188 protein-coding genes, 5 tRNA genes and 1 pseudogene (1 of these 194 only partly in view) are annotated in these 193,379 nt (G+C 57.3%); 91 read left to right on the top strand and 103 right to left on the bottom strand.

Annotated elements, in window-relative coordinates:
* The coding region (locus ACEWL3_RS07045) for a DUF1153 domain-containing protein (RefSeq protein ID WP_435000632.1) at nt 1–202 on the bottom strand (202 nt) is incomplete at its 3' end.
* Nucleotides 203–324: 122 nt separating this feature from the next.
* On the opposite strand from ACEWL3_RS07045, the gene mnmA reads away from it, so the two are divergent.
* A complete protein-coding gene (mnmA, locus tag ACEWL3_RS07040; protein ID WP_386178542.1) occupies nt 325–1,467 on the top strand; it encodes a tRNA 2-thiouridine(34) synthase MnmA in 1,143 nt (380 codons plus the stop codon).
* Nucleotides 1,468–1,499: 32 nt separating this feature from the next.
* Here the strand turns inward: mnmA and lpxB are convergent, their stop codons facing one another.
* The 14 genes from lpxB to pyrH form a co-directional block, all read right to left on the bottom strand.
* Nucleotides 1,500–2,711 (bottom strand): lipid-A-disaccharide synthase, encoded by a 1,212-nt coding sequence (gene lpxB, locus ACEWL3_RS07035; protein WP_386178539.1) that lies wholly within the window; start codon nt 2,709–2,711, stop codon nt 1,500–1,502.
* Nucleotides 2,648–3,448 carry an LpxI family protein gene (locus ACEWL3_RS07030; RefSeq protein WP_386178536.1) on the bottom strand — a complete coding sequence of 267 codons (801 nt, stop codon included), beginning with the start codon at nt 3,446–3,448 and terminating at the stop codon, nt 2,648–2,650. Before ACEWL3_RS07030 ends, lpxB begins: the two co-directional genes overlap by 64 nt.
* Nucleotides 3,445–4,227, bottom strand: coding sequence for an acyl-ACP--UDP-N-acetylglucosamine O-acyltransferase (gene lpxA / locus ACEWL3_RS07025; protein ID WP_386178533.1), 783 nt, complete (start codon nt 4,225–4,227; stop codon nt 3,445–3,447). The genes ACEWL3_RS07030 and lpxA overlap by 4 nt, the downstream gene beginning before the upstream one ends.
* Entirely contained in the window at nt 4,224–4,694 is a 471-nt protein-coding gene (gene fabZ, locus ACEWL3_RS07020; protein WP_386178530.1) for a 3-hydroxyacyl-ACP dehydratase FabZ, read from the bottom strand. Before fabZ ends, lpxA begins: the two co-directional genes overlap by 4 nt.
* A 63-nt stretch (nt 4,695–4,757) precedes the next feature.
* The gene (locus ACEWL3_RS07015; protein ID WP_386178527.1) at nt 4,758–5,363 is read right to left on the bottom strand and encodes an OmpH/Skp family outer membrane protein; all 606 of its coding nucleotides are present in this window, start codon (nt 5,361–5,363) and stop codon (nt 4,758–4,760) included.
* Nucleotides 5,335–7,599 carry an outer membrane protein assembly factor BamA gene (gene bamA, locus ACEWL3_RS07010; protein ID WP_386178524.1) on the bottom strand — a complete coding sequence of 755 codons (2,265 nt, stop codon included), beginning with the start codon at nt 7,597–7,599 and terminating at the stop codon, nt 5,335–5,337. The genes ACEWL3_RS07015 and bamA overlap by 29 nt, the downstream gene beginning before the upstream one ends.
* Nucleotides 7,600–7,850: 251 nt before the next feature.
* Entirely contained in the window at nt 7,851–7,976 is a 126-nt protein-coding gene (locus ACEWL3_RS07005; RefSeq protein ID WP_302622749.1) for a hypothetical protein, read from the bottom strand.
* 137 nt (nt 7,977–8,113) lie between these two features.
* Nucleotides 8,114–9,628 (bottom strand): cryptochrome/photolyase family protein, encoded by a 1,515-nt coding sequence (locus ACEWL3_RS07000; RefSeq protein ID WP_386178520.1) that lies wholly within the window; start codon nt 9,626–9,628, stop codon nt 8,114–8,116.
* 25 nt (nt 9,629–9,653) lie between these two features.
* The gene (rseP, locus tag ACEWL3_RS06995) at nt 9,654–11,006 is read right to left on the bottom strand and encodes an RIP metalloprotease RseP (protein WP_386178517.1); all 1,353 of its coding nucleotides are present in this window, start codon (nt 11,004–11,006) and stop codon (nt 9,654–9,656) included.
* A gap of 4 nt (nt 11,007–11,010) precedes the next feature.
* Nucleotides 11,011–12,186, bottom strand: coding sequence for a 1-deoxy-D-xylulose-5-phosphate reductoisomerase (dxr, locus tag ACEWL3_RS06990; protein WP_386178514.1), 1,176 nt, complete (start codon nt 12,184–12,186; stop codon nt 11,011–11,013).
* 7 nt (nt 12,187–12,193) lie between these two features.
* Complete coding sequence (locus tag ACEWL3_RS06985; protein ID WP_386178511.1) at nt 12,194–12,988, bottom strand: phosphatidate cytidylyltransferase; 795 nt, start codon at nt 12,986–12,988, stop codon at nt 12,194–12,196.
* Nucleotides 12,989–13,000: 12 nt separating this feature from the next.
* On the bottom strand, nt 13,001–13,753 hold the full coding sequence (gene uppS, locus ACEWL3_RS06980; RefSeq protein ID WP_386178508.1) for a polyprenyl diphosphate synthase: 753 nt from the start codon (nt 13,751–13,753) through the stop codon (nt 13,001–13,003).
* Between the two features lie 42 nt (nt 13,754–13,795).
* A complete protein-coding gene (frr, locus tag ACEWL3_RS06975; RefSeq protein WP_386178505.1) occupies nt 13,796–14,362 on the bottom strand; it encodes a ribosome recycling factor in 567 nt (188 codons plus the stop codon).
* A 337-nt stretch (nt 14,363–14,699) separates the two neighbouring features.
* On the bottom strand, nt 14,700–15,440 hold the full coding sequence (gene pyrH, locus ACEWL3_RS06970; protein ID WP_386178502.1) for a UMP kinase: 741 nt from the start codon (nt 15,438–15,440) through the stop codon (nt 14,700–14,702).
* Nucleotides 15,441–15,551: 111 nt separating this feature from the next.
* Here pyrH and miaA point away from each other — a divergent pair, with 111 nt between their 5' ends.
* The 5 genes from miaA to ACEWL3_RS06945 all read left to right on the top strand — a co-directional run bounded on the left by miaA (nt 15,552) and on the right by ACEWL3_RS06945 (nt 22,402).
* Nucleotides 15,552–16,427: a tRNA (adenosine(37)-N6)-dimethylallyltransferase MiaA gene (gene miaA / locus ACEWL3_RS06965; protein ID WP_386178499.1), complete on the top strand. Its 876-nt coding sequence runs from the start codon at nt 15,552–15,554 to the stop codon at nt 16,425–16,427.
* Nucleotides 16,428–16,513: 86 nt separating this feature from the next.
* Nucleotides 16,514–17,344 carry a helix-turn-helix domain-containing protein gene (locus tag ACEWL3_RS06960; RefSeq protein ID WP_386178496.1) on the top strand — a complete coding sequence of 277 codons (831 nt, stop codon included), beginning with the start codon at nt 16,514–16,516 and terminating at the stop codon, nt 17,342–17,344.
* A 296-nt stretch (nt 17,345–17,640) separates the two neighbouring features.
* Nucleotides 17,641–18,726, top strand: a complete 1,086-nt coding sequence (locus ACEWL3_RS06955) for an ABC transporter permease (protein ID WP_386178493.1) — start codon at nt 17,641–17,643, stop codon at nt 18,724–18,726.
* A gap of 12 nt (nt 18,727–18,738) precedes the next feature.
* A complete protein-coding gene (locus ACEWL3_RS06950) occupies nt 18,739–20,205 on the top strand; it encodes an ABC transporter permease (RefSeq protein WP_386178490.1) in 1,467 nt (488 codons plus the stop codon).
* A 106-nt stretch (nt 20,206–20,311) separates the two neighbouring features.
* Entirely contained in the window at nt 20,312–22,402 is a 2,091-nt protein-coding gene (locus ACEWL3_RS06945; protein WP_386178487.1) for a dipeptide ABC transporter ATP-binding protein, read from the top strand.
* Nucleotides 22,403–22,472: 70 nt separating this feature from the next.
* On the opposite strand, the gene ACEWL3_RS06940 is transcribed toward ACEWL3_RS06945, so the two are convergent.
* Entirely contained in the window at nt 22,473–23,075 is a 603-nt protein-coding gene (locus ACEWL3_RS06940) for a lytic transglycosylase domain-containing protein (RefSeq protein ID WP_386178484.1), read from the bottom strand.
* A 202-nt stretch (nt 23,076–23,277) separates the two neighbouring features.
* On the opposite strand from ACEWL3_RS06940, the gene ACEWL3_RS06935 reads away from it, so the two are divergent.
* Nucleotides 23,278–23,793 carry a single-stranded DNA-binding protein gene (locus ACEWL3_RS06935; protein ID WP_386178481.1) on the top strand — a complete coding sequence of 172 codons (516 nt, stop codon included), beginning with the start codon at nt 23,278–23,280 and terminating at the stop codon, nt 23,791–23,793.
* Nucleotides 23,793–24,230, top strand: coding sequence for a GNAT family N-acetyltransferase (locus ACEWL3_RS06930; protein WP_386178478.1), 438 nt, complete (start codon nt 23,793–23,795; stop codon nt 24,228–24,230). The genes ACEWL3_RS06935 and ACEWL3_RS06930 overlap by 1 nt, the downstream gene beginning before the upstream one ends.
* A gap of 3 nt (nt 24,231–24,233) precedes the next feature.
* Here ACEWL3_RS06930 and aroB read toward each other — a convergent pair whose 3' ends face one another.
* Together aroB and ACEWL3_RS06920 are read right to left on the bottom strand one after the other, a co-directional pair.
* Nucleotides 24,234–25,346, bottom strand: a complete 1,113-nt coding sequence (aroB, locus tag ACEWL3_RS06925) for a 3-dehydroquinate synthase (protein WP_386178475.1) — start codon at nt 25,344–25,346, stop codon at nt 24,234–24,236.
* On the bottom strand, nt 25,339–25,935 hold the full coding sequence (locus ACEWL3_RS06920; protein ID WP_386178472.1) for a shikimate kinase: 597 nt from the start codon (nt 25,933–25,935) through the stop codon (nt 25,339–25,341). Before ACEWL3_RS06920 ends, aroB begins: the two co-directional genes overlap by 8 nt.
* Nucleotides 25,936–26,016: 81 nt before the next feature.
* Here ACEWL3_RS06920 and ACEWL3_RS06915 point away from each other — a divergent pair, with 81 nt between their 5' ends.
* Genes ACEWL3_RS06915 through ACEWL3_RS06905 form a run of 3 tightly spaced genes read left to right on the top strand, consistent with a single transcriptional unit; the run spans nt 26,017 to nt 28,724 of the window.
* On the top strand, nt 26,017–26,166 hold the full coding sequence (locus ACEWL3_RS06915; protein ID WP_205389794.1) for a hypothetical protein: 150 nt from the start codon (nt 26,017–26,019) through the stop codon (nt 26,164–26,166).
* 1 nt (nt 26,167) lies between these two features.
* Nucleotides 26,168–27,745 carry a hypothetical protein gene (locus ACEWL3_RS06910; protein ID WP_435000620.1) on the top strand — a complete coding sequence of 526 codons (1,578 nt, stop codon included), beginning with the start codon at nt 26,168–26,170 and terminating at the stop codon, nt 27,743–27,745.
* Nucleotides 27,746–27,749: 4 nt separating this feature from the next.
* Nucleotides 27,750–28,724 (top strand): site-specific tyrosine recombinase XerD, encoded by a 975-nt coding sequence (locus ACEWL3_RS06905; RefSeq protein ID WP_386178466.1) that lies wholly within the window; start codon nt 27,750–27,752, stop codon nt 28,722–28,724.
* On the opposite strand, the gene ACEWL3_RS06900 is transcribed toward ACEWL3_RS06905, so the two are convergent.
* The gene (locus tag ACEWL3_RS06900) at nt 28,661–29,479 is read right to left on the bottom strand and encodes a metallophosphoesterase family protein (protein WP_386178463.1); all 819 of its coding nucleotides are present in this window, start codon (nt 29,477–29,479) and stop codon (nt 28,661–28,663) included. The genes ACEWL3_RS06905 and ACEWL3_RS06900 overlap by 64 nt on opposite strands.
* A gap of 87 nt (nt 29,480–29,566) precedes the next feature.
* Between ACEWL3_RS06900 and ACEWL3_RS06895 the strand changes: the two genes are divergently transcribed.
* Nucleotides 29,567–30,874 carry an HlyC/CorC family transporter gene (locus tag ACEWL3_RS06895; protein WP_386178461.1) on the top strand — a complete coding sequence of 436 codons (1,308 nt, stop codon included), beginning with the start codon at nt 29,567–29,569 and terminating at the stop codon, nt 30,872–30,874.
* A gap of 66 nt (nt 30,875–30,940) precedes the next feature.
* Here the strand turns inward: ACEWL3_RS06895 and ACEWL3_RS06890 are convergent, their stop codons facing one another.
* The 3 genes from ACEWL3_RS06890 to ACEWL3_RS06880 all read right to left on the bottom strand — a co-directional run bounded on the left by ACEWL3_RS06890 (nt 30,941) and on the right by ACEWL3_RS06880 (nt 35,484).
* Nucleotides 30,941–31,357 carry a hypothetical protein gene (locus ACEWL3_RS06890; protein WP_386178458.1) on the bottom strand — a complete coding sequence of 139 codons (417 nt, stop codon included), beginning with the start codon at nt 31,355–31,357 and terminating at the stop codon, nt 30,941–30,943.
* A 257-nt stretch (nt 31,358–31,614) separates the two neighbouring features.
* Entirely contained in the window at nt 31,615–34,038 is a 2,424-nt protein-coding gene (locus ACEWL3_RS06885) for a GcvT family protein (protein WP_386178455.1), read from the bottom strand.
* A gap of 117 nt (nt 34,039–34,155) precedes the next feature.
* Entirely contained in the window at nt 34,156–35,484 is a 1,329-nt protein-coding gene (locus tag ACEWL3_RS06880; protein WP_386178452.1) for a DUF2254 domain-containing protein, read from the bottom strand.
* Nucleotides 35,485–35,692: 208 nt separating this feature from the next.
* Between ACEWL3_RS06880 and ACEWL3_RS06875 the strand changes: the two genes are divergently transcribed.
* Nucleotides 35,693–38,110 (top strand): GcvT family protein, encoded by a 2,418-nt coding sequence (locus tag ACEWL3_RS06875; protein ID WP_386178449.1) that lies wholly within the window; start codon nt 35,693–35,695, stop codon nt 38,108–38,110.
* A 36-nt stretch (nt 38,111–38,146) separates the two neighbouring features.
* Nucleotides 38,147–38,767 carry a nucleotidyltransferase family protein gene (locus ACEWL3_RS06870; protein ID WP_386178446.1) on the top strand — a complete coding sequence of 207 codons (621 nt, stop codon included), beginning with the start codon at nt 38,147–38,149 and terminating at the stop codon, nt 38,765–38,767.
* 42 nt (nt 38,768–38,809) lie between these two features.
* On the opposite strand, the gene ACEWL3_RS06865 is transcribed toward ACEWL3_RS06870, so the two are convergent.
* The 3 genes from ACEWL3_RS06865 to ACEWL3_RS06855 all read right to left on the bottom strand — a co-directional run bounded on the left by ACEWL3_RS06865 (nt 38,810) and on the right by ACEWL3_RS06855 (nt 41,004).
* A complete protein-coding gene (locus ACEWL3_RS06865; protein WP_386178441.1) occupies nt 38,810–39,463 on the bottom strand; it encodes a Hint domain-containing protein in 654 nt (217 codons plus the stop codon).
* Nucleotides 39,397–39,978, bottom strand: a complete 582-nt coding sequence (locus ACEWL3_RS06860) for a hypothetical protein (RefSeq protein WP_386178438.1) — start codon at nt 39,976–39,978, stop codon at nt 39,397–39,399. Before ACEWL3_RS06860 ends, ACEWL3_RS06865 begins: the two co-directional genes overlap by 67 nt.
* A 942-nt stretch (nt 39,979–40,920) precedes the next feature.
* Nucleotides 40,921–41,004: transfer RNA gene (locus ACEWL3_RS06855), tRNA-Leu, on the bottom strand.
* Nucleotides 41,005–41,128: 124 nt separating this feature from the next.
* On the opposite strand from ACEWL3_RS06855, the gene ACEWL3_RS06850 reads away from it, so the two are divergent.
* Genes ACEWL3_RS06850 through ACEWL3_RS06840 form a run of 3 tightly spaced genes read left to right on the top strand, consistent with a single transcriptional unit; the run spans nt 41,129 to nt 43,038 of the window.
* Nucleotides 41,129–41,707: a YqaA family protein gene (locus tag ACEWL3_RS06850; RefSeq protein ID WP_386178435.1), complete on the top strand. Its 579-nt coding sequence runs from the start codon at nt 41,129–41,131 to the stop codon at nt 41,705–41,707.
* Nucleotides 41,704–42,168 carry a disulfide bond formation protein B gene (locus tag ACEWL3_RS06845; RefSeq protein WP_386178432.1) on the top strand — a complete coding sequence of 155 codons (465 nt, stop codon included), beginning with the start codon at nt 41,704–41,706 and terminating at the stop codon, nt 42,166–42,168. The genes ACEWL3_RS06850 and ACEWL3_RS06845 overlap by 4 nt, the downstream gene beginning before the upstream one ends.
* 51 nt (nt 42,169–42,219) lie before the next feature.
* Nucleotides 42,220–43,038, top strand: a complete 819-nt coding sequence (locus ACEWL3_RS06840; RefSeq protein ID WP_386178429.1) for an isocitrate lyase/PEP mutase family protein — start codon at nt 42,220–42,222, stop codon at nt 43,036–43,038.
* A gap of 48 nt (nt 43,039–43,086) precedes the next feature.
* Here ACEWL3_RS06840 and ACEWL3_RS06835 read toward each other — a convergent pair whose 3' ends face one another.
* A complete protein-coding gene (locus ACEWL3_RS06835) occupies nt 43,087–43,512 on the bottom strand; it encodes an Lrp/AsnC family transcriptional regulator (RefSeq protein WP_386178426.1) in 426 nt (141 codons plus the stop codon).
* 109 nt (nt 43,513–43,621) lie between these two features.
* Between ACEWL3_RS06835 and rocF the strand changes: the two genes are divergently transcribed.
* Entirely contained in the window at nt 43,622–44,542 is a 921-nt protein-coding gene (gene rocF, locus ACEWL3_RS06830; RefSeq protein WP_386178423.1) for an arginase, read from the top strand.
* Nucleotides 44,543–44,562: 20 nt separating this feature from the next.
* The gene (gene ocd, locus ACEWL3_RS06825; protein WP_386178420.1) at nt 44,563–45,612 is read left to right on the top strand and encodes an ornithine cyclodeaminase; all 1,050 of its coding nucleotides are present in this window, start codon (nt 44,563–44,565) and stop codon (nt 45,610–45,612) included.
* On the opposite strand, the gene ACEWL3_RS06820 is transcribed toward ocd, so the two are convergent.
* Together ACEWL3_RS06820 and dksA are read right to left on the bottom strand one after the other, a co-directional pair.
* The gene (locus tag ACEWL3_RS06820; protein WP_386178417.1) at nt 45,613–46,782 is read right to left on the bottom strand and encodes an FAD-dependent monooxygenase; all 1,170 of its coding nucleotides are present in this window, start codon (nt 46,780–46,782) and stop codon (nt 45,613–45,615) included.
* An 82-nt stretch (nt 46,783–46,864) separates the two neighbouring features.
* Nucleotides 46,865–47,287 (bottom strand): RNA polymerase-binding protein DksA, encoded by a 423-nt coding sequence (gene dksA / locus ACEWL3_RS06815; RefSeq protein ID WP_114878495.1) that lies wholly within the window; start codon nt 47,285–47,287, stop codon nt 46,865–46,867.
* Nucleotides 47,288–47,455: 168 nt separating this feature from the next.
* Between dksA and ACEWL3_RS06810 the strand changes: the two genes are divergently transcribed.
* The 5 genes from ACEWL3_RS06810 (at nt 47,456) to ACEWL3_RS06790 (ending at nt 52,217) form a co-directional block, all read left to right on the top strand.
* Nucleotides 47,456–48,295: an AAA family ATPase gene (locus ACEWL3_RS06810; RefSeq protein ID WP_386178413.1), complete on the top strand. Its 840-nt coding sequence runs from the start codon at nt 47,456–47,458 to the stop codon at nt 48,293–48,295.
* Between the two features lie 383 nt (nt 48,296–48,678).
* Nucleotides 48,679–50,037, top strand: a complete 1,359-nt coding sequence (locus ACEWL3_RS06805) for a DUF2927 domain-containing protein (protein WP_386178410.1) — start codon at nt 48,679–48,681, stop codon at nt 50,035–50,037.
* Between the two features lie 14 nt (nt 50,038–50,051).
* Nucleotides 50,052–50,225: an apolipoprotein acyltransferase gene (locus ACEWL3_RS06800; protein WP_386178407.1), complete on the top strand. Its 174-nt coding sequence runs from the start codon at nt 50,052–50,054 to the stop codon at nt 50,223–50,225.
* A gap of 5 nt (nt 50,226–50,230) precedes the next feature.
* Entirely contained in the window at nt 50,231–51,418 is a 1,188-nt protein-coding gene (locus ACEWL3_RS06795; protein WP_386178404.1) for a vWA domain-containing protein, read from the top strand.
* Between the two features lie 115 nt (nt 51,419–51,533).
* Nucleotides 51,534–52,217, top strand: coding sequence for a M48 family metalloprotease (locus ACEWL3_RS06790; protein WP_386178401.1), 684 nt, complete (start codon nt 51,534–51,536; stop codon nt 52,215–52,217).
* Here ACEWL3_RS06790 and ACEWL3_RS06785 read toward each other — a convergent pair.
* The 6 genes from ACEWL3_RS06785 to ACEWL3_RS06760 all read right to left on the bottom strand — a co-directional run bounded on the left by ACEWL3_RS06785 (nt 52,214) and on the right by ACEWL3_RS06760 (nt 58,971).
* Nucleotides 52,214–52,756: an RSP_2648 family PIN domain-containing protein gene (locus ACEWL3_RS06785; RefSeq protein WP_386178398.1), complete on the bottom strand. Its 543-nt coding sequence runs from the start codon at nt 52,754–52,756 to the stop codon at nt 52,214–52,216. The genes ACEWL3_RS06790 and ACEWL3_RS06785 overlap by 4 nt on opposite strands.
* A gap of 3 nt (nt 52,757–52,759) precedes the next feature.
* Complete coding sequence (locus tag ACEWL3_RS06780) at nt 52,760–53,983, bottom strand: RSP_2647 family RNA methyltransferase (protein ID WP_386178395.1); 1,224 nt, start codon at nt 53,981–53,983, stop codon at nt 52,760–52,762.
* Between the two features lie 86 nt (nt 53,984–54,069).
* The gene (locus ACEWL3_RS06775; protein ID WP_386178392.1) at nt 54,070–54,681 is read right to left on the bottom strand and encodes a DUF6778 family protein; all 612 of its coding nucleotides are present in this window, start codon (nt 54,679–54,681) and stop codon (nt 54,070–54,072) included.
* Nucleotides 54,682–55,005: 324 nt separating this feature from the next.
* The gene (locus ACEWL3_RS06770) at nt 55,006–55,572 is read right to left on the bottom strand and encodes a Crp/Fnr family transcriptional regulator (RefSeq protein WP_386178389.1); all 567 of its coding nucleotides are present in this window, start codon (nt 55,570–55,572) and stop codon (nt 55,006–55,008) included.
* A gap of 301 nt (nt 55,573–55,873) precedes the next feature.
* Nucleotides 55,874–56,146 carry a hypothetical protein gene (locus tag ACEWL3_RS06765; protein ID WP_386178386.1) on the bottom strand — a complete coding sequence of 91 codons (273 nt, stop codon included), beginning with the start codon at nt 56,144–56,146 and terminating at the stop codon, nt 55,874–55,876.
* Complete coding sequence (locus ACEWL3_RS06760) at nt 56,143–58,971, bottom strand: [protein-PII] uridylyltransferase family protein (protein WP_386178383.1); 2,829 nt, start codon at nt 58,969–58,971, stop codon at nt 56,143–56,145. The genes ACEWL3_RS06765 and ACEWL3_RS06760 overlap by 4 nt, the downstream gene beginning before the upstream one ends.
* A gap of 28 nt (nt 58,972–58,999) precedes the next feature.
* On the opposite strand from ACEWL3_RS06760, the gene ACEWL3_RS06755 reads away from it, so the two are divergent.
* The 4 genes from ACEWL3_RS06755 (at nt 59,000) to ACEWL3_RS06740 (ending at nt 61,423) form a co-directional block, all read left to right on the top strand.
* Complete coding sequence (locus tag ACEWL3_RS06755; RefSeq protein WP_386178380.1) at nt 59,000–59,467, top strand: YbaK/EbsC family protein; 468 nt, start codon at nt 59,000–59,002, stop codon at nt 59,465–59,467.
* 143 nt (nt 59,468–59,610) lie between these two features.
* A complete protein-coding gene (locus tag ACEWL3_RS06750) occupies nt 59,611–60,021 on the top strand; it encodes a DUF2852 domain-containing protein (RefSeq protein WP_386178378.1) in 411 nt (136 codons plus the stop codon).
* 71 nt (nt 60,022–60,092) lie between these two features.
* A complete protein-coding gene (locus ACEWL3_RS06745) occupies nt 60,093–60,530 on the top strand; it encodes an RDD family protein (protein ID WP_386178375.1) in 438 nt (145 codons plus the stop codon).
* A gap of 71 nt (nt 60,531–60,601) precedes the next feature.
* Nucleotides 60,602–61,423 carry an arginyltransferase gene (locus tag ACEWL3_RS06740; protein ID WP_386178373.1) on the top strand — a complete coding sequence of 274 codons (822 nt, stop codon included), beginning with the start codon at nt 60,602–60,604 and terminating at the stop codon, nt 61,421–61,423.
* Nucleotides 61,424–61,563: 140 nt separating this feature from the next.
* On the opposite strand, the gene ACEWL3_RS06735 is transcribed toward ACEWL3_RS06740, so the two are convergent.
* From ACEWL3_RS06735 to ACEWL3_RS06725, 3 genes are all read right to left on the bottom strand, one after another.
* Nucleotides 61,564–63,918, bottom strand: coding sequence for a TRAP transporter large permease (locus ACEWL3_RS06735; RefSeq protein WP_386178371.1), 2,355 nt, complete (start codon nt 63,916–63,918; stop codon nt 61,564–61,566).
* Nucleotides 63,918–64,886, bottom strand: a complete 969-nt coding sequence (locus ACEWL3_RS06730) for a TRAP transporter small permease subunit (protein ID WP_386178368.1) — start codon at nt 64,884–64,886, stop codon at nt 63,918–63,920. The genes ACEWL3_RS06735 and ACEWL3_RS06730 overlap by 1 nt, the downstream gene beginning before the upstream one ends.
* A gap of 129 nt (nt 64,887–65,015) precedes the next feature.
* On the bottom strand, nt 65,016–66,104 hold the full coding sequence (locus tag ACEWL3_RS06725; RefSeq protein WP_114878476.1) for a TRAP transporter substrate-binding protein: 1,089 nt from the start codon (nt 66,102–66,104) through the stop codon (nt 65,016–65,018).
* Between the two features lie 252 nt (nt 66,105–66,356).
* Here ACEWL3_RS06725 and ACEWL3_RS06720 point away from each other — a divergent pair, with 252 nt between their 5' ends.
* The 5 genes from ACEWL3_RS06720 (at nt 66,357) to ilvN (ending at nt 71,945) form a co-directional block, all read left to right on the top strand.
* Nucleotides 66,357–67,781: a cache domain-containing protein gene (locus ACEWL3_RS06720; RefSeq protein WP_386178365.1), complete on the top strand. Its 1,425-nt coding sequence runs from the start codon at nt 66,357–66,359 to the stop codon at nt 67,779–67,781.
* Nucleotides 67,778–68,434, top strand: coding sequence for a response regulator transcription factor (locus ACEWL3_RS06715; RefSeq protein WP_386178362.1), 657 nt, complete (start codon nt 67,778–67,780; stop codon nt 68,432–68,434). Before ACEWL3_RS06720 ends, ACEWL3_RS06715 begins: the two co-directional genes overlap by 4 nt.
* Nucleotides 68,435–68,504: 70 nt before the next feature.
* A complete protein-coding gene (locus ACEWL3_RS06710; protein ID WP_386178359.1) occupies nt 68,505–69,248 on the top strand; it encodes a methyl-accepting chemotaxis protein in 744 nt (247 codons plus the stop codon).
* Nucleotides 69,249–69,561: 313 nt separating this feature from the next.
* Nucleotides 69,562–71,313 (top strand): acetolactate synthase 3 large subunit, encoded by a 1,752-nt coding sequence (locus tag ACEWL3_RS06705; protein ID WP_386178356.1) that lies wholly within the window; start codon nt 69,562–69,564, stop codon nt 71,311–71,313.
* 71 nt (nt 71,314–71,384) lie between these two features.
* A complete protein-coding gene (ilvN, locus tag ACEWL3_RS06700; RefSeq protein ID WP_386178354.1) occupies nt 71,385–71,945 on the top strand; it encodes an acetolactate synthase small subunit in 561 nt (186 codons plus the stop codon).
* Between the two features lie 19 nt (nt 71,946–71,964).
* Here the strand turns inward: ilvN and ACEWL3_RS06695 are convergent, their stop codons facing one another.
* Nucleotides 71,965–72,303: a hypothetical protein gene (locus ACEWL3_RS06695; RefSeq protein WP_386178352.1), complete on the bottom strand. Its 339-nt coding sequence runs from the start codon at nt 72,301–72,303 to the stop codon at nt 71,965–71,967.
* 229 nt (nt 72,304–72,532) lie between these two features.
* On the opposite strand from ACEWL3_RS06695, the gene ACEWL3_RS06690 reads away from it, so the two are divergent.
* The 3 genes from ACEWL3_RS06690 to ACEWL3_RS06680 all read left to right on the top strand — a co-directional run bounded on the left by ACEWL3_RS06690 (nt 72,533) and on the right by ACEWL3_RS06680 (nt 74,827).
* On the top strand, nt 72,533–73,330 hold the full coding sequence (locus ACEWL3_RS06690) for a helix-turn-helix domain-containing protein (RefSeq protein WP_386178349.1): 798 nt from the start codon (nt 72,533–72,535) through the stop codon (nt 73,328–73,330).
* A gap of 94 nt (nt 73,331–73,424) precedes the next feature.
* The gene (locus tag ACEWL3_RS06685) at nt 73,425–74,588 is read left to right on the top strand and encodes an aromatic ring-hydroxylating oxygenase subunit alpha (protein WP_386178346.1); all 1,164 of its coding nucleotides are present in this window, start codon (nt 73,425–73,427) and stop codon (nt 74,586–74,588) included.
* Complete coding sequence (locus tag ACEWL3_RS06680) at nt 74,585–74,827, top strand: hypothetical protein (RefSeq protein ID WP_386178343.1); 243 nt, start codon at nt 74,585–74,587, stop codon at nt 74,825–74,827. The genes ACEWL3_RS06685 and ACEWL3_RS06680 overlap by 4 nt, the downstream gene beginning before the upstream one ends.
* Here ACEWL3_RS06680 and ACEWL3_RS06675 read toward each other — a convergent pair.
* The 6 genes from ACEWL3_RS06675 to ACEWL3_RS06650 all read right to left on the bottom strand — a co-directional run bounded on the left by ACEWL3_RS06675 (nt 74,824) and on the right by ACEWL3_RS06650 (nt 83,430).
* Nucleotides 74,824–75,621, bottom strand: a complete 798-nt coding sequence (locus ACEWL3_RS06675; protein WP_386178340.1) for a DUF2189 domain-containing protein — start codon at nt 75,619–75,621, stop codon at nt 74,824–74,826. The genes ACEWL3_RS06680 and ACEWL3_RS06675 overlap by 4 nt on opposite strands.
* 27 nt (nt 75,622–75,648) lie before the next feature.
* Complete coding sequence (locus ACEWL3_RS06670; protein ID WP_386178337.1) at nt 75,649–77,064, bottom strand: amidase; 1,416 nt, start codon at nt 77,062–77,064, stop codon at nt 75,649–75,651.
* Nucleotides 77,065–77,122: 58 nt separating this feature from the next.
* Entirely contained in the window at nt 77,123–78,247 is a 1,125-nt protein-coding gene (prfB, locus tag ACEWL3_RS06665; protein WP_386178334.1) for a peptide chain release factor 2, read from the bottom strand.
* A gap of 88 nt (nt 78,248–78,335) precedes the next feature.
* A complete protein-coding gene (locus tag ACEWL3_RS06660) occupies nt 78,336–80,888 on the bottom strand; it encodes a penicillin-binding protein 1A (protein WP_386178331.1) in 2,553 nt (850 codons plus the stop codon).
* 117 nt (nt 80,889–81,005) lie between these two features.
* On the bottom strand, nt 81,006–82,220 hold the full coding sequence (locus ACEWL3_RS06655) for an N-acetylmuramoyl-L-alanine amidase (protein ID WP_386178328.1): 1,215 nt from the start codon (nt 82,218–82,220) through the stop codon (nt 81,006–81,008).
* Between the two features lie 67 nt (nt 82,221–82,287).
* On the bottom strand, nt 82,288–83,430 hold the full coding sequence (locus tag ACEWL3_RS06650; RefSeq protein WP_386178325.1) for a pyridoxal phosphate-dependent aminotransferase: 1,143 nt from the start codon (nt 83,428–83,430) through the stop codon (nt 82,288–82,290).
* An 85-nt stretch (nt 83,431–83,515) separates the two neighbouring features.
* Here ACEWL3_RS06650 and ACEWL3_RS06645 point away from each other — a divergent pair, with 85 nt between their 5' ends.
* Nucleotides 83,516–84,271: a DsbA family protein gene (locus ACEWL3_RS06645; protein ID WP_386178324.1), complete on the top strand. Its 756-nt coding sequence runs from the start codon at nt 83,516–83,518 to the stop codon at nt 84,269–84,271.
* 8 nt (nt 84,272–84,279) lie between these two features.
* On the opposite strand, the gene ACEWL3_RS06640 is transcribed toward ACEWL3_RS06645, so the two are convergent.
* The 5 genes from ACEWL3_RS06640 to hemA all read right to left on the bottom strand — a co-directional run bounded on the left by ACEWL3_RS06640 (nt 84,280) and on the right by hemA (nt 89,830).
* Nucleotides 84,280–84,819 carry a GIY-YIG nuclease family protein gene (locus ACEWL3_RS06640; RefSeq protein ID WP_386178322.1) on the bottom strand — a complete coding sequence of 180 codons (540 nt, stop codon included), beginning with the start codon at nt 84,817–84,819 and terminating at the stop codon, nt 84,280–84,282.
* Entirely contained in the window at nt 84,816–85,994 is a 1,179-nt protein-coding gene (locus ACEWL3_RS06635; protein WP_435000608.1) for a DNA cytosine methyltransferase, read from the bottom strand. Before ACEWL3_RS06635 ends, ACEWL3_RS06640 begins: the two co-directional genes overlap by 4 nt.
* A 30-nt stretch (nt 85,995–86,024) precedes the next feature.
* Nucleotides 86,025–87,152, bottom strand: coding sequence for a flavodoxin-dependent (E)-4-hydroxy-3-methylbut-2-enyl-diphosphate synthase (gene ispG / locus ACEWL3_RS06630; RefSeq protein WP_114878459.1), 1,128 nt, complete (start codon nt 87,150–87,152; stop codon nt 86,025–86,027).
* A gap of 71 nt (nt 87,153–87,223) precedes the next feature.
* Nucleotides 87,224–88,483 carry a helix-turn-helix domain-containing protein gene (locus tag ACEWL3_RS06625; RefSeq protein WP_386178315.1) on the bottom strand — a complete coding sequence of 420 codons (1,260 nt, stop codon included), beginning with the start codon at nt 88,481–88,483 and terminating at the stop codon, nt 87,224–87,226.
* A 123-nt stretch (nt 88,484–88,606) separates the two neighbouring features.
* Complete coding sequence (hemA, locus tag ACEWL3_RS06620; RefSeq protein ID WP_386178312.1) at nt 88,607–89,830, bottom strand: 5-aminolevulinate synthase; 1,224 nt, start codon at nt 89,828–89,830, stop codon at nt 88,607–88,609.
* A 333-nt stretch (nt 89,831–90,163) separates the two neighbouring features.
* Here hemA and ACEWL3_RS06615 point away from each other — a divergent pair, with 333 nt between their 5' ends.
* From ACEWL3_RS06615 to ACEWL3_RS06600, 4 genes are read left to right on the top strand one after another with little or no spacing between them, the layout of a single operon-like run.
* Complete coding sequence (locus tag ACEWL3_RS06615; RefSeq protein ID WP_386178309.1) at nt 90,164–90,499, top strand: 5-aminolevulinate synthase; 336 nt, start codon at nt 90,164–90,166, stop codon at nt 90,497–90,499.
* A gap of 45 nt (nt 90,500–90,544) precedes the next feature.
* Entirely contained in the window at nt 90,545–91,765 is a 1,221-nt protein-coding gene (locus ACEWL3_RS06610; protein WP_386178306.1) for a multidrug effflux MFS transporter, read from the top strand.
* Between the two features lie 48 nt (nt 91,766–91,813).
* A complete protein-coding gene (locus tag ACEWL3_RS06605) occupies nt 91,814–93,196 on the top strand; it encodes a M20/M25/M40 family metallo-hydrolase (protein WP_386178304.1) in 1,383 nt (460 codons plus the stop codon).
* 46 nt (nt 93,197–93,242) lie between these two features.
* A complete protein-coding gene (locus tag ACEWL3_RS06600) occupies nt 93,243–94,115 on the top strand; it encodes an alpha/beta fold hydrolase (protein ID WP_386178301.1) in 873 nt (290 codons plus the stop codon).
* A 52-nt stretch (nt 94,116–94,167) separates the two neighbouring features.
* On the opposite strand, the gene ACEWL3_RS06595 is transcribed toward ACEWL3_RS06600, so the two are convergent.
* Nucleotides 94,168–94,244: transfer RNA gene (locus tag ACEWL3_RS06595), tRNA-Asp, on the bottom strand.
* Between the two features lie 200 nt (nt 94,245–94,444).
* Between ACEWL3_RS06595 and ACEWL3_RS06590 the strand changes: the two genes are divergently transcribed.
* Nucleotides 94,445–94,732 (top strand): putative quinol monooxygenase, encoded by a 288-nt coding sequence (locus tag ACEWL3_RS06590; protein WP_386178298.1) that lies wholly within the window; start codon nt 94,445–94,447, stop codon nt 94,730–94,732.
* Between the two features lie 56 nt (nt 94,733–94,788).
* On the opposite strand, the gene ACEWL3_RS06585 is transcribed toward ACEWL3_RS06590, so the two are convergent.
* The 7 genes from ACEWL3_RS06585 to lon form a co-directional block, all read right to left on the bottom strand.
* Nucleotides 94,789–94,865: transfer RNA gene (locus tag ACEWL3_RS06585), tRNA-Asp, on the bottom strand.
* 420 nt (nt 94,866–95,285) lie between these two features.
* Nucleotides 95,286–95,361, bottom strand: a tRNA-Val gene (locus ACEWL3_RS06580).
* Nucleotides 95,362–95,396: 35 nt separating this feature from the next.
* Nucleotides 95,397–95,972, bottom strand: a complete 576-nt coding sequence (locus ACEWL3_RS06575) for a histidine phosphatase family protein (RefSeq protein WP_386178295.1) — start codon at nt 95,970–95,972, stop codon at nt 95,397–95,399.
* Nucleotides 95,969–96,553 carry a histidine phosphatase family protein gene (locus ACEWL3_RS06570; protein WP_386178291.1) on the bottom strand — a complete coding sequence of 195 codons (585 nt, stop codon included), beginning with the start codon at nt 96,551–96,553 and terminating at the stop codon, nt 95,969–95,971. The genes ACEWL3_RS06575 and ACEWL3_RS06570 overlap by 4 nt, the downstream gene beginning before the upstream one ends.
* A gap of 32 nt (nt 96,554–96,585) precedes the next feature.
* Nucleotides 96,586–96,660, bottom strand: a tRNA-Val gene (locus ACEWL3_RS06565).
* Between the two features lie 108 nt (nt 96,661–96,768).
* Nucleotides 96,769–97,257, bottom strand: a complete 489-nt coding sequence (locus ACEWL3_RS06560) for an HU family DNA-binding protein (protein ID WP_386178288.1) — start codon at nt 97,255–97,257, stop codon at nt 96,769–96,771.
* 203 nt (nt 97,258–97,460) lie between these two features.
* Nucleotides 97,461–99,872 (bottom strand): endopeptidase La, encoded by a 2,412-nt coding sequence (gene lon, locus ACEWL3_RS06555; protein ID WP_386178285.1) that lies wholly within the window; start codon nt 99,870–99,872, stop codon nt 97,461–97,463.
* A 567-nt stretch (nt 99,873–100,439) separates the two neighbouring features.
* Between lon and ACEWL3_RS06550 the strand changes: the two genes are divergently transcribed.
* Complete coding sequence (locus tag ACEWL3_RS06550; RefSeq protein ID WP_386178283.1) at nt 100,440–101,105, top strand: hypothetical protein; 666 nt, start codon at nt 100,440–100,442, stop codon at nt 101,103–101,105.
* 3 nt (nt 101,106–101,108) lie between these two features.
* Here the strand turns inward: ACEWL3_RS06550 and tgt are convergent, their stop codons facing one another.
* The gene (gene tgt / locus ACEWL3_RS06545) at nt 101,109–102,236 is read right to left on the bottom strand and encodes a tRNA guanosine(34) transglycosylase Tgt (RefSeq protein WP_386178280.1); all 1,128 of its coding nucleotides are present in this window, start codon (nt 102,234–102,236) and stop codon (nt 101,109–101,111) included.
* A gap of 128 nt (nt 102,237–102,364) precedes the next feature.
* Here tgt and ACEWL3_RS06540 point away from each other — a divergent pair, with 128 nt between their 5' ends.
* The 9 genes from ACEWL3_RS06540 (at nt 102,365) to ACEWL3_RS06500 (ending at nt 108,677) form a co-directional block, all read left to right on the top strand.
* Complete coding sequence (locus ACEWL3_RS06540; protein ID WP_386179439.1) at nt 102,365–103,243, top strand: SPFH domain-containing protein; 879 nt, start codon at nt 102,365–102,367, stop codon at nt 103,241–103,243.
* A complete protein-coding gene (locus ACEWL3_RS06535; RefSeq protein WP_114878447.1) occupies nt 103,243–103,518 on the top strand; it encodes an NfeD family protein in 276 nt (91 codons plus the stop codon). The genes ACEWL3_RS06540 and ACEWL3_RS06535 overlap by 1 nt, the downstream gene beginning before the upstream one ends.
* A 111-nt stretch (nt 103,519–103,629) precedes the next feature.
* The gene (rimK, locus tag ACEWL3_RS06530) at nt 103,630–105,018 is read left to right on the top strand and encodes a 30S ribosomal protein S6--L-glutamate ligase (RefSeq protein WP_386178276.1); all 1,389 of its coding nucleotides are present in this window, start codon (nt 103,630–103,632) and stop codon (nt 105,016–105,018) included.
* A gap of 78 nt (nt 105,019–105,096) precedes the next feature.
* Nucleotides 105,097–105,939: a 2-keto-4-pentenoate hydratase gene (locus ACEWL3_RS06525; protein WP_386178273.1), complete on the top strand. Its 843-nt coding sequence runs from the start codon at nt 105,097–105,099 to the stop codon at nt 105,937–105,939.
* Between the two features lie 72 nt (nt 105,940–106,011).
* Nucleotides 106,012–106,374, top strand: a complete 363-nt coding sequence (locus tag ACEWL3_RS06520; RefSeq protein WP_386178270.1) for an SUF system Fe-S cluster assembly protein — start codon at nt 106,012–106,014, stop codon at nt 106,372–106,374.
* Nucleotides 106,375–106,489: 115 nt separating this feature from the next.
* A complete protein-coding gene (locus tag ACEWL3_RS06515) occupies nt 106,490–107,098 on the top strand; it encodes a hypothetical protein (protein ID WP_386178268.1) in 609 nt (202 codons plus the stop codon).
* Between the two features lie 133 nt (nt 107,099–107,231).
* Nucleotides 107,232–107,933, top strand: a complete 702-nt coding sequence (locus tag ACEWL3_RS06510) for a DUF3307 domain-containing protein (protein WP_386178265.1) — start codon at nt 107,232–107,234, stop codon at nt 107,931–107,933.
* A gap of 55 nt (nt 107,934–107,988) precedes the next feature.
* Entirely contained in the window at nt 107,989–108,351 is a 363-nt protein-coding gene (locus ACEWL3_RS06505) for a HesB/IscA family protein (protein WP_386178262.1), read from the top strand.
* Nucleotides 108,348–108,677, top strand: coding sequence for a TfoX/Sxy family protein (locus tag ACEWL3_RS06500; RefSeq protein ID WP_386178259.1), 330 nt, complete (start codon nt 108,348–108,350; stop codon nt 108,675–108,677). Before ACEWL3_RS06505 ends, ACEWL3_RS06500 begins: the two co-directional genes overlap by 4 nt.
* A gap of 3 nt (nt 108,678–108,680) precedes the next feature.
* On the opposite strand, the gene ACEWL3_RS06495 is transcribed toward ACEWL3_RS06500, so the two are convergent.
* Nucleotides 108,681–109,586, bottom strand: coding sequence for an isopenicillin N synthase family dioxygenase (locus ACEWL3_RS06495; RefSeq protein WP_386178256.1), 906 nt, complete (start codon nt 109,584–109,586; stop codon nt 108,681–108,683).
* A gap of 121 nt (nt 109,587–109,707) precedes the next feature.
* On the opposite strand from ACEWL3_RS06495, the gene tpiA reads away from it, so the two are divergent.
* Complete coding sequence (gene tpiA / locus ACEWL3_RS06490) at nt 109,708–110,457, top strand: triose-phosphate isomerase (RefSeq protein WP_386178253.1); 750 nt, start codon at nt 109,708–109,710, stop codon at nt 110,455–110,457.
* 97 nt (nt 110,458–110,554) lie between these two features.
* Here tpiA and ACEWL3_RS06485 read toward each other — a convergent pair whose 3' ends face one another.
* The 5 genes from ACEWL3_RS06485 to ACEWL3_RS06465 all read right to left on the bottom strand — a co-directional run bounded on the left by ACEWL3_RS06485 (nt 110,555) and on the right by ACEWL3_RS06465 (nt 116,917).
* The gene (locus ACEWL3_RS06485; protein WP_386178250.1) at nt 110,555–111,931 is read right to left on the bottom strand and encodes a TRAP transporter large permease; all 1,377 of its coding nucleotides are present in this window, start codon (nt 111,929–111,931) and stop codon (nt 110,555–110,557) included.
* Nucleotides 111,932–111,935: 4 nt separating this feature from the next.
* Entirely contained in the window at nt 111,936–112,616 is a 681-nt protein-coding gene (locus ACEWL3_RS06480) for a TRAP transporter small permease (protein ID WP_386178248.1), read from the bottom strand.
* A gap of 89 nt (nt 112,617–112,705) precedes the next feature.
* Nucleotides 112,706–113,707 carry a DctP family TRAP transporter solute-binding subunit gene (locus ACEWL3_RS06475; protein ID WP_386178245.1) on the bottom strand — a complete coding sequence of 334 codons (1,002 nt, stop codon included), beginning with the start codon at nt 113,705–113,707 and terminating at the stop codon, nt 112,706–112,708.
* 241 nt (nt 113,708–113,948) lie between these two features.
* Complete coding sequence (locus ACEWL3_RS06470) at nt 113,949–115,178, bottom strand: sigma-54-dependent transcriptional regulator (RefSeq protein WP_386178242.1); 1,230 nt, start codon at nt 115,176–115,178, stop codon at nt 113,949–113,951.
* Nucleotides 115,175–116,917 (bottom strand): ATP-binding protein, encoded by a 1,743-nt coding sequence (locus tag ACEWL3_RS06465; protein ID WP_386178239.1) that lies wholly within the window; start codon nt 116,915–116,917, stop codon nt 115,175–115,177. Before ACEWL3_RS06465 ends, ACEWL3_RS06470 begins: the two co-directional genes overlap by 4 nt.
* Before the next feature lie 71 nt (nt 116,918–116,988).
* Here ACEWL3_RS06465 and ACEWL3_RS06460 point away from each other — a divergent pair, with 71 nt between their 5' ends.
* Complete coding sequence (locus ACEWL3_RS06460; protein ID WP_386178236.1) at nt 116,989–118,170, top strand: cytochrome P450; 1,182 nt, start codon at nt 116,989–116,991, stop codon at nt 118,168–118,170.
* Between the two features lie 9 nt (nt 118,171–118,179).
* Here ACEWL3_RS06460 and ACEWL3_RS06455 read toward each other — a convergent pair whose 3' ends face one another.
* Together ACEWL3_RS06455 and ACEWL3_RS06450 are read right to left on the bottom strand one after the other, a co-directional pair.
* Nucleotides 118,180–118,626 (bottom strand): universal stress protein, encoded by a 447-nt coding sequence (locus tag ACEWL3_RS06455; RefSeq protein ID WP_386178233.1) that lies wholly within the window; start codon nt 118,624–118,626, stop codon nt 118,180–118,182.
* 138 nt (nt 118,627–118,764) lie between these two features.
* Nucleotides 118,765–119,226, bottom strand: a complete 462-nt coding sequence (locus ACEWL3_RS06450; RefSeq protein WP_386178230.1) for an Lrp/AsnC family transcriptional regulator — start codon at nt 119,224–119,226, stop codon at nt 118,765–118,767.
* A 144-nt stretch (nt 119,227–119,370) separates the two neighbouring features.
* Here ACEWL3_RS06450 and cysG point away from each other — a divergent pair, with 144 nt between their 5' ends.
* From cysG to ACEWL3_RS06420, 6 genes are all read left to right on the top strand, one after another.
* The gene (cysG, locus tag ACEWL3_RS06445; protein ID WP_386178227.1) at nt 119,371–120,801 is read left to right on the top strand and encodes a siroheme synthase CysG; all 1,431 of its coding nucleotides are present in this window, start codon (nt 119,371–119,373) and stop codon (nt 120,799–120,801) included.
* 1 nt (nt 120,802) lies between these two features.
* Nucleotides 120,803–121,099 carry a DUF2849 domain-containing protein gene (locus tag ACEWL3_RS06440; RefSeq protein WP_386178225.1) on the top strand — a complete coding sequence of 99 codons (297 nt, stop codon included), beginning with the start codon at nt 120,803–120,805 and terminating at the stop codon, nt 121,097–121,099.
* Nucleotides 121,099–122,778 carry a nitrite/sulfite reductase gene (locus ACEWL3_RS06435; RefSeq protein ID WP_386178222.1) on the top strand — a complete coding sequence of 560 codons (1,680 nt, stop codon included), beginning with the start codon at nt 121,099–121,101 and terminating at the stop codon, nt 122,776–122,778. Before ACEWL3_RS06440 ends, ACEWL3_RS06435 begins: the two co-directional genes overlap by 1 nt.
* A complete protein-coding gene (locus tag ACEWL3_RS06430; RefSeq protein WP_386178219.1) occupies nt 122,768–123,559 on the top strand; it encodes a phosphoadenylyl-sulfate reductase in 792 nt (263 codons plus the stop codon). Before ACEWL3_RS06435 ends, ACEWL3_RS06430 begins: the two co-directional genes overlap by 11 nt.
* Nucleotides 123,556–123,963 (top strand): DUF934 domain-containing protein, encoded by a 408-nt coding sequence (locus ACEWL3_RS06425; RefSeq protein WP_386178216.1) that lies wholly within the window; start codon nt 123,556–123,558, stop codon nt 123,961–123,963. The genes ACEWL3_RS06430 and ACEWL3_RS06425 overlap by 4 nt, the downstream gene beginning before the upstream one ends.
* Nucleotides 123,964–124,031: 68 nt before the next feature.
* Nucleotides 124,032–124,880: a ferredoxin--NADP reductase gene (locus tag ACEWL3_RS06420; protein WP_386178213.1), complete on the top strand. Its 849-nt coding sequence runs from the start codon at nt 124,032–124,034 to the stop codon at nt 124,878–124,880.
* 94 nt (nt 124,881–124,974) lie between these two features.
* Here ACEWL3_RS06420 and ACEWL3_RS06415 read toward each other — a convergent pair whose 3' ends face one another.
* Entirely contained in the window at nt 124,975–125,640 is a 666-nt protein-coding gene (locus tag ACEWL3_RS06415) for a hypothetical protein (protein ID WP_386178211.1), read from the bottom strand.
* Between the two features lie 180 nt (nt 125,641–125,820).
* Between ACEWL3_RS06415 and infC the strand changes: the two genes are divergently transcribed.
* Nucleotides 125,821–126,393, top strand: a complete 573-nt coding sequence (infC, locus tag ACEWL3_RS06410) for a translation initiation factor IF-3 (protein WP_435000595.1) — start codon at nt 125,821–125,823, stop codon at nt 126,391–126,393.
* A gap of 112 nt (nt 126,394–126,505) precedes the next feature.
* Here the strand turns inward: infC and ACEWL3_RS06405 are convergent, their stop codons facing one another.
* The 6 genes from ACEWL3_RS06405 to ACEWL3_RS06380 all read right to left on the bottom strand — a co-directional run bounded on the left by ACEWL3_RS06405 (nt 126,506) and on the right by ACEWL3_RS06380 (nt 134,486).
* A complete protein-coding gene (locus ACEWL3_RS06405) occupies nt 126,506–128,371 on the bottom strand; it encodes an OmpA family protein (RefSeq protein ID WP_386178208.1) in 1,866 nt (621 codons plus the stop codon).
* A 212-nt stretch (nt 128,372–128,583) separates the two neighbouring features.
* Nucleotides 128,584–129,375, bottom strand: a complete 792-nt coding sequence (locus tag ACEWL3_RS06400; protein WP_386178205.1) for an FAD binding domain-containing protein — start codon at nt 129,373–129,375, stop codon at nt 128,584–128,586.
* Between the two features lie 113 nt (nt 129,376–129,488).
* Nucleotides 129,489–131,852, bottom strand: coding sequence for a xanthine dehydrogenase family protein molybdopterin-binding subunit (locus ACEWL3_RS06395; RefSeq protein WP_386178203.1), 2,364 nt, complete (start codon nt 131,850–131,852; stop codon nt 129,489–129,491).
* Between the two features lie 81 nt (nt 131,853–131,933).
* Entirely contained in the window at nt 131,934–132,419 is a 486-nt protein-coding gene (locus ACEWL3_RS06390; protein ID WP_386178200.1) for a (2Fe-2S)-binding protein, read from the bottom strand.
* Nucleotides 132,420–132,531: 112 nt separating this feature from the next.
* Nucleotides 132,532–133,521, bottom strand: a complete 990-nt coding sequence (locus tag ACEWL3_RS06385; protein ID WP_386178197.1) for a molybdopterin-binding protein — start codon at nt 133,519–133,521, stop codon at nt 132,532–132,534.
* Nucleotides 133,518–134,486 carry an XdhC family protein gene (locus tag ACEWL3_RS06380; RefSeq protein ID WP_386178194.1) on the bottom strand — a complete coding sequence of 323 codons (969 nt, stop codon included), beginning with the start codon at nt 134,484–134,486 and terminating at the stop codon, nt 133,518–133,520. The genes ACEWL3_RS06385 and ACEWL3_RS06380 overlap by 4 nt, the downstream gene beginning before the upstream one ends.
* Before the next feature lie 161 nt (nt 134,487–134,647).
* On the opposite strand from ACEWL3_RS06380, the gene ACEWL3_RS06375 reads away from it, so the two are divergent.
* Nucleotides 134,648–134,884 carry a BolA/IbaG family iron-sulfur metabolism protein gene (locus ACEWL3_RS06375; RefSeq protein ID WP_386179433.1) on the top strand — a complete coding sequence of 79 codons (237 nt, stop codon included), beginning with the start codon at nt 134,648–134,650 and terminating at the stop codon, nt 134,882–134,884.
* Between the two features lie 38 nt (nt 134,885–134,922).
* A complete protein-coding gene (gene grxD / locus ACEWL3_RS06370; RefSeq protein WP_386178191.1) occupies nt 134,923–135,285 on the top strand; it encodes a Grx4 family monothiol glutaredoxin in 363 nt (120 codons plus the stop codon).
* 69 nt (nt 135,286–135,354) lie between these two features.
* Here the strand turns inward: grxD and ACEWL3_RS06365 are convergent, their stop codons facing one another.
* Together ACEWL3_RS06365 and ACEWL3_RS06360 are read right to left on the bottom strand one after the other, a co-directional pair.
* Nucleotides 135,355–135,744, bottom strand: coding sequence for a cell division protein ZapA (locus ACEWL3_RS06365; protein WP_386178188.1), 390 nt, complete (start codon nt 135,742–135,744; stop codon nt 135,355–135,357).
* Entirely contained in the window at nt 135,744–136,223 is a 480-nt protein-coding gene (locus ACEWL3_RS06360) for a hypothetical protein (protein ID WP_386178187.1), read from the bottom strand. The genes ACEWL3_RS06365 and ACEWL3_RS06360 overlap by 1 nt, the downstream gene beginning before the upstream one ends.
* Nucleotides 136,224–136,495: 272 nt before the next feature.
* Here ACEWL3_RS06360 and tkt point away from each other — a divergent pair, with 272 nt between their 5' ends.
* Complete coding sequence (tkt, locus tag ACEWL3_RS06355; protein ID WP_386178184.1) at nt 136,496–138,514, top strand: transketolase; 2,019 nt, start codon at nt 136,496–136,498, stop codon at nt 138,512–138,514.
* Nucleotides 138,515–138,980: 466 nt separating this feature from the next.
* Here the strand turns inward: tkt and ACEWL3_RS06350 are convergent, their stop codons facing one another.
* Entirely contained in the window at nt 138,981–139,973 is a 993-nt protein-coding gene (locus ACEWL3_RS06350) for a DUF808 domain-containing protein (protein WP_386178178.1), read from the bottom strand.
* A gap of 197 nt (nt 139,974–140,170) precedes the next feature.
* On the opposite strand from ACEWL3_RS06350, the gene gap (ACEWL3_RS06345) reads away from it, so the two are divergent.
* From gap (ACEWL3_RS06345) to gap (ACEWL3_RS06335), 3 genes are all read left to right on the top strand, one after another.
* On the top strand, nt 140,171–141,172 hold the full coding sequence (gene gap / locus ACEWL3_RS06345; RefSeq protein ID WP_386178175.1) for a type I glyceraldehyde-3-phosphate dehydrogenase: 1,002 nt from the start codon (nt 140,171–140,173) through the stop codon (nt 141,170–141,172).
* Between the two features lie 73 nt (nt 141,173–141,245).
* Nucleotides 141,246–141,389, top strand: a complete 144-nt coding sequence (locus ACEWL3_RS06340) for a hypothetical protein (protein WP_205389892.1) — start codon at nt 141,246–141,248, stop codon at nt 141,387–141,389.
* 121 nt (nt 141,390–141,510) lie between these two features.
* Entirely contained in the window at nt 141,511–142,506 is a 996-nt protein-coding gene (gene gap / locus ACEWL3_RS06335) for a type I glyceraldehyde-3-phosphate dehydrogenase (protein WP_386178171.1), read from the top strand.
* Between the two features lie 16 nt (nt 142,507–142,522).
* Here gap (ACEWL3_RS06335) and coaD read toward each other — a convergent pair whose 3' ends face one another.
* The 3 genes from coaD to ACEWL3_RS06320 all read right to left on the bottom strand — a co-directional run bounded on the left by coaD (nt 142,523) and on the right by ACEWL3_RS06320 (nt 144,500).
* Complete coding sequence (coaD, locus tag ACEWL3_RS06330) at nt 142,523–143,020, bottom strand: pantetheine-phosphate adenylyltransferase (RefSeq protein ID WP_386178168.1); 498 nt, start codon at nt 143,018–143,020, stop codon at nt 142,523–142,525.
* A 77-nt stretch (nt 143,021–143,097) separates the two neighbouring features.
* Nucleotides 143,098–143,532 carry a CBS domain-containing protein gene (locus ACEWL3_RS06325; RefSeq protein WP_386178166.1) on the bottom strand — a complete coding sequence of 145 codons (435 nt, stop codon included), beginning with the start codon at nt 143,530–143,532 and terminating at the stop codon, nt 143,098–143,100.
* Nucleotides 143,533–143,603: 71 nt separating this feature from the next.
* Nucleotides 143,604–144,500 (bottom strand): LysR family transcriptional regulator, encoded by an 897-nt coding sequence (locus ACEWL3_RS06320; RefSeq protein WP_386178164.1) that lies wholly within the window; start codon nt 144,498–144,500, stop codon nt 143,604–143,606.
* A 142-nt stretch (nt 144,501–144,642) separates the two neighbouring features.
* Between ACEWL3_RS06320 and ACEWL3_RS06315 the strand changes: the two genes are divergently transcribed.
* From ACEWL3_RS06315 to ACEWL3_RS06280, 8 genes and pseudogenes are all read left to right on the top strand, one after another.
* Nucleotides 144,643–146,142: a CoA-acylating methylmalonate-semialdehyde dehydrogenase gene (locus ACEWL3_RS06315; RefSeq protein WP_386178162.1), complete on the top strand. Its 1,500-nt coding sequence runs from the start codon at nt 144,643–144,645 to the stop codon at nt 146,140–146,142.
* A 146-nt stretch (nt 146,143–146,288) separates the two neighbouring features.
* Nucleotides 146,289–146,606 carry a hypothetical protein gene (locus tag ACEWL3_RS06310; protein ID WP_386178160.1) on the top strand — a complete coding sequence of 106 codons (318 nt, stop codon included), beginning with the start codon at nt 146,289–146,291 and terminating at the stop codon, nt 146,604–146,606.
* 135 nt (nt 146,607–146,741) lie between these two features.
* Complete coding sequence (locus ACEWL3_RS06305; protein ID WP_386178158.1) at nt 146,742–147,851, top strand: carboxylate-amine ligase; 1,110 nt, start codon at nt 146,742–146,744, stop codon at nt 147,849–147,851.
* 76 nt (nt 147,852–147,927) lie between these two features.
* Nucleotides 147,928–149,070 carry an acyl-CoA dehydrogenase family protein gene (locus ACEWL3_RS06300; RefSeq protein WP_386178157.1) on the top strand — a complete coding sequence of 381 codons (1,143 nt, stop codon included), beginning with the start codon at nt 147,928–147,930 and terminating at the stop codon, nt 149,068–149,070.
* A gap of 10 nt (nt 149,071–149,080) precedes the next feature.
* Nucleotides 149,081–150,049: pseudogene (locus ACEWL3_RS06295) on the top strand (enoyl-CoA hydratase/isomerase family protein); the annotation flags it as partial.
* 72 nt (nt 150,050–150,121) lie between these two features.
* Nucleotides 150,122–151,006: a 3-hydroxyisobutyrate dehydrogenase gene (mmsB, locus tag ACEWL3_RS06290; protein WP_386179429.1), complete on the top strand. Its 885-nt coding sequence runs from the start codon at nt 150,122–150,124 to the stop codon at nt 151,004–151,006.
* Between the two features lie 74 nt (nt 151,007–151,080).
* Nucleotides 151,081–152,424 carry an MmgE/PrpD family protein gene (locus ACEWL3_RS06285; protein ID WP_386178155.1) on the top strand — a complete coding sequence of 448 codons (1,344 nt, stop codon included), beginning with the start codon at nt 151,081–151,083 and terminating at the stop codon, nt 152,422–152,424.
* Nucleotides 152,425–152,501: 77 nt separating this feature from the next.
* A complete protein-coding gene (locus ACEWL3_RS06280; RefSeq protein ID WP_386178153.1) occupies nt 152,502–152,705 on the top strand; it encodes a YgaP family membrane protein in 204 nt (67 codons plus the stop codon).
* 16 nt (nt 152,706–152,721) lie between these two features.
* Here the strand turns inward: ACEWL3_RS06280 and uvrA are convergent, their stop codons facing one another.
* From uvrA to ACEWL3_RS06235, 9 genes are all read right to left on the bottom strand, one after another.
* Nucleotides 152,722–155,607 (bottom strand): excinuclease ABC subunit UvrA, encoded by a 2,886-nt coding sequence (gene uvrA, locus ACEWL3_RS06275; RefSeq protein ID WP_386178151.1) that lies wholly within the window; start codon nt 155,605–155,607, stop codon nt 152,722–152,724.
* Nucleotides 155,608–155,689: 82 nt separating this feature from the next.
* Entirely contained in the window at nt 155,690–156,847 is a 1,158-nt protein-coding gene (locus tag ACEWL3_RS06270; RefSeq protein WP_386178149.1) for an MFS transporter, read from the bottom strand.
* Nucleotides 156,848–156,858: 11 nt separating this feature from the next.
* Entirely contained in the window at nt 156,859–157,422 is a 564-nt protein-coding gene (locus ACEWL3_RS06265; RefSeq protein WP_386178147.1) for a methyltransferase domain-containing protein, read from the bottom strand.
* Between the two features lie 72 nt (nt 157,423–157,494).
* The gene (locus ACEWL3_RS06260; RefSeq protein ID WP_386178145.1) at nt 157,495–158,295 is read right to left on the bottom strand and encodes a class I SAM-dependent methyltransferase; all 801 of its coding nucleotides are present in this window, start codon (nt 158,293–158,295) and stop codon (nt 157,495–157,497) included.
* A gap of 64 nt (nt 158,296–158,359) precedes the next feature.
* Nucleotides 158,360–159,754 carry a dihydrolipoyl dehydrogenase gene (gene lpdA, locus ACEWL3_RS06255; protein ID WP_386178143.1) on the bottom strand — a complete coding sequence of 465 codons (1,395 nt, stop codon included), beginning with the start codon at nt 159,752–159,754 and terminating at the stop codon, nt 158,360–158,362.
* 88 nt (nt 159,755–159,842) lie between these two features.
* Nucleotides 159,843–160,430: a DUF924 family protein gene (locus tag ACEWL3_RS06250; protein WP_386178141.1), complete on the bottom strand. Its 588-nt coding sequence runs from the start codon at nt 160,428–160,430 to the stop codon at nt 159,843–159,845.
* Between the two features lie 102 nt (nt 160,431–160,532).
* Entirely contained in the window at nt 160,533–161,795 is a 1,263-nt protein-coding gene (locus tag ACEWL3_RS06245) for an MFS transporter (RefSeq protein ID WP_386178139.1), read from the bottom strand.
* A gap of 99 nt (nt 161,796–161,894) precedes the next feature.
* A complete protein-coding gene (queA, locus tag ACEWL3_RS06240; protein WP_386178137.1) occupies nt 161,895–162,947 on the bottom strand; it encodes a tRNA preQ1(34) S-adenosylmethionine ribosyltransferase-isomerase QueA in 1,053 nt (350 codons plus the stop codon).
* 9 nt (nt 162,948–162,956) lie between these two features.
* Nucleotides 162,957–166,340 (bottom strand): YhdP family protein, encoded by a 3,384-nt coding sequence (locus ACEWL3_RS06235; RefSeq protein ID WP_386178135.1) that lies wholly within the window; start codon nt 166,338–166,340, stop codon nt 162,957–162,959.
* Between the two features lie 86 nt (nt 166,341–166,426).
* Here ACEWL3_RS06235 and ACEWL3_RS06230 point away from each other — a divergent pair, with 86 nt between their 5' ends.
* The 4 genes from ACEWL3_RS06230 (at nt 166,427) to ACEWL3_RS06215 (ending at nt 169,709) form a co-directional block, all read left to right on the top strand.
* On the top strand, nt 166,427–166,888 hold the full coding sequence (locus tag ACEWL3_RS06230) for a peroxiredoxin (RefSeq protein ID WP_386178133.1): 462 nt from the start codon (nt 166,427–166,429) through the stop codon (nt 166,886–166,888).
* 14 nt (nt 166,889–166,902) lie between these two features.
* A complete protein-coding gene (locus tag ACEWL3_RS06225) occupies nt 166,903–167,694 on the top strand; it encodes a ferritin-like domain-containing protein (RefSeq protein WP_386179426.1) in 792 nt (263 codons plus the stop codon).
* A gap of 187 nt (nt 167,695–167,881) precedes the next feature.
* Nucleotides 167,882–169,210: a DUF5930 domain-containing protein gene (locus tag ACEWL3_RS06220; RefSeq protein WP_386178131.1), complete on the top strand. Its 1,329-nt coding sequence runs from the start codon at nt 167,882–167,884 to the stop codon at nt 169,208–169,210.
* Nucleotides 169,200–169,709 (top strand): bactofilin family protein, encoded by a 510-nt coding sequence (locus ACEWL3_RS06215; RefSeq protein WP_386178129.1) that lies wholly within the window; start codon nt 169,200–169,202, stop codon nt 169,707–169,709. Before ACEWL3_RS06220 ends, ACEWL3_RS06215 begins: the two co-directional genes overlap by 11 nt.
* A gap of 184 nt (nt 169,710–169,893) precedes the next feature.
* On the opposite strand, the gene ACEWL3_RS06210 is transcribed toward ACEWL3_RS06215, so the two are convergent.
* The gene (locus ACEWL3_RS06210; protein WP_386178127.1) at nt 169,894–170,448 is read right to left on the bottom strand and encodes a peptidylprolyl isomerase; all 555 of its coding nucleotides are present in this window, start codon (nt 170,446–170,448) and stop codon (nt 169,894–169,896) included.
* Nucleotides 170,441–170,947 carry a peptidylprolyl isomerase gene (locus tag ACEWL3_RS06205; protein WP_114878389.1) on the bottom strand — a complete coding sequence of 169 codons (507 nt, stop codon included), beginning with the start codon at nt 170,945–170,947 and terminating at the stop codon, nt 170,441–170,443. Before ACEWL3_RS06205 ends, ACEWL3_RS06210 begins: the two co-directional genes overlap by 8 nt.
* 129 nt (nt 170,948–171,076) lie before the next feature.
* Here ACEWL3_RS06205 and ACEWL3_RS06200 point away from each other — a divergent pair, with 129 nt between their 5' ends.
* From ACEWL3_RS06200 to ACEWL3_RS06170, 7 genes are all read left to right on the top strand, one after another.
* Entirely contained in the window at nt 171,077–172,270 is a 1,194-nt protein-coding gene (locus tag ACEWL3_RS06200; protein ID WP_386178125.1) for a phosphoglycerate kinase, read from the top strand.
* Between the two features lie 142 nt (nt 172,271–172,412).
* Nucleotides 172,413–173,201: an SDR family NAD(P)-dependent oxidoreductase gene (locus ACEWL3_RS06195; RefSeq protein ID WP_386178123.1), complete on the top strand. Its 789-nt coding sequence runs from the start codon at nt 172,413–172,415 to the stop codon at nt 173,199–173,201.
* Nucleotides 173,202–173,289: 88 nt separating this feature from the next.
* Complete coding sequence (locus tag ACEWL3_RS06190; RefSeq protein ID WP_386178121.1) at nt 173,290–173,589, top strand: FtsB family cell division protein; 300 nt, start codon at nt 173,290–173,292, stop codon at nt 173,587–173,589.
* A 124-nt stretch (nt 173,590–173,713) separates the two neighbouring features.
* Nucleotides 173,714–174,685, top strand: coding sequence for an adenylate/guanylate cyclase domain-containing protein (locus ACEWL3_RS06185; RefSeq protein WP_386178119.1), 972 nt, complete (start codon nt 173,714–173,716; stop codon nt 174,683–174,685).
* Between the two features lie 225 nt (nt 174,686–174,910).
* Complete coding sequence (pdhA, locus tag ACEWL3_RS06180) at nt 174,911–175,921, top strand: pyruvate dehydrogenase (acetyl-transferring) E1 component subunit alpha (protein ID WP_114878385.1); 1,011 nt, start codon at nt 174,911–174,913, stop codon at nt 175,919–175,921.
* A 3-nt stretch (nt 175,922–175,924) separates the two neighbouring features.
* Entirely contained in the window at nt 175,925–177,307 is a 1,383-nt protein-coding gene (locus tag ACEWL3_RS06175) for a pyruvate dehydrogenase complex E1 component subunit beta (protein WP_386178117.1), read from the top strand.
* An 11-nt stretch (nt 177,308–177,318) separates the two neighbouring features.
* A complete protein-coding gene (locus ACEWL3_RS06170) occupies nt 177,319–178,647 on the top strand; it encodes a pyruvate dehydrogenase complex dihydrolipoamide acetyltransferase (RefSeq protein WP_386178116.1) in 1,329 nt (442 codons plus the stop codon).
* A gap of 126 nt (nt 178,648–178,773) precedes the next feature.
* Here ACEWL3_RS06170 and cysE read toward each other — a convergent pair whose 3' ends face one another.
* The 11 genes from cysE to fabD all read right to left on the bottom strand — a co-directional run bounded on the left by cysE (nt 178,774) and on the right by fabD (nt 188,937).
* On the bottom strand, nt 178,774–179,592 hold the full coding sequence (gene cysE, locus ACEWL3_RS06165) for a serine O-acetyltransferase (RefSeq protein WP_386178114.1): 819 nt from the start codon (nt 179,590–179,592) through the stop codon (nt 178,774–178,776).
* A gap of 72 nt (nt 179,593–179,664) precedes the next feature.
* Nucleotides 179,665–179,988: a DUF7742 family protein gene (locus tag ACEWL3_RS06160; protein WP_386178112.1), complete on the bottom strand. Its 324-nt coding sequence runs from the start codon at nt 179,986–179,988 to the stop codon at nt 179,665–179,667.
* Complete coding sequence (locus ACEWL3_RS06155) at nt 179,988–182,270, bottom strand: baseplate megatron protein TIM-barrel domain-containing protein (RefSeq protein ID WP_435000630.1); 2,283 nt, start codon at nt 182,268–182,270, stop codon at nt 179,988–179,990. The genes ACEWL3_RS06160 and ACEWL3_RS06155 overlap by 1 nt, the downstream gene beginning before the upstream one ends.
* Nucleotides 182,271–182,370: 100 nt before the next feature.
* Nucleotides 182,371–182,715 (bottom strand): hypothetical protein, encoded by a 345-nt coding sequence (locus ACEWL3_RS06150; protein ID WP_386178108.1) that lies wholly within the window; start codon nt 182,713–182,715, stop codon nt 182,371–182,373.
* Between the two features lie 239 nt (nt 182,716–182,954).
* Nucleotides 182,955–184,139 carry an endolytic transglycosylase MltG gene (gene mltG, locus ACEWL3_RS06145; protein WP_386178106.1) on the bottom strand — a complete coding sequence of 395 codons (1,185 nt, stop codon included), beginning with the start codon at nt 184,137–184,139 and terminating at the stop codon, nt 182,955–182,957.
* The gene (gene fabF / locus ACEWL3_RS06140; RefSeq protein ID WP_386178104.1) at nt 184,139–185,398 is read right to left on the bottom strand and encodes a beta-ketoacyl-ACP synthase II; all 1,260 of its coding nucleotides are present in this window, start codon (nt 185,396–185,398) and stop codon (nt 184,139–184,141) included. The genes mltG and fabF overlap by 1 nt, the downstream gene beginning before the upstream one ends.
* Nucleotides 185,399–185,502: 104 nt before the next feature.
* Nucleotides 185,503–186,036: a GNAT family N-acetyltransferase gene (locus ACEWL3_RS06135; RefSeq protein WP_386178102.1), complete on the bottom strand. Its 534-nt coding sequence runs from the start codon at nt 186,034–186,036 to the stop codon at nt 185,503–185,505.
* 208 nt (nt 186,037–186,244) lie between these two features.
* Nucleotides 186,245–186,475, bottom strand: a complete 231-nt coding sequence (locus tag ACEWL3_RS06130; protein WP_114878377.1) for an acyl carrier protein — start codon at nt 186,473–186,475, stop codon at nt 186,245–186,247.
* A gap of 201 nt (nt 186,476–186,676) precedes the next feature.
* Nucleotides 186,677–187,414 (bottom strand): 3-oxoacyl-[acyl-carrier-protein] reductase, encoded by a 738-nt coding sequence (fabG, locus tag ACEWL3_RS06125; RefSeq protein ID WP_386178099.1) that lies wholly within the window; start codon nt 187,412–187,414, stop codon nt 186,677–186,679.
* A gap of 18 nt (nt 187,415–187,432) precedes the next feature.
* Entirely contained in the window at nt 187,433–188,005 is a 573-nt protein-coding gene (locus tag ACEWL3_RS06120) for an alpha/beta hydrolase (protein WP_386178098.1), read from the bottom strand.
* Nucleotides 188,005–188,937 carry an ACP S-malonyltransferase gene (fabD, locus tag ACEWL3_RS06115; protein WP_386178096.1) on the bottom strand — a complete coding sequence of 311 codons (933 nt, stop codon included), beginning with the start codon at nt 188,935–188,937 and terminating at the stop codon, nt 188,005–188,007. The genes ACEWL3_RS06120 and fabD overlap by 1 nt, the downstream gene beginning before the upstream one ends.
* Before the next feature lie 157 nt (nt 188,938–189,094).
* Here fabD and ACEWL3_RS06110 point away from each other — a divergent pair, with 157 nt between their 5' ends.
* Entirely contained in the window at nt 189,095–190,294 is a 1,200-nt protein-coding gene (locus tag ACEWL3_RS06110; RefSeq protein WP_386178094.1) for a cytochrome b/b6 domain-containing protein, read from the top strand.
* A 55-nt stretch (nt 190,295–190,349) separates the two neighbouring features.
* On the opposite strand, the gene ACEWL3_RS06105 is transcribed toward ACEWL3_RS06110, so the two are convergent.
* Nucleotides 190,350–190,919, bottom strand: coding sequence for a YceI family protein (locus tag ACEWL3_RS06105; protein ID WP_386178092.1), 570 nt, complete (start codon nt 190,917–190,919; stop codon nt 190,350–190,352).
* 156 nt (nt 190,920–191,075) lie between these two features.
* Nucleotides 191,076–191,570: a hypothetical protein gene (locus ACEWL3_RS06100; RefSeq protein ID WP_386178090.1), complete on the bottom strand. Its 495-nt coding sequence runs from the start codon at nt 191,568–191,570 to the stop codon at nt 191,076–191,078.
* 270 nt (nt 191,571–191,840) lie between these two features.
* On the opposite strand from ACEWL3_RS06100, the gene rpsF reads away from it, so the two are divergent.
* The 4 genes from rpsF to ACEWL3_RS06080 all read left to right on the top strand — a co-directional run.
* Complete coding sequence (gene rpsF, locus ACEWL3_RS06095; protein ID WP_386178088.1) at nt 191,841–192,203, top strand: 30S ribosomal protein S6; 363 nt, start codon at nt 191,841–191,843, stop codon at nt 192,201–192,203.
* A gap of 29 nt (nt 192,204–192,232) precedes the next feature.
* On the top strand, nt 192,233–192,460 hold the full coding sequence (rpsR, locus tag ACEWL3_RS06090; protein WP_114878370.1) for a 30S ribosomal protein S18: 228 nt from the start codon (nt 192,233–192,235) through the stop codon (nt 192,458–192,460).
* Nucleotides 192,461–192,471: 11 nt separating this feature from the next.
* Nucleotides 192,472–193,104: a 50S ribosomal protein L9 gene (gene rplI, locus ACEWL3_RS06085; RefSeq protein ID WP_386178086.1), complete on the top strand. Its 633-nt coding sequence runs from the start codon at nt 192,472–192,474 to the stop codon at nt 193,102–193,104.
* A 206-nt stretch (nt 193,105–193,310) separates the two neighbouring features.
* Nucleotides 193,311–193,379: the start of a transglycosylase SLT domain-containing protein gene (locus ACEWL3_RS06080; protein ID WP_386178084.1), read on the top strand. It continues 408 nt past the right edge of the window; 69 of the gene's 477 nt are visible here — the first part of the coding sequence; it begins with the start codon at nt 193,311–193,313; its stop codon lies beyond the right edge, outside the window.

Below are 193,379 nucleotides of genomic sequence, written 5' to 3'. Positions count from 1 at the left end.
CCAGAAACTCATCTTCGCTGATCTGGTAGCGTTCCAGCGCCTCGGCTTGGGTGATCAGGCCATAGACAACCCCCCGCACCACAGCAGCTTTGCGTGACGCAACCCAGCGGCGTGTCGTGGTATTTGGCAGATCACTGCGCGACATCACCGTGCCATCGGCAAGGGTCACAGAACGCGGTCCATCAACTTTTTTGAGATACATGAGCTTTTCCGGCATTATTTGACCCCAATCTGCATCCGCAGCCTTAATGCAAAGTGAAGCGCGCCCTTGTGAGTAGTTCGCATTTTCCTATATTCGCTCCTAACACCTCCCGGAGACATGACATGCCCCTAGACCACACACCCCCGCTCAATTCATTGGGCTTTGCAAAAGCGCCCGCCGACACGCGCGTCGTCGTGGCGATGTCGGGCGGCGTGGACAGCTCTGTAGTCGCCGCAATGCTCGCGGATGAGGGGTACGATGTGGTCGGCGTCACCTTGCAGCTTTATGATCATGGTGCGGCCTTGGCCAAGAAAGGTGCGTGTTGCGCCGGAATCGACATTCATGATGCGCGGCGTGTGGCCGAAGAAATGGGGTTTCCGCATTACGTGCTCGACTATGAAAACGTGTTTAAAGACGCGGTGATTGATGAGTTTGCGGACAGCTATCTGGCCGGTGCAACACCGGTGCCCTGCATCCGTTGCAATGAGCGGGTGAAATTCAAGGACCTGCTGGAAACGGCCAAGGATCTTGAAGCCGATTGTATGGCGACGGGCCATTATATTCAGCGCAAAATGGGTGATAGCGGTCCCGAACTGCACGCCGCCGCCGATGGCAGCCGTGATCAAAGCTATTTCCTGTTTTCAACCACCCCCGAACAGCTTGATTATCTGCGCTTTCCGCTGGGCCATCTGCCTTCCAAGGACGATACCCGCGCTTTGGCTGCGAAATACGGGCTGGGCGTGGCGATGAAGCCGGACAGTCAGGATATCTGCTTTGTGCCCAACGGCGATTATGCCTCTGTCATCCGAAAACTGCGCCCGGAAGCTGATGATCCCGGCAATATTGTTGACATGGAGGGCAACGTGCTGGCCCGTCATGAAGGTGTGATCAATTATACCATCGGTCAGCGCCGGGGCCTTGGCATTGGCGGGCTGGCTGACCCGCTGTTCGTCGTGAAACTTGACGCGGACCGCAAAGAAGTTGTGGTCGGTCCGAAATCCATGCTTGCCACCCGGAAAATTCCGGTCCGCGAGATCAACTGGCTTGGTGATGCTGCGCTGATGTCGCAATCTGAATGGCCGATTGCGGTGCGTGTCCGGTCCACCCGGCCACCACGCGATGCGATTTTGCGCCCGCTCACGGCCACCACTGCCGAGGTGGAATTGTTGACGCCCGAAGAAGGCGTATCCCCTGGTCAGGCCTGCGTGTTTTATGACCCCGACAGCACCCGCATTTTTGGCGGTGGCTGGATTCACAAAGGGTAAGTGTATTCCGCGCGGTCGGTGGGCTGCCTGACTTAGAGACGGGCCAGCACCGCTTTGGCCGCGCGCAGGCCCGGTGCCTCGCCACCCTGCCCCAACCGTTCCATTGTCATCGCCATCGCGGCGTTCTGGGCATCTGGATCGGCCAGGACCTTTGCCAAGCCGCCGGCAATCTGATCGGCGGTGCACTCTGGCCCCAGAAATTCAGGGACAACGCGGGTGTCTGAAACCAGATTGACCAGCGTTACCGTGTCAATCAAGGCCATCCAGCGGATGATCCGGAAGCTGAGCCAATGCATGCGATAGGCGATCACCATTGGCGTTGCGGATGCTGCAAGCTCAAGTGAGACCGTGCCGGACGCTGCCAATGCGACATCAGCGGCACGAAATGCCGCACGTTTTTGGGCCTTGGCCACTTCTGGCAGATGGTCACGCGGATCCAGAATGATGGGCGCAAAGGCCCAGTCTTTGGTAACCTCGATCACATCATGGACCACAGCGCTTGCGGCGGGGATGACCACCCGCATATTGGGCTTTTTGTACATCAGCTTTGCCACCGCTTCACCAAAGACCGCACCAAGCCGTGCCACTTCGCTGCGCCGCGATCCGGGCAGAACCAGCAGCATGGGTGCATCGCCTATTCCTAAGTCCGCGCGGAATGTTTTCGCGTCCAAATCACTGGCGACAGGTTCGGCCACAACCGGATGGCCGACAAAATCACATGCCATGCCAGCGGCTTGCATCAGAGGCGGCTCAAACGGGAACAGCGCCAGCACATGGTCGATGAAACGCGCCATTTTCTGCGCCCGACCGGGGCGCCATGCCCAGACGGTGGGTGCCACGTAGTGGACTGTTCTGATGTTACTTTTTTCCTTAACCAGCTTGGCGACGCGCAGCGAAAAATCGGGGCTGTCGATGGTGATCATGACATCGGGCTGCAGGGCCAGTACGGCATCCGCCGTCTGCCTGATGCGCGCTTTCAAGGCACGGTATTTTGGCAGGATTTCCGCCAACCCCATCACGGACAGTTCGGACATATCAAATCGACTGACCAGACCCTGAGCCGCCATGTCCGGTCCGCCGATCCCTTCAAAGCGCACGTCGGGCTGCAGCGTCTTGAGCCCGCCCATCAAGGCGCCGCCCAATCGGTCGCCAGAAGGCTCTCCGGCGAGAATGAAAATCTTCACCCCTCGCCCCCGCGCCGTGACCACAGGACCATACCGAACTGATCCGCCAGCGCTGTGCATTTGCCCGCTTCAAGAAGGATCACATCGCCCGCATCGATAATCACACCAACCAGACCGGCCGCGTGGGCCTGTTCAATGGTCGCGGGGCCGATGGTGGGCATATCGATCTCTCTGATCTGACCGTCCTTGGGGCCTTTGCACAGAATCGCTGAGGCACTGCGCGCCCTGTCTGGCAGGGTCGCCAGCAAATGTGCAGTTCCACCAATGGTTTCGATCCCCAGCACCTGTTCAGCCCCGATTACACATGCCTGTCCGATGTCCAGCGGTGCAAGGCCTGCCAACACCTGCTCGCCGCGCGCGGCATCGCGGCGCATCTGCGCGTCCGGCCATTTTTCCGACAACACGCCGGGCGGTGCCACCAGATCGGGAAGCAGTTGGTCCACTCCAACGACAGCGAATCCGGTCTGTTCAAAAATATCCTTGATCACCTGCAACGCGCCATTGTCACCCGCTGCCAGCGCTTCTTTGAGCATCGGGACCAGCGCTGCCGTCTCAGAATCCAGTTTCGCAGGATCAAATGTAGGGCGGTCGATCGCGCCACAAAAACACACTTGCGTTACCCCGCGCGCGCCCAGATCCAGTAGCAGCGACCCCAGCGTTTCAAGCCGGAAAGTCAGATCGGCTGTCAGATGATCAGGCTTGCTTTCGCCAAACACACAGATTAATGGCCGCTCTGCCTGAGCCTGAACAACTTGTGCGGGCAATGCACCGTTTCCTGCGATCAGTGCCAGGGTCATTTGGGGGTCAGGAAATGACGGCCTGTGTCGGCCATGATAAAATCAACAATTTCATGCACATAATCGCTGCTTGTCTCTTGGCCAAGGCGCTGTGCACGGTCATGGAACGTGCCTTCGCCCTGTGCCAGCATTTGAAACGCGGCCCGCAGTGCTGTGATGTCAGAGCGTGCCACACCGCGCCGTTTCAGACCGACGAGGTTGAGGCCATCCAGATCACCGCGCGGTGCCTGCACCAGCCCGTACGGGATCACATCATTTGTCACCATGGTCACCGCGCCGATGATGGCCCCATGCCCCACGCGCACCCATTGATGAATGCCCGACAGCCCGCCGATGATCACGTCATCCTCAATCACACAATGTCCGGCGATGGCCGCAGAGTTCACCACAATCACACGGTTGCCGATGATCGCATCATGGGCAATGTGGCAGCCAGCCATGAACAATCCGTCATCACCCACCGACGTCAAGCCGCCACCGCCTTCGGTGCCGCAGTTCATGGTGACATGCTCGCGGATGCGGTTCCGCTTGCCGATCACCAACCGGCTCGCCTCACCCTTGAATTTCAGGTCCTGAGGTATTTCACCAATGACCGCAAACGGGAAAATGACAGTACCCTCGCCAACTTCGGTCTGGCCAGAGATGACAACGTGGCTCTTAACAACCACATCCGCATGTATCACCACATCTGGCCCGATCACGCTAAACGGCCCAACGCACGCCGATGGATCCACCTGCGCGCCCGGTTCAATCACTGCTGAGGCGTGAATGTTGCTCATGCAGGGTCTTTTGGAAGGTCGAGCATCGCCATAAATTCGGCCTCGGCAGCCATTTCGCCATCAACAGTGGCAACGCCCGCAAAGCGCCAGACCTTGCCGCCCGCCTTGCCGCGCACGGTTTTCAGATCCATGCGCAGAACGTCACCCGGTACAACTTTGCGGCGGAATTTGCAGTTATCAATGGACATGAAATAGATCAGCATGTCGCGGTCCATCTGATCAAGGGCAACGCCCACCATCACACCCGCGGTCTGGGCCATCGCCTCGACAATTGTCACACCGGGCATGATGGGCGTGCCGGGGAAATGCCCCTGAAAGTGCGGCTCGTTCATGGTGACATTCTTATATCCGATGGCGGATGCGGTGCCGTCAATCTCTTCGACTTTATCGACCAGAAGAAAGGGATAGCGGTGCGGCAAAATGCGCTGGATCATCTGAATGTCGGCGCGCTTTTTTTCTTGGGTCATTGGCTGTCCGTCTTTTGCAATTATTTACAAATGGCTACCAATTCCGCAGCCTCGGGGCAAGCGTCAGGGCTTGGAAGTCGCCGTACCGCTGCCTATTGTTTCATTCAGCAATGCAATGGCATCATCTGTGATCTCAACCGCAGACGCACTGACAAATACGGTACGGCGGTCCAGAATAACGGCGGCCCCAGCATCGCGCATCAGCCTTTCCAACACGGGGGCCGCGGCGGTCAGAAACACTTCGCGTTCCTCATCCAGCAATGCGTTCAAGGCACGTCCCTTGGCGGCCTGTTCCTGACGTGTTTGTTGAACCTTCTTGTCGAATGCATCTGCCAGAACGCGAAAATCTTCTGGGGCCATATCGGCGCGCTGGGCGGTCAATGCCTTTTCTTCGGCTTCCAGATCAGTCGCGATCTGATCGTTTTCAGCGGCGAGTTTGTTCCCCTCGATCTCGATCTCCTGCGCGACTCGCAAGCCAAATTCGCTTTCCTGAAAGACCCGGTCAGAATCGATTGTCAAAATCGGGCTGCTCACCACGCCGCGTTCAAGCGGAATGTCGGTTTGGGATTGGGCAGAAAGAGGTGCGGCCCCAAAGAGGGCCAGCACCAGTATCACGATGGCACGCGTGCCGATCATCAGATCAGAACGTCGTGCGCAGAGTGACTTCAAAGCTCTGCTCTTTATCGAAGGTTTCGCTCTTCAACGCTTTTGAGAAATTGAACTGCAGCGGTCCCACAGGTGTGTCCCAGAACAATGACACGCCCACAACATGACGGAAAGAGCCGCTTTCACCAACGACGGTGCCAGTTACCGCACCGGTGTTCACATCGCTTAGATCCCACAAGTTCCCAACGTCATAAAAGAGGCCGCCATTGATCCCGTATTCCTCTGGCAAGCCCAGCGGGAATTCGGCCTCAAAGCGCGCCACAACATAGAGATTACCACCCAAGGGATCATCAAGTGTGCCACCTACCTCACGCGGACCGATGCCGCCGGGTTCAAATCCACGAATGTCGGACGGCCCAAGATTAAACCGATCCACAACGCGGTTGGTGCCGCTTTGCCATGCCAATGCGCCGCCTTCGAGCGTCGCGCGTAACGTCACATCTTCGTTAAAGATTTTCTTTTCGCCGGTGACCTTGGCCACCGTCTTGATGTATTTGTTGTCGCCGCCCAAACCGGCAAAGTCCTGCGAAAATTCAAGCAGAATACCGGACGTCGGATCAAGACCCGTTGTGCGCGTGTCATATGCGTAGGCATAGCCAAGCGACGACGAGGAAAGAGATCCTGCGTTGATATCGCTTTGAACAATTCCACCATTGGTCTGCGGAGCTGTACCATCGCGATCAACCAATTCAATATCCTGAAACGTGTATCGCAGAGACAGACGGCTGTTTTCGCCTATGGGGAATGTCAGACTAGGCTGAAAAATGAACCGGTTTGAATCAAAGGACGCAAAAGACGAATTGGTTTCGGCATAGTCAAGGTTCAGACCAAGCGCAACATCGCGCCCCAAAAGGCGCGGCTCAACGAAATTGATGCCATAGCGTGTTGCCTCTGACGCGGTTGAAACCGTGAGAGCCAATTTCTGCCCGCGTCCAAGGAAGTTGGATTCGGAGAAACTGACCGCCAGACCGATGCCGTCGTTGTTCGAGAATGTACCGCCAAAGTTCAGCGAACCTGTCGGTTTTTCCTCAACGTTTACATCGACGACAACCTGTTCGCTGCTGGATCCTTCGCGAGCGTTCACCTCTGCCGTTTCGAAATAGCCAAGGGCGCGAATCCGTTCCGCTGCCTGCCGGATTTCGCGTGGGTTGAAGGGGTCGCCCTCAACCGCATCAAATTCACGCCGGACGACACGGTCAAGCGTGGTTGTGTTGCCTTCGATGTCGATGCGTTCGACAAAGACCCGTGGTCCACGGCTCAGTACATATGTAATGTTCAGCGACAGATCACGATCGTTCCGCTCCACCCGCGGTTCAACACGCAAGAAATCCACTCCATCGCGGATTGCCTGACGTTCCAGGCGAGCGATATCGGCCTCAACCAGCGTGGGTGAATAGACCACGCCGGGGCGCACTTTTACAATCTCGCGATAGGTGTTTGCATCCACATTCGGCAGTTCTGAGACCAGATTGATCTCACCAAACTTGAATTGCTGGCCTTCGGTGATGTTGAAAGCGACAAAATAGCCGTCACGTTCTTCGGTCAGTTCAGCGTTTACCGCCGAGGTGCGCATATCGACATATCCGCGCGACAGATAGAAATCACGCAGCAGTTGCTTATCCACTTCGATGCGGCTTTCGACCAGCGTGTCGCGTTTGACCAGGCGGCGGAACAGTCCCGCCTGCTTGGTGTCCAGCACGCGACGCAGCCGGCGGTCCGAATAGATACGATTGCCCACAAAGCTCAGGCGTTCAATCTCGACGTTGTCGCCCTCAAAAATTTCAAACACCAGATCAACGCGGTTTTGATTGCGACGGATAACGCGGGGCTGCACACGGGCCGACAACCGGCCATCGCTGCTATAGGCCTCGGCAATCGCCGCGGCATCTGCCTCTGCCTGAGCAGGGTTAAAGACGCGCCGTTCGGTCGAGTTGATCAACCCTTCCAGCACTTCGTCCTTGATCCGTTTGTTGCCCTCAAACCGCACCCGATTCAGCGTGGGCAATTCTGTCACGGTGATGACCAGCGTGCCGCCACGCGGCTCGATGGCAACAGTTTCGAACAGACCCGAGTTTTGCAGGTTCTGATATGCGTCATTTAACTGACCACCACTGACCGGTGCACCGCGCCTGATTCCGGCTCTTGCCAGAATGGCACTGTCGCCGATCCGCTCGTTGCCATTGATCACGACGTTGTTGAACTGATAACTTTGCGCAAGAACTTGTGTGGCGGGTGCCATCCAAGCCGTTGACAACAGGGCACAAACAGAGACCCCGCGCATCAAGTTCGACAGTGTTTTCGTTATTGCCCGCTCGGAAGGCGCAGCGCCTTCAATCCTCAGCCCCATGGTTCTAACCCAATCTTAAGACATCATTGACGTCCTGAGTACGCAGGTTGTCGCCGTTTGTCAAAACCATCGGTGGTAAAAATTCACTACATAATGCAGTTATCTAACCCAGTTAGACATCATACAGTGGGTTGGCAGATCAATCAAAGAGATCCGACAAAGGCTCCTGCGGCCAGCGCAAAAGCAATCGTGGCCACATAAAGGACGCGATCCCAGTTGAGTTCCATCAACAGGCTTAGGCCCCGGTATGAACTTTGAATCGCTTGCATGTCGTGCTCCTTTGGCAACGCATCAAGTCCTAACAAAGGATTAAGGCACGAGTTTGACCAAATGTGGCCGCAATATGGCGATTGCGGATATTTGCCCAGGATAAATGATCGCTCTGCCGGTGCACCTCTCAGCGGTCCTAGACTGCGTCGCCCGCGTCCATCCGCGCCAGAAAACTGGCTGCATCTTGCAGCACCGTCTTTTGATGATCCGGCTTCATCCGGTCCCAGGTGCGGTACATGTTGCCCATCCGTGCGTTGCCTGAAAACCGGTCGCGGTGGCGGATCAGAAAATCCCAGTACAGCAGGTTGAAAGGACAGGCATCCTTACCGGTCTTGTCCTTGACCTTGTATCCACAGCTTTTGCAGTAATCTGACATGCGGTTGATATAGGCCCCTGAGGACACATATGGTTTCGACCCGACAATCCCTGCATCGGCATATTGGCTCATCCCGATGACATTTGGGGCCTCAACCCATTCATAGGCATCTGCATAAACCGCCAGATACCATTCATGCACCTGCCCCGGATCGATCCCCGCCAGCAGAGCGAAATTTCCGGTGATCATCAGGCGCTGGATATGATGGGCATAGGCGTCTGTTTTGGTCTGCTCAACCGTTTTGGCAACACAGTTCATTCCGGTGTCTGCGCCCCAAAAAAAGGCCGGCAGATCACGGGTGTGGCCCAGCACATTGCGCGACGTGTATTCCGGCCCTTGCAGGAAATAAATACCACGCATGTATTCACGCCAACCGATGATCTGGCGGATGAATCCTTCCACCGCATTGATCGGTGCGCGGCCCGCCTGATATTCGCTTTCGGCTGCGCGGCAGACTGCAAGAGGATCAAGCAGGCCTGCGTTTATGTAAAGGCCAATGACAGAGTGATAAAGAAACCTGTTCTCGTTGAGCATCGCATCTTGATAATCGCCAAAAAGCGGCAAGGCGTCCCGCAGCCACCGCTCAAAATGGCGCTGCGCCTGTGCGGTTTCAGTGGCAAACCACATTGGTTCAAGATCACCAAAATTCTTATCAAAACGCTGTGCGACAAGCGCCATCACATCCGGGTCAGGTTCAAACTGCATCGGGCCGAAATAGTGAATGTCCCTGGGCGCTGCCTTGCGGTTGTCATGGTCAAAGTTCCATTGGCCCCCGACCGGTTTGTCACCGTCCATCAACAACCCGGTCTTGCGGCGCATGTTGCGGTAAAACCATTCCATCCGAAGTTCCTTGCGGTCCTTCGCCCATACCTCGAACTCGGCGTGTGAGGCGATGAACCGTGTATCGGGCAGGATCGTTGTGTCCAGCGGCAAATCGTTCAAAGCCGCAATCAGCCGCCATTCGCCCGGTTCCGTCGCGATCACCGTACTGGTGCCATATTCTGCGGCCCTGCGCAGCAGCTCGCCGTTGATTGACCCGGTATTTTCAGGATCATCCAGTTTGGTGTAGACCACGGTCAAACCGTCCCTGCGCAGCTGCGCCGCAAATTTGCGCATCGCGGTCAGAACAAAGGCAATCTTCTTGGGGTGATGCGGCACATAGGTGGTTTCATCCGCGACTTCGGCCATTACGATAACGTCGCCTTGGGTGGCCTGTTCCAATGCCGAAAGCGTCGGTGTCAGTTGATCACCAAGAACCAGAATAAGCCGCGTCATGAGGTCCCTATTTTTGGCTTGCCCTTCATGGGCAGAATAAATCGTTCCCAAGCGCGAAGACCATCAGCATCAGCACCAGCGACACACCAACGGTCATCAGGACGCGCAAAGCACCATCGCTGGGTGGTTTGCCAGCCACAGCCTCATAAGCATAAAACACCAGATGCCCGCCATCGAGCGCCGGGATCGGAAAGAGGTTCAGCAGTCCGACCGCGGTGGACAAAACGGCGATGAAGTAGATAAACGACTGCGCGCCCTGGCTCGCCATGGCACCGGAAGTCTGTGCGATACCGACCGGGCCGGACAGATTGCAGGTGCTGATGTTGCCAACGATCATCTGTTTGAGACCAGACAATGATCCATCGATGATCCGCCAGGTGTTCGCCACGCCGCCCCAAAGCGCCTCACCCAGACCGGGTGCCGTGGTTGCAGCCTCAAAAGCCATCCCACCAGCAATGCCAATGCGCAGATTTTTCACAAAGCTGCCGTCGGGCTGCGGTTCATCCGTGGACTTGGGGATCATGGTAAACTCAAGGCTCTCGCCCGCCCGCCAGACGTTGAGCTGCAGCGCTTTTCCATCAGATGCCTCAACAGCGGTTTTCAATTGCTGAAAGGCAAAGATCGGCTCGCCATCCACGCCCGTAACGACATCGCCTGATTTGAGCCCCGCCTGATAGGCGGCTGATTGCGGCACGACCTGATTGACCAATGGTGGCAACAGATAGGGTCCATCAACGCTCAGAGCGGTGCCATCGCGCACCACGTCGTAATTGAGGACCTGCTGCTGTGGGATGCCTTCAATGAAAGCATTATAGGCCTCTTCATCGTCCATGCTGGGTGTGGTCACACCATTGATGCCCGCAATCTCATCTCCGGACTGCAGACCCTGTGCCGCATTGGGCAGTGGGCGCATTTCGCCGACAGTCAGCGGGTCTCGTGCCACGCCAACGGTAAGCGCGACTGCAAAAAAGATGATGATCGACAGGGCAAAGTTGAACACAGGCCCCGCCGCCACTGTCAGCGTGCGCGCCCAAAGCGGTGCACCGTGCATGGTGTGGCGCTTGGCCTCCGGGTCATCAGCAACAGCTGCCATTGCGGCCTCATCCTTGCCCGATGCGGCATTGGCGTCGCCTGCGAATTTCACGTAACCGCCAAAAGGCAAGGCAGCGATCTGCCAGCGGGTGCCGTGTTTGTCGGGACGCGACCACAGCACCGGGCCGAACCCCAGTGAAAACACGTCCGCCTTGATCCCTGTCCAGCGCCCGACGATGTAGTGACCGTATTCATGGATCGCCACGATGACCGACAGCGCGACCACAAACGCCAGCAAAGTCCAGATCAACCCGCCAAATTGCGGCAACAAACTCAAAATATCCAAAACGCTACCCTGCTCTTTTATCAATTGCGGCTTTTGCCGCCTCACGTGCCAAATGGTCCACTTTGTGCACGTTATCAAGGGTCATGCTCACATCAATATAGCCGGGCTGGCGATCAAGCTGTGTCATCGTGTCCTCAACGACCTCGGCCATCTGGGTGAAATTGATCTGCCCTGCGATGAATCCGTCCAATGCAGTTTCCTTAGCGGCGTTAAACACCGCCCCCATCAATCCGCCCGCCCCCATAACCTCGCGGGCCAGCCGCAGGGCGGGCCAGCGCGCACCATCGGGGGTCGAAAAATCAAGCTGGCCGATGGCCGCAAGATCCAGACGCTCCACCGGGAGATGTGCCCGGTGCGGATGGTGCAGCGCATATCCGATCGCATGGCGCATATCGGGTGGGCCAACATGCGCCATCAAGCCGCCATCGCGAAACCCGACCAGGGCGTGAACCATGGACTGCGGATGCACGAGCACCTCGATCTGATCCGGATCGACGCCAAAAAACTCCCGGGTTTCAATGACTTCCATCGCCTTGTTGAACATGGACGCGGAATCAATGGTGATGCGCTGGCCCATGTCCCAATTGGGATGGGACGACGCCTGATCCAGCGTTGCCTGCGCAAGTTTATCCAACGGCCAATCGCGAAATGCCCCGCCGCTGGCGGTGATGATGATCCGCTCCACCGCCGTGATATCTTCGCCGACGAGGGCCTGAAATATCGCAGAATGCTCACTGTCGACGGGCAGTATCGTCGCGCCGTGAGTATGGGCCGTTTCCAGCAAAAGCTGCCCGGCGCACACCAGCGATTCTTTGTTGGCCAGCGCCAGCGTGCATCCCTGCGCCAATGCAGCAAATCCCGGTGCCAGCCCGGCGGCACCCACGATTGCCGACATGATCCAATCGGCCGGACGGCTGGCCGCCTCAACAACCGCATCCGCGCCTGCCGCGGCCTCGACATCTGAACCTTTCAGCGCATCGCGCAGATCCTCCAGCAGGTCAGGCCGCGCTGTTACCGCGATCTTGGCCCGCATTTCTATCGCATCCGCGGCCAATTGCGCGATGTTGCCCGCCCCGGTCAGCGCCACAACGTCGTAGGCTGCCACGTTGCGGCGCACCAGATCAAGGGTATTCTGCCCGATCGATCCGGTGGCCCCCAGAATACTGATGCGGCGCGGCATCGCGGGGTCAGCCCAGTCCCGGAGGAAAGCCAATAAACTGGCCGATGATCAGCAAGAACAATGACGCCCCCAGCATCCCATCAAAGCGGTCCAGCAATCCGCCGTGGCCGGGGATCAAATCTGAGCTGTCCTTGACACCCATCGTCCGTTTCAGCCCGGATTCAGCAATATCACCCATCTGCGACGCCATCGAGACCGCGATGGATATCCCGATCAATTGCAAACCCACACCGGTGTTGATCGAAAACAGCAGCCCCACAACGGCTGCGCCCACCCATCCAGAAGCGGTGCCGGACCATGTTTTCTTGGGGCTGACGCGCGGCCAGAATTTCGGCCCTCCAAAAGCGCGACCGGCAAAGTAGCCAACCACATCGGTGACAACCACAACCATCACCAGCCACAACAGCCACCCAAAGCCCATGTCATCACGGACCTGCATCATGCCATATCCGGCCAGCAGGATCAGCACGGTATAGGACATATAAATGGTCCGGTTTTCAGACAGATAGCCAAATCCGATCATCGCCGGGGCCAGCAAAAGCGGCAGGGCAAAACCGACCGGTAAATAAATTGCAAAAAAGACCGCGAGCCCGGTCAGCACGCCCAACTGGAGTTGCACGTGGCGCACTCCGGGACGCAGCATGCCAACCAGTTCCCAGACCATCAGGCCACAAATCAGCGCCACCAAGGCATGAAATAAGTGGCCCCCGAACCAGATACCGATCAATCCGATCAGGACCATTGCAGCCGATGACGCCATTCGCGCGGTCAGATCAGACCATTGTTCAGGCGATTTGTTCATCTGTCTCTCCGGTCAGGTTTTCACGGCACCGAAACGGCGATCACGGTCGCCATAGGCGGCGCACAGTCGGCCGAATTCTTCTTTGGAAAAGTCGGGCCATAGGGTGTCGATAAATTCGTATTCAGCATAGGCGGATTGCCACAGCAGAAAGTTGGAAATTCTGGCCTCGCCACTGGTGCGGATCACCAGATCAGGATCGGGAAGGACGTAGGTATCCAAATATTTGGGCAAGGTTTCTTCGTCCACCGCTGCCGGATCAAGCCGCCCGTCCGCCACATCCTGGGCCAACCGCCGTGTGGCGCGGGCAACCTCGTCGCGGCTGCCATAGTTTATTGCGATGGTCAGGTGCACCAGCGTGTTGTGCTCTGTCGCCTCTTCAAGATCAGTCATCATTTTGATCAGCTTGTCATCAAGCCGAACCCTGTCGCCGATGAAACGCACCCGCACGCCAAATTCAGACAGGCTGCGCGTTTCCTTTTTGATATAGCGCCGAAAAAGGCTCATCAGGCCGGCAACCTCGACCTGAGTGCGCTTCCAGTTCTCCGTCGAGAAAGCAAAGATCGTCAGGTATTCGACGCCGAAATCCGGGCAGGATTCGACCACCTCGCGTACTCTTTTGGCCCCCGCATGGTGGCCAAACAGCCGCGGTCTGCCGCGCTGTGTTGCCCACCGCCCGTTACCGTCCATGATGATCGCCACATGGCGCGGCCCACCGGGAACGATTTTGGTTTTTGGCCCGGAGTCTGGCAGGTCGGCGGAACTCATGTACTAACTTTCAAATAACAGGCATCTAGGTCACAGATCGGATTAAACCTGCATGATTTCGGCTTGCTTGGTTTCAAGTTGATCATCGATCCTGGAGATGAACTTTTTGGTAATTTCCTGAACTTCATCTTCCCAAATTTTCTGATCATCTTCGGACAGCGCGCCGTCATTTTTAGCCTTCTTGATCTGGTCCATGCCGTCGCGGCGGACATTGCGGACGCTGACGCGCGCATGTTCGGCATATTGGCCCGCGACTTTGGTCAACTGGGTGCGGCGGTCTTCGTTCAACTCAGGGATCGGGAGCATGATAATGGTGCCGTTCAGCTGCGGATTGATGCCCAACCCAGATTCGCGGATCGCTTTTTCAACCTTGCCAACCAGCGCCTTGTCCCAAACGTTGATCGTAACCATCCGCGATTCCGGGACGTTCACCGTGCCGACCTGATTTATCGGGGTCATGGAGCCGTAGGCGTCGACCATTACCGGTTCCAACATAGACGCCGACGCGCGCCCTGTGCGCAGCGACGCAAATTCCGTGCGCAGTGAGCTAAACGCCCCCTCCATCCGCCGCTCAAGATCGTCGGTATCAAGTATGAAGTCTTCTGCCATGGTTTCCTCGTACTGCTGTCTGGGCTGTTGGTGGACTATTTATGCCAGCCTGTCGCACTTGTATAGTCGCCTCCGCCCACCGTTGTCCCGGAATAACCATATCTCAAGGAATATTCGCGAATTGTGACCGAACCCGAAATTGGATCGGAACGCTTGGTCGTGGCGGTATGATCTGGACTTTGCACATTGGACCGCAGCGGATACTGCGGGGTTGGCTTGGTCCGGGTATCTGCACCATCAGATCCGTCGCCGATTTTTCTGGTGCCTAATTTCTTGGTTCCACATCAGCCCCGCAAAGACCTGTGTGACCGCCTGAACGGCAACCCGTTGATACTTCCTAGCCCTGCACCCGCGTGTATGTGCCCTCGCCCGCAAGAATGCCACGAAAACCGCCCGGTTCATCCAATGAGAACACAATGATCGGCAGGTTGTTGTCACGGGCCAATGCAATGGCGCTGGCATCCATCACGCCCAGACGTTTCTGCAAAACGTCATCGTAGCTGACCGTGTCATAGCGTTTGGCATCGGCAAATTTGTTGGGGTCCTTGTCATAGACACCGTCCACTTTGGTGCCTTTAAAGATCGCCTCGCAGGACATTTCATTGGCCCGCAGGGTGGCGGCGGTATCGGTGGTGAAATATGGGTTGCCGGTGCCGGCGGCAAAGATGCAAACGCGCTTTTTCTCAAGGTGGCGCACAGCACGGCGGCGGATATAGGGTTCTGCCACCTCGTTCATCGTAATTGCAGAAATGACGCGGGTGTGGATGCCCAGCCCTTCAAGCGAGGATTGCATCGCCAGCGCGTTCATCACCGTTGCGAGCATGCCCATGTAATCGGCTGTAGTCCGCTCCATCCCCTGGGCCGACCCTTGCAGGCCCCGAAAGATGTTGCCGCCCCCGATGACCATGCAGATTTCAACGCCCATTTCGTGCACCGTCTGCACTTCGCGCGCAATCCGTTCCACCGTAGGCGGATGCAGGCCGAACCCCTGATCTCCCATCAGCGCCTCACCCGAAATCTTGAGCATGACCCGTTTGAACGTGGACTGCGGGGCGGCTTGGGGCGTGGCATCGGACATGGGGGCACCTTTCGGAGGGTCATTGAGCATTTCAATCTGCCGCAAAATGTCGCAAATGGAGGCAAGGTTCAATCCGTCCCCGCTGGTCTTGAGAAAGAAATATACCGACCCATGCCAATTGTCGCCTCTGATCTGTTGGAACAGTTGTCGCCTGAACAACCCGTCCTGATTGCAGGCCCGACCGCGTCGGGCAAATCGGCGCTGGCGCTTGAGATTGCCGAACGTCAGGGCGGCGTCATCGTAAATGCGGATGCCTCACAGGTTTATGCGTGCTGGCGGGTGATCACCGCGCGCCCCTCTGCCGAGGAAGAGGCGCGTGCACCGCATCTGCTATACGGTCATATTAAGGCCACCCAGTCCTATTCCACCGGCCACTGGCTGCGCGAGGTGGGGGGGCTGCTGGATGGGGTCAGGCCGATCATCGTGGGCGGTACCGGGCTTTATTTTACCGCCCTGACGCAGGGTCTGGCCGATATCCCTGCCACACCAACCGCAGTCCGCGCGCAGGGCGATGCACTGGACCGCCCACGATTGCTGGCCGGGATTGATCCTGAAACCGTCAAACGGATCGACATCATGAACCGGGTCCGCGTGCAGCGGGCATGGGAAGTTCAACAGGCCACCGGGCGCGGCTTGGCCGCATGGCAGGACAATACGGCCCCGCCTCTTTTGCCGTTGGATCGGTGTTTTCCCATTGTGATCGACGCGGACAAGGACTGGTTGAACAATCGGATCGCGCGGCGGTTTGCCCTGATGATCGACGGCGGTGCCGTGGATGAGGTTGCAGCGGTTCAGCCGACCTACGATCCTGCCTTGCCCGCACACCGCGCCATTGGTGTGCCGGAACTGATGGCGCATCTGAGCGGTGACATGACGCTTGATCAGGCACGAGACGCCGCCGTGACCGCCACCCGGCAATTTGCCAAACGACAGCGCACATGGATGCGCAGCAAAATGGCAACGTGGGCGCATATTCACCAGCCTTAATCGTTCGTTAAATTGACAAATGGTGATTTTTATGGGGGTAATTTGGGATTAACCACCCCGAACGCTTTCCCATATGCGATGTTTTTATGACTGAGCACACCTTTGACATCAAGATCCTGACCTTGCCGCAATTAACCGCCGGACAGGACTGGAAACTGCATCTTGCCCATGACCGCCCACACCATTTGCTGATCTGGATTACCCGTGGACAGGGCCGCGTGTTGCTTGATGGGCAACGCCGGGGTCTGGGTGTCCACAACGCGCTGTTGATCCCGTCGGGCGCGCTTTTTGCCTTTGATCTGGGTCGGCAGGGGATGGGGCAAGTGGTGGTGATCCCGCAGGGCACGCCGCTCAGGTTGCCTGAAATTCCACGCCATCTCAGGATCAGGGATGTCCACGTGCAAACAGAGCTTAATGGTTTGATTGAAGCCGCACAGCGCGAACAGAATTCGCAGCGCCCGCTGCGTCAGGACGCATTGGAAGCACATGCGGCGCTGATGTCGGTCTGGCTCAGACGGCAGATCATGCAAGAGGAACATGTGCCCGTCCGCCGCAACGCCGCTGCCCGGCTCAGCGCACGGTACTGCGCAATGATATCTGCACGCTATGCCAGCGGCGCACCAATGGCCGACTATGCCGCCGATCTTGGCGTGACACCCACCCACCTGACCCGTGCGGTCAAGGCCGCCACAGGCAAAACCGCGGCTGATCTGTTGACCGAACGTGTGGTTTACGCGGCCCGCAGCCTGTTAAGTGAAACCAAACAGCCCGCTCAGGACATTGCCCGACATCTTGGCTTTGGATCGGCCGCCTATTTCACCCGATTTATGCAGCAACATACGGGACATGCGCCCAGCAAGCTGCGCGCGGAAAAGCCCGGGCAAGAGAACAACAGACAAAGCCGCCCCTCAAGTTGAGGTCGCTTTTATACAAGAAACATGTCGCAAAATAACCGCGAAAGGGCGGAAGTTGCCGTTGACCTGCGCAACGGAGTCATGCCTCATAGGCGCGGGGGATTTTCAGGTGATATTGATTGTGCAATGCCAGCGCACCCCCAGCGCCCCCGTAACCACGTGGGGTGTTCGAAAAAGAAACGCGAAATAATTCAGTGCACGATGTGCTTTGACCATCACAGGAAGGCACCAAGCGCCGGACGTGATAAAAACCAAAACCGGCGGGACAAACCTGCTTAGCCACTCAACAGGGGCACTTCATGGGACTATTCATACTTCGCCGCCTGGGCGTGATGTTGCTGACGGCGCTGTGCCTGACGTTCATCGTGTTCTGGCTGACCAATCTATATCCGAACCTTGAAAAGCTGGCCAAGACGCAAGGCAACTTTCGGATGTCGGATGAAGCGGTTGCCAGCTATCTGGGCGACCGTGGCTATCTGCAACCCACCTACGACAAATTTGGCGAATGGTTGGGCGTCATGCCGGGATGGGTCACGGAAAAAGAAGATGGCAAGGTATTTGGCCGCTGTTTTCCAGAAGGCACACCCGAAGCAGAACGCCCGACACGTTGTGGTATCCTGCAGGGTGATTGGGGGTTCTCAACCGTGTTCAAGGATGATGTCGGGGCGACTGTGCTGACCCGGTTGGCGCTGACCGGGAAGCTCATGCTGTGGGTATTAATCCTGATGGTGCCAACGGCGCTGCTTGTCGGAGTTTTGGCAGGCATGCGCGAGGGATCAAAGCTTGACCGGTCCCTGTCCACCTTTTCGATCGCCACGACAGCAACGCCCGAATATGTATCCGGTGTGATTTTCATTGCGGTGCTGGCGTCTTCAAAGTTTGGCATATCACCCTGGCTGAACGAGATCGGGCTTTTGGAAAGCAAGACCCTGTTCCTTGGCTCTGCCACCAGCGCCATGGATGACGCGAATTTCTGGAACTTCTTTCTGCCGGTTCTGACCATTTCGCTTTATGGGATGGGATATATTGCGCGGATGACGCGGGCCTCAATGACCGAGGTGATGACCGCACAATATATCCGCACCGCGCGTCTGAAAGGCGTCAAATTCAGCGACATCGTGTTGAAACACGCGCTGCGCAACGCGCTGATTGCGCCGTTTACAGTGATCATGCTGCAGATCCCCTGGTTGCTGAACGGGGTGGTGATTGTCGAGACGCTGTTCAACTATAAGGGCTTTGGCTGGCTCCTGGTACAGGCGGCGTCCAACAACGATATTGAACTGTTACTGGCAGTGTCGGTCGTTTCAGTTGTCGTGGTGCTGGTGACGCAGCTGATATCGGATATCGGCTATGTTTACCTGAACCCACGCATTCGCATTTCTTAAGGGAGCATGGACATGGAACAATTGTCATGGACTGGGTCCTTAAGCGGACTGAACTTTATCTTTTTCCTGGTCATCGCGCTGTTGGCTTTGATGATCGTTATTCAAATCGTGGCATCCTATGTCACCGTTTCCGGAACGCGGGCGGTTAATGCAGATGGGACACTGGCCGCAGATAGCGGTGCCAGCGGATTTATCGGTGTGATTGTCACCTACCTGTTTTATTCGGCGGTGGCACTTGTGCTTGCCTACCTCGTTCTTGGCGTCTTCATGGGCACAAGGGCCGGTATCATTGGCGGCATGTCACGCCAGTTCTTGCCGGTGTGGATTGCGCTGATCGCTACTTTTGCGCTGTCGATCACATTCAAGCGCAAGCTGGGGCTTTACGGCAAACTCTTTGACAGCACCGTGGGCATGATCGGGTTTGCGATTGTGATGTTCTGGGTGTTCACCGGTATCTTTGGGGGTGTATTTGACATGCTAACCACCCATGACAGCCTGAGTCAGGTGTCGGGCATGAAAAACAAACTGCCCGGTACGCCGCTGGCGCGGGCCGAGGAAAATGACTTTCAGTGGTTCCTGCTGGGCGGTGACAATCTGGCGCGCGATGTGTTCAGTCGCTTGATTAAAGGATCATGGGTTGTGGTGCAGATCGCACCGCTGGCAACGCTCTTTGCGTTCATGGTGGGCATCACGCTGGGGTTGCCTGCCGGGTATTATGGCGGTCGTTTGGACACGATCCTGTCGTTTCTGGCCAATCTCATCCTCGCCTTCCCGGTAATCTTGCTGTTTTATCTGCTGGTCACGCCAGAGATCGTGCTGACAGGTATTCCCAATTATATGGCCGCATTCTTGTTTGTGTTCCCGCTGGTGTTCGTCGGGATCTTGCTGAACTCGCGCTATTACACCCAACCGACATTCCGTACCCCTTTGCTGGTCGTGGTTCTGGGCGTAATGGCGTGGCTTTATCTGTCTTTGATCAGTACCGACGGTGCGATCGTGGATGCCGTAACCTATCGTATTCCCGGCCTTCCCAACGCTATTGACCTTTTCAACATCGATGCAGGCATTCTTGTGGTGTTCGTGTCGGTGGTGTTTGTGAACTCGCCCACCGTGTTCCGGATCGTCCGGGGCCTCGCGCTGGATATCAAGACACGAGACTATGTGGCTGCGGCACAGACCCGTGGTGAGGGGCCATGGTACATCATGCTGTGGGAAATCCTGCCCAATGCACGGGGGCCGCTGATCGTCGATTTCTGTTTGCGCATTGGCTATACGACCATCCTGCTGGGAACCTTGGGTTTCTTTGGTCTGGGGCTTGAATCTGAAAGCCCGGATTGGGGCAGCACTATTAATTCCGGACGCAGGCTCCTGTCGCTTTATCCACATGCGGCCTTGGCCCCGGCGGTAGCACTATTGAGCCTCGTTCTGGGGCTCAACCTGCTGGCGGACGGTCTGCGCGAAGAAAGCCTGCGCGATTGATGAAAGGTGCCGACCGGGCGGATATCTGCCCGGTCCACCAAAGATATTTAAGCCGATAAGAGGCGATACCACCCTCTAAATCGGCACCCTATGAGGGAGACAAGAGATGGCTAAGACGGATTATGACGGTCCAATTCTGGAGATCGACAAACTGTCGATTTCGTTTTTCACCCGGCTCCGGGAAATTCCGGCGGTCATGGACTTTTCCGTTTCAGTCAAGCCCGGCGAAGCGGTCGGGTTGGTTGGCGAATCCGGTTGCGGCAAATCCACCGTGGCGCTGGGCGTCATGCAGGATCTGGGCAAAAACGGCCGCGTCGTTGGCGGTTCGATCAAGTTCAAAGGCCGCGATATGGGTGAGATGAGCGATGAGGAACTGCGTGATATTCGCGGATCCGAAGTCGCCATGATTTATCAAGAACCGATGGCCTCGCTAAATCCGGCGATGAAGATTGGCAGGCAGCTCATGGAAGTGCCGATGATCCATGCGGGCATGTCCGAAAAAGAGGCACATGATCGCGCGCTTCAGGTGGTGACTGACGTGAAATTGCCCGACCCCAAGCGCATCCTGAACGCCTATCCGCATCAATTATCAGGTGGTCAGCAACAACGCATCGTCATTGCGATGGCGCTGATGTCGGAACCGTCTTTGTTGATCTTGGACGAACCCACAACCGCGCTCGATGTCACGGTAGAGGCGGCTGTGGTGCAGCTGGTCAAGGAACTTGGCACCAAATACGGCACCTCGATGTTGTTCATTTCGCATAACCTTGGTCTGATCCTTGAAACCTGTGACCGGGTCTGTGTGATGTATTCAGGTGAAGCGGTCGAGCGCGGCACCATCGAAGAGGTGTTCGACGAGATGCAGCACCCCTACACTCAGGCGCTCTTCCGCTCCATCCCGCTGCCTGGCGCAGACAAAAATGCGCGTCCGCTGATCGCCATTCCGGGCAACTTCCCGCTGCCCCATGAACGCCCGCCGGGCTGTAACTTTGGCCCGCGCTGCGATTATTTTGAGGCCGGGCGCTGTGATCAAGGGTCCATTTCGATGGAACCGGTGCCAGGCAATGACCGACATCACACCCGTTGTGTCAAATTCCAGGAAATCGACTGGGCCGCACCGCTTGAGTTGGCCGAGGTCAAGACCAAGGGTGACGTGGGCAAAGTTGTCCTGAAAATGGACAACCTCAAGAAATACTATCAGGTCGCAGCCAACGCGATGTTTGGTGGCGGCGACACCAAGGTGGTCAAAGCCAACGAAACCCTCAGCTTTGAAGCCCGCGAATCCGAGACGTTGGCGATTGTGGGCGAATCCGGCTGTGGTAAATCGACATTCGCCAAGGTGCTGATGGGGCTTGAGACAGCCACCGAAGGCCACATTTATCTGGATGGTCAGGACATCGGCAATGTGCCGATTGAAAATCGCACCACGCAGAACGTGGCCGACATTCAGATGGTTTTTCAGAACCCCTTTGATACGCTGAACCCGTCGATGACCGTGGGCCGCCAGATCGTGCGTGCCCTTGAGATCTTCAAAATCGGCAAGAACGAGAAAGAGCGCTGGCAGCGGATGCTGGAACTGCTTGATCTGGTGAAGCTGCCGCGTGAATTTGCAACTCGGATGCCGCGGCAATTGTCCGGTGGGCAAAAGCAACGGGTCGGCATCGCGCGGGCCTTTGCGGGTGATGCGCGCATTGTGGTGGCGGATGAACCAGTGTCGGCGCTCGATGTGTCGGTGCAGGCTGCGGTTACGGACCTGCTGATGGAAATCCAGCGCGAACAGAAAACCACGCTGCTCTTCATCAGCCACGATCTGTCGATTGTGCGCTATCTCAGCGACCGGGTGATGGTGATGTATCTGGGCCATGTGGTTGAACTGGGCACCACAGATCAGGTGTTCAGCCCGCCCTATCACCCCTATACCGAGGCGCTGCTGTCGGCGGTTCCAATTGCAGACACCAAGGTCAAGAAAAAGCACATCGTGCTTGAGGGGGACATTCCGTCAGCCATGAACCCGCCACCGGGTTGCCCGTTCCAGACGCGGTGCCGTTGGAAATCCGAGGTGCCGGGCGGGCTTTGTGAGAAAGAAGTGCCGCCGATGCGTACCATGGCGGATGGCCATCAGGTCAAATGCCACCTCTCAGACGAGAAATTTGCCGAGATGGAACCGGTGATCGAAGTGAACGTCGCCGCTGAGTGACAATGGGACAAAAAAAAGGGGGCGGAACACCGGTTGATCCGCCCCCTTTTTCAATTTTTGCCTGCAAGTTTTAGCCGCCGTGGATGATTTTCACGTAATTCCGGGTTTCCTTGTAGGGCGGAATGCCGCCGTATTTCTTCACTGCCCCCGGCCCCGCATTATAGGCGGCAAGCGCCAGACGCCATGTGCCAAAGGTCCGGTATTGCTGTTTCAGATAGCGCGCGCCGCCCTCTAGATTTTCTTCGGGATTGTCGGGATTAACGCGTAATTTGCGCGCCGTGGCGGGCATCAGCTGCGCCAATCCCATCGCCCCTTTATGTGACCGCGCACCGGCATTCCATCCGCTTTCCTGCTGGATCAGGCGCAAGAAAAGATCAGCCGGAATGCCGTGCCGATTGGCCGCCTCGCGGGCGAGTGCAAGATAGACGCCCTTGTATTTGCCACGGTATTCGGGGGTCTGGTCGTCCCATTTAGTGGGTGTCACAACGGTCGGTGGTTTCAGCCGGACCGAGGCGGAATATTGTTTGGCGGCGCGGTTATCGAGCACGCTTTTTTGTGCATTAAAGAGGCCACTGCGATTCTTGGACGAAAAAATATCAGCTGAAACCGGCGCTGCGGACCCGAAAACCATGCTGCTGACCGCCGCGACGGCCCATATTTGCGATCTGCGCATCTTTACCAGTCCCCCAACCCTTCGTTCGATCCACTTCTTACCAACTCCAGCGGTTTTTGTCAGCCTTTGAATTCTTGAACGGTTGCGGCAATTTGGGCGGAAACTTGATGTTAACCATGGATCAACCAAGCTATAACCAACACGATTAGAAGAGGTCGATGGATTCGGCCCCTGCACAAACGACAATACCAAGGGGGGCGACATGGCCGGCTCAGTCAACAAAGTGATCCTTATCGGCAATCTGGGGCGCGACCCCGAGGTGCGTTCATTTCAGAACGGCGGCAAGGTGTGTAACCTGCGCATCGCCACGTCCGAGACATGGAAAGACAAAAACACCGGCGAACGCCGCGAAAAGACCGAATGGCACAGTGTTGCGATTTTCAACGAAGGTCTGGTGCGGATTGCTGAGCAGTATCTGAAAAAGGGCTCCAAGGTCTATATCGAAGGCCAGTTGCAGACCCGCAAATGGCAAGATCAGTCTGGTGCCGACCGTTATAGCACCGAGGTGGTGCTGCAGGGCTTTAACGGTACGCTGACCATGCTTGACGGGCGCGATGGCGGCGGATCGGGCGGTGGCGGCGGATATGATGACCGCGGCGCTGGCGGCGGCGGATACGATCAGGGCGGTGGATATGACAGCGGCCCTTCCTCATCCGGGGGCGGTAGCGGCGGCGGCGGTGGATCATCGCGTGATCTGGATGACGAAATCCCGTTCTGATGCGGTCGGGCGTCTCTGTTCGCGTTTTGGGTCATGCCGACGTGGACAGCGCGCTGTTGCTTTACAATGAACTTACGTTCGGACCACCCGCGCAGAACGCGGGTGCGTTTGACGCTGTGATCACCCATCCCGGCAGTTCCGTTTTTGGCGGGTTTATCGGCGATGATCTGGTCTCGATGGTGACGCTGCATTTACTGCCAAATGTGCTTTGGAATGCGCGGCCCTATGCGTTGATCGAAAACGTGGTGACGCGGCGCGATCATCAAAAACAGGGTTTGGGCCGCACAGTGATGAACGCGGCGATTGCGGTGGCCTGGGATGCGGACGCCTATAAAATCATGCTGATGACCGGGCAAAAGCGCGGTGCCAAAGGTTTTTACGAGGCGGTCGGTTTTTCGGCAGAGGACAAATTCGCGATGGTTCTGCGGCGCGACTGATTGCTAGCGCGCGGCCAATCCATCGCGCAATACACCAAGAACCGCATCGCGGGGCACATCGCCAGTGACGAAAGCGGTGCCAATGCCGCGGGCCAGAATAAACCGCAGCTGACCATCCACGACCTTTTTATCCTGTCCCATCAGACCCAGCAGCCCTTCGGCATCCGGCAAATCACCTGCAATGTCCGACAGGTCTGTTTTCATACCCATCGCCTTGAGATGCGCACGCACCCGGCTTGGGTCCTCTTGGCTGCACAGCCCCAGCCGCGCTGACAATTCAAACGCCAGCGCACACCCGATCGCTACCCCCTCGCCGTGCAACAGACGGTCCGAATATCCGGTCGCCGCCTCAAGTGAATGACAGAACGTATGGCCAAGGTTCAGCAATGCCCGATCGCCCTGCTCTGTCTCGTCACGCATCACAATGTCGGCCTTCATCTGGACCGACCGCCGCACCGCTTCGACACGTGCGGCCCCATCACCCGCTGCCAAGGCCGGGCCTTGGCGCTCAAGCCAGTCAAAGAACGTCGCATCCCCAAGCAGCCCGTATTTAACGACCTCACCGTAGCCGGCCAGAAAATCGCGGGGCGTGAGCGTTCCCAGAACGGCAGTGTCCGCCAGCACCAAAGACGGCTGATGAAAGGCCCCGATCAGGTTCTTGCCCTGCGCCGCATTGATCCCGGTCTTGCCCCCAACAGAGCTGTCGACCTGGGCCAGCAGCGATGTCGGGATTTGCACAAACCGGACTCCGCGCCGCAGAATGGCTGCGGCAAAGCCTACGAGATCACCCACAACGCCGCCGCCAAAAGCGATCACCAGATCGCGGCGTTCCACCTTTTGATCCAGCAGCCAATCACAGCAAATGTTCAGCTGTTCCCAGCTTTTCGTCGCCTCGCCGGGGGGCAGCGTCATCGCCGCCATCTCAATCCCCGTGGCCGCCAATCCAGCGCGTAGCGTTTCCAGATGCAGGGCCGCGACATTTGCATCCGAAATCACCGCGACCTTTTTGCGGGCCAGCATCGGGGACAGATATGCGCCCGCCTCTGCCAAAAGATCAGGGCCGATCACCACATCATAGCCCCGGCCCGGCAGATTGACGTTCACGGTCTCACGCATCGTGTTTCTCCAACACATCCGGCCTGCTCAGCAACATCTCGATCACCCGTTCCGCCATGGCATCAATGGTAATCTTCGGCGCGCAAAGCACGCAAAGATCAGACTTTTCATAGATCGGCACCCGTACCTGATAGAGCGCCTGAAGCGTTGCTTTGGGGTCTTTGGTGTGCAGCAACGGACGGGTGTCCTTGTGACGCACCCGGTTCCACAGCAGGTTCAGATCCGCATTCAACCACAGCGACACGCCGCGCGCTCCAATCATTTCGCGGTTCACCTCAGCCAAAAAAGCGCCGCCGCCGGTTGACAGAATACCGGCGGTCCCATCCAACAATCGCGAAATCACCTCTGTTTCGCGTTTGCGAAAAAAGGCCTCGCCATCTCGGGCAAAAATTTCGGGAACACTCAGGTTTGCAGCCGTCTCGATCTCACTGTCGCTGTCAAGGAATGGCACGCCCAGCTTTGCAGCGACGGCACGGCCCACGGCGGTCTTTCCAGCACCCATCATCCCCACCATGGCTACGGTCTTTTTCAAGACGTACCGGGGGGCGGACTTGCCTGCATCGGCTTGTGTTTGCTCAATTCCGCTCATTTTTATCTGAATGACGTGATATTGGGGAAAAGGCCATATATAGAATGGGTAAAGAATACAAAAAACGAACGGGCATTTTTCATGGGCAAACTGATCAAGCTGCTGATAATTCTACTGATTCTGGGCTTTATCGGGTTGGTTGGCTATGCGTATCTGGGTCCGTTTTTTGGTGTGGATTTTTCTCCCGACCAAGTAGAAACGCGTGAACCCGTGACATTGATTGCGCAATAACATGCAGATGATGCGGATGGCCAATCTGGGAATTTGGGCGTTTGTACCGGCTTTCATGGCCTTTAGCGCCCATGCCCAGACGCAAGAATTGCCATCCGGCCAAACCCCGCTTTCGGTGATTGACTGGCTGGGCACGCAAGGCCCCGCCACGACAGGCCAGGTGCCCCCGCAGTTCCCTGAAGGGCAGCAATCAAATGAACCGCCCGTGACCAAAAGCGGCACACCACCGATCGTGACAGTCGCGCCACTGGGCGAGGGCAGCCCGCGCGAAATCGGATTGGTGCCGACAGTTGTGACCGGGTTGCCAATCGACATCTGGGCGGGCAGCGACGCGGATCAGATCATCAAAAAGATCAAAGACCTTGCCGATCCAACCCTGCCTGCGGCGCAGGCGCTCCTTTATACCGTCTTGTTGGCCGAGGCACGGGCACCGCGTGGCGGTGTGGCGGCAGGCGACGCCCTGGCGCTGGCGCGCGTTGAAAAGCTGGTGACGCTGGGCGCGCTTGATCCGGCGTTGTCGCTGATCGAACAGGCCGGGGTGACGACGTCGCCTGATCATTTCGATTTATGGATGCAGATCAGTCTGTTGAACGGAACCGAAGACCGTGCCTGTGCCACCTTGGCAGGCGCACCGCATCTGACCCGCGACTACGGCACCCGGATTTTCTGTGCGGCGCGGGCGGGCAACTGGGACAATGCAGCACTCACATTTGGATCGGCGCAGGCACTGGGGCTGATGAGCGACGAAAAGCTTGATCTGATAGACCGGTTCCTGAACCCCGATGCCTATGAGGGCGCGCCACCCCTGCGCCCGCCACGAAAAATGGACCCGCTCAGTTTTCGTTTGTTCGAAACCATTGGCGAGCCGCTGCCAACGGGCAATTTAGCCCGCCAATATGCTGTTGCAGATCTGCGCGATGTTGCGGGATGGAAGGCACAGTTGGAGGCCGCAGAGCGTTTGACGCGGCTGGGGGCCTTGCCGGACAATCGGTTGCTGGGCCTTTACACAGATCGACAAGCCGCCGCATCAGGGGGCATCTGGGACCGGGTTTCTGCCCTGCAACGGTTTGAAACAGCGCTCAACACCGGCAGCGCCGAGGCTGTGGCGAAAACCCTGCCAACGGTCTGGGCCGCGATGCATGAAGCAGGGCTTGAGGTGTCATTTGCCACGTTGTTTGCCGATCCGCTTGCACAGATACCACTGACGGGTCGCGCCGCTGACATCGCCTTTGAGATTGCCCTGCTGTCGCCCGCCTATGAAGCCGCATCGGTTAATGCGCAGCAGAAATCACTGCTCACCGCGATTGGCATTGGTGAAATGCCCGAAAAAGCACCGGATGATGTGATGGAACGGGCGGTGTTCGAGGCGTTTACAACGGCAACACCGCGTGCCGATCTGATTGCCAATGCCCGCCAGAAGCGGCTGGGCGAGAGCATCCTGATCGTGCTCGACCTTCTGAACGACGGGGCGGGCGGGGATGCCAGTGCGCTGCGCGATGCGCTTGCGACGTTGCGCGCTTTGGGTCTTGAGGACACGGCGCGCCGTTTGGCGTTGCAAACCCTTTTGCTGGAGCGGTGAGATCATGCAAACGCAGACCTTTCATTGGATTTCCAGCTTTCTAGAGGCGCAGGCGGCCGAATTGGGTGCCGCGACCAACACGCTGCTGGCGTATGGCCGCGACCTCAAGGATTTCGATGTGTTTCTGTCGCGCCGTGGCTCTGATTTTATGCAGGCCGCAAAGGCGGACGTTGAGGCATATCTGGTGCATTGTGATGCGCAGGGTCTGGCCAAGTCCACCCGTGCCCGGCGGCTTTCTGCGATCAAACAACTGTACCGCTTCGCTTTTGAGGAAGGGTTGCGCACTGACAATCCCGCGATCCAGATTGCGGGGCCCGGTCAGGACAAACGCCTGCCCAAGATCCTTTCGGAGGCCGAGGTGGACGCCCTGCTTGAGGCCGCACGCGCCTCTGGTCGGTCACAAGCCGATCAGACCCGCAACACCTGCCTGATGGAGCTGCTTTATGCGACGGGCATGCGGGTCAGCGAATTGGTCGGTCTGCCAATCAGTGCCACGCGCGGTGATCCGAGGTTGTTGTTGATTATGGGCAAGGGTGGCAAGGAACGCATGGTGCCGCTGTCGCCCCCTGCCCGCACTGCGCTGACCGAATGGCTGCTGATGCGCGACAAACAGGATGAGGCCGCGCAGGCCAAGCGTCTGCCCGTCTCAAGGCATCTGTTTCCTTCGCGCGGCGCGTCAGGCCATCTGACCCGGCATCGGTTCTATCTGCTGATCAAGGAATTTGCAGTGGCCGGGGGCGTTGACCCTGCAAAAGTCACCCCGCACACGCTGCGTCATGCCTTTGCGACGCATTTGCTGGCGCATGGTGCGGACCTGCGCGCCATTCAGACCATGCTGGGCCATGCGGATGTGGCCACGACGGAAATCTACACGCATGTGCTTGAGGAACGGTTGTCCGAACTGGTGCTCGAACATCATCCCCTTGCCAAAGAGGGCAAACGCAAATCGGCAGGCAGAATATCTTCGGACGGCCAATAGCCCGACTGCAATCCGCGCCTGTACCCGTCGGGCAGACCGGCATCCGCCATGTCACGCATCGCACCTGCCACGTCATAATCAAGCCGATGGATCTGGACCTCGCCACCATCCAGTATCGCAAAGCGCGTCTGCTGACGCCCATCATGGGGCGGCATCCCGATCACGCCCGCATTGATCCATCGGCCTTTCGGCGTCTTGCGGATAAACGGGATGCCACAATGGCCCGCGATGATGTGATCGACCGGGCCGATGTGATCTTCCAATGCCTGCCATTCCTGATCAAAGACAGAAGCATCCGAATTGCCCCAGATAAATCGGGAAATATCGGTGGCGCCACCATGTATCGCGGCGTAACGCGAGCCCTGATGGGTAAAGGTGGTGACATTCGGCAATCCGCCCATCCATGCCTTGTCATCGGCCGAGAGGGCGGATGCGGCGAAGCCAAACCACCCTGCGCTCAGCAGATCACAGGCTGATCCCGCGTCAAATCCACATCCGCAACCCGATGCACCGCTGGCCAATTGCACCTCGCAATTGCCCGCCACCACCGGGCAGGCCAGATCACGCAGGCGCTGCACGCAAGGACCGGGCGCGCCGCAATAGGCTGCAACATCGCCGGTACACATCATATGCCCGCAATCAATGCCACGTGCCGCTGCTGCCGCGATCACTGCATCCAAAGCCTGAACATTCGAATACGGCCCCCCAAACAGCAAAACAGGGCCATCCAATACGCCTAGATCAGCATGTTTCATCACCCTGTACCCCGCCTGAACCCTTGAATGACACCGGTGGTATGCCCATAACCACATCTAAATTATATCACATGGATACTTTCACAAATGGAAACCGGCACTGCAATGTTTGATGGCGCTTTTTGGTTCAGTTCCGGGATCATTCTATTTCTGCTGATCCTCTCGGGATTCTTTTCGGGCTCTGAAACGGCACTGACCGCTGCGTCACGCGGCAAACTGCGCGCGCAGGCGGACAAGGGATCACGCGGCGCAACTCGCGCGCTCAGGATCACCGAAGACAATGAACGCCTGATCGGTTCAGTGCTCTTGGGCAACAACCTTGTGAACATTCTGGCCGCATCGCTGGCCACCGCAATGTTCACCCGGATGTTTGGCGAATCCGGGGTGGCACTGGCCACGCTGGTGATGACCCTGCTGGTGCTGATCTTTGCCGAAGTGCTGCCAAAAACCTATGCCATCACCAATGCCGAACGCGCCGCCGCTCTGGTCTCGCGGCCCATTGCGATTGTGGTGTTGGTCTTTTCGCCGCTGGTGACGGCCGTTCGGTTTCTGGTGCGTGGCATTCTTGGCCTTTTTGGCGTGGCGATTGATCCTGACAGCAACATTCTGGCCGTGCGCGAAGAGATCGCCGGTGCCCTGCAACTGGGCCATTCCGAAGGCGTGGTGGAAAAGGAAGACCGCGACCGCATTCTGGGCGCGCTTGATCTGCGCGAACGCGCGGTTGAGGAAATCATGCTGCACCGCTCCGGAATTGAGATGATCAATGCGGCCAGTGATCCTTCGGAAATTTTGGGGCAATGTCTCGATTCCAACCACACCCGTCTGCCGGTTTACCGCGATGATCCAGAAAACATCATCGGCGTGATCCATGCAAAAGATTTGTTGCGCGCCATGTACAAGCTGATTGGCGGCCCCGAGGGCGATGCCGCCGCTCTCAAGGATTTCGACATCGCCGCTGTGGCGATGAAGCCGTATTTCGTGCCTGAAACCTCAACACTGGACGAACAGATGCGCCAGTTCCTGCGCCGGCGCACGCATTTTGCACTGGTTGTGGATGAATATGGCTCCCTGCAAGGGTTGATCACGCTTGAGGATATCCTGGAAGAAATCGTCGGCGAGATCACAGACGAATTTGACCCCGACGCGGATCACCCGGTCAAAACCGCAGAAGACGGCCATCTGATTGTTGACGGGGCCATGACGATCCGCGACATGAACCGCGCCACTGACTGGTCACTGCCCGATGACGAGGCCAACACGATTGCGGGGCTGGTTATCCACGAGGCGCAGATGATCCCGACACCGGGTCAGGTCTTTTTGTTTCACGGCTACCGGTTTGAGGTGCTGGCGCGGGACGGGAACAGGATAACTCAGTTGAAGATCAGGCCGCTGTAACACCCGCCGTGCGGTGCATGGTCAGACAGCCCCTGCCCGACGAGGGGGTGAACATTCATCCCGTTCTCAGGCGAATGCGCTTTCCGGCTCCCAAACCGTTGCCATAGGGCAGTCGTGCGATTCGACCATTTCAATAATGGGCCCTTTGGGAGACTCGACAAAATAAAGAACCATATCGGATTGCGAAACAACGTCGCCTCGGCGGTCAATCTGGCTATAACGGCCCGACACCCTGAAACGCTTGTTCTTGGGCAAGTCCATCGAAATCACGTCAACATCCAGCCGCACCACACCCCTGGACGTCAGCAAAGCCGCAATTCTTGCCAAGGCGTCAATGACCTCTGAATGTTTTCTTACATAAACAGGAAAACCGTCGTGGTAGGCAACAAACGGCAAGTGGTAATTCTTTGCCACCTCGTCAAATTGACCCTTGCACAGCAGCTCGGCGCGCTTTTGTAAAAGGCTCTGAATTTCGGCGTACATATTGAATTGCTTTCTAATTGATCCGTGATGAATAGCATTCCGGTACGTAACCGCAGCCCTGATCTAGTCAATGGCGTGCGGTGCGAAACTCTACGTCACAGCCGCATTTCCGTTATGCACTGCCAGCATATCGACGATGGGGGTCCGCCATTGTGTGCCTTAAACAGGTGAAACTCTATCGACAGCGCATCCATGATGATGATTGGGACAACAGACGCGTGCGTGGGGCGCAGACGGCCCCATGAACCGCATCACAACTACGCGCGCAGCTTCTCGCCCTTGGGATCAAACGGCGGCTCTGCCAAAACCACTGCCTTATGGGATGTGCCCAGCACCATCACCTCGACGGTGTCGCCCGGTTGAACACCCTTTACGAACCCAAGCGCCAGCGATTGCCCGACAGAATAGCCATAGGCACCGGACGTTACCCGCCCAATGCCTTTGCCGTCCTTGAAAATTGGCTCGCCCCCTGTCGCATCGGCATGCGACGCATCGGTCTGGGCCGGGTCCAGGGCCAGGATCACCAAATATTCTCGCGGCGTCTTGGCCAAGGTTTCGGCCACCGCTGATTTGTTCAGAAACTCTTTGTCCATCTTGCACAACCGATCAAGGCCAACTTCCTGAGGCCAGTATTCAGGAGAATACTCGCGGCTCCATGATCCATAGCCTTTTTCGATGCGCAGCGACATCAGCGCGCGCGATCCGACAGGGCCTGCGCCCACGTCCTTGCCCGCCGCAATAAGCGCCGCATAAAGCCGCGCCTGATCTGCTGTTGCACAATGCAGTTCCCAGCCCAGATCACCGGTGAATGACACCCGCAGCGCCAGAACATTGACACCCGCCAGTTCGATCCATTTGGACCGCATGAACGGGAAATCCTCAGTGGCCAACGAGGTGTTGGTCAAACGCTGTAACATGTCGCGCGACTTTGGCCCGGCTACGTTAAAGCCGCACATCTCGACAGTCTGGCTTTCGAATGTTGTGCCGTTGGGTATTGGTACTTCCTTAAAGAACCGCTGGTGATAGCGTTCGGCCATCCCTGATCCGATGATCCAGAATTCATCCTCGCCCAGGCGTGTGACCGTAAAATCACCCGCAATGCCACCCCGCACGCCAATCAGCGGCGTCAGGCAGGACCGGCCAACCGTTTTGGGCATGGTGTTTGCAAAAAGCGCATTCAGCCAGGCCTCGGCCCCTGCCCCTTTGACCCGGTATTTGGCAAAGTTCGAGATGTCGATGATGCCAGCGCTGTCGCGCAACATCTTACATTCGCGTCCGACAATATCCCACCAGCCCTGACGGGTGAAGCCATGGGTTTCATCCTTGGCTCCGACCGTGTCACCGAAATAAAGCGGATGTTCCCAGCCATAGTTCAGGCCAAAGACGGCACCCATGTCTTTTTGGACCTCATAGACAGGTCTGGTGCGCACCGCGCGGCCCGCCTCGCGTTCTTCGTTCGGGAAATGGATCTTGAAGCGGTTGGCATATTGGTCGCGCACCCGCGCCTTGGTAAACGCCGCATCGGCCCAGTTGCCAAAGCGTGCCATATCCCAGGCGAACATGTCGTATCGCGTTTCGCCGGTGACAATCCAATCCGCCGCCAGCAGGCCCATGCCACCTGATTGCGAAAATCCCGGAATGATCCCGTTACAGCAGAAGTAATTTGACAGCTCCGGCACTGGCCCAAACAGCACGTTGCTGTCAGGCGACCAGATCATCGGTCCGTTGATCACCCGTTTGATCCCCGCCTCGCCAACTGCCGGCACCCGGTCAATCGCGCGCATCATGTTGTCTTCGATCCGCCCCAGATCATCGGCAAAGAGTTCGTGGCCAAAACCCTGTGGGGTGCCGTCTTCGGCCCAGAACCGCATGTCTTTTTCATAAGCCCCGACCAAAAGCCCCTTGCCCTCCTGGCGCAGATAATATTCACCGTCCCGGTCCGCAACAGACGGCAACCGACGGTCCATCCCGGCAATCTCTGCAATCGTTTCGGTCACGAAATACTGGTGTTCGGTCGGTTGCAGCGGCAGCTTCAACCCCGCCAGTGCCGCCACCTCGCGCCCCCAGAGGCCTGCCGCATTGATCACCCATTGCGTAGCAATATCGCCCTTTTCCGTGCGCACGACCCACGACCCGTCTGCTTGCTGTTCGGTCCCTGTTACCGGGCAAAAGCGAATGATCTCCGCCCCGTTCTGGCGGGCACCCACGGCATAGGCATTGGTCACACCCGAGGGGTCCACATTGCCGCCGTTTTCTTCGAACATGATGCAGCGGATGCCATCGTAATTGACCAAAGGATGCAGTTCCTCGGCCTCTGCCCGGCTCACTTCGCGAAACGGCAAGCCGTAGTATTTCGCCTTGGCCGCCTGCAGGCGCAACTGATGTTCGCGCGCTTCAGTCTGTGCCAGATAAAGCGATCCGGGTTGAAAGACGCCGCAAGACTGCCCGGTCTCTGCCTCAAGCGCATTGTAGAGGTCCATCGTATAATTCTGAATGCGGGTGATGTTGTTGTTGTCATGCAGCCCATGAATGTTGGCCGCCGCATGCCAGGTCGAGCCCGATGTCAGTTCAGACCGCTCCAGCAGCACCACATCCGTCCATCCCATTTTGGTCAGATGATACAGGATCGAGCAGCCGATTACGCCGCCTCCGATGACAACGGCTTGGGCATGGGTACGCATGGGGGATGGGTCCTGAGTGAGGGTTACGTTGCCTCGTAATCTGAACCCGTCACGTGCCGTCAGATTGCCCATCCGCGACATGTCTCGTCGCAGCAGGGCAAGTTGCGGTCCGAGATGTCATTCCCCCGCTTGGTCACGCGCCTCTTTTCGCAGTTCAATGCACAAATCTGACGCCGCCGAGGACAACACACGGTCACGGTCCGGTTCAAAATCAATCGCCCCTAGCGTGCGGCTCAAATGCACTTCGGCCGCGTCCCTTGCGGCTTTGCTCAACCCGTCATCTGGATGCCGCATCAGGCCCGCCAACACAGATTGCAGGCGCTGTTGTACCTCAACCACCGCGACCCCATCGCGCGCAAGGGCGGCGAAACCATCCTCGATCAGGTCTTTGGGGTCCAGCGGCGCAACATAAAGCCGGTCCAGTTTGGTATCTCGGTCTTGCGATTTTTCATCGGTATAAACAGACAGGATACGGCCAATCCGGGTGATCACATCAATCGCCGTGCCGGGATCATTGACGCCCGGCGACAACGCCTTTGACGCGACCTCTCCCATCACCACAAGGCCAAAGCGGGGATCCTGATCAAACGTTCGCAGGTCGCCGAGCCGAACGTTGGCGCGCACAGCCTCTACAAGACTGTCCCAGTCATGGTCATCGTCTTCCGGCTTACCGTGATCGGCCACCATCAGCATCGGTTCATTGACAAAGGAAAAATGGCCAATGTTCTTGATCAGATAAAGCTCGACCCCATGCGCTTTGGCCGCCGCATCAAGCGCCTCGGGATAAATGTGCTGAATATAGCCGCTTTCCCACGCGAGGATTTCCTTTGCGCCTTCCGGCACCTCGCCGGTAAAGGCATTCGCCCCCAGACAGGGATTGCGCAACCGATCCTGAAACTGCGCCCGCGTGACGTCTTCGATCTGGCGGGTCGTGTCGATCAGGCTCCCAAAGGTTTGCAGGTGCAGCACCCAGCGGATCAGATAGATCACAATCACCGCCAGCACCAAAACCGTCATCACGAACAGCACCAGCGCACGTTCATCCACATAAATGCCCAGTTCACGCAGGATGATGGCAACCAGCGCATAGACATAGGCCCCGATGAACACTGCCAGTGTGTTCTGTGTGGTCCGGTCCTGAATGATCAGGCGGTGCACCCGCGGCGTCCATTGTGTTGATGAAGCACGATAAACCGTGACCATCACTGTGATGGAAAACGTGGTCACAGCCAGCATTGCATTTGCGATGATCTGCAAAAGGCGGTCAGCGGCAGCGCCCGTCAGCGTTGTCCCCAGCTCTTTGGGGATCAGCGCCTCGATCACCTGCGTGACCCCAAGTGCGACAAAGGCCAAGAGGCCCAGGAACACCACGCGCACCCATAATTTCCGCGAATATTCGCGGGTTTTGCGGATCAAGGTGTGCGGGATCATGGAATCAAAATTCATGTTGCCAAGCTAGCGTGCTTTGCGCCCGCACCAAGGCCTTAATGCCGATTAAAATCCAGCCAGCGTGCATTGTCTTAGATCCCATTGCGATGCTTACCGGCATCGCGCCCTGTCATTAAAGCCAAAATCGACAGATCGTGTCGGAAAACCACATGAACCTTGCGCCTTGCTCGCGCAGTTTCGGGCAAACAACCGACCGGAGTTTCCCATGAAAACCACCACCCGCGCAGTGATCATCGGCGGCGGCGTCGTTGGCGCATCAGTTTTATATCACCTGACCAAACTTGGCTGGTCTGACGTGATGCTCGTTGAACGCTCTGAGCTCACATCGGGGTCCACATGGCACGCCGCGGGCGGGTTCCATACTCTCAACGGCGACACCAACATGGCCGCCCTTCAGGGCTATACCATTCGTTTGTATAAGGAATTGGAGGAAATCACCGGCATGTCCTGTGGTCTGCACCATGTCGGTGGCGTCACACTGGCCGACAATCAGGACCGCTTTGACATGCTGCTTGCCGAACGGGCCAAGCACCGTTTCATGGGGCTTGATACCGAAATTGTCGGCCCCGAAGAGATAGCAAAGATCGCGCCTGTGACCAACCTCGATGGCATCATTGGCGGGCTATACGATCCGTTGGACGGCCACCTTGACCCGTCCGGTACCACACACGCCTATGCGCGCGCCGCAAAAATGGGCGGTGCGACGATTGAAACCCACTGCATGGTACGCGAAACCAATCAGCGGGCGGACGGCACGTGGGACGTGGTGACCGACAAAGGCACGATACACACCGAACATCTGATCAATGCCGGCGGCCTGTGGGCGCGGGAAGTGGGGGCAATGGCGGGCATATACTTCCCGCTGCACCCGATGGAGCACCAGTATATCGTCACCGAAGAGGTACCGCTGATCGTTGAGATGATGAAAGACGGCCATGAGCACCCGCATGTCATGGACCCGGCGGGCGAATCCTATCTGCGCCAAGAGGGCAAGGGGCTGTGCATCGGCTTTTATGAACAAAGCTGCCGCCCCTGGGCCGTTGATGGCACCCCGTGGAGCTTTGGTCAGGACCTGCTGCAAGACGATTTTGACAAGATCGAGGACAGCATCACCTTTGCCTACAAACGCTTTCCCGATCTGGAACGCGCGGGGGTCAAAAACGTGATCCACGGTCCCTTTACCTTTGCGCCCGACGGCAATCCGCTGGTGGGGCCGGTGCCGGGCGTGCGCAATTATTGGTCCGCCTGCGGCGTCATGGCCGGGTTCAGTCAAGGCGGCGGTGTGGGCCTGACGCTGGCGCAATGGCTGATCGAGGGAGAGCCGGAACGCGATGTGATGGCGATGGATGTCGCCCGTTTCGGAAGTTGGATTTCACCCGGCTACACGCTGCCCAAGGTGATTGAAAACTATCAAAAGCGGTTCTCGGTGTCCTATCCGAACGAGGAACTGCCCGCCGCGCGACCCAACCGCACCACGCCGATGTATGACATTTTCGCCTCGATGGGTGCCGTCTGGGGGCAGCAATACGGACTTGAGGTGCCAAATTATTTTGCCACGGGGGATGAGCCGAAGTTCGAGACACCCTCGTTTCGCCGATCCGATGCCTTTGACGCCACGGCCCGCGAAGTGGCTGCGGTGCGCAATGGCGTGGGCATCAACGAGGTGCAGAATTTTGGCAAATTCCGTGTCACCGGGCCAAACGCGCGGGCGTGGCTTGATCGGATCATGGCCGGGCGCGTGCCAAACCAAGGGCGTCTTTCCCTGACACCCATGTTGTCGCAAATGGGCAAGTTGATCGGTGATTTCACCATGTCCTGCCTGGACGAAGAAGACTTCCAGCTGACCGCTTCCTACGGCGCGCAGGCGTTTCACAGCCGCTGGTTTGAACAGCATCTCGAAGAGGGTGTGCAGGTCGACAATATTTCGGATCGGCGCACCGGATTTCAGATTGCCGGACCCCATGCGCGCGATGTCTTGCAGGCCTGCACCCGCACCGACATATGCGGCATGAAATTTCTCGATGTGTGGAAAATGACCGTTGGCATGGTCGACTGCATCGTGCAGCGGGTCAGCTATACCGGCGATCTAGGATACGAGATTTATTGTGATCCGATGGGCCAGAGGGCGCTTTGGACGGCACTTTGGTCTGCGGGCCAACCGCATGGCATGGTGCCTTTTGGCATGCGCGCGATGATGTCACTGAGGCTAGACCGGTTCTTTGGTTCTTGGATGTCAGAGTTTTCGCCGGATTACACGGCGGCGGAAACCGGGTTGGACCGGTTTATCAGTTTCAAGAAAAACACCGACTTTATTGGTCGCGCTCTGGCCGAGGCGGAACGTGCCACGCCCCCTGCCCGCAAGCTGGCAGCTTTTGAAGTCGATGCAATTGACGCAGATGTGCACGGGTATGAACCGATCTGGCTGGATGGCGAGGTGGTGGGGTTCTGCACCTCCGGGGGCTATTCACACCATGCAGCCAAATCCATTGCACTGGGTTTTGTGCCCACCGCCGCAGCCCAAGCTGGCCTCCAGGTCGAGATCGAGATTTTGGGAAAAATGCGCCCTGCCACAATCATTTCCACGCCACTCTTTGATCCGGACGGGGCCCGCATGCGTGGATAGCTTTCACACCGTGCATTGACGACATAAGGTGGCTTCATGGCCCAGCTCATGTCCTTTCCAATTATCATTCTGGCCGCCGGGCAATCGCGCCGAATGCGCGGGCGTGACAAATTGCTGGAAGATATTGACGGCGCACCATTGCTGCGCCGCCAGGCCCAGATGGCCCGCGCGGTTACAGATGGCGACGTGATTGTCGCGCTGCCACCGGCACCGCATCCGCGCTATGACACATTGTCGGGACTGCAGGTGAGCACGCTGGCGGTGGCGGATGCAGATGAGGGCATGAACGCCAGTCTTCGGGCGGCGATCTTGGCGCTGCCGGCGACTGCAAAATGTGCAATGATACTGCTGGCGGATTTGCCTGACCTAACTGCGGACGATCTGATCACCGTCGCAAACTCCATTGATTTGAAGACACAACAATTGATCTGGCGTGGCGCGACGCAGGACGGTGCGGCGGGCCATCCAATTGTGTTCAAGGCTGATTTGTTTGCTGAACTCGCAGTATTGAGTGGCGACACCGGCGGGCGCGAAGTTGTCGCCGCACATCAGGACCAGACTGTTTTCGTCCCCCTGCCCGGCACCCGTGCCCATGGTGATCTGGACACGCCCGAACAATGGGCGATTTGGCGCAGGTCGCGACAGGATGCCCCTTGAACCACAACGATCAGGTCTCGGATTGAGGCGTCAGGATCTCTGCTAGGCCGTCAGCAGCTGTGCCTCATGGGCCCGCAGCAACCGGCGTGCGGCAAAATAATTGTTCAGACCTTTTGAGTTTCCCAATTCCGGAAACAGGGCCAGAATCTCGCGGCGCTGTTGTGACCGAATACCTGCCATTGAATGATCCCCCGGCTGAAAGCTTTCGGCCCAGCAGCCATCTGCCAGGATCACCTCGTGATTGTCGAACATCAGGTGAATATAGCTGACCGCAGGCACCTGAACGCTGTCCACACCGTCAAATCTGGTCAGATGTTTTGCCGCGACCAACACTTCGCGTTCGCCAAACATGACTTCGGCCAGGTGTGACGTTATCACCATGTGGTGGTATGGACTGACAAGCATGTCGCGCCGGGGCGCGTCCCTGCCCAATGCTGATTGGCCGATCAAAATAGGGCAATGCGACGGCATATGTTCCAGTTTAACCCGGTTCAAATCACGCCGCCCGATCCAGCGTAACGGGCGAACGCCATTGTCGCGGGTGATGATCTGGTCCCCTTCCTTCATCGTCTCTACCGCCATTTCGCCGCGAATCGTTGCGATGCGCGTGCCGGGGGTAAAGCAAATGATCACCTCTTGGATTTCGGAATAATCCGTGCGCCCGACGACGTTGTCCTGGGTGTCCAGAAATTCCATGCGGCCTGCCTCGGGTGTTCACGGGATGATCCGGTAGGTGCTGCGTTGACTGTGCCACTGCCCGTCGTGACGTTCAGCGATGTTCCGGCGGGTCGCAAAGCGGTATAGCTGCTGGCGACAATTGACGCCGATTCCTGATCGCCGGGGCTGTCCCGATCCAGATCGATGGGCATACCGGCATCGGATGTCACAACCACAACCAGACGGCCCCAGACCGATGTGCCATCCGCAAGGGTTGCCACACCGCAGTATACCACACTGTCACCAGCGTCGGCGCTGTTGCCAGTGTTCGCGATGCGGTTGCCAAAACTCAGATTGAGCAGTGATGCGTTCTGACCCGGTGCGGTACCCGCACCAATGTCCCCATAAAGCGTGTCATTGCCCGCGTCACTGTCAATCAGATCATCAGCGCCCAGACCCGAAACGCGGTCGTTTCCGGCCCCGACTGTGATCTGGTCATTCTCGAAAGTACCTTGAAGCGTGTCGGAACTCGGGGTTCCGTTAATGGTGGCCATGGCAGTGGCACCCCTCGAATCGGATCAAAATCTACTCATGCGAGAAAAAACTGCACTTCCACAACTTTTGCAATATTTTCACATATATTGCAGGGGAAAAGACGGACATCGCCTGCAGATCGCTTAGAATCATCCGGTTTTCATCACTATTTTGTATAATTGTTTCGTGTTTGGACACAGTCCTTGATTGAATCTGCGGATCCGTCGCAAAACACTCAAAAGACTGTGGGAAGGATGGATGACCCAACAGGAGTACCTCTTAGCAATCCCTACCATACTCAGACTTGGCGCAAAGCTAGCTAACGACCTTCCGATAACCAGAACACGCGAAATTGAGGTACTCAGCCCGTGTTCAATAAATTCCACTCCCAGTTGGACAGGCCCATCTCTATTCCCCGAGATCGAACCAACTAAGAATAAAATAGCCGAAAAGTTTTGGTAAATGCCGTGAACCTGTCCGGTACTTTTTCTGGGGGGATTCTGACTGTCAAAAAGAGCAATTAGGTTGATTGTTTCCAAGTCCTCCGGGGCCCAGCTTCGCCCAGCTCTTTCTTTTTTGTGAAAAATGGCCTGAGTGCAGTCACGCGACGCCAAACTGAAAAATGGTCAAGTGTATTCAGTCCGGTAACGACCAACGGCACTCTTTCACCAGCTAAACTGCGATTTCTGCTTGGTCAGAATCCAAAGTTATTGTCCTGAACTGAAACAATGCCGCAGAACCGCCTACATTGGTTCTTGTTTTGCGCGAATGCTGAAATATTGTTTCCACTCAAATCATAAAAGCCATCCCCCATCGCCAAAAAGCAACTGCACTGTGATCTGCTTTTGCCTGATGGAAGGATTTTCAATGGAGGATTGGGACATCTGCGCTGATCAAAGCTCTTCATCCGACTGTCCGTCAAAGGAGTAATGTCTGATCGAACGGAGACCTGAAAAACAGGGTGGTACCCAAGGCCGGACTCGAACCGGCACGCCTCGCGGCGGGAGATTTTGAATCTCCTGCGTCTACCATTCCGCCACTTGGGCACGAGGGCCATGTATCGCGCATCGCAGGGCTGGGCAAGAGTAATTTCATTCAAATGCCACGCCCCACTTGACCCCGGCCACCGCGCGTGATGTTCCATCATCCAGCATTATCGGAGCCATTACCATGATCCAACGCTTGTATAATTGGACGCTCAGCCTCGCCCAGCATCGTCATGCTCTTTGGGCATTGGCCTGTGTCGCGTTTGTGGAAAGTTCGGTGTTCCCGATCCCGCCGGATATCATCATGATCCCGATGATCCTTGCACAGCCGCGGCGGGCATGGCTGATCGCGGGAGTGGCGCTGGTGGCCTCCGTCTTGGGTGGTTTGCTGGGGTATGCAATAGGCGCGCTGGCGTTTGACTCCATCGGTCAGCCGATCCTTGCGTCGCTGGGCAAGGCCGACGCCATGGCCGAATTCTCAGAGCGGTTCAACGATATGGGTTTCTGGGCGGTTCTGGTCGCGGGCATCACGCCGTTTCCCTACAAGGTTATCACGATCATGTCCGGTTGGACAGGTATGCCGCTGGCGACGTTCGTGGCCACGTCGGTGCTGGCGCGGGGCGTGCGGTTTTTCATTCTTGCGGGTCTGCTGTGGCATTTCGGCGCCCCGATCCGGGATTTCATTGAACGCAGACTGGGGTTGATGTTTACCCTTGCACTTGCGCTGCTGATTGGTGGCTTTGTTTTGGTAAAGTACCTATGACCCGCACGACCCTGATCGCACTTGCCACGCTTGGTTCTGCATCACTTTTGCTTGGTGCCTACGGGTTTCAGCATATCGGCGGTCTGCTGCCCTGCAAGATGTGCCTGTGGCAACGCTGGCCACATGCTGCTGCAATCGCGATCGGTCTGGTCTTGATGATCGGGGGACCACGGCCGTTGATCTGGGCAGGTGCCTTGGCCGCCGCAGCCACCAGTTTGATCGGATTTTACCACGCAGGCGTCGAATGGCGCTGGTGGCCGGGGCCGTCGTCGTGCACCGGGAGCGGCCTTGATCTGGGTGCGATGGGCGGCAGCGATCTGTTGTCGATGGACGCGCCGACTGGTTTGGTGCTTTGTGACGAGGTTGTCTGGTCACTGATGGGCCTGTCGATGGCCGGCTGGAATGGGGTCATCTCGCTTGGTCTGGCGATGATCTGGATGCTGGCGGCGCGGCGCACATAAAACTTTCCTTCTACGCCTGCCGACCCTAGGCTGCACGCGGGGGGGCAAATCATGATCAATTCATTCCGCGACCTGCACGGTGACCCTGGTGCCTTTGTCATTCCCAACCCGTGGGATGTCGGTAGCGCGCGGATGCTCTGCGCTATGGGCTTTTCTGCGCTTGCCACCACAAGTGCCGGAATGGCATTTGCGATGGGCCTGCGCGAAGGTCAGGCGGACCGTGCCGCTGTGTTGAACCACTGCCGTGACATTGTTGGGGCCACGGACCTTCCAGTGTCGGCTGATCTGGAACATGGGTTCGGCCACGATCCGGCAAATGCTGCCGAAACGATCCGCGCTGCTGCCGACATCGGACTGGCGGGCTGTTCGCTTGAGGATCACACAGGCGATCCCGATGCGCCAATCTATGATTTCAATCACGCCGTCGACCGGATCGCCGCCGCCAGCGAAGCCGCCCGTGCCTTGCCCGATGATTTTGTCCTGACCGCACGCGCCGAGGGGCTTTTGTGGGGCAGCACCGATTTGGATGACATCATCCGCCGTCTTCAGGCCTTTGAAGCGGCAGGGGCGGATGTACTCTATGCGCCGGGTTTGAAGGATCTCGACGTGATCTCCACCGTCTGCGCCAGCTTACAAAAACCAGTGAACGTGGTTATGGGCATGCCCGGTGCGACCTTTAGTGTGGCTGAACTGGCGCATGCAGGCGTGCGCCGGATCAGCGTTGGCTCCGCGCTGGCGCGACGTGCCTACGGGGCGTTCATTGACGCCGCGCGTGAGATTGCCGGACAGGGGAGCTTTACTTATTCCGACAGGGCCATGGGATTTGCCGAGATCGAGGCGCTGTTGCCGCCTGGGGTCACGGGCAAATAATAACCGACGCAATACCGACGTCATACCGACGTGGCAAAAACGTCCCATTCACCCCGATTTGCGAGTTTTCAAAAACAGGCTTGTTTCGCTGGCCACCACACCATCCAATCGCCGGATGCGTGCCAGAACTTCGTCAAAGTCCTCCAGAGTTTTGGTGCCTATTTCCACAATCACATCCCAGCGGCCGTTGGTCGAATGAACCGCGCGCAGTTCCGGCATCAGGTTCAGTTGCCGGGTGATCCGATCCGCCCCGCGCCCTTCGATCCCGATCATCATCATGCCGCGCACCGGGTCGCGCATCACGTCCGAACGGGTGACAACCGTAAACCCCACGATCTCACCGCGGTCACGTAGCCGCGCGATGCGGGCCCGCACCGTGGTGCGCGACAGGTTCAAGGCCAGCGCCAGATCCGAAAGGGCCGCCCGTGCATCGTGGCGCAGGGCAGCGATCAGCCGATGATCCGTTTCGTCCATGACTTTTATCCTTTTTGGTCAACCTCTCCCCAATATGGCCAGTTTGATCAATTGTCTACGGCCCAATATGTCAGATATGACAGATCAACAGTTTCACAGGAGCAGACAGATGACACAGCAAAACTGCATATTGGTGGGCGCGCCCATGGACAGTGGTAAGCTGCGCAAGGGGTGCCTGATGGGTCCGGATGCCTATCGCACCGCGGGTTTGGCGGATGCGCTGCGCGGTCTGGGTCACACCGTCACCGATCAGGGTAATGTCGCCCCTGCCCCTTTTGCGGCCAAAGAACATCCAAGACTGGTGCAGCTGGAAGAAACCATCGCCTGGACGTCCAGCCTCGCTGATGCGTCTGAGGCGGCGATGAAAGACGGCTTGCCGATCTTCTTGGGTGGCGATCATGCGCTGTCATTGGGAACGGTGCTGGGTGCGATGCGTCATGCCGATGCTGTGGGGCGCCCGCTTTTTGTGCTGTGGCTGGATGCGCATACAGATTTTCACACACCCGATACCACCGACAGCGGCAATTTGCATGGCACACCTTTGGGCTATGTCACGGGCCGCGACGGATTTGTCGGGTTTCCAAAGATCGACACCCCGCTGGCTGAGGAGAACATCGCCATCATCGGTCTGCGCTCGGTGGACGCCGCAGAACGCGCTGCGCTGCAAGACAGCGCCATTACCCATGTGGACATGCGCGAGATTGACGAAAGCGGCATCGCGCGTCCGTTGTCCGCATTCCTTGACAAAGTGGAGGCGGCGAATGGGCTGCTGCATGTTTCACTTGATGTGGATTTTCTCGATCCTTCCGTCGCCCCTGCCGTCGGCACCACGGTGCCGGGCGGTGCGACTGTGCGGGAGGGTCATCTGGTCATGGAAATGATCAGCGATTCAGGATTAATGAGCTCGCTTGATCTGGTTGAGCTGAATCCGTTTCTGGATGAACGTGGCCGCACGGCAACATTGATGGTTGATCTGGCCGCCTCTGCGCTGGGACGTCGGGTGTTCGACCGTCCGACACGCGCGTATTGATCAGATTGAAGGAACATCACATGACAAACCTCAAACCCTCCGCAAAAGCCCTTGTGCCCTTTGTCTCTGTCGAAAACATGATGAAGCTGATCAACCACATCGGCATTGAACCGATGCTGATCGGTCTTGCCGATTATATTGAGGCAGATTTCAAACGCTGGGAACTTTTTGACAAAACCCCACGCGTGGCCAGCCATTCAGATGTCGGCGTTATCGAATTGATGCCCACCTCGGATGGCGATGTTTACGGGTTCAAATACGTGAATGGCCATCCTGACAACACGGCCGACGGCCTGCAAACTGTAACGGCCTTTGGCCTGCTTGCTGATGTTGCCACCGGTTACCCGGTATTGCTGAGCGAAATGACCATCCTGACCGCCATGCGCACGGCGGCAACCTCCGCCGTTGTGGCGCGGTTGCTGGCCCCGAAGGGCGCGCACATCATGGCGATGATCGGCAATGGCGCGCAGTCGGAATTTCAAACCATGGCGATGAAGGCGATTGCGGGCGTCGACGAAGTGCGCCTTTACGATATTGACCCTGCCGCCACCGCCAAATGTGCCGCCAACCTTGCAGGTCACGGCATCACTGTTGTGAGCTGCAAAACCGCAGAGGATGCGATGCTGGGCGCGCAGATCATCACCACCTGCACTGCCGATAAACAATATGCCACGATCCTGACCGACAACATGGTTGGCGCAGGCGTGCACATCAACGCCATCGGCGGCGATTGTCCCGGCAAGACCGAACTGGCCCCGGCTATCCTGCACCGGGCCGGCATCTTTGTGGAATACCCCGAACAAACACGGATCGAAGGCGAAATTCAGCAACTCGACGCCGATCACCCCGTAACAGAAATCTGGCAGGTCCTGACCGGTCAGGCCGCAGGGCGGACCGACGACAAACAGATTACGCTATTTGACAGTGTCGGCTTTGCGATCGAGGATTTCTCGGCGCTGCGTTATGTGCGGGATCAGATTGCTGAGACCAAGCTTTATCAGCCGCTTGACCTTTTGGCCGATCCCGAAGATCCACGTGATCTGTTCGGGATGGTCAAGCGCGCCCAGTGATCACCGCCTGCGGGTCACATCGTGCCCATAGAGCCAGTTGAAGGCACCGATCATCTGTCCCGGCCCCAGCTTACTGGCCAGCCGCAGCCCCAAATGGGCTGCGGTCCGCACCGGGCCGGGGTGCAGATGGTACCGCTTGGCATTGCTTTCAGCGGCCGCAATCACCCGGCGCACGCGGGCCTCGCGAGCGCTCTGATAGAGCGCCAATGCGGAATCGCGCGGCATCCGCGCAAGGTGATCGGACAGCAACCATGCATCTTCAAGCGCCATGTTCGCGCCCTGCGCCAGAAACGGAAGGGTTGGGTGCGCGGCATCGCCCAACATGACAACACCATCACGCTGCCAGGTCGCGGCCACCGGATGGCGGTGCAGCCCCCAGAGTGTTACGTTTTCAACCGCACGCAGCATCTCTTTGGCATCTGCGCCAAATTCGGCATAGGCCGCGCGCAGGTTTTCCGGGTCGTCGGGATGGTTCCACCCTTCGGCAGCCCAGTCCGCGCGTTCCTCGACAGCGACCAGATTGATCAGTTTGCCGCCGCGCACCGGGTAGCTTACCAGATGTCGGCCCGGCCCCATCGTCACGTGGGCCTCGTCAGGATGATTGGATGCGTTTGGCACAAGCGCGCGCCAAGCCACCTGCCCGGTAAACGCTGCAATGTCAGCCCCATTCAGCACAGGCCGCGCCATTGAATGGATCCCATCTGCTGCGACGACAACTTCGGCGCGCCGTGTTGTCCCATCGGACATCTGCACCACCGGCAGCGCCCCAGGACGCAGCGTTGCCGCTTGCGCGTTCAGCTCAAAACTCACATTCGCACGCTTGGCTGCCGCCACCAGCACATCAATCAGATCGGCACGGTGGACAAAGTAATACTGCTGATCTTTTGCCAACCGCATCAGATCAAGGCGCGCAACGGTTTCGCCCGCTACATAATCGCGCAAGACAACCGCCTGCCCCCGGACTGCCCCGCGACCGCGCAGCGCGCCGTCAAGCCCAAGCGCGCGCAGCACTGCCAAACCATTGGGGCTGATCTGTAATCCGGCACCCACTTCGGTGATGCGTGGTGCTTGTTCCAGAATCGTCACCGCAACGCCCTGCCGCGCAAGCACTGTGGCCACTGCCAAGCCGCCGATGCCCCCGCCCACCACAATGGCATTTGAAATGTCCACGCACGTCCCCCAAAACAAAACGCCGGAGCATCCACCCCGGCGTTTCAAAAATTCTTGTCAGACCGAATGAAGTGCCCCGGCCTTACTCGTCGCGATGCACTTTTTCGCGCCGCTCATGCTTTTCCTGAGCCTCAAGGCTCATTGTCGCAATGGGCCGTGCGTCCAAACGCTTGAGAGAAATCGGATCGCCCGTGACTGAGCAATATCCAAACTCGCCTTCGTCGATCCGGCGCAAGGCAGCTTCAATCTTGGTGACCAGCTTGCGTGCCCTGTCGCGGGTGCGAAGTTCAAGCGCCCGGTCGGTTTCTTCCGAGGCGCGGTCGGTCACATCCGGAATGTTGCGCGTGCCGTCCTTCATCGTCTCAATGGTGTCACGGCTGCCAGCCAGCAACTCGGCCTTCCAGTTCAGCAACTTGCGGCGAAAGTATTCGACCTGCTTGTCGTTCATGAACGGTTCGTCCTCTGCGGGCGCGTAGTCGTCCGACAGGAAAACTTCTTGCTTCATAGTGTCTCCCTCGACAATTTTTAGACCTGGCATCTGAGGTTGCTCCTCATTGATTGCCCCCTTGCCGCAGCATTTAACTCAGCATTTAACGATTGTCACTACACAATGCTTGCAAATTTTGCTTAAAGGCGAGGCATCAGCGCTGCGGCATGAGAGGTTGAAAACGCTATGAAATTCCAAGGTACTGCCGATTATGTCGCAACTGACGATCTGACGATCGCTGTAAATGCGGCTGTCACGCTGGAACGGCCGCTGCTCGTTAAGGGCGAACCTGGAACCGGCAAGACCGAATTGGCCCGCCAGGTGTCCAATGCCTTGGGTTTGCAAATGATCGAATGGAACATCAAATCGACCACACGTGCGCAACAGGGCCTTTATGAGTACGACGCGGTCAGCCGCCTGCGCGACAGCCAACTGGGCGAAGAGCGTGTGCATGATGTGAAAAACTACATTCGCAAGGGCAAGCTCTGGCAGGCTTTTGAAGCGGATGAAAAAGTCGTCTTGCTGATCGATGAAATTGACAAGGCCGACATCGAGTTTCCCAATGACCTGTTGCAGGAACTCGATAAGATGGAATTCTTTGTCTATGAGACCGGCGAAACCATCAAAGCGGTCAACCGCCCCATCGTCATCATCACGTCCAACAATGAAAAGGAACTGCCCGACGCGTTTTTGCGGCGGTGTTTCTTTCACTACATCCGTTTTCCAGAAATGGAGACGCTGAAAAAGATCGTCGAGGTGCATCATCCGGGCATCAAGGAAGCTTTGCTGACCACTGCACTGACGCAATTTTATGAAATTCGGGACCAGCAGGGCCTCAAGAAAAAACCCTCGACGTCAGAAGTGCTGGATTGGCTCAAGCTGCTGCTGGCCGAAGATATGGATGCCGCCGATCTAAAAAAAGACGGCACATCCGCGCTGCCCAAGTTGCATGGTGCTTTGCTCAAGAACGAACAGGACGTGCATCTGTTTGAACGTCTGGCGTTCATGGCGCGCGGGCAGCGATAACGCGCGGGACAGGTGCTTTCTGATTTGAGTCATTTTTTGAGAGACGCTCGAATAGGTTCTCAGATTTTCTTGTCATAAAACTGGCTTGGACGCTCTAAAAAATTTCAACGAAAATGTTGTTTTTCGCCTTTTCTGGATGGCTTTTCGGGGTCGTCCTGACCTGAATATCACCTTTGTATTTTCTCCGCCCAATTTGCCTCTTTTTTGCCTTAATTGCTCCCTACAAAGGTCGAGAAGGCGGGCAAAAAGACCCAAATCAAGACGCTCAAAAAGGGCAGGCAGGCAAGTATGATGATCCAAAATGCACATTCCGTGTGCACGCTATGCGTGGCAGAAGTACGCAACTCAATTTGCCAAGCCCCTGTTTTTATGGACCTTTCTGAATGAGAGCGCGCATTGTTCTGCCGCTCGTGATGTTGCTTAACGCCTGCGTTCCGGCCTCACAGCCCGAGGTGGCGACACGCGCAATCAGCAGCACCAGCACCCTGCCCCCAATGAAGAGTTTTGGCGCAACACAGCCTTCGGCCCCGGTGCGGTCCAACAAAGATCTTGCAGTCGATTTTATTGAACTGTCCTTCCAGATGGAAAGCGGGCGCACATTGCCGGTGCTAACCCGATTTGAAACACCCGTGACCGTACGCGTCACCGGTGCAGCACCTGCGACGCTTGGTTCTGACCTAAGTCGTTTGATTTCACGCCTGCGCTCTGAGGCAAAAATCAACATCACCTATACCACGAGTTCAAACGCCAATATCACAATTCAAGCGGTCAGCCGCGCGGACATCCGTAGGGTTCTGCCGCAAGCGGCGTGTTTCGTGGCCCCCAATGTCAGCACTTTGTCTGAGTATCGCTCGGCGCGCAGACAGCCACGTACCAACTGGACGCTGCTCCAAAAACGCGAACGGATGGCGATATTCCTGCCAAATGATGCAAGCCCACAAGAAGTGCGCGATTGTTTGCACGAAGAACTGGCGCAGGCGCTGGGACCGCTCAACGATCTTTACCGCTTGCCTGACAGTGTTTTTAACGACGACAATGTGCACACGGTTTTGACCGGTTTCGATATGATGATCCTGCGCGCCTACTACGATCCAGCGTTGCGGTCAGGCATGTCGCGCGACCAGGTGGCTGCCGCCCTGCCCGCAATATTTTCGCGCATCAACCCGCGCGGCAATTACCGACCTGCCCGCGTCAGCACCCGCACCCCGCTGGCGTGGAGCCGTGCCATTCAGGTCGCACTGGGCCGCTCGGTTTCCTTTTCCAGCCGTCATGCCGCAGCAAGAGAGGCAATTCGAATTTCCACCGCGATGGGCTGGCAAGACAACCGACGTGCGTTTGCCCATTACGCCATGGGCCGTGTCCTGCAAAATACCGACCCGGAAGGCGCACAATTTCATTACGCAACCGCAGACCGTTTTTACGCGCAGACACCGGGTACGGCGTTGCATCGGGCCTATGTCGCAACGCAATTGGGCGGCTATGCCGTCAGCCAGGGTCACGGAGATGCGGCTCTGCGTCTGATCGCGCCCCACATCGACATCGCACGCAATAGCCAGAACGCGGCGCTGCTTGCGACATTGCTGCTTTTGCGTTCCGAGGCGCTTGAACTGGAGAACCGCGCAGCCGAGGCGCGCAGCGTCAGGCTGGACAGCATCGGCTGGGCGCGTTACGGCTTTGGTCCAGACTGGGCAGTGCGGGCCAAGCTGCGCGAGATTGCATCGCTGAACCCGCTCAAAGGATAAAGCGGGCAAGTGTCATGATTGTAATCATATTGGGTATTCTTGGCGCATTTCTTGGCGGGCGCACGGCCCAAAAACGCGGTGGCAACCGCAAGGATATCGCTCAATATGCTACTGGCTATGCCATGGCATTCGTGGTCGTCGGGATGATCCTGACTGTCATTCTGGACCGCATGCTCAGCGGGACGTAAAGCGCATGTTCCTGCCTTTTTTTGAACAGATGCGCAAAAATGGGTTGCCCGTGTCGATGCGGGAATTTCTGGCGTTTCTGGATGGCATGGCAGCCGGGCTTGCCACCTATGATGTTGAGGGCTTCTATTATCTCGCACGGACCGCAATGGTCAAAGATGAACGCAACATCGATAAATTTGATCGCGCCTTTTCCGCGGCCTTTAAAGGCTTGGAAAACATCAGCTTGGATGACGTTCTTGAAGCCGTTGACGTTCCCGGCGACTGGCTGAGAAAGATGGCGGAAAAACATCTGAGCGCGGCGGAAAAAGCCGAAATTGAAGCATTAGGTGGCTTTGATAAGCTTATGGAAACGCTCAAGAAACGGCTTGAAGAGCAAAAGGGCCGGCATCAGGGTGGCAACAAATGGGTCGGCACGGCCGGCACCTCGCCGTTTGGGGCCTATGGGTACAATCCCGAAGGGGTGCGTGTCGGCCAACAGGACTCGCGCCATCAACGGGCCGTCAAAGTCTGGGACAAGCGTGAATTCAAGAACTTGGACGACACCGTTGAACTGGGAACCCGCAACATCAAAGTCGCGCTGAAACGCCTGCGCCGCTGGGCGCGGGATGGCGCTGACGAAGAGCTGGATTTGGGCGGCACCATCCGTGCCACGGCTGAACACGGTTATCTCGACGTCAAAACCCGGCCCGAACGGCGCAATGCCGTTAAAGTGTTGTTGTTTCTGGATGTGGGCGGGTCAATGGACCCTCACATCAAGGTGGTTGAAGAACTGTTCAGCGCCGCCAAATCTGAGTTCAAGCATCTGGAATACTTCTATTTTCACAATTGTCTTTACGAAGGCGTGTGGCGCGACAACCGGAGACGGTGGGACGCACAGCAGCCAACCCATGAGATATTGCGCACCTATGGTCCTGATTACAAATGTATATTCGTTGGTGACGCGTCGATGTCCCCCTATGAGGTCGCCTATCCGGGCGGGGCCAATGAGCATTGGAATGCGGAGGCGGGATCGGTCTGGCTGAGCCGGGCGCGCGACCAGTGGCAAAGCAACCTGTGGATCAATCCTTTGCCCGAGAAATACTGGCCCTACACACAGTCCATTGCGATGATCCAAGAGATTTTCGGCGCGCAAGCCATGGTTCCGATGACGCTTGAAGGATTGACGCGCGGGATCAAGGAACTGACCCGCTGATCGTCCCTTGCCCCTCTGTTACCGCGACCCCGGGAAAACCTGCTTTCATTTCACCCTTTCTTAAATACCGCTGCACACCGCTTGCCCCACTCCCAAACGCCCCCATATTAGAGCTATGATCCGTGTCCTCCCCATTCTGCTTGCCGTGCTCTATGCCCTCGCCATGTACCGGTTTTCCGCCTGGCGCACCGCCAAGGAGCTGGATGCAAAATCATCGCCTCTGATGGATCCAGCACTGCGCGACATGAGCACCAAGTTGGCGACCGCCCTCGATCTGCCGCGCATCAAGGTCCACATTTACGAGATTGAACCGGTGAACGGGCTTGCCGCGCCGGATGGGCGCATCTTTATCACCCGCGGATTTTATAAGAAATTCAAGGCGGGCGAGGTCAGCGCCGAAGAGCTGGCCAGCGTGATCGCGCATGAGTTGGGCCATGTCGCCTTGGGTCATTCGCGCCGCCGGATGGTTGATTTTTCCGGGCAGAATGCCATGCGCACCGTGCTCGCGATGGTGCTGGGCCGCTTTATTCCGTTCTTCGGCATCTGGATCGCCAATTTGCTGACCACGCTTTTGGCAGCCCGCCTGTCGCGCAGCGATGAATACGAGGCCGACGCCTATGCCGCAGCATTGCTCACCAAGGCCGGGATCGGTGTCGCCCCGCAGATATCTTTGTACAACAAGCTTGAAGCGCTGACCAAGACCAATCACGGGACGGCCCCGGCATGGCTGTTGAGCCATCCAAAAACACAGGAACGTATTGCCGCCCTCACCCGTCTTCAGCAGCGGTGGAATACCTAGGAAGACAAGGCTTTGGCCAGACGCGGCAGCCGCGCTTTTTTGAGCAATGCACGGATGTTCCAATCCTGTCCGGACAAACGCCGCGCTTCGTTCAGCACACGATCGCCAACACCTGCAACCATGTCAGGTTCGGCCTGCCAGTGGCCCAACAAGAACGCATCGGGGTCCGCACGCGCGATGCCTTCCTCGGCCAATATGCCACGGGGGAAATCCTTGGCATTGGCGGTCACAATCACATCTGCATGGCCCGTGATCGCAGCAGCAAGAACATGAATGTCGTTGTCATCAGGCAACCACAACCGCGCCTCAAGACCCGGCGCGGGTTTTACAGATGCGTTTGGAAAATGGCTGCTCACCAGTGCAACATCGCCCCGTGCCAGCGCCTCGCCTTCGGGGCCAAGCTTGCGGGCGGCCAACGCCCATTCCTCCAATATCCGTGCGGACCAGCGGGGTTCAAAAGCGCCAGTCGCGGCAACCCCCAACATCACTTCACGCATCACCGTTGGAAACAGCACGCAGGCATCCAGCACGACCCGCATGGATCAAAGACGGAAGAACAAGGCTTTGAGGTATCCGCTTTCGGCCAGTTGCGGCAATTGCGGATGATCTGCCCCGGCAAATCCGGTGTGCAGCAGGGTGGCCCGACGCCCTGCCCGTCCGATGCCGCGCACCGACACGGTGCGGAATTGCGCCAGATCAGCGGCATGGGAGCACGAACAGAGACCCAGAATGCCGTTTTCGGCGACCAGAGGTGCCGCCAATCGTGCAATGCGTTCATAGGCGCGCAGCCCGGCCTCCATCGCCTGACGGTTTGGTGCAAAGGCGGGCGGATCACAGATCACCACATCAAATTCCGCGCCTTCGGCCCTCAGTGCGGTCAGCGCATCAAAGGCGTCGCCCTGACGGGTGGCGAACTTGTCGCTCAATCCCATAGCGGCGGCCCCTTGCGCAGCCAGTTCCAGTGCTGGCGCAGACCCGTCAACGGCCACGGCGCTTTGTGCGCCTGCGGCCAAAGCGGCCAGTGAAAAACCACCAACATGCGCAAACACATCCAGAACCCGTGCACCGCGCGAAACGCGGGCAGCAAAGGCATGGTTGGGGCGCTGGTCATAAAACAATCCGGTTTTCTGGCCGCCGATCAGGTCGGCCATATAGGTCGCGCCATTCATCGGGACAGGGATCGGTGCCTCAGGTGCATTGCCCACCAAAACCGCAGAAACATCATCAAGACCTTCCAGCGTCCGGGTGCGCCCTGCTGCGTTCTTTAAAACGGTGTTGACGCCTGTCACCGCAACAAGGGCGGCGCAGAGCGGTTCCAGTAGAACATCAGCCCAGGCCGCGTTCGCCTGTACGACACAGGTATCGCCGAAACGGTCAATGATCACGCCGGGCAACCCGTCAGCTTCTGCGTGGACCAGACGATAATAAGGATCGTCATAGATCAGCGTTCGCAGGGCCAGCGCGCGGGTGATATGGGCCTCGAACCAGGCCTGATCAATCACCGCATCGGCGTTTTGATCCAGCATGCGGGCGATGATCTTGGAATTGGAATTCATCGCGACCACCCCCATCGCCTGACGGTCGCTGTCTTCGAGGCGGGCAATGGATCCGGGTGCCAATGCCTTGGTGCGGCGGTCGGTTACCAGTTCGTTGGCATAGACCCAAGGGAACCCGTGACGGATGGCGCGCGCGTTGGCTTTGGGCAGCAGGCGCACAACCGGTAGGTCGGACGGGGGTGAGGCGGATGTGTTAAGGGACGCTGTCATAGCGCCCCCTCTAGTCGTTTCAAAGCTTGTGTGAAAGCACAGATTTCTCATTTGGCGCGAAAGGCCAACTTGCGCGCATTGTCCGGTTAGGCTGGCTTTTGCAACTCTTGGCGGATTACCTGTGCCAGATACCCGATAACACGGACCTTTTGTGTTTGACCGCGGCGTTCTTCGGCGATTGCCTGAGCACCACCATAGGCCGGCAGGTTCGCTTCAATCTGACGTGTTGGGGCCAATGGAAGGCCGGTCATAGCATTAAACGCCGTCAGACGGAATTCCATGTTGTGCACGCCGCCGACAGTATAACGGGTCTTTTCAGTCACCGAATGAAAACGGACAATTTCAACGTCAAGGATCACATCGACAGGACCTGTCATGTCGCTGGTGCCTTGCGCAAACGCGGTTTCAAAGATCGACTGGATCTGGGCATGACGGTCACCGATTGGGTCACCGCGCCACACGATGTCTGCGCGTGGATAAAAAACGTTCGCCTCCGACACCTTGAGAGTGCGCGGGACACGGACGTTGATTGCCTTCACATGCATGGCTTGCGGCAACTGGGCTTGTACCCCAGAGGCGGCCAATGCGGCACCTGTTGTCTCAAACGGCGCATTTCGGCTGGCAATATCGGGAACACTACCACAGGCCGACACAAGCGTGCCAAGTCCGAGTAGAGTTATTAGTTTAATTATGTTCATTTCGCCCTCGCTCCGTGCCTCGGTTGATGCCCATTCATTTCTTGATCAGGCTTTATCGTTGACCTGAGGATGACCGGGAATTATGGCAAGTTTGAGACCAAAAAGGAGTTTTCAGAAGGTCATTCAACAACCTTACCGTGTACTCTCAGGCCATTGAGGCTATCAAAATGGCGCGAAAAGACGTTTGCCAAAGCATACGATAACCTTCGGATCTGTGTTTCCAGGTGTCCTAAATGGCATGGTAGATGCTGATTTTAGCGCCTTCTTGCCGTGAAAACTGCCGGACTGCGTCTCACCGACAATCTCGACAATGCGCACCACCCGTTAGAATTCCGACGTGGCGAGGTACCTTCGGTCCTCCGACTGCTTGAGGTTCTCGGACATACGCGCCACGATGAGTTTGGTCAGAAACATGCCAAATGCCGGGTCCTGAAGACAAAGTTGCAGGATATCATCATGATCAATCTCATATATTTCGCAGTCTTCTGAACAGACGGCCGACGCCATACGCTTTTGGTCCGGCATGAAAATCCCAATCTCACCGAACAGGGTCCCGGGCTGAAGGTATTTTCCGATCTCAGGAACCAGAACCTGCCCGGTGTGCAACAAGAAGATCTTGAGGGCCGCGTCATCCTTGAGAAACAGCACCGTGTCCCGCGGATGGGACTTGAGCATCATAAAGGGCAAAAGCGCGTCAACTTTGGCGCGGGCGGTTGAGGCATGTCTGACGCGCCGAAACAGGGTTATCTGCTGCGCGGTGCGCAATATGTTAAGTGGCAACAGGATCGCATGAAGCAATAGGACGGGCATCAGACCTGCAGTCAGGCCGTAGACGATAAATGCAATATTCGAGGCAATAGCAAGTATGCGCAGCGGGACGATGGTTTTCATCCAAAATGTCAAAAAGACGAGGGCAGAGGCGAGGTAGCCTGCCAAGTCGCTCCAATTTCCGAAGGATTGATTGACTTGCGTTATGAGCCAGTCGAGTGACATTCTTTTTGATATTTCCGTTCGTCAGTAGATTTTTGCCTGTTGCGATAAAGAACAATCCGGCCACTTGATACCTGAGCCAGCGCCCGCCTCAACCTACAAGAGAAGTACGCAAAAACGCAAAAGGCTTTTGACACATCTGTTTGTGGCGGTGATTTAACGATACAGCGTCGACCAAAGGCGCGCATCCCGGAAGGCCGCACTAGTTCCGCGTGCGGCTCCGCCATCCGCCGCGCCTGCGCGGTGCAGCCATGCTGACCAGGCCTTCGTTCAGAACCTCGGTCATCGGGTGGTCCGGATTGTCTGCGCCATATTGCGTCAAAAGGTGCGAGATCGTTTTTCCGGTGTCATTCTCAATCGGCAGGCTCAGCGCCCAATCCAAGAAAATCGTGCGGCACTCGGACTTCGAGATGCCGTCGATCCGGTAGGATTCGAATATCAACCCTTTTGGGTCATGCGCATCGCCCTTGATCATGCCGTGTCCTTCGTCTGGGGTCGTGTCTTTGCCTCTGCTTTGGGGCGCAGTGCGGCTGTGATGATCTGATCTGCCGTGGTGTAGGTCTGGTTCATCTGCGCCTCAAGTGCGTCAAGGGTGTCGCAGTCAAGTGATCTGCACAGAAATGCCGCCCCTGCCTGGCCCAGGGTGGCGCTGTCAATCGGGTTTGCCGACAACAACCGCGTGACGCATTGGAGCGCCCAGCATTGTCGATAGGCCAAGACCAGCACGTCACAGTCTGTGGACGAGATCACCCCGGCATCACGCGCTGCTGCAAGGCCATTTGGGATGTCGCGCGCACCCTGCCCGGCGATCAATGCACCTGCCTGTGCCAGCAATTCGATATCCTGCAGCCGTCCCGCCCCGATCTTGGCATCCCAAACCCCATCAGGTGTTTTGGATGCCGCAATCCGGTCGCGCATTTCGGCGACGTCGCTCAGAACTTTGGCGCGGTCCTGATCGGTGGTCAGCACCTCCTGGCGCATCTTTTCAACGTCATCTGCCAAGGCCTTGGGCCCTGCGACCACCTGCCCTCGGGTGAGGGCCAGATGTTCCCATATCCATGCTTCAGTCTTTTGATAGCTTTCAAAACTGGCAAGGCTGGTCGCCACAGGCCCCTGATTGCCCGACGGGCGCAACCGCATGTCGATTTCATAGAGTTTGCCTTGCGACATTGGTGCGGTCATCGCGGTGATCAGCGCCTGCGTGAGGCGCGCATAATACAAACGGGACGCAAGCGGCCGTTTGCCATCCGAGCTTTCAACGCCGTCAGCGTCATAAATCACCAGCATGTCCAGATCTGAGGTCGCGGTCAGCTGCCCCGCGCCCAGCGACCCCATGCCAAGGATCACCGCACCGCGCCCCGGTGGAGGGCCGTGCCGGGTGGCGAACTGATCAATCACCACCGGCCAGAGCACGGTCAGGACCGCGCCCGCAAGGTCGGCATATTGCGCGCCTGCCGTCTGGGCGTCGATCAACCCACGCAACAGATGCACACCGATCCGAAAATGCCATTCGCGCGCCCAGCGTCGCGAGGCATCAAGGCGAGTCTCATAATCCGCCTCTGCCGCCAGTTCTTCGTCCAAAAGCCTGACCAAAGCATCCCGCCCCGGCCAATCGCTAAAGAAATCACCGCCGATCACGGCATCAAAGACCCCGGAATTGCGCGACAGGTGCTGTGCCAATGCCGGTGAGGTGTTGACGATATCGATCAGCAGATCCGCCAGTTGCGGATTGGCCTTGAGCAGCGAGAAAAGCTGTACACCGGCGGGCAGTCCGGCCAGAAACCCATCAAAGGCCTGCAAGGCTTCATCCGGTTTGGCCGATGTGGCAAGGCGCGCCAGCAAACCGGGCTTGAGCCGCTCGAAGATCTCGGCCCCCCGATCACTGCGCAGCGCCGGATAGCTGAGCCATCGGTCAATCACCTGCGAATCAAATTGATGTGGGGCCGCATCCGGTTTGTCGCCGGGTGCACGCGACGCGGCAAAGAACCCTTCGGTCAGCTCATGCACGGCACTCAGACGCGCGCGAATGTCGTCCTGCATCGCTTGCGTGTCCATGTCCACCATACAGGCCAGGCGGTCAAAACCTGCATCGGTCTTTGGCAAGGTGTGGGTCTGCGCGTCCTGAACCATCTGCAAACGGTGTTCTATGGTGCGGTGATGGCGGTAGTGATTGGTCAGGGTTTCGGCCACATCCCCCGGCACCCACCCCTTGTCGGTCAGGACGGTCAGCCCGTCACAGGTGCCACGCACCCGCAGGTCCGGGTCACGGCCACCCGCGATCAATTGTCGCGTCTGAGTGAAAAACTCGATCTCCCTGATGCCGCCGCGCCCAAGTTTCATATTGTGCCCCGGCAAGGTGATCGGGCCCCCCAGTCCTTTGTGTTCGCGGATTGCAAGGCGCATGTCATGGGCGTCCTGAATCGCCGCAAAATCAAGGTGCCTGCGCCAGACAAAGGGGCGCAACGTCTTGAGAAATGCTTTGCCGGCTTTCACATCCCCCGCACAAGGCCGCGCCTTGATGTAGGCGGCCCGTTCCCATGTCCGGCCTAGCGATTCATAATAACGTTCTGCCGCCTCCATCGTTATGCAGACGGGCGTGACAGCCGGATCAGGCCGCAGGCGCAGATCGGTGCGAAACACATAGCCCTCGCCGGTCAGATCACTCAACGTGCCGCTCATCGCGCGGGTGGCGCGCACAAAGGCGGTGCGCGCGTCGTGAAAATCAGCCGCGTCAAAACGGGTCTCGTCAAACAGACAGATGAGGTCGATATCAGAGGAATAATTCAGCTCTCGCGCGCCCATTTTCCCCATGGCGAGAACAACCATGCCTGCCGCATCATGCAGGTTATCTTCGGTCATGCCGGGCAGTTTGCCGCGTTTGATCTGTGCCGCCAGACCCGCCCGCAACGCCGCAGCGCAGGCAGCGTCGGCATAATCTGTCAGCGCCCCGGTCACCTGCTCCAATGACCACGCCCCGCCCAAATCCGCAATCGCCGCCATCAGGGCGACCCGCCGTTTGCCCTGTCGCAGACCATCTGCCAGCGCGGCTGCATCAAAACCCGCCGCATCCGCAATCACCTGCTCGACCGCCTCTTGGGGGGCCTCTGCCGCATTCAGGAACCAATCCGCCTCTTTGGCCAATAGTCCCAGCAGATAGGGTGCGCAGGATGCCGCAGCGCTGACAAGGTCGCGCACCTCAGCCTCGGCACCAGCAACAAGTGCTGCAGCTTCGGTGGCGCGATCTTTGTGATAAATGCGCGGTGTCTGAGTGATTTGAGCGGCGAGCGTTCGTGTTGTCATGCCCATAGCTTTGCGTCAGTGTCGCGCAATGAGCAAGAGCCTGAAACGTGTGTACGCCTGCCTGCAGAGCGCCGGGATCGCCGCGGATATCCGCGAAACCGCCCTTGCCCGCACAGCACAAGACGCTGCTTCGGCTCTTGGCTGTGCTGTCGATCAGATTGCCAAATCCATCATCCTGCGTAGTGAGAGGTCGGGCACGGCCCTGCTCTTTATCACGGCGGGCGGCAATCAGGTTGATTTGACCCTTGCCACCGCCCTTGCCGGGGAACCCTTGGGTAAAGCGGACGCGGCCCTGATCCGTGCCCAGACCGGGTTCGCGATTGGCGGTGTCGCCCCGATTGGGCATCTGACCAAACCGCGCGCATGGTTCGACCGCAGATTGCTGGATTTCGACGTTATTTGGGCGGCTGCAGGCACGCCGCACCATGTTTTTGGACTGTCACCGCAAAAAATTGTCGTTATTTCTGGCGCGCAAATTACTGATTTCAAATCATAAATTAGATAAATGTAAAAAACCTTCACATTACCCCTTGCAAGCACGCCTGCAAATGCCAATCTTGGTGATGTGAAGGACATTCACATTCATAATCCCTCAGGGCCTCGCGGCCCATCCCTCTTGACCCGAAAGGCACCAAACAGATGACCACACTTACCTCCGAGCAAGGCTTTGCCCCGCGCGCCAGCTGGTTTGCCCGCGCAGAGGGTTGGCTTGATGACAAAGGAAAAGGCGCATGGATCGCCGCGATGGTTCTCGGCTTTGTCTTCTTCTGGCCTGTTGGCCTTGCCCTTTTGATGTACATGATCTGGAGTAAACGCATGTTTTCTGGTAAATTCTGCGCAACCCGCAGCCGCAGCTTTTCAATGCCGACACGCAGCACCGGCAACGCCGCTTTTGACGCCTACAAGGCCGATACCCTGCGCCGGTTGGAAGAAGAGCAAACAAACTTTGAAGCTTTCCTTACCCGTCTGCGGGAAGCCAAGGACAAGGCAGAGTTTGACCAGTTCATGAACGAACGCGCCAAGCGCAGCGAAGGCCCCGCCGAGGCCTGAGCACAGACCAAACCTCCCCCCGCCTCCCGACCTTTGGTTGGGGGGCAAAACCATGTCAGAGATGTTTTTAGATGCCCCATACGCCCGACCCGGATACGCAACCTGAATTCTACGATGGTATTCCCACCAAACGCTTGCTGGCGTGGGTGGTGGACATGATTGTGATCATTGCAATGTGCCTGATGATCCTGCCCTTTACCGCATTCACGGGCATCTTCTTTTTCCCGTTTCTGATGCTGGTGATTGGGTTTATCTACCGGGTCATCACGATAACCACGGGATCCGCCACCTGGGGCATGCGCCTGATGGGGATGGAGTTGCGCGATCTGCGCGATCAGCCCTTTGATTTCGGCACAGCGCTCTTTCACACGCTTGGCTATTCCTTTTCATGGGCGGTGGCCCCGCTGCAATTGATTTCGGTTGTTTTGATGTGCGTTTCCGCGCGCAAGCAAGGTCTGTCGGATATGGTGCTTGGCTCGGTTGCCGTGAACCGCCGTCGCGGCGTGTAACCGTTTGGCAAAACGCTACTTGGCGGTTGGCGGGTGGGTTGTTATCATCTGACATCTAACCACGGAATCTCATGCGCCATACGCTTCCATTAACGCCACAATTCTATGTGACAGCCCCCCAGCCCTGCCCCTATCTTGAGGGCCGGATGGAGCGAAAGCTGTTCACGGCGTTGCAGGGTGAAAATGCTGCCGAGCTGAATGACAGCCTGTCTGGTCAAGGGTTCCGACGCTCACAGAATGTGCTCTATCGTCCGTCCTGCTCTGACTGCGCCGCGTGCCTGTCCGCGCGTATTGATGTGGCCGCATTTACCCCCAGCAAAAGCCAGAAACGCACGCTTAAGCGCAGTGAACACCTGATCCGTCGTGCCACGTCCCCTTGGGCGACCGAAGATCAATATGCGCTTTTTCGCAGCTATCTCGACAGCCGCCATGCAGACGGCGGCATGGCCGACATGGATGTGTTCGAGTTTGCCGCGATGGTCGAGGAAACACCTATTCGCAGCCGGGTGATCGAATATACCGACCCCGACACACGGGAATTGATCGGGGTTTGCCTGACGGATGTTCTGAGCGATGGCGTCAGTATGGTCTATTCGTTCTATACGCCCGACCGTCCCCGCGACGGCTTGGGCAACTACATTATTCTCGATCACATCGAAATCGCCCGTGCGGCGGGTCTGCCTTATGTCTATTTGGGATATTGGGTGCCGGGCAGCCAGAAAATGGGCTACAAGGCCAAGTTTTCAGGGCTTGAGATCTATATGGGCGGTGCCTGGCAAAAGCTCAAAGACCCTGAGAGTTTTGAACCGGACAGCCACCCGCTTGGCAATGATCCGATTTCGGAGCAGGTCGCCAACATCGCCCTGCCCGACATGGCCCGCAGCCGCCGTTAGGCGCAGGCAGGCACCTCCCTCATTTTTCGATTATGTACGTGCTGAAAAAGCGGCAATCAGGCCCCCTGTTATGCCCTGAAATGTATAAGGGTGCCCACAAGCATTGGGCACCCTCAAAATATTCAGAACGGCCGCCAATATCAGTTCGGGATCAGATCCGGCACGATTGTCACGATCGCAGGGAACAGCCACAGAATCGCAAGCCCCGCCACCTGGATCAAGACAAACGGGATGATGCCGCGATAGATATGGGCGGTTGTCACGCTGGCCGGTGCGACCCCGCGCAGATAGAACAGCGCAAAACCAAAGGGCGGCGTCAGGAACGAGGTCTGCAGGTTCACCGCGATCATGATGGTGACCCATTTGGGGTCAAACGTACCGCCATAGATCACCGGCCCGACAATCGGCACCACGATATAGATGATCTCAAGGAAATCGAGCACAAAGCCCAGCACAAAGAGCACCAGCATCACGATCAGGAACACTGTCAGTTCATTGTCGAAACTCTTGAGGAATTGCTGGATGTAATGTTCACCGCCAAAGCTGATCACGACAAGGTTCAGCAGTTGCGACCCGATCAGAATGGTGAACACCATGGATGTGACCTTGGCCGTTTCGCGGACAACCGGGCTGAGCACGCCGGATGTGTACAAAATCCAGCAGGAAAACAGCAGACCAAAGACCGCATAGAGGTAGGCCGCATAGGCCACAAAGAAGGCGATCCAGGATTCGAAGCTCACACCGGCCTGATTGATCCGCAGATCAAAGTTCACGCCGACGAGGATACAGATGATGATTGCCAGCGTTGACCAGATGACGACCTTGGGCGACCTGTCCTGATCCTTGAGCTTGCGATACGCCGCCAGCATCAGCGCCCCACCTGCACCCAAAGCAGCCGCAGGGGTCGGGTTGGTGATCCCGCCCAGGATTGAACCCAGCACTGCAATGATCAACACCAGCGGTGGAAACACAACACGGATCAATTCATTGCCGACACAGAGCTTGGTCGCATAGACGACACCATACATCACCAATGCAAAGGGGAGTGCCATCAGCACAACCATCGTGCCCGACGTCGTCTGTGGCCCCACCAGCAAAATATCAACCAACACGGTCAGCACGACGCCAATTGCCCCGATGATCAATGGCCGGGCATCCGATGACGGTGACACGCCACGTGCTGTTGTCATGAAAAGCGAAAGCAGGATCAGGATGATCGCCACGCCCGTACCAATCGGTGCGGCATCCGAGATTTTCAATGCTTGCTTTTCGGCCAACGCTTCTTCGCTCAGCTTTTCGCTTTGCACGATGCCACCAGCGGCATCGATTATGGCCTGTTCGGCAAGTGCTGCATCCCATTTTTCCTGACCGTGCAGATCAATCATCGCCGCCTGACAGTCAGGACCGACTTTGGTGCGCAGACTGGCTGCATCGCCGATGTCTGAATAGCTTGATACCGTTGTGGACTGACTACCGACAATGCCAAGGTTGCCAAGGAAAATTGTGCCGACGATCAAAAGAACCGGCGCGCCAAGGAACCACGTGAACGCCTCGCCGCGCGTCACAGGTTCTGCATTGGTGGACCCCATGGGCACCGCTGGTGCCTTGTCAGGGTTAAGCAGCGCATACCCAAAGGCATAAAGCGCATAAAGGAGCGCAAGCAGGATCCCCGGCAACAAAGCCGCCTGAAACAACGTGCCAACAGAGACAACCGCAGGTTCGCCCAGGAACGTCAGCGCGTCGGTACAGCCCGCAGCGGTTGCGCGCGCTTCCTGTGCAGCGGAATAGAGGTCGCCGGCCAGCGTGCCGAGCAAAACAATCACGATTGAGGGCGGAATAATCTGTCCCAAGGTGCCAGAGGCCGCAATGACGCCGGTCGACAGTTCGGGCGAATAGCCGTTGCGCAACATCGTGGGCAGCGCCAGCAGGCCCATGGTCACAACCGTTGCCCCGACGATGCCGGTTGACGCCGCCAGAAACGCCCCAACCACAACAATGGAAACAGCCAGACCACCTGGCAGCGGGCCAAACACACGCGCCATTGTGGTCAGCAGATCGTTGGCGATTTTGGAGCGTTCCAGCGTGATGCCCATCAAGACGAACATCAGAACCGCCAGCAATGTCTCAATCGACTGACCCGCCAGCACACGTTCGTTCATGCGATTCACGATAAAGCTGACGTTGCGGTCAAGGGCGACTTCCCAGCCTTGCGGAAACACCGATTCTGCCATGCGCGGCAGATCAGGAAACCTGAAAACAGATATCGTATCCTGTTTGATGCCTGAGTTGACCAGATCACGGTAGGCGGCACTTGAGGTGTCAATCGCCTGATGGATCAGCAACCCCGCGCTGTCCATTGCGGCAATGATGCCAAACGAAATGATACCCGCGCCCCCAATGGCAAAGGCCACCGGGAAACCAGACAGGATGCCGCCAAACAGACAGACAAAAACGATGATCAGGCCGACTTCGACCCCGTCGAGACCAAACAGCATCAGTGGGTTCCCTCATAGGCTTCTTCGCCCTCGCCAAGTGTGTCCTTGTCGAGATATTTGTTTTCGCTCTCTGGCCCTTCGCGGAATTCGCACCAGCTGCGGTAAAAGACGGCCACCGCTTGCAACATCACCATCAGGCAAAATGCAATCAGCAGCAGTTTGAACAGGAAATAGCCGTTGAAGCCGTTGGGTGAGAACCCGATGGTTTCGACGTTCCACTTGAGCAATTTGGATTTACGCAACAGCAAATCCAATCGGTCGGACGCGGATGGATTTGGCGTGACCAGATGGCGCCACATGAAGAACCAGCCATAAAGCCATGTCACCACTGCAAAAGGGATCATGAAAAACAGCGCGCCGAACATGTCGACGAACTTTTTGGTGCGGAATTTTGCGCCTGCGTAAAACAGATCAACCCGGACATGCCCGCCCTGTACAAAGGTGTATGACACACAAAGACAGACCACCAAGGCATTGAAAAGTTTCAACTCTTCTGCAAACCACGAGATGTCGAATTGCAGCGGGATGCCAAAGCCAATCGAGATGTCCGGCCGGGTGAAAATCCGCTGCATGAAGACGATAATTATCTGTTGCAGCACCATCAGCAGACCGGCCCAGGCAAAGAACCTGCCCACCCTGTTCACGAAGCCCTCAAGGCCCCGAACGCAGCCCCACATGAACGCACGGTTATACATGCCATATGCCGTGATGATCATCAGCAGGGTCAGCGAGACGAAGAAAAGTTCAACCGATGCACCGTAGTAAATGAATCGCATCAGCGATTCACCGTTCGACCAGTTGAGCCACATACCGGGGTTCAGCAATGCGGCGAAGAAATTATAGAAGGCTTCCAGTATGTTACCGAAAAAGAACTGGATCATGCCGCTATCTTGGAATTTATCAAGACAGCTGAGCTTTGCACCCTCAGCTGCGCGGAAAAATCCCGAACATACGATTTCATCTGCCATTATTGTCCCCTCCCATGCGTGCCGGGCTTGATGCCCTGCTTTCGCAGACGACCATCATCCCAATGATGGTCTCTTCGTGTGCCCAGAGGCCGCGAAAACTGCGGCCCCTGGAATAGAATGGTGGCAGGATTAGCCTGCGTTCCGGACGCGCTCGCGCTGCTCAACATAGAATGCGTCAGACTTGGACAGCCATTCAGCAGACGATGTAAGCGAGGCTTCAAAGCTTTCGCGTGTGCGTGCAAAAAGCTCATCGCCCATGTTTTCGTCCATCACCTTGGAAGACGCCGCACCGAAGGCGTCCCAGACGTCGTCAGGGAACTGAAGGGTTTTCACGCCCTGTGCCTGCAAGCGTGTCAACGCCGCACCGTTGTTGGCCAGTGTTTCGGCAAGCTGGGTGTGTGTTGTCGCCATCGCTGCGTATTCGATGATCTTCTGATGTGCCGGAGACAGCTCATTGAAGACATCAAGGTTTACTGCAGCCGCAAGGCCAGAGCCCGGCTCGTGGAAACCAGCGGTGTAGTAGACTTTCGCGACTTCCTGGAAACCCGCGCGTTCATCCGCGAACGGGCCAACCCACTCCAGACCATCGAGTGCACCGGATGACAGCGCCTGATACAGTTCACCACCGGGGATGTTCTGAACAGAAGCACCCAGTTCACCCAGCACTTTGCCGCCAAGGCCCGGCATGCGGAATTTCAGACCGTTGAAGTCTGCGGCGGAGTTGATTTCATTGCGGAACCAACCGCCGGACTGTGACCCGGAGTTACCAGCAAGGAAGGACTTGAGGTTAAAGATCTCACCCAGTTCGTTGTGCAACTCGTGGCCGCCACCGTGGTGGTACCAGTTTGTCAGCTCTTGCGCAGTGCCGCCGAAAGGCACGGCTGTGTAATACGCATAGGCAGGGTGCTGACCGATGAAGTAATAGTCAGCGGAGTGGTACATGTCGGCCTGACCGGAGGAAACGGCGTCGAACACTTCGAACGCGCCAACCAGTTCACCGGGGGCTTTTTTGTCGATGGTCAGTGTGCCGTCAGACATCTCATTGACCATGTTGTTGAGGTATGTGGCCGCATCGTCCAGAACGGCAAAGCCGCGTGGCCATGATGTTACCATTGTGAGTGTGCGCTTGCCTTGGGCATATGCAGGTGCGGCCAAGGTCGTCGCGGCGGCGGCTGTGCCGCCCAGTGCAGACGTCTTCAGAAATGAACGACGGTCCATAGAGATACTCCTCCCAGATAGAGTGCCCGCTTCGCAATCATGGCGCGCGGGTCGTTTCAGGTGTCGCCACTCTATCAACACCTTTGGAATTGGGAATACCTAGTACTACGTAGGGCGGGCTTTCATCTGCCGATTTCAAAAGGAAATGCATACCCAAAACCACGCAGATGGCGCTAACATCACTATCCATAGGCCACCAAATGCCGCGAACCCGCTTTGATTCGCTGCTGAATGGGGGTATCGAATCGTGTTATGTTTCGTTTCCCCCGCTTCAATCCCAGTTATGGTCAAAAGTTGACCTTGCTGGCGGCTGTACCGTTGATCCTGGCGGTGGCCGCTATTGCGATACTGGTGGCTTTGCAATCCCGCGCGCTGGCAGAACGTGAAATCGCAACCCTTGAGACCCAGTTAATCGAGGCCAAGAAGGCCGAATTGCGCAACTACGTTACACAGGCGCGCAACGGGTTTTACTTTATCTATGGGTCCGCAGCACCCGATGATGAAACGGCCAAAGCGCAAGTGGCACAGATACTCGCCGCGATGATCTATGGCGATGATGGCCAGTTCTTTGTCTATGATTATGACGGAAACGCGCTGGTAAGCCCGCGCCAAACCGAGCGGATCAACCAGAACTGGACCGGACAGACCGACAGCGAAGGCACACCCGTGGTTGACGCATTGATCCGCATCGCGCGCGATGGTGCGGGCTATCATTCCTATATCTGGCCCAAGCCCTCGACCGGAGAAGAGGCGCGGATGATCACTTATGTCACGTCCTTTCCGTCATGGCGGTGGGCGGTTGGAACAGGCGTCTTTATTGATGATGTGGTGGCGTCGGTTGCAACGGCGCGCGCGGATGTTGAGGCGCGGGTGCGGCGCACGTTTATCTATATCGGTGCGATCACCCTCACGGCGCTGTTGGCCGTGTTTGGCACCGGCATGATCATCAACCTGCGCGAACGCAGGCTGGCCGACGCCAAGCTGAAAAAGCTGACGCAACGGGTGTTCGACGCCCAGGAAGAAGAGCGCGGGCGCGTGGCGCGCGAACTGCATGACGGGATCAGTCAGATTCTGGTTGGTGTCCGCTATGCCCTTGATAACGCGCGCCGCCGGTTGGAGCGCGGTGACAACACCGCAGCAGCCCCATTGGGCAAGGGCATCGCGTCACTGGGCGAAGCCATCTCGGAGGTCCGCAGGATCAGCCGCGACCTGCGTCCCGGTGTGTTGGATGATTTGGGCCTTGGGCCGGCCATCAAAACCCTTGCCGAGGAATTTCAGACCCGCACCGGAATCACCTGCCATTTTGACACCGTGGTCTTTCGCAATCGGTTGGACAATGATGCCAAGATCGCGCTTTACCGCATTGCCCAAGAGGCCCTGACCAATACTGAGCGCCATTCGGGGGCCACCAAAGTGCAGATTGATCTGCGTGGTCATACCCGCGGGGCCACGCTCAAGATCAGCGACAATGGCAGTGGTTTGGCCAGACGCAAACCGGCCACCAATCCGGGGCTGGGCCTGCGCAACATGCAGGAACGGATGGAGCAGCTTGGCGGCACCCTGCGCTTGTCCGATGTGCTGGGCGGCGGCACCGCGATAGAGGCGACTGTGCCATTGACCCATCTGCTGCCACCTGAAAAGACAAAACCGCCCCAACAGAAAGTCGCTGCCCAATGAGTGATCCGATCAAAGCTGCCACCAAAGTCGCGATCGTTGACGACCACCCGATGGTTGCCGAGGGTATTCAGTCGATCCTTGAGAGCTATGACGACATCGACGTCGTTGCCACGCTGTCAAATGGTCGCGAGTTGATCGACAACCTCAATACGCTGGCCCCTGACGTGATCTTGATGGATCTCAACATGCCTGAGCTTGGGGGATTGTCAGCCACCGAGATCGTGCTGGAACAACGGCCCCAGACCCACATCGTGATCCTGACCATGCACGACAATGCGGAGTATATCGCCTCTGCACTCAGCCACGGCGCGATGGGGTATCTGTTGAAAGACGTGCCAACGGATGAGATCAAACTGGCCATTGATACGGTCATGGCGGGTGAACAATATTTGTGCACCGGCGCAAAAGGGTCCATCGCCCCAAAACAAGGCGGTGCCCGCGAGGCGCTCACCGAACGCGAACAGACGATCCTGCTGGAACTGGCCCAAGGCAAATCGAACAAGGACGTGGCACAGGCGCTGGAAATTTCCGTGCGCACCGTTGAAACGCACCGCAAGAACATAAAACGCAAATTGGGCATCTCCAGCACCGCTGGCCTGACGCGCTATGCCTTGGAACATGGCGTGTTGCAGGGCACCGGCAGCGCATTCTGATATCTGCACGTAAATCGCAAGGGAAAATTTACCCTTTCCGGTTAGACCAGTGCAAAATGGAATTTTCGCTGTGCAAACATCTGCCGACGCCCACCAGACCACGCCAAGCGCCTATACGCCTTTGACCCCACACCTTGATGAAGATCAGCATAATCTGCGGGTGCTCATTGATCAGGTCGCAACCACGCGTGGCTTGATCCTTCAGATGGCGACGCGGCTGATGGCCTATCACGCCGCACCAGATGAACGATCACGCGACGTCATTCGAGATGAGTTTCTGAGCATTGCCCGCCAGTTTGAACGCCATGTTACGCTGGTTTTTGGCAAGGGTCATTTTGCAGGGCAGCCGCAATCTCATGTTGATATGATCCGCACGGCAGCAGCGCAGGATCCACAGCGCAATATCCAGATGCAAACGGTGCTGTTGGAAGTCCAACGTATTGCAAAGGGAATTGCTGCCGGCACTCCGCTGCGTTTTGATCAGGCACGCAGGTTTCTGGAACAGAACTGGCCGGTGGTCAGGGACCAGATGACCCAGGTGATTTCAGATGTCTGGGCCAATATTGATGCCGCACGCAAAGCAGAAATCGAAACGGCCAAACAGGCCGCCAATGCACTGGGGACCCGGCTTTCGCGCCTCGAACACATTGGCAAGCATGTGCGGCTGGTGTCCTTGAACGCCAGTGTCGAGGCGGCGCGCGCCGGGGACGTGGGCAAGGGTCTGCTGGTGATCGCCCATGAATTCAAATCCCTGGCCGAAGAGATTCAGACGCTGGCAAAGGATGCCCGCTGCGATATGGCCCTGATTTCCTGACGTCCCCACACCCCAAAATTTGCTAAATTGCGTCAAACCGCCGCACGGTGAAATAATATGTCCAATTTTTTCACGCTGGGGACATAAATTTCTGTCAATTGCCTGTTGACCCGCCTGCGCACCGCTCATAATGTCGCGCCACGCTTAAAGGAGCCTCACATCATGACCGACGTCGTCGTCATTCTAGGAAATACGCGCATGGGCCGGTAACGGACAACCATAATCGATCCCATGCGCCCCCGTCAGAACCGGGGGTTTTTTTATGCGCCCAGACCAAAACAGATCCAAACCAAATCACTTACGGAGACATGCGATGTCACGCCAAATGACCGGAGCCAAAATGATCGTCCAAGCCTTGATTGATCAAGGTGTCGATACTGTATTTGGATACCCCGGTGGCGCTGTCCTACCGATATATGATGAGGTTTTTCAGCAAAACAGCATCAAGCACATTCTGGTGCGCCACGAACAGGGCGCGGTGCATGCCGCCGAAGGCTATGCGCGCTCAACCGGCAAACCCGGTGTGGTATTGGTGACATCCGGTCCCGGTGCCACCAATGCGGTGACCGGTTTGACCGATGCTTTGCTCGATTCAATTCCGCTTGTAGTTCTCACCGGACAGGTGCCTACGTTCATGATCGGGTCCGACGCCTTTCAGGAGGCCGACACCGTTGGCATCACCCGCCCCTGCACAAAACACAACTGGCTGGTGAAAGAGACCGACAAACTGTCCGGCGTGCTGCATGAAGCATTCCATGTGGCCATTAGTGGCAGGCCCGGTCCGGTACTGGTCGACATCCCCAAGGACGTTCAGTTCGCAACGGGAACCTACACGCCGAAAAGGCCCTCGACCTCACATTACCAGCCGCGCGTCAAGGGCGACATGGAAGAGATCACCGAACTGGTGGCCGCAATGGAAAAGGCCAAGCGTCCGTTGTTTTACACCGGTGGTGGCGTGATCAACTCTGGCCCGGGTGCCTCGCAATTGCTGCGTGAACTGGTTGACGCCACCGGGTTTCCGATCACATCGACCCTGATGGGACTTGGTGCCTATCCGGCATCAGGCGACAAATGGCTGGGTATGCTCGGCATGCATGGTCTTTATCAGGCCAACATGGCGATGCATGACTGCGATCTCATGATCAACATCGGCGCGCGGTTTGACGACCGTATCACCGGCACAATCCCTGATTTCAGCCCCAAGTCCAAAAAGGCGCATATCGACATAGATCCGTCGTCGATCAACAAGGTCATCCGCATCGACATCCCGATTGTCGGCGATGTGGGTCACGTGCTGGAGGACCTGTTGAAAGTGTGGAAGTCCCGCGGCCGCAAGACCAATGGTGTGGAACTGGCCAAGTGGTGGACCAAGATCAATGAATGGCGCAGCATTGATTGCCTGAAATTCAAGCAATCCGGCAAGATCATCAAACCACAATACGCGCTGTCGCGCCTTGAGGCGCTGACCAAGGATCATGACCGCTATATCACCACAGAAGTGGGCCAGCACCAGATGTGGGCGGCGCAATATCTGGGCTTTGAGGACCCCAATCGCTGGATGACATCCGGTGGCCTGGGCACGATGGGCTATGGCTTTCCCGCCTCCATCGGAGTGCAGATCGCGCACCCTGAAAGCCTTGTGATCAACGTCGCGGGTGAAGCGTCATGGCTGATGAACATGCAGGAAATGGGCACCGCAATGCAGTACAATCTGCCGGTCAAACAATTCATCCTGAACAACGAACGCCTTGGCATGGTGCGCCAATGGCAGGAATTGCTGCACGGTGAGCGGTATTCGCAAAGCTGGTCAGAGGCACTGCCCGACTTTGTGAAACTGGCCGAAGCCTTTGGTGCCAAAGGGATATTGTGCACTGATCCTGACGATCTGGACGACGCGATCATGGAGATGTTGAACCATGATGGCCCGGTCATCTTTGATTGCCTTGTCGAAAAGCATGAAAATTGTTTCCCGATGATCCCGTCTGGAAAAGCGCACAACGAGATGTTGCTGGGTGAAGCGGACACGCAAGGTGTGATTGACGCAAAAGGGTCAGTGTTGGTGTAATCGATTTCCTTCAAGGAAAACGGGCCGGAATTCTTTTGGAATTCCAATGCGAAACGAAAGGTACGAAGAACATGTCAGCTCTCAAGCTAAAAAAAGGTGCGACGTCGCACTCTGCTTACAACCTGCGGCCCAATTTCTCGGACGTGATTGAAAGACATACGCTCGCGGTGCTGGTTGAAAACGAACCAGGTGTTCTGGCGCGGGTCATTGGCTTGTTTTCCGGGCGCGGTTATAACATTGACAGCCTGACGGTGGCAGAAGTCGACCACACCGGGCATCTGAGCCGCATCACCATTGTTACTTCGGGCACGCCGCAGGTGATTGAACAGATCAAGGCACAGTTGGGCCGGATCGTCACCGTACATGATGTGCATGACCTGACCGTTGAGGGCCCGAGCGTTGAGCGGGAACTGGCGATGTTCAAAGTGGCCGGCAAAGGCGATCACCGGGTCGAGGCGCTGCGGCTTGCCGATATCTTTCGCGCCAATGTCGTGGACAGCACGCTGGAAAGTTTTGTGTTTGAAATCACCGGCGTGCCGGACAAAATTGATGCGTTTGCCGATCTGATGCGGCCACTTGGCCTGACCGATGTTGCACGCACGGGCGTGGCCGCACTTTCCCGCGGGGAATGAGGCTACACGCCCTGCCCGTTTAGGCTTTCATTGCACAAACAGGCATCGCGACATCCCGTTGTCTTAGACTGAAAGCAATAATCTTGGCTGGCTGGGGCTGCTGAGATGGCGCGGGGGTGCGCATCAGCGTTTCGGGCAACCCGGCGCATGCCTGTTCCTGCACCATGCGCGGGTTAAACGCCTTGCGCAATCTGCTCTCAACAGCGACATCAAACTGCACCATATCGCCTGCATCGAAAAAGGCGGGTCCATCAGAAACTTTATCCGCAGCTTCGTAATAGGCAAGATCACCATGGTCTTCGCACCAGAAGACTGCTTTGCGATCATCCTGATCGCTCCAAAGAACCACGCCTATCATTTAATGAACAACCTCCATAGTCAGCCTACCATTGCTATCAGCAAGGTGCGGTAGAGTGACACGGTTAAATCCGCAACGCACGCTTGCAATTTGTGTCGTAATCCATAGTGTGTTGCTGCGTATTAGCGTCGGCTATGATGCGTATTAGCGTCAACTGATATGACGAGCAGTTGATTTTCTCCAACCCCCCATTGCCAAAGTTGAAAATGGGCACAAATTCAGGCGTATCATGGCCCCAAACACCCAATCACCTGCACAATTGCGCAACATGTTTGGCTTGAACTTACGTACACTTGCGAGCAGCTATGATTCCATTTCAGATCTCGCGCGACAACTTGGGATCAACCGCACGCAGTTCAATCGCTACCTGTCCGGAGAGAGCTTTCCGCGGCCCGATGTCCTGTCACGGATATGTTCGTTTTTTGGGGTTGATGCGCGGGTCTTGTTGCAGCCTGTTGATGAAATTGGCAGCGATCAGGACCCGATCGCCAACCCGTTCCTGCGCGATTTTGTGGGTTCTGGTGCGCGCGATGTGCCAGAAGAGCTGTTTCCGGCGGGATTTTATCGGTTTTCCCGCCGCAGCTTTGTCACGGAAGATTTGTACATCGTGGGGCTGGTCCATGTCCGGCGCGACGCAAGCAATACATTCTTGCGTGGTTATGAGACAAAGACGGCAATGAAACTTCAATTCCTGCCAACGCATGCGTCGGCCCGTGAATTTCGCGGCGTCGTCATGCAACAAGAAGATGGTCTTTCCATCTTTGCAAGCCGCAAGCATGCAATGACATCTTCGTTTAATTATCTCAGCCGGGTTGCGTCATTCGACAACAACTTTTGGGTTGGTTACGTAACACGTACCGTCCCTGAGAGTGTCGGGGGTTTGCGCGCGACGCGGTTGGTTTACGAATACCTCGGTACGTCAATGGCCGATGTTTTGCCCGCCGCACGCAGCGCAGGGTTTTGCACAAGTGATGAATTGCTGCCCTATCACCGGCGGTTGCTGCGCCCCGGCGAAGTTTTCACCTGATGGGCGATGTCGCCAGTGATAAAGTCGCGTCGCTTGCGGTGCCGAACTGGCATGCGGAATTGCCTAGGGTGTTCTTACCATCAGGAGAGCACCCATGGATCATTCCAGAACCGATCTAAGCAGCGTCCATCGCCCTATCGCAGAAGCAAACGGACTGCCCAACGCCCATTACATTGATACAGGTGTTTTTGACGAAGAAAAAAACGCCGTATTTTTTGAGAATTGGTCCGGATTGGCTGTCGCCGCCGATGTGCCTCAGGTCGGTGATGCCAAACCTGTCACATTCCTGGGTATGCCGCTGTTGGTCGTGCGCGACAAGCAAGACAACGTACGGGTGTTTCAGAACATCTGCCGCCACCGTGGTATGATACTTGTCGAAGAACCCCGCAAGATCGAAGGGGCGATCCGTTGCCCCTATCACAGCTGGTGTTATGCGACGGACGGCCGATTGGTCAGCACCCCGCATGTGGGTGGGCCGGGTCAGAACGTACATGATGCCATCGACAAGGCGACCCTTGGTTTGATCGAAGTGCGCAGCCATATCTGGAATGATGTGATTTTCGTGAATATTTCGGGCAATGCTGATCCATTTGAGGTCGTGCATGCCGACCTGTTGGCGCGATGGGCGGAATTTGATGTACCGGTGTATCACGGCGGTGCCGACAGTCGAATTCAGCTCGACCTCAAGACCAACTGGAAACTGATCGTAGAAAATTATTGCGAAAGCTACCATCTGCCGTGGGTTCATCCCGGCCTGAATTCCTATTCGCGCCTTGAGGATCACTACCATATCGAAAACGTCGGAAAATTTTCTGGGCAAGGGACGCATGTGTACCGCCAGATCAAAGATGAAGACGGATCTGTATTCCCTGATTTTCCGGGCCTTTCAGACAAATGGCAGGCAGCGGGCGAATACCTTACGTTTCTTCCCAACGTCATGGTTGGCGTGCAACGTGACCATATCTTTGTGATCCTTCTTGATCCCATCGCGGTGGACCGCACCATTGAAACGGCGCATCTCTATTACGCGTCGCCTGAAACCTCGGCCAAATTGCGGGCTAAAAACACCGAACAATGGCAGGTGGTTTTCGTCGAGGACATCATGGCCGTTGAAGGGATGCAGCGGGGCCGACACGGCGGCGGATTTGATGGCGGAAGGTTCTCACCGGCGATGGATGGGCCGACGCATCTGTTTCACCAATGGGTCGCGTCATGTGTTGAACTTGGCCGAACAGCAAAAGCAACGGCGGCGGAGTGAACAATCTGAACGATCGCCTGCTTGCGGCCCATGCGGCGGGCGATTTGGCGGCACTTGTCACCCTATACACCGCAGCAGCGGACGCGACGGATGACCCACAAGCGCGAGGGTTTTTTCTGACCCACGCACATGTCTTTGCCATCGAACTTGGTCACCCAGACACCCAGAGCTTGCGGCAACGCCTGATTGATGATGGTCGCGAAGTGCCGCTGCACGCGCCAAACCCGCCCCTGCGCTAGACCTGCGCGCCCGCCTGCCTCAGTTGATCGTAAAGGTGCCATGAGGCATGCCCGAGCCAGGGCAAGACCAGCAAAAGGCCCAGGAACCCTGGCAACATCGCCAGAAACAGCGCGATAGCGACCAGTGCAGCCCATGCCAACATGGGTACCGGGTTATGGATGACCACACCGACCGAGCGGATCATAGCCGTCACGTAATCGACGTCCCGGTCCAGCAGCATCGGCAGGCCGATGACGCAGACCGCGTAAAATAAGAGCGCAAAACAGCCGCCCACAAAGGTGCCCATTGCCAGCATCGCCAGACCATTGGGGCTGAGAAAAACCTCGCCCGATGACATGATATTGGTCATCGGCTTGAGGCCCAGAAACAGCGCAAAGATCATGTGTCCCAGAAAGAACCAGAACAGCAGCACAACGACCATCAGTCCGTTCAGCCAAGGCAACTGGCCGCCGCGTTCGGCCCAGAGCACCTTGAGGATATCCCTGAACCCGGTTGATGCCCCGCGTGCGCGTCTGCGCGATACCTCGTAGGTGCCAAAAGCCGCAAAGGGTGCGGCCATCGGAAAGGCAAAGACCGCCAGCACAAACCAAAAGGTGTTGCCTGAGGCGGCAGTGATTGCCACCATCACCCACCCGGCAAGAACACAGGCCGCACCGGCGACCAAGCCAAAAGTTGGTGCAGCGAGAAAATCACGCCACCCAGCAGAAAGTGCGGTGCGCAACATCGCCAAAGTTGGCATGGCAAGGTCGGGTGGGCCATGCGGGCGGTCGGGGCTTGCCTGAATTTGTTCCATGGGATCACGATGCCAGTCGATGTCTGATCACGTCAAGATTTTAGGAGGGTGTTTTTGCGGCCATGTCGTCGCAGCGTGCCAAACCTGCGCCAATTGCAGCAACCGAGCGTCGCTGCCGCGGCGGCCAATAAGTTGCAGCCCCGCTGGCAGACCGTTTGCGCCAAAACCAATGGGGATGTTCACGACCGGCAGTCCCAAAAGGCTCGCCGGAATCACCACCTGCATCCAGCGATGGTAGGTGTCCATCTGCACCCCCGCAATATCCCTGGGAAAGGTCATTTCAACATCAAACGGCCAAAGCTGGGCCGAGGGCAGCGCCAGAACATCGACCTGCTCAAAAAGTTCTGTTGTGCGCCGGTACCAATCTGACCGCACCTCGCTGGCGCTTTGCAGTGTCATCGCATCCATGGCCAGACCCCTCTCAACCTCCCAAATCGCGGCGGGTTTCAGGTGACTTCGTTTGATCGGATCATCATAGAGTGCGCGCAACCCTGCCGCGACGGAAAAGGACCGCAAGGTGATCCAGCTCTCCCAAAGATCATCCGCCTCAAAGCCCGGCGAAATCCATTCGACGTCATGGCCTAACGCGCCCAGTTGACCCAATGCCAACTCGCTCAAATCCTTGATCCCGTCTGCATAAGGAAACGCGCCCTGCCAATCCTCCAGCCACCCGATACGCTGTCGCGGCAAAGCTCGCGCAAGCTGAGGCAGCGTATCTTTGGGGCTGAACCCATGCGGTTGGTGCGGGTCTGCGCCTGTCATAACATCCAAAAGAGCCGCGAGATCCGCCGGGCTGCGTGCCATCGGGCCGGAAGTCGACAGTTGGTGCAGGAACATATCGCCCTCGGCCTCTGACGGCACAGAGCCCCATGTGGGCCGCATGCCATAGACGTTGTTCCAGCCTGCCGGATTGCGCAGTGAGCCCATCATGTCTGACCCATCGGCCACGCACAGCATCCGCGTGGCCAGCGCCGCCGCCGCACCACCCGATGATCCACCAGCGGATTTGCTTAAGTCATAGGGGTTGTGTGTGGCCCCGTGCACCGGATTGAAGGTATGCGAGCCAAGGCCAAATTCAGGGGTGTTGGTCTTGCCAATAATCAACGCGCCCGCAGCACGCAGCCGTGCGACCATCACATCGTCTTTCTGCGCCACCTGCCCCGCAAACAAGGACGATCCTTGTGAAGTGGGCAGGCCCTTGGCATTGGCCAGATCTTTGATTGCGATGGGTATACCATGCAGCCAGCCCTCGCGCGGCGCAGCGTCGGCGGCTTTGGCTTCGGCAAACAGATCGTCGCCATCGCGAAGCGACACGATGGCGTTCACATCCCCATTGACCGCATCGACGCGCGCCAGCGTTGCCTGCATCAGCTCGACTGCGCTTAGTTTCTTTGATTTGAGTGCGTCTGACAGCGCCAGCGCATCGTTGTCCAAAATGCTCATGCGGCCACAAGACGCAATATGTGCAAGAGACGCAATCCCATTAACCCGGAAACCCGGATCAGTCCCCCTGCGCCTCGGCCCGGCTTTTGCCACTCACTGCAAGCGCCAGCGTGGCCCCCATCAGCCCGTCAAGATCACCATCCAGAACACCCTTGGTGTCCGAGGTTTCATAATTCGTGCGCAGATCTTTGACCATCTGATACGGCTGCAAGACATAGGACCGGATCTGATTCCCCCAGCCCGCATCGCCCTTGTTTTCATGCATTTCGTTTACGGCGGCATTCCGGCGGTCCAGTTCCATCTGATACAGGCGCGATTTCAGGGCCTTCATCGCAATTTCGCGGTTCTGGTGCTGCGATTTCTCGGATGAGGTCACGACGATACCGGTCGGATGGTGGGTAATGCGCACAGCAGAATCGGTGGTGTTCACGTGCTGACCACCCGCACCGGATGACCGGTATGTATCGATGCGGATGTCGGACGGGTTCACTTCAATCTCGATGTTGTCATCGACAACCGGATAGACCCCGACAGAGGTAAACGACGTGTGCCGTTTGGCTGCACTGTCAAACGGGCTGATCCGGACCAGACGGTGCACTCCCGATTCTGATTTCATCCAGCCATAGGCGTTCGGGCCGCTGATCTTGTAGGTCGCGGATTTGATGCCCGCCTCTTCTCCCGCAGATTCCGATTGCAGTTCAACCTTATAGCCCTTTTTCTCGGCCCAGCGGACATACATCCGCGCCAGCATGCTGGCCCAATCGCAGGATTCAGTGCCGCCCGCGCCAGAGTTGATCTCAAGAAAGGTGTCATTGCCGTCGGCCTCGCCATCGAGCAGCGCCTCAAGTTCTTTCTGGGCGGCTTTCTCGGCCAGCGATTTCAGCGCGGCTTCAGCGTCGGCGACAACTTCGGCGTCGTCTTCCATTTCGCCCAACTCAATCAGTTCGACGTTGTCGGCCAGTTCCTGTTTGATGCCCTCGTATACCGCAATTGAATCCACCAGCATCTGACGGTCACGCATCAGTTTTTGCGCGGCGTCCGGGTCATCCCACAGGTTTGGGTCCTCAACACGGGCATTGAATTCTTCCAACCGGTGGGGGGCCGTTTCCACATTCAGCCGCTGCGCCAGTAAATCCAGCGACTTTGCTATCTGATCTGCTGTGTTTTGTGCCTCTGCGCGCATGTTTTTCTGCCTTTGATTGGATCAGGATCAGATAAACCAGCGCGCCCTGCTCAGCAAGCGGTAGGGTGGATGAAACCCACCCCGGCGGTCAATAAAGACCACCCGAAGACAGGCTGCCAAAGCTTGCCTTGGGACCCACGACCGCTTTCTTGCCGGTCGATGTTGTGATCTGGCGCGACAATTGCCCGACCTCTTCAACCAGCGGCAGATCAGCACCCATGGCAAAGCCGCCATCAAACATGATGCCAAAGATCGGCTCTTCACCTTCGCGGAAACATTCAGGCACCACGTTGTCACCGGATGCCTCATCGCTCAATCGGGCCCCTGTGAAACGGTTGATCTTGATAAAGGTACAGCCCTGAGGCACTTCAAATGGCCCGCCGCCATATTTCTTGATCGCCTCGCTCATGAAGCGTTGAAATACGGGTCCACACATGCCCGCGCCATAGGCACGTTTGCCCAGCGAGCGGGGGTTGTCAAAACCAATGTAACAGCCAGCGACAATATTGGATGAGAAACCGATGAACCAAACGTCTTTGGCATCATTGGTGGTCCCGGTTTTGCCCGCGATCGGCACCGGCAGGTTGATCGCCCCTGCGGCTGTCCCGCGGTCCACAACGCCCTTCATCATCGAGGTCAACTGATAGGCCGTAACAGCGTCCATCACCCGTTCGCGGTTCGAGATCACCCGCGGGGCGACGCCCGGTTCAAGACTGGTTAACTTACAGTCGTTGCAGATGCGTTTGTCATGGCTGTAGACGGTGCGCCCATAACGATCCTGCACCCGGTCCACCAGCGTGGGCTCCACCCGTTCACCGCCATTGGCGAACATCGCATAGGCCGCAACCATTTGATAAAGCGTGGATTCCTGTGATCCCAGCGCATTTGCAAGCACCGGCGACAGATAGTCATATACGCCGAAACGTTCGGCATAGCTGCCCACAGTTTCCATGCCGATCTCTTGCGCCAGACGGATGGTCATCAGGTTCCGGGATTGTTCGATACCGGTCCTGAGCGGCGTGGGGCCATAAAACTTGTTCGACGAATTTCGCGGGCGCCACACTCCTTGCGGCGTGTTGATCTCGATCGGGGCGTCGACGACGATGGTCGCCGGGCTATACCCGGAATCCAGTGCTGCCGCATACACAAAAGGTTTAAAGCTGGAGCCGGGCTGGCGTTTGGCCTGCGTGGCGCGGTTGAACACCGATGCTTGATAGGAAAACCCGCCCTGCATCGCAATCACGCGGCCTGTGTCCACGTCCATCGCCATGAAACCGCCCTGCACTTCGGGCACCTGACGCAGGGTCCAGCGGATAAATTCGCCGGTGTCGTTGGCGGTCATGCGGCGCACCAGTACAACGTCCCCCACCGACACCAGATCGCCTGCGGTGCGTGCCTTGCTCGCCAGTTTCCCATCAGCCAGCCGTTTGCGGGCCCATTGTGCATCCTTGGCCGGTATCCAATGGCCGTCTTCGTCGTTTTCCACACCCTCGATGCCGATCCGGGCGTCGCTTTCGCCCACTTCAAGCACAACCGCCGGATACCATTGGCTTTCCAGATTAACATCGCGTGGCACCTTGACGTCTGCCAATGCGGCGCGCCAAGTTTGCTCATCGCCCAACTGCTCAGCCGGGATCGTCTTGCCGGTCCCGCGCCACACACCGGCACCGCGATCGTATTCTTCTAGCTGTTGACGCAGCGCATTGGCAGCAATCGGTTGCATTTCATTGTCGATGGTGGCGCGCACGGTCAGACCGCCGGTGAAAAACTCACCCTCACCAAAGTCTTCAGACAATTGGCGGCGGATTTCATCGGTGAAATAGTCGCGTGGCGGCAGTTCGGCCTTGAAGCTCTCAAAGTCGCCGTTCTGGACCGAACGCAGCGCCGCCGCCTTTTCGGTCTCATAGTCCGCGTCAGTGATGAACCCGTTTTCGTTCATTTCGCGCAGCACGAAATTGCGCCTGGTCATCAGACGGTCCTTTTGCGTCACCGGGTCATAATCAGAAGGGGCCTTGGGCAAAGACGCCAGAAACGCGGCTTCATGAGGCGCAAGATCGTCCAGCGTCTTGTTGAAATAGGTCTGGCTTGCCGCCGCCACGCCATAGGAGTTCTTGCCCAGATAAATCTCGTTCAGATACAGTTCGAGGATTTTCTCCTTGGTCAAAGCTTCTTCGACACGTGCGGCCAGTATGATCTCCTTGATCTTCCGTTCAGCGCGGCGGTCACCCGACAATAGGAAGTTCTTCATCACCTGCTGGGTAATCGTCGAAGCCCCGCGCACGTCTTTACCGCGCGTGCGCACCGCATCAACAGCCGCCGCCGCAATACCGCGCAGATCATAACCCTCGTGGGTATAGAAATTCTTGTCTTCCGCAGAAATGAATGCCTGTTTCACGAGATCAGGAATTGTGTCGGCAGGCGCAAACAGCCGCCGTTCCTTGGCGAATTCATCAATCAGACGCCCCTGCCCCGAATAAATCCGGCTGATTGTGGGTGGTGTGTATTGCGCCAGCGATTCGTGACTGGGCAGGTCGCGGCCATACATCCAGAAAATCGCACCAATGGCCAGCGCTGCCATGCCGATGCTCATGGTCAGGGTGGTAAAAATACCGCCCAGAAAAGACAGGACAAATCGGAACACGCAGATACCACCATTTTGGAACTTATTATTGGTCCGGCTATACAGGAAGGCGGCGGCAGGGTCAAAACACAACGGCTTCATTTTGGGGCGGATTACCGCGCAAAATGAAGCCCTGAATTATTGGCGGATCAACGGCTTGCGCGCCGCATCCTGATCTCGCCATGCAAGGATCGCATCCGCCATCGCGTTCACCATGACCGCGCGCCAGACCGGGTCACGCAGATTGGCCAGATCACGCTTTGAGCTTAGAAATCCAACTTCGACCAAAACCGATGGAATGTCCGCTGATTTCAGCACCGAAAAGCCCGCCTTCCTTAAGGGTCTGCGGTTCATCGGTCCCCCCGCCTTGGTCATGCCCGCAACCATAACTTCCGCAAGCGCGGCTGAACGCGGCTCGGTCTCTTGTCGTGCCAGATCCAGCAAGATACCGGCGACCTGATCATCCGATCCTGTCAGATCGGCACCCGCAATAATATCGGATCGGTCGTGGCGCGCCGCGAGATGTTCGGTGGCGGCATCGCTGGCGTCATCCGACAAGGTATAGACGGTGGCACCATGGGCACCACCCTGGCTCAGGATGTCGGCATGCAAGGACAAAAACACATCCGCACGCATCTGATGTGCAATCGCGACCCGCGTTTCGAGGGCCACGAAAATATCGTCATCACGGGTCAGTATCGCGTCAACACCGCTGCGCTTGAGCACATCCTGCAAGCCGCGCGCAAAGCTGAGCATCAGGTCCTTTTCGGCCACATCATCGCGTTCTGCACCTGGATCAATGCCACCATGACCGGGATCAATGACAACGACAAATGCATCGTCCTTTGGCGTTTTTGGCTTTGGCGGCTTGGTCAGCGCGGCCGTCCAGGCCGGGTCAACCGGTATCCCGGCCTTGGCGGCATAGGTTTCGGCATCCGTGGTCTTTAGCGTGATCTCAAGGGTGGCCGCACCGCTCATTTCATCGACCGGCATGCCAATTCGCACAGGCAACATTGGCTCGGCCAGATCTGCAACCAACCGGGACCACCCCGGTTGAAACGCGCCAAAGCGCACCGCGGCAATGCGTCCCGGCTCAGCCAGCAGTTGGCCGGGTTTGATCCCGGCCCAATCGGCCTCGCGGAAATCGACAACCAAACGGGCGGGCGCATCAAGCAGGAACACCCGAAACGGCACGCCCTGGCTGAGGCCCAGCGTCAATGAGGTTTTGCCAAACCAGCCATCGCTGATCTCACTGCGCGCCGGATCAACGCGTGCGAGCGCCGTCAGATCCTGCGCTGCGGCCCCTGTGGCGCAGATCAGCCAAAGCGTCAGTATTTTCAGAAGTGCCCGCATTTGGTCCACCATTTCGGCGCGTTGTTTTGCGTGTCTCTATCACCTATCGCCGTTGCAAACCAGCAATTCACCGTACAGCCATGAAACGCACCAACCGCGCCAGACCTTCCTTGATGTCAGCACTGCTGCGGGCATAGGAAAAGCGCAATGTGACATGGCCCCGCGCGGGGTCGAAATCGAGGCCCGGCGTGACCGCTACACCCGCTTCTTCAAGAATTTCAGCGGCCAGCGCGCGGCTGTCATCGGTCAGATCAGACACATCTGCATAAACATAAAATGCACCATCCGGTGGTGCGATATTGGTAAAACCTGCGGTTTTAAGGCCCTCTAGCATCATGGCACGGTTGGCGCGGTAAACATCCATGTTTGCCTGCAATTCATCGTCGCAATCCATCGCGGCAAGTGCGGCAATCTGGCTTGCGTGCGGCGCGCAGATGAACATATTCTGCGCTATCCGCTCAACAACGCGCACGTGATCTTGGGGTACCACCATCCAGCCAACACGCCAGCCGGTCATCGAGAAATATTTGGAAAACGAATTGATGACATAGCAGTCATCGGTGACCTCAAGCGCCGTCACCGCCTTTTTCTGATACTCTATACCATGATAAATCTCGTCCGAGATAAAGGACGCGCCCTGGTCCGCGCAGGCATCAATCAGCGCGCTCATCGCGCCACGATCCAGCATGGTGCCGGTTGGATTGGCAGGTGATGCGACCAGCAGACCTGCCAGATCCATGCCCGAAAAATCTTTCGGCACGGGCTGGTACCGGTTTTCAGGCGCGGTGGGCAAATCAACGGGCTGCAATGCCAGCGCCTTGAGAATTTGACGATAGCTGGGGTATCCCGGTGCGCCAATGCCGACCTTGTCGCCCGTATCAAAAAGCGCTGTGAAGGCGAGGATAAAGCCACCCGACGATCCCGGCGTGATAACCACCCGCGCGGGATCAAGATCGACGTTGTACCAATCGCCATACATCTGCGCGATGCGCGCGCGCAAAGCAGGCAATCCCAATGCCACGGTGTACCCCAAAGGCCCCTTGGCCATCGCATCTGACAATGCGCGCACCGCCCCTTTGGGTGCCCCGGTACCGGGCTGCCCCACTTCCATATGGATGATATGTCGCCCGGCGGCTTCGGCTGCTGACGCGGCCTGCATCACGTCCATCACAATAAAGGGATCAACGGCGGACCGGGTTGATATGCGCATGGGCTTGCTCCTATTGTTGGGATGTGTTTCACCGTGTCAGGCCACAGCCGTCAACCCGTACTGCCCATTCACAGAGGTTTTTATCATGATGCACCGCCTGATTGCCCCCGCTCTTGCCGCAGCATTTTCCGTTGCAATGGCCCTGCCCGCCGATGCGATGGACCTGACGGAACTGACCGATGCCGAACGCGCACAGTTTCGCGCCGAAGTGCGGGCCTATCTGATGGATAATCCCGAAGTGATCATGGAAGCGGTCGAGTTGCTGCAGGCCCGCGAAGCAGAGCAGCAGGCGCAGGCAGATTTTACCTTGGTAACTGAAAATGCGGCGGCAATCTTTGATGATGGATATTCATGGGTGGGGGGCAACCCTGACGGCGATATCGTGTTGGTTGAATTCCTCGACTACCGCTGTGGGTATTGCAAAAAGGCGCATGGCGAAGTTGCCAAGTTGTTGGAAACAGATGGTAATATTAAATGGATTGTCAAAGAATTTCCCATTCTGGGTGAGCAATCAGTCTTGGCATCACGCTTTGCAGTGGCCACGAAACAGGTTGCGGGCGGCGACAGCTATCATGCCCTGAACGACGCGCTGATGTCATTCAATGGCGACGTTACCTTGCCCGCGCTCCGCCGTTTGGGAGAGACCTTTGGCTTGGATGTGGACGCCATCGAAGCGCGGATGGACAGTGAAGAAGTGACGCGTGAAATCGCCGAAACACGGGCGCTGGCGCAAAAGCTGAAAATCTCTGGCACCCCCACTTTTGTGATGCAGGATGAACTGCTGCGCGGCTATCTGCCTTATGACCAGATGCAGGCCGTCGTCGCCGAAAAGCGCGGCTAAAGAGACCCTTACAGAAACGTTTGGTGGTATTTGATCAGCCGCTGAAAATGCGCGTCCAAGGATACCTTGAGGTGCGGCGCATTTTTGACAGTCAGTATATAATCCACCAACAGGTTATACTGCTGAATTTGACGCGGCAGGCGCTGAGACGGGTTCAGACGGCTGTGGCGTTCCTGTTCCTCAATGATCTGGATTGCCTGTTTCTCAGGGACCGTCACGGGCGTGGCATTGACCACCAGCCCCTTGCCATTCATCAACGGCTGCTGCCGATTGAACTGATCAAAAAGGATGTTTTCCAGAGGTGCCACATCGGCCTTGTCGGCAACAGGCCACGCCCAGACAAAGGCGATTTCCCACACATCAATCTGGCGGTTTGCAATCACATCCGATCTTGCCGAGGTCAGATGCCGCCGCACACGGGTGCGGATACCGTCAATGGATTGGCCAACATAAATGGGCTGACCGTCCAGATCACAAAGCGCATAAACACCAATCTCGTTGGTCAGTTGCAACAACGCCCTGCTTCGAAAATCCTGCGCCGCACTCACGCGACGTCCCTGAGGCGGGCCAGTTGCAATGCGGGCTGAAAAATCTGCTGATCAAGGTATCTGACCACCGGCACCACAACCCCGTCACCCGCCACCTTATAGGCATTGTTATAGCGTGCGGGCATAACATAGCTGTCTTCCAGCCCCATCAGACGCGCCGCCTCTCTTGAGGACAACAGCCGCGCACGGATTTTGTCACCTTCAACGAACAGGACCGTCTGCCGTGACGACCCGCCGCCCGGCGTTCTGAGACATCCGGCAATCCCGTCAAAGCGCACCTCGGCACGCTGATGGCTGCCGCCATCGCCATCGGGTCGCCCGCGTTTATAAAGCATGCCGATTTCGGGGTGCCCGGTCCGTTTGGCGGCCTCGATCCGGGAAAGGCTTGGGGGTGACATCATCGACAAAAGCCGTTTCGTTTCATGCGCCGTCAGCCACGCGGTATCCGGCGCATGGTCAATCATTTGCACCAGCGGTTTGGGATCGAACACGACAGGCGCGTGTTTCCACCATATCCAGTTGCGCGCGATATCACGGGGGGCCGAGGCCACAAAACTCATCAGTTTCTTTGTGTGAAACGGCCCCGTTGGCTGGGGCGTTGTCAGCCCTTTGATCAGCAGGTCATCGCGCAGGCACACCACAAAAAGCCGCGACCGGCTTTGTGGCAGAAACGCCGTTGCGTCGATTTCAAGGGCACCGACGCGGTACCCCAATTTTGCAAGACGCCGGATGACGGCCGCAAAATCAGCGCCCCGGTTGCGTGCAATCAGCCCGACGACATTCTCGAATGCAATGACGCGCGGCGCATATCCGTCTTGGATCGCATGTTCGATCAGTGTGGCCCATGTTGAAAACGTACCACTTCTTGATCCAGCCAGCCCAAGCCCCTTGCCTGCCAGTGAAAAGTCCTGACACGGGCTTGAAGCCCAGTACAAATCAATCGGTTGGCGCAACAGGTCCGGATCCAGCTGGCCCACATCCGCCTGCACAAGGCCGTCATCCCCCCAGTTGCGCACATAAACGTCGCATTTCATCGGGTCGATGTCATTGGCCAGACGGCAGTCCCAACCATCCGACAGTGCGGCGCGCACCATGCCGCCGCCGCTGAAAAACTCAGCATATGTTGGTTTTTTCTGGACCTCGGATACCATATCTATTTCTAACCAAGGCCACATGGGCTGTCGACAGCAAACAGGTCGCGTCCGCTACTCTGCTGCCTCATTCACGGTTTCGGCCTCAATCGCCGCCGCACGCTTTTCGACCTGCTCGACGATGTGCTCAATCATCCCGTCATTGCCCAGCTTGTGACTTTGCTTGCCCGCCAGATAGACCATGCCGGACCCGGCACCGCCGCCGGTGAACCCAACATCCGTCATCAGCGCCTCGCCGGGTCCGTTGACGACACAGCCGATGATGCTCAGGCTCATCGGCGTTTTTATGTGTTCCAGTCGCTTTTCCAGCACTTCAACGGTTTTGATCACGTCAAACCCCTGACGCGCACAGCTAGGGCAGGATATGATGTTCACACCACGATGCCTCAGGCCCAAAGATTTGAGAATCTCAAAGCCCATTTTGACTTCTTCAACCGGGTCCGCCGACAGGCTCACCCGGATTGTATCGCCAATCCCCATCCACAACAGATTGCCCATCCCGATGGCGGATTTGACCGTCCCGCTGATCAACCCGCCCGCCTCGGTGATGCCAAGATGAATGGGCGCATCAGTGGCCTCAGCCAATTGTTGATAGGCGGCGGCGGCCATGAACACATCCGAGGCCTTGCAGCTGATCTTGAATTCATGAAAGTCGTTGTCTTGCAGTAGCTTAATGTGGTGCAAACCGCTTTCCACCATCGCGTCCGGGCAGGGTTCGCCGTATTTTTCAAGCAGATGCCTTTCCAAAGATCCCGCGTTCACCCCGATGCGTATGGAACAATTGTGATCGCGCGCTGCCTTGATCACGTCGCGGACACGTTTTTCATCGCCGATATTGCCGGGGTTGATCCGCAAGCACGCCGCACCTGCCTCTGCTGCTTCTATCCCGCGTTTATAGTGGAAATGAATGTCCGCAACGATCGGAACGGTAACTTCGCGCACGATCTCTTTCAACGCTTTGGAGGATGCTTCATCAGGGACTGAAATGCGGACGATGTCGGCACCCGCGTCGGCCGCTGCCTGCACCTGTGCGATGGTGCCCGCGACATCGGTGGTCAGCGTGTTGGTCATGGTCTGGACGCTAATCGGCGCGTCGCCACCAACCGGCACATTGCCCACCATGATCTGTCGCGATTTGCGGCGATAGATGTTGCGCCAGGGGCGGATGTGATTGAGTGACATGGGCGCACCTTTTGGCGAGGGTTGTCGTCCCCTTTACCTAGTCTTCCAGGGTCAAAATCGCAATGGCAGGATTAGCGGGTTTGGCAGGGCATCGCGGCCAGAACGGCAGGGTCAATTTCCGAAGTCTGCAAGTCCGCAAACATCCGGCTGAGCGATGTGTCTGCCAGCGGGTCAACTGGGTCGTAAAGCGCGGCCAGTGCTTCGTGATGAAGAGGCAGGTTGGATGTCACACTGCCGCGGGCACCGACGGGGCCGTAACACCCATCAGCCATGGCAAAAAACAACGCCCCGGATTCGCCGGTGCGCAATGTCGCCGGTTCTTCAGTCGCGGGAACATCCCACATGTCGCCTTTGTTCATCACACCTTCAAAGATAACGGTCCCATCCGCAGCGCTGACCCGCACCCACGATGGATAGGCCGCAACCATGCGCACCATATCTGCTGGTCCTTCAAGCACTTGCGGGACGTCGTTAACGGGGGTTGTATCGCTCTGGGCTGTCAGAACAGCACTGCCTGACGCTTCATTAGGCGATGGGATGCTGGGTATAAGAAAGTTGCCAACAGAGCGCGGATCGATGGTGGCGATGGGGGCATCACGCGCCACCAATATCGGCACATCCAATGCCTGTGGGCGGTAAAGCCGGTCCAGCGCATCTGCGCGCGGCGTGTCCATGACGCGCGGTGCCGAGGAATCACTGCTGGCCTCGGGCGGCGAGGCCAATGCACCGTCCAACGGATCCAGATCAGAAAGCACAACCGGCGTCTGATCCACCGGGGCCACCTGCACACGTTGTACTTCCTGCAGCACGCTCCAACCGCCAAAGCCAATGGCACCGATCAGGGCGATCAGCACCAGCATGGAGCCAATTGCACTGGGTTCAATATGGCTCAACAGGCTGTCGCCTGCCGGTGTGAAGGGCGTGTTCGGACGGGCAAAAAGGTTCTCCTCCGAGGGGCGTTTCCTGCGTTCTTCAAAGCTGGGTTTTTTGATCACAGATGCCTTGGCGGACATGCCGTGCGCGACGGAAAAACCGGATTCTGCGCAAAAGCCCGCGAATGCCGTGTCGGGATCCATGTTCAGGTACCGTGCGTAGGACCGAACATAACCGGCAATAAAACCGGGGGTGTCAAACGCATCGGGATCGCAATTTTCAATGGCGGCGATGTAGGAGGCTTTGATTCGCAGTTCGCGCTGCACGTCGAGAAGGGATTTACCCAGTGTCGCGCGTTCGCCACGCATCACATCGCCAAGACGCAACTCAAAAGCATCAAACCCTTTAGGTTCGACAGCCTCATCCACAGCGATCTTGGAGGACCAACGCCCGATCATACCCAATGCCCCGTCATTTCACTTACCTGCAGCCTTAACCCAAAATCAAAAAGTCGATTCGGATTTGGCCTTTTCTTTCGATAACGGTAGCATAAGGCAACGGAAATTACGAATAGTAACGTTTTACCCTGCGGCCTCGGCACGATTCAGCGCACAATGTGACCACAACCCATCCATCGCATGGACCAGTGCATCCATTTCCTCAGGTCCGTGCACCGGTGACGGCGTAAAACGCAGCCGTTCCGTGCCGCGCGGCACCGTTGGAAAGTTGATGGGCTGGGCGTAAATACCGTATTCCTGCAACAACATATCCGACAACAACTTGGTGTGCACAGGGTCGCCCACCATCACCGGCACGATGTGCGAGCCATGATCAATAAGCGGCAGCCCCAGCCCTTTGAGCCGCAACTTCAGAGCCTTGGCCTGTGCCTGATGCTTTTCGCGCAATTCCGGTGACCGCTTTAGAAATGCCACAGAGGCTGCGGCACCTGCGGCGACTGCCGGCGGCAAAGACGTGGTAAAGATAAACCCGGGCGCATAGGACCGGATCGCGTCGCACATTTTTGCCGACGCCGCGATATAGCCGCCCATCACCCCATATGCCTTGGCCAGCGTGCCATTGATGATGTCCAGACGGTGCATCAACCGGTCTCGTTCCGCGACCCCTGCCCCGCGTGGCCCATAAAGGCCAACGGCGTGCACTTCGTCGATATAGGTCAATGCGTTAAACTCATCCGCCAGATCACAGATCGCCTCAATCGGGCCAAAATCGCCATCCATCGAATAGATCGATTCAAAAGCGATCAGTTTTGGCGCGGCAGGGTCGTCAGCCGCAAGCAGTTCGCGCAGATGATCGACGTCATTGTGCCGGAAAATCCGCTTGGCCCCGCCATTGCGGCGCACGCCTTCGATCATGCTGGCGTGGTTAAGCGCGTCAGAATAGATGATCAGACCGGGAAAAAGTTTGGGCAGCGTCGAAAGCGTTGCGTCATTGGCGATATAGGCGGATGTGAACAGCAAAGCGGCCTCTTTGCCATGCAGATCGGCCAGTTCGACCTCAAGGCGTTTGTGATACACTGTGGTGCCCGAAATATTGCGGGTTCCGCCAGAACCCGCGCCGGTGGCCTGCAATGCTTCCTGCATCGCCTCGATCACAACGGGGTTTTGACCCATGCCCAAATAGTCATTCCCGCACCAGACAGTGATGTTCTGTTTCGTGCCGTCCGGCCGGGTCCAGACCGCGTGCGGAAACTGGCCATTGCGGCGCTCGATGTCGATAAATGTCCGGTAACGACCTTCTTCATGCAGGCGCGCAATCGCCTCATCAATTTTGTCTGAGTAGTCCATTGCGCCTCTCCATCTGGCAGTCATGAAAACGGCAAAGGCCCCCGCATTCACATTCTATTCTTAGAATACCTACAGAAAGCGCCGCTTGCGTTCAATGCTTTATAGCGGCACGCAATGTCGCAGCCTTGATCTGGATCAAGCTTGGTTGGGCCGCGTGTTCACGGGGTACGGATTACCTGACTTGCGCAAAAAGCCAAACACGCGCATCCTTTCCTAATTTGAACCATTCGTAATCAGTCACTTTTGGTATCAATACATTTCACACACGCATTATTTTTGTCGTGTGGCTCTTTATTTTTATGAACTGAATCCGTCACAGGGAAATTATGTTCCATGACACATTCTCTACATCTATTTACCGCCGGCCTTTTGATGGCCATCACCGCAGCAGGCTATGCCTTTGCTACAATCGGCATGCAGGTCTACTCACATAGTGATGACAAACTGCCAACTTTGATCATCATCACGGGGCTGTCCGTGGCCGCGATCGCCGAGATCACGCTTTTGCGGCAGGCGAGTCTGCCCGTTGTCTATCTGGGGATCATGGTCACAGAAACCATTTTAGTGCTTGGATATGCTGCCTGGGCTCACCACGGGCTCATCCTGTCGCAGATAAGCGGCGGCACATTGGTGGTGGCAGGCTTTGCACTGGTGTGCAGCCAGGGCTGACTGTTTCGTCGTTGCACAGCGTTCGTGATTGCGGCACATGGCGACATGACCAATATCAATACCGCGCAGATTTCGCGCACCGAATTCATTGTCCTGATTGCCTTCATGATCTCTCTGGTGGCGATGACCACCGACGTGATGTTGCCCGGACTTGTGCTGATTGCCAGCGATCTGGGGCAAAGCGACCCGAACGCCGGGCATCTGGTGATTTCGGTTCTCTTTGCGGGGTTTGCAATCGGACAGCTTGTTACCGGTCCTCTGTCTGATTGTTACGGGCGCCGTCCGGTGATCCACGCCAGCTATGCGGTGTTTTGCGTCGGTTGTGCGCTGTCTTTGTTTGCATCCAGTTTCGAAATGCTGCTTGCGGGCCGCGTCTTGCAAGGCTTGGGCATGGCCGGACCGCGCATTGTTGCCATTGCCATTGTGCGCGATGGATTTGAGGGGCGCGCGATGGCGCGGATCATGTCCTTTGTGATGGCGGTGTTTATTCTGGTTCCTGCAGTGGCACCGGCCATCGGCCAGGTGGTGATCGCGCAGTCGGGGTGGCGTGCGACCTTTACCCTGTTGCTGGTGATCGCCGCAATCAGCTGGGCGTGGTTTGGCCTGCGCCAGCCTGAAACGCTCTTGCCCGCGCACCGACGCAGCTTTTCGCTCAAGGGCATCTTTCAGGGCATTGTGATCATCTGCCGCATCCCCGCCGCACTGGGTTACACATTGTGCGCGGGCGTGATTTTTGGTCCGTTTTTGGCTTACCTCAGCCTGGCTCAGCAGATTTTTCAGGGCAGCTATGGCAAGGGCGACGGCTTTGCGCTGTGGTTCGCGGTGGCGGCCCTTTCCATTGGTGCAGCGTCGATCCTGAACTCTGCGCTGGTGGAAAAGTGGGGCATGCGATTTCTCTCCAACCTCGCGCTGTTCTGGGTCATCGGGGCTTCGGCGATTTTTATGATCGCTGTGATCCTTTGGGATGGGCTGCCGCCATTCACGCTTTTCATGATCTGGATTATGAGTACGTTCTTCGGCATGGGCCTGCTTTTTGGCAATCTCAACGCGCTCGCGATGGAGCCTTTGGGTAAAATGGCGGGGCTTGGCGCGGCTGTGGTCGGGGCTTTGGCAACGGCTGTGGCAATTCCCATCGGGTTTGTGATCAGCAACGGCTATCATGGCGGTGTTGGCACTCTTGTCACAGGATTTGGCGTTGCAGCCGTTCTTGCCCTGCTGATTGGCAAATGGGCCAGCGGCACCTCTGGACAAGTCGGTGCTGGCTGATACGGTCCGGGTCAAACCTCGTTTGCCCCTGATCAAAGGAATGCCTCCATGTCACTTGATGATGTTCTCGCCCGCATTGACGCCGACCTTCCCGCCGCCACCGACCGATTGCTGGATCTGCTGCGCATCCCGTCGATCTCAACCGATCCGGCCTTCAAGGCCGATTGCGATCGCGCCGCGGATTGGCTGGTGGCTGACCTGACAGCGCTTGGCGTTGACGCGTCAAAACGGCCTACGCCGGGGCATCCGATGGTGGTGGGTCATGTCGGTGAAGCCAATAATTCCGGGGCCCCGCATCTGCTTTTTTACGGTCACTATGACGTGCAACCGGTTGATCCGCTTGATCTTTGGGACCGCGATCCATTCGACCCAGAGGTGCAGGATACACCCAAAGGCCCGGTGATCCGTGGCCGCGGTGCCGCAGACGACAAAGGCCAGTTGATGACCTTTATCGAGGCGTTGCGCGCATGGAAGGCCGTCAAAGGCGATTGGCCCTGCCGGATCACCTTTTTCCTTGAAGGAGAAGAGGAAAGCGGATCGCCCTCACTCGTGCCCTTCATGAAGGAAAACGCCGACGAGTTGAAAACAGATATCGCGCTTATCTGTGACACGGGTCTGTTCGAATCCAAGACACCGGCCATCGTGACAATGTTGCGCGGCCTGCTGGGCGAAGAAGTGACGATTACCGCGCCCAAGCTTGATCTGCATTCGGGCATGTACGGCGGCATCGCGATGAATCCGATCCGGGTGCTTTCAAAAATCATTGCATCGCTGCATGACGATACGGGTCGCATCACCGTGCCGGGATTTTATGACGGCGTGCCGGAACTGTCAGACGCGCTTGAGGCCCAGTGGCAGGGCCTTGCCTTTGACCACGCGACATTCCTTGATGACGTGGGTCTTTCCGAGCCCGCAGGTGAACAGGGCCGCACCCCGCTCGAGATGATCTGGTCGCGGCCCACCTGCGACGTGAATGGGATCTGGGGCGGCTATACCGGCGCTGGATTCAAAACCGTTCTGCCGTCCAAGGCCCACGCCAAAATCAGCTTTCGCCTTGTCGGAACCCAAGACCCCGACGCCATCCGCGAGAATTTCCGCCAGATGGTGACAGATGCCCTGCCGGTCGATTGCACCGTCGAATTTGCCCCCCATGGGTCAGGCCCCGCCTCTGGTGCCGATACCAGTGATCCGATGTTCGAAGCCGCCCGTCAGGCGCTGTCCAACGAATGGAACATCCCGGCGGCCTATATCGGCTGCGGTGGGTCGATCCCGATTGCAGGCTATTTTCAGGACATCCTGGGGACAGAACCGATGTTGATCGGTTTTGGCAAAGACGATGACGCGATCCATTCGCCGAATGAAAAATACGATATGGAATCATTCCACAAAGGCATCCGCAGCTGGGCGCGTATTTTGGATGCGCTGACATGACGCGACGGGAAGGCGCATCGCCTCTTCCTGCTGCCCGGTGACGCGCTTGAGCACGATACCCGGCTTCACCTTTGATGCCGCAGCGGTGAACGGCCAGCAGATCGCCTTTGCGCGTGGCGGTTCCGGCCCGCCGCTGATGATGCTGCATGGCTTTCCGCAAACCCATATGATGTGGCACGCCGTAGCGCCAAGACTTGCCGCGCATTTCACTGTCATCGCCCCGGACCTGCGCGGTTATGGTGCCAGCAGCAAGCCGCAGGGTACTGAAAACTACAGCTTTCGGGAAATGGCGGCGGATCAGCTGGGTTTGATGCAGCATTTGGGTTTTGACCAGTTCCACCTTGTTGGGCATGACCGGGGCGGGCGCACGGCGCATCGATTGGCGCTTGATGCACCAAAGGCGGTGCAAACCCTCACACTGATGGACATCGTGCCCACGCATCTGTTGCTCAATGACCTGACCCGGCACGTCGCGAAAGCCTATTATCACTGGTTCTTTCTTGCACAACCAAGCCCGTTTCCTGAAACCCTGATAGCGCATGACCCCGATGCCTATTTCGAATCCTGCCTGCTGGGATGGGGTGCCGCAAAGATCACCGATTTCGCGCCCGATGCCCTTGCCGCCTATCGCACCGCATGGCGCGATCCCGACACCATCCGTGGCATGTGTGAAGATTACCGCGCCGTACTTGCCTTTGATTTCGACCACGACGCGGCTGATCTTGACCGCCGCATTACCTGCCCCGCGCTGGTGATGTGGGGTGCTGATGGGGCGATGGGCCGCGCCTATGATGTAGCGGGAACATGGGCGGACCGTCTGTCAGATATCACGCCTGCACCGATCCCCGGTGGTCATTTCTTTGTCGATCAACACCCTGATGAAACGTCGGCGGCATTGCTGGCATTTCTGCGCGCATAGAACCCTGAGCCCAAGGCGCTTAATGTATCGAATTCAAAGCCTGCGGCAAAAGTGGCGCGGTTGACGGGGCTCGAACCCGCGACCCCCGGCGTGACAGGCCGGTACTCTAACCAGCTGAGCTACAACCGCGCGTTGCCGGTCGGATAGGCCAAGCGACCAACGCCGTCAACACGAATTGCCGTGTGAACGCCTGACACGATGGGCAAAAGTGCTGTGCCAGGCACCGGCCTCGCGCTTGGGATGCCAGAATACCCCAATTTCGCGCCGTTTTATGTTACGTTTTGCTATCGGCACCAATTACGGCTGCCGGGAATAGGAAGGAAAAAGACATGTTTGCAAGAGTAACGCATTATCAAGTCAAACCAAGTTCAATTGAGGAAGCCAAAGCGCTTACAGAAAAGCTGAAACCTCAGATCATGGCGCTGCCGGGCATACTTTCATTCATCAACATGATAGACGACGACGGCAAAGGCTGTGTTGTGTCATTGGTGGAAAGCCGTGAAACCTCAGAAGGCAATGCGCAGGCGGTTCAGGCATTGTGGGCGAACTTTGCCGACCACCTCACAGAGGCCCCTAACGCAGATGGATTTGACGTGATTGCCAATTGGTCAGCCTGACGTCAGGTCCACCAAACAAAAAAGGCCCGCTACAGCGGACCTTTTTCAAGCAGTGATGGCGCGGTTGACGGGGCTCGAACCCGCGACCCCCGGCGTGACAGGCCGGTACTCTAACCAACTGAGCTACAACCGCCCACTGCGCGCCCCGGACATGTCCAAAGCGTTCGGGTGTCTTAGGGCGCATGGTTTGCCGCGTCAAGCGTCATGCGGGATCAACATCGGTTTTTTTCGCCCAATTGAATACATCGACCTCGACTCATAAAGGTGAACGGAAAAATGCCCTTCATGTGGCACTTTGATCCGCCGGCGCTGGCATAATCTCAGCATCATCGCAGCGCGGCAATCCGCAGCGCCTTGAGGACAACGGAGGTTGACCGCCGAGTTCCGGCTCATGACCGCAATGCTCCTCGTCGGTTTAGAAAGAAGTATTGGCAGTTTGGCGCATGAAAACCTCGCAGAGGTGGCTCTTTGGCCTGCACATTCACGCGCACTATTGCAGATCGGTCGGGCCAACCGTCTGACTGATAATCTGGTTCATAGGAAACGGGGGGGATGGTGGGTCGTGAGAGGCTCGAACTCCCGACATCTTCGGTGTAAACGAAGCGCTCTACCAACTGAGCTAACGACCCGCTGCGGGTCTCTTAGCGCAAGGCGGGGGCAGGCTTCAAGCCCCTATTGTCAATCTATTTTGCTGGCCAGCTTCCAGGTGAAACACAACACCCTGCCCCCCTGGCAAATCGCGCAATGCGGCGTCCGGCAGGCCCAGCACGATCAAACGCAACATTCGTGATGTGATCCCATGGGTGACAAGTACGGATGGCCGATCCAGTTCGTTCAAAAAGGCGGCACAGCGCATCCGCAAGGCGTAGAACCCTTCACCGCCCGGTGCGCGTTCATATAAATCAAAGGTATCATGGGCATCAGGTGCCAAAGCCATCACATCAGCGCGCGCGCGCCCGGCCCAGTCGCCCACACCGATTTCACGCAATCGGTTGTCGGTTTCGATGCCGTCCGTCAGGCTCTCAAGCGCAATGGACGCGGTATGAAAGGCGCGCCCCTGTGGGCTAGTGAAGGCGTTAAAGCCAGTCAGATCCCGGGTCTTGAGAATGCTGCGCTGTGACCGCGCCTGTGCCTTGCCGACCGACGTGAGGGGAGAATCAAAGCGACCCTGCAAACGGTTCTGGGCATTCCATTCGGTTTCGCCATGCCGCAAAATATAAAGCGTGGGAAAGGCCTTCACAGCGCCCTCTCAAGAAGTTTCTCCGTGCCATTTTCAAGCAAATAGACGCAGCCCTGTTGATTGGACAATGCCCCGGCGGCGCGCGGGTCCATTCCCCGTACAATCGCGCGCAGCACCTGCCCCAGCAGTCCATGCGCAACAATCACGCTCGGGCCTGTCAGGTCCTCCAGAAAGTCGATGATGCGCGCCGCAAAAGCATTCAGCCCTTCGCCCCCGTCGGCCGCCTCGTAAATTTCGAGCGCAGAGGGCCCGGTCGACGCCCAATCGGGGCGCGCCGCCATGATTTCGGCCCGCAACATGCCCTGCCATGCGCCCGCGTGTATTTCCATCAGGCGCGGATCGGTTTGATATAGCGTTTGTCCCAGTGCGATATCCGCCGTTTGTCGCGCACGGCCCAAAGGTGACACAAAAATATCGGGTTTCTGGGCCAGAATTGGCGGCAAGATCAACGCCTGTCGCTGGGCCTCGGCAATCCCCTGGCTGGTCAGGGGCGAATCCAACTGACCTTGCAGACGATAGGCCTTGTTCCATTCCGTTTGCCCATGCCGGAGGAACCAGATTTTCGGATGGCTTTGAGGCACGAGTTAAGCGGTCCGTTCAGTTTGCGAATAGGTGGTGGGTGATAAGAGATTTGAACTCCTGACATCTTCGATGTGAACGAAGCGCTCTACCACTGAGCTAATCACCCGCCTTTGTGCCGAATAGCCAATTGAGGGGCGCTGCACAAGGGTTTGGCATGCCGATAAGCAAGGCCGACAATGGTGCCAGATTTGCCTTTCACCTTGCCAGTCGGAAATCAGGTTTCTTCATCGGGGGTGAGCGGCGCTGTCTGGCGAATTTTGACAGTCAATACACGGCCATTCGGCAATTTCTTTTCCCGGCGAATTTTAATGCGACCCAGTGGCGGCAAGATCAAATCGCGATTGTCGGCCAATGCATCTCCCAACACCGCCAGCATGGCGTCCACAACGGGTTTTGCGTCTTTTTTCTTAACGCCAGACCGGGTCACAACTGTCTCGATCAGTTCTTTCTTGCGCAACACCGGGCCAAGGATGACGGCCTGAGGGCCATCCACGACAGTGGCTGCTGGGGCGTTTTGAAGCGATGGTGTCTTGCCGCCTGGCGCAGAGATGGGGGTGTGCGTTTCGGTTGGCATTGTGGCTCCAGGTGCCGAGGCTTGGGTCGCTTTCGGTTTGGCGTCGGTCAGTTTTGCAGACGTGCCTGTAGATTTGGTCGTGGATTTGGTCGTCTTAGCCTTTGATGGGCTTTTTGTTGTCGTGCTCATGTTGGCCTCACACTTATAATTTTTCTCGATTGGAAACAGCGTAGGGCCAAAACACCTCAAATACTAGTCTGGGCCATAGTCTGCGTTGCGCAGTGCAGTTTTTGGGCGACAGGCACACTGCTCATGGCCTCTACATACCGACATGAAAGAAGCCCAAAAAAACGCCCCAAATAGGGGCGCTTTTGATTTGGGTGACGGCCAATCTAGTGGGCTGTCGCAGTGTCGCTGTTGCCTGACTTGCCCGCCAATGCCGCGGCTGCAGCGGCATCTTCGGCGTCCTGATCCCATTCAATCGCTTCGGGTTCACGGATCAAAGCATGATGCAACACTTCGGATACGTGGCTCACCGGAATGATGGTCAGCCCCTCTTTCACATTGTCAGGGATTTCGGGCAGATCCTTTTCGTTTTCTTCCGGGATCAAGACCGTCGTGATACCGCCGCGCAAGGCCGCCAACAGCTTTTCCTTCAGCCCGCCGATGGGCATTGCATTGCCCCGTAAAGACACCTCACCCGTCATCGCGATGTCCTTGCGGACCGGGATCTGCGTCAACACAGAGACGATCGAAGTCACCATCGCAAGACCGGCCGATGGCCCGTCTTTCGGGGTTGCCCCATCCGGCACGTGCACGTGAATATCAATCGTATCAAACTTTGGCGGTTTGACCCCGATTTTGGGGCTGATCGACCGCACATAGCTTGATGCCGCATCAATGCTTTCCTTCATCACGTCGCCCAGCTTGCCGGTGGTCTTCATCCGGCCCTTGCCCGGCAGGCGCAATGCTTCGATCTGAAGCAACTCACCGCCAACCGACGTATAGGCAAGCCCGGTCACAACACCGACCTGGTCGTCTTTTTCAGCCAAGCCATAGCGGAACTTCTTCACGCCAAGGAATTCATCCAGATTGTCGCCGGTCACCGTGATGCTGTCGGCCTCTTTCTTGATGATCTTGGTCAGCGACTTGCGCGCAACCTTGGCGATCTCACGTTCAAGGTTCCGTACGCCCGCTTCACGGGTGTAATACCGGATCATCCCAGTCAAGGCACTGTCTTCAATGGCAAATTCCTTGCCCTTCAAACCATGATTCTTGATCTGTTTTTGCACAAGATGCTGCTTGGCGATCTCGCGCTTTTCATCCTCGGTGTAGCCTGACAGCGGAATAATCTCCATCCGGTCCAGCAAAGGTCCCGGCATGTTGTAGCTGTTCGATGTGGTCAGGAACATCACGTTGCTGAGGTCATATTCGACCTCCAGGTAGTGATCCACAAAGGTGGAATTCTGTTCCGGGTCCAGCACCTCAAGCATTGCCGACGCGGGGTCACCACGGAAATCCTGGCCCATCTTGTCGATCTCATCGAGCAGGATCAGCGGATTGGTCGTTTTCGCCTTTTTCAGCGCCTGAATGATCTTGCCGGGCATCGAACCGATATAGGTCCGACGGTGACCACGAATTTCGCTTTCGTCGCGCACCCCACCCAGCGAGATACGAATAAACTCGCGCCCCGTTGCCTTGGCAACGGATTTACCAAGCGATGTTTTACCCACACCCGGAGGGCCGACCAAACACATGATCGGGCCTTTCATCTTGGTGCTGCGTTGCTGCACGGCCAGATATTCGACGATCCGTTCCTTGACCTTTTCCAGACCATAATGGTCGTCATCCAGCACCTTTTGTGCCTTGCTCAGGTCCTTTTTGACCCGTGACTTCACGCCCCACGGGATCGACAACATCCAATCAAGATAGTTGCGTACAACGGTCGCCTCAGCGGACATCGGGCTCATGTTCTTGAGCTTTTTGACCTCTGCATCCGCCTTTTCACGGGCTTCTTTGCTCAGCTTTGTCGCAGCAATTTTCTCTTCCAGCTCGGCAACTTCGTTTTTGCCATCTTCGCCATCACCGAGCTCTTGCTGGATCGCTTTCATCTGCTCGTTCAGATAATATTCGCGCTGTGTGCGCTCCATCTGCGATTTGACGCGGGTCTTGATCTTTTTCTCGACCTGCAGGACAGACATTTCGCCCTGCATCAATCCATAGACTTTTTCGAGCCGTTCAGACACCGATAGCGTTTCAAGCAAATCCTGTTTCTGCTCGACTTCAATGCCCAGATGTCCTGCAACCAGATCCGCCAAACGCGCAGCTTCAGTGGTTTCACCGACGGCTGTAAGCGCTTCATCAGGCACGTTTTTCTTGACCTTGGCATAGCGTTCGAATTCATTCGCCACAGAACGCAGCAACGCCTGAGTGGTTGCCGCATCGCCGGGCATTTCTGTTAGATATTCGGCGCGCGCCTCAAAGAAATTATCGTTCTCAAGGTACTCGGTAATCCGCACCCGCGCCTGACCTTCGACCAACACCTTGACGGTGCCATCGGGCAGTTTCAGCAACTGCAGCACATTGGCCAACACCCCGGCTTTAAAAATACCGGAGGATTCAGGTTCGTCCTCGCCGGGGTCAATCTGGCTCGACAGCAGAATCTGCTTGTCGTCAGCCATCACTTCTTCCAACGCGCGCACCGATTTTTCGCGGCCCACAAACAGCGGGACGATCATGTGGGGGAACACCACGATATCGCGCAACGGCAATACCGGATATGACGCGTTTAAAGGCTCTTGCATGCTCAATTCCTTATCTTGGCAAAACAACTTCGGTCCCTCATGAGGCAACCACTTTGTTGTTTCCTGTTCTGGGTTAGGTATCTGTGCACCCTGCCCGCCTGTTTCAATCCCTAATCGTTCGGAACCTGCGCGCATCATCGCGCGTGCCGACAGTGAGGGCAACCACCGTTTTGATCGTGTTTAAACGAAATCGTTTGCGCCTGATGCGACCATGTGCCCAAAAATCCTGCGCTGTGTCGACTGCGCTACGGGCGGTGTTTTTTCACTGGTTCAACGTATTTGCTCCACAAAACCACCGGATCAATGGACCTGAATGCCCGCTACAAGAAAAGGAGATCGACATGTTCCGACTGATTTACAGACAAAGACGCAGGCTGTTGTTTGGCGGTTTCTTTGGCACGCTGGGCATGATGATGATGGCCGTTCATCTGAATGGCGGCATGGCGAGCTATCCTTTCGAAGAATGGATTTTTGTCGCAGCATTTATCGTTGTTTCATTGATTGTTGCGCTTCTGATCATGTGTACGGCGGGCCTTCTTAATCCTTGTCTTGCCAAATTGGCGGGTATTGATCGAGCTGTTTACGATCAACATCTTTGCCTATGCCACGATCAGGATCGCGGTGCCGGGCGTGTTCGATATCCCCTATCTTGGCGCGATCCTTCCTTTTGCTTTGTACATGATGCTTTTTTCGCTGATCTATGGCGAATTCTCGGACCGTTTCCGCATTTTCGTCGACCACCGCGAAATCAGACGGTTCAAATCCCCAAAAACGGCAGAGGCGCTCTGGGCTGAACTCGCTCCCGCCGCCGGGAGCCTTGAAGAACATTGGGATATTCTGCTCCGCGATCTTGATCCCGAAGAAGACGATCCCGACAGCCTGCAGGCCAAATATACGCACGGGGGATCATTCTTTGAATTGAAGACCATGACATTTCTGGAAAAGCAGGAACCAACTCATGCAAAATACCATCATTTTGGTGAGGTTGACCCCAAAAACCGAAGCCTTGCCGAAGGCACCTATGAAATTCAAATCTCGCCTCTTGAGGATGAAGAAGGGTGTCTTGTCACACTCATATCGCACCTCAATTCCATGTTGTTGCGGACCGCTTTGATGAATTGGTTCGACGATGAGCTGGGGGACAGAACAGATCACCTGCGCGCGCAGCATTTTGACCACCGGGACTGGTCCATGACCGGTCGCTATCGCCGCAAAGTGCTGAAATTCGCCTGATTTTCAAAGAGGGTCAATGTCACCCTGCGCGCGATTTGCGTGGAAATCTGATTGCCAATGCGAAAACGTCCCGCTGGCGATGGCCTTGCGCATACCGGCCATAATATCCTGATAATAATGCAAATTATGCCAGGTCAGCAACATGGAGCTGATCATTTCCTGGCTTCTGAACACATGGTGCAGATAGGCCCGGGAATAACTGCTGCACGCGGGACAGCCACAGTTTTCGTCCAAAGGGCGTGGATCATCAGCGTGGCGCGCGTTTTTAATGTTCAATACCCCGTGGCGGGTAAACACCTGACCTGTGCGGCCTGACCGCGATGGCAATACACAGTCCATCATGTCGATGCCGCGTGCCACGGCCCCCACGATATCATCGGGCTTGCCCACCCCCATCAGATAGCGTGGCTTGTCCTCGGGCAGCATGTCGGGCGCATAATCAAGGCACTCGAACATGGCGGCCTGCCCTTCGCCCACGGCGAGCCCGCCCACGGCGTAGCCATCAAATCCGATCTCGCGCAGGGCCTGGGCACTTTGCACGCGCAGGTCTTGTTCCAATCCGCCTTGCTGGATGCCAAACAGCGCATGCCCCGGCCGGTCGCCAAATGCCTGCTTGGACCGCGCCGCCCACCGCATCGACAATTGCATGCTTTCAGCAATCCGCGTCCGGTCTGCCGGCAAGGCCGGACATTCGTCAAAACACATCACAATGTCCGACCCCAAGAGCGCCTGAATTTCCATGGATCGTTCCGGCGTAATCTCGTGTTTCGACCCGTCGATATGGCTTTTGAATGTCACGCCGCGTTCGGTAAGCTTGCGGAGATCGGCAAGGCTCATCACCTGAAAGCCGCCCGAATCCGTCAAAATCGGCTTGTCCCAGTTCATGAATTTGTGCAGCCCGCCCAGCCGTGCAATGCGTTCCGCGGTTGGCCGCAACATCAAATGATAGGTATTGCCCAACAACACATCCGCACCCGTCGCCGCAACGCTTTCCGGCAGCATGGCCTTGACGGTGGCCGCCGTGCCCACGGGCATGAACGCCGGCGTGCGAATGTCACCGCGCGTGGTGTGGATCACGCCGACGCGCGCCTTGCCGTCCTGCGCACGCTTGTCAAATGAGATACGTTTCATGGGATCGTCCTTTGCACGTGTTCAAGGGCGATAAACCAGAGCGGGAAAACTTGCAATCAGCGCAAAAACCCACCACATAAAGCTGAATTAACACAAACTTAGGGACGGAAACCTTGGACATCGAACAAATGCTCTTGGATGCGCTGCAAAACAATCTGGCGTGGCTGTTGCTGGCAGTTTTGGTTGTCATTCTGATTTTCAAGGCGGTCAAAATCGTCCCGCAGTCAGAACAGCATGTGATCGAACGCTTTGGTCGTCTTCGCGCGGTGCTTGGGCCTGGCATCAACATGATTACGCCCTTCATCGACCGGGTCGCGCATAAAATCTCGATTCTGGAGCGCCAGTTGCCCACCGCGTCCCAGGACGCGATTACCCGCGACAACGTGTTGGTACAGGTCGACACATCGGTATTTTACCGCATCACGGAGCCGGAAAAGACCGTGTACCGCATTCGCGACGTGGATTCAGCGATTTCAACCACCGTGGCCGGGATTGTGCGCGCCGAGATCGGCAAGATGGACCTTGACGAGGTCCAAGCCAACCGCAGCCAGCTGATCACCACAATCAAAGCGCATGTCGAGGACGCCGTGGACGATTGGGGCATTCAGGTGACCCGGGCGGAAATTCTGGATGTGAACCTTGATCAGGCGACCCGCAATGCGATGATGCAGCAGTTGAACGCTGAACGGGCGCGTCGCGCGCAGGTGACTGAAGCCGAAGGCAAGAAACGCGCCGTGGAACTGGGGGCGGACGCCGAACTATACGCGTCAGAGCAAACAGCCAAAGCGCGCCGGATCCTTGCCGATGCAGAGGCTTACGCGACCAAGGTTGTGGCGCTTGCCATCAACGAAAACGGCCTTGAAGCGGCACAGTATCAGATTGCCTTGAAACAGGTTGAGGCGCTGAATGTGATGGGCAATGGTTCAGGCAATCAGACGATCGTCGTGCCCGCACAGGCGCTTGAGGCCTTTGGCGATGCATTCAAGCTTTTGAAAGGGCGTGGCTGATGGAAAACTATCTGACACTTTGGTGGGTTTGGATCTGTGCTGCACTGGCACTTGGCGTGATCGAACTTTTGGCCCCTGGCTTTATCTTTCTGGGCTTTGCGATCGGTGCGCTGGCCATGGCGGTCTTTGTCTTTGTGATGTCCGCCACAAATGTGCCGGCACTGATTGCGATGTTTGCGATTCTGTCGCTGATTGCCTGGATGGGCTTGCGGCTGGTGTTTCGCCGGCAATCCAGCGGTGCGCGTATTGTAAAGCGCGACATCAACGAGAACTAAGTCTTGGGCACACCCGCAGACCGTCCCAAACCTGCGCCCTCTCTCCATATTGTGGCTTGAGCCTGCACTGGCAGCTTGATACGTCGACGCTTCACTAATCGGAGAATTTTCATGGATAAGCTGACCTTCGGTTGGGAGGAATGGATTGCCCTGCCCGATCTGGGATTGCCGGCGATCAAGGCCAAAGTGGACACTGGCGCACGCACATCAGCGCTGCATGCGCATGACATCGAAGTGTTCGGGCCCCCGGCTAAACCCAAGGTACGTTTCAATGTGCACCCGATTGCGGGGCGCGATGACATTTCCATCACTTGTTCTGCGCCGCTGATTGATCGCCGCGAAGTCACATCGTCGAACGGCGAATCCGAGCAGCGTTTTGTGATCTCGACAACGCTGGACGTCGCGGGCCAAAGCTGGCCCATTGACGTCACCCTGACCAACCGCGCGGGGCTGTCGAGCCGCATGTTGCTGGGGCGTCAGGCCCTCAATGAACACATCAACATTTCCGCCACCGAGCGCCGGTTGCAGCCTGATCTCAACTATGACGTTTATCATACGGCCGCGATGCGCAAGACAGCGCCCAAACGGGCACTGCGCATCGCCGTGATGAGCCGGGAGCCCAACACCTATTCAACCCGCCGTCTGGTCGAGGTCGGCGAGGCGCGCGGCCATACGGTCGAGGTGATCGATACCGCACGCTGTTACATGGCGATCAACCAGCTGGCACCCGAAGTGCATTATGATGGCAAACGCCTGCCCCGCTATGATGCGGTCATTCCGCGCATCGGCGCGTCTATCACGCCCTATGGCTGCGCGGTGATCCGGCAGTTTGAAACCATCGGCACCTATTGCGTGAACGGCAGCGCGGGCATCACTGCCAGCCGCGATAAACTACATGCCCATCAGGTGCTTGCCTCCAAACGCATCGGCATGCCCACAACTGCTTTTGCGGCCTCGCCCAAGGACACATCAAACCTGATGGCGCTGGTGGGCACGGCCCCCTTGATCGTAAAACTGCTGGAATCCACCCAAGGCAAAGGCGTGGTGCTGGCGGAAACGAAAAAGGCCGCTGAATCGGTGATCGACGCCTTTCGCGGCCTCAAGGCCAACTTTCTGGTGCAGGATTTCGTGAAAGAAGCGGCAGGCGAAGACGTCAGATGTCTGGTGATCGCAGGCAAGGTTGTCGCATCGATGAAACGTACCGGGGCAGAGGGTGATTTCCGGTCTAACCTGCACCGGGGCGGGTCGGCCAAGGTCGTGCGCATTTCCAAGATCGAACGCGATACGGCGGTGCGTGCCGCGCGCGCCTTTGGTTTGGGCATGGCGGGCGTGGATCTGCTGCGTTCCGACGCAGGGCCAAAGGTGCTTGAGGTAAACTCGTCGCCGGGGTTTGAAGGCATCGAAAAGGCCAGCGGCAAAGACATTGTCGGCAAGCTTTATGACGAGGTTGAGGCACGGGTGAAACCACAGCCCTCGCGGCGGCGCAAATCGAACGCCTGATCGCGGTTGATGCTTGCTATGCGGGCATGTCGGATTATGCTCATGGGAATATTGTTCTTTATTTCAGGAAATTTTGCGATGCGCCCATTTGTTCTTCTTGCAGCCCTGATCACACCCGGCCTCGCCCTTGCCGACTGCGCCACGGACGCTGAAATCGCTGCATTTGTCGCCTCTGTCACGGCCAATGAACCGGCCATTGCGTTGGGTGCGAATGGCACCATGGAAGACGCGCTTTGTACCCAGGCCAGGCTGGCAGCCGCGCTGGAACCCACGATGGGTCCGGTGATCGGCTATAAGGCCGGGCTGACCAGCAAGCCGGCTCAGGAAAGGTTTGGGGTCAGCGAACCTGTGCAGGGCCTGCTGTTTGAGAAGATGATGCTGCCAAGTGGTGCATCGGTGCCCGCGAAATTTGGGGCGATCCCGATGGTGGAATCTGATCTGGTGCTGGTGGTCGGCGACGACGCGATCAACGAGGCCACAACACCCGGTGATGTGCTGTCAAACATCAGCGCTGTGCATCCGTTCATCGAATTGCCCGATATGACATTGGCCAAAGGCGAGCCGATTAATGCGGTGACTTTGACAGCCATTGGCGTGGCCCCAAAACTGGGCGTGCTGGGCGCAGGCATTGCCGTTGATGATCCTGCTGCGATGGCTCTGGCACTGGAAGAGATGATCGTGACCTTGCGCGATGGGGCCGGCGAGGTGGTCGTTTCTGCCGCCGGTAACGCGGTTCTGGGCAACCCGGCAAATTCGGTGCTTTGGCTGATGTCCAAGGGCATCACGTTAAAGAAAGGTGATCTGATCAGCGTTGGATCGTTCGGTCCGCTCACGCCATCAGCCAAAATGAAAGGCGGGGCGAGTGTCACCTATTCCGGTTTGCCAGGTGATCCTGCGGTGTCGGTGATCTTTACCAACTAGGTCAGAGCCGCCCACTGGACGGCGGCCGCCTCAAACCCTATATAAACACTCAGGAACATAAATGAGGCCAAGATGACCGACCAGACACACCCGCTTGAAGGCACACCGCTGATTGCGCCGTCATCGACTGATCATCCGCTTTACGAAGCAGTTGTTGAGGCCTGTCGCACCGTCTATGACCCTGAAATCCCAGTCAATATCTACGAACTTGGATTGATATATACCATTGATATCAATGACGAAAATGAAGTTGATATCAAGATGTCGCTGACCGCGCCCGGCTGTCCTGTTGCGGGCGAGATGCCTGGTTGGGTGGCTGATGCCGTTGAACCGCTGGCCGGGGTCAAGCAGGTTGATGTGGCCCTTGTCTGGGAACCGCCTTGGGGGATGGACATGATGTCGGATGAGGCGCGGCTTGAACTTGGGTTCATGTAAACACTGCCTGACCTGTGTCGTCCCTCTGCATTTTCTTACTCATGTCTTTACGCCAAGCGTCACGGTTGCGTGGCGCGTTACTTCCTGCGACATTGTGTAAAACGAGGGACGACAGATGACGAAATGGGCCGTTTTTACTGGCGACATTGTGAAATCGTCAGACATGACGTCAGATGAATTATCGCTTATTTTCAAAAACCTGGATGCCGCCGCCGCGGATATTGGCGCGTGGCAGGGTACGGCTGCGCCGCTAACCCGGTTTCGGGGTGATGGCTGGCAAATGGCTGTGACACCGGACTTGTGTTTTCGGGCCGCAATTGCGGTGCGTGCAGCGGTTCAGCGGGCGGGCAAAGGGTTTGAAACCCGCATCGGCATCGGTCTGGGCACCGGGGATATCACCGGGGATGACCTGTCCGGGGCTGAGGGCACGGCTTTTGTCCGCTCCGGTCATGCGCTCGATGGGATGAAACGCGGCGTGCTGCTGTCCGCCCCTGACGCGCCCCTGCCCCTGCGCACCGCGTTGCCCTTGGCGGATCACATCATCAAAGGCTGGACCCGCCGGCAAGCCGAAGTTGCCTATCTGATGCTGCCGCCTGCCGGCCCCACCCAAATGGAGGTTGCTGCGACACTGGGGTTGACCCAGCAAACCGTACAGCAACAAATAGATAGCAGTGGCATTGTGCGCCTACTGGAAGTCTGTGACGTGATGGAGGAGGATAAATAACAGGTTAATATACCTGTATTTCAGATTAACAGGCTAATTAACCTGTATTTCAGGCGATCATGCGCATCCCGTTTTCCTTTCATGCCTCTTTTCACCACCAAACATTGACCCACAAACCGCATCGGACCCCGACATGCCCGACCTCTTCATGCAAACGGCAATTGCGCTGCTCACCGGCCATGTATTCGCTGATTTTGTGTTTCAAACCAATTGGATCATCGCACATAAACGCAGACCGGCGGTCTTGGCGTTACATGCTGCCATCGTGTTTTTGTGCACGGCGATTGCGCTGGGCGGCAATCTGCAACTGGCGCTTATCATTGCGGTTATCCATTTTGTGATCGATGCGGTCAAAACCTATAAACTTCCCGACACCCTCTGGGCCTATCTCAGCGATCAGATGACGCATCTGGTGACCATTGCGGTCGCCGCATGGTATATTCCCGATGCCGTGGCGACGGGATATTGGACGGATCATACCGATACCTTCTTGATGATTGCGGTTTTCACAACCGGGCTCATCGTCGCCACCCGTGCCGGTTTTCCGGCAATCGGTTACCTGATGGCAAGTTTCTCCGTTAAGGACAACTCGGAGGGCCTTGAAAATGCAGGAAAGATCATCGGTATACTGGAACGCACGCTGATCTATCTGATGGTGATCATCGGTGAGCCGACAGGCATCGGTTTCCTCATCGCTGCCAAATCCATCCTGCGGTTCGACACCGTCTCAAAGGACCGCGCGATCAGTGAATATGTGATCATCGGCACGCTTGCCTCGTTTGGCTGGGCGCTGGTTGTTGCCTTCATCACTCAGACGGTTATGAAATCGCTGTGAACCGCTTGAGAATGCACCGCCCCGCGCCTATCTTAGACGCATAGGAGTACACACCATGTTCGGCATCCCCGGCAAACAAGCGGTTACCATGACCCCAAAGGCCGCCAGCCAGATTGCAAAGCTTATGCAATCGGCAGGCCATGCAGGGCTGCGCATCGGCGTCAAAAAAGGCGGCTGTGCAGGCATGGAATACACCATGGAATATGTCGAAGCGACCGACCCCAACGACGAGGTTGTCGAACAGGATGGCGCACGGGTGATGATCGCGCCGATGGCACAGATGTTTCTCTTCGGCACCGAGATTGACTATGAAACGACGTTGCTCGAATCCGGCTTCAAATTCCGCAACCCCAATGTGACCGAGGCCTGCGGCTGCGGCGAGTCGATCAAGTTCGACGACGCGCTCGCCATCAAGTGAGCCTTGCTGAGGCGGATATCGCCTTTGCCAAAGAACTGTTCAGCGCCTTGCCAGATATCACGACCCGCCGCATGTTCGGCGGCATGGGTATTTATGCGGGCGGCGTGATCTTTGCGCTCATGCGGTCCGATGCGCAGATATTGATCAAATCCCGGGACAGCGCCTTTGACGCCAAACTCAGCGGCATGGGCGCGCAAAAATGGACGTATACCCGCAAGAACGGCGCGGAATCGTCCATGCCATACTGGACATTGCCCGATGCCGCTGTTGATGATCCCGACCTTGCCACAGCGCTTGCCCGCGAGGCCCTTGCGCTGCTGCGCTGACGTCTACCGCTTTTGCAGGTGCACGTAGGTTTCGTTATAGCGCCGCGACAGATGATCGCCTGCCAGCACCACCTCATCCGACCCCATCGGGGCCACGTTGGTTTCATGGCTTGGGTTAAAGAACAACGGCACCGATATACGCTCTGCCTTGCCGCCGACCACGCGGTGTGGCGTGGCGCGCACCGCACCATCGCTCCAAAACTCCATCATCTCGCCAAAGTTGATGATGAACTCACCGGGTTCTGCACTCAGCTGGATCCAGCCGCCCCCGCGTCTGCGCACCTCAAGTCCCGGTGATCCATCCGTCGCAAGCAGCGTCAGACAGCCATAATCGGTATGGGTGGCAATGCCAAAGTCCTTGGCCCCGGCCCACACCGGGCGCGACGGATAATAATTGCCCCTGAGCAAGGCCATCGGCGCATCAAAAGCCCCGTCAAACACATCACGCGGCGCATCAATTGATTGCGCAACACCGCGCAGCACCGCCATCGCAACAGCACAGGCATCGGTATAATAGCGGCCAATAATCTGTTCAAAACCTTTCGGTTTGGTTGGCCACCTGTTCGCGGCATAAAACGGATTGCTCAGCCGCGGATCATCCTTGGGCAGGCTTAAACCGCTGTCAAAGAACTGTTTGTAATCAGGGTTGGCATCCGGGTCGACCTGTTCGGACCCAGCCGCGCCCCAGCCCCGGTTCGAGCCGGTCTTTGACATGTCATAGGGGGCCTTATCCGCCTCAGGCAATTTGAAAAACTCGCGGTAGGTCTCAATCACCTCGCGCACGCGCGCGCCGTCCAGAGCGGTGTTATGAACCGTTGCAAAGCCAACTTCGGTTGCAGCCACATGCATGTCGCGCAGTGCCTGCGCATCACCGCCGCTTAAGCGGACCAAATCGATTCTCGGGATCATTGCAGAACTCCTCGTTTCGCGCACTCCCTAACGCGCATCCAGGGGATGCAAAACCCTATTCGTTGCTGTGATTTGCAACGGGTGCTATTCAGGTATTCAACACTTTAGAAAAAGGCACCTCATGCGACGCAAAATAGCCGCCGGAAACTGGAAAATGAATGGTACTTCTGCCGCACTGGCAGAGCTTGAGGCGCTGGCACCTCATCTGGTCCAAGATGGCCCCGACGTGGTGATCTGCCCGCCCGCGCCGCTGCTTTACCGGGCGGCAGAAATGGCCAAGGCGTCAGGCATCCATATCGGCGCACAGGATTGCCACATGCAGGCTTCTGGCGCGTTCACCGGCGATATTTCTGCCGCGATGGTTGCGGATACGGGTGCCACATTTGTGATTGTCGGCCATTCCGAACGGCGCGATGCCCATGAAGAGACCAACGGCGATGTGCGTCAAAAGGTCAAATGCGCATGGGCCGCGGGCCTCACCGCGATCCTGTGCATCGGTGAAAGCGGAGAGGACCGCGCGGCCAACAATACGCTGGATATCATCGGTGGCCAGCTTTCAGGGTCCCTGCCCGATGCGATGACCGCCACCAACACCGTCATTGCGTATGAACCGATCTGGGCCATCGGCACCGGACTGGTCCCAAGCCTTGAGCAGATCATCGAAGTGCATGATTTCATCCGAGCGCGGCTGATCACCCGATTTGGCCATGACATTGGAAATGCCATCCCCCTGCTCTACGGTGGGTCGGTCAAACCCGACAATGCGGAAACCATATTCAAAGCCGAAAACGTCGATGGCGCGCTGGTTGGCGGTGCTTCCCTCAGGGCCAGCGACTTTGCCCCGATCATCGCGGCCCTCGCTGCGTCTTAACAATTCACCCTTTCTTAAATACCGATGCATCACACATGCAAAAGGGCGGCACATCGATCTGACATGCCGCCCTTTCAAATTGCCCTGCGCAACCGCGCTATTTGGTGATCAGTTCCGGCCCCATCATCAACGTCGGCAGCCATGTGGAAATGATCGGGATATAGGTCACCATGATCAGGAACACAAAGAGCACGGCGGTGAACGGCAATGCCGCGCGCACCACCGACATCATCGGCATATTGGCCACGCCCGAAGTCACAAAGAGGTTCAGACCCACAGGTGGCGTGATCATCCCGATCTCCATGTTGACCACCATGATGATGCCCAGATGAATCGGGTCAATGCCCAATTCAATCGCAATCGGGAACACCAGCGGTGCCACGATCACCAAGAGGCCAGATGGCTCCATGAACTGACCGCCGATCAGCAAGATCACGTTGACGATGATCAAGAACATGATCGGGCCGAACCCGGCATCCAGCATTGCGGCTGAAATCTGCTGTGGGATCTGTTCGTCGGTCAGCACGTGCTTGAGGATCAGCGCGTTGGCGATGATGAACATCAGCGTGACCGTCAGTTTGCCCGCCTCAAACAATGTATTGCGCACATCGCGGTGCCAGAAAACCGACACCAGCGCCATTGGCTTGTTGATCAGGGATATGTTGTTGCCGTCACCTTTGACGTGCAGCGGCCCCATATCGCGATAGACAAAACACGCGATCAGAAAGGCGTAAACTGCCGCCACCGCTGCCGCTTCTGTGGGGGTAAAGATACCGCCATAGATGCCGCCAAGGATGATCACGATCAGCATCAGACCCCAACCGGCGTCCCTGCCTGCCTCAAATGCCTCACCCCAACCGCGCCATTCGCCCTTCGGCAGGTTCCTCACCTTGGCAATGATGTAGATCGTCACCATCAACATGGTGCCGGCCATCAGACCCGGAATGACGCCCGCGAGGAACATCCGGCCCACCGACACATCCGTTGCGGACGCATAGACCACCATCACGATCGACGGCGGGATCAGAATGCCCAATGTCCCGGCGTTGGCGATGACGCCTGCCGCGAAATCCTTGGTATAGCCCACCTGCCGCATCCCTGCGATCACGATGGAACCGATGGCAACCACCGTCGCGGGCGACGACCCTGACAAGGCTGCAAAGAGCATACAGGCAAAAACACCGGCAATAGCCAGACCCCCGGGCAAGTGACCCACAAGCGCGATGGAAAACCGGATGATCCGTTTCGCCACCCCCCCGGTCGACATGAACGACGACGCCAGAATAAAGAACGGGATAGCCAGCAGCGTGTAATGGCCTGCCATTGCCTGAAACAAGGTCTGGGCAATGGATGCCAGCGAGGTGTCACTGAGCACCAGCAGGAACAGAATGGACGACATGCCAAGCGAGACCGCAATGGGCACACCGATGAGCATCAGACCGACAACCATCGTGAAAAGAATAAATACTTCCATGATCTTATCTTTCCGCGTTCATGTGTTTGACGGCGTCGACATCATCTTCGGCCTCGTGGCTCACGATCATGCTTTCCTTTTCGCCCGATAGGATTCGCAGTGTCGCCTGAACGAACCGAAACAGCAGCAATGCCATGCCAATGGGCAGGATTGCATAAGGAATGAAACGCGGCAGTTTTTCGTAGGTTTCACCCTGGTTCATCAAAGGTTCAATAAAGCGCAGCCAATCCGGGATCGGCGTTTCTGCCACTTCGTACCATGCCTGATCGCGGCTGTTTTCAAACCCCGTGGGGAACCAGCGGCCTGATGTGGCATCGAGCCCTGCAAAAGGTGCCCAATAATCCCACGCGCCCTTCAGCAGGAAAATCGAGTAGATGATACAGATGACACCCACCACCACGGCCAGCACCTTGCGCGGCCCCTTGTCAAAAAGGTTGATTACCGCGTCAACGCCAAGATGCGCTGTGACCTTGACCGCATAACTTACGCCGAACAGCACCAGCCAGGCGAACAGGAACGTCACTGCCTCAAGACCCCAGATGATGCCGGTGTTAAACCCATAGCGCAGCACCACGTTGATGAATGTGATGATCGTCATGATGCCAAGGATCAGCGCAATTGCGGTTTCCTCGAATTCGTGCACGAAACGGCCCATAGGCCCCCGTGGCTCATAATGAGAAGACATGGCCCCTCGCCCCCTTTGAATGACAGATATGTCAAATCGTCCGGCCCCACGTATATGGGGGCCGGACAATATCGCAAAACGAATTTGGCTTAGAACCCTGCGTTGATCGCCTGTGCGGCGTCGATGTTTTCCTGGCCGATATCACCGACAAACTGGTCCCAGACCGGTTTCATCGCATCAACCCAAGCCTGACGCTGTGCATCGTCCAACTCAACAATCTTGCCACCAGCGTCCAGAATGGCCTGACGGGCATCCATGTCCACCTGGCCAACGGCCGCGTTACGCTCGGTGGTTACCTCTTCGACGATGGTCGCCAACTGCGTGCGCACATCTTCTGGCAGGCTATCCCACCAGTCGGTTGACACAACGAGCATGTAGTCAAGCACACCGTGGTTGGTTTCGGTCGTGCCGTCCTGCACTTCAAAGAACTTCTGGCCATAGATGTTCGACCAGGTGTTTTCCTGTCCATCCACAACACCGGTCTGCAGCGCGCCGTAGACTTCAGAGAACGCCATTGGCTGGGGTGACACGCCAATTGCTTCCATTTGCGCCTTGATCACTTCGGATGGCTGCACGCGGAATTTCAGGCCTGCGGCATCCGTAGGCAATATCAGTGGCTTGTTGGCCGACATCTGCTTCATGCCATTGTGCCAAAACGCCAGACCCACAAGGCCGCGACGCTCCATCGACATCTTCATGTTTGCGCCAGCTTCAGAGTTCTGGAACTCGTCCACGGCTGCAATGTTCTTGAAGACGAAGGGCAGATCGAAAATGCGGAACACTTTGGTGAACTGTTCGAACTTAGACAGCGACGGTGCCGCCATCTGAACGTCACCCTGCAACATCGCTTCCAGCACTTTATCATCGTCATAAAGTGTTGAGTTCGGGAACACTTCCATGCAGGCTTTGCCGTTCATTTCGTCGTTCACGCGCTGTTCAAGCAGCGATGCAGCCAGGCCTTTGGGGTGTTTGTCAGAGTTCGTAACGTGGCTCAGCTTGATGACAATCTCGCCATCATCACACGCAGCGGCAACAGCACCGGCGCTGACGGAAAGGGTCAGGGCCACAGTGGCAGCGGTCAAAAATTTCATGGTGTCTCCTCCCAGAGAATAGAATCAGTCGGTTCGGCATCCGAAGGAATGCGCTGACCGCATAAGATCGCGATATACCGCCGGTCACAAGGTTGTGTTGGACGCAATGTGGGCATGATCAACTCACATTGTATTTCAAATAGTTACGCGGGCTTCTTAACAAACTTCCGGCACACAAAGGACCCATCTGTGCGAAAATCCGCACTGCCGCTCTGCCCTTTGTGCGGGATTCCGCACAGGTTCAGTCGCGAAAGTCTTCGGTCTTGATCCCATAGCGCGTGAGCTTGTCATAGAAAGTCTTGCGCGGCAGCTTGAGCGCCTCTGCGGCCGCACTCGCCTGACCGTGTGCGCGACGCAAGGCAGCCTCAAGCAGGGATTGTTCCACATGCGCCATCTGTTCCGCCAGCCCAAGCGCAGCGTCCTGTTCGCCTTCATCTGGCAGGCCCATCACAAACCGCATCGCCGCCGACATCAATGCGCGTGCATTGCCGGGCCAGTCGCGTGCCATCAACCCACCCACCACCTGCGGGGTAACCTCCGGGGCGCTTTGGCCCGATTGTTCGGCGGCGATGTCCACATAGCGGCGAAACATCACCGGAATGTCTTCGGGCCGCTCTGCAAGGGAGGGGATGCGCACAGTCAGCACCTCCAGCCGGTAATAAAGATCCCCATTAAATCGTCCCGCGCTGACCTCTGCCGCCAGATCCTGCGTGCTGCCCGCGATCAGGCGCACTGGCGTGCGGCCTTCCACCGCTTCGCTCAGGGTAAGTTGAAGTTGTGCGGGCAACTGTCCAATTTCATTGATAAAAAGGCTGCCGCCTTCTGCCTCGCTCAAAATTTCGCTAAGTGCATCCGGACTTAACCCGGCTGCGGCGCGTTTGACAAAAGGTGCCTTGGACCGGCCAGAACTCAGATGGATCACTTCTGCCACCTTTGACACACCCGCACCGGGCGCGCCCGTCACCAGCACATCCCCGTCTGTCTGTGCCACCAATCGCACTTGTTTGCGCAGGGCATTGGCCAGATCAGAGGTGCCAAAAAGCATCCGGGCCGCCGGATCACCCGTTTCAACCAAGCGCCGCAGACGGCGGTTGTCGAGCACCAGCGCCCGGGTTTTCAACGCCCGTTCCAGCACGCTGAGCAATTCAGCAGGCGCACAGGGTTTCTCCAAAAACCCAAACGCGCCCTGGCCCATAGCCTCAACCGCCATGGGAATATCGCCCTCGCCCGTTAACAAGATGACCGGCAAATCGGGGTCTTGCTTGCGCGCATATTCCAACAGATGAAACCCGTCGCGCCCCGGCATCCGCATGTCTGACAGAATCACGCCCTCAAACTTGTCGGTGATCCGATCCTTGGCGGCCACAAATGACCCTGCCGTAAGCGCCTTTATGTCCGCTAATTCCAATGTCTGCGCCAGTGCCTCGCGCACTGCCGCATCGTCATCGACCAACAGAACGGTGCGTATCATGCCGCCTTTGCCCCTTCTATCGACCGCTCCAGCGTCACCGAGAACAACGCGCCGCCCTGAGGCATGTTGCTGCCGCTGATTTGCCCGCCAAAGCTTTGAACGATGCCATAGCTGATGGAAAGGCCCAGCCCCATGCCCCCGGTGCTGCCCACTGATTTTGTTGTGTAGAAAGGGTCAAAAACCTTGTCCGGCATTTCAATGCCCGGTCCGGTGTCCCGAAAATTGACGGTCAAGGGATCCGCGTCGTTGATGGTGACAGTCAGGGTCTTGACCTCACTTGCGGCCATCGCATCAACCGCATTGGTGATCAGATTGACAAACACCTGGCCCAACCGCACCTCACCGCCACGCACCATCAGCGGTCTGTCAGCGGGTTCATACTCCAGGCGCACGCCTGCGTCTTCGATATGCCCCTGGGTCAGGTCCAGTGCCGATTGCAGAACGGCACCCAGGTCAACGTTTTCCTGCGGCCCGTTTTCCTGACGGGCAAAAGCGCGCAGGTTCTGAATGATCCGCCCCATCCGCCGCGCCATATCCGAAATGCGGGTCAGGTTTTCGGTGGCCCGCTCAGGCACACCACGCTCCACGAACTGCACGGCGTTTTCCGCAAACGACCGGATCGCCATCAGCGGCTGGTTCAATTCATGGCTGATGCCCGCAGACATCTGGCCCAAGGCACTGAGCTTGCCCGCCTGCACCAGATCGTCCTGTGCGCGGCGCAACGCCTTTTGCGCCTCTTCACGTTCGGCGGCCTCACGCAGCAGTTTTGCGTTGGTTTCGCGCAAGGCCAATGTACGCTCTGCCACCCGCCCCTCAAGCTGCACGTTGGCCCCGGCCAAGGCGCGCCTGCGCTCTGCGGCCAGGAACAACAGAGATCCAAAGGCAAGGCAAAGCGCCGCAACCGCCAGCGCCTGTGACAACGCAAAGGCCTGCACCTGGCTGACGTCCAGCAGCACCTCGCCGCGCATCCCAATGACCGGCAATTCCCGCGTCAGGTGCAGCGCATCACCGGGCAAATAGCGCCCCCAGCCCAGATGCCAGACCTCATGGCCGCCGGGGTGGGTCTCCGAAAATTCGGGGGCCGCACCGACAGGCGGGACCAGGCCTGCCATGCCTTCGGGCCGTTGCCAGAACAACAACTCGGACCTGTTTGAAATATAGACGATGCCCTGATCGTCGGTAAAGAATGCCGCCGGGTTAGTGCCGCGCCAATTGTAGTCTATGCCGTTGAGATCGGTGATGACCACCACCGCGCCCTGCACCTGGCCCGCGGCATCAAAAACCGGTGCCGCATGGTAAAACGCCCGTTTGGTCAGCGGCAGCCCCGGCCCATGCCCCCAGCCCAACGCACCCCGCAATGCGCGCTGAACATGGGCTTGACCGCTCATGTCGCGGGGAAATTCATTTTGCGCCGCGACCCTGACCCGGCCTGACCTGTCCAGCACCGCAACATCCAGTGCTGCGGTTTTGTCTGCCACCTCTTGCAGCAGCCGCGCGGTTGCCTGCGCATCCGTGCCTGCCAGCTGTGCCTTGATCTGTGGGTGGTCAGCCATCAACACCGCCAGATCCCGGTAGCGCTGCAATTGCCCGACCAACCGGTCCCCCGCCAATGCCAGATCGGCCTGACCGCGCGCATCAAGCTGATCAAGCCCCTTGACGTAGCCATAGCGCCAAACTGCGCCAGCAAGGACCAGCACAACCGCAAGGAAAGCCAGCACAAGGGCGGCTCGTTGGCGCATCGAGTTGTTCATGCGCCAAGTTTGCACGAGCCCCCTTGCAAAGACCAGTCCCAGCGGGTTCATGTGGCCTCATGAAAATGCTCAACCTTTCTCCACTGGACCCTGATTTTGTCCAAGACCCCTATGCCGCCTACGCCCGTGCCCGCCGGGATGGACCGGTGCTGTTCTGGCAAGACTACGGGATGCTGGCGGCCTTTGATGCGGCCACCGTGCAGGCGCTCTTGCGGGATCGGCGATTGGGCCGCGAGGTGCCCGAGGGCATGCGCAAACCTTACCCTGCGCATCTGTCCGACTGGGGAAAGGTCGAGGCACATTCAATGCTGGAACTGGAGCCTCCCCGCCACACCCGCCTGCGCGGTCTGGTGCTGCGTGCCTTTACCTCGCGCCGGATTGCCGGGCTCAAGCCGGATATTGAACAGGTCACCGCCGACTTGCTGGCCACTTTGCCGTCTGATCCATTTGATCTGATCCCCGCCTTTTGTGCGCAACTGCCTGTACGGATCATCGCGCGGCTGCTGGGCGTGCCAGAAGACATGTGGCGCGATCTTTTGCAGTGGTCGAACACCATGGTCGCGATGTATCAGGCAGGCCGCAGCCGCGCGATCGAGGATGCTGCAAATCAGGCATCGCGCGACTTCACCACGTTCCTGCGCGGCTATATTGATCAGCGCCGAAATGACCCCCGCGATGATCTGATCACCCATCTGATTGCCGCCGAAGAAGACGGTGAAAAACTAAGCACGGATGAATTGATTGGCACCTGTATCTTGCTGTTGAATGCGGGCCACGAGGCAACCGTGCACAGCCTCGGCAACGCGGTGAAATGTCTGCTGGACCATCGCACACCCCTCGCCCTGCTGAACCCCGATCATATCGCAACAACTGTTGAGGAACTGCTGCGCTTTGATCCGCCACTGCATATGTTTACGCGATTTGCCTATGAGGATATTGCGCTGGGGGATGTCGCCTTGGAAAAAGGGGATGAAATTGCCCTGATGCTGGGTGCTGCCGGTCGCGACCCGGCGGTGTTCGAGAACCCCGATACATTTGATCCGACACGCCCCGCCAAACCCCATGCGGCCTTTGGCGGGGGTCTGCATTTTTGTGTCGGCGCGCCGCTTGCACGTTTGGAATTGCAGATCGCCCTGCCCGCGCTTTTTGCACATCTGCCAAACATGACGCTGGCAGAGGTTCCGCGATATGCCAATGCCTATCATTTTCACAAGTTGGATCAATTGGTGATCCAGCCATAGCCGAAAACCTTAGACGACTGTCAAACTTGGGCATTTCGCCAGATGATTGACCCGCAAAGATGTGCTGCCCTGAAGCAAGGACCCAATTGCCCCAAGTCCTCGACGGCCCGTCACAATCAGATCCGCACCGCAACTTTCTGCGCAGGCGACAATATGGTCGGCGGGATCGCCGCTCTCGCTGTAGGTCTGCTTGATCGTCTGGTTGTGTTCTTTGGCAATGACCTTGCCAGCGTCAAGTATCTTGTCGGCGGCTTGTTGAACCTCTTCGGCGGATGGCATTGTCGTCGCCGCGTGATACCCTGCAACCGCCCCCATCGCAAAGGCAACAGTGTGTGGCTGCGGCGTGTGCACCAGATGTATTTCTGATCCGCATTTTTCAGCCAATTGGCATGCCAGCCGAAGCGCATTTTCGGACATCTCTGACCCGTCAAAACCGACAACTATTTTCTCAAACATATTCGTCCCCTCTTGGTTCATTCGCCAAACACTAGAGGATTTCACCAAGCGTTCCCTTGATTTGCATCAATGCCGAATTTATGTGGGATTTCGGGGTGAGGCAGCTTTGTTCAACCGGCACCCCAAACCGGTGCCGCGTTACAGCGGCAACATCACAGTCGACTTGATTTCTTCCATCGACAACAGCGCCGTTACATTGTGCACGCGCACTTCTGAAATCAGCGCCTGATAGAAAGCATCATAGGCCCGCGCGTTCTTGACCCGGACCTTGAGGATATAATCGATGTCGCCCGCCAAACGGTGCGCTTCCTGCACCTCGGGGCGGTCTTGCAAAGCTTTCAGAAACCGCGCCTGCCATGCCGCCTCATGCTCTGATGTGCGGATCAGAACAAAAAAGCACGCCTCAAACCCCAGCGCCTCCGCATCCAGCATCACCGTCTGCTGTCCAATCACGCCGGCATCCCGCATTTTGCGAATCCGGTTCCATACCGGCGTCTTGGAAGAGCCCACATTTTTGGCAATATCGTCCAAAGACTGGCTGGCATCGCGCTGCAGCTGGGCCAAAATCTTCCGGTCTGTGTCGTCGATCCGAACGCTCATCCTGTGCTTCCTTCAATTATGGTCCTGCTGTTTAGAACCGCGCATCAGATAGAACAGGCGTTCTTATCTGTCCAGACATCTGGCGCATTATTGGGAATATTTCCTATATATGGAATCAAGAGTAACGCCAAAGCAGGTGCCGATATGGATCATTTTCCCATCTTTCTGTCCACAAAGGGCCAGCGCATCGTGCTGTCCGGGGGGCGTGATGCAGCACTGGCCAAACTGCGCCTGCTGATGAAAAGCGAGGCAAAGATCAGTGTCTTCGCCGCAAACGCCGCCCCCGAAATCGCCGCTTGGGCCGACGCTGGGAAACTGGCCCTGCACCCCCGCGCGCTGCAAAGCGGTGATGTCACAGGTGCCGCCCTCTTTTATGCCGCGGACGAAGATGCGCCCGAAGATGCTCGCACCGCCGCCATTGCCCGATCCGAAGGCGCGTTGGTCAACATCGTCGATAATCTCGCCGACAGCGCCTTCATCACGCCCGCAATTGTCGACCGTGACCCCGTGACCATCGCAATCGGTACCGAAGGGGCGGCCCCCGTGCTTGCCCGCGCGATCAAGGCCGATCTTGAGGAACGCCTGCCCACCACGCTTGGCACCCTTGCGCGCATCGGCAAGACCTTTCGCAGGGCCGCCGACGCCCTGCCTTTTGGCCGCGCCCGCCGCGATTTCTGGCGCGACTTTTATTTTAACACTGGCCCCAAGGCGATTGCCGATGGCGAAGCCGGGGTCAGGCCGGCGCTCGACACGCTGCTGGATGACCACCTGGGCAAAACCGCCCGTCCCGGTCATGTGGCCTTTGTTGGCGGCGGTCCGGGCGATCCTGAGCTTTTGACGCTCAAAGCCCGCCGTGCGCTTGATGAGGCGGATGTGGTGATTTACGACCGTCTGATCAGCCCCGAAATCCTCGAACTTGCGCGCCGCGAAGCGGTGATGATTGACGTGGGCAAAGAGGGCTTTGGCCCGTCCACCGCGCAAGGCACAATCAATGATTTACTGGTTGAACATGCCCTGAAAGGCGCGCAGGTCGTGCGCCTCAAATCCGGTGATGCCACGGTCTTTGGTCGTCTTGACGAAGAGATCGACGCGGTCGACGCCCATGGCATCGGATGGCACATCGTGCCGGGCATCACGTCGGCATCTGCCGCCGTCGCCACGATTGGCCAAAGCCTGACGCGCCGGGGCCGCAACGCGTCTGTCCGGTTTATTACGGGCCATGACATGAAGGGCTTTGCCGATCATGACTGGGCCGCACTTGCCCGCCCGAACGAAGTTGCCGCGATCTACATGGGCAAAAAATCCGCGCGCTTTGTTCAAGGTCGCTTGCTGATGCACGGCGCAGACCGCGCCACCCCCGTCACGGTGATCGAAAACGCCTCTCGCCCCGACCAGCGCATTCTAGAAACCTCGCTGGCGCAGTTGCCCACCGATCTGGCAGCGGCGCAGATGTCGGGCCCGGCGCTCACCTTCTACGGTCTGGCCCCACGGGCCGCCCTCGCGTCACACCGACGTAATACCGACGTGATACTGACGCAAAATCAACAGCCCTTTTCCTATCAGGAGGCCCTTTGACATGGCCAAGCCTTTTACCCCCAAAGTCGTCACCGGCAATGCCCTTTTGGAAGGCGATGTCATCTATCAAACCGCAACAGGCTGGACCCGCCAATTGGCAGAGGCCGAGGTTCTCACCGATGAGGCCGACGCCGACCTGCGCCTGATTGATGCCAGTGCGCAGCAAGACCTCGTTGTGGGTGTGTATCTCGCCGATGTGACGCTTCAAGACGATACGCCCCACCCCACCCATTTCCGCGAAGATTTTCGCGCCAAAGGCCCGTCGAACTATGCGCACGGCAAACAGGAGACGCTGTAATGTACCACTACACCGATTTTGATGCCGAATTTCTCGCCACCCGCAACGCACAGTTTCGCGCGCAGGTTGAACGCCGTATTGACGGGTCATTGACCGAGGATGAATTCAAACCTCTGCGCCTGATGAACGGTCTCTATCTCCAATTGCACGCCTATATGCTGCGCGTCGCGATCCCTTACGGCACGCTGAATGGTGCGCAAATGCACAAGCTCGCGGATATCGCGGACAAATGGGACAAGGGCTATGGCCACTTTACCACCCGTCAGAACATCCAGTACAACTGGCCTGAACTGCGCGATGTGCCAGATATGCTCGATGCGCTGGCAGAGGTGAACCTGCACGCGATCCAGACTTCGGGCAACACGATCCGCAATGTCACGGCAGACCACTTTGCAGGGGCTGCTGCAGATGAGGTTGCCGATCCGCGTCCCGTGGCCGAACTTATTCGCCAATGGTCGACGGACCACCCTGAATTTCAATTCCTGCCGCGCAAATTCAAGGTGGCGGTCACAGGTTCGGCCAATGACCGCGCTGTGATCAAGGCGCATGACATCGGCTTGCGTATTCTGGAACGCGACGGCGAGATTGGATATGAAGTGATCGTCGGCGGTGGCCTTGGCCGCACCCCGATGATTGGCAAAGTGCTCAATGAATTTCTGCCACAGGCGGATTTGCTGCCCTATCTTGAGGCCATCGTCAGCGTCTACAACCTGCTGGGTCGGCGCGACAACAAATACAAGGCCCGCATCAAGATCACCGTGCATGAGAACGGCATCGACGATATCCGCGCGCGGGTTGAAGAACGCTTTGCACTGATCCGTCCGCAGTTTACCGGCGTGGATCAACAGATGCTTGCCCGGATTGAGGCGGATTTTGCCCAGCCATCATACAAAACCGCGAGCGACGACCCATTTCGCAACGCCTATCAGCATGATCCACTGTTTCGCAGTTGGGCCGACACCAACATTAGCGAACACCGCGCGCCGGGATATGCAATTGTGTCGATCAGCCTCAAGGCACATGGCAAGACACCGGGCGACGCCAGCTCAAGCCAGATGCGGCTGATGGCGGAGCTCGCCAAACGCTATGGCCACGATGAACTGCGCATTAGCCACGAACAGAATGTGATTATGCCACATGTACACCGTGCCGATCTGCCATCAGTGTTCTCAGCGTTGCGCGCGGCGGGGCTTGGCACCGCCAATATCGGGCTGATCAGCGATATCATCGCCTGCCCCGGCATGGATTATTGCGCGCTGGCCACGGCCCGTTCGATCCCCGTCGCCCAGCAAATCGCCACGCGCTTTGATGAACTGAAACTGGAACATGACGTGGGCCCGCTCAAGATCAAAATCTCGGGCTGCATCAATGCCTGCGGGCATCACCATGTGGGCCACATCGGCATTCTCGGTCTCGACCGCGCAGGTGTTGAAAATTACCAGATCACACTGGGCGGGGATGGCACAGAAGACGCAGCACTGGGCGAACGTGCGGGCCCCGGTTTCTCGGCCGAAGCAATCGTTCCGGCCATTGAAACGCTGGTGTTGACCTATCTTGACCTGCGCGCCGAGCCGTCCGAGACATTCCTGCAAACCTACAAGCGCCTCGGTCTGGCCCCGTTCAAGGCGGCCCTCTACCCTGAGGATCAGTCTCAGAAAGACCGGGCAAATGCCGCTTGATCACCCTGATCTTCACCCTTTTAAAAATACCGATGCGCCGGGGCCTGTAACGGGTGCCGCGCTGGTGGAAAGGGTTGTCCGCCTCAACACGGACTTGCGCCACCACAGCGCCACAGATGTATTGCGCGCGGCGGTGCGCGAAGTGCCGAACCTTGCCTTGGTGTCCAGCTTTGGCGCGGAATCGGTGGCGCTCTTACACCTCGCTTCCATGGTGAAACGCGATCTGCCGGTGCTTTTCATCGACACAGAGATGCTTTTCGCCGAAACGCTGGTCTATCAACAGGAACTCACCGAACGGCTGGGGCTGCACAACGTCTCTATCCTGCGGGCGGCTGATATCGCAAAGCATGACCCCGATGGCACCTTACATCAAACCGACCCCGATGCCTGCTGTGGCCTGCGCAAAACCGCGCCTTTGGCTGAGGCCTTAAAGGGTTTTGATGGTTGGATCACCGGGCGCAAGCGGTTTCAGTCGGGCGCGCGCGCCGCTTTGCCATTCTTCGAGGTTGAGGCCGTCAGCGCGGACGCGCCAGCGCGGATCAAGGTTAATCCGCTGGCATTCTGGCATGCCAAGGACGTGTCTGATTACATCGATGAAAACCGGCTGCCGCGTCATCCTCTGGTCGCGCGCGGCTTTCCCTCCATTGGGTGTGCACCGTGCACCTCACCGGTCAGATCAGGTGAAGACTCCCGCGCAGGCCGTTGGAGAGACACACCAAAAGATGAATGTGGCATCCATTTTGAGAATGGCAAAATGGTGCGAACAGGAGCGAACACATGACACAACTTATAAACGATACCGGTTTCGTCGCGGACGACTGGACCCAAGGGTTCTGCAATCAGGGTGCGGCAAACGACTGTGTGGCTCTTGACCTGCCGTCTGACGCGGACCCCGGCGCGATCAATTTGACGGGTCTCAAGATGATCCGCGTTGATTTCCCGTCATCCGCAGATGGCCGCGGCTTTACCATCGCTCGGGCGCTGCGGTTGCGCGGATACACCGGGCGTCTGCGCGCGCACGGCGCGGTGCTGTCTGATCAATATGCGATGGCGCGGCGAGCCGGTTTTGATGAAGTCGAGGTAGACAGTGCCATCGCCGCCCGCCAGCCTGCTGATCAATGGCTGTTCCGCGCCAATTGGCAACAGAACGATTATCAATCCCGATTGCGCGGCGCTGCGACCTAAAGCTGCGTTGCCCTCACCCCTCCCTTCTTTTAAGACAAGGCCGCAGGCACCTGCTTGCGAGATGAATAATGACTGAGCAAACACCCGTGAACCAAACCGCCGCCAAACCCGTACCGACCCTGCCGGACGCGCAAAAAGTAACGTCTGTGAAACACTGGACTGACCGATTGTTTTCCTTTCGCGTCACCCGGCCCGCCTCGTTGCGGTTCCGGTCCGGTGAATTTGTGATGATCGGCCTGATGGGCGATCCTGACCCGGTGACGGGCAGGCAAAAGCCGCTGCTGCGCGCCTATTCCATTGCGTCACCGGCTTGGGACGACGAGTTGGAATTCTATTCGATCAAGGTGCAGGACGGGCCGCTGACTTCGAAGCTGCAGCATATCCAGCCCGGCGATCAAATCATTCTGCGCCCCAAACCTGTGGGCACGCTGGTGCATGACGCCCTGTTGCCCGGCAAGCGGCTGTGGTTCTTTGCCACCGGCACAGGCTTTGCACCTTTCGCGTCGCTTTTGCGCGAACCGCAGACCTATGAGGACTATGATGAGGTGATCATCACCCATACCTGTCGCGATGTGGCTGAGTTGGAATATGGCCGCACCCTGATCGCAGAGCTGCAGGCGGATGAGATGATGCAGGAACTGATCGGTGCCGAAAATCTGGCCAAGATCCGCTACTACCCGACCACAACCCGCGAACAAAGCCCCAAGATGGGCAGGATTACCACCTTGCTTGAAAACGGTACCTTGTTCAGCGATCTGGGGATTGACGGCATTTCACCACAGACAGACCGCGCGATGGTTTGTGGATCCATCGGGCTGAACACTGACCTCAAGAAGATCCTCGAAGGGTTCGGCCTTGAGGAAGGGGCAAATTCAGACCCCAGGCACTATGTCGTTGAAAAGGCCTTTGTCGGTTAAAATCAACGGCCTTTGGAAAAGTAGTAAAGAAAAAGCCGCGCCCTTCTTCAAGGGCGCGGCTTTCTTTAGTCGATGTGATTGAAGTCTGATCAGATCAGAGGTTCATCGCGTCGCGGATCTGTTCCAGCAAGGCCTTAAGCGCGTCCGGATTGTCCTTTGCGGCCTGAACGCCGTTGGTCAACGTGGTTTTCTGCAATGGACCAAGATCGGACTCTTCGATCATCGCCGTCACTTTATCCAGATCAAAGCCTTCAACGGTCAGCAGCTCATCTGCCATGGCAGCGTCAACTGATTGGGTTGCTGTTTCGGTGGCTTGAGTTGCAGCATCAGCTGCCTCATCAACGGCCTCGGCTGCATCAGTCGCTGCCTCGGTTGTGGCTGCTGCCGCCTCTGCCGCTGCGGCCTCCGCTTCTGCTGCGGCCTGTGCCGCTGCCGCTTCCACTTCGGCTGCTGCCGCTTCAGCTGCCGCTGCTGCTTCAGCTTCTGCCGCTGCTGCTGCTTCTGCTGCCGCGGCTTCTGCCGCTGCTGCTGCTTCGGCTGCTTCAACTTCGGCTGCTGCTGCCGCTTCGGCGGCTTCTGCTTCGGCTGCCGCTGCTGCTTCTGCCGCAGCTTCGGTTTCAGTTGTGGTATCAACCGGCTCTGGTGCTGTCACAGCCTCGGCCGTGTCTGTCGCCATTTCGGTGGCGGATTTGCCCGAATACAGCATATAACCGCCGATCGCGATCACGGCAGCAATGATAATCCAAATAATATTCTTCATGTTCTGGTCCCCTTATGGCGGGCCTCGGTGGTCTTGCATGTGCATCCCGGCCCTCTGATGGTCCAAATGCGCGTCAAACCAAGAAGGTTCAAGTGGAAATTCTTTTCGCATGCCTGCTTAGGCTGAATTTTGCGGCTTGAAGATGTCCGGTGCCGCGTCTACCTTGCAAATTCGAAAATTGTGAACAATCAAAGGACAATCACCATCGCTCGCAGACCCCATAATGCGCCGCCGCAACGCGACACCGGCCCGCGCGTCAACGAGAATATTCGTTCCCCTGAAATCCGCCTGATTGGTGCAGACGGCGAAAACGCCGGCGTCGTGACCCCGACACGTGCCATGGAAATGGCCGAGGAAGCCGGACTTGATCTGGTTGAGATTTCGCCAAACGCCAATCCACCCGTGTGTAAGATCATGGATTTTGGCAAGTTCAAATACGAGACGCAGAAACGCGAAGCCGAAGCGCGCAAGAAGCAAAAGATCATCGAGATCAAAGAGGTCAAGTTCCGTCCGAATACGGACACGAATGACTACGATGTGAAAATGCGCAATGTTTTCAAGTTTCTGGAAAATGGCGACAAGGTGAAAATCACCCTGCGTTTCCGGGGCCGTGAGATGGCGCACCAGAACCTAGGCCGCGAATTGCTGGAACGGGTTGCCGAAGACACCAAAGATGTGGGCAAGGTCGAGAACTTTCCAAAGATGGAAGGCCGCCAGATGGTGATGCTGATTGGACCTTTGCCAAAAAGCTGATCATACGCGCTTCCCTTTGCCACTTGGCTGAAGGGGCAAACGCATAGAACCCGTCGATAAAAAAAAGCCCCCGCTGTGACGCAGGGGCTTTTTTTCGTTTCAAGGGTCGAACTTACCGCAGTAAGCCGGTGATGTTGCGCACAACCGCCCGGCGGTTCGCAGCCTCAGAAGCCAGCGTCGGTATTTTGAGCGCAGATTCACCATAGCCTTGGGTGATCATGTTTTCCGGGGGCACATTGAAATATTCCGTCAAGGCCAGAGCCACCGTTTCCGCGCGCCGATCCGAAAGGGCCAGATTATAGGTCGCATCGCCCACGGCATCAGTGTGCCCTTCGACCAGAATGACCGTGCGAGGATCCTGGCGGATCAGTTCACGCAAAGTGCCGCCAATGCGCGCCAGGCTACGCGCCTGCTCTGGCAAGATCGCCGCTGACCCGGTTTGAAAGCGGACCGCATCCAACTCTAGCTCCGGTGCCAGCGAACGCACCTGATTGATCTCGCGCACCTGACGCAATGAGAACGTCCTGTTCTGCGGCACCGCTGATTGCATTTCCAAAGCAGCACGCAGGGCATCCTCGGACTGCGTGCCCACGGATGCAAATCGTTGCTCGATCTGTGGCAGTTCATTTACCACAATTTCCTGCTCTTCCACGATGGTGTCATCAAACAGAACGTATTCACGGCCCTGAGGATCGACATTCACCCGGCGCAGAACCGACCCGTCACGGGCGCGGATGGTCACAATCTTGGATCCGTCAGGCTTCACCACTGTGCTACGGCTTGAGCCATCGCTGAATGTTTCTGTACGCACCTCATCGCCGGGGCGGCGGATCAGGGCATCGTCGTCCTTCAAGACACGCAAATCGCCATTTGGATCTTGTACAACCACCCGGTCACCGGATCGGCTGACAATCTTGTCGCCATTTTTCAGCACAGAGCCGACCACGACCGCACCCAGACCCAGCAACAGAGCTTTTTCAAATTTGCTCAGCCCGCTGTCTTCGGCCGGGGCGGCGGCAGGCGCAGTTGCCGTGGCTGCCGCCGTCGCTGGTGCCGCTGCCGCGGACCGGCTGGCAACAGATGTGTCAAACTCTTCATCCGACGTCCGCACTTCATCCGCTGTGACTTCCTCGGTTACAACAGTTGCTGTGGCCGTGCCTGCGTCAGCCTCGGCTGCAGCGGCTGCTGCGGCTTCCCGTTCTGCCTGGCGCTCTGCACGACGCTCCTCGCGGCGCGCAGCACGCCGTTCTTCACGCAGCGCTTCTTCAACCGCCGCTGCTTCGGCTGTCTGGGCGTCGGTGGCAGCCTGTGCATCCAAAGCGGCCTCTGCCGCTGCCGCTTCTTCCGCCAATTGTGCTTCCAGGGCTGCCTGTGCTTCCACGTCTGCTGCTGCGTTCGCTGCCGCAAGGTCAGCCGCTGCCTGATCTGCTGCCGCTTGGTCCGCTGCCGCCTGATCTGCTGCCGCCTGATCCGCTGCCGCCTGATCTGCTGCCGCTTGGTCTGCAGCCGCTTGATCTGCAGCCGCTTGATCTGCTACCGCCTGATCCGCTGCCGCTTGGTCTGCTACCGCCTGATCCGCTGCCGCTTGGTCATCTGCCGCTTGGTCTGCCGCGGCCTGATCCGCAGCCGCTTGGTCCGCTGCCGCCTGATCTGCCGCAGCCTGATCCGCAGCCGCTTGGTCTACTGCATCCTGATCCATCGCCTCATCCGAGGGTTCCTCGACGGCCTCCATCATGTCTTCGGTTATGGCTGCACCACTATCTTTGGCTGCCTTCAGGGCCTGGCGCAACGCTTTGCGGGCCTCCCTCAGATCCTTTTTGGACTCGATCAAATCGCCGGATTTCAAGGCACAGGGGAATTCGACCTGCTCTTTGGTGGGGCCGCAGGACACGGCCTCGGCCTGAGCAAAACCTGCCGTCGGCATCGCCAAAGCGATGCTGATGCTCAGGGAGGTTGTTGATTTTAGAAATTTTTTCATTGATGCAGTCCTTGCCGTTTTTTGACGCCGTTCAAGCAGCGCTTGCGTAACAACGCATATATCGCCAGCGGGTTCCGCTATCCAATATCAACGGCCGGAGGCATCGGGCGTTGTGGTTCATCAACCAACGCGGCTGCAGCTAACCATATCATAAAAAACAAAAAAACCGCCCCCAAAGATGAAGGCGGTCTTTCGCTGGTTCCAATGGCTTGTTATCCGATAGCAGCTACTGCGCGTTTTGTCATGACGCCCACCAGATGGGCGCGGTATGCCCCGGTGCCGTGCAGATCGCTGATCATATCCGTGCCATCGACACTCAGACCTGCCAGCGCATCCGCCGAGAAATTTGAAGTCAGCGCGGCCTCAGCCTCTGTCCACCGAAACACCCCATTATTGGATGCGCCCGTGATCGCGACACGCACGCCGTCGCTGAACTTTGCCACGAAAGCAGCCACAAGCGGGAACCGCGATGCCGGCTGAATGAACTTCTCATAATGCGCGGCGTTCGGAACCGGGAACTTGATTTCCGTGACGATTTCACCTTCTTCCAGTGCAGTGGCAAACATGCCCTGAAAATAATCGTCTGCTGCAATCTCGCGACTGTTGGTCACAACGGTGGCCCCACTGGCTAGCACCGCTGCGGGGTAACAGGCTGACGGGTCGTTGTTGGCCACCGATCCTCCGATGGTGCCGCGATTGCGCACCGCTGGATCGCCAATGCGCGCTGCCAGATTGGCCAGCGCCGGATAATGGGACGCCGCCTCGCGCATGACTGTGGCGTGGGTTGTGGCCCCGCCGATGCACAGCCGTCCCTCATCATCCGTACACACCCCCTGCATCTCATCAATATCGGTCAGTGACACCAATACCGACGGTGCCGCCAGCCGCGCCTTGAGCGTCGGGATCAAGGTCTGCCCGCCGCTGATCGGCTGCGCCTCGTCCCGCGTCATCGCCTGAACCGCGTCTGCGATGGTGGTGGGTCTTTCAACGTCAAAATTGTACATCTTGTTTCCTTCAACCTCGGGGCGATCGGCACGATCCCTGCCGCCTTCCCTTTCATTGTTCCGTAAATACTACCGGGGGTCCGGGGGCTGGCCCCCGGTCCCGTCGGTGCAACTCAAGAATTCATCGCCGCCCAGACCCGCGCGGGCGAAACGGGCATGTCGATATGCGCCACATCATGCCCCCCTGACCGCATTGCATCCAAAACCGCATTGACCACCGATGGCGGCGATCCGATGGCACCTGCCTCACCACAGCCTTTCACCCCCAAGGGATTGTGTGTGCAGGGCGTCTGGCAGGAATGATCCACGTCATAAAAGGGCAGATCGCTGGCCCGCGGCATCGCGTAATCCATATAGGACGCGCTGAGCAGTTGACCGTCGCTGTCATAAGAACAGTTTTCCAGCAATGCCTGACCGATCCCCTGGGCCAGCCCACCATGCACCTGACCCGTCACAATCATCGGGTTGATGATGTTGCCAAAGTCATCGGCGGCCGAGAACCTTTCGATCGTGACCTGACCCGTTTCGGGGTCAAGCTCGACCTCGCAGGCATACGCCCCGGATGGATACGTAAAGTTGGACGGATCATAGAACGCCGTCTCCTCAAGACCCGGCTCAATGTCATCAAGCGGATAGTTATGCGGCACGTAGGCGGCCAGTGTCACATCGCCCCAGGCCACGGATTTATCCGTGCCTGCCACGCTGAACGCTCCATCCTTCAGCTCAATGTCGGTCTCGGACGCCTCCAGAAGATGCGAGGCAATCTTTTTGGCTTTGGCGATGATTTTCTCGGTCGCCCGCACCATCGCCGATCCGCCAACTGCGATAGACCGGGACCCGTAGGTGCCCATACCCATCGGCCCGCGCCCTGTATCGCCATGCACGATCTCAACCATGTTTTCGTCGATGCCGATCATCTCTGCCACAACCTGCGCAAAGGATGTCTCGTGCCCCTGCCCGTGGCTGTGGCTGCCGGTCATGACGACCAGACCGCCAGTGGCGTTGACCCGGACCGTCGCAGATTCGTAAAGCCCCGCACGTGCGCCCAATTGCCCAACGAGGTTTGAGGGCGCAATGCCACAAGCCTCGATATAGCAGTTCATGCCAAAGCCACGCAGTTTGCCTTTGGCCTCCGACGCTTTGCGCCGCGCGGCGAACCCCGCGATGTCGGCCATCTCTTCGAGTTTGTCCATGGTGGCGACATAGTTGCCGGTGTCATATTCCACCGCCACAGGCGTGGCATACGGGAATTCAGTGATAAAGTTTTGCCGCCTCAGGGCTATCGGATCGACACCCAATTCATGCGCCGTCTTGTCAATCAGCCGTTCCAACTGGAAGGTGGCCTCGGGTCGGCCCGCACCGCGATAGGCGTCCACTGGCACCGTGTTGGTAAACACCGCCTTGACGTTCACATAGATCAACGGCGTCTTGTAGTTGCCTGCCATCAATGTGCCGTGCAGCCATGTTGGCACCGAAGGTGCAAAGGTGCTGAGATAGGCCCCCATGTTGGCATAGGTGTCGGTGCGCAATGCGGTAAAGTTGTTGTCCGCATCCAGCGCCAGTTCAATCTTTGTCACGTGGTCCCGGCCGTGCGCATCCGAAATGAACGCCTCAGACCGGCTCGATGTCCATTTTACCGGGCGATTACAGGCTTTGGCGGCAAATGTGCAAAACGCCTCTTCCTGATAGTGAAAGATTTTGGTGCCAAAGCCACCGCCCACATCCGGGGCCACAACGCGCAGTTTGTGCTCGGGAATGCCCAGGACAAACGCCCCCATCAACAGCCGGATCACATGCGGGTTCTGCGAGGTGGTGTAAAGCGTATGTTGTTCATCGCCACGGGCATAATCCGCCACTGCTACGCGCGGTTCCATCGGATTGGCGACCAGCCGGTTGTTGACCAGTTCCAGCGTCGTTACATGCGCCGCATCCTTGAACGCCTGATCCACAGCGCCTTTGTTTTCCTCAACAAATCCCCAGTCATAACAAAGGTTTGAAGTGAGATCATCATGTACCTTGGTTGCCCCGTCCTTGACCGCTTCTTTCATATCGATGACGGCGGGCAGTTCATCAATGTCAACCACAATGGCTTCTGCGGCATCGCGGGCCTGCTCAAGTGTATCGGCCACCACGGCGGCAATCGGTTCGCCGACATGGCGGACTTTTTCATGGGCCAGCACCGGGTGGCGCGGTTCCTGCATCGCTTCGCCATGTCTGTCGGTCACCTGCCAGCCGCAGGGCATACCGCCCACTTCGGTGAAATCCGCACCTGTAAAGACCTTGACCACACCCGGCATGCCCTCGGCCGCGGATGTATCGACATTTGTCAGTGTGCCATGGGCCACGTCAGAGCGCAGGAAAAATACATGGGCCTGCCCCCGGATGTTGATGTCGTCTGTGTAGTTGCCTGCTCCGGTTAAAAACCGAACGTCTTCGCGCCGCTTGCTGCTGGCACCGATACCACCGTCCTTAGGCATAGTTCTTCCTCCCCGATTGGGGGATCTGCCGCAGTCTACGTTTCCTCCCCGTAGACTGAGCGACCCCGCGCATTTAAGTTATTATTCAGCCGCGATCGCGCCCACGTCCTGACCGGATGCGGCCATGATCGCCTTGACGATGTTGTGATAGCCGGTGCAGCGGCAGATATTGCCGTCCAGATAATGACGCACCTCAGCCTCGGTTGGTTTTGGATTGTCCTTAAGCAGTGCGGCGGCGGACATCACCATACCCGGTGTGCAGAACCCGCATTGCAGCCCGTGATGGTCCTGAAACGCCTGCTGGATCACGTTTAGAGATCCATCTGCGTTGGCCTGACCCTCGATGGTGGCCACGTCGGCACCTTCAGCCTCGACGGCCAGCATGGTGCAGGCTTTGACTGCTTCGCCGTTCACATGGACCACGCAGGCACCGCATTGGCTGGTGTCGCATCCGATGTGGGTTCCGGTCAGCCCCTGATCCTCGCGCAGGAAGTGCGACAGCAATGTGCGCCCCTCCACCTCGCCAGACGCGGCTTTTCCGTTCACGGTCATGTTGACCTGTGGCATAATATCCTCCCGGTTCATTGTCTTGTTTGAGGTGAGTTAAGCACGACACCCGCACGTTGAGAACTGAAAAATGCGCCAACCCTGCGAACAGGCACAATAATGCACTAAATTCTTAGCTGCCGCGCCTTGGTTGGGGCCGGGTCGGAATTTCCTTGAGCAGGCCACCCACCCCCATTGCGGCAATATCGCGCGACGTCACCTCTATCCCGCAGACCACACGGGATAAGACCCAATCCGCACCGTTGAGGGCCGGAGAGCGCGCGCATCCCGGCAAACCGATAACGTGCTGGTCGCCAATATCACCGATAAACAACAGATTACCGGGGTCAACCGGCATGCCAAATCTGTGGACCTGCCCGCCGGCAAGCCGCAGCGCACTGGGGGCCACGTCATGATCATCAGAGGTGGCGGAGCCGGTGAGGACCAGCACCAGATCGCTTTTGGCATCCTTGATCGCATCGGCCAGTTTTTGGGTCTTGTGTGGCACCATCACCACCCCCTCAAGGTCAACGCCAAGTGCCTCCAGTCGGGCGGCGATGGCAATTCGGCCTTTGTCACCGACGCCGCCGGGGATTTCGGTGATGATCAACGTCGCAGTCCTGAGTTTTGGCGCGGAAAGTCTGATCGCGCCTGCCCCCGCCGCTGCGCAGGCCAAGTCCAGATCGGCTTGCGGCACCGCATAAGAGATGATCTTGATCGTTGCGGCCATGCCCCCCTTGGCCAGCTGTTGCCAGGGCGGCACCGTGGCGATGGTGATCATCGGGTGGACCCTGTTCACCTGTTCAATCGCTGAAACGTCCAGAACCGCAACCCCCGGACCATCGGCAATCAGATTGACTCGGCCCGTAAAGGCAGCGGTGGCGCTTAACCCCGCGCCGCCGCCTTTGATCGCACCCGCCAATTGGGCCGCTGCGGTGTTTTCATCCACATCGCCGGGTTCAAGGCGCGCAACAATCACCTCGGCAAGGCCGGCTTGGCGTATCTGGGTCACATCCTCGGCGCTCAGCACCCGCCCCTTGCGCAATCGACCCCCGGCAACAGCCACCGAATGGGCCAAGACCGCACCTTGTGCATCTGCCAGAGGAACCGGGCCAAATTTCATCCCTGCCTCAAGGTCTGGATTATCTGGGCCAAAATGGAAACCGCGATTTCAGCAGGCCCCGACGCCCCGATGTTCAGGCCGACGGGTGCGTGAATGCGCCCGATCTGGTCAGGCAAATACCCGGCGGCGGTCAACCGCTCAATTCGCGCTGAATGGGTACGTGTGCTGCCCAGAGCCCCGACATAAAACGCGTCCGAGGCCAGCGCGATGTGCAGGGCCGGATCATCCAGCTTGGGATCATGGGTCAACAGCACCACGGCGCAGCGGGCATCAATGCCCATGGTTTGCAACGCGGCATCCGGCCAGTCATTGATGATCGCGGCATCTGGGAACCGCGCCTCTGATCCAAACGCCTCGCGCGGGTCAACGACCAGCGGATCAAATCCCGCAGTTTGTGCCATGCCCACAAGTGCCTGCGCGATATGCACCGCCCCCACGATCACAAGACGCAAGGGCGGATTGTGGATGGCAATGAACTGCTGACCATCTTCGCTGAGGCCCGAGCGGTCCATGCGAAAGCGGTCTGCGTGACCTTTGTCAGTCAAGGTGCGCGCACTGCCGTCCAAAGCCACCTCATAGGCCACGGCGCGACGTGCGGCACGGGCGTCCACCAGATCTCGCAGCATTTGAACCGGCATCCCCGGCTCACCCACGGGTTCAACCAGAATACGGATCGTCCCGCCACAGGCCAGACCGACGGCAAAGGCATCGCCATCGCTTACACCATATTCCAACAGACGTGGCCGCCCGTCCTGAAGCGCCTCCAGCGCCTCAACCACCACGGCACCTTCAACACACCCGCCCGATACGGAGCCCTGCATATCGCCCTGCCCCGATACAACCAATTGCGCGCCCACACGGCGCGGGGCCGACCCCCATGTCTCAATGACCGTGGCCAGCGCTGCACCAAGGCCAGCATCGACCCACGACAGGGCCTGTTCTGGTATGCGTTCTGGCGATTGCACGTCTTGGTCCCCCCTGATGTGAATGGGCCTAGGCTGGCTGACCGGGCCGTGATTGCCAAGCGAAATCCGCCGCGCCCAGATGTTACCGCTTCCCCGTTGCACCCCGGGCCAAGCGACACTACATCTAGGATAACAAAACCATGCCTGACCGGAGCGCACTTATGCCAATGCAAGCCAGCGAAATCGAAGACCTGATCCGCGCCGCATTTCCAAATGCGGAGATTACCGTGGAAGGCACTGACGGTGTACACATGGCCGCGATGGTTATCGACGAAAGTTTTCGTGGCCAGAACCGGGTACAACAACAACGCGCTGTTTACGCCGCGCTGAAGGGCAAGATGGACGGGGCCAATGGTGACCTGCATGCCCTGGCACTGACCACCAAAGCACCGGACTGATCCCAGATATCCCACTCGAAATTCCAAGGACAAAGCACATGACAGACGCCAGCAACCAGATCAAAGAAACCATCACCGCCAATGACGTGGTGTTGTTCATGAAGGGTACCAAAGAGATGCCGCAGTGCGGGTTTTCATCTCGCGTGGCGGGGGTGCTGAACTACATGGGCGTCGATTTTTCAGATGTAGATGTGCTTGCAGACGAAGGTATCCGTCAGGGGATCAAGGAGTTCTCTGACTGGCCCACCATCCCGCAGCTTTACGTGAAAGGTGAATTTGTCGGCGGCTGTGACATCATCACGGAAATGACCTTGTCGGGTGAGCTGGACACGCTCTTTGCTGAAAACGGCGTGACGTTCGACAAAGATGCCGCCGATAAGATTCGCGAAGCGAACGGTTAAGACCCCGTGTTGGTTTGATGAAATTGAACCGGAATTCTCAAGGAATTCCGGTTCGCTAAAAATGCAGGCCTAGCCCACCTTTTCTTCGATTTCTGCCGCCAGAGATTCCGCACGTGCGGCAATCTCGGCCAGCGTGTCGGTCACTGCTTGCGGCACCACAGGCACCTCAATGCGTTCGGGTTCGATCGTCACGTTGCGCAGACCGGCCAGTTCCGCCTCGCGTTCTGCCAGTTCGGCACGCACTTCGGTGATGCGATCCTCAACGGATGCGGTCTTGTCGGCCAACAGCAGCCCCGCCATCAACAGCATGCGCGCTTCGGGCATCCGGCCCACCTGATCGCTGAGCACCTGGGCTTCGTCGTCCAGCATCTTGGCGGCGGAATGCAGGTACCTTTCTTCGCCGTCCTGACAGGCAACTTCAAACTGCCGACCACCAATGGTGATTTGTATCTCGGGCATTATGCGGTCTCCTCTGCGCTGGCATCACCCATCAGCGGGGTGAGCGCGGCCAAGATTACAGTTGCTTCAGCCACATCAGCGGCACGGGCGGCGCGCAGGGCTTCCAGTTCGGCCAGCATCGCTTTGTTGATCAGATGCGGATCACCCACCCCTTCTTCATTTGCGTCGCGCAGCGCGGCACAGGCCTCGGTCAGTTGGGTGTTGGCGCGGCGCACCCGCTGCAGTTCCACGTCCAGTTGCGCCATGCGGGCATCCGAGTCTTCGACCTGCGTGCGCACAGTGGCCATTTCAGAGGCAAATTTGATCTTGAGCGCACGCACCCGTTCGGTGAGTTGCGCATTCGCGGTCCGCTCATCCTCCAGCGCCTGCGCCATTCCAGGATCAGCATCGCCGGTTGCAGTACCGAGTTTTTCGACACCAAGTGCCACCCGGTCCATGGCGGCGGTGATGCGACGCTGTAATTCGTCGATGTTACTCATGACTGGAAAAGTCCCCTCATCTACGGCTTGGTCCTTGTTGTCTACTTAACCTGCATGACAGCGAATCGCCAGCATGCCAGCATTTGCACCAATCCTACCCAAAGAAATTACCAAATGCGCCCCCTTCCTTTTGAAACAGCGCCTTGCGCGGCAAAGCTGATCTTAGCTGCGCTGCGACCTCGCCGCAAAGAGCCGCTTTGGCTTGAACTTTGCGGGGCGGCTGATATGCACGGGCGCAACATATTTTCATCCTCTATAAGGAAGCCCTCCACGTGGATCTGACAGCCCTCTCACGCGCACACCCTGACCACTGGTCCAAAGCAACCGCCATACGGGCGCTGACCCTGGATGCTGTTGCTGCAGCCAACTCTGGCCATTCTGGTATGCCGATGGGCATGGCAGATGTGGCCACGGTATTGTTCGAAAAACACCTGAAATTTGATGCCGCCAACCCGCTTTGGCCTGACCGGGACCGGTTCATTCTGTCTGCCGGCCACGGGTCCATGTTGCTTTATTCTTTGCTTTATCTTGTGGGCGATGCGCAGTTTCCCATCGAAGAAATCAAGAACTTTCGCCAGATGGGCGCGCGCACGGCGGGCCACCCTGAGAATTTTCTTGCCGATGCGATCGAAGTGACCACGGGTCCCTTGGGTCAGGGCATTGCCAATTCCGTGGGATTTGCCATGGCCGAGGAAATCCTGCGCGCGACCTATGGCAGCAAGGTTGTCGATCACCATACTTACGTCATTGCGGGCGACGGGTGCCTGATGGAAGGGGTGAGCCAAGAGGCGATCACCCTGGCCGGACGTCACAAGTTGAGCAAACTGATCGTGATGTGGGACAACAACAACATCACCATCGACGGGCCAGTCAGCCTGTCCGACCACACCGATCAGGTGGGACGCTTTGCAGCGGCCCAGTGGCATACAATCGAAATCGACGGCCACAACCCTGATGAGATTGACGCGGCCCTCACAGAGGCCCGGAAATCTGACAAGCCGACGATGATTGCGTGCAAAACCCACATCGCATTGGGCCACGCGGCACAGGACACCTCCAAAGGCCACGGTGCCCTGACCAACGCCGATCAGAACGCAGAGGCCAAGGCCGCCTATGGCTGGACAACCGGCCCGTTCGAAGTGCCCGCAGACGTTAAAAGCGCTTGGGAAGCCATCGGCAAGCGCGGCGTGGATGCGCGCAAAGAATGGGAAGAGCGTTTTGACAAAATGCCGCGCTCCAAACGGGAGACCTTTAACCGTGCGCTGGCGCTGGACACCCCGAAGAAACTGAGTGCGACAATCAAAGCTTTCAAAAAGCAGATGTCGGACACGGCACCAAAATTGGCGACCCGGTCCAGTTCCGAAAAAGTGCTGGAAGTGCTGAACCCGATCCTGCCCGAAACAGTTGGCGGTTCGGCAGATCTGACCGGTTCGAACAACACGAAAACCGGTGATCTGGGCGTGTTTGACGTCGACAACCGCGCTGGTCGGTATGTGTATTGGGGGGTGCGCGAGCATGGCATGTCATCTGCGATGAACGGCATGGCCCTGCATGGCGGCATCCGGCCTTATGGCGGGACATTCATGTGTTTCACCGACTATGCGCGCCCGGCGATGCGCCTGGCAGCCCTGTCGCAGATCCCAACCGTCTTCGTGATGACCCACGATTCCATCGGTCTGGGCGAAGATGGGCCAACCCACCAACCGGTTGAACATCTGGCCATCAGCCGCAGCACGCCAAATACCTATGTGTTCCGCCCCGCTGACACGATTGAAACAGCCGAGGCGTGGGAGATCGCGTTTTCATCCCAGAAAACCCCATCGGTGCTGTCATTGACCCGTCAGGGCCTGCCCACCGTGCGCACCGAGCATAAGAACACCAACATGACCGAAAAAGGCGCTTATGTTTTGGCCGATGCGGACAGCAAGCGGCAGGTGATCCTGATTGCCACCGGTTCAGAAGTGCATGTCGCCATGCAGGCCCGTGATCTTTTGCAGGCCGATGGCATAGGGGTGCGTGTGGTGTCGATGCCCTGCATGGAGCTTTTCGCCGCACAAGACGATGCCTACCGCAAGCGCGTGCTGCCCGGTGGGGCCGTGCGTGTCGGTATTGAGGCTGGTGTGCGCATGGGCTGGGATCGCTGGCTGTTGGGCGAACGTGGCAAATTCGGCAAGGCTGATTTTGTCGGCATGGACCGTTTTGGGGCCTCTGCCCCGGCCGAAGAGCTGTTTGAAAAGTTCGGGATCACCGCCGAAAATGTTGCGGCAAAAGCCAAGGCACTGCTGGCTTAACAAGCGCAACCTAAAGGTGTGCACCAATTGGTGCCAGCGCCTTTAAAAGAGAGTTACATGAATCGCCGCTGCTTTCGGGTAGCGGCGATTTTCGTGATTATCACTTATAATTGGAGGTTCTCCGGAAAAATTTCGCCGCGAAATTTCTTTTTTGCTACTTATACTAGAATCAATCTATAGTAGTACTTACTACATTAACGATACGTTAGTCCTTTGCGTACAGAGTTGCAGTGTTGATGTTTTGATAACTCAGAAAGACCTGAACCATGTTGCTGGCCTATCTTCTCTGCGCGATCCTATTCGCAATCTTCTGCACAGTTGTCTGGCTGATTGGCGGGGGATCATTGGTGTTGGCGATTGTCGTCTATACGATGTCCGGAATGCTGATGCTTGCGGCCCTGGCTTCGGCGAAACTCTTTCGATCGCGCGACCGGGAAAAATAGGCCAACCGACCCCTTCGCTTCGCTTATTTCAATGCAGCTTGAGCTGCCGCATCGCGGTTCATGACCTTGCGCCAGATCGGGGTGACAATCTTTTCCCCGATGGGGATCAGGACCAGTCCCAACATCAGACCAAAAACGCCGTCAAGCCCGGCTTTGGTAAACCATTCAACGGCCCCCTCAATTCCAGCCGGTACAGCGTGTCCTGCAGCATAGGCCGCATCATGTATCCAGTGTCCCAAGGCAGCGAACCCCAGTTCCTCTAGCCCATGAACGATAATTGATCCGCCAACCCACAGCATCGCCGCGGTACCGATAACGGTGAGCAGATGCAGAAAGCCGGGCATGGCCTTCACCAAGCCGCGACCGAGGCCACGTGTCAGGGCCAGCCGGCCGTGATTGGCCATTGCGAGCCCCAGATCGTCCATCTTAACAATCAGCGCAACAGAGCCGTAAACAGCGACCGTGATCATGATTGCAACAGCGGCGAGCGTTGCCGCCTCCATCCAGAAATTGCTGGACGGGATCGCAGCCAGTGCGATTGTCATAATTTCAGCGGATAGAATGAAATCTGTCTTGATCGCCCCGGCGGCCTTTTGTTCTTCGAGATGGGCAGGATCATCCGGCACCTCGTCGTGACCGGGATAATCCTCATGTCCGTGGCTTAAGCCCAATGCATGGGCGACCTTTTCGGCCCCTTCAAAACATAAATACGCCCCACCCAGCATCAAAAACAACGGAATGAGGAAAGGCGCAAAATTCGACAGCAGCAACCCAATGGGCAGCAAAAAAACCAGCTTGTTTTTCAACGATCCTTTGGTGATCCGCCAGATGATCGGCAACTCGCGGCTGGCTTCAAATCCATGCACGTATTTGGGCGTCACCGCCGCATCGTCAATCACAGCGCCCGCAGCCTTGGTTCCCGCCTTGGCCGCCTGCCCGATCACGTCATCAATGCTGGACGCCGCCACTTTGGCAATCGCCGCCACATCATCGAGTAACGCAATCAATCCGCTCATACCTGTTCCCCTGCTTTCAGAACCTTTAGCTAGCACTCTGCGGGCTGAGGGCAAACCCTTTTGGTGCCGCTCCAATTTTACCGCTAACAGCCAAGTTTAACGCTAACATATGGAAATCCTGCATCTTTCCCCCTTTTAACCCCTGCCACCCGCCCGATATAGAGCGGCCAACGGACGCCACCTAAAGGATTGTTTTCATGACCATCAAAGTCGGCATTAACGGATTTGGCCGCATTGGCCGCTGCACGCTCAGCCATATTGCGTCCTCAGGTCGTGACGATATCGAGGTGGTCAAGATCAATGCCACCGGCCCTTTGTCAACGGCAGCACATCTGATCAAATACGATTCGGTGCACGGACGGTTCCCCGGTGTGGTGACCATTGACGACGGATATATGAACCTTGGCCAAAACGACATCGAAGTGATGTCGACCTACAATCTCGATGAACTGGACTGGTCGGGCTGCGATGTGGTGTTGGAATGCACAGGCCAGTTCAATGACGGCAACAAGGCGAATGTCCACCTCAAGAATGGGGCCAAGCGGGTCTTGCTGTCTGCCCCCGGCAAAAACGTCGACCGTACCGTGGTTTACGGCGTGAACCATGAAACCATGGTCAAATCCGATCGGATCATATCAAACGGCTCCTGCACGACCAATTGTCTTGCCCCGATGGCCAAGGTCATGCACGACGCGGTGGGTATTGAATCGGGTCTGATGACCACGATTCACAGCTATACCGGTGATCAGCCGACGCTGGACCGCAGGCATTCAGACCTCTACCGCGCCCGCGCTGCCGCGATGGCGCTGATCCCCACCTCGACCGGGGCCGCCAAGGCGTTGGGCGAGGTGCTGCCCTCGCTCAAAGGCAAACTTGATGGCACAGCGATGCGGGTGCCCACACCCAATGTCAGCGCTGTCGATCTTACGTTCACCGCGTCGCGCGTCGTTACCGTAGAAGAGATCAACGCCGCCGCCCGCGCCGCTGCGGATGGGCCGATGAAACGGGTGTTGGGGTATGATCCCGAACAAAAGGTCAGCATCGACTTTAACCACACCGAGGAAAGCTGCATTTTTGCACCTGATCAGACCATCGTCGTTGCGGGCCGGACCGTGCGTGTTTTGGGCTGGTACGACAATGAATGGTCCTTCTCTGTGCGGATGGCGGATGTTGCTGTTGCGATGGGCAACCTGGGCTAGAAATAGCGCGCTCTGATGCTTGCACGTATGCTGCGCCCCTGTCATATCGGGACACGCCACCCGGAGAGCGTTTGTGACGAACCGAATTGCCATATATCTAGGAGCATTCCTGATCGCCGCGCTTGTGCTGGACAGCATGGTGTATGGCAGTGATCACCTTGTTTTTCTGGGCAAAAAACTATTCGAACTGATCGAATGGATCGCTTTCTGGCGCTGATTCAGTGCCGCCAGCCTGCCGCGCAAAACATTGTATCAGTACGTTATAATCCCGGCAGAACCGTTGACACCACAGGCGAAGCGCGCATCTTGATCGCATAATTTGATCAAAAGGTGCCATCATGACCGTCAAGCTTGGGATCAACGGATTTGGCCGCATCGGCCGCAACATTTTGCGCGCCATACTGGAGCGCAGCGCGGGCGATCTGGAGGTTGTTGCAATCAACGATCTGGCCCCGCTGGAAACCAACGCGCATCTGTTTGAATTTGATTCCGTTCAAGGGCGGTTTGGCAAACCTGTCACCTTTGGCCAAGGCACCATTGATGTGGGTCGCGGGCCCATCCGCGTCACTGCTGAACGTGAGCCGGACAAATTATCCTGGGGTGATGTGGATATCGCGCTCGAATGCACCGGTTTTTTCCGCAGTTCAGAATTGGCAGCGCTTCACCTCAAAAACGGATCAAGGAAGGTATTGATATCTGCGCCCGGAAAAGGAGACATCAAAACAATCGTTTACGGGGTGAACGACAATCTTGTCACCGCGGCTGATACAATCATCAGCAATGCGTCCTGCACGACCAACTGTCTGGTACCTGTGGCGCATGCCCTGCATCAGGCGTTTGGCATCAGGCGCGGGCATATGACCACCGTGCACAGCTATACCGGAACCCAGCCCGTACATGACCGGGCGCACAAGGACCTCTACCGCGCACGGGCGGCCGCGCTTTCGATGATCCCGACAACCACAGGTGCGGCGCAGACTTTGGGTATTGTCCTGCCCGACTTGGACGGGCTGATCACCGGCACCGCAATCCGGGTGCCGACGCCTAATGTGTCTTGCGTTGATCTGGTGATTGAGACCGACAAGAGCGCCAGCGCGGACGAGGTAAACGCCGAGATGGCAGCAGCGGCCAAGGGCATGCACGGGGTGATGGGTGTCACGAACCGCAAATTGGTGTCGATAGATTTCAACCATGATCCGCGAAGCGCCATTTTTGCCAGCGATCAGACCGCCGTTCAGCAGGGCAATCTGCTGCGGGTTCTGGCGTGGTATGACAATGAATGGGGATTTTCGAACCGGATGGTCGATATGGCCGGGATCATCGGGCGGATGTGAATGCGCCCTGCCCGCTTTATCCTTTGGAAAACTGCTTTAGCAATTCGCTATTGACCCTTGGTGTCACAAACTTGCTGACATCACCGCCAAGGCGGGCGATCTCTTTGACCAGTTTGCTGGCAATCGGCTGATGCGCGGCCTCGGCCATCAAAAACACGGTTTCGATTGTATCGTCCAGCTGCCTGTTCATGCCAACCATCTGATATTCGTATTCAAAATCAGCAACCGCCCGCAGGCCCCGCACGATGATCTGCGCACCGACATCGCGGGCACAATCGATCAACAGGTTCTCAAAAGGATGTACGATAATCTCGATCCCAGTTTGCTCGGCAAGGGTCGCACATTCCGCCTCAATCAGCGCCACGCGTTCTTCCAGATGAAACAGCGGACCCTTGTCGCGGTTGATCGCGACACCGATCACCAGTTTATCAACCAGCGTCGCCGCCCGGCGGATAATATCAAGGTGACCCAAAGTGATTGGATCAAAGGTGCCGGGGTAAAGGCCAACGCGCATAAATTCGTCTCGATTGGATCATGTCAGTCTGGTCACGCAACCACGCTGCGCTTTGGGGTGCAACCCGAATTTCCGGGTTAATGGCCCATGATCATACCCTGAAGGGCATCTTTCTCCATCGAGAGTTCTGTCAACCGCGCTTTTACCACGTCGCCCAACGATATCAGCCCGACCATTTCACCGTCTTTCAGTACCGGCATGTGGCGAAACCGGCCATCGGTCATCTTTTGCAAAATGGCGTCAGCCCGGTCATCAAGGCTACAGGTGACCAGTTCTGACGTCATCAGATCTGCGACTGTCTGTTTCAGACACGCACCACCTTTGACGCCCAGTTCCCGCACGATGTCACGCTCAGATAGAATGCCATCCGGCGTCTTCCCGTTTTTGGAAATCACCAGGGTCCCGATCCGTTTTTCCGACAGCATCTTGGCAGCCTCAGAAATCAACATTGTTGGCGGCGACGTGAACACCGCGTCATCCGATTTTGTCTTGAGAATTTGCGACACCAGCATTGAATGCTCCTTTGATTGGATGACAATTGTCTTAGCGTCGCCAGCATTGGGTGTTCTGTCAAGTGTTTGGCTTAGTTCAGGGCTTCAAGCCGGGCCACTTCTGCGCGCAATCCGGTGCTGAGCGCATGCGCAAAGCGGCTTAACCGCAGGTTGCGTTGGTCATCTTCGTGCCGGATCAGGTAAAAGGCGCGTTTCAGTCCGAATTTGTCCGTCAATATGCGGCGGACGCCCGGCGCGAATCCCAGCGAAAAATCGTGCACGACACCAATACCGCCCCCCTGACGTATCATGTTGACCTGCACCGAGACTGAGTTGGATGCCATCGGCACCCGCGCACCGCCCAGTTCAGCGAGATAATCCAGTTCCCGGTCAAAAATCATATCGGGAATATAGCCAACCAGCCGGTGATCTTTCAGATCAGCGAGGTGTTGCACAGGCGCGCGGGCTTCCAGATACGTCTCGGATGCTGCCAGATGCAGCTGATAATCCGTGATCTTCTGCACCACCAAGCGGCCCGCCGTCGGCGCACTGACCCCGATGGCCATATCCGCCTCGCGCCGCGACAGGTTAAAGACACGTGGCAAAGCGACAATTTGAATATCCAGATCGGGGTTGTTCGCCACTATCTGTGCACAGACTTGCGGCAACAGAAAATTCGCACAGCCATCCGGGGCACCAATGCGGATCTGGCCGGTCAAATGATCGCTTTCAACCGCGACCTCTGAGGTGGCCAACCGCATGGCACGCTCGGCCACCTCGGCGCGCTCCATCAATTGCACGCCCGCCTCGGTCAGCGCATAGCCCTGTGGTGATTTCACGAACAAACCGACCTGCAGGGTCTTTTCCAACCGCGCCACGCGACGCCCCAAAGTTGCGGGATCAAGGCGCAGGACCTTCCCCGCCCCTGACAGGCTTTGTTCTCGTGCGACGGCCAGAAACAGCCGCAGATCGTCCCAGTTATGCGCCATGTCTGTCTTTCATTATGGATGGTATCACCCGGATGAGATTGAGCCTCGTCTTGCAAAAATGCAAAACCATTTTGGAACCTTGCCTCTTTCCCTTGTCTTTTTGCAAGCCTATCGTGCTGCCAACATCAAGGGAGAGATGACCATGAAAGAACTCACACATTATCTGAACGGCGCTCATGTCAAAGGTACGTCTGGCAGGTTTGCTGACGTCATGAACCCCGCCACCGGCGAAGTGCAGGCAAAATGCCCGCTGGCAAGCGCCGATGAACTGGATCAGGCAGTGAAATATGCGCAGGCGGCACAGCCAAAATGGGCCGCAACCAACCCACAGCGCCGTGCGCGGGTGATGATGAAATTCGTGTCCCTGCTCAACGATAACATGGACAAACTGGCCGAAGCGCTGAGCCGTGAACACGGCAAGACCCTGCCCGATGCGGCGGGCGACGTGCAGCGCGGCCTTGAGGTGGTGGAATACTGCATCGGCGCGCCGGAACTGCTCAAGGGCGACTACACCGATTCTGCAGGCCCCGGCATCGACATGTATTCGATGCGTCAGGCGCTTGGTGTCACGGCTGGCATCACGCCCTTCAACTTTCCCGCAATGATCCCGATGTGGATGTTTGCCCCAGCCATCGCTTGCGGCAACGCGTTCATCCTCAAGCCGTCCGAGCGAGACCCATCCGTGCCGCTGATGCTGGCAGAACTGATGGAAGAAGCCGGCCTGCCAAAAGGCATTCTCCAGGTCGTGAATGGCGACAAAGAAGCAGTGGATGCGATCTTGCACCATGATGTCATTCAATCCGTCGGCTTTGTCGGATCGACGCCGATTGCGGAATACATCTATGCCACGGGCTGTGCCAACGGCAAGCGCGTGCAATGTTTTGGCGGTGCCAAGAACCACATGATCATCATGCCGGACGCTGACATGGATCAGGCCGCGGATGCGTTGATTGGTGCGGGTTATGGTGCGGCTGGCGAACGTTGCATGGCAATTTCCGTGGCGGTGCCTGTCGGGGATGAGACCGCAGACCGGTTGATCGAAAAGCTGGTGCCGCGTATCGAAAGCCTCAAGGTTGGTCCCTACACCTCTGGTAAAGACGTCGATTACGGCCCGGTTGTCACCGCCGCTGCAAAGGCAAATATTGAACGGTTGGTGCAAACCGGGATTGATCAGGGTGCGGAACTGGTTGTCGATGGCCGAAATTTCAAATTGCAGGGCTATGAAGATGGTTTCTTTGTCGGGCCGCATCTTTTTGACCGCGCAACCAAAGACATGGACATCTACAAATACGAGATTTTCGGCCCGGTCCTGACCTGTGTGCGCGCGCAAAACTATGAAGAGGCGATCGGCCTTGCCATGGACCACGAGTACGGCAACGGCACCGCGATCTTTACCCGTGATGGCGATGCGGCGCGTGATTTTGCCAATCGCATCAATGTCGGCATGGTTGGCATCAACGTGCCAATCCCCGTTCCGCTGGCTTATCACACCTTTGGTGGCTGGAAAAAATCCGTCTTTGGCGATTTGAACCAGCATGGCCCGGATGCGTTCAAATTCTATACCCGCACCAAAACCGTGACGGCCCGCTGGCCCTCAGGCATCAAAGAGGGCGGCGAATTTTCCATTCCTGTGATGGAGTAATTGGTCATCTGACCCCACTTCGGGCACGCCGGCAACAGCCTGCGTGCCCGTTTTTGCGTTCAATTTGCGCCGTATTTTTGTCAAATTCTTGCCAAATTCCGTCTCTACTGTCAGTTGCAATAGCTTGATTTTGGGGAAAATTACTGATGTTTGCCATGCTGTTTGGAAAACCAGAGCCTGAGGAAAAGGTGTTCTGCCGGACCCATGAACCGAGGCCCCTGACCCGATTTCCGCGCCATCACACACGCCCAGAACCACTTGATGACGCCCCCGAAACTGCGCTGCAGCAGCAAGTGTTTCATACACCGGAACGCATGGAGCACGCCGCGCCAGTGATTAACCCTGTTGACCATTTGCATTCTGATGCGCCGATTCCGATTGATATTTTGCGCCGGGCTTTGCCGCAACGGTTTCGTGAAATTGATGCAAAGGCCCGCGACCGCGCGGCAGGTGCCGCAGCCTGAAACGGTCCGTCAATTCATGGTCAATTGCGTTTGCCCATCCCGTTCATTCGCGCAATCCACAACGCCGGGCATGACAGATCCCCCACGAGGCTGATCACAGTAGCGTAACCGCGTCCGGCATTGTATGGTTTGGCTATGCAAGACAAATTTACCATCGGCATCGAAGAAGAATACCTCATGGTTGACCGCGACAGCTTTGCGCTGACCCCGGCACCTGAGGCGTTGATGAAGGCCTGTCAGGCCGAACTGAGCGATCAGGTCAGCCCCGAGTTCCTGCAATGTCAGATGGAGATCGGCACCAAGGTTTGCGAAACCGTCGCCGAAGCGCGCGAAGACCTGTGCCGCTTGCGCAGCTGCATCGCCAAACATGGGAAAGATTACAATCTGGCCCCGATTGCTGCGGGCTGCCACCCGTTTTCGGATTGGAAGGAACAACATTTTACCAGCAAGGAACGCTACAGCACCTTGGAGCGCGAGCTGGAAGGTGTCGCGCGACGGATGCTGATTTGCGGGATGCACGTGCATGTCGGCATCGATGCAAAGTCCCTGCGCGTTGATCTGATGCCACAGCTTTGCTATTTCCTGCCCCATCTTCTGGCACTGTCGTGCTCTTCGCCTTTCTGGCAGGGTGACGACACCGGACTTGCCTCTTACCGTCTGACGGTCTTTGACAATTTGCCGCGCACGGGATTGCCCCCCAAATTCGGCAGTTGGGGTGAATATGAGCGCACGACCGGAACCCTGATTGATCTGGGCGTGATCGAAGATACCACCAAGATTTGGTGGGATTTACGCCCCTCTGACCGCTACCCCACACTTGAGGCGCGCATTTGTGACGTGCAGCCGCGCCTGGAAGATGCGCTGGCGCTCGCCGCGCTGACCCAAGCTTTGGTACGGATGTTAATGCGTCTGCGCGACCGCAACCTGCGTTGGCGTGAATATGATCGTTTCCTGATTTCTGAGAACCGCTGGCGGGCGCAGCGATACGGCGTGTCAAAGGGCCTGATTGATTTTGGCGAGCGCAGCATCCGTCCCTTCGATGATTTGCTGGACGAATTGATCGAAATGTTGGCTGAGGATGCCGAGGCGCTTGGGAGCCTCAAAGAGATCGAGCGCCTGCGTGACATCGTGGCCAGCGGGGCCAGCGCGACGCGGCAGCGCGACGTCTATGCGGCCGCGGAAAAGGGCAAGGGTGGTGAAGCGGTCGTAAAACATCTGATCGAAGAGTTCCACGAAGGCCTCTAACTGTTGCCGGGCGAAGATGAGACTGCTATAATTAAACAAGCGTTCATTTCAATCTTCACCCGAGGACTCTGAAGCCATGGATTTTGCCCTTAGCGAAGAACAAACCGCCATTTTCGATATGGCTTACGCCTTTGGGCAAGAAAACATCGCGCCTTTTGCACGCGACTGGGAAAAAGCCGAAACCATTCCCAAGGAATTGTGGCCGAAGATCGCCGAACTGGGGTTCGGCGGGCTTTATGTTTCTGAGGATGCGGGCGGTTCTGGCCTGACCCGGTTGGATGCGACCCTGGTCTTTGAAGCGCTCAGCATGGCCTGCCCCTCGGTTGCCGCGTTTCTCTCGATCCACAACATGTGCGCCAAGATGCTTGACAGTTTTGCCAGCGATGAACTGAAAGCCCGGATCATGGATGATGTTTTGTCGATGAACACAGTGCTCAGCTATTGTCTGACGGAACCCGGTTCCGGATCAGATGCGGCGGCGCTCAAGACCAAAGCGATGCGCACGAATGAAGGATACACCCTGAACGGGACCAAGGCGTTCATTTCCGGCGGCGGCTATTCTGACGCCTATGTGGCCATGGTGCGCACCTCTGACGATGGGGCGGCGGGCGTGTCCACGGTCTATGTCGAAGATGGCTCAGAGGGCCTCAGCTTTGGCGGGCTGGAAGATAAAATGGGCTGGCGCAGCCAACCCACGTCTCAGGTTCAGTTTGACAATTGCAACATTCCTGCCGGAAATCTGGTGGGTGAAGAAGGTAAGGGTTTCAAATATGCGATGATGGGGCTGGATGGCGGGCGGTTGAACATTTCGGCCTGTTCGCTCGGCGCGGCCCAGACGGCACTGAATGCCACGCTGCAATATATGGGCGAACGTACAGCTTTCGGCAAACCCATTGATCAGTTTCAGGGCCTTCAATTCCGCCTTGCTGATATGGAAATTGAATTGCAGGCGGCGCGCGTTTTCCTGCGTCAGGCCGCATGGAAGCTGGACACAGGCGCGCCGGATGCAACGAAATTCTGCGCAATGGCCAAGAAATTTGTGACCGAAGCGGGCAGCAAGGTTGTCGATCAATGCCTGCAGCTGCACGGCGGCTATGGCTATCTCGCTGATTATGGGATCGAAAAGCTGGTGCGCGACCTGCGGGTGCATCAGATCCTGGAAGGCACCAACGAGATCATGCGCGTGATCGTCGCGCGCGACATGCTGAAAAACCGCTGAGGTCCGGGACATGAGTGATATTGATATCCGCGTCACGGGGTGTGCGGGCCGGATCACCCTGACCCGGCCTCATGCGTTGAACGCGATGACCTATGACATGTGCATGGCCATTGATGCGGCTTTGCAAAGATGGGTCAACGACGATGCGGTCGCATTGATTGTCATTGATGCCATCGGCGAACGCGCGTTTTGTTCCGGTGGCGACATTGCCGAGCTTTATGAAAGCGGCACCAAAGGTGATTATGCCTATGGGCAGAAATTCTGGGCCGATGAGTACCGCCTGAACAACCGTATTTTCAATTATCCCAAACCTGTGGTGTCGTTCCTGCAAGGGTTCACCATGGGCGGTGGCGTTGGCATCGGCTGTCATGGGTCGCACCGCATCGTTGGCGAGACCAGCCAGATCGCGATGCCAGAATGCGGCATTGGGTTGGTGCCGGATGTGGGCGGGTCGCTCATGCTGGCGCTGGCACCGGGGCGGTTGGGTGAATATCTGGGCACCACAGGTACAAGGATGGGGGCCGCAGACGCGATATATGCAGGTTTTGCAGACAGTTACGTGCCAGAGAACCATTGGCCCACCCTGATCGAAAAGCTGGAGCAGGACGGCGATGTGACAGTGCTTGACGCCGCGGCACAGGTGCCACCGCCCGGCACGCTGCAGAGCCGGATCGATCAGATCAATGCGCTCTTTGGCGGCGAGGCCCTTGGCGATGTGTTGACCGACCTGAGCAACGACAGCAGCGATTTTGCGGCTGAAACGCTCAAGGGAATGCGCCGCGCCTCACCGCTGTCGATGGCTTGCGCCATTGAGATCATCCACCGGCTGCGTGGGCCGTCGCTGAGCATGGCAAAGGCTCTGGATCTGGAGTACCGTTTTACCTTTCGCGCGACGGAACATGGCGATTTCATCGAAGGCATCCGCGCGGCGATCATCGACAAGGACCGCAACCCGAAATGGCAGTTTGCGGACATGAAGGTGCCGCCCGCCGCCGTTTCCAAGATGCTGCAACCCTTGGGCAAACATGCGCTGACATTGGAGGATAGAGGTATGCAATCCCTGACAATTGGCTTTATCGGACTGGGCAACATGGGCGCGCCGATGGCCGCCAATCTGGCAAAGGCCGGACACAAGGTGCGCGGCTTTGATGTGGCTGGAACCACTGCCGCCGGAGTAGAGGTTGCGCCGGACATTGCCGGTGCGGCCAAGGGGGCCGATGTGGTCATCACCATGCTGCCCAACGGATCTATCTTGCGACAGGTGGCGGCGCAGGCGATTGAACATATGGCCAAGGGATCGCTGTTTATTGATTGCTCGACCGTCGATGTGGAAAGTGCACGCAACACATCCGAGGCCGCAGAGAAGGCCGGGGTATTGGCCGTGGATGCGCCCGTCTCTGGTGGCATTGGCGGGGCATCTGCAGGCACGTTGACGTTCATGGCCGGCGGGTCCGAGGCGGCGTTTGCCAAGGCGGCACCGCTCTTTGATATCATGGGCCAAAAGGCCGTGCATTGTGGTGATGCAGGTGCGGGTCAGGCCGCAAAAATCTGCAACAACATGATTTTGGGGGTGACGATGATCGCCACCTGCGAGGCGTTCGCGCTGGCTGATAAGCTGGGGCTTGATCGCCAAAAGATGTTTGATGTGGTCAGCACCTCGTCAGGCTATTCTTGGTCAATGAATGCCTATTGTCCGGCCCCCGGTGTCGGGCCCAACGCGCCCAGCGACAACGACTATAAACCGGGATTTGCCGCGGAATTGATGCTCAAGGATCTGGGACTGTCGCAACAGGCCGCTGAGATGGCCGACGCGGATACGCCGATGGGTGAACTGGCCCGCGCGCTTTATGCCCAGTTTGTCGAGAATGAGGATGGCAAAGGCATGGACTTTTCCGCCATGTTGCCGCGTTTTGAAAAGCGCGGGCGCGAAGGCTGAGCGTCGCAAACAGGCAATTCAGGCGCATGAGGTGACGTAAGGTGGGGATGAATGCGCCCCACTGGAAATCTGTCATGTCCCTGCCCTTTCATGAATTTGCCGCCAATCTGACCCTTGCCGATATGCCCGATGATGTGCTGCGCGTCTTGCGGCGATCGTTTACGGACACAATGGGCGTGGCCGCGGTGGGGTCGACTTCCGTAATGGCCGACATTGCCCGGCGCGGTGCCGTGGCGCTATTTGGTGCCGGGGGTGCTGGTGGTGCGCGGATCGTGATGAATGGTCAGACCGTCAGCCCCGCCGGTGCCGCGATGGCGGGGGCGTTCACCGTTGACGCCGTCGATGCGCATGATGGAACATCCCCCTGCAAGGGCCACGCCGGATCAGCGGTATTCCCCGCCCTTCTGGCCATGGCTGATGCGGCAGAGGTGCCAATGACGGGCGCAGATTTCGCCGCATTGTTGGCAGTGGCCTATGAGGTCAGCTATCGCGCGGGTCTGGCTCAGCATGCGACTTGTGCAGACTACCACACGTCTGGTGCATGGACTGCCGTCGGGGTTGCTGTCGCCTGTGCCCGCGCCTTGGGGTGCAGCGCTGATGAAATCAGACATGCGGCAGGCATCGGCGAATATCACGGCCCGCGCAGCCAGATGATGCGCTGCATTGATCACCCGACGATGCTGCGCGACGGGGTTGGCTGGGGTGCGCCATCGGGGCTCACCGCAGCCTATCTGGCCCGCGAAGGATTTACCGGCGCACCGGCGCTGACCTGCGAGGACGCGCCGGGATTTTGGGCGGACCTCGGCAACCGCTGGCGGCTGGTCGAGGACACCCATTACAAGCCCTACCCCTGTTGCAGGTGGGCACATCCGAGCCTCGATGCCGCCGCTGCATTGATGCGAGATCACGCGCTGACCCATGACCAGATTACTGCGGTCGAGATTAAAACGTTCCACAACGCCACAAGGTTGGCGGGCCATACCCCCGCCACATCTGATGAATTTGCCTATTCTATAGCGTTTCCCGTGGCGGCGATGATCGTGCGCGGACAGGTTGGCGTGCCGGAACTGGCCGAAGCCACATTACAAGACCCCGACATCCTGCGCATTTCAAAGGCGACCCAATTGGTGGATGATCCCCATTTCACTGCAATCTCTGTCGGTAAACGATGGGCGCAGGTGACGATGACGCTCAAGGACGGGCGTTCCTTCACGTCTGAGCCGCGCACGCCACGCGGCGATACCGACCTGCCCTTATCTGATGCCGAGATATCCGAAAAATTCCATCTGTTTGCCGACCCGGTGTTGGGCAGCAGTCGCGCAGATGAATTGGAAAAACTCAGCGGTTGCTTTGACACCCTGGACGCGAAAGGTTTTGCCCGCCTGTGTGATCTCGTCCTCAACGCACCCGGAAATTAGATTCATGTTGATTCAGATCAACGCAATCTGACCAAAAACATGCAACACTTTGAACATCAAACCAAGGAGTTGGAGACATGTTTTCAAAAAATGTAGGGGTTTTCGACAAGACCGTGCGGGTCCTCGTCGGGATCGCCTTGTTGGTCGCGTTCTTTATGATGCCCGACGCCCCCTATCGCTGGCTGCTTTTAATTGGGATCGTGCCACTGGCCACCGGTGTTTTAGGGACGTGTCCCTTGTACAGTTTGCTGGGCATGAACACCTGCGGCATGAAACGTTGATAAGGTCGGCGGCGGTCTATTCCGCCGCCACTTTGGTCCGTTTCTCCAGCATGGGTTTGAGGTATTTGCCAGTATAGCTTTCCGCAACCCCGGCCACCTCTTCGGGGGTTCCCGTGGCCACGATGAGACCACCGCCATCGCCGCCCTCCGGGCCAATGTCGATGATATGATCGGCTGTTTTGATCACATCCAGGTTGTGTTCAATGACGATCACCGAATTGCCCTGATCCACCAGTTCATGCAGCACTTCCAGCAGCTTACGCACATCTTCAAAATGCAGACCCGTCGTCGGTTCATCCAGAATATAGAGGGTACGACCGGTGGACCGCTTGCTCAGTTCTTTGCTCAGCTTCACGCGCTGCGCCTCCCCGCCCGAAAGCGTGGTCGCCTGTTGACCGACCTTGATATAGCCAAGGCCAACCCGCATCAGTGCGTCCATCTTTTCGCGGATTGACGGAACCGCCTGAAAGAAGGTTTGCGCATCTTCAACAGTCATGTTCAGCACGTCTGCGATGCTTTTGCCCTTGAATTTGATCTCAAGCGTTTCGCGGTTGTAGCGCGCGCCCTTGCAGGTTTCACATTCCACATAAACGTCCGGCAAGAAGTGCATTTCGATCTTGATCACGCCGTCGCCCTGACAGGCCTCGCACCGCCCGCCCTTGACGTTGAAACTGAACCGCCCCGGCTTGTAGCCGCGCGCCTTGGCCTCGGGCAGTCCGGCAAACCAGTCACGGATCGGCGTAAATGCACCGGTGTAGGTCGCTGGATTTGAGCGCGGTGTGCGGCCAATGGGGCGTTGGTCGATGTCGATGACCTTGTCGAGGTGTTCAAGGCCTTTGATGGTCTCACAAGGGGCTGGCGTTTGACGCGCGCCATTGAGGTTCATCGACGCGGTTTTGAACAGCGTTTCAATGGTCAGGGTGGATTTACCGCCGCCTGAAACACCCGTGACACAGACAAACTTGGCCAGCGGGAAATCCGCCGTGACGTTTTGCAGGTTGTTGCCGGTGGCTTTGACCACCTGCAGCTTTTTCTTGTTCCCCTTGCGCCGCGCTGCGGGCACGGGAATTTCGCGCACGCCGGTCAGATATTGACCGGTTATCGAATTGGGGTCGTTCGCCACATGATCGGGGGTACCGTGGCTGACCACACGGCCACCATGCACACCCGCACCGGGGCCGATATCGAACACATAATCGGCCTCGCGAATGGCTTCTTCGTCATGTTCCACCACGATCACCGTATTGCCCTGATCGCGCAGGTTCTTGAGGGTCAGCAACAGCCGATCATTGTCACGCTGGTGCAAGCCGATGGAGGGTTCATCCAGCACATAAAGAACACCGGTCAGACCTGAACCGATCTGGCTGGCCAGACGGATACGCTGGCTCTCGCCGCCACTTAATGTACCGCTTGAACGGGCCAGCGTAAGATATTCCAAACCAACGTTATTCAGGAAGCCGAGACGTTCCCGAATTTCCTTCAGAATCGCCTTGGCAATCTCGTTTTTCTGGACAGTCAGATGTGTAGGAACGGTCTGGCACCACTCAAATGCCTCGCGGATCGACATCTGGACCACCTGCCCCGCATGAAGCAGTTTTTCAGGCCCACCATCGGCAGGGCCAATCTTGACCGCCAAAGCTTCGGCACGCAGGCGGTAGCCGTTGCAGGTGCCACAGGAGCGGTTGTTCTGATACCGCTCAAACTCTTCGCGTATCCAATTGCTGTCGGTCTCGCGGTACCGCCGTTCCATATTGGGGATCACGCCTTCGAACACGCGCGTCACTTCGTAAACACGTCCGCCTTCGTCATAGCGAAACTTGATCTCTTCCTTACCGGATCCATAAAGGAAAACCTGCTGCACGTTTTCCGGCAGATCCTTCCACTTGGCGGATTGCTTGAAACCGTAGTGTTTAGCAATCGCTTCAATGGTCTGCAGAAAATAAGGCGACTTGCCCTTGCGCCATGGGGCCAGTGCACCGTCATATATTTTCAGGTTCTGATCCGGCACCACGAGGCGTTCGTCAAAGAACAGTTCAACCCCCAGCCCGTCGCAATCGGGACAGGCCCCAAACGGCGCGTTGAACGAAAACAGGCGCGGTTCGATTTCCGGGATGGTAAAGCCGCTGACCGGGCAGGCAAACTTTTCGGAAAAGGTATAGCGGTCCGGGTCGCCTTCGGACGGGGCCGTTTCCAGAATTGCGATGCCGTCGGCAAGGTCAAGCGCGGTGCGCAAGCTGTCCGCGAGACGCGTTTCCAGCCCTTCGCGCACCACAATCCGGTCGACCACCACATCAATGTCATGGCGAAACTTCTTGTCGAGCGTTGGCGGTTCGTCCAGTTCATAGAACTCACCGTTCACCTTGACCCGTTGAAAGCCGGTCTTGCGCAACTCCATGAATTCCTTGCGGTATTCACCTTTTCGGTCACGCACGATAGGGGCCAGCAGATAGGCGCGTGTGCCCTCCTCCATCTGCATGATGCGGTCCACCATGTCCTGAACCTGCTGCGCTTCGATGGGTTTGCCGGTGGCCGGGCTGTAAGGCGTGCCGACGCGGGCGAACAGCAAACGCATGTAGTCGTAGATTTCCGTCACCGTCCCGACCGTGGAACGTGGGTTCTTTGACGTGGTTTTCTGTTCAATGGAAATTGCCGGACTGAGGCCGCTGATGTGATCGACATCGGGTTTTTGCATCATATCGAGGAACTGACGCGCATAGGCGGAAAGCGATTCGACATAGCGGCGCTGCCCTTCGGCATAGATCGTGTCAAAGGCCAGCGACGATTTTCCAGACCCGGAAAGACCCGTGATAACAACCAGTTGGTCGCGGGGGATATCCACATCGATATTCTTGAGATTGTGTTCTCGCGCACCGCGCACTTCGATATTCTTCAGCTCAGCCATCACATGCCCCCGTTAACGATCTGTACATAGGTGGTGTGGCGGGATTCTCCAATGAAAAAATGAGAACCAAAGGGGAACAAAGTCACTCTTTGCGCAGAACACCCAAGTATAGGTGGATTGCCAGACCACCGAAAAAGGCAATCCCCGCCAGCAGAGGCAGTGCGGCATAGCCCATGCCAGCCAAGGCGGCGGCCATAATCGGCGTGCCGATGGTATTGCCGATGTTGCCCATCTGGGCCATCGCGCCATTGGCCTGCGCCTGGGTCGCGGGCGTTTCGTTCAGGTATGGTACGGCGGCAAAGCTGGCCCCCTGGATTAATCCCATCGCACCTGCCAGAGCGAGGCAGGCCAAAGGTGCACCGGGGCTGAGCCATAGCCAGACCATACAGAGTGCCGACAGGGCAAACCCGACTTCGACAACACGCACCGCCGAAATGAACCGCAAAAGCGCCACGCCGAAGGTCATGGAGACCGCGATGCTGGTCAGCGGCATTGCCCCCATGATCAGGGTGCGCACCTCTGCGTCCAGATAGGGGGGCAAGACGGTCAGGATCGACACGAAGCTGAAGGTATAAAACAACCATCCTGCCGCTGCCGCAGGGATGCGAGGGGACCGGTAGATGGTGACATGGTCGCGCAAGGTCTGGACCAGTGAGAATGGCGGCTGTGTCCCCTCGTCCGGCAGGGCGCGAAGGCGTGCAGACAAATACAGCGCAAATCCCGCCATATAGATCCCATGTGCCGCAAAAAGCGCCGGCAGGCCCAGTGAAAGCGCCAAGGGACGTCCAAGCCACGCCAACACGGCAAAGGCCACGCCAAAGAATGTGCCCCAGAGCGTCAGGGTCAGTCCCCGGTCCTTGGGCGCGCTGAGTTGGGCGATGAGGGTCGGTGCGGCAACCACGATGGCAAGATGCGATGCGCCCTCAATGATCCGGCTGAGCAACATCCAAGGCAGCGGTGGCAGGAACGCCTGCACCATTGAAACGGCCGCCCCGGCCCATAACGCCGCCAGCAAGGCGCGCCGATAGCGGATGCGCGCCACCACCAATCCAGCGACAACGCCGAACAGGATACCGACAAAACCAACCAGCGACACAATGAACCCAATGGCGGCACCCGCACTGGGATAGGCGTCAGGCAGCATGTCAAAGATCACGCTGACCTTGCCATATTGGGCAGCCGCGCCGAGGCCGGCACCCCAAAGGGCAAAGATCAAAGGAAAGGGGGTTCTATCAGTCACTCAGCTTCGCATTATGTCTTTTGGGCCAAGGCCCAGGAACAGATCGGCATCATCGGATCATTCTTGATGTCATCGGTTTCGGGGTCGTAAACGGGCGGCCATTCTTCTTCCATATTGCGCAGGGCGGCATGTCGGTTGCCCCATTGCTCAGAATGGATTGCATCCGCGTCAAAGCCGCCCTCGATCAGCAGGTTTTTGAGGCCGCGCGCGGACCAGCGTGAATTGTCCTGAGGGGCGGCGTGGAACGGCACGAAAAATGGCACAGCAACCCAGAAAAACCCGCCCTTACGCAGCATTTTATAGACATTTCGGGTGGCGGCATAGGGCCGATCCAGATGTTCCCAGACCTGATTGGCGAGGATCAGATCAAAGCAACGTTCCTTACCCGTTTCGGCATCTTTGAACGGCCCTTCACAGATGTCATATTTGGGATAACGAAATTGTTCATAGCTCTTGAAGTTGAACATTTGGCCCCATTTTCCAGACACCTCTGCGACCTCAAGCTTCTGCGGCCCAAGCGCCTGGATCATTCGACGGCTGGTCGGTTGCATGACGACACGGTTGATGCTGACCATTTGGTGTGACTTCCTAAGGGTTTGGTGCTGCGCCCAAGCCTGTGCGCAACCAGCGATTGTCGCCTGCGTTTATCAAACCCGATGCGCAATCGCGATGGCAAAAGGGACAAAACCGTAAAGCGATCCGTTTTCGATCCGACGGTCATATTCCGCAATCAGCGCATCGGCCAGCTCTTTCCCGATCAGGCCCTGTTCAACCATCATCTTGCCGCCCATGCCGACAAAGGTCATGCCGCCCTGCCCTTCGGTGATGATCCGGATTGCGACCCGAAAGGAGGCGAGTTCGAGGCCGCTCTGCGCGATCAGGTCGCGCAGTTTTCCAACCAGAAATTTGTCGGTTACGAAGTGTTCCGCGAAATACTGCGCGCAGGCACCTAGCGGGTCCGCGAAGGCGTTGCCGATGCTGGCCTTGGCAAAATCGGCGTCACAGACAACCAGTGCTCCGCCCGGTTTCAGGACGCGCGCCGCCTCGGTCAGCAAGACCGATGGGTCAGGCACATGCGACAGCACCGTGTGCATCACAACATTTTCCACGCTGGCGTCAGCGTGCGGCAATGCCCTCCCTTCGCTCACTTCAAAATTCAGGTTTTCGGGATTGTCTTTGTGGGCTTTGGCATAGGCGATCAGTCCCGGTGACATGTCACTGGCCAGAACTTGGCCGTTGTGCGCATAGGTCGCCAATTTGCGGGCGATTGCGCCGCTGCCCGCGCCGATTTCGATGTGCAGACCACCATCAGGATAGGTCAGTTCAGCCAGATAACTGTCAACGATTTCCTGCATCGCGGGTTCAGCCGCACGGGTTTCAAGCGCATCACCGACAGTTTTGATGAATTCAGCGCCGCGCGCATCGACGTCCTGAAATGGATCAGACATGACTTTCTCCTGCCGCAGGTGCCGGTGCACCCCAGATCAAGGTATCAAGCCGGAGGCCAGACACCTACATGTGGATGACACGCCCGTAGGCATCCAGCACCGCCTCGTGCATCATCTCGCTCAGCGTTGGGTGCGGGAAGACCGTGTTCATCAGGTCTTCTTCGGTGGTTTCCAACTGTCGGCCCACCACATAGCCCTGAATCAGTTCGGTCACTTCGGCCCCAACCATATGTGCGCCCAAAAGCTCACCGGTTTTGGCGTCAAAGACGGTTTTGATCATGCCGCCCTCTTCGCCCAGAGCAATCGCCTTGCCGTTGCCGATGAAGGGGAAGCGGCCGACTTTGATTTCATATCCCAGTTCCTTGGCTTTCGCCTCGGAATATCCCACGCTTGCGACCTGCGGATGGCAATAGGTGCAGCCCGCGATGCTTTCGGGTTTGACAGGGTGTGGATGTTTGCCTGCCATCAATTCTGCTACCATGACGCCCTCGTGGGACGCCTTGTGCGCCAACCATGGTGCACCTGCGATGTCGCCAATGGCATAAAGCCCGTCCACGCCCGTGCGACAGTATTCATCTGTCACAACATGGGTCCGGTCGACTTTCACACCCAGGTCCTCAAGGCCCAGTCCTTCTACGTTGCCGACGATGCCCACGGCGGAAATCACGGTGTCAAACTCTTGCTTTTCGACCTTGCCGCCCACTTCGATATGAGCAGTGATTTTGTCTTTGCCACGGTCAAGCTGCTTGACCATCGCCTTTTGCATGATCTTCATGCCCTGCTTTTCAAATGCTTTCTTGGCAAAGGCTGAAATTTCGGCGTCTTCGACCGGCAACACGCGGTCCATGACTTCAACCACGGTCGTGTCAGCCCCCAGCGTGTTGTAGAAACTGGCAAATTCAATGCCGATGGCACCAGACCCGATGACCAGCAGCTTTTTCGGCATGTGCGGCGGCTGCAATGCGTGTTTGTAGGTCCAGACGCGTTCGCCATCTGCCTCAAGCCCGGGCAGTTCGCGCGCGCGGGCACCGGTGGCCAGAACGATGTTTTTGGCGGTCAGTTCTTCATCACCTTTGTCGGTTTTTACGCTGACCTTGCCCTTGCCGGTCAGTTTTGCCGCCCCCATCACAACGGTGATCTTGTTCTTTTTCATCAGATGGCCAATGCCACCGGACAATTGCCCCGCCACCTTGCGCGAGCGTTTCACCACGGCATCCAGATCATAGCCGATGCCTTCCGCCTTTAGGCCGAATTCCTTGGCGCGGTGCATCAGGTGAAATACTTCGGAAGAGCGCAGCAGCGCTTTGGTCGGGATGCAGCCCCAGTTCAGACAGATACCGCCGAGATGCTCGCGTTCGACAATCGCGACACTCATGCCCAATTGCGCCCCACGGATCGCTGCAACATAGCCGCCCGGCCCTGCCCCAATCACAATCAGATCAAAGGATTTCGCAGCCATATCAGGGACCTCGCAGAGAAGAGTTGCAAATATAGTTTACCGTTAAACTATATTTGCAAGGGCCACAACCGCGAGAATGGCGCGAATTCTACGCCGCCTGAACGCCTTCCTGCAACGCGCGCACTGTCATGCCGTAACCACCCTGGGCCACATAATCGCGTTCAACGGCTGTCCCTGTCCGTTCAAGCGCATCGTTGCGATACGGAAAGCGTCCAAATTTGCGGATCACTTCGCGGTGCGCGCGGGCGTGCAGCAAATTGGCATCGCGGGTGACCGGCATCCGTTCGCACATAAGGCGCACACAGCGGTCCTGATCACACAGGTTTTCGGAATGCATCAGCGGCATGTAAAAGAACTGACGCGCCGGTTCGTCGATGCGCATGTCCCAGCCCTTGTCGATGGCCGATTTTGCGGCGGACAATGCGATTTTGTCGCTGGCAAAAGCCTTGCCGGTGCCGCGGAACATATTGCGCGAGAACTGGTCGGTGAGGATGATATAAGCCAAGGCACCGGACGGATATGTGAGCCAGAGAGAAAACTTGCCCTCGCAGGCTGCGTTCCATGTGTCCTCGAACCGATTGCGAATATTGGTATCAAGGGCATCGCTGGCATCATACCACCCTTTTTGGCCTATCTCATCTAACCAGAACTCTAATACCTCTTCAGGGCCTACCATTGGGTGCACTCCTTTGTCGTGCGGTTTCCAAGTTATTAAACATTAAGAGATACTTAACCTCTCTGCCTACTCACGTTTTGCAACAGGTTCGACACAGTTGCACTAATGTCCCGCATCGTCGGCGTCCTGGCTGGCATCTATTGCGTATTCCTGTGCATATTCAACAGCTACCGGCGTGGCTGAAGCGTAGATCGGCACATAGTTGCCAGTCTCGTCGACCGGCTTGGCCGCACGCTGTGTCGCGCGGTAGGCGGCATAGCCCGCCAGCACAAAAAACAAGATGGCTGTGAACAGATAAAATCCACCCGGTCCCAAGGCTGTTCCCATCAGCCAACCGGTGATGATTGGCCCAAGAATGGCCCCTAAGCCATTGATAAATACCATACCTCCGGAAGCGGCGGCCATATCTTCATGTTCCAGAAAATCATTTGTGTGGGCAATCAGCAATGAATACAGCGGGTTCGACATCCCCCCCACCACAAAGGCAGAAACCAGCAGGACCGGGAACAGATGGCCAAGCAACATACCCAGCACCGACCCGCCCCCGCCAACCAGTGACACGATCACAATCAGCGTGCGGCGGTCCATCCGGTCAGACACCCAGCCAATCGGATATTGCAAGATCACGGCCCCAACAAAAAACATCGCAACAAACATCGAAATCTGCGCCACGCTGAGCCCGGCTTCGGCCCCGTAAACCGCAGCCATTCCGAATTGCGCGGAAAACACCCCTCCCAGGAGGAACATGCCAACACAACCCAACGGGGAAAAATTCAGTAATTCCCGAAGGCTCATCGGTTTCGTGGTGTCAAAGGCAGGTGTGGGGCTGATCGACAGCAAAATCGGCGTCACCGCGATGCTGACCAGCACCGATGGAATGACAAAAAGGACAAATCCAGACGGGTCTGCGGTGAGCAAAAGGGCCTGCGCAAGTACGATGCCCAGCGTCTGCACGATCATATAAAGCGACAAGGCCTGACCGCGGTTTTCATTGGTTGCCGCGTTGTTGAGCCAGCTTTCCGCTGTCACATACACGGCAGAAAAACAGAACCCGATCAGCACGCGTCCCAAAGACCAGATGATGATGTTGGGAAAAGTAGGATAGAGGATCATCACCGCTGAGATAAGAGATGCAAGTGCCGCAAAGACGCGCACGTGGCCAACCCGCCGGATCATGCCGGGTGCCATGCGGGATCCGCCCAGAAAGCCCACGAAATAGCACGACATCACGATCGACATCTCGAATGTGGTGAACCCTTCTATGCCGCCCCGGATACCGAGCAAGGTGCCCTGCATCCCGTTTCCGACCATCAGCAATCCCATGCCAAGCAAGAGCGCCCACGCGCTGCTCAAAACCTGAATCATCTGCCCGAATCCTTTGTCACTTTTGACCCTTCCCTGAACCTAATGAAGGCCCAAGTCATCCCTTAGAACGACATGCGCGCCTTAAATTGCGGCGCGACCTCAGGGTGCGGGAAAAAGCAGCGATGCGTCGCCATAGGAAAAAAACCGATATTTTTCTGCAATCGCATGGGCATAGATGTTTTTGACGGTTTGCCTGCCCATCAGTGCGGACACCAGCATCATCAACGTGGATTTGGGCAGATGAAAATTGGTCATCAATCCATCTGCGACCTGAAATTTGAAACCCGGTGTGATGAAGATGTCGGTGTCGCCCTCCCACGCGGCGATCCGGCCCGTGCGCGCAGCAGTTTCAATCAGGCGCAATGCGGTTGTACCCACCGGGATAACGCGCCCGCCTGCCGCTTTGGTGGCCGCAATGTCAGCCGCCGCAGCGGCGCTGACCTGGCCCCATTCGCTGTGCATTTTGTGCTGGCTGATGTCGTCGACCTTGACGGGTAGGAATGTCCCGGCCCCCACATGCAAGGTGACATGGGTGAATTTAACCCCCTTCACCGCAAGGGCGGCAAGCAGGCTGGCGTCAAAATGCAGCGACGCCGTTGGGGCGGCGACGGCCCCCGCACGGCGGGCAAAGACGGTCTGATAATCGGTCAAGTCACGGGCATCGGCAGGCCGCTTGGCGGCGATGTAGGGCGGCAGCGGCATGGCACCTGCGGCATTGAGGGCGTCATCAAAGACATCACCTGCGCAATTGAACCGCAGATGGCCCTGCCCGTCATCAACACCGTCCAATGTCGCAGAAAAATCGGCGCTGAACACAACGGTTTCCCCGATCTTGAGCTTGCGCAGCGGTTTGATCAGTGCAGCCCAGGTGCCATCCGCGCGCGGTTCCAGCAAAGTCACCTCGATCCTGGCCTGCACCCGTCCTTGGGTGCTGTCGCGAACCCGCTGGCCCGTCAGACGCGCGGGGATCACCTTGGTGTCGTTGAGCACCAGCAAATCCCCGGCCCGCAACCAGGTGGTCAGGTCGGTCACATGGCCATCACGCAGATCAGCACCCTGCGCCACCAGCATGCGCGCCGAGGAACGCGGCACAGCGGGGCGGGTGGCGATCAGGGTTTCGGGCAGATCAAAATCAAAGTCAGACAGTTTCATGGCCGCGCCCTACCGATCCTCGCCGCGCAGGACAACTGGTTTATCGCGCTCGGGTGGCGGTGCGGGTAAAGTTGATCCGGTAACCCCGTCAACGGCGGGCAATTCGGGTGCCGGGGCGCGAAAGATTTCTCGAAGACCGCCGGGCGTCAGTGCAGACAGCGGATTGACCGATACATTTGGCGCTTTGGCCGGACCCTTGAGGGTATAGTTGAACCCGATCAACCCCTCGCCCTTGCGGGTGAAAATCGACCCGATCCCATTGAGCAGATAGACAGGCGTGATCACGCCCTGCATGTTCACCTGCCCGCTGTCCAAAACATAGATGCCGTCCATGGACAGCCCCATGGATGCACCCACGGCGCTGGCCTTGGTCAGGGTCAGCCGGTTTGGGGTCAGCCTGAAATCTGCTTCAACATCGTCAAAATAGATACCGTCGCCATTCAGTTCATTGATCAGGCCCACCACCGAAACGGCATTGAGCAAAGCGGCGATGCCCGGTGCGTCCTTTATGCGCACATCACCAATCGTCAGCCGTCCGTCAAAGGCACCGCCCGATCCAACCGGCAACAACGACAGCGACAGTTGACCGCCAACGACCTGTTTGAGCAAGCCCCCCGCCCGCAGCACACCGCCTGCATCGGCCGAGATCAGCCGCACAGCACTGCGCCCTTGTTGCGGTATCACGCGGCCCTCAACGGGTGATTCACCATTCAGTTGCGCCTGAAAAGCCCCGTCCAGTCCGCGCGCTGTGTCAAATCGCCCGTTCAGGCCGATCAGCGCGATGGTGTCGGTTATCTGCAACCGGTCCAGGGTGACAATCATTGGCGGACCGGGTGGCGCATTCGCATTTGGTTTGCCAAATTCAGCGCGGCGCAGATCAAGGGTGCCTCCGCGCAGCACCACCTGAACCGGCTTGCCCTTGCCCTGCCCGATCAGGTCCACCGGGATATCAAGCCATTCACCAAGGCGCAGGCGGTCAAAACGCACCCTGTCCAAGGAGCCGCCTTCCGCAAGACGCACCGAGCCTTTGGCGCTTAGCCCGGTCCCTTCGATTTGCAGCACATCGACCTGTGGTGTCGTCCCCAATTGTCCCGAGACCTGCAAATTTCCGGATGCTGAGCGTGGCTTGACCCATGACAATTGCGGCACCGAAAGCGATATCCCGCGCAGGTCCGACCCAAGGGCAAATTTCGGCGGTTTGCCCCGCTGAAAATCAAGGGCGATCCGGGCGCTGCCTTCGCCGGAAAACATGCCCGACGGCAAGGTGATGCCAAACGCATCAAGTGTTGTCTGGGTCAGGTTCACATCACCGCGCAAGGCGCTCTTGCTGGCCCCCGCACCGATGGGCTGTGTCCATGTGCCGTCAAAGGGCACCCCGTCAATGCGTCCTTTGCCAGAGATGGTCAGCCCGTCATTGTCGACCGCTACCTTAAGGCGCGCGGCCCGCAACGCGCGCCCTTTGACCAATGTGTCGGTGCGCAACGACACCAGATCACCGGTCGCATGGAATTTGACATCTCTGGGGTCGCCGCCTTTTCTCAGCGGCACCGCCAAAGTCCCTTCGAGGACCGCTTGTGCATCGGCCAGATCGACAGGCAGCTTGACCTTGTCCATCACCTGCATCGGTTCTTGGTTCAGCAAGGACAGCGCGGCGGTGAGCGTTGAGCGTGTCAAAAGCCGTATAACGGACGGAGGGCCATCCTTAACTCGCACATCAGGCATGATAAACGACGATCCGCTCAAGGCAACGGCACCCCCTTGGGGGGCAATGACCTGACCATCATCCACAGTCACCACAAGGCGGTTATCACTCAGGCTCATGTGGCCGCGCCCTTTGGTAACGGGCGGCATGGTGCGCATGAAACGCACCGTGGCATCGTGATAATCAAACGCGAGATAGGTTTGCGGCGACGCATCGGGGCTGCGGCGCAAGGCCAGATCAATATTGCTCAGCACCCCGGCTTGCAGGTTTTCAACCAGCCAGGTCCGGGTCTTGGGCTTGAGCCGCTCTGGCCATAATTCCAACAGCCGCTCAGGTCGCACCCCGTCCATGCGCCCGTCCAGCGACAGCCGCCAGCCGTTGGGATCGGCCTGCAAACCGCCATCAACAAGCAGGGTCTGTCCCTGATCGGAAATCTGCAACCGACCCAGTTGGACGCGAAACGGCTTCAGCTTCATTTGGAAATCAATGTCAGCTTCGGCCAGACTGACAGGTTCGGGATAGAGATTCAGCGGGTTTGCCGTCAGCTCTGTCAGGGTGAATTGCCCGACCAGATCGGTCAGCTGTCCGCCTGCCCCCACGCCCCCCAGCGCGGCGGTCCCACTGGCCTGTCCGCTGATCCATTGGCTGCGCACAGACAGGGAATCGAACCGCAACAATTGTTCTGCCGGATCATAGCTGAAGTAACTGCGCGCACCCTCAAAGGGAATCGGTTTGGTCTGCTCATTTGGCTGCACCACCCCAGCCCCGATTTGCAACGTCGCGTTGATCGGCGCAAAGCGACCGTTTTCGTCCAGACCACTTCGTACGGAGCCCGAAATTGGTGCGCGCAGCACGTCGAGCCATGCGAATGCGGGGCCTTGAGCTGCAATGTCCGGGGCTGCGATGCCATCAAAACTGACCCCGAATTCGGCCGCCGTATCGCCTATATCGCTGGTGTAATTGGCCGCCAAAGTCGCCACGCCCGCCCCCCCACTGAGCACAGCCAGATCCGCAGCCAAGGTCAATGCCTTGCCTTTGCGGGTTGCGACGATCCGCCCGCCATCCAATGTCCAGACCCGACCGGACCGGACGTCTTCATAGCGCAGCGTCAGGGCGCGCAGTTCAATGTTGACCAGCGCGTTCAACGCGGGCGTATCCAACACCTGATCCATCTGCCCAATCAGCTGCGGCAGCGTTGCGGCCTCTCGCCGGGGGGCAGACGGTGCGGTGCCCGCGATCAAGGAAACGCGCCCGTTCTCGCCCCGCCTGAGCGCGGCATAGACCCCGGACAGCGCCACATCACGCGGTTGGACGACACCGCGCAGCAGGGCGCGCATGGAAAATGACGCCTTGAGTTCGTTGAAGCCGATGATCTGCGTGCCGGTGGGCGTGTCCACGGAAACATCTCGAAGCAGCGCACGAGGCCGCCACCCTTCATCCATGACAAAGACCATTTCGCCAAAAGTCACGCGCGCTTGCGGCATCTCTTGAGCGATCCGCGCCTCAATACGCGATTGCACCCATTGTGGCGCGGTGATGGGGCGTTCCTTCACGTAGATGAACGCGCCTGCCGCAGCGATCACCACAAGCATCGTCATCGCCAGTGACCAGACCCCGGCGCGGCGCAATCGACGGCCGCGCGGTTTTGGTGTGGGTGGGTCGACGCCTTTGGTCATTGATGTCCATGTCATGGGAATTCCGGGGGGCTTGGCCGTTGCCAATTTCGCCCTAGTATGACAGCCCTTACCTGCCCTTCCAAGTGAATAGAAAGTGAGCCATGCCAGAGATTTCGCAGCCCGCCCCGGATTTCACCCTGCCCGCCACCGGTGGCGGCGACATTACGCTGAGCGCCCTCAAGGGCAAGGCAGTGATTCTGTTCTTTTATCCACGCGATGACACGCCCGGATGCACCACGGAAGCCATCGGGTTTTCCGCAGACCTGGCAGCGTTTGAGGCCGCAGGTGCCAGGGTTTTCGGGATATCGCGCGACACCATGGCCAAGCATGACAAGTTCACCGCCAAACATGATCTGACGGTGCCGCTCTTGTCAGATGAAACAGGCAGCGTGACAGAAAGCTATGGCGTATGGGTTGAGAAAAACATGTACGGCAAAAAATCCATGGGCATCGAACGGGCGACCTATTTGATTGCCGCGGATGGCACCATCGCGCGCATCTGGCGCAAGGTGAAAGTGCCCGGTCATGTCGAGGAGGTTCTTGAAGCGGTGCGCGCTTTGTGAAACCGCTGGCAGAGATGGCCGAAGCCGTTTTGCGCTGTGGCGATGGCCGCGCAAAAACACAAATGTCACGCGGCTTTGCCGCCCAGTGGCAAGCCGCGCGTACGGCGGGTGAAACACCCGACGTGGGCCGCACATCCCCGCCGATGCAGCCAGCCCGTCCCGAGCGCCCCGAATTGTTACGCCCCCGCGACGTGCCCCACCGCAAACCCGGCACGCCCGAGGGTCGGATCGCACTGCTTCACGCTGTGGCACATATTGAATTGAACGCGGTCGATCTGCATTGGGACATCATCGCGCGATTTTGCGATGTGAAACTGCCGATGGGGTTCTATGATGATTGGGTCAAAGCGGCAGATGAGGAATCCAAACATTTCAATCTGATGTGTGATTGCCTTGAATCGGCAGGCAGCTTTTATGGAGCCTTGCCTGCCCACGCAGGCATGTGGCGCGCCGCAGAAGATACCGCAGAAGATCTGATGGGACGCCTTGCCGTGGTGCCGATGGTGCTTGAGGCGCGTGGGCTTGATGTGACCCCCGGGATGATCAGGATCTTCCAGCAGGCCAAAGACAAAGGGGCCGTTGCCGCGTTGGAGACGATCTATGCCGAGGAAGTTGCCCATGTTGCTTACGGCAGCAAATGGTTCCATTTTTTATGCGGGCGATTTGACGAAGACCCCAAAGAACAGTTTCACGCGCTGGTCCGGCAATATTTTCACGGTGTACTCAAACCACCGTTTAACGAAGAAAAGCGCGCCGAGGCGGGTATTCCGCCAGACTTTTACTGGCCCCTGACGGAACAAGGATGAAGCTGATCCGGCAAGTCGTTGGTATAGGCGGATTTTTGCCCATTTCTAGCATTCCGGTGGTTTGGCGCCACGCCGTTGGTCATCAGGGTTGCCCGATTGGCACCCACTGGCTAATGACGTATGAACGCGAGCGTACCAAAGGCGGATTTGGTGGGCCTGTTCGGGACGAGAAAAGAGGACATCACACGTGCGCACACGGATCGCTATCAAAATCCATTCCATTCTGGAACGACACTTTCCCGAACGCCGGGTGTTCCTGAAGTCTGACAATGATACGCGCTTTATCCGTTTACACCCCAGCACCCAGTTGATTGCATTTGCAGGCTCCGCTTTGCTGGTGGCATGGGCGATCGTGGCAACGGCCATCATTTTGATGGACAGCATCGGTTCCGGCAATTTCCGCGAGCAGGCCAAGCGGGACCAGCGCACCTATCAGGCCCGCCTGAATGACCTGTCTGCTCAGCGCGACACCCGCGCCGACGAAGCTCTTGCCGCGCAAAACAGGTTCAATGCCGCGCTCAAACAGATTTCCGTAATGCAGTCGGAGTTGTTGGAATCAGAGACCCACCGCCGCGAATTGGAAACCGGGATTGACGTGATCCAGTCGACGTTGCGTGACACGATGAAAGACCGGGAAATCGCGCGCACTCAGCTTGCTGAATTGCAAGGCGACATCGAAGAAGGCGGCACAGGTGTCATTCAAACCGCCGCCAGCAACGCCCCGATTGATTTTCTGGCTGAGGCATTGGCCCGCACGGCAAAAGAACGTGATCAGGTGATTATCGATGCACAGGACGCATTGCTTTACGCCGATGAAATGACCCAAGAGATTGCGCTGATGCGCGATCAGAACGACGCGATCTTTCGCCAGTTGGAAGAAGCGATGACCGTTTCAGTCGCCCCGCTTGATAAAATGTTCCGCAATGCAGGCATGCCCACCGAGAGCATTCTGGCCACTGTGAAACGCGGCTATTCCGGTCAGGGTGGCCCGATGACGCCGCTGTCGTTCACCACGCGCGGCGAAGAGCCTACCCCTGATACATTGCGTGCCAACCGGCTGCTGGACCAGATGGACCGTCTGAACCTGTACCGCATCGCCGCTGAAAAAGCGCCCTTTGCAAAACCCGTCAAAAACGGTTTTCGCTTTACCAGCCAGTTCGGGTTTCGCCGCGATCCCAAGACCGGTGGTCGGCGTATGCATTCAGGCGTTGATTTCGCGGCCAGTGCAGGCACCCCGCTTTATGCCACGGCGGACGGCGTTGTTACCCACGCAGGCTGGCAATCGGGTTATGGACGGCTGGTCAAAATCAAACACGACTTTGGCATTGAGACAAGATACGCTCATCAATCGCGTATTCGCGTAAAAGTAGGCCAAAGGGTCTCGCGCGGACAGCATATTGGTGATATGGGAGCGTCTGGACGGGTCACCGGTGTCCACCTCCACTATGAAGTCCGTGTAGGTGGCAAAGCTGTTAACCCCATGATCTATATCAAGGCTGCAAACGATGTTTTCTAAAAGCAAAATCAACGATCCCGCCCCTCAAAAGGACGGCGATGCGCACAAACCAACGACCTCGAATGTACCGGCATCCGGTGCCCCTTCGGCACCCAAGCCCAATGAATTCAAGGCCAGCGCACCCAAAGCGAAACCGCCAGCCTCTGTGCTGTCAGCGGATTTGCATGTCACGGGCAATATGAAAACCACCGGCGACATTCAGGTCGAAGGCACGGTTGAAGGTGACATTCGCGCACATCTGCTGACCATTGGTGAAACCGCCACCATCAAAGGCGAAGTGATTGCCGATGACGTTGTGATCAATGGCCGCATTGTCGGGCGTGTGCGTGGCCTCAAGGTCCGCCTGACGTCGACGGCGCGGGTAGAAGGCGACATCATCCACAAGACCATAGCCATCGAATCGGGTGCGCATTTTGAAGGCTCCGTTCAGCGTCAGGACGATCCGCTGAACCCCGGTGCCAAAGGTGCACCAGCGCAAAAGTCGAACCCCGCCTCTTAAGGGCAAAGACGGCAACAAGCTATTTGAGGCATCGCAGCACGCTGCGGTGCCTTTTTTTATGTCTGATGCAGATGCTTAAGCCCGACCTGACCACTGCGGCACCGTCTTGTCGGCCCCCGCGCATGAAAAAAGGCGGCCCGTGCTGGACCGCCTTTTTGTTTATTTAACGTTGTGGCAGCTGGCTTCAGTCGATCACAGTGACTTTCTGCATCACGTCAGGATCGCCAACCACAGTGCCGTTTCCACCGGTACCGCGTTTGATCGCATCAACGACATCCTGTCCGTCCGTCACCCGGCCCACCACCGTGTACTGGCCATTCAGAAAATGTCCGGCATCAAACATGATGAAGAACTGGCTGTTGGCACTGTCCGGGCTTTGCGACCGCGCCATCCCCACCACGCCCTTGTCAAAGGGGATCTCCGAGAATTCAGCCGAAACATCCGGCATATCCGATCCGCCCATTCCAGCGCGCGCCGTGTCGCCATCAGATTTGCCAAACTGCACGTCACCGGTTTGTGCCATAAAGCCATCAATCACGCGGTGAAACACCACACCATCATAGGCCCCTGCGGCTGCAAGTTCAGTGATCCGTGCGGTGTGCAAAGGTGCCACGTCTTCGAGCAAGTCAATGGTGATGGTGCCGTTGGCCTCACCGGCCACCTCGATCTTGAGGCCAGAGGCCATCGCCGTTGTGCCGATGAGTGCTGCAAAAAGGCCTCCGATAACAATTTCACGCATCGGCTGCGACCTTGACGCTGATCATGCGATCAGGTTCGGCTGGTGGCTCACCCTTGGTGATCGCATCGACAAGGTCCATGCCCGAAATCACCTGACCGTAAACGGTGTATTGTCCGTTCAGGAAATCGTTGTCCTTGAAGTTGATGAAAAACTGACTGTTGGCGCTGTCCGGATTGGCAGAGCGCGCGGCACCGATAGATCCGCGGGCATGGGGGATTTTGGAAAATTCCGCCGGCACGTTGCCAAGGTCCGAACCACCTGTTCCGGCCATACGCAGGTTAAAGTCATTTTCCATGTTGCCATGTTCCACATCGCCGGTCTGGGCCATGAAACCATCAATCACACGGTGAAAGGCCACGTTGTCGTATTTGCCAGCGCGGGCAAGTTCTTTCATGCGTTCCACATGTTTTGGGGCCACATCGGGCAATAGCTGGATTGTGACGGTGCCGCCTTTCAGCTCCATCAGGATGGTGTTTTCGGGGTCTGTAATCTCGGCCATCGGGCGCTCCTTAACTGAAAATCTTGACTGTTACCTAGGGGTGATTTCCACAATTGCCAAGCGGCTCCATTGACCTAAGCGGCCAGAACAGCAAAACACAGGCGCAACAGATGGTCAGGGAGACGTGAAATGAGCTGGAAATCGCTGGATGATATGGATGTGGCAGGAAATAGGGTTCTAGTGCGCGTCGACATAAATGTGCCGGTGGAAAATGGCCATGTCACCGATGCAACCCGGATTGAGCGGATAGTGCCGACAGTTGCCGACATTCTGGCCAAGGGCGGCAAGCCAATGCTGCTGGCGCATTTTGGCAGGCCAAAGGGCAAAGTAACCCCCGAGATGAGCCTTGCACAGATCCTGCCCGCGCTTGAGGCGGCGTTGGGGCGCAAGGTGCAGTTGTTAGAAACGCTTGAGGCCGCTGAGGCGCTGAATGCGGATGCCTGGGAGGCAGATGTGTTGCTGCTTGAAAACATCCGGTTTTATCCCGGCGAAGAAGCCAATGACATCGCCTTTGCGCGCCGGTTGGCAGCGCTTGGGGATGTTTATTGCAACGATGCCTTTTCCGCCGCACACCGCGCCCATGCGTCAACCGAAGCGCTGGCGCGGCTTTTGCCCGCCTGTGCCGGACGGCTGATGCAGGCAGAGCTAAGCGCGCTTGAAGCGGCCCTTTCGAACCCTGAACGCCCGGTTGGGGCTGTGGTGGGCGGGGCCAAGGTATCGACCAAGATCGAATTGCTTGAGAACCTTGTGAACCGTCTCGACGTGCTGGTGATCGGTGGCGGCATGGCCAATACATTTCTGGCAGCACTTGGGGCCAATTTGGGCAAATCGCTGCAAGAGCCTGATTTTTTTGGGACGGCAAAAGACATCATGGCGCAGGCGGACAAGGCCGGTTGCCGGGTGATCCTGCCCGTGGACGGCATGGTTGCCACGGAATTTGCGCCGGGGGCGGATCACGTGGTTGTGCCACTGGGGGCCGGTACCGTTCTGGACCCGGATCAGATGGTGCTGGATGCTGGCCCCGCCAGCATCGAGGCCGTGCGTCTGGCGTTTGAGGGCCTTAAGACGCTGATCTGGAACGGGCCTTTGGGAGCCTTTGAAATTGCCCCGTTTGATACGGCGACTGTTGCCGCGGCTCGGGCGGCGGCTACGCAGACCCGCGATGGCACATTGATTTCTGTGGCTGGTGGCGGTGACACCGTTGCCGCTCTCAATCAAGCGGGGGTGGCGGATGATTTCACCTATATCTCAACCGCCGGAGGCGCGTTTCTGGAGTGGATGGAAGGCAAAACCCTGCCCGGTGTTGCGGCCCTTGAGGGCTAAGAGCGGGCGGCACTTGAAGACGCTTAGTGCGGATGTCTGGCGGCAAGCAGGCTATCACCGCATCTTCGACAAACTGGCGGATTGCCATCAGACCCGCTATTGACGAACGCCTGACCTTCACCTGCATCAAGGACGTACACCGATGACGAAATGGACATTGATCACCGGGGCGTCCGAGGGGCTGGGCGTTGAATTTGCCCGGATCGCTGCACGCGAGGGGCGCAATCTGATCCTCACTGCGCGATCTGAGGACAAATTGGAAGCGCTGGCGACCCAATTGCGTGCAGGCGGGACACAGGTGGTGGTAGTCCCGGCAGACCTGAATGACAGCAGCCAGGTTGACCGGCTGTGGTCCGAAGCGACCGCCGAACGCGAGATTGACGTCGTTGTGAACAATGCTGGACTGGGTCGCAATGGGCCATTTGCCGAAGACAGAGATAATGGAGCCGACTGGGCCCGCGAGCTTAGCTCAATCGAGGTTAATATGTCCGCCCTGACCCGGCTGATGAAACTGTCCATTGCCCATATGCGAGGGTCCGGCGGTGGGCGGGTATTGAACGTCGCCTCGACGGCTGCATTCCTGCCGGGGCCGAACATGGCCGTTTATCATGCGACGAAGGCCTATGTGCTGTCGTTGTCCGAGGCGGTCGCGTTTGAAGTGCGCGGTTCAGGCGTGACCGTAACGGCGCTTTGCCCCGGTGCGACGCAGACCAACTTTTTCGATGCTGCAGGCATGCACGGTATTCGGTTGCTGAAAATCGCGCCGCCCGCCGCCGCGGATAAGGTTGCGCAGATCGGTTGGGATGGCATGTTGCGTGGCAAAGCCGTGATTGTGCCCGGACTGATGAACAAGTTCTTTGCATTCTCGCCCCGCATTTCGCCCCGTTTCATGGTGGTGTGGGTGACAAGCATATTTATGTCAAAAAGCTAACCTCATATGAAATATGGGGATTCACAGGGCGAATCATCTGTGTCATAGTCAGTGGACGTCCAGCAAGAGACGATTTGAGGCAGACCAGATGACCCGTACCCCACGCCCCGCTTTTGGCACGTTGCTGTTTTTTGCAATTGCTTTTGCGCTTAGCCTTTATTTCACTTTTGCCGCCGTGCAGGGCAGTTTTGGTTTGTTCCGGCGCGCCGAAATTGTCGCCGAAAGTCAGGACTTGCGGGTGCAGCTTGCCGCTGTGCGCGCCGACGTCATGCGCATGGAAAATCTGACCCATCGGTTGTCGGATGACTACCTTGATCTGGACCTGCTGGATGAACGCGTGCGCAAGGTGCTTGGGATGCTGCGTTCAGACGAGATTGTTATTCGGTAAGGATCGCTAGGCGGACAAAGTTGCCGTTTGAGTTGCAAGGCAATTCCGGTATTCATCAACTAGGACCTTTTTGCTGAACAGCGGCAAGAGCGATAGCAAACCGCAGCCCGCTTGGAAAAAACTTATGATCAAGCCTTCTTCAGAATTGCTTGCTGTATCGCGCCGCTGGTACATGAACCACAGCAATGGTGATCAGATAGCTTTGCCCAATTTTCTGTCCAACAGCGAAAATCTTCGCTTTCTAGGGTCGGCGAGTGGCGAGAACTGGTGCGGTCAGGAAGTAAGGGACGCGGTTGTCGCGTATTTTCAAGATAAGCCTGATATCCTGCACATGGAGGAGCTTTTCGCGGAAGCCTTTGAAGCAGGCAACATCGGATGGGCCACGCTCATTAACAAGGTCACTTTAGCGGGCAGGTCCGAAAAACCGTTCGAATTTCGCGATACACTGGTATTCGCGCTGGAGCAGGGGAGCTGGAAAATCATCAGTCGGCACGGCTCTGTGCCAACACCTAATCAAGTCATCATGGGGATGGAGCAGACGTCAATGTCTCAACTGGCAGAGGCAGCGCGTGAGAGTATGTCGTTAGGCCAAACCGAGGGCCTTGCTTCGGTCATGTTTACGGATGTTGTGGCATCCTCTGTCATCGCAAACACACTAGGAGATCGTGCATGGTCTGCGAAGATCAATGCACATTTTGCGGCAGTACGACGGGTCATTGAAGCGAATGGAGGCCAATTAGTCAAAACACTTGGCGATGGTACAATGTCGTCTTTTGCGTCTGCTCGATCTGCAATGTCGGCAGCAGGTGAAATCCAGCTTGATCTGGCGAACGAAATTGCCGAGCCACGGCTAGCCGTTAGAGTTGGAATTCATACTGGCGATGTAGTGCAGTCCCATGAAGATTTCTTTGGCTCGGTTGTCAATATTGCCGCTCGTATCGCCGCTGTTGCTGGTCGAGGTGAGGTTCTTGTATCTGACGTGACGCGTGCATTGGTTGGTGATGATCCAAATCTGAAGTTTGAACTCTTGGGTGAGTTTGAATTGCCGGGTCAACCGGGTGCAAGCATTTTGCATGCCGTGAATTGGCGGTCCTGACCTTCTGACGTGATGGTCCACTTCGGATTCGGTCCAGACCTGCTATATAACTGCGCCCCATAGACCGAAAGGATGGCAACGACGCTCGGTGTCCACACCTTGAATTGGCCCCCTTAACCCGACGTCACAATGCCCCTACCCTTCCCTTCCCGAATCCGATAAACAATAGTTTAACGCTAAACTATCTCTGCGCACCCACGGCCCGCGCTGACGGAGGAAATGCCCATGGCAGCCAAGAAACCCACCAGGAAATCGAATGTTTCAGCCGATGAGTTGAAAGCCTATTACAAGGACATGCTGTTGATCCGGCGGTTCGAGGAAAAGGCAGGTCAGCTTTATGGCATGGGTTTAATTGGCGGGTTCTGCCACCTTTATATCGGGCAGGAAGCGGTTGTTGTGGGGCTTGAGGCCGCCGCCAAAGAAGGTGACAAACGCATCACTTCCTACCGCGATCACGGTCATATGCTGGCCTGTGGCATGGACCCCAAGGGCGTGATGGCCGAACTGACGGGCCGCGAAGGCGGCTATTCCAAAGGCAAGGGCGGCTCCATGCACATGTTCTCGAAAGAGAAGCATTTTTATGGCGGCCACGGCATTGTCGCAGCACAGGTGCCACTGGGTGCGGGTCTGGCCTTTTCCGACAAGTACAAAGGCAACGACAATGTCACCTTCACCTATTTTGGGGACGGTGCCGCAAACCAGGGTCAGGTCTATGAGGCCTATAACATGGCCGAGATTTGGGACCTGCCCTGTATCTTTGTGATCGAGAACAACCAATATGCGATGGGCACCTCGACCAAGCGGTCGACCCATTCAACCAGCTATTGGGAACGTGGTGCCGCCTATGGCATCGAGGGCGAGGAAGTCGACGGTATGGACGTGCTTGCGGTCAAGGAAGCCGGCGAAAAGGCGGTGGCACACTGTCGCGCGGGCAAAGGGCCCTACATTCTGGAAATCAAGACCTACCGCTATCGTGGCCATTCGATGTCGGACCCGGCGAAATACCGGACCCGCGAAGAGGTCCAGAAGATGCGCGACGAACGTGACCCGATTGAGGCCGTGCGCAGCCTGCTGTTAACCGGCAAACATGCAACCGAGGATGACCTCAAAGAGATCGACAAGGAGATCAAGAAGGTCGTGAACGAGAGCGCCGATTTCGCCAAGGAAAGCCCCGAACCACATCTGGATGAGCTGTGGACAGACATTTACGCAACCGAAGTTCCACAGGAGGCTTGATCAATGGCTACTGAAATTCTCATGCCCGCCCTGAGCCCGACAATGGAAGAAGGCACGCTTGCCAAATGGTTGGTCAAAGAAGGTGATGCGGTCAAATCCGGTGACATCATGGCCGAGATTGAAACCGACAAAGCCACGATGGAATTCGAAGCCGTCGACGAAGGCACCATTGGCAAGATTTTGATTGCCGAGGGGACTGAAGGGGTGAAGGTGAACACCCCCATCGCAGTTCTTTTGGAGGATGGCGAAAGCGCCGATGACATCGACAGCGCATCAGCGGCCCCTGCCCCCGCAGAGGCGGAAAAAGCTGACACCAAAGCTGAAGCCCCAAGTGCCGGGATGAGCCAGCCCAAGCCCGCAGCACCGCAAAGTGACACCACGCCGGATTGGCCCGAGGGCACGACGCTCAAGCAGCAGACCGTCCGCGAGGCGTTGCGCGACGGCATGTCCGAGGAAATGCGCCGCGACGACAGCGTGTTCCTGATGGGCGAAGAGGTTGCTGAATATCAGGGTGCCTACAAGATATCCCAGGGGATGCTTGATGAATTTGGGTCCAAACGCGTGATCGACACCCCAATCACCGAACATGGGTTTGCCGGGATTGCCACGGGTGCCGCCTTTGGTGGCTTGCGCCCGATTGTGGAATTCATGACTTTCAACTTTGCCATGCAGGCGATTGACCACATCATCAATTCCGCCGCCAAAACGCTCTATATGTCCGGTGGCCAGATGGGCGCGCCCATGGTGTTTCGTGGACCCAATGGTGCTGCGGCCCGTGTGGGTGCCCAACACAGCCAGGATTATGCTGCATGGTACATGCAGGTGCCGGGCCTCAAGGTTGTCATGCCCTATTCCGCCTCTGACTATAAAGGCCTGATGAAAACGGCGATCCGTGATCCCAACCCCGTGATCTTTCTGGAAAACGAGATCCTTTATGGGCGCAGCTTTGATGTGCCTGACGTCGATGATTATACCGTGCCGTTCGGCAAGGCCCGGATCTGGCGTGAGGGATCGGATGTCACCATCGTCAGCTTTGGCATTGGCATGACCTACGCATTGGAAGCCGCCGAAAAATTGGCCGAAGACGGTATCGAGGCCGAAGTCATCGACCTGCGCACCCTGCGTCCGATGGACACGCCCGCCGTCATAAAATCGGTAATGAAAACCAACCGCTGTGTGACGGTCGAGGAAGGTTGGCCTCAAGGCTCTGTCGGCAATTACATCTCATCCGTGATCATGCAGGAAGCGTTTGATTATCTTGATGCGCCGGTGATCAATTGTACCGGTAAGGATGTGCCAATGCCCTATGCGGCGAATTTGGAAAAACACGCCCTGCTGACGGCCGCCGAAGTCGTCGATGCGGTAAAAAAAGTGACATACAAATAAGGAGCGGCACCATGCCTATCGAAATTCTCATGCCCGCCCTTTCACCCACAATGGAGGAAGGCACATTGGCCAAATGGCTGGTCAAAGAAGGTGACACTGTGTCTTCCGGGGATATCCTGTGCGAGATTGAAACCGACAAGGCCACGATGGAATTCGAGGCCGTGGATGAAGGCACTATTGGCAAAATCATGATCTCTAATGGGACCGAAGGGGTGAAAGTGAACACGCCGATTGCTGTGCTGCTGGAAGATGGCGAAAGCGCAGATGACATCGGTGCTGCATCCGCGCCTGAGCCGCAGGCACCCTCCAACGCGGCACCTGCTGAAGCGTCGGACGCGACCGCACCGGCTAAAGGACATGGCCGCAGTGAAACCGACGCAGCGCCGGCACCCGCAGCACCCAAAAGTGCTGAGGGTGACCGCATCTTTGCCTCGCCGCTTGCACGTCGCATTGCGGCTGACAAAGGTTTCAATCTGGCGGACATAAAGGGCTCAGGCCCGCATGGCCGTATCGTTAAGGCAGATGTTGAGGGTCTGTCCAAATCCGACGCGCCAAAAGCCGCCGTAGCCGAGGCACCAAAAGGCGCACCTGCCGCTGTCGCTGCTGCTGGCCCTTCTGCCGATGCCATTGCCAAGATTTACGCGGATCGGGAGTACGAAGAGGTCAAATTGGATGGCATGCGCAAAACCATCGCAGCGCGCCTGACCGAAGCCAAACAAACCGTTCCGCATTTCTATCTGCGGCGCGATATCCAACTGGATGCGCTGATGGCGTTCCGCGCGCAATTGAACAAACAGCTTGAACCGCGTGGCGTGAAACTCAGCGTCAATGACTTCATCATCAAAGCCTGCGCGCTGGCATTGCAACAGGTGCCAGATGCAAATGCGGTCTGGGCCGGTGATCGGATGTTGAAACTCAAACCTTCTGACGTGGCGGTTGCTGTTGCGATCGAGGGTGGCCTCTTTACCCCCGTTCTAAAAGACGCCGAGATGAAGTCGCTCTCTGCGCTGTCGGCTGAGATGAAAGATCTGGCCACCCGTGCGAAGAGCCGCAAACTTGCCCCCCATGAGTATCAGGGCGGCAGTTTTGCAATCTCAAATCTGGGGATGATGGGGATCGACAATTTCGATGCCGTGATCAACCCCCCGCACGGCGCGATCCTTGCGGTAGGTGCCGGCGTGAAAAAGCCAGTTGTGGACGCAGAAGGTGAAGTGGCTGTGGCCACGGTCATGTCAGTCACACTATCCGTCGATCACCGTGTCATCGACGGTGCCTTGGGTGCCGAATTGCTGAACGCGATCAAGGATAACCTTGAGGCACCGATGACGATGTTGGCCTGATCGCCAGCTGATCTGATCTATTTGGGATCGTCGAATTCGATTTGGCCCCGGCGCACGACTTAATCTGGCGATATCAAAAAAAGCCGGGGCAATGACCCCGGCTTTTTCAATTATTACGAAATCCGATTACTGGTCTTGTTCCCAAGGGCCCAACATGTGGTTCATCGAAACAGCTGGTTGATCACAGCCCGCCTCACCCACAATCCGTGCGGGTATCCCCGCTACAGTCTTGCAAGGCGGCACCTCTTCCAGCACCACCGACCCTGCGGCAATGCGGCTGCAATGGCCGACCTTGATGTTGCCCAGCACCTTGGCCCCGGCCCCGATGAGCACGCCATCCCCAATCTTGGGGTGGCGGTCTTCTTCTTCCTTGCCGGTACCGCCCAGCGTGACCGAATGCAGCATCGACACGTTGTCCCCGACCACGGCGGTTTCGCCGATCACGATGGAATGGGCATGATCGATCATAATGCCCTTACCCACCTTGGCCGCCGGATGGATATCGACACCAAAAATTTCGCTGACGCGCATCTGCACGAAATAGGCCAAATCACGTTTGCCGTTCTTCCAGAGGTAATGGCCTACCCGATAGGCTTGCACTGCCTGATACCCTTTAAAGTATAAGATCGGCTGCAACAGTCGATGGCACGCCGGGTCACGCTCAAAAATTGCAACCAGATCCGCACGCGCCGCGGCCACCAGATCAGGCTCGGCAGTATAAGCCTCATCCACGATCTCGCGAACAACCATCATCGACATCTCGTTTGATGACAGCTTGGCCGCGATGCGGTAGGACAGCGCCTTTTCGATGGATTTGTGGTGCAGGATACATGCATGCACAAAGCCGCCAATCAAAGGCTCATCAATGACTGCCTGTTGGGCCTCGTCTTGAATGCGTTCCCAAACCGGGTCAATCTGGGCGATGTTTCTGCGGGTTTCGGCCATGTTGTGGTCCCTTCGATAGGTTTAGATTACCTCATGCAGCATCACTTAACCAAACGCAAACCCGTGATGCACCTAATTTTTCATGTGGGCATGTAACTGAGACTTACAAGCCTTCCCGGCACGATGCCGCTGAAGACATTGGAGGATCACGGCAAAACAAAGGGCATATTCGCGGTCTGAAAATGATTTTTCCGGCATCATCTGCCGCGTACGCGAAACAGCCATCAACGTGCCATTACCCCAGCGCGGATGCGGCTTTCCCATCCGCTTGGCGAACTTATCCGCCCAATCCGCCTCTCGAAGCAGTTGGGCACAGACGTCTTCGCGCAAGTCATGCGGCACGGCCAAAAGGTGCCGCGCCGCCGCCGTCAGGTCGCTCGGAAACACCTCGCGCATCAGGCCCCTATGTCGACCCGTCTGTCCAGCCCCGCCCCAAAGGTCGCTGAGATCTGGGCGACCGACAAAACAGCCCCAGACCCAAGCCAATCTTCGACCTGTGCAGCACTTGGATAGGTCCATGTCGGGCTGTTGACCAAGACCTCGCGCAATACCGTTTCCCCCTGCAACACCCGCACCTGATAGCTTTCGCTTTCCTCACCCAATGGCACGTCTGGGATGTCCCAGGAATCGCCATTTACGCGGGTGCGCCTGATCCAGGAAAATGTGCGGTCTCCGTTCGCGGCCAGCCTGCCCGATACATGGCACGGGCTTAGCGGGCGTAGACCATTTCCGGCAAATGCACGCACGAAATGCCGGTATGATGGGTCATCGGTGCCTCGTCGTGCCGGCCCGATCCGGTAGTGTTGCACCACGCGGCGCAAGTTGGGGCTCAGTTCAATTTGCAAAGGTACCCCATTTAACAACACAAATGTTGATCCAGTTGGCCAGACATCGGGCATCAATCCATCGGTCCCCGCCTGCCCGCGCAGCCTGTTCCTGAGCCAATAGGTATTGGGCGCGACCAATTCCGCATCCTTAAACTGGAAAACTTCCCAATTGTCCGAAGTACCATCGCCAATTGCCGCAAGGTTGGCACCACTCAATAGCGCGTCCATGCTCACGCTTTCCAACGTGCCACTTGTCAACTTGACCTCCAGAACATCACCGCGATCAACCAGACCAGAAGAACTGGCAGCCATTGCACTGCGGGTCACGCCGATTGTCGCACGCACAGGCAGAATTGAATTGAGCTGATAGTTTGCGTCCGTTGCGGATTGGTACACCGCAACAGCGCCCGGCCAAGGTTGCGCTGTAGCTGCAATGTAGGGTGCAAGCGGCACTTCATCCCCCCGCAACAACGGCAAATCCATGAAATAGGGCTGAACTGGCACAGGAGACACAAAGGGGCGCAATGGTACCAATTCGTCATTCAGTGGGGCAGGATCATAGACTTCTGGCTCAATCCGTACGGCATCTATCACCTGGACATCTGCCTGTTCCACCCTGTCAATCCGGTAGAGCCCCGGCCCTTCGGCCCCGTCCCCCGGCATCTTGATCACATCGCCCGCGCCCAACGCCATTTGTGACGGCGGCAAGGCCAGCCTGATGTTCTCTCGCGACACCCGTGCCTCAGTAAGCCATCGCTCAGCCACCTGCCTGCCTTCCGACCGGGTCAGCGTCATATTCAACTCAGAGGCGGATACGGCGTGGGTGGCTTCATCCGCCAAAACAGCTTCTTCGGCGATGGGGTCAAAATTGCCGTCCGCCTGAACAAATTTCAACCTGACCCGACCAGTGATTTCCGCATCTGCATCTCGAACCTGTTCGATCACTCCGTCCAATTCGGGGCTGACCGCAAGCTGCTCAGGGTCGAGCGTGATCGCGTCCACGCCATCCCGCATCCGGAAATTCAGCACACCATTGCGTTCAATCGCGTCAAACCCGTGCCGGATCATCAAAGGCTGCAATGCGGCGCGGGCGTCCGTCACCTGATCAACGGCATAGCCCCGGACATAGCCATAAAGCCCCTTGGGGTTATAGTCTTTCAGCCCGGCGCGGCGGCAAATTTCGCCCACGACAGAAGCAAGCGACCGCGATGACGTGCGCCCATTGATCCAATGTCCGCGCGCATAGTTCTGACCGTCGCTCCACAAGGTCCGGTTGTTGGGAAAGAACGGATAGGGCCGCACGTCCCATGCCCAGACAAAGGCGCGCCGCATGTCCAACATGACACCGTCATATTCGCTCGATTGCGGGTTATGCGCCGGATCACCCCAATAGTCCGACATCGCCCGCAAATATTGCATCTGCATCAGATCATCACGGGCACCGGTGGAGTACCTGGGCAGGCTGCTTTCTGAACTCTTCAGGTCCAGAAATTTGTTGGGCTGGTTCGCGCCCTTGTCTACGGCGGCACACCCATATTCATCCACCCATGCCGCATCAAACTGCGGTCCGCGCAACCCCTCGGGATCATGCGCTGTGTGCACCGTGGCCACCGCACCATTGGGCCAGACAAGGCGTTTGCGCGTAGCCTCCCAATCTGGCCTGCGGTCAGCCGGCGAACAGGCCAATATCCCGCTGTCGCCAAAAATCATCACCTCGCGCACCTGCTCAATGGTCTCACCCACCAATGCCACACGGCGGCACTTGCCTGCATCCAGCGGCTTGGCCCCTTCGACCACGGACCGGACCCATTCTGCACCCGCACGTGTTTTGCCCGCACCACGGCCGCCCATGATCACCCAGGACCGCCAGTCACCCGCTGGTGGCAATTGATGATCCATCGCCCAGAACTCGAACAAAAAAGGGAGAGCCAAAAGCTCTCCCTCATCCAGATCATTCAGAAACTGGTCTTGTACCGCCACATCGGCGGAGCCGATCCAACTTGCACCCGATCTCAACCCGCGCCTTGTCAAGATCAAGGGCATACCCCCCTCGGGCAATGCCCGCTTGTCTGTTTCGACACTCATTCAGATAGGTCTCCACCTTTGCGCAGTTCCCAACAATACTGGTGACTTTGCCAATCACCTTGGTCGCCGCAGTTTCATTGATTTCCTCCCCGGATCTCGCCTGTTTTTTCAGGTTTTCTACTTCACGACGCAGGTCGCTGATCGCACTCTTAAGCGAAGAAAGCAGTTCTTCACTTTCGGCAATATCTTGCTCCGGGGTAATCATTGTCATTCTTGCTCATACCTCTCGTTTGGCGTTCCCCAACCGAGCAGACACAAAAAAACGACCACCGGGAATTACCCCGGGGCCGTTTGCCCACGTCCTCTAGCATGCCACAAGTTCTACATCAGAGCGTGCGCAATGTCAAGAGAAATGAGGTTAACAAGACCTTCCAAACCTTTACGATAGTTCAATAATCCGTTAACCGATATCGCTTGCAGGATTGGAATGCTCCCACCCGGCGGGCGCTATCAGTTGCCACCCGTCGAGGCATTTCCCGCCGCTTCCGCACCGCGTTCCGCCTCAATCTGCCGCCAACGCGCAACATTCTGGTTGTGCTCTTCCAACGTCACGGCAAAGGCATGTCCGCCGGTCCCATCGGCAACGAAAAACACAAACTCGCTGTCATCCGGCTGTGCCGCCGCCATCAGACTGGCGCGCCCCGGATTAGCAATCGGTGTGGGTGGTAAGCCGTCAATCACATAAGTATTCCACGGGGTTTCCTTGCGCAGTTCCGATTGACGCAACCCACGCCCCAGAATGCCTTCACCCTTGGTGATCCCATAGATCACCGTGGGGTCCGTTTGCAGGCGCATGTTCTGGTTCAGACGGTTCACAAACACCGCGGCAACCTGTCCGCGTTCCTCCGGCACCCCGGTTTCCTTTTCAACGATCGACGCCAACACCAACAGGTCTTCCGGGCTGCTGATCGGCAAATCCGGCGCGCGCGATTCCCAGGCTGCAGCGACCAATATTTCCTGTGCCGCCTTCATTTCAGCGAGGATCGTGTTGCGATCATCGCCCGGACGCACCTCGTAGCTGTCGGGTGCCAGAGACCCCTCCGGCGGGACCGTCTCCACGGTGCCTTCCAGCACCTCCATGCCTTTGATCGCTTCGGTCACCTGCCAGCTGGTTACACCCTCTGCCAACGCAATCCGAAACCGCGTGTCGGCTTTCGCAGTCTTTTCCGTGTAGATGTCTGGCACATCGTCCGCGCCGGGCGTGAATTCTGCCCGCTCCACAAACCGGTTTGTCGTAGGGTCCAATTCGCGCACCTGTACCGAAACCCGGTTGATCCCGATGCGATAGACGACTTCCGTACCACAGGTGCTGGCCCCGCCCTTGGTGACAACATCGACAATCTCAGCCATGGATGTACCGGGCTGCACAAGAAAACTACCAGCCTTCAAATCACCAGTCTTTTCCTCATAATCCGCGCCAATCCGAAAGATCGATGCAGATGTTACCGCCCCTTGTTCTTCCAGATTGCGGCTGACCTTGCGCATCGTCGACCCGCGCTCAACCTGTAAACAAATTGCCTCCTGCAACGGCCCTTCAGCCGTGTACTGGCCTTTGCCCCACAAGATCACGCCGCCCAACAAGAACAGCCCAACCATCAGGAAGGTCACCGCATTTGATGCGATATGACGCCACATTAGGAAACTTTCCCAAACAGCACGCTTGCATTGGTGCCGCCAAAGCCAAACGAATTCGACAGCGCAACATTGATCTTGCGTTCAACCTTTTTGTTGGGAGCCAGATCAATCTTGGTCTCCACCGCAGGGTTGTCGAGGTTGATCGTCGGCGGTGCCACCTGATCCCGGATCGCAAGGATCGAGAAAATTGCCTCGATCGCGCCCGCAGCCCCCAAGAGGTGGCCCGTCGCCGACTTGGTTGATGACATTGTCACCTGCCCCGCCGCATCGCCCATCATCCGCTCAACTGCACCCAATTCTATGGTATCGGCCATTGTAGATGTGCCGTGCGCGTTGATATAGTCGATGTCCTTTGGTTCAAGGCCCGCCCCGCGCAGGGCGGCACGCATCGAACGCTCCGCGCCATCGCCATCTGCGGCAGGTGCCGTGATATGATAGGCGTCACCCGACAGACCATAACCCAGAACTTCGGCGTAAATCTTGGCACCGCGCGCTTTGGCGTGTTCGTATTCTTCAAGCACAACAATGCCTGCGCCCTCGCCCATCACAAACCCGTCACGGTCCGCGTCATAGGGGCGGCTGGCCTTCTGGGGGTCATCGCCACGTTTGGTGCTGAGCGCCTTACAGGCGTTAAAACCGGCAATACCGATTTCGCAAATGGCCGCTTCTGCACCGCCCGCAATCATCACATCCGCATCGCCGTGCTGGATAAGACGCGACGCATCACCGATGGCATGCGCACCGGTGGAACAGGCCGTCACGACCGAATGGTTCGGTCCCCGGAACCCATAGCGTATGCTGACCTGACCCGAGATCAGGTTGATCAACGCACCCGGCACAAAAAACGGGCTGACCCGGCGCGGGCCCTTTTCGGCCATCATCACGGCAGTGTTTGCGATTGAATTCAAACCACCGATGCCCGAACCGATCAAAACACCGGTACGCTCCTGATCGTCGCGTTCGGTTGGCAACCAACCGGAATCCTCAACCGCCTGCTGTGCAGCGGCCATGCCAAACATAATGAACGTATCAACCTTGCGCTGTTCTTTGGGCTCCATATAGGTGTCCGCATTGAACGTCCCGTCGCTGCCATCACCCAAGGGCACTTCGCAGGCGTACTGCGTGACCAGATTGCTGGCATCAAAGCCGGTGATCGGTCCCGCGCCTGACTGCCCCTCAAGGATCCGGCTCCAGCTTGCCTCGACCCCATCGGCCAATGGCGTGACCAACCCCAAACCCGTCACAACTACTCTGCGCATATCCAAGCCCCTTGGTGTTCTTTTCGCGTTGAACCGCTATACCTTGCGGGGGGCGGTCTATTCAAGTGCGCATGGGCCCAGCTTTGCCCACGACATCATGACGGTCAGACCGGCGGCCCCTTGCGTGTCATCAGTTGCACAACTTCCCCTTCGATCTCGGCCTCGCGCAACGGCAGGTAACCAAGTGCCGATGCAATTTTCAGCGATCCGTGATTTTCGGGCGTGATCATACAGACCGTGCGCACTGCAATAACCCTGTCGAACCAGTCATGTGCTGCACGCGCCGCGTCCAGACCCAACCCTTTTCCGTGCGCGCCAGGTTCCAACACCCAGCCGGCCTCCGGAAAGGGGTCGAAATCCTCACCCAGCCCGCGGGAGCCAAAAAAGAAACCGGCTTGCCCGGCCATTTCAGGCTCGCCATGCACCTGCACGGCCCATTGCCCAAACCCGGTGATTTGCCAGTGCCCGGCATTGCGCAAGAACGCATCCCATGACCGTGATTTTGGCCAGGGTTTGCCGCTAATGTGCGTCACAACCTCAGGCGTTGCCCAAATTTCGGCAAAACGGTTGAAATCCTCGGCCCGCATGGCACGCAAAGTGACACGGGCCGTGTTGATGGTTGGAACATTACGCGTCATTGGGATCAGACATGGATTTTAGGCATTGAAATTAGTCATAGGGGGGTGAATTACCTTCACACGTGATAAGCTGCTTTCCGCGATCATTGCGCTGCCAGCGCCGCCGGCACAACCCCTTGAGATGTCTAATCAAACAAAAACGGCGTCAATCCGCAGAGGATCAACGCCGCTTAAGAATTTTTCTGCCGATCAAGGCAGGCCGAACGCTTTATGCGTTGCTGATGAACTTCACCGCATCGCCGAAAGTCTGGATGTTCTCGGCTGCGTCATCTGGAATTTCGATGCCGAATTCTTCTTCAAACGCCATCACCAACTCAACTGTGTCCAAGCTGTCAGCGCCAAGATCGTCAATGAATGACGCATTCTCAACAACCTTGTCTTCTTCCACACTCAAGTGTTCCACAACGATCTTTTTCACGCGGTCTGCGACGTCGCTCATAAGTAAATCCTCATCTTTTCGGGCCGAAACCCCTATTGCTTTCCGCGCGCCTTATTGTGGCGGTTGGAGGATGCCCCGTCTTTGAGGCGGCTCTGTCCCTTGTTTGCACAAGGTGTAAGGGGCAATCAAGCACCCAAATAGTCGAATCTGCGCCCCCTTTAGCATAAGACACACATCTGGCAAACGCTATTCCAGCGCCGCTTACAACATGGCCATACCGCCATTCACATGCAAGGTGGTGCCTGTTACATACCCTGCCTCAGCGCTCGCAAGATACACCACAGCGGCGGCAATCTCGCCCGGTTCGCCCATACGGCCAGCGGGAATTTGTCCCATGATACCAGCCTTTTGGTCGTCGGTCAGCTTGTCCGTCATTGCGGTTGAGATAAATCCTGGGGCGACCGCATTTACCGTGATGCCACGGCTTGCCACCTCATAGGCCAGCGATTTTGACATACCGATCATCCCCGCCTTTGAGGCCGCATAATTGGCCTGACCGGGATTGCCTGTGGCCCCCACAATGCTTGAGATATTCACAATCCGTCCCCAGCGCGCCTTCATCATCCCGCGCATCACGCCTTTACACAGTTTGAATGTCGCGGTCAGATTGACGTTCATGACCGCATTCCATTCCTCATCCGACATCCGCATGAACAGGTTGTCTCGGGTAATTCCGGCGTTGTTGACCAGAATATCAACCGACCCCATCGCCTCCATCGCCTGCTTGGGCAGCGCCTCGACGGCGTCCATATCACTCAGGTTACACGGCAGCACATGCGCGCGGTCGCCCAGTTCGGCCTTCAGCGCTTCCAGCGGCTCAACCCGGGTGCCCGACAACCCAACCGTGGCCCCTTGGGCGTGCAGCATGCGCGCGATGTCCGCACCAATGCCACCAGAAGCCCCTGTAATCAGGGCATTTTTTCCACTCAGGTCAAACATAGTATATCCTTTGTCTCATCAATTCAGCACCGGGCCGGTCAACAGCCCAAAGCGTGCAATTTCCGCCGCCGTCATCTCATGTATCCCGTCTGAGGGGGCTGCCTGCAAGGTAAACCAGTAAAATGCGTCACTGCCCAGCATGTCAGCGATATAGTCCCGTGTCAGGTCATGCTCTGGCGAACTTGGCGGATAGCTGCTGCCTTCGCGGTAGCCATTGCGCCAACTGTGCACGCCGATGCTGGCCCCCCGTTCCATGGTGCGCCTGCGCCCTGCAAGAAACAGATCAACGCCCCCCGAATCGACAACACTATCGGACCGCAAATGCGTCGAAAGTCCCAAGTCACGCACCCGGTACCCCATGGCGATGGTTGCTTCACCGTCAATCGACCCATCAACCCTCGTCTGGACCAGCGTCCTGATCTGCGGATTCAACGCCAGTATGCGCTCAAAGTTTTGCGGGGTGCGGCTGGTGATGGTGCCGGAAAGCACCAGCTGATCGGCCTCGACGACCATCTGCGTGCCGTCAGAGGCGTTTTCAATAACCCCGCAGGCACTGAGCCACAGCCCCAAGATCAATGCAGACAGGCGCATTATACGTCTCTGGCCGCTACAACCTCTGCCGGGGTCCCGATGGTGCGCGACACGCTGTCTTTGCTGATCCGGCGGATCATCCCTGACAGCGCCTTGCCCGCGCCGATTTCCCAGAATTCAGTCACGCCTTGCTCGACCATCCATTCCACCGAGGTGCGCCACCGCACCCGTCCGGTCACCTGATCAACCAGCAAAGACCGGATCAAATGGGACGCCGACACGCCCGCCGCCAAGACATTGGACACCAGTGGCACCTTGGGGTCCTCAAAATCAACAGTGTCCAGCGCCCGCGCCATTTCAGCCGCCGCAGGCATCATCAATGTGCAGTGGAATGGGGCGGACACGGGCAACATCAGCGCGCGTTTTGCACCTGCCTCTTTGGCCAGTTCAACGGCGCGTTCCACTGCCGCCTTGTTGCCGGACACCACATTCTGTGCCGGGTCGTTTTCATTGGCGACCTGGCAAATCTCGCCCATCGCCGCGTTCTGTGCAATCTTCGCCGCCTGTTCAAAGCTCAGGCCCAAAATGGCCGCCATCGCGCCCTCACCCACAGGCACTGCTGCCTGCATGGCTTTGCCCCGAATACGCAACAACCGCGCCGTGTCTGACACTGAAACCGACCCTGCCGCACACAGCGCTGAATATTCACCCAAACTGTGCCCCGCCACGTAAGAGGCCCGGTCTATACCGATCCCCTCGGTCTCAAGTGCCCGGATGACCGCCATCGACGTCGCCATCAACGCAGGCTGCGCATTTTCCGTGAGCGTCAACGTGTCGATATCGCCTTCCCAAATCAGGGAAGACAGGTTTTGCCCCAAAGCCTCATCAACCTCATCAAACACCGCCTTGGCGGCAGGATAGGCATCAGCCAGTTCTTTCCCCATGCCAATGGTTTGGGCCCCTTGCCCAGGAAATACGAATGCGACGCTCATGATATACCCCTGTATTCTGCTTATCTCGTTTGCTTAACTCAAAATGTATCCTGCACCGTCCTTGCAAACAAGTCTGCACGCCATATGTGCGCCAAATGTCATTGTGGCGCTTTGGCCTTCGTTCTAGTTTCCCGCCAAACAGTACGGAGCAAGCCATATGGCCCTGACAAACACCGCGCAGCGCTATGGCGGCATCACCAAGACCTTTCACTGGGTCACTGCCCTGCTCATCCTGACGCAGTTGCCGTTGGGGCTTTATGCAAATGATCTGCCCTATGACACAGCCGAACAACTGGCGCGCAAGGCGTGGTTCTTTTCGCTGCACAAAACACTGGGTGTCACCGTCTTTTTTGCAGCCTTGGGAAGAATCATCTGGGCGCTGAGACAACCCAGACCGGGTTTGCTGAATGCAGACAAAAAGCTTGAAAGCTTTGCCGCCGAAACCGTGCATTGGTTGCTGTATGGGGCTCTGGTCATCGTGCCGTTGTCTGGTTGGATCAGCCATGCCGCCGCGGCCGGTTTCGCACCAATCTGGTGGCCCTTTGGTCAAGGCCTTCCACTCATTCCGAAATCCGTCGGTGTTGAACATCTATTTGGCGAGGTGCACGAGGTTGCTGTGAAAGGGCTGTTCGCTGCATTGGTGCTGCACATGGCAGGTGCGTTGAAACACCACTTTGTTGACCGGGACCCCACGTTGCTGCGCATGTTGCCGGGCGAGCCTGCGATTGGCCCCCTGCCACCTCAACATCACTCATCTGCGCCCTTGATCAGTGCGCTCGTTCTGTGGGCCTTGGCCATCGCATTGGGCGGCGTTCTGGCCACGCTTGGGACCAAAGCTAATGACAGCACAGGGGAGCAGTTGGCCCAGGTGACCTCTGACTGGCAAGTTCAGGAGGGCCAAATCGAAATCACCGTGGTCCAATTCGGGTCAGAGGTCATCGGTTCCTTTGCGGATTGGACAGCGGCCATCAGCTTTGATGAAATGATACCTATCGGAAAAGTCGGCGATGTCACCGCGACAATTAATGTGGCCTCGCTGACTCTTGGGTCGGTGACGCAACAGGCGTTGGGCGTGGATTTCTTTCACGTGGAGGCCTTTCCCACTGCCGTTTTTATGGCAGATATTCAACATGCATCTGATGGGTACGAGGCCGTTGGCACGCTCACCATCAAAGAAAACAGCGCCCCCCTGACCCTTCCGTTGAATCTGGCCGTTATCGGCGACAGCGCGGAAATGCGCGGCGATGTGACCCTAGACCGCCGTGATTTTGGCATTGGGGATAACCTGAATGACGAAAAGGGCCTCACCTTTGCGGTCAAAGTTCACATCACGCTCAAGGCCAATCGCGAACCATAAAAAAACCGCCGGGTGCAAAACCCGGCGGTTTTCAATCTTCAGAATGCGGCGTGCGTCATTCGGCTTTCATCGCCTCAATAGAGATCTTCACAGCCACTTCGTCGCTGACGTATGGGGCATACAACCCCAGATCAAAATCTGACCGCAACACAGTTGTTGTCGCGTCAAATCCGACCCACGGCTTGCCCGCCTGTGGATGATCACCCTTTTGGTTTAACTTGGCATCCAGAACCACGGATTTTGTCACGTCATTCATGGTCAGATCACCCGTGATCTTGGCGGTGGCGTCGCCCGTCACCTCAATCGACGTAGAAGCAAAGGTGACCCTGTCGCCCTCTGTGGCCCCGAAAAAGTCCTCGGACATGAAGTGCTCTGACCGCTTTTCCCATCCGGTGAACATCGATTTCACAGGCATGGAGACGGTAACGGATGAACTGGCCGGATCGGCCTCATCAAAGTTAATCGTGCCGTCAAATCCTGAAAAGACGCCGAAGGTTGTTGAAAAACCAAGGTGTTCATAGCTGAACAGCACCTGACTGTGGCTGGCATCCAACACGTATGTATCGGACGCAGCAGCGCTGGTCGCACCGAAAGCGAGGGCTGTAGCAAAAAGAACGGACTTCATATGATAACACTCCAAATTAAAACAAGATGAGTGATAGCTATCCGGACAGGCGGCCTGCGCAATTCCGCACCCTTCAACAAGGCATGCGCAAAAATGAACATGAAAAAACACCCCGGCGTTTGCCGAGGCTTTAAAACCTTGCAGTAAAGCGTTGAATTAGACGAGCTTGCCCGCGGCACGCAGGCCGGCCACTAGGCTCGTCATCACGTTGCGGTCATTCAGCGTGACTTCTGCCAGCGGTGCGTTGTTTTTGTCCCACAAACGCACCTTCACGCCTTCCCATTCCGCGCGGGCAAGATCAGCAAAGCCGCAGCGCTGCAAAACGATGTTTTTGCCTTCCGAAACCGGCCGCACCAACCGCACTTCGCGGCGGATCGTATCAATTTCAATCTTTGGGGTGTTTCGCTTTGCACTTGATTGCATCAACCCCAACCCTGCCAGCGCGGCAGTCAGCGACAGGATCAGTTTGAACAACATCACATCACTTTCCCAGGCGGCACCCGGTGCCAACCAAAGAGTGAAAGCCGCAAAAACCAATGCAACCCCGGTCAGGCGTTGTGTGGCGCGTATTAACATGGGGCCACCGTCCGCAATGCGCACAGGCGCGATTGTGGTCGTGTCGGCATTCATGAATTCGACTGATACACTCATTTTCTTGGTCCCTCGTTCACTCTTTTGTCTTGATCAATCCTTGGCTGAAGAAAAAGACGAAATAACGGCGAGGCTGCGACCATGTCATGGAACTTTGCGGCTTAGGCGGGATCTGCGGTCAAGCGGACATCGCCGCTTGCCCCGCGCCATAAACCGTGTATATGAGCCATTCCTTTGCAAAAACGTTGAAACGCGCAGACTCTCGTGGTGGGGCCGCAAAGGTGATCTGCCCTGCCTATGAAATGCGCCTTGATATAAATAGGAGACCGCATGCCGCTATATGAGCATGTCATGATTGCGCGTCAGGATCTGTCCAACACGCAAGCCGAAGGCCTTATCGAACATTTTGGAACCGTCCTTGCCGACAACGAAGGCAAACTCGTCGACAGCGAGTATTGGGGCGTCAAAACGATGGCCTACAAGATCAACAAAAACCGTAAGGGCCACTATGCCTTCCTGCGTTCGGACGCACCTGCGACCGCCATTCAGGAAATGGAACGCCTGATGCGCCTGCACGACGATGTGATGCGTGTTCTGACCATCAAAGTTGATGAGCACAAAGAACTGCCATCCGTGCAGATGCAAAAGCGAGACGAGCGTCCCGAACGTGGCGAGCGCCGCGAGCGCCGTTGATCAACAGCTTGACAAAAAGGACATAAACCATGGCTGCAAAACCATTTTTCCGCCGCCGCAAAGTCTGCCCCTTCTCAGGCGACAACGCTCCGGCCATCGACTACAAAGACACACGTCTTTTGCAACGCTACATCTCTGAGCGTGGCAAAATCGTGCCTTCCCGTATCACCGCAGTATCTGCGAAAAAGCAGCGTGAACTGGCCCGTGCCATCAAACGCGCCCGCTTCCTCGCCTTGCTGCCCTATGCCGTTCGTTAAGGAGAAAGCACATGCAAGTTATCCTTCTGGAACGTGTGGCTAAGCTGGGCCAAATGGGCGATGTCGTTGACGTCAAGCCAGGCTTTGCGCGCAACTTTCTGTTGCCACAGGGCAAGGCGCTGTCAGCGTCCAAAGCCAACATCGAAGCCTTTGAGGGCCGCAAGTCGCAGCTTGAAGCGCAGAACCTTGAAAGCAAAAAAGAAGCCGACGCAATGGCGGACAAGCTGAACGGTCAGCAGTTCATTGTGATTCGTTCAGCATCCGACGCGGGCGCGCTTTATGGGTCCGTCACCACCCGTGACGCTGCCGAAGCTGCAACCGAGGCAGGTTTCACTGTCGATCGCAAACAAGTTGTCCTGACTGCGCCGATCAAAGAACTTGGTTTGCACGACGTTTCTGTTGTTCTGCACCCTGAAGTTGAAGCAACTATCCAGTTGAACGTCGCCCGTTCTGCTGAGGAAGCCGAGCTTCAGGCATCAGGCAAATCCATTCAGGAATTGGCTGCCGAAGAAGAAGCAGAAGCAGAGTTCGAAATTGCGGAACTGTTCGACGATATCGGTGCTGCGGCATCCGAAGACGACGTCTTGGCCGAGGCGATTGAGACACCTGCCGACGATGCAGAGGACGAAGACGCAAAAGCGTAATCGTCTCTTCTTTGGATTTGACAGGGGCCGGATGCATTACGCGTCCGGCCTTTTTCATGTGGCCCTTTGCACGGGCAAATCGGCACCATCGCGGGACGTATTCTGCCACTCCTTTGCGGATTGCCGCCCATGGCAGTGCGGCCCACTTGCCCGGTTGCGCGTCATCCGTAATGTGCAGCGCGTATTAACAACTCGCGAATCTGATCATGTCCCACACCACCCGCCGCGCATTCCTGGCAGTTCTGGGTGCCACCGCCATATCCGCGTGTAGCGCC

Source organism: Sulfitobacter sediminivivens (assembly GCF_042611115.2).
Classification (GTDB): Bacteria; Pseudomonadota; Alphaproteobacteria; order Rhodobacterales; family Rhodobacteraceae; genus Sulfitobacter; species Sulfitobacter sediminivivens.
This window is presented reverse-complemented; position numbering and strand designations above follow the sequence as displayed.

Excerpts from the sequence above, each read along its gene's own strand:
- ACEWL3_RS06480 (WP_386178248.1), bottom strand. The coding sequence starts at position 112,616 with ATGTCTTCTCATTATGAGCCACGGGGGCCTATGGGCCGTTTCGTGCAC.
- ACEWL3_RS06625 (WP_386178315.1), bottom strand. The coding sequence starts at position 88,483 with ATGATCGGGCGTTGGTCCTCCAAGATCGCTGTGGATGAGGCTGTCGAA.
- ACEWL3_RS06525 (WP_386178273.1), top strand. The coding sequence starts at position 105,097 with ATGCGCCCATTTGTTCTTCTTGCAGCCCTGATCACACCCGGCCTCGCC.
- tpiA (WP_386178253.1), top strand. The coding sequence starts at position 109,708 with ATGCGACGCAAAATAGCCGCCGGAAACTGGAAAATGAATGGTACTTCT.
- ACEWL3_RS06185 (WP_386178119.1), top strand. The coding sequence starts at position 173,714 with ATGATCAAGCCTTCTTCAGAATTGCTTGCTGTATCGCGCCGCTGGTAC.
- ACEWL3_RS06195 (WP_386178123.1), top strand. The coding sequence starts at position 172,413 with ATGACGAAATGGACATTGATCACCGGGGCGTCCGAGGGGCTGGGCGTT.
- ACEWL3_RS06695 (WP_386178352.1), bottom strand. The coding sequence starts at position 72,303 with ATGATAGGCGTGGTTCTTTGGAGCGATCAGGATGATCGCAAAGCAGTC.
- fabD (WP_386178096.1), bottom strand. The coding sequence starts at position 188,937 with ATGAGCGTCGCATTCGTATTTCCTGGGCAAGGGGCCCAAACCATTGGC.
- ACEWL3_RS06225 (WP_386179426.1), top strand. The coding sequence starts at position 166,903 with ATGGCCGAAGCCGTTTTGCGCTGTGGCGATGGCCGCGCAAAAACACAA.
- ACEWL3_RS06310 (WP_386178160.1), top strand. The coding sequence starts at position 146,289 with ATGTTTGCCATGCTGTTTGGAAAACCAGAGCCTGAGGAAAAGGTGTTC.
- ACEWL3_RS06215 (WP_386178129.1), top strand. The coding sequence starts at position 169,200 with ATGTTTTCTAAAAGCAAAATCAACGATCCCGCCCCTCAAAAGGACGGC.
- ACEWL3_RS06715 (WP_386178362.1), top strand. The coding sequence starts at position 67,778 with ATGAGTGATCCGATCAAAGCTGCCACCAAAGTCGCGATCGTTGACGAC.
- cysE (WP_386178114.1), bottom strand. The coding sequence starts at position 179,592 with ATGGCCGAAACCCGCAGAAACATCGCCCAGATTGACCCGGTTTGGGAA.
- ACEWL3_RS07030 (WP_386178536.1), bottom strand. The coding sequence starts at position 3,448 with ATGACCCTGGCACTGATCGCAGGAAACGGTGCATTGCCCGCACAAGTT.
- ACEWL3_RS06685 (WP_386178346.1), top strand. The coding sequence starts at position 73,425 with ATGGATCATTCCAGAACCGATCTAAGCAGCGTCCATCGCCCTATCGCA.
- ACEWL3_RS06890 (WP_386178458.1), bottom strand. The coding sequence starts at position 31,357 with ATGTACGCCGAAATTCAGAGCCTTTTACAAAAGCGCGCCGAGCTGCTG.
- ACEWL3_RS06245 (WP_386178139.1), bottom strand. The coding sequence starts at position 161,795 with ATGATTCAGGTTTTGAGCAGCGCGTGGGCGCTCTTGCTTGGCATGGGA.
- ACEWL3_RS06560 (WP_386178288.1), bottom strand. The coding sequence starts at position 97,257 with ATGAGCACGACAACAAAAAGCCCATCAAAGGCTAAGACGACCAAATCC.
- ACEWL3_RS06645 (WP_386178324.1), top strand. The coding sequence starts at position 83,516 with ATGATGCACCGCCTGATTGCCCCCGCTCTTGCCGCAGCATTTTCCGTT.
- ACEWL3_RS06230 (WP_386178133.1), top strand. The coding sequence starts at position 166,427 with ATGCCAGAGATTTCGCAGCCCGCCCCGGATTTCACCCTGCCCGCCACC.
- ACEWL3_RS06260 (WP_386178145.1), bottom strand. The coding sequence starts at position 158,295 with ATGTCTGATCCATTTCAGGACGTCGATGCGCGCGGCGCTGAATTCATC.
- ACEWL3_RS06100 (WP_386178090.1), bottom strand. The coding sequence starts at position 191,570 with ATGAGTGTATCAGTCGAATTCATGAATGCCGACACGACCACAATCGCG.
- ACEWL3_RS06605 (WP_386178304.1), top strand. The coding sequence starts at position 91,814 with ATGTCACTTGATGATGTTCTCGCCCGCATTGACGCCGACCTTCCCGCC.
- lon (WP_386178285.1), bottom strand. The coding sequence starts at position 99,872 with ATGCAAGAGCCTTTAAACGCGTCATATCCGGTATTGCCGTTGCGCGAT.
- ACEWL3_RS06200 (WP_386178125.1), top strand. The coding sequence starts at position 171,077 with ATGAGCTGGAAATCGCTGGATGATATGGATGTGGCAGGAAATAGGGTT.
- grxD (WP_386178191.1), top strand. The coding sequence starts at position 134,923 with ATGACAGACGCCAGCAACCAGATCAAAGAAACCATCACCGCCAATGAC.
- ACEWL3_RS06670 (WP_386178337.1), bottom strand. The coding sequence starts at position 77,064 with ATGAGCATTTTGGACAACGATGCGCTGGCGCTGTCAGACGCACTCAAA.
- ACEWL3_RS06730 (WP_386178368.1), bottom strand. The coding sequence starts at position 64,886 with ATGGCAGATGAAATCGTATGTTCGGGATTTTTCCGCGCAGCTGAGGGT.
- ACEWL3_RS06495 (WP_386178256.1), bottom strand. The coding sequence starts at position 109,586 with ATGATCCCGAGAATCGATTTGGTCCGCTTAAGCGGCGGTGATGCGCAG.
- ACEWL3_RS06860 (WP_386178438.1), bottom strand. The coding sequence starts at position 39,978 with ATGGCCACCATTAACGGAACCCCGAGTTCCGACACGCTTCAAGGTACT.
- ACEWL3_RS06155 (WP_435000630.1), bottom strand. The coding sequence starts at position 182,270 with ATGGGCGGCCGTGGTGCGGGCAAAACACGTGCGGGTGCAGAATGGGTC.
- ACEWL3_RS06280 (WP_386178153.1), top strand. The coding sequence starts at position 152,502 with ATGTTTTCAAAAAATGTAGGGGTTTTCGACAAGACCGTGCGGGTCCTC.
- ACEWL3_RS06920 (WP_386178472.1), bottom strand. The coding sequence starts at position 25,935 with ATGAGCGGAATTGAGCAAACACAAGCCGATGCAGGCAAGTCCGCCCCC.
- ACEWL3_RS06765 (WP_386178386.1), bottom strand. The coding sequence starts at position 56,146 with ATGATCAAGGGCGATGCGCATGACCCAAAAGGGTTGATATTCGAATCC.
- gap (WP_386178175.1), top strand. The coding sequence starts at position 140,171 with ATGACCATCAAAGTCGGCATTAACGGATTTGGCCGCATTGGCCGCTGC.
- lpxA (WP_386178533.1), bottom strand. The coding sequence starts at position 4,227 with ATGAGCAACATTCACGCCTCAGCAGTGATTGAACCGGGCGCGCAGGTG.
- ACEWL3_RS06655 (WP_386178328.1), bottom strand. The coding sequence starts at position 82,220 with ATGCGGGCACTTCTGAAAATACTGACGCTTTGGCTGATCTGCGCCACA.
- ACEWL3_RS06885 (WP_386178455.1), bottom strand. The coding sequence starts at position 34,038 with ATGCGTACCCATGCCCAAGCCGTTGTCATCGGAGGCGGCGTAATCGGC.
- ACEWL3_RS06635 (WP_435000608.1), bottom strand. The coding sequence starts at position 85,994 with ATGTGGCCTTGGTTAGAAATAGATATGGTATCCGAGGTCCAGAAAAAA.
- mnmA (WP_386178542.1), top strand. The coding sequence starts at position 325 with ATGCCCCTAGACCACACACCCCCGCTCAATTCATTGGGCTTTGCAAAA.
- ACEWL3_RS06385 (WP_386178197.1), bottom strand. The coding sequence starts at position 133,521 with ATGAAATTTGGCCCGGTTCCTCTGGCAGATGCACAAGGTGCGGTCTTG.
- fabZ (WP_386178530.1), bottom strand. The coding sequence starts at position 4,694 with ATGACCCAAGAAAAAAAGCGCGCCGACATTCAGATGATCCAGCGCATT.
- ACEWL3_RS06850 (WP_386178435.1), top strand. The coding sequence starts at position 41,129 with ATGATCCAACGCTTGTATAATTGGACGCTCAGCCTCGCCCAGCATCGT.
- miaA (WP_386178499.1), top strand. The coding sequence starts at position 15,552 with ATGCCAATTGTCGCCTCTGATCTGTTGGAACAGTTGTCGCCTGAACAA.
- ACEWL3_RS06775 (WP_386178392.1), bottom strand. The coding sequence starts at position 54,681 with ATGAACATAATTAAACTAATAACTCTACTCGGACTTGGCACGCTTGTG.
- ACEWL3_RS06405 (WP_386178208.1), bottom strand. The coding sequence starts at position 128,371 with ATGAAAAAATTTCTAAAATCAACAACCTCCCTGAGCATCAGCATCGCT.
- ACEWL3_RS06485 (WP_386178250.1), bottom strand. The coding sequence starts at position 111,931 with ATGGAAGTATTTATTCTTTTCACGATGGTTGTCGGTCTGATGCTCATC.
- ACEWL3_RS06985 (WP_386178511.1), bottom strand. The coding sequence starts at position 12,988 with ATGAACAAATCGCCTGAACAATGGTCTGATCTGACCGCGCGAATGGCG.
- ACEWL3_RS06725 (WP_114878476.1), bottom strand. The coding sequence starts at position 66,104 with ATGGACCGTCGTTCATTTCTGAAGACGTCTGCACTGGGCGGCACAGCC.
- ACEWL3_RS06960 (WP_386178496.1), top strand. The coding sequence starts at position 16,514 with ATGACTGAGCACACCTTTGACATCAAGATCCTGACCTTGCCGCAATTA.
- ACEWL3_RS06750 (WP_386178378.1), top strand. The coding sequence starts at position 59,611 with ATGACCACACTTACCTCCGAGCAAGGCTTTGCCCCGCGCGCCAGCTGG.
- ACEWL3_RS06610 (WP_386178306.1), top strand. The coding sequence starts at position 90,545 with ATGACCAATATCAATACCGCGCAGATTTCGCGCACCGAATTCATTGTC.
- ACEWL3_RS06940 (WP_386178484.1), bottom strand. The coding sequence starts at position 23,075 with ATGCGCAGATCGCAAATATGGGCCGTCGCGGCGGTCAGCAGCATGGTT.
- ACEWL3_RS06870 (WP_386178446.1), top strand. The coding sequence starts at position 38,147 with ATGGCCCAGCTCATGTCCTTTCCAATTATCATTCTGGCCGCCGGGCAA.
- ACEWL3_RS06740 (WP_386178373.1), top strand. The coding sequence starts at position 60,602 with ATGCGCCATACGCTTCCATTAACGCCACAATTCTATGTGACAGCCCCC.
- frr (WP_386178505.1), bottom strand. The coding sequence starts at position 14,362 with ATGGCAGAAGACTTCATACTTGATACCGACGATCTTGAGCGGCGGATG.
- ACEWL3_RS07005 (WP_302622749.1), bottom strand. The coding sequence starts at position 7,976 with ATGCAAGCGATTCAAAGTTCATACCGGGGCCTAAGCCTGTTGATGGAA.
- pyrH (WP_386178502.1), bottom strand. The coding sequence starts at position 15,440 with ATGTCCGATGCCACGCCCCAAGCCGCCCCGCAGTCCACGTTCAAACGG.
- ACEWL3_RS06810 (WP_386178413.1), top strand. The coding sequence starts at position 47,456 with ATGAAATTCCAAGGTACTGCCGATTATGTCGCAACTGACGATCTGACG.
- ACEWL3_RS06900 (WP_386178463.1), bottom strand. The coding sequence starts at position 29,479 with ATGAAACATGCTGATCTAGGCGTATTGGATGGCCCTGTTTTGCTGTTT.
- rplI (WP_386178086.1), top strand. The coding sequence starts at position 192,472 with ATGCAAGTTATCCTTCTGGAACGTGTGGCTAAGCTGGGCCAAATGGGC.
- rocF (WP_386178423.1), top strand. The coding sequence starts at position 43,622 with ATGACACAGCAAAACTGCATATTGGTGGGCGCGCCCATGGACAGTGGT.
- ACEWL3_RS06910 (WP_435000620.1), top strand. The coding sequence starts at position 26,168 with ATGCAGATGATGCGGATGGCCAATCTGGGAATTTGGGCGTTTGTACCG.
- ACEWL3_RS06590 (WP_386178298.1), top strand. The coding sequence starts at position 94,445 with ATGTTTGCAAGAGTAACGCATTATCAAGTCAAACCAAGTTCAATTGAG.
- ACEWL3_RS06325 (WP_386178166.1), bottom strand. The coding sequence starts at position 143,532 with ATGCTGGTGTCGCAAATTCTCAAGACAAAATCGGATGACGCGGTGTTC.
- ACEWL3_RS06400 (WP_386178205.1), bottom strand. The coding sequence starts at position 129,375 with ATGTACAATTTTGACGTTGAAAGACCCACCACCATCGCAGACGCGGTT.
- mltG (WP_386178106.1), bottom strand. The coding sequence starts at position 184,139 with ATGTGGCGTCATATCGCATCAAATGCGGTGACCTTCCTGATGGTTGGG.
- ACEWL3_RS06780 (WP_386178395.1), bottom strand. The coding sequence starts at position 53,983 with ATGACAGCGTCCCTTAACACATCCGCCTCACCCCCGTCCGACCTACCG.
- ACEWL3_RS06250 (WP_386178141.1), bottom strand. The coding sequence starts at position 160,430 with ATGGTAGGCCCTGAAGAGGTATTAGAGTTCTGGTTAGATGAGATAGGC.
- ACEWL3_RS06745 (WP_386178375.1), top strand. The coding sequence starts at position 60,093 with ATGCCCCATACGCCCGACCCGGATACGCAACCTGAATTCTACGATGGT.
- ACEWL3_RS06130 (WP_114878377.1), bottom strand. The coding sequence starts at position 186,475 with ATGAGCGACGTCGCAGACCGCGTGAAAAAGATCGTTGTGGAACACTTG.
- ACEWL3_RS06265 (WP_386178147.1), bottom strand. The coding sequence starts at position 157,422 with ATGGTCAGCATCAACCGTGTCGTCATGCAACCGACCAGCCGTCGAATG.
- ACEWL3_RS06955 (WP_386178493.1), top strand. The coding sequence starts at position 17,641 with ATGGGACTATTCATACTTCGCCGCCTGGGCGTGATGTTGCTGACGGCG.
- ACEWL3_RS06690 (WP_386178349.1), top strand. The coding sequence starts at position 72,533 with ATGGCCCCAAACACCCAATCACCTGCACAATTGCGCAACATGTTTGGC.
- ACEWL3_RS06540 (WP_386179439.1), top strand. The coding sequence starts at position 102,365 with ATGCTCTTGGATGCGCTGCAAAACAATCTGGCGTGGCTGTTGCTGGCA.
- gap (WP_386178171.1), top strand. The coding sequence starts at position 141,511 with ATGACCGTCAAGCTTGGGATCAACGGATTTGGCCGCATCGGCCGCAAC.
- uvrA (WP_386178151.1), bottom strand. The coding sequence starts at position 155,607 with ATGGCTGAGCTGAAGAATATCGAAGTGCGCGGTGCGCGAGAACACAAT.
- ACEWL3_RS06450 (WP_386178230.1), bottom strand. The coding sequence starts at position 119,226 with ATGAGCGTTCGGATCGACGACACAGACCGGAAGATTTTGGCCCAGCTG.
- ACEWL3_RS06120 (WP_386178098.1), bottom strand. The coding sequence starts at position 188,005 with ATGCGCCTGTCTGCATTGATCTTGGGGCTGTGGCTCAGTGCCTGCGGG.
- rpsF (WP_386178088.1), top strand. The coding sequence starts at position 191,841 with ATGCCGCTATATGAGCATGTCATGATTGCGCGTCAGGATCTGTCCAAC.
- ACEWL3_RS06465 (WP_386178239.1), bottom strand. The coding sequence starts at position 116,917 with ATGCGCCAACGAGCCGCCCTTGTGCTGGCTTTCCTTGCGGTTGTGCTG.
- ACEWL3_RS06300 (WP_386178157.1), top strand. The coding sequence starts at position 147,928 with ATGGATTTTGCCCTTAGCGAAGAACAAACCGCCATTTTCGATATGGCT.
- ACEWL3_RS06735 (WP_386178371.1), bottom strand. The coding sequence starts at position 63,918 with ATGCTGTTTGGTCTCGACGGGGTCGAAGTCGGCCTGATCATCGTTTTT.
- ACEWL3_RS06455 (WP_386178233.1), bottom strand. The coding sequence starts at position 118,626 with ATGTTTGAGAAAATAGTTGTCGGTTTTGACGGGTCAGAGATGTCCGAA.
- lpxB (WP_386178539.1), bottom strand. The coding sequence starts at position 2,711 with ATGCACAGCGCTGGCGGATCAGTTCGGTATGGTCCTGTGGTCACGGCG.
- ACEWL3_RS06520 (WP_386178270.1), top strand. The coding sequence starts at position 106,012 with ATGACCGACCAGACACACCCGCTTGAAGGCACACCGCTGATTGCGCCG.
- ACEWL3_RS06235 (WP_386178135.1), bottom strand. The coding sequence starts at position 166,340 with ATGACATGGACATCAATGACCAAAGGCGTCGACCCACCCACACCAAAA.
- ACEWL3_RS06875 (WP_386178449.1), top strand. The coding sequence starts at position 35,693 with ATGAAAACCACCACCCGCGCAGTGATCATCGGCGGCGGCGTCGTTGGC.
- rimK (WP_386178276.1), top strand. The coding sequence starts at position 103,630 with ATGGATAAGCTGACCTTCGGTTGGGAGGAATGGATTGCCCTGCCCGAT.
- ACEWL3_RS06515 (WP_386178268.1), top strand. The coding sequence starts at position 106,490 with ATGACGAAATGGGCCGTTTTTACTGGCGACATTGTGAAATCGTCAGAC.
- ACEWL3_RS06835 (WP_386178426.1), bottom strand. The coding sequence starts at position 43,512 with ATGGACGAAACGGATCATCGGCTGATCGCTGCCCTGCGCCACGATGCA.
- ACEWL3_RS06705 (WP_386178356.1), top strand. The coding sequence starts at position 69,562 with ATGTCACGCCAAATGACCGGAGCCAAAATGATCGTCCAAGCCTTGATT.
- hemA (WP_386178312.1), bottom strand. The coding sequence starts at position 89,830 with ATGGACTACTCAGACAAAATTGATGAGGCGATTGCGCGCCTGCATGAA.
- ACEWL3_RS06285 (WP_386178155.1), top strand. The coding sequence starts at position 151,081 with ATGTCCCTGCCCTTTCATGAATTTGCCGCCAATCTGACCCTTGCCGAT.
- ACEWL3_RS06935 (WP_386178481.1), top strand. The coding sequence starts at position 23,278 with ATGGCCGGCTCAGTCAACAAAGTGATCCTTATCGGCAATCTGGGGCGC.
- ACEWL3_RS06790 (WP_386178401.1), top strand. The coding sequence starts at position 51,534 with ATGATCCGTGTCCTCCCCATTCTGCTTGCCGTGCTCTATGCCCTCGCC.
- ACEWL3_RS06460 (WP_386178236.1), top strand. The coding sequence starts at position 116,989 with ATGAAAATGCTCAACCTTTCTCCACTGGACCCTGATTTTGTCCAAGAC.
- ACEWL3_RS06950 (WP_386178490.1), top strand. The coding sequence starts at position 18,739 with ATGGAACAATTGTCATGGACTGGGTCCTTAAGCGGACTGAACTTTATC.
- ACEWL3_RS06535 (WP_114878447.1), top strand. The coding sequence starts at position 103,243 with ATGGAAAACTATCTGACACTTTGGTGGGTTTGGATCTGTGCTGCACTG.
- ACEWL3_RS06865 (WP_386178441.1), bottom strand. The coding sequence starts at position 39,463 with ATGGAATTTCTGGACACCCAGGACAACGTCGTCGGGCGCACGGATTAT.
- ACEWL3_RS06350 (WP_386178178.1), bottom strand. The coding sequence starts at position 139,973 with ATGAGCGGATTGATTGCGTTACTCGATGATGTGGCGGCGATTGCCAAA.
- bamA (WP_386178524.1), bottom strand. The coding sequence starts at position 7,599 with ATGGCACCCGCCACACAAGTTCTTGCGCAAAGTTATCAGTTCAACAAC.
- ACEWL3_RS06435 (WP_386178222.1), top strand. The coding sequence starts at position 121,099 with ATGTACCACTACACCGATTTTGATGCCGAATTTCTCGCCACCCGCAAC.
- fabF (WP_386178104.1), bottom strand. The coding sequence starts at position 185,398 with ATGCGCAGAGTAGTTGTGACGGGTTTGGGGTTGGTCACGCCATTGGCC.
- ACEWL3_RS06675 (WP_386178340.1), bottom strand. The coding sequence starts at position 75,621 with ATGGAACAAATTCAGGCAAGCCCCGACCGCCCGCATGGCCCACCCGAC.
- ACEWL3_RS06470 (WP_386178242.1), bottom strand. The coding sequence starts at position 115,178 with ATGATACGCACCGTTCTGTTGGTCGATGACGATGCGGCAGTGCGCGAG.
- ispG (WP_114878459.1), bottom strand. The coding sequence starts at position 87,152 with ATGTCACTCAATCACATCCGCCCCTGGCGCAACATCTATCGCCGCAAA.
- ACEWL3_RS06430 (WP_386178219.1), top strand. The coding sequence starts at position 122,768 with ATGCCGCTTGATCACCCTGATCTTCACCCTTTTAAAAATACCGATGCG.
- mmsB (WP_386179429.1), top strand. The coding sequence starts at position 150,122 with ATGCAATCCCTGACAATTGGCTTTATCGGACTGGGCAACATGGGCGCG.
- ACEWL3_RS06760 (WP_386178383.1), bottom strand. The coding sequence starts at position 58,971 with ATGACAACACGAACGCTCGCCGCTCAAATCACTCAGACACCGCGCATT.
- ACEWL3_RS06845 (WP_386178432.1), top strand. The coding sequence starts at position 41,704 with ATGACCCGCACGACCCTGATCGCACTTGCCACGCTTGGTTCTGCATCA.
- coaD (WP_386178168.1), bottom strand. The coding sequence starts at position 143,020 with ATGCGCGTTGGCCTTTACCCCGGCACCTTTGATCCAATCACTTTGGGT.
- ACEWL3_RS06170 (WP_386178116.1), top strand. The coding sequence starts at position 177,319 with ATGCCTATCGAAATTCTCATGCCCGCCCTTTCACCCACAATGGAGGAA.
- ACEWL3_RS06770 (WP_386178389.1), bottom strand. The coding sequence starts at position 55,572 with ATGAAAACCATCGTCCCGCTGCGCATACTTGCTATTGCCTCGAATATT.
- ACEWL3_RS06150 (WP_386178108.1), bottom strand. The coding sequence starts at position 182,715 with ATGACAATGATTACCCCGGAGCAAGATATTGCCGAAAGTGAAGAACTG.
- ACEWL3_RS06650 (WP_386178325.1), bottom strand. The coding sequence starts at position 83,430 with ATGCGCATATCAACCCGGTCCGCCGTTGATCCCTTTATTGTGATGGAC.
- ACEWL3_RS06880 (WP_386178452.1), bottom strand. The coding sequence starts at position 35,484 with ATGAATTTTGATTCCATGATCCCGCACACCTTGATCCGCAAAACCCGC.
- ACEWL3_RS06395 (WP_386178203.1), bottom strand. The coding sequence starts at position 131,852 with ATGCCTAAGGACGGTGGTATCGGTGCCAGCAGCAAGCGGCGCGAAGAC.
- fabG (WP_386178099.1), bottom strand. The coding sequence starts at position 187,414 with ATGTTTGACCTGAGTGGAAAAAATGCCCTGATTACAGGGGCTTCTGGT.
- ACEWL3_RS06205 (WP_114878389.1), bottom strand. The coding sequence starts at position 170,947 with ATGGCCGAGATTACAGACCCCGAAAACACCATCCTGATGGAGCTGAAA.
- ACEWL3_RS06510 (WP_386178265.1), top strand. The coding sequence starts at position 107,232 with ATGCCCGACCTCTTCATGCAAACGGCAATTGCGCTGCTCACCGGCCAT.
- ACEWL3_RS06785 (WP_386178398.1), bottom strand. The coding sequence starts at position 52,756 with ATGCGGGTCGTGCTGGATGCCTGCGTGCTGTTTCCAACGGTGATGCGT.
- ACEWL3_RS06805 (WP_386178410.1), top strand. The coding sequence starts at position 48,679 with ATGAGAGCGCGCATTGTTCTGCCGCTCGTGATGTTGCTTAACGCCTGC.
- ACEWL3_RS06720 (WP_386178365.1), top strand. The coding sequence starts at position 66,357 with ATGTTTCGTTTCCCCCGCTTCAATCCCAGTTATGGTCAAAAGTTGACC.
- ACEWL3_RS06390 (WP_386178200.1), bottom strand. The coding sequence starts at position 132,419 with ATGCCACAGGTCAACATGACCGTGAACGGAAAAGCCGCGTCTGGCGAG.
- cysG (WP_386178227.1), top strand. The coding sequence starts at position 119,371 with ATGGATCATTTTCCCATCTTTCTGTCCACAAAGGGCCAGCGCATCGTG.
- ACEWL3_RS06840 (WP_386178429.1), top strand. The coding sequence starts at position 42,220 with ATGATCAATTCATTCCGCGACCTGCACGGTGACCCTGGTGCCTTTGTC.
- ACEWL3_RS06800 (WP_386178407.1), top strand. The coding sequence starts at position 50,052 with ATGATTGTAATCATATTGGGTATTCTTGGCGCATTTCTTGGCGGGCGC.
- ACEWL3_RS06110 (WP_386178094.1), top strand. The coding sequence starts at position 189,095 with ATGGCCCTGACAAACACCGCGCAGCGCTATGGCGGCATCACCAAGACC.
- tgt (WP_386178280.1), bottom strand. The coding sequence starts at position 102,236 with ATGAAACGTATCTCATTTGACAAGCGTGCGCAGGACGGCAAGGCGCGC.
- ACEWL3_RS06360 (WP_386178187.1), bottom strand. The coding sequence starts at position 136,223 with ATGAGTAACATCGACGAATTACAGCGTCGCATCACCGCCGCCATGGAC.
- pdhA (WP_114878385.1), top strand. The coding sequence starts at position 174,911 with ATGGCAGCCAAGAAACCCACCAGGAAATCGAATGTTTCAGCCGATGAG.
- ACEWL3_RS06415 (WP_386178211.1), bottom strand. The coding sequence starts at position 125,640 with ATGAAGAATATTATTTGGATTATCATTGCTGCCGTGATCGCGATCGGC.
- ACEWL3_RS06425 (WP_386178216.1), top strand. The coding sequence starts at position 123,556 with ATGACACAACTTATAAACGATACCGGTTTCGTCGCGGACGACTGGACC.
- ACEWL3_RS06105 (WP_386178092.1), bottom strand. The coding sequence starts at position 190,919 with ATGAAGTCCGTTCTTTTTGCTACAGCCCTCGCTTTCGGTGCGACCAGC.
- ACEWL3_RS06930 (WP_386178478.1), top strand. The coding sequence starts at position 23,793 with ATGCGGTCGGGCGTCTCTGTTCGCGTTTTGGGTCATGCCGACGTGGAC.
- ilvN (WP_386178354.1), top strand. The coding sequence starts at position 71,385 with ATGTCAGCTCTCAAGCTAAAAAAAGGTGCGACGTCGCACTCTGCTTAC.
- ACEWL3_RS06375 (WP_386179433.1), top strand. The coding sequence starts at position 134,648 with ATGCCAATGCAAGCCAGCGAAATCGAAGACCTGATCCGCGCCGCATTT.
- ACEWL3_RS06615 (WP_386178309.1), top strand. The coding sequence starts at position 90,164 with ATGACACATTCTCTACATCTATTTACCGCCGGCCTTTTGATGGCCATC.
- ACEWL3_RS06135 (WP_386178102.1), bottom strand. The coding sequence starts at position 186,036 with ATGACGCGTAATGTTCCAACCATCAACACGGCCCGTGTCACTTTGCGT.
- ACEWL3_RS06905 (WP_386178466.1), top strand. The coding sequence starts at position 27,750 with ATGCAAACGCAGACCTTTCATTGGATTTCCAGCTTTCTAGAGGCGCAG.
- dksA (WP_114878495.1), bottom strand. The coding sequence starts at position 47,287 with ATGAAGCAAGAAGTTTTCCTGTCGGACGACTACGCGCCCGCAGAGGAC.
- ACEWL3_RS06210 (WP_386178127.1), bottom strand. The coding sequence starts at position 170,448 with ATGCGTGAAATTGTTATCGGAGGCCTTTTTGCAGCACTCATCGGCACA.
- ACEWL3_RS06365 (WP_386178188.1), bottom strand. The coding sequence starts at position 135,744 with ATGCCCGAGATACAAATCACCATTGGTGGTCGGCAGTTTGAAGTTGCC.
- ACEWL3_RS06895 (WP_386178461.1), top strand. The coding sequence starts at position 29,567 with ATGGAAACCGGCACTGCAATGTTTGATGGCGCTTTTTGGTTCAGTTCC.
- ACEWL3_RS07000 (WP_386178520.1), bottom strand. The coding sequence starts at position 9,628 with ATGACGCGGCTTATTCTGGTTCTTGGTGATCAACTGACACCGACGCTT.
- ACEWL3_RS06945 (WP_386178487.1), top strand. The coding sequence starts at position 20,312 with ATGGCTAAGACGGATTATGACGGTCCAATTCTGGAGATCGACAAACTG.
- ACEWL3_RS06315 (WP_386178162.1), top strand. The coding sequence starts at position 144,643 with ATGAAAGAACTCACACATTATCTGAACGGCGCTCATGTCAAAGGTACG.
- ACEWL3_RS06420 (WP_386178213.1), top strand. The coding sequence starts at position 124,032 with ATGACTGAGCAAACACCCGTGAACCAAACCGCCGCCAAACCCGTACCG.
- ACEWL3_RS06440 (WP_386178225.1), top strand. The coding sequence starts at position 120,803 with ATGGCCAAGCCTTTTACCCCCAAAGTCGTCACCGGCAATGCCCTTTTG.
- ACEWL3_RS06505 (WP_386178262.1), top strand. The coding sequence starts at position 107,989 with ATGTTCGGCATCCCCGGCAAACAAGCGGTTACCATGACCCCAAAGGCC.
- ACEWL3_RS06175 (WP_386178117.1), top strand. The coding sequence starts at position 175,925 with ATGGCTACTGAAATTCTCATGCCCGCCCTGAGCCCGACAATGGAAGAA.
- prfB (WP_386178334.1), bottom strand. The coding sequence starts at position 78,247 with ATGCGCGCAGAGGCACAAAACACAGCAGATCAGATAGCAAAGTCGCTG.
- dxr (WP_386178514.1), bottom strand. The coding sequence starts at position 12,186 with ATGCCGCGCCGCATCAGTATTCTGGGGGCCACCGGATCGATCGGGCAG.
- lpdA (WP_386178143.1), bottom strand. The coding sequence starts at position 159,754 with ATGGCTGCGAAATCCTTTGATCTGATTGTGATTGGGGCAGGGCCGGGC.
- ACEWL3_RS06475 (WP_386178245.1), bottom strand. The coding sequence starts at position 113,707 with ATGAAATTTTTGACCGCTGCCACTGTGGCCCTGACCCTTTCCGTCAGC.
- ACEWL3_RS06915 (WP_205389794.1), top strand. The coding sequence starts at position 26,017 with ATGGGCAAACTGATCAAGCTGCTGATAATTCTACTGATTCTGGGCTTT.
- ACEWL3_RS06160 (WP_386178112.1), bottom strand. The coding sequence starts at position 179,988 with ATGCGCGAGGTGTTTCCGAGCGACCTGACGGCGGCGGCGCGGCACCTT.
- ACEWL3_RS06190 (WP_386178121.1), top strand. The coding sequence starts at position 173,290 with ATGACCCGTACCCCACGCCCCGCTTTTGGCACGTTGCTGTTTTTTGCA.
- rpsR (WP_114878370.1), top strand. The coding sequence starts at position 192,233 with ATGGCTGCAAAACCATTTTTCCGCCGCCGCAAAGTCTGCCCCTTCTCA.
- aroB (WP_386178475.1), bottom strand. The coding sequence starts at position 25,346 with ATGCGTGAGACCGTGAACGTCAATCTGCCGGGCCGGGGCTATGATGTG.
- ACEWL3_RS06305 (WP_386178158.1), top strand. The coding sequence starts at position 146,742 with ATGCAAGACAAATTTACCATCGGCATCGAAGAAGAATACCTCATGGTT.
- uppS (WP_386178508.1), bottom strand. The coding sequence starts at position 13,753 with ATGAGTTCCGCCGACCTGCCAGACTCCGGGCCAAAAACCAAAATCGTT.
- ACEWL3_RS06795 (WP_386178404.1), top strand. The coding sequence starts at position 50,231 with ATGTTCCTGCCTTTTTTTGAACAGATGCGCAAAAATGGGTTGCCCGTG.
- ACEWL3_RS06755 (WP_386178380.1), top strand. The coding sequence starts at position 59,000 with ATGAGCAAGAGCCTGAAACGTGTGTACGCCTGCCTGCAGAGCGCCGGG.
- ocd (WP_386178420.1), top strand. The coding sequence starts at position 44,563 with ATGACAAACCTCAAACCCTCCGCAAAAGCCCTTGTGCCCTTTGTCTCT.
- queA (WP_386178137.1), bottom strand. The coding sequence starts at position 162,947 with ATGAAACTGTCTGACTTTGATTTTGATCTGCCCGAAACCCTGATCGCC.
- ACEWL3_RS06320 (WP_386178164.1), bottom strand. The coding sequence starts at position 144,500 with ATGGCGCATAACTGGGACGATCTGCGGCTGTTTCTGGCCGTCGCACGA.